Genomic DNA, 230,686 nt, shown 5'->3' on the forward strand with positions numbered 1-230,686 from the left:
ACCTTGTAATCTCTCATGGTGTGTATCTCTTCGGCTGTGACTAGGCCGATTATCGTCATTCTGTGAAGACAGAGAGATACTGTGCCATTACATCGCGGATGCTGTCTACCAGCATATCTGGTTGCTGCGTTGTTGGCAGGGTTTCATAGGTTTCGCGATTGGCGAGACCTGTACAAACGGCGATACCGAAGGCTCCCCCTTGCAAAGTCATGACGATTTCCAGTTCTGGATCATCGCCTACAACCGCCAATTCATGGGGTGCGATGCCTAAGATGTCAGCCGCACACTGCAAGCCGATTAATGAGGGTTTTCCGACGACTTCGGCGTCAACCCCAGTCACTTCTCGAATCACCGTAGAAATAATTCGGGATGATCCCAGCGCTTTACCGCCGGCGGTGGCAAAGTGAAGGGCGTCGGAACAACTGTAGGGCTTGGCTCCTGCCTCGACAGCCGCGCAGGCAAGAGTCAGGTCATCCATTGTGAAATCTCGATACCAGCCAGCGAGGACGGCATCAAATTGGGTGGTAACCGTTACCTTTTTGTCAACAAGATCACGAATATGAACAGCATTAAATCCAGATGCACGCAAAGGTATCAGCATACCGTCACCGCCCAGAACCAGCAGGTTTTTATACTTTTTAGCTGTGAAGGTCGCGATCGCACCGTTTATGGGTGTCATCGCACGTCCCGCCGGAATTGGAAAATCCAGCGCCTGTAAACTCTTCTCATAGTCTGTTGGTGAGCGCAGACTGCCGTTGGTGAATATCACATAGGGGAAGTCGTCAGCGTCCAGTCGTTGTAGAAATTCAACCGCGCCAGGTATTGGTTGCAGACCGTGGTTGAGTTTATTGCCCAGCACGAGAGTGCCGTCCAAATCGAATAGAAATCCTTTGCACTGTGCGAATTTCTCTCTTTTCATCACAGATGAAAATGCAGGGGCGCTCACGGTGATACCTCTTCGTCGTTAGCTTGAGAAAAAGAGATCTGAATATCGTCTTCAGTGGGGTATGTGGTTGGTGGTAATAATTGCTGCCTGATGGCGTTACGTATTTTTCTTGCCTTGGGATTGTAGTGGGTGTTGACCTTGGTGTTGAGGATCATCTCATCAACCATTTCCTCCGGAAGGACGGCGCGCAGCAAGAGTTCTTCATCGTTGATGCCGTTGCGGAATTTTTTTCGGGTTTCTGATAGAGGAATGAGTTCTGAGTTTTTCGCGAGCTCTCGTGCGCGGGGGAGGCTGAGAATTCTGTCCAGTATATTCGGTGCAATGGGGGAGCTCGGACGACCAAATTTTTCCAGAGCGTACATAATAATTTGATCGGAAATATTGTCGTAGCGCTCCTTACCGATCACATTGTACAGGGCTTGCGTGCAAACCATCTGAGGGAAGGGCGTTACCATAATGGGATATCCCAGTTCCGCCCGTACATCATTGACCTCTTCAATAACGGCGTCGAAGAGGTGCTCCAGCTTTAACTCGGCTAATTGTCGGCGCGTCGTTGCCATTACACCGCCTGCGACCTGGTGCCTTAGGAATGCAGCATCAAAGGATTGCGGTTTGCCTTTGGGATACATCTCTGTCTCCGCCAGTTCAGTGAAATAGTTACAGACGTGGGTCAGTGCCTCTGTATCAACATCTATCTCATAGCCCATCTGCTGTAAATTTCTAACCGTGCGCCTGGCTTCGGGTAGTGAGGCGCCTTCGCCAAGTGCCCCTGAGCCGACGTGCAATCCATAGATGCCCGTAGCTGCTGCTTCGATATACGTGAGTGGCGCTTGTCCAATAATACAGTGGGAGTGAAGCTCTAAGGGCTTTTGTTCTATGCGAGCTTGTACAGCGGTGATGAGTGTTCGGGCTCGCATGGGGCTCAGTAAACCGGACGGGTCCTTGATGTAGAAGCGATCGATGTCAGGACTGGCGGCCAAGGTCTGTGCGAGGTTTGCATACCATTCATCGGTGTGGAGATCGCTGATGGTAAAGACCAATGCGGCTATCACGGTGGTTGCGCCAGCCTGCTTGTACATATGGGACGTGCGTCGCATGGCGTCAACGTCATGCATTGGATCAAGCACCACGTAGCGATCAACACCGCTGGCGACCAATCTGTCATAGACCAGTTGCAAGAATTCTGGGTGTTGTGCCTCCCACGAAATAAATCGAATGCCGGTGCCGATAAATTGGAAAGGGGTCGATGGCATCAGTCGACGCAACAGTCGTAACCTTTCCCAGGGATTTTCTTTATAGGTTCGTACTTCCATGCCCATTGCTGTGCTGGATGTGATATCCAAGGCGTCAAAGCCGACGCGCTCCATGGTGGGGGCAATGCTGGCGACGCGAGCGGTATTTAGTCCGACAGATCCCCATAGGCTCTGGTTGCCGTCACGAATAGAGACATCGACGATACGAATGGTTTTTTTCGCGCTGACGTTAGTCGTTGACGACATTGGATACCTCCTGAGCTTTGCGGGAAAGAAATTGCGAGAAGTAGGCCGTGTCTGAGCCAGCGTCAACAAAGCCGGGATCTTCCAGTAGAGTGGTGTGCATTGGGATGTTTGTAGTGATTCCCTCAATTCGACAGTTCTGTAATGCTCGTGAGAGGCGCAGTCTGGCGGCTTCGCGGTCCTCGCCCCATGCGATAACCTTTGCCACCATGGAATCGTAAAATGGCGGTACACTGGCACCCGGTTGGATGTGTGTGTCCACTCGCAAATATTCGGATACGGGAAACCAACTTGCCGAAACAATTCCGGGGCTGGGTTGAAAATTGTTGTGCCAGTCTTCGGCGTTGATACGGCACTCAATCGCATGGCCTTGGAGTTGAATATCGTCTTGGGAGAGTCTTAATGTTCTTCCTTCTGCGATGGCTATTTGTTCGGCAATTAAATCGATACCGCTGATGGCTTCGGTGACGGGGTGTTCCACTTGTATGCGGGCGTTCATCTCCAGAAAGTAAAACGTTTGCCGTTCACAATCGACCAAGAGTTCTACGGTGCCCGCACCAACATAACCAAGATGTTTTGCGAAGTTGACTGCGGCAGTATGCATCTCTGCACGCAAGCTGTCGGTGAGCGCCGGTGCGGGTGCCTCCTCCAGGAGTTTCTGATAGCGGCGTTGCACGGAACAATCGCGAGTTCCGAGATGAATGGTGTGGTGACCGTCGCTTAATATCTGAACTTCCACATGGCGGCCGGAGCGAACAAAGCGTTCGATGTAGACCCGTGGGTCACCGAATGCGGATTGTGCCTCTCCAATGGCGATATCAAGCGCCGCGGGTAGATCTTCTTCATGCTCTACGACTTTCATACCGCGACCGCCGCCGCCACCGACGGCTTTGATGAGCATGGGAAAACCGCAGGCAGCAATCTGTTGGTGAATGGCTTCCGGGGAGTCCGCCGGGCCTCCCGGCACAATTGGGAGTCCTGCCGCAACGGCATGGGTTCTGGCTTTTAGTTTATCGCCAATGGCCTCCAGGTGTTCTGGGGTTGGCCCGACAAACCCTATTCCCGCTAAACGACAAGCCCTAGCCAGTTGTTGGTTCTCGGATAAGAATCCGTATCCTGGATGAAGCGCATCAGCGCCACTTTGCTGCGCCGCCCGAATGATGTTATCCACACAAAGATAGCTTTGACTGGATGGTCCTGGCCCGATACAAACGGTTTGATTCGCCAGCCTTGCGGCCATCGAATCCAGATCCACCACCGAGGCTGCCAGCACGGTTTCTATGCCCAGACGTTCACAGGTGCGGATAATGCGAACGGCGATTTCACCTCGGTTGGCAATAAGAAGTCGTTTGATGTTGGGCATCAGGAATTCTCCTCTATGCGCAGTAAGACCGTATTTTTATCGGTGAACTCTCCGTTGTTGACGCAAATTTCTGCCACTCGACCTCGAACACCGGCATAGACTGAGTTCATCAGTTTCATACTCTCGATGATGCAGACTAGGGTCGATTCCGAGACGATATCGCCGACGTTGACAAACGGCGGCGCGCCTGGCTTTGGAGACCGATAGAACACACCGGGAAGGGGGGCGGTGATTTGTGTGTGGGCATCATCTGTCTCTGACGCATGTGAAGAATGCTGAGCCTGTTGCAACTGATCCACAAACTCTGGATTTATAATGTTTGGCGTTTTCAGGCAGCATTGTTGAGCCAGCCAACTATCGCCGTCTTGTCTCAGTGTCAGGTGTAGGTCGGTGTTGGTGATATCGACAAAAGACTTTTTATTTTCCGTCAATTCTGCAACCAAATCGGCAATATCCAGATGATTCAACATGGCGTTTTACTCGCTTAGGTTAGTGACGAATGGCTTGGATATCGTTACGGCTACCGGTGAGAATCTCTTTTGATCTGAGCCTGGGGTGTAGGTAGAGCATCACCCTTGCCGTGATCGCTTCCGCAAAAGCGGCGTCATTGATATGGCAAGGTAGGGTCTGTAGGTCGACCCTCTCAGGCAGGCTCTCTTGTAAGAGTTGGGCGAGTATTGGCGGTTGAGATTTATCTTGAATGTGGCCTTGATCACTGTCGTGAGCGGAGAACCCCTCCAGCGGAACAAAAAAACTGACAGGCCCCTGTCCTTCACTGATCACGTCTGCCATATGGTGAGCGAGCTTACGCAATTCTGGCTCTTCTGTGCGAACGGCTGTCAGCGCCGGATTGTGGATGTGGTATCGCTTGCCAGGAAACTGCTGTCGCGCTGCATCGATCGGGCCTGCGATAATGAAATCGACGTTGCCTGGGGCGAAGATTGTAGGAATGCCTCGACGAATGGCTGGGCGACAACGGTCGGGACCGGCAGAGCACAGGCCATCATTAAGCAGGTCGTTGATCTCACTGAGGGACAGATCGATAACGGCATCAACAGCTTGCTCGCTGGCCAGTTCGTCAAACGTTTGCCCTCCAGCGCCGGAAGAATGGAAAATCACGACTTCAATGCCGTTGTCTTGCAGTGATTCGCGAATCTTTCTGGCGCAGCTTTCGGTTGTGCCCAGTGTCGTCATCAGGACCAATGGATGGTCTTCGCCAGTCTCTTGCCAATCAGCCAACACAGGACCCGCGAGCGCGGCGGCAGCATTGGCAAAGACTCGGCCGGTAATTTTATTGATGCCGGCAATGTCAGCGACAGATGGCACCATCATAATGTCTTTGGTGCCAACAAATGGGCGAGTCATGCCAGATGCCATTGTCGATACCATGACTTTCGGCATGCCAAAGGGGAGAGCGCGCATTACGGCGCAAGCGAGGGATGTACCCATGGAGCCACCGATACCAATGACACCTTTGATTTTCCCTTGTGCGGCAAGTTCACGAGCACAGATCACCGCGCCTCGAATCATTTGATCCAGACATTTGCCTTCGTGCTTTAATGCTCGGATATCCTCGACGGTGGTGCCCGCTGCTGCTGCGACTAACTCTGGTGGAATTTCCGCGGGACTCTTTTCTTGGAGACGGATACTGGCATCCAGGTGGATGACATTAAGACCTGCGCCCTCTAGCTTGTGGCGAACATAGTCACCTTCTGCCCGCTTGGTGTCCGACGTCACAATCATCAACACACTAGGTTTATTATCCATATTATTCACCTGTTATTTGGCGTTGTCGTTGGCCAATGTGCGTGTGATGATCCTACCCTTTACCGGAACACTCCTCTGTTGATACAGTCGTTCGCGAAGATGGAATTCGCTCGGGTTTAGCGCCTAACTGAGTGTGTAGTCAGCACTCGTCGCGGCAAAATCAACAAAGTAGTTTAGGGCGTCGGGGTCGCGCATCGCGCTCACATTAGCGGCTTTTTCAAAGGGTACACCCATCAAAATTTTTCTAACGGGTACCTCCATTTTCTTTCCGGTCAACGTTGTTGGTATCGTGCTGACCGAATAAATCTTGTCGGGTACATGCCTAGGCGTGCATTTCTCCTTCAGAGTTCTTTTAATATCCGTTTGCAGAGCGTCATCCAGATTCGCTCCCTCGGCTAACTGGATAAACAGCGGCATAAAAAATTGTCCGCCGGGCAAATCCAGATTAACAATGATCGAGTCAGTGATTTCGGGCAGGGTATCCAGTGCTCGGTAGATTTCTGCCGTACCAATACGAATGCCGTAGCGGTTGAGCGTTGCATCTGAACGGCCATGCATAAAGCAGCCATTCCGCGCATTGATTCTAATAAAGTCGCCGTGGCGCCAGATGCCAGGAAAGAGGTCAAAGTAGCTGTCGTGGTAACGTTCATTGTCCGTATCTCCCCAAAAACCCACAGGCATAGAAGGCATGGGTTGGGTGATGACCAATTCGCCAACTTCATCGGTAACGGACCTGCCGTTATCACTATATGATCGAGCAGCAACGCCAAGGCAGGGGGCCTGAATTTCACCGGCTCGTACCGGTAAAATGGGTACGCCGCCAACAATACCGCTGCACACGTCTGTGCCTCCACTGCCGGATGCGGTCCACAGATCTTCCTTGACGTATTGATAGGGCCAGGCGCTGATTTCCGGGCTGACAACGGATCCTGTCAACATAATTGCCCGCAGAGAAGACAAGTCGAAACGTTCTTTGGGAACAATACCCTGGCGTCTCATGATCTCAACAAAGGTTGGGCTGGAGCCGAAAAAGCTGGCTTTGCTGTCCTGTACCATTCGCCAGAGAACATCGACATCGGGAAACGAGGGGTTGCCGTCGTAGAGTACAGGAATCGCTCCGGTTAACATCACGCTGGCGAGGGCATTCCAGACCATCCAACCGGTGGTCGTGTAGAAGAATACGACGTCGCCACGCTGATTATCCATGTGGAAGTTCTGGGTTTTCAGCTGTTCCATCAAGATGCCACCGTGGCAATGAATGATGGGTTTGGGAAGGCCTGTGGTGCCAGAGGAAAACAGTATCCACAAGGGGTGACTGAAAGGAACCTGAGCAAATTGGAAGTGGGCTTGGCCGGGATCGTCACGCTCAACCAGTGCTTCCCAGGTTTTAACGTCGACAGCGACCTGTTCAAAAATAGTTGCATCCGGTTTGCGTTGCTGCGGATTCCCTACCAGTATCAGTTGTTCAAGTGAGTCCAGCTGTTTGGCGATGTCGACAACTTGCTGTTGACGATCAAAATACTTGCCGCCGTATTCATAACCGAGGCTGGCAAAAATCAGTTTCGGGGTGAGCTGCTGAACTCTATCCAGTACGCCATTAACGCCAAAATCCGGCGAACAACTTGACCAGATTGCCCCGATGGCCGCTGTCGCCAGCATGGCGACCATGGTTTGGGGCAGGTTTGGCAGGTAAGCGACCACTCTATCACCGGGTTCAATACCTGCTTCTCGGAGTACTGTGGCAACGCGGCGTACGTCACTGGCGAAGCTGTCCCAGGAGAGCGCCTGCAGAGGTTCACGCTCATTCAAATGCAAAAGCGCAGGTGCCGCCTTGGTGGCGTTACGCAGAATGTGTTCCGCGTAGTTGATGCGAGCCCCTGGGAACCAGTCCGCGCCGGGCATGATTCGCTCTTTCAGTACACATTCTGGCTGAGCTGAGGTATTGATTTCGAAATATTCCCACAGGGATCCCCAAAAGGCTTCAACCTCCGTAACTGACCATTCCCATAGGTCTTGGTAGCCATCAAAGGTTAAATCGCGTTCGGACGCTAGCCACTGCATATAGCGGGCAAGACTGGTGCTCGCCAGGTACTCCTGAGTTGGAGTCCACAGTAATTCTCCCTCACAAATTTCCTTGCTGGGGGAGATTGGGGTCTGATCATTCATCCACGTTCTCCAGCCGTATGCTCTTGTCTTTATTGTTGATCTGACGCCGGTCGAATCACGATTGCATGGCGGCAGTGTAGGTGTCGCCGTAAGTTAACGTAAAGGCTGGAACCTGACAATTTCACTCAGTGAAACGCCGAGTTTCAAAATTATCCCGGTCTTTGTGGGCCGTTTTCAGTGGGCTGAAGAGACATGCCTGACGGGTTTTAACCTCTGCAGTGAACGTCATTTTCGACGGAGCGGGACGACCACCTATAAGAGCAATAGCCACCGGGTTTGAAGAGGGGGTGATATTCCGCTGGCCGTAATTTAAGTCATCGTTTGAGGCATAGTTTTTCTGGCGGAGTGGGTGTAATCTGAATGTATTTGCCGCGGATTGCTTTCTCTAAGCAAATTTCTGCTACACTTCGGCAAAAATACAGAGCGCCAAGTCTTGACCTGTTGACGGTGAAGCAGGGCATAAGCCATGTTCCTGAAGCCTTGTGGGATCCGTTTATCGAGGCGCTCTGACGATAAAATCCTTGCTCTGGATGCTATAACAATAATTGGAGAACCAAGATGCACTATCACTCTGTGATAAAACCTCTCTGTCTTTCACTTTCCTTACCCTTTGTGGTGTCTCATTACGCCAACGCCGCGGCCCTTGAGGAGATCGTGGTTACGGCTCAGAAGCGTGAGCAGGATATGCAGGACGTCAGTCTGGCCGTCAGCGCCATGAGTGGTGACCAGTTGGCAAATGCCCAGATTAACAATTTGGAAGATCTCCAGGTGATGGTTCCGGGTATGACCTTTGGTAATGACTTTAATTTTGCCAAGATATTTATTCGCGGCGTGGGAATGAGCAGCTCATTTGCCGGTATTGACCCTTCAGTCGCGTTACATGTAGACGGCGCCGTTATTTCCCAGGCGGCAGCACAGTTTACCTCTTTGTACGATCTCGAGCGCATGGAAGTTCTTCGCGGACCCCAGGGCACTCTCTACGGTCGCAATGCCACGGGCGGCTCGGTTAATTTGATCACCGCCAAGCCAACCGAAGAATTTGAGGGTTACACTCGCGTCACAGTGGGGGGGGATGATCTTGATTTAATTGGTGAGGCTGCTGTCAGTGGTCCCTTGACCGAGACGGTTCTCGGGCGCTTGGCCATTCGTTATCAGGACAGAGATGGCTATGGTGAACATACGGGAACGGGAACGGAAATTGACGATGCGAACAAGCAAGGGGCGAGAGGACAATTAAATTTCATTCTCAGTGACAATGTTGAAAACCTGATTGGTGTTGAGTATTACCGTGAAGATGAAAATTCCAAAGCGGTCAAATTTGTGCGGGCGTCTTTTCCTGATACCACCAATCCAGGCTTACAGGCAATCGGTTATCCTGATGTCTCAGTCAATTCACGGGATGTCGGCGGTGATTTTGTGCCTGCTTCAGCACTGGAAACGACGTCAGTAACCAACACCTTGACGTGGGATGTTAGTGATTTGCTCAGTGTGAAATCCATCACCAATTGGCGTAAATTCTCCAATATGATTCTGCAGGATTTTGATGTTTCCGATACCGTCAATGGTGATTTTCCTCCCGCGCTAACCTCCACAACGCAGTTGCAAACCATCGACAACGAACAGGTGTCGGAAGAACTGCAATTCAATCTTAATGGAGACCGGTGGCGAGGATTGTTTGGGCTCTATTACTTTACGGACGATATCGACAGTCGGGTGATTATTGGCAGAGACCCGATAGGGCAGCAGGCTCGCAGTCGTGTGTTTGTCTTGGCCAATCTGCAAGTGGATGCTTACGCAGCCTTTACGAATTTTTCGTATGACTTGACCGATTCCGTCGCGCTCAAGCTTGGCGCTCGCTATTCTCACGAGGAGAGGGAAGTCAATAATCTGTTTGGTGTTGCATCGCCGGTCGATACGGAAGCTCAGTTTGATCCCTATAAAAACGATGAGAAATCTTACGAGGCGTTGACGCCGGAGCTGGGTATTGAATATCGAACACAGGGAGGTTCGTTGTTCTATGCCACCTATTCCGAGGGTTTTAAAGCTGGGACAGCGAATCTGGGCGAGCGCAGCCCATCATTGATCGATGAAGAAACCATCGAGAATCTGGAATTTGGTTTTAAAGGAAATTTTTTGGAAGATTCCATGCAACTCAATATTGCTGCCTTTATGTACCAAGTGGACGATGCTCAATTTGATCGAACCTTTCCGATTCCCGTACCGCCATATTTTTCGGCTCGACTGGAGAACGCCGCAAAGACTGATGGTCGCGGTATCGAAATTGAAAGCCGCTGGTCGCCGATTGAAAATCTCACCTTGGATATGAATGCCACATTTTACGATATTGAATTTGACGAGTTCGAGTCTTTGGATCCGTTGAACGAAGATTTGTTTGGTGCCGATAGTACCAGCGTACAGGCAGAGGATCTTTCCGGTAATGTCCCTCGTAACACCCCTGAATGGTCTTATAACCTACATGTCGGCTACGACATTCCCCTGGCAACGGGTGGCTTAGTGACATTGGGGACTAACGTCGCCGGTAAAGGTGAGCAGTTTTATACTGAGTTTAATGACCCTGTAATGGGGGCGGATGCCTACACCATCGTCGACGCGAATATTTTGTTTACCTCGCCAGATGAAAAAATGACGATCAACTTTTGGGGTAAAAACCTAACGGATCGTAGGGTGCTTGGCGGCTCCTATGCCATTGCCACCAGCCGTACGATAACGGGCACATATTTACCGCCCCGCTCTTATGGCATAACGGTTGGTTACCATTTTTAAGCGGCATCTCTATTCGTCTGCTATCGAGGCTATTCCATAGGATAGCCGCTTCTTTGGGCATTGTGTCCGCGATCAAAATGCGCTGTTGTATTTATGTTATGTTATAACATAGTATTGAAGGCCTAAGACATTGAACTTTGGGATCGCCCATCGATGGTAAAGGGATTTCGTGGTGTGAAAGGCTTCCGTGCTAGAGATACGCAGTTTGACTTGGACTTAAAAAATCTATTGGTTGCAATGACTTTAGCAGCATCACCCGTACTCGATGCGGAAGAAACCGGTTCGCGCCAAGAAAAAATGGAAACCATGACGGTCACAGGTACCCGGACGGAGAAATCTCTGGTCGATGTGCCTGTGTCGATCAGCGTGCAGGAGATGGACCTGCTCATGGCCAAAGGATTTACCTATGGAACCGATGAGTTTCGTGGCATTCCCGGTATTTCTTTTCGCCGGGGAGAGGGTGATGGCGATGCGTTTCCGTTTGTTTCTTTTCGCGGTTCAACCGGAACCGAAGGTTATCTCGCGTTAATCGATGGCATTCCGTTTATGGGGGTGTTTGAATCTGCGCCGCTGGATCAAATTCCCTACAGCGTCGTGGATCGGGTTGAAATTGCCAAAGGCCCGGGTTCGACTCTTTATGGACGGGGTGCGGTTTACGGCCTTACCAACTATATCACTAGAGCTCCCGACCGGGACGAAAGTCGGCTGTCGGTGAGTGGAGGCAGTAACGGTTACTGGAAAGCTCAGGGATCGGTTTCCCGGCGTATGGATAATGATGCAGGCCTGTTAATTGACCTCACCCGTGAGGAGTACGACGGTTGGCGGGAAAAAGGTGGCTTTGAACGAACCAACCTTTTTGCCAAGTACGCCATGCCCATTGGCGACGCATCTGAGTTGACCTTCTATGCCAACTATTATGATGTGGTCAAAGGGATACCCAATGGTATCCCGCTGGACAATGATGGCAATCTACTGCCGGTTGCGGGTGGTCGCGAAGCGTTTCTCGGTTACAGAGACCCCGAAGACGATAATCAGACACTCTCGGCAACGGCAAAATTTGATCATGAACTGAGTTCATCTCTGTCCATGTCGACCGCCCTGCAATTGCGTCGCAGTGAGCGAGAGAACAACCTGAATTTTTACGATTCCTTCGGCTTTAATCCCGCAGAGAATATCTACGCGGTCAATGGCTTCAGCTCAGAAAAAGAACAGGATGCTGTGGTGTTTGATTACAGTGTCACTTGGCTTTCTGATCGGCACAGTCTGGTCGCTGGCGTTAGTGCTGACTATGCGCGCTCTGATAATTACGATATGTGGTCCGGGCAGAATGGGTTTACCGCAGAATGTGGTTTTTCTTTCTTCTTAATTGAAATTGACTACACCACGGGAGAAATCGTCAATCGGGATAACCCCTGTTTTGTGCAGGATTTGCCTTACAGTAACAATGTTGTGGAAGACACCTCCTGGGGCGTGTTTGTTCAGGATGAGATTCGGTTAACCGATTCCCTGACAGCGACTCTCGGATTGAGGTACGACTCTTTTGAGCGTGAGGCCAGTTTTGATCCGGTATCGGGCAACTCTGCCAGTGGCGACATGAGTGGTGACGCCGATGCATTTTCGCCCAGGCTGGCCCTGATGTGGCAAACCGAGTTGGGGCAGTGGTATTTCTCTTACGGGCGTGGATTTAATTCCAACTTTGGCGATATCTTTCAATGGAATCCGGCTAACTATGCGAGACCGGAAAACAAGCCGACAACCATAGACAGTTTCGAACTGGGGTGGAAGTACGAATCGGACGACAGACGCTTACTGTCGGAAATTGCCGTCTTTCAGACACTGCAAAAAAATCGCCGGCAGACGGTGCCCAACCCCGCGGCGGAATCTGATTATTCTCAACCGTCTAACTTGATTACCTTTGGCCAGCGGTATGAGAGTCAGGGCATTGAGCTGTCTCTGGCTTATGAATTGACCGACCAAATATCTCTGCAGATGACGGCCAGTCATATTGAGCCGGAATGGGATGAGTATCTGATTAACAGCTACGGTACGGTATCCGACTTATCCGGCACCACGCCGGTAGGTGTTGCTGAAAATACCGTCTATTTCTCCTTCGCCCACAGGCCGATAGCTTGGTTGGAGTGGCGGGCATCCTACGAATTTTACGATGACTACGAAATTACCCAGGACAATCGCGTCTCGGGTGGTCAGTATGATCTGTTAACGCTGGGATTGGATATCATGCCGGCCAGCTGGTCTGGCACCAAGCTGTCTTTTACCGCGACCAACGCGCTGGATGATGAGTACTACTTTTACTTTGGTGATACAACCGCGCCAACGTATGCAACGCCAGGACCGGAAAGAGAGTTAAGGGCTTCGCTGGAGTTTGTCTGGTGAGTCGATGGTTTTGTGCCTGGCTGATATGGGGGACAGTACTCACCGGTTGTGGTTCAGGCGATGACCCCGAAGCGACACAATCCTCTTCATCGAGTGAAACATCTGAACACTCCGTTGGGCCGAAGAGTGGCGTGATGGCCGCGGGCATGGAGTCGATTCCTGTTCCCCTGGACTACGCAAAAACGTTTTCGTTAACGCGTGTCGGCGACGTTTGGGTCGTAGATTTACAGGCATCGATTGCGACTTGGGGTGGGGCCGCGGATGGCCCCGAACAGCGCGCACAAATCCTTCTTGTGCCGAAGAATACGCCTATGCCCGATCTCTCGGGCACCTTGGCGGATGCCCAGGTTTTGCGCATTCCGGTTGATCGTATTGCTGTCAATATGGCGCCTTTTGAGGCCATGCTCACAGCGTTAGATGTCGATGATCGCCTGGTTGCTGTCGGTGGTCCCAAATCCTATAACGATGACATTCGACAGCGTGTACTTGCCGGAGAGATCGCTCAGATCGGGTATGGCTGGCATATGCCACCCGTGCTGGATGCCCTGCTTGGAGCAGCGCCGGACGTGTTGCTGATGTCCATGGGCGATCTCAGTCATGCCGCGCAGATGACGCGTATTCGGGGTTTGGATGTTCCGGTCTTTCCCATGTTTATCAATTCCGAGCCCCATTACCTCGGCAAGGTTGAATATCTTCTGCTGATGGGGCTGTTGACCGGTCGCTATGGGGAAGCACAGGTCTTTGTTGAATCGGTGGTAAATCGGGTCGACGCATTAAAAGCGGCCGCAGCACAGAGACCCACCAAAAGTGTCATTTCCGCCTGGTATAGCGGCAGTGGTCGCTGGATGGCCACCGTGCGCAATTCCGAGGCGGCGCTGTTACGTGATGCCAATGGGCGCAATCTATTGGAAGAACCAGATGATCCCCGTCGCGATGAATTTCAAAAACTCAGTACCGAGCAGATAATACTTCAAGGCGCGGAAGCGGAATGTGCCATTCTGCGTGACAGCCATTCTCAGGCTTTTACCGACCAGAAAACCCTGGCGCTATTTCGCGCTTATCGCGATGGCTGTGTCTTTGCGATTGATGGCATGAACAAGCCGAAAGCCGATGCCTTTGACTATTATGAGGGCGCGGTTTTGCGTCCTGATCGTGTGCTGGCGGATCTGGTTCACATGCTGCATCCAGAGCTGCCAGAGCAGGGGCCTTTTCAATACATTCAGCCGGATACCCAGATGTATGATCACTAGTCGCAGGCCTCTTATAGGACTCACGGGACTGGGTCTGCTTATTCTCGTCCTAGTGGGGGCGTCGCTGAGCATTGGCCAGGTTATGCTGGATATGAATTCCGTCTTCAGCGCACTGTTCGGTGGGTCTGACAATACAGCTGTCGAGCATATTGTCGCCAACATCCGTTTGCCGCGGATTGTTATGGCCATTGTTGCAGGTGCCGCCCTCGGAGTAGCTGGCGTGCTTATGCAAACACTGTTTCGCAATCCGATGGCCGACGCCTGGTCCCTGGGGCTGACCGCCGGAGGTCAATTGGGGGTGGCAACGGCGGTGGCTGCGGCGGGATTCGTGGGTCCTGCGGCCATCGCGTTTATTCAGCTGTTTGATGGGATTAGTTTAACCTTGGCAGCGGGGCTGGGGGTGCTGCTTGCGGCGATGGGGATGATGGCTCTGTCCCGCCGGGTTGGGACGATTTCATTGCTGGTGGTGGGGTTGATGCTCGGTTTCTCGGTGCAGGGACTGGTCAGCGTCATCATTCACTTTGCCAATCGTGTTGGCGCCAAAGTGTATTCCGGTTGGGCGGACGGCAGTTTCGCCTCTGCTACGTTTGACCATATCGCCATGATGCTGCCACCAATAGTGGTCGGGTTAGCACTCGCGGTTGCGAATAGTAAAGCGCTGACCAACCTGTTGCTCGGAGAAACCTACGCGCGCAGTTTAGGGACGGATGTGGCGAAATTACAGCGTCTGACGTTGTTGGCCGTGGTGCTGTTGGTCGCACCGGTTACCGCCTATTGTGGGCCCATCACCTTCCTCGGTTTGATTGTGCCGCATCTCGCCCGGGCGGTTTCCCGCTCGGCCAGTATATTGGGGTTGTTACCACTTGCGGCGGCCGCCGGAGCCGCCCTGGCGCTGGCGGCGGATCTGGTTGTTAATTTGCCCTGGCAGGTGCATTTTCTGCATTTAAATGCGGTGCTAGGCTTGATCGGCGCACCCGTAGTCATTTTTTTATTGGTCTTTTCACCGATAGTCAGGCGTCAAGCATGATCGAACTCAAGGGACTCAGTGTCGGTTACGGTAACAGCGACAATCCGGTGATCCGTGCCCTCGATCTGAGCGCTGCTGCTGGCCAGTTTATTTGTCTGTTGGGACGCAATGGCACGGGTAAATCGACGTTGTTGCGCACTCTGGCGGGACTGCAACCGCCTCTGCTGGGGGAAGCATATCTGGAACACCAGAATATTCACCACCTCAAGGGCATCGAACGCGCGCAACAGATTGCCGTGGTGCTGACTGAGCGACAATTTGGTCTGGGACTTACCGTGGACGATGTGGTTGCCATGGGACGCCAGCCTCATACGGGTTGGCAGGGGCGCTTACACGACAGTGATCTGGCCTGCATAAAAAACGCGATTGCGACGGCTGGCGCGTCGCATCTGCTGGGCCGTTACATCAGTGACCTGAGTGATGGGGAAAAGCAACGGGTACTGATGGCCAGAGCCATCGCCCAGGCCCCTAAGCTGTTGCTGCTCGACGAGATCACGGCGTTTCTCGATTTGCCGGGGCGGGTTGACACTATGTTGTTGTTAAAGCGGTATGCAGTGCAGCAGCAGGCCGTCATTATTCTTTCCAGTCATGACCTGGAGCTCTCCATGCGTCTGGCGGATGACATCTGGCTTCTCGACGGCAAGGGTAATTGTCTCGCGGGGAAACCGGATCAACTGCAGAAGGCGGCAATGGCGGCTGCTTTTGACACTGATACGGTGTATTTTTCCCCGGCAACCCATCAATTCGAATTACGTAATGGATAGCCTTTCGATTATGTTTAGAGGTTGTCGCTGTCTTTAATAATTACCACCAGGTCTCAACCTCCAAACCGATGATCCGCGGTGCATCTAGGGGAGCATAGAAAAGTCCGTCGCTCCCAAAGGCCAGGTTCTCAATAGCCAGTCCGCTGGCGCGGCGCTCGTCTGTTAAGTTTTCACCAAACAAGCGGATACCAAAGGTGTCTGCTTGATAGCCAACTTGTAACCCCCAAATTGACGTTGCCTTTTGTTCAATATCGCCTCGCGCCCGCAACGGCATGGCGCCGGTAAAATTGCCTTCTGCTCGAAAGTAGAGGCCTACTGGCCACTCATAGCGAAGTGACATTCCACCGTCGTATTCAGGAACGAGTTGTACCGGTTGGCCTTTGACGTTCAAGGTTTCGTCCAATTGTAGGCTTTTGTAATCTGCATCCACATAGCCAAAGTGGGCATCGATAGTTAGCGCATCGGATACCAGCCAATTGCTTTCGATTTCAAAACCACGACTGCGAATAGAGGCTTCAGAACTGATATAGTCAGAACTCACCGGTCGGCCGTTGGCGTCATTGGCAATTTGGATTTCCTGCCAATTATCCGATTCGATATGGAAAATAGCACCCGAAATCCTCAGGCGTCTGTCATCAGATTGCCATTTTGCCCCGAGCTCCCGGCTCCATAGGGTTTCACTGTCATAGGTCAAGACAGCCTCATCAACAATACCATCCTGAATGGCGGTTAGGTTAAATCCACCAGGGATATAGCCTTTTGCCGTCGACGCATTGACCGAGAAATTTTCTGAAATCTTATAAACCAAGGACAGCTTGGGTAGCCAGGCATCAAAGGTCTCGTCCAGTTCTGCATCCTGATAGCGGATGATGGTGCCGAGCCCTAAGTCCAGAGAGCCAGACTGCTGTTGAGTCTCGCGTTGTGCACGATCGTAGCGAAGTCCGCCTCCGAACTTGAGTTTGTCGGTCAAATACCAATTAAAAGAACCAAAGATACTGGCGTCGGCGCCTTCTTCTCGTTGAGGGGGCGCCTCGAGGTAATCATTTAGGCCTCCGGCGCCTTGGAGCGTTGATAACTGGCGTATTTCGGATTCTTCGTAGTAGGAGGCGCCAACGATGTAATCAAATTTATCAGAGTCTGGTGATGCAAAGCGAATTTCAAGGTTTTTATAGTCTTCTTCTTCAGCTTCGACACCAGCGACGATTGGCATGGCGGTCAAATCGAAATCAAGACCTTTTGCTTCTTCGTCCAGTTGTCGATAAGAAGCCGCGATATCGATTGAGCCATAATTCAAGCGGTAATTAGCGCTTATCCCGGCGACGAATTCCTCTTCTGTCGTGTATTTGGGGGCGTCCTCATACGCTGTCCAATCGTCCTCAACGCGTCCACCATTGTAATCTTCGGCATAAAGCGCGTTGTATTGGTTGAGGTCAAGGGGCATGTACTGTTGATCGAAAATTCCCGGTGCATCCATGTCCAGCCAATAACTGGTAATATTTACGGTCAAACGATCGGTTGGTGTCCACTTGAGGCGAGCTTGTAAGAAGGTGTCGTTAATTTCACCCGTCTCGCCGGTCGATGTGCCTCTGTTTTTTACATAGGCATCTTCTTCCGCAACGCTGAAGGCTAATGAGCCCGACAAGCCGCGATTATTTAATGGTCCTGAGACATAGCCGTCCGCTTCCAGCGCTGCGCCGGAATCATACTGGCCTCCAGTGACGCGCAAATTTCCTGTGGCGTTTTCGCTGGGCGACTTTGTCGTAACAATGATCAGCCCAGATTCGGTGTTTGCACCATAGAGGGTGCCCTGCGGGCCGCGCAGAACTTCAACGCTTTCTATTTGATTCAGTACCGAATTACTCAGTTCGCGAAAAGGAATTCCATCGATATAGACAGCGGCACGATTGACGATAAAGGGGTTCGATTCTACGCCTCGTACCGTGATGTAAATACTGCCGCGCTGCCCAGATTCGTTGAATTGAACATTCGGTGCCAAATCGTCAATGCGATGGAATTCACGGATACGTGCCCGATCTATCGCTGTGGCATCAAGAATGGTGGCCGACAAATCTGAATCAATCAGTGAGGTATCGCGTTTGCTACCAGTGACAATCACTTCTTCGACTTTTTCATTCGTTGTATTGACTTGAGATCTGTCAGCGTTATCTGAGATTTGTGCCGAGCTATGAGGTGAATACACAAGGTATGCGAATAGGCTTGTGTAGAAAGTGGCGGAGCCCAATCCTTGAATCATAAATCATCTTCCTGAACGAGATAAACAGCATCTTTATGGCACTCTAATGCGGTTTGATCGCCCGTGCTGCTCCGATTCTGACAACTGCTCCATTTTTACCAGAATTGATATATTATAACGTTTCTTGGGGGAGGGTTATTAAAGCACGATGTATTCCGGCCAGAAGATTCTAGATGACTTGGTTTCGGTTCAACCTGAATCGAAAATTGTCGCATCTGGCGATAAATCGGTGATTATGGTGCGGTCTTTCTTTGCCGAGATGAAGGGAGTGTTACAAGCGAGCCAACACCTTAAGCTGGGTCTTTGTTTGTCCGGTGGTGGCAACTTGACGTATTACACCGCGAGCGAGTCAAATTGCTGGCTTTGGCGCCCAGGCACTACCGCTGTTACGGCACCGAATGATGATCGATGTTTTACTTCTCCGAATATTGAAATGCTGGGCATTGCATTGGACCTCTCCAAGATTGCCACATTAAATTCCGAGCAAAATACGGTTCGCGCACTCGAACAATTACCATCGCGAGTCATCAATGATAAGGTGGTCAGATCGGTTGCCCAGGCGCTCTGGTTGGCCGGTGACTTTTACGAGAGTAATACCGCATTTTGGGATGAGGGAAAGTCCATTATTTTACAGCGATTACTCGAGTTGGCTCCGAGCGAGCTGTCAAAATCTGGCGGCCGCTGTCTGAATCGACGTCAGATCAGTTGCTTGAGGGAATTTATTGATCAACACCTCACTCAGGATCTTCGAATCCAGGATTTGGCAAACGCTTTGAATATGGATGAGCGTGGTTTTGTCCGTTTATTCAAAGCTTCTTTCGGTTATGCCCCTTATGTCTTTATCACTCAGCTGCGTGTCGCTAGGTCTCAAGAATTACTCACCCAGGGTGGTTCTGTGATTGATGCCGCTCTTGCGGTGGGCTATGCAAATCCAGGTAAATTCTCTGCCGCATTTCGGCGCGTAGTCGGTTGTACGCCGTCCCAATGGCGACGTGGCCACTCCCGAAAATAACGATCTTTTCTGCTAACCCATTACGAATCCCTCTTTAGGCTTGTCTAGCAGCCTGTTGAAAAATGTTTTCGAGGCAGCAGATGCCTCGCGGATAGGCGTGCTAAAGGCTGCGAGATAGCGATCGCCCGGTTCTCCCAAAGACCATGTCTGTGCACTTATAGCCATTGTTCTGATTCTGTTTGCTCCTCAGACTGCAAGCATTGTCATCTGACACTTTAGGTAAATCTTAAGACCATCGATTTATGCCCTGTCAGAGGCGATCCGTTTGCGGCGGATGTTTCTCATAATTCTAAGACATGCCGCCTTAACACCGTTTTTCGGGAGTTCTCATGGTTCCATATAACATTAACGACGAGAGGGAGAACCAGCTCTCGCTGTTCAAGCGAATGCTGTTAATCCGCAAAGCCGAAGAAACGCTTCGAGACCTGGGGAAAGAAGGTAAGTTTCCCGGTGGCGTTCACCTCTACATCGGGCAGGAAGCGTCGGGTGTCGGCGCTTGCTCGGTACTCAGTGAGCGCGACTGGATCACCAGCACCCACCGAGGTCACGGTCACTTTCTCGCAAAAGGCGGCAACCTAAAAGATATGTTTGCCGAGATCTGGGGCAAGCGAGAAGGCATCTGTAAAGGCATGGGAGGATCCATGCATGTTGCCGATCTTTCCAAGGGAATATTTGGCGCTAACGGCATTGTCGGTGGTGGCTTTGCCATTGCCACCGGCGCGGCATTCGGAACTCATCTGCGGGGTGATGGTCGCGTCAGCATGTGTTGTTTTGGCGATGGTGCTGCCAACCAGGGTGTGTTTATGGAATCCATGAACGTCAGTTCTGCCTGGCAATTACCCACCATCTTTTTTTGTGAAAACAATGGCCTCTCGGAATTTACCGTGTCGTCAACGGTGACCGGCGGCAAACTGGTGGATCGTGCCAAAGCCTTTATGCCTACCGAAATCGTCGATGGTAACGATGTGTTGGCCGTGCAAGCAGCCGTAAAAACTGCGGTTGAGCGCGCTCGCGCGGGCGGGGGGCCATCCTATGTCGAAACCATTACCTATCGGATTCGGGGGCATTTGGAGGCCGAAGCGGCGTTTCTAGGCGGTTACAACTATCGTACTGACGAAGAAATTGCCGCGTGGCAAACCAAAGACAAAGATCCGATCTCCCGTTTTGAAACTGTACTGCTGGACAAGGGCGTGCTTGATCAAGGTGGAATCGACAGCATACATGAAGAGGTTTGTCGCTTTGTCGCCGAAGCTGTGGCGTATGCGGAAAGTTGCGAGGATGCGGATCCAATGTTGCCGTATTCGCTGATGTTTTCTGAGGAGGCCTGATAATGGCGCGCAGACGCTACATACAAGCAATAAACGATACGCTCCATGAAGAGATGGCGCGGGACGACAATATCATCATCATCGGCGAAGATGTGGAGCTGGCAATTTTCGGCGACTGTCGTGGCATTCATGAAAAATTTGGGTCGAATCGCATTCGCAACACACCCATCTGTGAAGCGACAATGACCGGTATGGCTCTGGGCGCAACGTCAGCAGGCTACCACGTTGTTCTGCATATGATGTTTTCCAATTTTCTGTACACAGGTATGGATGCCATTGCCAATCAGATCGCAAAAATGCGACTGATGACCGGTGGTCAAGTGAATATTCCGCTCACCATTATTGCCGGTTATGGTGGCGGCGCATCCAACGCCGCCCAACACAGTGACAGTGCCCATCCCGCGTTGATGAACCTGGGCGGCATAAACGTTGTGATGCCATCAAACTCCGCCGACGCTAAGGGACTTTTGCGAACGGCGTTGCGCAGTAACGATCCGTGCGTTTTTCTGGAGGCGAGCATTCGCGGGGGGCAGATGGGGGATGTTCCGGAAGACGACTACACCATTCCTTTTGGCCAGGCGGCCGTGGCCAGAGAGGGATCGGACATCTCCATTATTTCGATTGGCTCGATGATGAAACCTTCCTTAGATGCCGCCAAGTTATTGTCCGATGACGGTATTGATGCTGAGGTCATTGATTTGCGCACTCTGGTACCTCTCGATGAAGACGCCATTGTGAAGACCCTGGCGAAAACGGGCCGTGTGGTGGTGGTTGATGAATCACGAGACAGCGGCGGTGCCGCCAGCCACATTGCTGCAATCTGCGCCGATAAAGGTTTCTCTCATCTCAAGGCGCCGGTTAAGCGCGTCAATATTCCAAACGTTGCGATTCCCTTTGCGCCGGGTGCTGAAGCTGAAGTCTTGCCGAACAAGCATAAGGTCCGTCAGGCGGTATTGGATTTATTACAGAAGTAGCAGAGGTTGCTCCATGAAGATGACGTTAAAACTCAACCGCGTTGGCATGAACATGCAGGAAGCAACCATTGCGAGTTGGTACAAACAGCCGGGCGATAGTTTTGCACCGGGCGATGCGCTCTACGGTATTGAAACAGAAAAAGTGGTACAGGATGTTGAGGCGACAGCCGTCGGAAAACTGCTGGAAATTATCGTCGGCGAAGGTGAAGACGCCGAGGTCGGCGATGCTATTTGCGTGGTGGAGATCGAAAAATAATCCCCGCTTTTAGGGGCCTGGTTTTGTGCTTACAGAAATCGGGTTAGATAAAAATAACAGCGGAGTTACTATGAATTCTGTATTACAACAGTTCGATATCAGTGGGCGCTCAGCTCTGATAACGGGAGCCGCATCGGGTATTGGTCTGGCAGTCGCCGAGGCCTTGGCCGAATCCGGCGCCAAGGTCACCTTGACGGATCGCAAAGGCGATGTCGCCGAAGCGCGAGCCGAGGCATTGTGTGCTAAGGGATTTGAGGTCCGGGGGACCGGGCTGGATATAACGGATCTTAAACGTACCGAACAGGTGTTTGACGAGCACATGGAAGTGTACGGCGGTCTGGATATCTGTTTTGCCAATGCGGGTACCGGCGCCGGTTCTGGTTGGAAAAATGGTCTCGGCGAGCGAACCGAAGACGGGCAGGTAGACACAGTGCCGCCGGAAATCTGGGACAAGGTGGTGCGGGTGAATATGGACGGTGCCTTTTATACGGTCCGTAACGCCGCGCGTGTTATGAAGCAGGGGGGCAAGCCGGGGTCTATCGTTGTGACAACCTCCAATGCGTCGGAAATTACTGTGCCCATGGTTTGCACCGCCTACATGCTGGCGAAAGCCGGAGCCGCTCATATGGTGCGTAATTTAGCGCGCGAGTTGGCTGGGTTTGACATTCGGGTTAATGCAATTGCGCCAGGGTCGTTTATCACCAATATCGGTGGCGGACACCTGCATAATCCCGATGTGCAAAAAGTGTGGCGGGATATGATTCCTCTCGGGCGCCTTGGTGATGTCGAAAAAATCAAACCGCTAGCGCTGTATTTGGCTTCTGATGCATCCAACTTTATGACCGGGGCAGAGCTTTTTATCGATGGCGGTGTATCTCTCGTCAGCAGCTACTGATGCTGTTTACGTATTCGCGATCTGCAATTGAATCCTAAATCACAATAATAGAGGTGAGAGATCATGTCGATGTCAGGAAGAGTGGTGCTGGTGACCGGTGGTGCCGGCGGCATTGGAGGTGCCTGTGCCAAACGTCTGGCTGGCGATGGTGCGCAAGTGGTCATCACCGATATTGTTGAGGAACAGAAAGGTCAGTCGGTGGCAGAGAGCTTCGGTGGTAGCTATATGCGTCATGACGCGTCCAGTCTGCAGCAGTGGCAGGAAGTTGCCTCAGCTGTCGTTGAGCAGCATGGTGGCATTCACGGATTGGTTAACTGTGCGGGAATTGAAGGCAGCATCAAAGTCGGCGGCTTGGACACAACGGAGGAGGATTGGAAACGCGTCATCGACATCAACCTGAATGGTTCTTTTTGGGGGCTTAAAGCCGTGATGCCGCAGATGCAAAAACACGGCAGCGGCTCTATAGTGCTTCTGTCATCCATCGTTTCTTACATGTGTAATCCTTCCGGTATTGCCTATGGTGCGAGCAAGGCTGGCGTTGCACATCTGGCAAGATCAGCGGCTTATATTGGCGCTCAGGACGGTCATAAAATTCGCTGCAATTCTGTACATCCGGGAATCATAAAATCCCGTATGACCGATAACATTATCGATGAAATCGCTGCGGCGAGCGGCAACAGCGCCGAGGCGGTCGAGACAGAATTCTGCAAACAAATTCCTCTCGGTGAGCGAGGCTTGCCCGACGATGTAGCCGGGCTGGTGAGTTATTTATTGTCCGATGATTCCCGCTATGTCACTGGCTCTGAATACAAAATCGATGGCGGCTGGTCGATGGTTTCGGCGGGGTAGTGCACATCACGCGTTCGCCTTACAAGGGCTTTTCTAAAAATCCCGAGACCATGGTGATAAATATCGAGATGGTTTTGTCGGCATCCTCACTGGATTGACCGTTGGCAGCGATCCACATGGCGGCATTCATTGCTGCGCCATTGATCAACATTGCTGTGATTGTCGGATCGACGGGCTTGAACACCTTGCTGTCGATCAAATGCTCGATCGCTGTTTTCGTCGCCTCCAGGCAGCGATTTTGACTTGGCCAGCGGGATGGATCACCTAACACCGCCGGGCCATCACGCAGCACAATCTGCTGAATTTCCGGATCCAGTGCGCTGCGGATATAGGCGGTTCCCTCTTTTAATAAGCTTCCCCAAACATCCTTCTCTCCGGCGCCGTAGGCTTTAGCCCGTTCCGCCATCTCAGAATCGAGTTGGTCAACAACCGCAGCGAAAAGTCCGCGTTTGTCTCCAAAGTTGTGATACAGGGCTCCGCGTGTCAGTCCGACCTCTGCCGTTAATTTATCCATAGACGCTTTCGCGTAGCCTTCCTCTGCAAACGCTTTTCGTGCTGCGGCGAGTAACTTGATTCTCGTGGCGGCCATCTTTTCTGCTCGTGTCACCATAAATTGCCTCCGTTTGACATACGGCGCGTATTTTATATTGACATACGCCTCGTATCTATTTAATTTGGATACGCTCCGTATGTTAATGTGGGGTGAGTGATTCGTTTCGTTTCTTTATTGTGAATCTGTGAGGTTTTTATGAGTGCTTTTGAAGCGGTATTCCCTAAGCAAAGGCAGGATCTTTATGTAAAAAATGGTTATTCCGCCGCCATTAAGTCTGGCGATTTGCTGTTCGTCTCGGGTCAGGTTGGCAGTCGAGAAGATGGCACCCCGGAGCCCGACTTTGCTCGACAGGTCCGTCGCGCGTTCGAAAACCTGGAAGCCACGTTGGCAGCCGGTGGATGCAGCTTGGAAGACATCGTTGATTTCACCACATTTCACACAGATCCCGAGTCTCAAGTCGAGACTGTTATGGCGGAGCGCAAAAGGGCCTTTCCCTCCGCGCCTTATCCGAATTGGACGGCGGTGGGGGTAACCTGGTTGGCTGGATTCGATTTCGAAATCAAAGTGATTGCGCGTATTCCGATATAAACTTATCGATAAGAACACCTTAACCGCGAGTTTGGATTTTGATAAGGAAGAGTTTGGATTTTGAGATAAATGGATCCCAAAATGGTTATATGGAGGCTGTTTTAGCGATTTATCTCTTGTAATGGATCCACAACTCTTGCTTGTCAGATTCTTCGTCGGTATCCTCCGAGTTAGTAAATCGATAATCATTATGATAAGTGAGGTTGCCATGGCCTGGAAAAAGCATGAGTACGAGGAGATCCCCGGGACCTATGTTTTTGACGGCAAGCGAGCGCACAGCTCCTACGCCCTGAATAAACTCTTCTACTCTTTCAACGATGAAGCCTGTCGCGCCGAATTCGATGCGGATCCCGCCGCCTACTGTGACAAATTCCGTTTACCTGAAGAACACAAAAAACTGGTTGTCGAACAAGATTTCCTCGGCATTCTGCGCGCCGGAGCCAACATTTATTATCTGGCTAAATTCTGTATTCCTCGCGGCGTAACCGTTCAAGATGCGGGGGCGGCGTTTCAAGGAATAACCGGTGACGAATTTCGCGAAAACTTGTTAAAAAACCGCGACGGTTTAGAAGAACGATTAGAACAAGAAGGGGGTTACTGGAATGGCTAAGTTAATCGGCGGTATCACATCATCTCACATCCCGGCGGTAGGGAATGCCATTTCGCAAGGCATCACCCAAGAGCATTACTGGAAGCGTTTTTTCGACGGTTACGAGCCGGTGAAAGCGTGGCTTCAAGAGCAGCAGCCTGATGTCATAATCATTGTTTATAATGACCATGGCTTGAATTTCTTTTTAGACAAAACGCCAACCTTTGCGCTTGGTTGTGCTGACATTTACGAAAATGCTGATGAAGGCTGGGGCTTAAAACCTACAGCGCCTTATGAAGGTGATGCACAATTATCCTGGCACATTGCGGAGTCGTTAATCGAGCAAGAATTCGATATCTGTACCTGCCAGGAAATGAAAGTTGATCACGGGTTTGTCAATCCGATGCGCGCCTTGTTTGGTGATCATGACGTATGGCCGATTAAAACAATTCCCTTGGCAGTCAACACGGTTCAGCATCCGGTACCCAGTGCGCGTCGTTGCTACAAATTGGGTAAAGCACTAGGCAAAGCCATTGAATCCTATCCGGAAGATATCAAAGTTGTGATTGCAGGAACCGGAGGAATGTCGCATCAGTTACAAGGTGAGCGTGCGGGCTTGATTAATGTCGATTATGATATGGCGACGATAGAAAGTGTCATCAGTAATCCTGAGTGGTTTGCAAGTCAAACCAATGACGACATTATGAAAGAAGCCGGTACAGAAGGCATCGAAACCATTATGTGGCTGGTTATGCGCGGCGCATTGAAAGACGATGTGAAATGCCTGCAGAAACACTACCACGCACCCATTTCCAATACGGGTGCCGGAGTTCTGCTGTTGGAAAATACCTGATTTAACGTATCGCGATTATTGCCTCTGTTGCTCGGCAATGGGGGCACTTTCTCTGCAGTGTGTGACATGACGCTGTACGCTTTTATGCCAGCACCTAAGGCATTAATGTAAGAATAACATTCCGGGTCCATCATTGGTTTACCGGGAGAATTATCTGGCTGAAAAAGGATTCCCTTACCGGCCAATAATTGTTATAAGATATAACACAAGCCGGCAGACGTGACTTTATCGTGCCAGGCCCTGGTGAGCTCTGAGAAGTTTCACCCAAACATAACAATTACAGAATGGGTTTGATGTATGAAGAATAATCCCAAGGCCATACTGGCCAATTCTCCCATGAATTCCTTTCAGATCACGGCGGTCTGTATTTGCATTTTTCTCAATGCATTAGACGGGTTTGATGTTCTTGCCATCAGTTTTGCCTCTCCAGGAATCGCAGCCGATTGGGATATTAATCGAGCGGAATTGGGTATCGTTCTCTCAATGGAACTGATAGGCATGGCGGTAGGTTCCATGTTTCTCGGCGGTGTGGCGGATAAGATCGGGCGACGACCGACCATTCTTGGCTGCTTGATTGTAATGACAGCTGGTATGTACCTAGCGGCACTGGCGGACTCTATCGGCAATCTGCTGGTGGTTCGATTTATTACCGGCCTGGGAATTGGTGGTATGTTAGCGGCCATCAATGCGATGGCGGCGGAATATTCGAACAAGAAAAGTAAAAATCTCTGCGTAATTTTGATGGCTGCCGGTTATCCACTCGGGGCTATTTTCGGTGGTGCCGTGGCATCCATGCTGTTAGTCAGTTTTGATTGGCGAGCGGTATTTATTTTCGGTGCTCTGGTCACCGGGGTTGCGCTGATTATTGTCTATTTTCTGTTGCCCGAATCCATCGAGTATCTGGTGGATAAACGCCCAGCCAATGCGCTCGAAAAAATCAACAAAACCTTGGGGCGTATGGGGCACCAACAAATCGATGAGCTTCCACCGCAAGAGCAGCATGAAGGTGCTGCGGAATCTGGTTATCGTCAGCTGTTTTCCAAAGGGCTTCTGTCCGTCACCATCGTGCTGACATTTGCGTATTTCTTCCACATCATGAGTTTCTACTACATCATTAAGTGGATTCCCAAAATTGTAGTCGATATGGGCTTTGCCGCGTCGACTGCAGGTGGTGTATTGGTTTGGGCAAACGTTGGCGGTGCCTTAGGGGCTGCCATCATCGGCGTGCTGGCGACCAAATTGGATCTGCGAAAATTGATCATGAGCGTCATGTTCGTCGGTTTTATCATGATCTGTGTTTTTGGCTTGGGCCAAGAAACCATTGTTCAACTCGCCCTGATCAGCGCCATTGCTGGATTCTTCAACAACGCCGCTGTGGTCGGACTTTACGCCTTACTTGCGCAGTATTTTCCTGCATCGGTACGCGCCTCTGGTACCGGTTTTGTCATTGGGTTGGGGCGTGGCGGTGCCGCACTGGGTCCGATGATTGCCGGCTTCCTCTTCGCCAGCGGCTTCGATCTGTTCCCGGTTTCTGTCGCGATGGGAATGGGGGCATGTTTGGCGGCAATTACGTTGATGTTTCTGCGCAAACATGAAGAGCCGGTTTCCGCGTCGTCATCTGGCGTGGTTGCAGAGCAACGAGGTTAGTCTGTCTAGATGAGTGGCTGCTCTTCCGGAATAGCCACAAGCTCACATCTATTAAAGTGTAAACTCAAACTCCGCGCCTGCCTGGCGTAATTCTTCTTTGATTATCGACAGTCCTCTGTCTAAGGCTGCCAGGCTGGTGTCTCCGCCGAGACAGAAGCGAATCGCTTGCGGTGCGGGGTAGTGTCCGGCAGCAAAGGCTGTAGATGGCTTCGTTAGTACCGACTGCCGCTGTAGGGATTGGCAAAATTCTTGAGCCCGACGCGGTTCGGGTAGCAGTAGCCAAATGTTCAAGCCGTGGGGTTGGGCATAAAATTGTTGATCAGCAAGCCTATCGGCAGCCAATCGATGGCGTTCAAGCAGTGCGAGACGCTGGTTGGCAATGAGCTTTTCTGCAGTGCCTTGCTCGATCCACTGGCCGGCGATCTCTGCCATAAGCGGTGGTGTCATCCAGCCACTGGCGCGAATGGATGTGGTGATATTTCGTTCAAGAGGTTTCGGCGGCAGACAATAGCCAACTCGCAAACCGCCGGTGAGCGCTTTTGAGGTGCCTGTCACCAATACGGTGATATCTGGATGACGTTCCGCCATCGAAGGAATCGACGGATCGCTCAGGCAACCGAGAATATCATCATCAATTATCCATAAGCTGTGTCGTCTGGCGATCTCAGCCAGTTGATCCATACGCTGCAACGATGTCGTTTCGCAGGACGGGTTGTTGATGCGGGAATTCATGTAGAGGACACGGGGTTTGTAGCGGGCGCAGGCACTGTTGAGTGCGTCTGGAAGTATGCCTTCGTCATCACTGTCGAGCCCGATATGACGCACGCCAATCTGCTGTGCGCTGAGAATAAATCCAGGATAAGTCAGTCCTGCCGACAGTACCGTGTCACCGGCGCGACAGAGTGCTGCGGTAACCGTGTGGAAGCCATGCTGTCCGCCGTTGGTCAGAAGCAGTCTGTCCATGTCTCCGGTGCTGATGCCGGACAACTCCAGCCAACGTAATCCCGCCTCCCTGTGATGAGTGAGCCCTCCAGGTGTCTGGTATTCCAGTAGTCGCTTGAGCAGGCCAGGGTTTTGCTGCAAGCCAGCCAGTGTCTCAGCCAACAGTTGGGCTTGCCCCTGATTGAGCGTGAGGCTGAAACTGAGATCGATGGTGCTGTCAGGTTGCTCATGGCCAATCACAAAATCTTCGGATTCGTTAAAACGACGCACGAAGGTTCCGCTGCCAACCTTAGAGGCAATAAGCTGTCGTTTCTCTGCTTCCGCGTAGGCTCGAGTTACTGTGCCCACGGTCACGTTGAGTCGATCGGCGAGGGCCCGGTGAGTTGGGAGTTTTTCTCCGGGCGACAGTAACCCTTGAGCGATGGCCTCTGCAATGGCATTGGCCAGCGCCTGATATTTGGGGATGCTGGGATCCAGTTGTTGGGGTGTCCAAATTGTCATGGTGACAAAAAAATCATTGACCGTAAAATTGTCTGCATTAGACTGAGCTTAATCGATACACTTCTTGCGAAAAACCTTTTCTCAGCCTCATATTTGGAGGTTTAGGGTTTTTATCGCCGGAATAAAGCTCAATCTTTAAATTGTATGCATACAATTTAAGCGGAAAATCCAATGAAGGCAAGAGGAGATTGCCCCATGTCTCATACTCTGTATCAAGTTGATGCGTTTGCTTCTGAGCTTTTCGCCGGTAATCCGGCGGCCGTTATGGTGTTAGAGGCCTGGATGCCTCCTTCGTTGATGCAGGCTATCGCGGCAGAGAACAATTTGTCAGAGACGGTGTATGTGGTGCCAGAGCACAACGGCTATGGCATTCGTTGGTTTACCCCCACTGTTGAGGTTCCTCTCTGTGGTCATGGCACTTTGGCGGCATCCCACATCCTATTTACGGAGTTGGGGCTGGAGCAGGAGACTGTCACCTTTTCTTCGGCGAGTGGACCCTTGCGAGTCAGGAGAGTTGCCGGCGGGTATCAACTGGATTTTCCTCCTAGTCCGGTAGAAGAAGATACTTTACCAAAAGACATTGCTGAGGTTTTCGGGTTTCAGCCGATTGAAGTTTTACGACATGAGGAAAAATGGCTGATCGTGACAGATGAGCAAATCGTGCGTTCGTTTGATCGTTCCTTTCTGCATCTGCCCGGCAGTGGTGGTGTTGTTTTGACGGCCCCAGGCGAAGGTGCCTACGACTGTGTATCACGCTTTTTTGGTCTGCGGGAACTGGGGATTGAAGAAGATCCGGTAACGGGATCCATGCATTGTATGGTGATCCCTTATTGGGCTGAACGTTTGGGTAAATCCCATTTGCGCGCCTTTCAGGCGTCTAGACGGGGAGGTGAGCTGCACTGTGAATATAACGGTGAACGGGTTTATATGACCGGGCAAGCCGTGACTTACCTGAAAGGTGAGATCCTTTTACCCGAGTAACGAAACTTTGAAGTCTCTGATAAAGGCCCCAGGTACGTAGGAAAAAAATGGACATGTTAGAAAGCGACCTCATTTCCCAAACCAGTTTTTCAGCAAGTTATTTGTTGAGTTTGCTGGTGTATATGTTGATTGTCACAATCACTCCGGGACCAAATAATCTGATGGTGACGGCGTCTGGAATGAACTTTGGTTATCAGCGCACCTTGCCGCATATTTTTGGCATTATGGCGGGGTGCGCCGTGATGGTCTCTGCCTGTGCCGCCGGGTTGGGGAGCCTATTCCTCCAATTCCCTATCTTGCACACGATATTAAAAGTTGTCGGTAGTCTGTATTTACTGTGGTTGGCGTACAAAATTTTCACCGCGAATAGTGCCGATTCTGATCGCAGCGTGGATAAGCCCCTGAGTTTTTACCAGGCGATGATGTTTCAGTTCGTCAACCCAAAGGCGTGGATGATGTCGATTACCGCCATTTCCACCTTCAGTTTAAACGGCGATTTGTTGCTGCTCAGTTTGCTGTTAATCATCGGGCTGCAAACGGCATTATGCCTTCCGTGTGTCTCAGTTTGGGCATTGATGGGCGTAAAAATACGGGAGTTTGTTCGCAAGCCAGTACAGCGGATTTGGTTTAATCGTGTTCTCGGAGTGCTGACGGCGTCTTGTGTATTGATGTTATTTCAATAATTCGTTAGATCTCATCGCCCTTCTTTGTCAGAAGGGCTGACGTCATAGATCCTTGAAAAGTCATCGATCTATGAAAAAGCCTTATTCATTTCGATGCCAAACATATTCCATTTGTCGAGCGGTTCCTGTGGCGATTTCTTCCGACGTTAACCGTGAAACCAGATGTAGGCTCATGTCGATACCCGCTGAAATGCCGCCGGAAGTAACAAATTTTCCTTGGTCGACCCAGCGTTGCGATTCCAAAACCGTCAGTTCTGGGTAGGAGCTGCGAAGATCGGCAATATCTTCCCAGTGAGTGGTAACAGTTAATTGGTTGAGAAGGCCGGCTTTAGCAAGAATGAAAGCTCCTGTGCAGACAGACGCAACGGTACTGGCGTTTTCAGCGGTCGTTTTTACCCAGCGGATAATCTCAGTTTTTTTCAATTCTTCGGTGTGGACGCCGCCGACGACAATAAAGGCATCTATGTGGGGATGACTGTTTATGTCGTAATGAGGGTTGATGCTGTAGCCACCCCTGGCTTTAACAGGGTTTTTAGTTTCCGCAATTAAAAAGACGTTAAACGCATCCTGTTCTAGATTCATTCGGTTGGCCGTTGAAAAAACCTCAAATGGTCCGGAAAAATCGAGCACTTCCGCGTCGTCATAAATATAGATTCCAACGTTTAACATCTCACTCTATCCTTATTGATCAATAGGTTTGTTCTGGCGTGTGACATAAGCCTCTAAATTCGGCTCGCACCAAAGTCGGCTGTCCCATAAAAAAATATCATCTCGACGGATTTCGCCGCTTTGAATTGGGTAGAAATACTGATTGCCATTACCCGCATCGGCGAAAAACAGCATCGCGTCAAACGGCATATAAAGCTCAGCGAAATCGACGTTGCTCCTAAACTCAAGGTTCGTTTTCACAAGGTGTTCGACAGGCCAGATTACGCCGAGGCCATGCTCGCCAGAAACGCCGTTGGATTCTAGCAAGCATGATGTCAATTCCGCCGGCAGCGCCATCCCTAATGCTTTTCCCGCGTCGTTTAGTTGAGACAGAGTGGCAGGTGGCGAGCATTGGTAGGGAATGCCCGAGCGATCAAATAGTCCTTTCCATCTCATAGACTAGGGTGCCATGTAAGGGGATGTACGGTTAAAAGCGGTGCCTACTCTGCGGTCAGTCGATGACGACGAATGGGGCTGTCATTTTCACGGATTTGGCGGCGACATGATCGATCACAATGACCTCAAAGGCATATTCTCCGTTGGGCCAATCTTCACCAATGGGCACAGCGGCACTGGAATTTCCTAGCATGAATTGCGCTTCTAGAGGCGCGGTTGTCCACAGCTTTCCAGATCCTCCGTCGATCATATTCTTGTCAGGCGTCCGTAGTTTGTAGTCTGCGATCAGGTTGCAGGTTTTTTCAGCGGACACTTCGCACCCTGAAAAAAAAATAAGAGTGCTAATGGTTTCCCCTTTGTGAGCTTTATCGATCACTGTAATTTGGGGCGGGGTTGGCTTCTTCCAGTCAGACCGTACTTTGGCTTCGTCGTTGGTTAAAACCAGCTTTACGTTGAATGGTGTACTATTTTGTGACGCGTCAGCGGGGGGTGTATTTTCTGGGCCAGATAACGCGTGTTGTCCAAGTGTGCAGAGCAGTCCTGAGAGCATCAGAGATTTGATTCGATTTGGCATGAAAAACTCCTGTAGTGTCATTCCATATTGCTTGATGAATGCGCTGACAGTCTCCTTGTTTTGTCTCGCCGGTTTACTCGGTGTTCTGCTTAATCACGTCTACTGATTAGATCTTCTATGCGCTTTCTGGTAAAGGCTTGCGGTCATCTTATCGTTTACCGGTCGCCAAGTCATCGTTGGCGAAGTTTGCCGGTTCTATTCAGGGAAGGTCGCAAATGTGGGGGCGTCACGGATCATGTTTTCCCACGTGGCCATACTTGCGGTAAAGATATGGGTAATAGGGAGTGTGTTTAGGTCTGTATCCAGGCTTCCGGCGGGAACTAATAACGATGAGCTTTCCGTGAAAACGGTAGGGACACTGGATCCGCAGCGATTGCAAAAGCTCTTCGTATGTCGTGTTCCTGGTAATGTGAAGGAAGAAAGAAACGCTTCCCCCGAATGCCAGCAGATATCCGCGGATTGAGAGAAGAGATTTGCGGCATGGGCCGAACCGGTATCCTTTTGGCAGTGTGTGCAATGGCATAAATACAAATGGTCAAAGTCGCCAGTGACAGTAAAGGTTATCGCGCCACAAAGGCAGGAGCCGGAATGTCTGTTCATTGGATACTCACTTATCGACTTGACGATGCCAGTCCGACGCCAAAGAGTATAAAAAATCCGCCGCTGATCCGGTTTAACCAGTGGCCTCGTCCCCCTGAAGTAAACCAACTGCGTGTGGATCTGGCAAGCGAGGCATAAATTAGATGAATAACGACAACCAGTAGGCTGTAGGTTGTGACCAGAATAAAAAAGTGCTTTGTGTGGTCGCCATTCAGCACCGTGAATTGGGGAAAAACACTGGCGAAAAACGCGATGGCTTTCGGATTGGTCAGTTGTATGGCCAGCCCCTCATAAAAATGTCGTTGCAGGCTTTTACTCGATTCCTCTTGGACGTCCAGTCGAAATACAGGCGATCGCCAAAGCCGAACACCCAGATAGAGCAAATAGAGGGCGCCGACCCATTTTATCATTCCAAATGCGGTTGCTGATGTTATCAACAAGAGTCCCAGGCCTGTGGCCGATAGAGCGGAAATAAAGAATGTACCCGTGGCGATTCCCAGGATGCCTGCGATTGCACTCTTTAATCCGTAGCAGATACTGTTACTCAGCGTGAGCACGACGCCTGGTCCAGGGCTCATAACTGTGACGACCGCGATCGCTAAGAATAATAGATAGCTGTCCATTAATGCCTCGAAGCAGTGACATCTGCCATTTTTATCGTCTCAGGAGGCGAGTAACCTTACGCAAGATCATCCGCCGTGTCAGGGAGGGGTAGAACAAACACTCATGATGAGATGAGTAGCAGGGCATCTTGAATCAGCCATGCCACTGTATTTGGGTAATTATTTGATAACCCATGTAGAGGAAAACGTAGCACGTCATGCCGGCAATAACCGCAGACAGATGGTAAAGAGCGCCGGTCAGAGTTCCTCTGGCCGTTATGCCAAACGCCAGTATGCGTTTTTCTGTATCTTCAAAACTCAACGAGAGTTTACGATAAAAAATAAAGTAGAAGATGGAATACAGTGGTATCAGTGTTAGGGCCAGCATGCGGCCATAGGATTTTCCAAACACGATGGCTGCCGATAACGTGATTAGCCAGCAGCAGAGATAACCTAACGCACAGCGCGTTAGTATCTTTTCTTTCGCTGAATCGTTCATAGAGGAATTCAGGGTCGGCTTAATAAGATTCGAGCGTTCTGCCGTCAATGGGAATTCTTGAGCGTGTCTAGCATATGACTATAAGGGATGTGACTGAATTCGCTAAAGCCGGGCAGTTTTTTTGCTTTTAGCTTGGTTAGCCAGGGACTCGCCATGCCGCATAAAAATCTCGTTTGGCTTTCAGGCTCTGGTTGTTGCTGAAAGGTCTTTTGATAGGCATGGTTAAAATCACGCAGTAGGGGCGTGATCTCTGGATTACTGGGGTATTCCGCAATTGGCTTTTCAGGCCATGGCTTGCGTGTTCCCATGCAGACCGAACAGTGGCCGCAATCGGTCGTCATACTTAAGTCATTAAAATACACCGCCAGCTGACGGCTGAGACAGGCGTTTGATTGAAACAGCGCCACCATATTCTGCAAGCGTCGAATCTCGCTGTCTTGGTGTTCCCGAAAGCGACTGTGCAGTTGCTTGGCGATGACATCTTGTTCTGCTTCCGTCCAGACCTGGACGTCGAAGACCTCGGTCATCTGCTTTATTTCAAGCGTTAGCCATTGCTTTTCGGCACAGTATTCTAACGCCGCAACCGCTCGTGACCGGGCGTCTTGTCCTTTGGTGTGAATTAACGCGTCCATATCCAAGCTGTACCAAGTACGGCCTTTTTTACTGCATTGCAGAATCGTTTTAAGAAAGCTCAGTCGCTCACCGTTAAATTTTGCCAGCAGTTCGGCTTCAGAATCCGGCTTAAATCGATACTCGGCGTAGTAACTGTACAAAGGCGTAATGTGTCCGCCCATTTCCAGGTAGACCAACAATGTCTTCAAAGGTAGGGGACGAATGTCTGTTTGATTGGACAGAGGTTGCATCATGGTTTCCCAGCGGCCAGATCCGTCAGGGGCAGAGGTGCTGTCAGATCGAATCACTGTCAGTAGGCGGCCTATGGCTGCAAGGGTCGGGGTATCGCCATAGGTGAAATTCTCTAGAACGGTTAATCCGGAGAGATCTGCGAGCAATACGCAATCCGAAGGTTTGCGGTCGCGACCTGCTCGCCCAATTTCCTGACTGTAGTTCTCAATCGACTTCGGCAGGTCGTAGTGTAAAACCTGGCGGATATCGCTCTTATCAATCCCCATGCCGAAGGCGATGGTGGCAACGATGCAGGGGGTTGCGCCCTCCATAAACCGTTGTTGAATCTCTTGGCGGCGGTCATTGGGAATACCTGCATGATAGGATTCGATCCTCACGGGTAATTGTTCGTTCAAGGATCGGGCAACATCGTCGGCAGTTGACTGTTGTGTGACATAGATAATGCTGCCGAATGGAGTCCCTTTTTGGATTCGATGTTGCAACCACTGTGCGCATTTTTGCAGTCGCTCGTCTGTTGCCGTGGGTTGAACGAGCAAGCGGAGGTTTGGCCGATAGAAGCCGGTGCTGGTGACGTGATCTTCTGTAATATCGAAGTGGGTGCGCATATCTTCGACGACGGCCTTGGTCGCTGTCGCGGTCAAGAGTAAGGCTTGTGGAATAGAAAACTCACGTCGCCAGGAGGGCAGTTTTAAGTAGTCGGGACGAAAATTATGCCCCCATTCAGAAATACAATGGGCTTCATCAATGACCAATAACGAAATGGGTACATGACGGACGAACTCGCGGAATCGTTCGTTTTTTAAACGCTCTACGGAAATAAATAGGATTTTGATTGTGCCGTTGCGAACGTCTTGCTGAATTTGAAGATACGCTTCGCGGGACAGGGTCGAATCCAGACTGGCAGCCGCAATGCCTTTGCTGCGTAAAAACCTCACTTGATCCTGCATCAGTGCAAGCAGCGGCGATACGACTAACGTGAGATGGGGCAGCAGAAGGGCGGGAAGCTGATAACAAAGTGATTTTCCCGATCCAGTCGGAAAGATCGCAGCGGCGGAGTGACCACTAAGAATCGCTTCTATTACCGACTGTTGCCCTTGCCGCAGGGCGTCAAATCCGAATGTGCTTTTAAGTGGCGCTAGCCAGTTGGGTATGGTTTCCATATCTGCATCCTTGCAGAAAACCCTATTGAGTAAAAGTAGAATATGATGACCGTTGGCATCCGCGGTTTCGATGAATGACGAATTCTTCAGTTGATCAGCCTACGGGGTAGCGGCGATCGTTACCTCAGTGCATCCGTTGCGTGTCGGCTGCGCACGTATTCAGACAGCTTGGCCTCTGCATGGCGCAGCCCCCGGATTTTGCAGGTTTTACGGTTTAACAGCTCCCAATTTTTAGATTTAACAATATCTATAAGGCCGGGGTGAATATAGCTGGACTGCAATATTGACGGTGTGTTTCCTGATAACTCAGAGACGCTCTCCAAAAGCGATTTCAGTGACGGCGCTTTTCCATTTTTAGAGGCATTGAGTGCCGCTTCGAGAAAGATACAGCTGAAGCGCCAAGTGCGGAAGTCTTTCGCTGAAAATCGATCATCCGTGTGGACTTTGATAAATTGATTGATGTCGACGGACCCGATTTCCTGGGCGCTACCGTTGGCATCAATATACTGAAATAGACGTTGCCCGGGAATATCCTCACAGCGGTCGATGATCGTTGCAACTGCTGGGTCTCGCAGATGTTTTGCAAGCTCTCGTCCGCCTTTCCCAGTATATTCCAGGTGAACGCAGTTTTTGTCGATATCGACATGCTTCTTCAGAAGAGTGGTTAACCCATAGGTCTTATTGGTCTTTGTTGCCAGTTTGCTGCCTACTCGTATTCCGGTTCGATCCAGAATGCGAACCATGGCGCAGATAATGTCTTCTTTGTTTTCAATATCTGGATTGTCGTTCAAAGTTTTTGAAACGAACTGGCGAATTTTCGGTAATGCGTCGGCGAAATCCGCCATGCCGGAAAACTTGGTCGATTCACGAAGCTGTGCCCAGTGCGGGTGGTAAAAATACTGCTTTTTCTTCTTGGCATCATAGCCCGTGGCCTGCAGGTGGCCATTTTCTTTGGGGCAATACCATACATCGACATAGGTTGGCGGAACCCCCAGTTTCTGTAATCGCTCTCGCTCCGTCTTGGAGTGAATCCTACTGCCATCAATGTTGATGTAAGAGAATCCTCGGCCCCGTCGAATTCGGGTGATGCCTGGCTTTTCCTCGTAGACGTACAGCAGTTCGTACTCAGAGAGCGTCTGCGGCGCAATTTTGGTTGCGATCAGTTTTGGCTCTGGGACACGTGCCGTCATGAATTTGAAGCCTTTCTCAGCTCAGGGTGTGACTTGAGCGCGGCACCGCTACCGGCTTGTTCAATGTAGTAGGCTGGCTCGTCATCGCTGGCATTGCGAGTGACTTCGCTTCCGTTGATTTTGCGAGTGATCTTCTGGGTATAGATTTTCTCAATTTTTCCGTTGGCTGTGCCTTGCCCCCAGTCCCATTCTACCTTGTCGCCAACGTTATATTTCGCTGCCATAGCAGACGATCCTCTTATTTTTAGGGTTAAACGTCGCCTATATCAGACGCTCTACGTCACCTAGGGAACCTCTAATTAATGTCGGCGAGGCGGCCAGCGCAAGGCAAAAATGAACGAAAAAGCACAATTTACATGTTGTAAATGAGCATTTTGAGATCATTTTTAACGCAGCGATGGCAACGCAGGTAATTAATCAGAGGTTCCCAAGTTGAAGATACGGAGGCGATCCCACATTGGATGTAGGCAGGGGTTGTGGATTGGCAGCTATTTCGTTTTGTGATGGGAAACTATTGGTTGATGCGGCATTCTAACTTGATACGGTGGTGTTGCTTTGTGGGAAAGGACTGACGTCGTTGAGGATAACCGGCAGTGCTGCTCGTCACTTTTTCTTCCTTAGATTTCTAACTGTAAATAAAAGGAAAACATGGATGTGAAGCAAGCGGAGCGCGGATATAAAAACCTCAAAGGAGGGGAGTGGTATATTCCTCTAGGGCTATCAATCGTTGCTCATCTGCTGCTATTTTTCTGGTTGGAAAAGCGGGTCGTTAACCTCAACACGGGCAATCATAAAGAGTCTTTGGTTCGTGTTACCATTGAGCGTCAAACGACAGCAAGCGCTCAAAAAAATACGTCGACGCGTTCACAATCCGAGCCTGTTTTACCTGAAGATGCGGAAAATGTCTCATCAATATCGGCTAACAGTGCGTCAGATTTGGCTCGAGACGACACCGCAATAGGGCCTGGTGAGCCAGCCTCCTCGACTCCAAAGAACGCTGAAAAAAAAGATAAGCGTATCGAGCCAGTACAGAACGCCAATAGACCGCTCGATTCGAAAGAAAAACCGGTTATTGAATCTGAATTTCACGCTTACGATTATTTGATTGGCGATAAAAAGCTGGAATACCTGCGGGATGACCGTAACTCACGCAGCCTCAACGACACTGATAACACCACAATTTTTGATCCCCAGTTGAAGGAAAAAATTGCAGCGTCTCGCTCTGCGCGCGCTTCGACGCCCGCCCAGCGCGATCTGGTGACCTATACCGCAAATAGTGGAGACGAATACCTGGTTGTGGGCGACAAGTGTATCCGAACAGCATCCGCGAGTGCGAATGAAGAGGTGTTGTGGGGCCTGCCATCACGCTGCCCCTGGGAAAAAACAGAATCTGAAAAAATGCTGGATGGTATTAATCGAGCATTAAATGAAAGACGTTAGTGCGCCTTAGCCATTCTGTAGTTGGTGACGGTCACCGTGCGAGGGCTGAGTAGCAGGCTGCTATTCTTTTTTGCAGTCTCCCAGTTCCTCAAACCAATAGACAACGTTACCCGCCATTACGATTGTGCCCGAGACGACGACGGACCCTGCGGAGATCACCCCAGCCATCAGGGCATTTCCGAAACAGCCAGCATTTTCACAACTTCCGAAATTACGCATTTGCTCTGAGGTCAGCACCATGTGCCGACTCTGAATTTGGCATTCCTCGTTAAAACGAGTGACTTTTTCAGGGTAAACAATGCAGCCGCTTAATGAGGTGAGCAAGCCCGCTGATAATAGGGTTGCTGCTGTTTTTGAAAGGGTCCTTTTCATTGTGGTATTCCATAACACGATTAACCCCTTTCTGACGCATTTTGGTGGGATTGGTTCCCGAGCACAAAAAAGCCACCCGAAGGTGGCTTAAAGCACAGTCGTTTTTCTGAAAAGTCTGGGGTTAGGCGTTGCCTGTTCTCCAGCCTTCGGAATAGGTCTTTCTCGCGACTTCCGAGTAAGGCGTTGGGCTGACGATGACTTTGATCTCAAGCATTCTGTGATTTTCGACCGTGATTTTATCAGTGCCACCCTCTGGCTCGCCCCAGTAGAGGGTGAGTTCGTCACCAATGTCGACGTCGGCATCGACGACGCCCAGTGACAGCATGGTACGCTCGTTGTAGCTGTAGCCACTGAACATGGATATACCGACGGTTTTGCCGTTTGCATCGACGACTTTATCATGACCGGCGGAAGAGTAATTCGAGATCGGCATGTCGATAAATTTGTAAATCGGCTGATCTTTTTGGAACAAAGATGCATACGCTTTAATAACGTCTTCACCATTCCACGCGAAGGTTACCTTCTTACGCTGAGGCTGGTCGCTCATTTTTTCCAGAGCTTCACGTCCAATAAAGTCGTGGTCGAACTTGACGAAAGGACCATAACCCAGGGCGTAGGGCGTCATGTAGTAGTCTTCAATATTGTCAGACACAAAGCTTCCGGCAATGGCGCCTGCGCTGCCTTCATAACCTTTTGCTGACAACCACTCGCGGTAAGGCTTCATTTCATCGCCGGTATAAACCGCTGGCAGAGGGGAGGGAATCCAGCCGGATTCGAGGGTGTTACTGGCGTAAGTTCTGGATCCGACTTCGACGATTCCAAATTCTTTACCGGCTTCAACAATGGCTGCACGAATCTCATCGTATTCTTCGTATGGCCCCCAAATTTCCAAGCCAGGTGCGCCAGACATGCCGTGACGCAAGGCATAAACTTCTTTGCCATTGATTTTGATTTTATCAAAATTGAAGAACTTGATTTCAGGCACTGGGCCGCCGTTTAGCTTCTCAATCACTTGACCCGCTTTCGGGCCTTGAATTTGAAAACGGTAGTGAACTCGGGATACGGCTTTACCCATGGGTTTGGATGGGGAGCGGTCATCGTAGGTGGTTTTGACGTCGAATCCGCCGGTTTCCGCGTGGAATTGAATCCAGTTGGCAGTAGGCTGGCGGCCAACGAAAATCATTTTGTTCTCTTCCATGTAAAAGAGAATGCCGTCGCCAATAACATGCCCGTTATAGCTGCACGGAACCATTTGCTTGGCTTTACCGGGTTTGAAGTTTTTAAAGGTATTGATGGTCAGGCGCGACATAAATTCGAAGGTGTCTGGTCCTTCGACAATCATATCAACCATGTGGTGTGACTGATCAAAGAGTACGCAGGTTTCACGCCAGGCTTCCTGTTCGTCACGCCAGTTGCTGAATTCATAGGGAACGACGGGGTAAACATAGGCACCGATCTGAGAGTTGCGGAGCATTTGAACGGGATTGACGCCGCTTTGAAGTACATCTTCGAGACTTTTCTCAGTCATTTTTTTGTCCTCATTATGTCATTTGAGAGCTGGTTTATTGTTATCTCTGGCTTTGGGACCAAATCTCGCCAACAGCCTGGATTCTGGTTTTTGTACCGGTTGTGGTCTCAGTAAGCATTTGCTGGCAAATGACGCCAGCAAAACCGTCTGTTTTTCAGAATGGATCCAAAATTAGCGCAAAATTCCCGGTAATACAATATAATCTGGTAAAAATAATATGAATTGGATCCATAACTGAAGGTTGGCCTGATGAATGAGAACTCAAACGTACTGGCTAAATTGCGCAAAATGATCGTTAAGGGGGAGATTTCCCCCGGTGAAAAATTGGCGGAAATTCCGATCGCGGAGCGTCTGGGCGTATCGAGGACGCCCGTGCGTCTGGCGTTTCGTACCCTGGAGCAGGAGGGGTTGTTGCGCAAACGTGAAACGCGGGGCTTTGTCGTCCGGGAGTTCACTCAGGATGATGTTTATTGTGCGTTAGAAGTACGGGGCGCTTTAGAAGGTATTGCGGCGCGACGTCTCAGTGAGCGAGGTTTGCAAGACGAGGTGCTGCAGGAGTTGCAGGATTGTATCAACCAAGGCAATCAGCTGTTTGCCAAAGGGTTTCTATCAGAAACCGATATCGAAGGCTGGAGTTCTCTCAATCAACGTTTTCATCGCACGATTATTGAAGCCAGTAGCAGTGGCCCCATTGCTGACGCCATCGCTCGCAACAATCATCTGCCTTTTGCTTCGTGCGATTCATTAATTATTGATACCACTGTTCTCGATAAGGAGTATCAAAAGTTGTTGTTGGCGCACATTCAGCATCAAGCTGTTTTGGAAGCCTTGGTTGCCGGAGAGGGCGCCAGGGCAGAGAATCTGATGCGCGAGCACGCTTACATTGGATTGCGATACGCCAGCATATTTGGCATAGCGGAGCAGGAGTTTACTCGGTCATAATGACTAGTAGACCGAAGAAATAAATGTAAGCGCGGTGAGGCAAGCCGCCTCGCCGACATTAATCAAAGGCTCCCTCGTTCCGAGCCAATGGGTTTTATGACAGCCTGCTGGCAGCTAGGTCGGCACCTGCACGTAAATTGGTCAGTTTTTTCCAGGTAACATCCGGATCAATTTTTCCGTAACCGGCAAACGTCCCAAATCCGCAGTCGGTACTGGCCACAACACGCTCAGCCCCGACAATCCCTGCAAAACGCTCAATGCGCTGGGCAATAAGCTCTGGATGTTCAATGTAATTGGAGCAGGTATCGATCAATCCGGGTGCCAGTATTTTGTCATCGGGAAGGTTGGCATCGCGCCAGACCGTCCATTCGTGTTCATGGCGGGGGTTGGCGGCTTCAAACAACAGGGTTGCCGGCCGAGCTTTTAAAAGGATGCTGATCACTTTTTCTAACGCGATATCATGATCGTGAGGCCCCTCGTAGTTTCCCCAGCAGATATGCATGCGGAGTTTGTCCACCGGAATGTTTGCCGTAGCCGCGTTTAGCGCTTCAACGTTGGCTTCGGCGATGGCTAAAAATTCCTCTTCGGTGGCATCCTGATATCCAGTATGTCGCGACATGGCGAGATCGGGACAATCCAGTTGCAGTGAGAAGCCCGCTGCGACTATGGCTTCGTATTCGGCGCGCATCGCATCAGCCAGATCGGCGAGATAGGCTTCGTGCGTTGGGTAGTAATTGTTGGGTTGAAAAGCGGTGATCAAACCTGGAGAGGCGGAATTCATAAAGGCATCGACCGGATTATCGCTCTGCTCAAGCGCCGCTTTAAAGCGGCGAATGTCGTCGTGCAGTGGATCCAAATTGACCAGTTCAACTTTGTCGATGCAAGAGGCTCGAACGAATTCCTGATCGCCCATGATCTTTGCGAGCTTTTTGGCGAGTTCCGGGTGTTCGGCTAAATCTTTAGCGGGTTTGCGTTTGCAGTCACCGCCAAACCCGCTGAGGCGTTCGGTAATGTAGGTGGAGTATCCAACTTTGCCGAGCTCGCCATCGCTGACCATCGTCACGCCGGCAGCGATCTGCTTGTTTACCGCTTCCGCAACTTCGTTAACAACGAGTGTTTCGAAGGCGTTTGTGTCGACATCTTGTTTGTGGTCTAACGCGATGAGCATTTCTGCTAATGCCTGGCTGCGCGGCAGGCTTCCAACGTGCGTAGTGGGGATAAAAGGCGTGGCCATGGGTGTTTCCTGTCGGTGTGTGGTCTGATCGATATTATTGTCATTGGCTCATCCAATACGTTGGATGGCGTTTATGGTAAGTAGCCTTATCAATTCTGCGATGCATTGCAGAAATTCGCGCCAGTCAGTGTTTTTTGGGTCGGGGTGTCCATTCTCTGAGCTTAACCCCAACCGCTAACAAAGCTATACTGTTATGTCGACGAACAAAAACAGATGACGGACGGTACTCACTTTTGAATTCTACAGTTGATTCTTTGCTAGGCTATCACGTGCGGCGTGTTTCGTCGCAGTCGATGGCAAATCTTGCCGAGCTTCTAACGCCTCTCAATTTGCGGGTGACCGATGTAACCGTCATGTCGCAGATCAATGATTCGCCCAATATCACGTCAAGCGAAGTCGGTCGAAATCTCGGTATTCGACGAGCCAATATGACGCCGTTGATTACAGCGTTGATCCATCGAGGCTATCTGGCATCCACGCCGATTGATGGTCGCTCTCAGGGTCTGTCTTTGACCGACGAAGGGCGCGATGTTTTTAATAAAGCCTGGTCATTGATCGAACAACATGAAGCCAGTTATTTTTCGCAGCTGGACGAAGGCGAGCGTGAACAGCTGCGGGATTTGCTTTCGCGAGTCTGGAGTTAGGCTGTCGAAATTTAAACGACAGCCTGCAATCAGTGGTGTTCGCGAGTGTACTCGTCGACCCAGTCGACGGTCTTTTCCAGGCCTCCGAACGGATAAAAATGCAATCTTACGCGTCCATGCTCTGTATTAAAGCCTTTGGCGAAGGCATCAACCATCTTATCTGGTCCGGCTGTGCCGAGCAGTTTGGTGATCGATATTCCGTATTTGGTCAGTACCGAGGTTGAGGCAGAAACGCCGCAGCGAGCGGCAAATTTCATAAGCGCTTTAATGCTGGTTGGGCCGGGAACCCCAATTCTAACCGGTGCATCAATGTTGCGGTTGCGCAGCACTTTTAACCAATCCATAAAGGCATCCGGATCGAAACCAAACTGAGTCACAATCAGTGGACTCATGCCGCGTTCGTGAATCATGGCGGTTTTCTTTTCCAATATTTGCAAGCACTCATCATTACTCATATTGGGGTGGCCTTCCGGATGTCCGGCGATACCGATGGCCTGGATTCCATTTTGCTCAAAAAAGCCTGTGCTAATCAGGGCGCTGGTGTCGGCATAGGGGCCTTCGGGTTGTGACGGATCACCGGCGATGGCGAAGCAGCGCTTGACGCCAGCTTCGTTCACCATGCTTTCAATCATTTCCTTAAATTCCGCCTCTGATGTGATTCGGCGAGCAGAAAAATGGGGCATGGGTTCGAACCCAAGACGGCGTACTTCCTTTGCGGCGGCGAGTCGTGCGGGCAGGGTCTCTCCGGGTAAAAACGTAATGGCGACCGGAGTTGCCGGCGGCAGCTTAGCAGCGATACTCTGCAACTTCTCGACGTCTTTGGCGGTAATCTCTATCGAGTAGCCTTCTGTGATATGGGTTGGCTCTCTATCCCAGTTGGGATGTATCTGCGCGTAGCTCATCATTATTGTTCTCCGAGTCTCAGATTGGATTGGCAGTGGTCGCAAGAGAAAGTGCGCACAGATAGTTGGAACAGGGGGTCGAGTTTAGCGAGCGTGTTCGTATCCGTCGATTCCTCATTAGTGTCTCGATGATAAAAGATAATGGATACAATATAAAAGAATTATTTTCTGTGAGTACCTATCGTTGGCGTCATTGAAAACATAAAAACTGGGTCAGTCTTCTTGATTTTCTGAGCGTTATTCGCGTTAAGCCTCTATTTATTAGGCATTTTTGGATCTGAAAGCTTGTTTTTGGGTGAAGGTTAGCAATTCTGAATACGATGCCGGTTGCGTATTGTTAATGAGTTAATGTATCCCAAATGGCATTCGGGCGCCCATTTTCTCTCTATCTCTTGAAAGTGTTTGGAGCGTAGACAGTCTTCCACATCCACGTTAAGGTCATTTCAAGCGACGCTACTTCCTTGTTAAAAGGGGGATGTGTGTTTTGCCTTTAATAATAAAGATAACGGGTAAAAGATATGCAGGTTGAAGTGCCCACATCGGGATCACAGGATTTTGTACTTCGCTTTCAGAACGCAGAACCGGATACCGCGCTCCCTCTATGGGAAGAGCGGCTCTCGAAATTTATTGCATCCATGGATGTTAAGCCCCGGCGTGACGAAGGTGTTTTTAATGCGGTCTGGCGTCATTTGGATTTGGGGTGTGTTGGTCTCAACGTTATTCAGTCGCCGCCGCAGCGTGTCTGGCGAGAGCCTGAGCGAGAGTGTTCCCTAACGGGCGCAGGTCTTGATCTGTTGATCATGACGCGCAATAGCATATGGCTCGAACATGCGGGTTGTTGTCGTCGAGTAGATCAAGGACACATGGTCGTGCTGGATCACAGTCAGCCCTTTCTGTTTGAGAGCAGTGATCCCATTGAATCCATCACTCTGCACGTCGATCGTGATTGGCTTGCGCACTATCTGCCTAACTTCACTGAGCGCTTGGGAAAACCCCTGGATGTAATAAACGGCTGGGGCGGTCCGGTGGGGGCGATGGCAAGAGCGATGGCGAGCGCCCAAATCAACGACATGCGTCTACCGCGCAGTGATCTTGCGAATCAATTAGGGGCTCTGCTTTCCTTGATTTCCTGTCATCATGAGATCGAGCCTACGGCAGGGGTTATGCTTTGGCAGCGTCTGCAGGCGCTGTTGCTTCAGCGGTACAGTGAGCCCGGCCTCAATCCGGCGTTGGCGGCGGGTGAATTGGGGATTTCCCGTCGCTATCTGCATTTGCTCTGTGCTCGGCAGGGAACAACCTTTACTGAGCAGCTAATCACCGTGCGCTTAGAAAAGGCGCGAGAGTTGCTGCAAGACAGGCGTTTTCAGCGTATTCGGATCGCGGAAATCGCTCAGCGCTGTGGCTTTGTCGATGCGAGTCATTTTGCCCGCCGCTTTCGTCAGCAATACGGTGCTGCGCCCGGTCACTTTCGCCATTGATTGTGGAATGCAAGAAATTGCATAAATCATGGATTTCGCGATTGACGCTTTCGATTATTGTTATGTAGTATAGCAATCAAGGGCGGGCTGCGGTTTCACTGAGGTGAATGCCGCCCTCCAGATATACACTAGCTGTCGCCATATCGTTATATTCGGGCAGTGCAGCGGTCAATCCTAATAAGAGAGAAAGCCATGTTTTTAGAAGAAAATGATGATAAGGATGTTGTTAAGTACGAAGTAAAAGACGGCATCGCGTGGGTTTACTTCAATCGTCCTGACAAGCGCAACGCCATGAGCCCAAACCTGAATCGCCGCATGATGGATGTGCTTGACGAGCTTGAATTTGACGACAATGTTGGCGTACTGGTGCTTGGTGGAGAGGGAACAGCCTGGCAGGCAGGCATGGACTTAAAAGAATATTTCCGTGAAACCGAAGCCCACGGTTTACGTGGCGTTCGTAAATCCCAGCGCGAATCCTACGGTTGGTTCCGCCGTCTGCGCTGGTATCAAAAGCCCACCATCGCCATGGTCAATGGCTGGTGTTTCGGCGGTGGTTTCGGTCCTTTGTTTGCGTGTGATCTGGCCATTTGTGCCGATGAGGCCAATTTCGGTTTATCAGAAATCAACTGGGGCATTCTGCCTGGAGGCGGTGTTACCAAAGTTGTGGTTGATCTTTTATCTATGCGTGATGCCATGTACATGGCGTTGACGGGCAATATGATCGACGGCAAAACCGCTGCAAACTGGAAATTGGTTAATGAAAGTGTCCCTCTCGCTGAGCTGAAGCCAAGAGTCGAAGAGCTGGCGCAATTGTTGTTGAAGAAATCGCCTGCAGCACTCAAGGCCACCAAAGATGCTGTGCGCCGCTGTAAAGAGATGACTTACGACAACGCTGAAGACTATCTGGTGCGCGCTCAAGAGTCGACCAACTACTTTGATAACGAATCCCGTAAGAAGGGGATTTCCAAGTTTATCGATGACAAGAGCTACAAGCCTGGTCTCGGTGAATTTCAACGCGAAGACTGATCCAAAAACATCGGTCCGGCAGGGACGCCGGACTTAAAAACGCAAGGCGCAACAGGGCTGGTGTTACATCAGCTCACCATAAAAATTCATAATAACTGAGGTTCCGATGCCCGTCTCGGTGGTCGGTCCCGACAACAGGAGGAGCGGTACCCGTGTTACCGACACCGTCTGATTCAATTGCGGTCTTTGCCCGGCTCCAGCCTAACAAGCTGGCGGCGACTGAACTCATTACTGAAGAAACCTGGACCTACAGCGAGCTGGATAACCAGATCGACCGCTTGGCCGCGTATATTCTTGCCTCCGGCGGTGAAGCGGGCGATCGGCTGGCCGTGCTGGCGCGCAACAGCGTGCTGCAGGTTATGCTGCATCTCGCCTGTGCTCGAGTCGGTATGATCTATGTGCCGCTAAACTGGCGTCTGTCCTCCAATGAATTGGCAGAGTTGATCACCCGATCTCGCCCGCGTTTCTTGCTGGCCGATGAAATCTCCCGACCACTTTTGCTTGAGCGTGAAGACGTGCACTCCATGCGTGCCTTTGTGAATGCGGGGGTTCAGGTTGATCCGATCACGGCTCATGCGCGTGATCCGGATCGCGCCAGTCTGATTTTGTTTACCTCTGGCACCTCCGGTAAATCCAAAGGCGTGATGATTTCTGAGCGGAACATGGAGCAAACGGCGATTAATTTCTCCATGTTGACAGAAGTGAATAATCACAGTGTTTTTCTGTGTGAAGCGCCGATGTTTCATGTCATAGGAATGGTGACAAACATTCGTTCGCCGTTTCAGCAGGGGGGCGCGATTGCTGTCTCCGACGGGTTTGAACCGGAGCGCACTGTTCAGCGGCTCACCGACAAAGCCTTGGGGGTCAGCCACTTTATGGGCGTCCCTCAAATGGTAGAGAGCTTTCGGAAGTTGCCTGGTTTTGAAGCGTCTTCGCTCTCCCATTTAACGGCGTTGGTTACCGGTGGTGCGCCCCATGCGCCCAGTGATATTGAAGCATGGCTGGACGAAGGGGTAAGCCTCGTCAGCGGGTTTGGTATGAGTGAATGCGGAACCGCTTTTGGCATGCCCGTTGTCATTGATGAAATTCGCAAACGGGTTGGCTCGGTGGGGACATCTGGTCCGGGAATTCAGACCCGAATCGTCGATCATACCGGGTTGGATTTGCCCATCGGCGAGTCTGGTGAACTGTGGCTGCGTGGCGACAACATCATGCTTGGTTATTGGGAAGATAAAGAAACCACAGCGGCAACGTTTGCCAACGACGGCTGGTTCAAAACAGGGGATATCGCTCGCTGCGACGAGGCAGGATACTTCTGGCTGGTGGATCGTAAAAAAGACATGTTTATCTCCGGTGGCGAAAACGTCTATCCCGCTGAAATTGAAGGCCACCTCAGTTACTACGTCGGTTTGAAAGAGGTCGCGGTGGTAGGGATTCCCGATGAGCGCTGGGGAGAAATTGGTTGCATTGCCATGGTGCCGGTAGAGGGTACAGAGATTGATCACGATGAGTTAATAGAATTTCTTCGTGAACGACTGGCAAGCTACAAGATTCCCAAACGTATTGTCGCGGTAGAGGCTTTGCCAAGAACCGCAACCGGAAAATTGCAGAAACCAAAATTAAAGGAGCTGGTGGTAACGCTGCTTTAATAACGAAACTCTATTGTTCATCGGCATGACGCATTTATTAAAAGCGCCATTCGTCATGCCGACCCCTTCAAATAGTCGCTAGCGAGTTGACGTGAGCACATTGTGCGACAACCAGGTGGCAAAGGCTTTTCTGTGGGTTCGACGCAGTATGCGTCTTGCATAGAATTCCCTACAATGAATTCATTTTTTGGGCAGCTCTAGCTGTGTGCTTTTTGCATTCTACTAGAATGCCCTATGGCTTTTCCTCCGTAAAAAAACCGATATATTTTTGCATTCAATGCCTAAATCGACAAGCTTTCCCTCCGCCCGAAAGTGTTTCGGATCGCTCCAAATTTGCGTATGACAAGAAAAGCTTCTGTTAGGCCAGAAGTTACTGCCTATTACTAAAACGCATAGATACGTGCGTTTTGTTCAATTGTTTTACTATCTTCAATTTTGTACCGTTTGTGTATCTGGTTTTTTCGTTAAAAATGGCAGCGTGTTTGAATGGACTGGTAATACCTGTGTGTTGATGAAGTCAATTTGCAGGATTAACGGTTCTCGCCCATCGTTTCTTATGTTTATGACTTGTCAGCATTGCAGGGTTATACGTGCGCGCTGCCTGTCGAGGGCGGTTTGTTACGTACCCGCGCTGCGGGGATGTCGCTACAGTTTTTGCCTCCAACCAGTTTGATTCACCAGGAGACCTCATCTTGATACATGGCAACAAAATTCTACGCGTGTTTTCGATTTTACTGGCTGTGTCAACGACAGCGTGCGGACCAACAAGTGAAAGCGTAGATGTAGAAAGTGCGGCACAGCATGTTTCCAGTGGTCGAACACTGGATACCGTACGTGATCGTGGTTATCTTCGATGCGGCGCCAGCCATGGTGCGGTCGGTTTCGGTGTGCCAGATGAACGTGGCGTTTGGCGGGGACTGGATGTGGATACCTGTCGAGCGATTGCCGCAGCTGTATTGGGCGATAAAGACAAAGCGCGCTTTATTCCGTTAACGGGTCAACAGCGACTAACCGCACTGCAAAGCGGTGAGATCGATGTCTTACCTCGAACGACCACCTGGACTCTGTTACGTGATGCGAATGGCGTCAACTTTACCTATCCTAATTTTTACGATTTTACGGGCTTCCTGTTGCGCAGCGACAAGCATGTCTCAGATGTTAACGATATGGCGGGAGCTTCAGTCTGTATTCAAACAGGATCGATGCCGGAGATTATTTTTGCGGATGTCTCTCGTAAATATAACTTGAAATTACGTCCGGTTATCTATGACAGTGTACCGGCTACCCGACAGGCTTTTTTCGCTGGCCGGTGCGACGCGCTGATCACTGATGCCTCAGCCTTAGCGGCTATCCGTGCAACTCAGGCGGAAAACCCTGATGACTATGTCATTATCCCTGCGACCGATGAGGTAACACCGCTGACTCCAGCCGTGCGCCACGGCGATGACCAGTGGTTCGATATTGTTAAGTTCTCTTTTCACGCTATGCTCATGGCTGAACAACTGGGGATTACTCAGGCCAATGTCGACGATATGATCGAATCCCCAGATCCGACAATACAACGTTTCCTGGGCGTAGAGGAAGGAAATGGTAAAGCTTTAGGGCTCGATGAGAGTTGGACCTATAACATTGTTAAGCAAGTAGGCAACTACGAAGAAGTGTATGCCCGTAATGTCGGTGATAATAGCTCGCTGAAGATTGACCGGGGCCTTAACCGCTTGGTTCGCGATGGTGGGCTCATGGTTCCGGTAGGGTTTTACTGATGATGGGCGTTCGCTTTAAATCTCTTTGGTCGGCATCGGTTCTAACACAGATTGGCATTATTACCGGTGTCGTGGCGATTATTTTGTGGTTTGTTTATAACACCGCGGAGAATATCGCCCGTCGCGGAATTATGGTCGGTTTCGATTTTCTGGGGCGCGGTGCCCGTTTTCCGATTTCCGAAAGCCTGCTTCCCTATGAACCAACGGACAGCTTTGGTTGGGCCTTTGTCGTCGGTCTTGGTAATACCCTCTACATATCACTACTGGTTATATTTCTTTCTACGGTTGTGGGTCTGTTTTTGGCACTTGGGCGGCGCTCGTCAAATCCGTTTGCTGCAGGTATTGCAACAGCGTTTGTTGATGTTATCCGTAATACACCCATCGTCGTACAGCTCTTATTTTGGTATGCATTCGTTACTTTTGGGCTGCCAACCTCTGAGCAGGCAATCAATCCTCTCACTGGCGTTTTTCTCACTGATCGGGGTCTTTACCTGCCAAGTCTAAAATTCCAAGGCCCCTTTTATTTAGTAATAATCATCGCGTTGATCGGTATCGCGTCGGCCTTAGTGGTTTCCAAAAAGGATAAGCGTTGCCGTGTAGAAACCGGCCGCGTCCGACGACGTGCAGCTTTTGGCTTGCTGGCTACGGTTTTGGTCCTGGCTTTTACTGTGATATTTGGCGGTATAACGACTTCGTTTGAGATTCCGACCCTGGGCCGATTTAATTTCATGGGCGGTATTACACTTACGCCCGAATTCGTAGCGATTTTGCTCGGGCTAACCTTCTATTCTTCGGGATTTGCCGCTGAAATTATTCGTGGCGGTATTGATGCTGTCCCAAAGGGGCAATGGGAGGCCGCCCATGCAATCGGATTAGATGATCGGAAAACTCTTAGGTTAGTCATCTTGCCCCAGGCACTTCGTGTGATTATTCCACCAATGACAAGTCAGTATATCAACATCGTAAAAAATTCGACGCTAGCGTTGGTTGTGGGTTACCCCGAACTCAATTTTATTACGGCGACAACCATTAACCAAACCGGGCAAGCACTAGAAGGCATCGCCGTCCTTATGGTTATTTTTATGGTAATCAGTCTTAGCGCCTCCTTGTTTATGAACTGGTACAACAGCAAAATCGAGCGGGTTGAGCGATGAGTATGGTAGAAACCTTTTGCCGGCAGGAGGCAGAATCGGTTCGACCGGCCCCCCATGCCACACGGCGCGGCTGGCGTAAAACGTTTTTTGGGGATTTGTTCAGCAGCTTTTTGACAGTTGGGATTTTTCTTGTCGCCTTTTGGATAATTCCGAAGGTGTTTTCTTGGGCGATTTTTGACGCGGTTTGGAATGGCAGTGGCGAGGAGTGCTCTAGCGCAGGTGCCTGTTGGGCTTTTATCCACGCGAAGTTGCCTTTTATGCTTTTCGGCTTATACCCACCCGAGGAGCAATGGCGACCCATTACTGTCATTATTCTCTTTTTACTGGTCAGTCTTTGGTCGATGCCGATGCGGAATTGGACTCGGCAAACTGCTTTAGCTTGGCTGGCCGTTATTGTTTTTTCCTTGCTGCTGATGAGCGGATCCTGGTTCGGCTTGCAAACAGTACCAACCAATGATTGGGGGGGATTGCCGATAACAATCCTGCTTACGGTATTGTCTTTAGGAATCGGTTTTCCGTTCGCTGTGATTCTAGCTCTTGGTCGGCGTTCATCAATACCGGTCGTAAAGTGGTTGTCGATAGGATTCATCGAAATCGTTCGCGGGCTGCCCTTGCTATCGATGTTGTTTATTGCGGCGATTTTACTTCCCCTGATGTTACCTGAAGGCGTCACTCTGGATAATTTATTTCGTGCGTTAGTGGCTCTGACCTTTTACAGCGCGGCGTATCTTGCTGAAGTATTACGCGCTGGGCTACAGGCATTGCCCAGAGGCCAAGAAGAGGCTGCGCGGGCCCTCGGCCTTGGTCGCTTTACAACTCTTCGTTTAATTGTGTTACCCCAGGCTATCCGCAATGTGATTCCTCCGCTTACCAACACCATCGTGGTAGTGGTTAAGAACACCAGCCTTGTGCTCGTGGTCGGCTTATTCGACCTGCTGAGTGCGGGACGTGCTGCGCTAACCGATCCGGAATGGCCAGTTCCCTATGTAGAAACCTACGTTGTGGTCGGCTTAATCTATTTCGTAATCTGCTTCAGTATTTCACGCTATTCGCTTTGGCTGGAGCAAAATCTTACTTTGGAAGGCAAACGATGATCGACCCAAAGCCGACAATTGAAATTCAAAGACTGAATAAATGGTATGACAACTATCACGCGCTTCGGAACATCGATTTGAAGGTTAATTCAGGTGAACGCATTGTTATCTGCGGGCCTTCAGGGTCTGGCAAATCGACATTAATTCGATGTATCAATGCACTTGAAGAATATCAGGAGGGAGCCATTGAAGTTAATGGAACACAGCTTACGCATAATCTTAGGTCCATTGACGAGATAAGACGAGATGTTGGCATGGTCTTCCAGAATTTCAATCTGTTTCCACACATGACGATTCTGGAAAATTGCATGCTAGCGCCCATTTGGGCTCGTAAGATTCCACGTAGTGAGGCTGAAGAAAAGGCACGCTATTTTCTTGAGCGGGTCCGCATCCCTGAGCAGGCAGATAAGTACCCGGGTCAACTATCCGGTGGCCAGCAGCAGCGTGTAGCCATTGCGCGAGCTCTATGTATGGCTCCAAAGGTTATGTTGTTTGATGAGCCTACATCTGCACTTGACGCGGAAATGGTAAAGGAAGTGCTCGATATTATGGTGGATTTGGCAGGCGAGGGTATGACAATGTTATGCGTAACCCATGAAATGGGCTTTGCAAAACAAGTTGCAGATCGCATTATCTTTATGGAAGCAGGCCAAATTGTGGAAATGGGTAGCCCAGAACAGCTATTTAACAACCCGCAACATGATCGCACCAGGAATTTTCTGGGTCAGGTTCTTCATATGTAAGTGTTTTGGATTTTTCAGATTTCCAATACAGGTAGTGCCTCAAGTCATTCGCCAGGTTGAGCCGGGAGGGCAGCTCTAAGGGCATCTGAAAAGTCTTTTACCAAGCGTGCTTGTTGAATATCCGGTCGGAACAATATGTAGGATTTAAAGAGTACTGCTGGTTCATAGGGGCGTAACACCAGCCCGCGCTCTTCAAACCCGTCTGCAGCGAGAGGGTTTACAATACCGATGCCTATACCCTGCAATGCAAGCGAGCAGATGGTTTGGGACGCGGGTGTTTCGACTACAATATGGGGGCGCGTGCCGAAGGCCTCGAATGTTTCATTGATCCTCGCTCGCGCTCTATCCTCAGGTGCTAATGCAATGAAGTCCATGTTGTGAAGGTCTTGAGCATGCACGACGTCCTGATTCGCTAGAGGATGTTCCATAGACATAGCAACAACGGCGCGGGTGCTTTGGAATACACTGTGATCGACGCCCGAAAGATCAACTTCATCGGCGGCAAGTCCAATATCGAAATGCTGGTTAGCAACTGCTTCGCGGACGCCGGCAGATGACAGCACGTTCAGTGTAATGGATGTTTGAGGATTATCTTCGCGGAATTTTCGAATGGCGCGGGGTACCAGTGTCGAACCCAATGCCGCAAGGCTGGCGATTTTGAGGCTCCCTGAACCAAAATCTCGAATTCGTGCGGCAGAGGCGCGGATGGAATCGAGCCCGATAAAAGATGCCTCGACATCACGAAAAAATAACTGACCTTCCGGGGTGGGTACCAGCCTTCCTTTTATACGATCAAACAATTTGAAGCCGAGGCGATATTCTAAATCGGATATCGCGCGACTGACTGCTGGCTGGGTTAGATGCAGTAATTCTGCCGCCCTTGATGCAGAGCCGCCAATCATTAATGTCCGAAATATTTCAAGCTGCCTGAAATTCACGATAATGCAACCGCATCTGTTAGAAGGATTATATTAGTTCAGTGTAGAGCAATCCGCATCTACCTTAATCAATGGTTTAGCCTATGCCCAGACGTATAACAATTCTTCAAAAGGTGGGTGTACCCTAAACTATTTTAATGATGTCTAAAATAATATTTCAAGGCAGCTTGTAGGTAGCCTAGGCCGATATATATCGAGAGGGTCGATACGGGGTTAGGATAGGAGTGTCTGTACCACTCATGATTTCCTTTGCGGCATAGCGACCGAGGATTGGCGCCAGTGTCACTCCGCTGTGAGTCACAACCGTATAGACGCCGCCTACGCCGGGTACATGTCCTATAACCGGACGATTATCCAGCGGATAAGGCCGGAAGCCAAGTCGGATCTCAGCAGGCTTAGCATTGTTGACGAGTGGAAATAATTTTGCAGTCTCGCTGATCAATATTTCACCATGTCGGTTTTTCAATATCTCGCTGGGATAGGGGAGTTCCTTTTTGAGGATTTCAGCGTGTTGGGGAAGTTCCGGTGGTTTGCCGAAGCGGGTTAAGACCCGTCCATCGTAATATTGCTTAAATTCAATATAGCCGTCTGCCTCAAAGACTTTATTGGTTTCGAACGGCAGTGGGTTCGTAATGACAACCAGCCCTGGCTTATGTGCGAGTTCAAATTCTCTATTTACTAAAGACATAATGTGCGGTGTATCGGTACCCGCCACGCTCACCAAAGCGTCCAGGTCAAAGTCGCCTTTTGTGGTCGTTACACTCTTGAGCGTATCATTAATGAGATTTACTTTGGTAACCTCACACGGGAATATCACTTTTGCTCCGTAACGCTGTGCTATGGCGAGGTAACGGTTGGTTGCGAAAACTGGATCCACATGACCATCCCGTTGCGTCTGGAAAGCAAAACTCACGTTATCCCCTGGGAAAACGCCGGGGCAGGCTTTAGTAATACCTGGGCCAGAGAGTAATAATGGCTCTTCGTAGGTCTTTTCAATGAGATCTGATTTTTTCTTGAGCTTTTCTATCTTGTCTTCGCCGTTCACCCAGTTAACGGAGCCGCCCCACATGGCGCCCATCCCGTAAAGGTTGTCATCTTCTTGCCAGGCTTGAATACTTTCGACGCGCAATTTCATATAATGAGCATCGTCTACCACGGGATTTATCCATGCGACAGATGATCCGGTGGCGCCAGCCGCGGGCTCTTCTTTTTCAAACAAGACGACATCCGCCCCGGCTTTCGCTAACTGAAGTGCTGTAGATGCACCAATGATACCTCCTCCGATAATGCCCACTTTCTTACGTGGTTTGTCAGCAAAAAGACGATCTGGTTGCAGCGCAGCTGTGGCCGCTAGGCCTGTAACGAAATTACGACGATTCATATTCATAGAAACCCAGGGTATTACTCTATATTGTTTCGGAAAGCGCACACGCTCAAACGATGGTATAAATATTTCTCAATTAAATCTTTTGACGATTTGTAATTGGTTGATAACTTTTCGTTATAGATTTTCAGTCTGTGAAGCTGTGATTTACTGGCTGGTTGATAGGACAATAGGTTCGGCCTTCTGGAAATCGCGCCGTATTCTGTGGCTTTACTCCTAGTGGGCAAGCTCACGAAATAAACCTTCTAGATCACTCCACAAATCATCTTGATCTTCAAGGCCTATACTAATCCGAAGATATTGCTCAGCGTCCCCGCTGGTAGGGCACTCTCTGTCTACCAACATAGGTACGATCAAGCTGTGTGTTCCACCCCATGACGCGCCTATTGAGAAAAGTTTCATTTTCGACAGTGCAGCGCTCAAGATACCTTCGTCCTGTTGTTCTATCGCAACGCTAAAGACACCATTGGTACCGGTAAAATCGCGCTTCCAAATGTTATGCCCTGGGCAGTCCGTTATGGCAGGGTGTAGAACCTTTTTAACACCCGGCATTCCCACTAGTCGTTTAGCGAAATTTGTTGAAATTTTACCTATGTGCGCCATTCGCACACCCATTGTTTCTATACCACGCAGTGCTAGAGAGCATTCGTCGGGAGATACACCTATACCGATCATTCGAATGGTATCTTTGAGTGCATGATATAAAGCTGTATCTTTTACGCTGATGGAACCCAGCAAAATATCGGAATGACCGCCTACGTATTTCGTTAGCGCTTGCATGGAAAAGTCGACGTCGTGAAATAAGGGCTTGAACAAAAGCGGCGTTGCCCAGGTATTATCGCAACCCGTCAAAATGCCTTTCGCCTTTGCCGCCGCTACAATTGCAGGGATATCCTGAAATTCCATCGTGGTCGAACCGGGGGATTCCATCCATATGAGTTTTGTCATCGGGTCGATGAACTTATCTATTTCACCGCCGATAGCTGGATCATAGATTTGGTGAATAATTCCGCGTGGTTTGAGATAGTTTTCACAAAATCCTTTTACGGGGGGGTAGGCTGTATCGGGTATCAGTACCTTATCGCCGGGTTTAAGAACGGTAAGAAAAACAAGTGTGATCGCGGCCTGCCCCGAAGGAACAATAACACTGCGTGTTCCGCCTTCTAATGCCGTGAGTTGCGCTTCCAGAGTTCTGGTGGTCGGTGTGCCGTTTAAACCATAGGTGTAGCCATCCGGTCCGCGTTTTTTTCGATCCGTGTATTCTTGCGCACTTTCAAAGACAATAGTCGATGCTCGATACGTCGGCACTGTGACACTCGAGAAGCCTTTATGGGAAACCTCAGGGTGATGCACGACACGAGAAAGATCTTTCATGTTAAACCTTTAATTGGACTTTCTGCTTTCTTAAAAATCGTTTTAACTGAGTATGGCGGCGCCTTGATTTAAAAACAATTGAGCGAATAGCACAAAACTATACTTGTTTGTTATGGCTTTTCGAAAATGATTTTAATGCTCGGAAGATTTCGCGCGCTTCATGCAATGAGCCCCGAGTGACTAACACCACCTGCAGTCAATAAGCGCTTTCATAAAATAATCCTACTGAAGGTCAACTCATTTTTGAGTTCGGCTCCAAAATTGATACACACATAGAGTTAAGGGGCGCAATTTGGAATCAAAAATTCCGCACTAACTCAGTGCGGCCGCACTAATAAGATGCGCTAAAACACTGAAAATACGCTAAATATTGCCCGTGTTTAGTGAAAAATAATTATTTAGCGCATTATTAGAATTCCTATAAGACTTACTTATTGATTCTTGCAATATTGTCATTTGATTTTATGTCGTTCCGACATCGATAGTAGATAGGGTTATCTATTGTAAATTAAACATCAATGCGGCTATTTCGAAAATTTCAAATGACCGTAAGATGCTAAAGGGGGTGCATAGTGGTTAAGTCGGTACATATAAGAGCATTGTTAGGATACTCAGTTTCAACAGGTTTCATGATGATCGCATCAGCGCCGGTCTCAGCACAGGCGCAAAATGGCGAGGATGAATCCTCCGCATCTAAAGCACTTGAAGAAATAGTTGTTACTGGATCTCGCTTTGGCGGAAGAGTGAGTACTGATTCATTGACCCCAATTGATTCAATTTCAGCCGAGGATCTTACCAAGCGAGGTGCGACTGAAATGCAGGATCTACTTAAGGTTTCGGTGCCTAGTTTCAGTACGGCGCGTCCTATGGCGGCAGGTGTTCAGGATTATCTAACGCCACCGACATTACGTGGCCTTTCACCGGGTCACGTTTTATTGCTGGTCAACGGTAAGCGCCGGCACACTAACTCCGAGCTCAACGTTCAAAATCAAATTGGTCGCGGCGATGTTTCCTACGATTTTAACGCCATACCCAGCGCGGCTATTGGCCGAGCGGAAGTTCTTCGCGACGGTGCGTCGGCGCAATATGGATCAGATGCAATTGCCGGCGTTATTAATCTTCAGCTGAATGATCAGATAGGTACTGATATCTCGGTAACCTCTGGCCAAACCTCCGAGGGTGACGGTGAGAAAGTACAGGCGAGTGTGGGGTCAGGGGTTGAGATTGGCGACGAAGGATTTATACGGGTTACATTGCAGCATCAGAGCCAGGAAATGAGTAATCGTGCTCTACCGGATACGCGCCAACAATATTTCGGTGACAATGGTACAACCATGCCATCCGGCTCTTATGGTTCGGGTACAGGTCTGACACCGTCAAATGGTGAACTTGATCCTCGTGAAGCCACTATTGATCGCGATCTCTATATCTTCGGCCAGCCCGAGTACGATAATACCGCTCTCTTTATAAACTCCGAGTCTACGTTAGACAACGGAATATCCGTCTTCGGATTTGGTGGCTATAACCGACTTGAGGGTAGTGGGGCGGGTTTTTTCCGGCGAGCGGGTCAGGATCAGAATGTTCGAGCCATCTATCCGGACGGCTTTCTGCCAATGAGTGATACTACACTGAAAAACATGTCTGCGTCTCTCGGTGTGCGGGGTGACGATGTATTGGGTTTTGAATGGGAGCTTTCTTCAACCTATGGTAAGGGAATTACGGATCGTGCCTACTCAAACACCCTTAATCCCTCCTACGGCGTTGAAAGTCCCACAAGCGGAGATATCGGAAGCACACGTTTCAGCCAGTGGACCAATAATCTTGACTTGGTTCGTGATATTCAAATCGCAGATAGCTCTCCCTTGATGTTGGCGTTTGGGATGGAATATCGTAAGGAAATCTTTGAAATGGTTGCCGGAGAGCCTGTCTCTTATTCCTATGGTGGTGTAGATATTCTTGATGGCCCCAACGCCGGTAATACCGCAGGCGTTGGTTTTCAGCCATCAGCTGGTACTCAGTTATCAGAAGAGCTGACGGAGGGGCGTCACAGCTATGCCGTCTATGGAGAACTTGAGAAAGATTTTTTTGAGCGCTTAACTCTTTCGGCCGCAGCCCGTTACGAAGATTTCAGCGATTTCGGAGATACGACTGACTTTCGACTGGCAGGCAGGTTCGAGATTAATGAAATACTCGCTTTACGAGGGTCATTTGGTACTGGCTTTCGAGCGCCAGCGCTTGCCCAATCCTTTTTCCAAAAAACCGCCACGGATTTTGCTACGGGTGTACCTGTTGTTACAAGAGTTGTATCCGTAAACGATCCCGTTGCAGAACTGTTGGGGGCAGAGTCTCTGAAGCCAGAAGAGGCAGAAACACTCTCGATTGGTGCTGTAGCACAGTATGGCGATTTCACGGCTTCGATTGATTTCTACAATATCGACATTGACGATCGTATCGTTATTTCTTCCAACTTTTATGGTGATGCCCTGACTGAGTTACTTGCCAACAATGGCTACTCGGGGGTCGCCGGTGTTTCTTACTTAACCAATGCCGTCGATACCACAACTCAGGGGGTAGATGTGACGGTCAGTCACAGTCTAGACATGGGTAATTGGGGAACTCTGCGTTCTACATTGACCGCTAATTACAACGATACTGAGTTTGATGCCATTGCTGATGCCGCACCAGAGTTGACTGCACTAGGCATAACCACAGATTTGTTCGATCTGCGACAGCAGGTTCGTGTCGCGGATAGTACACCAAAAGCCAAGGCCAGCCTTAATTTTGATTGGTCGTTGGACCGATTGGGTGTGAGTTTAACGGCGACCTATTATGGTGAAGTTTCCGATCTCAACTTGCAAAACAAAACGCAAGAGCAGGTTGAAGTGCTGACCCGAGGTTATGACGTAAAGGTTTATGAGCGCGACAATGGGAATTTCGATGTCCTGCAGACATTCGGTGCTAAGATCGTCACAGATTTATCTCTGCGATATGATGTGACTGATGAACTCCGGATCTCTGGCGGGGTAGATAATTTGTTTGATATTTATCCAGACCGTCAGATAGCGTCCACCGTAGAGAGTGTAGCAGTGGGTACCAATGGCGCAGACAATAATGGTATTTTCCCTTATTCGTATGTTTCTCCTTTCGGGACGAACGGTAGATATGCATATTTGAAATTAGACTACTCTTTCTAGGTAACACCGATACCTCTAATCACATCTTGTAGATTTGGGCTAGCCAATTTGCAGGCGTCGTTGTTTAGGCGCCGCCTTTTTCCTGAAAATTGATTTATTCATGGTTGTGATTTTCGTAGAGATTGATCACGATAAGTTAATAGAATTTCTTCGTGAGCGACTGGCAAGCTACAAGATTCCCAAACGTATTGTCGCGGTAGAGGCTTTGCCGAGAACCGCAACCGGAAAATTGCAGAAACCAAAATTAAAAGAGCTGGTAGTAACGCTGCTTTAGTCTTACTTAATTTTTGACCGGCTGTGACGCAAGGTTCAGCTGGTCAATCTTTGTTTTTTTTTGAATTCAAGTCTAATTTTTACAGTTAAATGGTAATCCACCCTTCTTAACCGAAGTTAAAAGTAGAAGGCTATGCGGCTAGTGCCAGTTTCATTACTGCAATAGTGCGAGACGGCTGTGTATGGCGATGCTCAGAACCATTCGCTACAGTGGGCCCAGTCGCATGCTGTGTTGTTTGATGACAATTAATCACTTAGAATTTTTACGCCATCTATAATCAAACCTCCAGTTTCTAAATCACATTCCCCTAGCGACAACTGTATAGTTCGTTGAGAAACCACTGCGCTTAGTAACATCGAATACATCTCTTGAAAGCCTGGCTGAGAGGACATGATTCGAAAATTCGTTGTATTACAACCATTTTTCACATAGTTCACTTTCGTGTTGTCATATAAATTCCCGGCAACATCTATACGCACGTTATCGATAGTGTTCGTAGGTAACCAGTCCATCCCCCAGGACGATGCTGACAATAAGAATCCTAAAATTATTGTAACTAACTTAGTTTTTTCATGTGCAAATTCTTGATTTAAAGGGTTGAATTGATGTAGGTAAACGCGTTCTAAAAGTGGGTCACAAAAACCTTATAGAAAAGAGTTCATAGCGTCATATAATCTCCAAATATGGCGTTGAAATTACTTTTATTGACTCCGTCAATGCCGGTCCACCACCACACGGGGTAGTCTAGAGAAACGAAGTGCTTATCCGGCATTGATCGCTGCGTAATGGGGTGATATTTATGGAAAAAACCTGGATATTTTTCGGTATCAAGAACGCCCATAATCCCTAAACTTACTATTAATGTGTCTCTTTCATCCTTATTAGAGGGAAACAGGCCTGTCAGATATTTTTGCAGCATAGGCGCAGTCACTTTATCGTCTAAATTATCAATAGTAGCTATTACCTGCCGAAATATATCAATATCCCGGTCTGTTGGGGAAATTGATTCTTTGGCGTTCAAAAACCATGTTAGGTCATAAATAGCATAAAGGATTGAGTCGGTAACACCTGCTCGACCCCCATATTTATATCTGTAAAAACTTATGTCATTGACAAAATTTTTGACGTCTGCGCTTTCAGGCAGGCGACAGAATAAGCAGTAATTACTACTTCCTTTCATTCCTGCTGAAAACGCATCAATAAACTTATGATCTGAAAATGAACGTAATTCTATGTAACTGGCCAAGGCTGAACGCCATTCCAAGCGGCGGGTCGACAAGCTAGCGATAAAAGCACCTGTGACAGCTTTTAAAGATACTTTTCCCTTAATCATCATGGCTTTATCGACAGCACCTTCATGGTCGATCACAATAGAATCAAACAATAGGCCATTAGCTTTTAAAAGTTCAATTTCATCATAGGTCTTTTCGCTATTTTTAAAAAATAACTTTAAAACTGATTTTTCCATTGCTTAACTCCTAACCTTACCATTTTATGGGTATGGACAGACGCCGTTTCCTGTATAGCTCCAACGGCGACCGAATTCCTGTACAGATGATTTCCAGTAAGCGCATCCGGATTTATTGTTTTTCGCAACACCACGGATTTTATTGGCTGATTTAAGTATCCGGATTACGTACAGAAGGCGATCTACACCACCAATTTCTAATGTTGTTGGTTGACAAAAATTTTGAATGCCCTCTATTTCATTTTAGATGGTTAGCAAGCTGCATTGGATTTGGTGTAAAAATCAGTTGCCATTTACATTCCCGCAATTCCAAAAACTACACCTTCCGGTTTTCCCGCAACAACTCAATAAATCTTGCCTGTACTCGTGTCGGTTGCCAGTCTTTCCGCAACGCCAATCCAATATCGCGGCTGGTACCGGCAAGCGATCGCGGATTCATTGCTAAGAGTCCGGAGCGCACATCGATCTCCACCTGCTTGGCTGGCAATAGGGCGGCGCGGTTACTGTCGAGCAGCAGTCCGCGAATCGCCATCAGTGAACTGCATTCAATGACATGCTCTGGTGGCTCCAGTCCTGCACGGCGAAAAAAGTTGCTGAAGGCCTCCCGACCGGGAGTGTTTTCCCGAGGGGCAATCCAATCCAGCTGGGCGAGTTCTTCCGCCGTGATTTGTTGGCTGTTGGCGAGTCGATGTTCTGGCCGCACCACGACATTCAAATGATCTTCGAATAGCAATTCCTGTATGACGTCTGGTGACGGTTGCGGATATCGCAGCGCACCAACGATCACGTCGATCTGTCCGTGGAGGAGGGCGTGTAGCTGTTCTTCGTAAGGACCATCGATGATCTGCACCCGCACGTCTGGATACTCGTTTAGCAATCGGGTCACGCAGTGGGGCACCATCTGAGTTCGTGCCAGGGGAAGGCTGCCAACGGCCAGGTTGCCTGACATTACCCCGCGCAGTTCGCTGAGTTCGTCGACCGCCTGAGCGATTTCTGCGAAGAAGAGTCGTGCGTGTCGTGCCAGTTGCCGGGCTTGCCAGATGGGTTCAACGCCGACGGGTGAGCGGCGAAAGAAGTCTTGCTGGCAGATGGATTCCACCTCTCGTACGGCGCGATGCACCGTTGGTTGCGATAAATCGAGTGTCTGTGCGGCACGGGTATAGCTGCCGGTTTCGACCACGGCAATCAGGGCGCGTAATTGTGGAACGGTAAGCAGTCGCTGCAGGTTGCGGCTGTTGGACGAGCGGGAGGCCACCAGAGGTTCGCTGGCGCGGATCCAGTTGATGGCTCTTTGCGCCCGATTCAGGAAAATACGGCCGTGTTCTGTGGCGAACAATCCGGTACTGGTGCGCGAAAAGATTGGCGTCTGCAGTTGATGTTCCAGCTTTGTTAGGCCCTGGGTCACAGCGGATTGCGACAGGTGGACGCTGCGAGCAGCAGCGGATATCGATCCGAGCCGGTCAATTTCTACCGCAGCGGTGATATGGCGAAGGTTTGGGCAGGTGGGTGTCATGGGGCTAATTATGAGCCTTTATAGCAAATTCTAATACCCTTTGACGGTAAATGAACACGGTTTTTGGCCGGTATTACTGCATAATTCGGGCAACATAATGATCCGTAACTGATTTTTTAGGAGTATAGCCATGGCTGTATGCGTTACCGACATCCCCCGCGTCTCGGCCGAGATCGTGGCACTTTACCAAGACGCAGAAGTTGCCACTGTCCACGAAGCTCAGGGACGTAAAGGCCTGCTCGCATCCTATATGCGCCCCATCTATCGTCCGGCACAGATTGCCGGCCCCGCGGTGACCTGCGAAGTGGCTCCCGGAGACAACTGGATGATCCACGTTGCGGTTGAGCAGTGTCAGCCGGGCGACGTTCTCGTGGTGACGCCAACCAGCCCCTGTGAAGATGGCTACTTTGGCGATTTGCTGGCGACCTCTTTAAAGGCTCGCGGAGTGAAAGGACTGATTATCGATGCCGGCGTTCGCGATACGGCAACACTGACCGAAATGGGATTTCCGGTTTGGTCTAAGGCCATTTTCGCCCAAGGCACCGTGAAGGAAACGCTCGGCAATGTAAACGTACCGGTGGTGTGTGCCGGGGCTCTGATCAATCCCGGTGATCTGGTGGTAGCCGACGACGACGGCGTGGTTGTTGTGCGTAAAGACGAGGCCGCTCAGGTTCATGAAAAAGCCCAGGCTCGCCTGGAAAATGAAGCCTCAAAACGCGATCGGCTCGCCAGTGGTGAACTCGGCCTGGACATCTACAAAATGCGTGAGCGACTCGCCGCTGAAGGTTTCCGCTGGATTTCTTCACTGGACGAGAAATAAGCCATGATGCAGCGCATTCCCTGTTCGGTGCTGCGCGGCGGCACATCAAAAGGGCTTTACTTTAAAGCTGAAGATTTACCCTCAGATTCTGAAGCGCGTAATCGTGTGCTGCTCGCTGCTATGGGATCGCCAGATCCCCGCCAGATCGATGGTATGGGCGGTTCTCACCCATTGACCAGTAAGGTGGCGGTGATCAGCAAGTCCGAGCGGGATGATGCGGATATCGATTATCTCTTTCTGCAGGTGGTCGTCGATAAGCCCGAAGTCAGTGATGCTCAAAATTGCGGCAATATTCTTGCCGGTGTCGGCCCCTTTGCTATCGAAGAAGGGCTTGTTGACGCTCAAGACGGTCACACCGACGTGCGGATTTACATGGTCAACACCGGCTCGCGTGCTATTGCTCGGGTTGAAACCCCGAAGGGGCAAGTGAATTACGAAGGGGACGCCCGTATTGATGGCGTGCCTGGTACAGCCGCCCCCGTACCTTTGGATTTTCTCGATATTGCCGGTTCCAGTTGTGGTGCCTTGCTGCCCACAGGCAATGTTGTTGATGAAATCGATGGCGTTGCTGTTACCTGTGTCGACAACGGTATGCCGGTGGTGGTTCTCAATGCGCAAGATTTTGGCTTGGAAGGCAATGAGCCGCCCGAGGTTCTGGAAAACAACGCGCAATTAAAAGAGCGTATTGAGGCTATCCGTTTGCAGATCGGTGAGAAGATGAACCTGGGTGACGTCACCAAAAAAACGGTGCCGAAAATGTGTCTGGTCTCGCCGGCGCAAAATGGGGGTGTTATTAACACTCGCACCTTTATTCCGCATCGGGTGCATGAGGCGATCGGGGTGTTGGGATCTGTCAGCGTCGCGACCGCCTGTATGCTGCCAGGTTCGGTGGCACAACTCGTCAGCGGACTGACCATTGAAGATGGCACCATGCCCCTTGAAGTGGAACATCCCACAGGCTTCTTCACGGTGGAAATGGAAGTCACTGGTACGTCCAGTCTGGATACCTTTGAGGTAAAACGCGCGGCGTTGCTGCGTACCTCCCGACTCTTAATGCGCGGTGACGTTTTCGTCCCGGGCGGTGAGGCGTAAGCCGATGCCTGGGATTTCGCGCATCTGTCTGTTAGGTTTCGGAGAGGTTGGTAGCACACTGGCAAGCGATCTATTGGCAACGACGACCGTGGAGTTGCGAGTTTGGGATCGCTTGTTCGCGGCTTCCGGCTCTCTGTCTAACCAGCGCTTGCAGAAACTGCCATCTGAACGTATCCACGTTGCCAACACAGCGGAAGATGCCGCCACAGGTTGTCAGTTGGTGATCTCGGCGGTGACGGCTGGTCAATGTTTACAGGCCGCGGAATCCATCCTCCATTCTATTGCTGCGGATACCTGGTTTCTTGATCTGAATTCTGTGGCGCCTTCAACCAAGATTCAGCTGGGCGATATGCTGGATCGTATCGGCGGCCGTTTTGTCGAAGTTGCCGTCATGTCTCCCATTCATCCAAAGCGCATTGCCAGCCCAATGTTGTTGGGCGGTCCGCATGCTGCCCGGTTTTTGCCGTTAGCCGAAGCTCTGGGGTTTATGGGAGCAGAGGTGACTTCGGAGTCACTGGGCATCGCATCGGCCAGCAAAATGTGTCGCAGCGTCATGATCAAAGGCATGGAGGCATTGCTGACGGAGTCTTTATTGGCGGCACAACACTACGGGGTTGAGGGCATGGTGCTTTCCTCTCTGGAGAACCTCTTCCCAGGTATCGATTGGTCGGAAAAGTCTCGCTATATGATTTCCCGTTCTTTAGAGCATGGCGCGCGACGGGCAGAAGAAATGCAAGAGGTCGCCAAGACGGTTGCCGATGCTGGTTTGACCCCGTGGATGAGCGAGGCTTGTGTGGAACGTCAATGCTGGGCACCCCAATTTAATGTTGCGGCCAATGCGGCGGATATTGGCAGCATGCTGTTTGAAATTAACGGTTTACGAAAGGGGTAAAACGCAAAGAGCCCTCAGATGTTATGAATTCCCTTTGCAACGATAACCAACGAGAAGAATTATGATTATTGATTGTCACGGACATTACACCACGGCACCTGAGCCGCATCAGGTGTTTCGCGAAGCACAAATTGAAGCCTTCAAAGCGGGAAAGGCTCTGCCGGAGCTTCCGCAAATCAGCGATGACATGATTGTTGAAAGCATCGAGAAAAATCAACTGCGTCTGCTGAAAGAGCGGGACGCGGATATGACGATTTTCTCTCCTCGCGCTTCTGCAATGGCTCACCATGTGGGTGATCAAGCGGTTTCTGAACAGTGGACCGTCGCCTGTAACAATCTGATCAAACGGGTTGTTGATCTCTTCCCGGAATACTTTATTGGCGTTTGTCAGCTGCCACAGTCTCCTGGTGTGTCGATTGAACACTCCATTAAAGAACTTGAGCGTTGTGTTACTGAACTGGGCTTTGTGGGCTGTAATCTGAACCCGGATCCCTCCGGCGGACACTGGACGTCACAACCGCTCACCGACCGCAGTTGGTATCCGTTTTTTGAAAAAATGGTCGAGCTGGATGTGCCAGCCATGATCCACGTTTCTGGATCGTGTAATGCCAATTTTCACGCAACCGGTGCTCACTACATCAACGCCGATACCACCGCCTTTATGCAGTTTTTACAGGGCGATCTGTTTAAGGATTTTCCGGATCTGCGGTTTATCATTCCCCACGGTGGCGGTGCGGTTCCCTACCATTGGGGGCGTTATCGCGGTTTGGCAGATATGCTGAAAAAGCCAAAGCTGGATACCCATGTTATGAAGAATGTGTTCTTCGACACCTGCGTTTATCATCAGCCAGGCATTAACCTGTTGTTTGAAGTAATCGATATCGACAACATCCTGTTTGGTTCTGAGATGGTTGGTGCTGTGCGGGGTATTGATCCGCAGACAGGCAATTATTTTGACGATACCAAGCGTTACGTCGATGCCTTAAACCTGAGTGAAGAAAACACCTATAAGGTGTACGAAGGCAATGCGCGTCGTGTCTATCCGCGTCTGGATGCATCATTGAAGAAGAGGGGCCTATGAGTCAGTTTACTGCCGATGCCGATTGGTTACATTGGCATCAGTCACCATCCAAGCCGAGCTATGTCCCACCTGCCGGAGCTGTGGATGCACACTGTCATGTGTTTGGTCCTGGGGATCAGTTTCCGTTTGCACCTGAGCGCAAATACACACCCTGTGATGCCTCGAAAGATCAACTGTGGGCGCTGCGGGATTACCTTGGGTTCTCCCGTAATGTGATTGTGCAGGCTACCTGTCACGGTGCCGATAACCGTGCTCTTGTCGATGCGTTGAATCACTCCAATGGTTTGGCCCGCGGCGTTGCCACGGTAAAAGCCTCTGTTACCGATGATGAATTGCAGGCGTTGCATGCAGCCGGTGTTCGCGGTGTACGTTTTAATTTTGTGAAACGTCTGGTGGATGCGTTGCCATTTGATTCTCTGGGAAGCATTGCGGATCGAATCAAATCTTTGGGTTGGCATATCGTGATTTATTTTGAGGCGCAGGAACTGCCTGAGTTGTACGATTTTTTTACCAGCCTGCCGACCACCGTTGTCGTCGATCATATGGGGCGCCCAGATGTCAGTAAGCCCGTTGACGGCGAGGAGTTTGAACTCTTTGTAAAACTCCTGTCAGAGAACGAGAACTTTTGGTCTAAGGTCAGTTGTCCCGAGCGTTTGTCCAAATCCGGGCCTACCACCTATGACGACGTAGTCCCCTTTGCAAAACGTATCGTAGAGACTTTCCCGGACCGCGTGCTTTGGGGGACAGACTGGCCGCACCCAAATATGAAAAGCCATATGCCGGACGATGGCAAATTGGTGGATATGATCCCGCGTATTGCCGTTACTGAAGAGCTGCAACGCAAGTTGCTGATCGATAATCCCATGCGGTTGTATTGGGCCGATTAATTCAAGAATCTGATTGAGAGAGGAAGTTATGGCAAAAACATTAAAAGTGATTGTTGCCGGTGCCGGTGCCTTTGGGAAAAAACACCTGGACGGTATTAAAAATATTGATAACGTCGAAGTGGTCGCACTGGTTGGCAGAACCTTGGAGTCCACTCAAAAAGCGGCAGAAGAATATGGCGTCGCGCATGCAATGACGGATTTGGCCGAGGCTCTGGCACTGCCAGATATCGATGCGGCTATTCTCTGCACACCAACGCAAATGCACGCCTCCCAGGCCATTCAATGTATGGAAGCGGGTGTCAACGTGCAGGTTGAGATTCCCCTGGCAGACAGCTGGGCCGATGCGGAAGCGGTGATGAACAAGCACAAGGAAACCGGTCTTGTCTGCATGGTTGGGCACACTCGCCGCTTTAATCCATCTCACCAATATGTTCATAACAAGATCACTGCGGGTGAGTTGAACATTCAGCAGATGGATGTGCAGACGTATTTTTTCCGTCGCAAGAACATCAATGCGAAAGGTGAGCCGCGCTCCTGGACTGACCACCTGTTGTGGCACCACGCTGCTCACACCGTTGATCTGTTCCAATACCAGACTGGCTCACCCGTGGTTCAAGCCAATGCAGTACAGGGGCCAATCCATCCCGAGCTGGGCATTGCCATGGATATGTCCATTCAGCTGAAGACAGAGAGTGGTGCAATTTGTACGTTGTCACTGTCATTTAACAACGATGGTCCGCTGGGCACCTTCTTCCGTTACATCTGTGATAACGACACGTTTATTGCCCGCTATGATGATCTGGTCAACGGCAAAGAAGAGGCCATAGATGTCTCTAAGGTCGACGTTTCCATGAACGGCATCGAACTTCAGGATCGCGAGTTTTTTGCCGCTATCCAAGAGGGTCGTGAGCCCAATTCAAGCGTGGCGAAGGTTTTGCCTTGCTATAAAGTTCTCCACGATCTGGAGCAGCAGTTGGCCGGCTAAGCCTGCTATTCTCCGGCGGCGCAATACCGTCGGAGTTTCCCAGATTCTGATATCCCGTCCTCTGCAACCCCCCTTGCCATTACAAGCCTGCAATTCTGACGTAGAATGCCAGCTGACAAAGTAACGATCGAAATTCTCACCATGATGTTCAATGTTGGCGATCTGCATGGCTGGATCCGGAAAATCAAAAGCTGGGCAGCTATCCGCAAGGATGTGTTTTATCTCAGCAGTTGCCTGGTAAAGCCTGCGGCCGATTGCGGCGACTATGAACTTTTGGTTGGGCAGGGTATTCGTCGCCAATTTTTGGTGGATTTCGGGCGCCCAGTTGATTGGCAGGCTTTAGAAGACTTCTGCCGACTGTCGACCTGGCGATTCTTCGTCGTGGCCTACGAGTTTAACCAGCAGCTCTATCCAGAGTTTTCTGATGCCCCTCAAGATTGTCTCAAATGGCCGAGTTTGCTCATCGTTGAGCCGGAGATCGTCCTGGCATTAAAACGCTCTGGCGATCTTGAGATCGTCGCCTCGAATCCTGACGATGTGTATCTTTCGCTCGCCCAATTAAAACCAAACGAAACGTTTGAGGCTAGGGTAAGTGGTGACATGGTTATGCAAGATTCCCTGTCTGCCGCGGAACATTATGAGCGAGTTGAGAAAATACGACAGCATATTGCCAGTGGCGATTTTTATGAGATGAATCTCTGCCTAGAGACGGTGATAGATGATATCGAAATAAATGACCCTTTTGCACTCCATCAGCAGTTATTAAATTTATCACCTACCCCTTTTTCCTCTTTCGTTCAAATTAAAAATTTCCACTTGCTCGCGGCCAGTCCTGAGCGCTATATGTGCAAAAAGGGACGCCAGGTTGTGAGTCAGCCGATCAAAGGCACCTCGGCCCGCCATAGCGATCCCACAGAAGATGCCGCTAGCTATGAATACTTAGCGACATCAACCAAGGAATTAGCAGAGCATGTGATGATTGTTGACCTAGTTCGTAATGATTTGGGTCGGTTTTGTCGTGACGGCAGCGTGCAGGTTTCCGAATTATTTGGAATTTATGGCTACCAGCAGGTTTATCAGATGATCAGCACGATAGTCGGAGAGTGTCCCAGTGATATCAATTTACTCGATATTCTGCGCCACACCTATCCGATGGGAAGCATGACCGGCGCTCCGAAGCACCAAGTGATGGGTGCGATTCAAACGCTGGAGAAGGCTGCTCGTGGCTGGTACAGCGGCAGCGTGGGTTATATTCGACCTAATGGCGATGTCGACAGTAACGTCGTTATTCGTGCCTTGCTCTATGATAGTGACGCACGTCGGGGTAAGTTTGCAGTGGGTGGCGCTATTACTGCCGACTCGGATGCTTCGGCTGAGTATGAGGAGTGTCTGTTGAAGGGGAAGGCGATACGACATTTGTTGTCAGACGCGACACGCCTAAAAAAGAATTCTTCTCATCAACCACCAACAAATCAATCGAATCTAAATCTGGAATCGTTAAAACTGTCGGCGACGGGTGAAAAATAGTTCAGACTATGTTAAACCTAAGGCATGTACCGTGACGTGGCATTTTCCAATAATAGAGAGACCACTTCGAATCAACGAGTAGGTATTGATTCTGGCTTAGCCGGCCGGTTATAAATAAATGAAATAATAATGCGGGCCAAGCCAACTATGATGATATGAGTTGGCAACTGCAGGTAGGTAAATGATGTCGACTGAATGCAATTGCCGTGGCCTGGCGCCGAGAATAGATCAATATCTCATACGCTTTTTACAACTTTTCCTCAGCTTGTTAGTAACGATAGTCCTTACCGGACCAAGATCATAATAAACAGTCGCTAAATGCTGAATCTATCTCAGTACCGGTGAGCTGTAACCGAAACAGTGCTATGCGCATGGCTGTTGGCCTGTGCACGGCGGTGTATAGACAAGAACAAACTGTTTAAGAAGGATCGTATAAGCATGAGTCAAACCAGCTGGGATCCAGCGGTGGTCGACGGCATTCTCGCAGAATTGCGTGATCAGCCGGGCGCACTGTTGCCCATACTTCACGCTGTTCAGGACGCTCTAGGGTATGTGCCGCCCGAAGCCTTGCCTCAGATCGCCGACGCATTGAATTTGTCCCGAGCCGAAGTTCACGGTGTTGTTTCGTTTTATCATTTTTTTCGTACGCATCCGCCCGGTAAATACGTTGTGCAGATATGTCGGGCCGAATCCTGTCAAGCGATGGGCGCTCGTGAGCTGGAAGCGCACATTAAAGATCGTTTACGGGTCGATTATCACGAAACCAGTCCTGATGGACTTGTGACACTGGAGCCAGTCTACTGTCTTGGCAATTGCGCCTGTTCGCCGTCGCTGCGGATAGATCGTGATGTCTATGGCATGGTTGATCGTCAACGATTTGACGACCTTCTTGAAGAACTACAAACCGATACGCTGGAGGTGCAAGGATGACCAAAGTGTATATCCCTCTGGATACCACAGCGGTATCTCTCGGGGCAGATAAAACGGCTGCGGCTCTCGTTCAAGCGCTGAACAGTAACGGCAAATCCATTCAGATCGTTCGCAATGGCTCTAGAGGACTCTTTTGGTTGGAGCCCATGGTCGAGGTGGAGACCGATCGTGGTCGTGTCGCTTATGGGCCTGTCCATGCGAGAGATATTCCGGATCTCTTGGAGTCGGGTCTGTTGGACGGTTCGGATAAACATGAGCTGTATCTGGGCGATCCCGAAAACATTCCCTTTTTGAAGCAGCAGCAGCGTTTAACCTTCGCCAATGTGGGGTTGATCGATCCTATTAGCCTTGAGGATTACCAGCGTGTTGGCGGTTACCAGGGACTTCAGAAAGCCCTGCAGATGACGTCCCAGGATATGGTTACAGAGGTCAAAGAATCGGGACTCCGAGGTCGTGGAGGGGCTGCATTTCCAACCGGAATTAAATGGCAGACAGTTTTAGACGCGCCGGGCGATATCAAAGAAGGCTACCAGAAGTACATTGTCTGCAACGCCGATGAGGGCGATTCGGGAACCTTTGCAGATCGCATGTTGATGGAAGGGGATCCGTTCTGTCTGATCGAAGGCATGACCATAGCCGGGCTCGCTGTTGGCGCCACCAAAGGGTACATCTACCTACGTGAAGAATATCGTCAGGCGGAGGCCGTCTTAACTAAAGCCCTCGTGGAGGCGCGTGCGAAAGGCTTCCTGGGTGACAGCCTTTGCGGCAGTGACAAAGCGTTTGATTTGGAGTTACGACTGGGCGCTGGTGCTTATATTTGCGGTGAAGAAACCTCGTTGTTGGAGAGTTTGGAAGGCAAGCGTGGCATGGTGCGGGCGAAACCCCCGTTACCTGCCATCGTGGGTCTCTTCGGGCAGCCTACGGTCGTTAACAATGTGATTTCTCTGGCCAGTGTGCCAATCATTTTTGCTAAGGGCGCTGAATACTATAAAAACTTCGGTATGGGGCGCTCGCGGGGCACATTGCCGTTTCAGCTGGCTGGCAACCTCAAGCAGACCGGTTTGGTCGAGCTGGCGTTTGGCCCCAGCTTAGACAGTTTGTTGAAGGACTTTGGCGGTGGTGCTCGCACCGGTCGCCCTTTGCGTGCGGTACAAGTCGGCGGTCCGCTTGGAGCGTATTTGCCCGCCAGCCAGTGGCATACACCCCTGGACTATGAAGCCTTTGCCGCGATCGGTGGCGTGTTGGGGCATGGCGGTGTCGTGGCCTTCGACGACAGCGTCGATATGAAAGCCCAAGCGCGTTTTTCTATGGAGTTCTGCACAGCGGAATCCTGCGGCAAATGCACCCCTTGCCGAATTGGTGCGGTACGTGGGGTGGAAGTTATCGATCGAATTCACAGCGATGATGACCGCGAGGCCAATATCGCTCTGTTGGAAGATCTCTGTGACACCATGGTGAAGGGGTCGCTTTGCGCTATGGGAGGCATGACGCCTTTCCCCGTACAAAGCGCGCTCAAGCATTTTTCTGACGATTTTAAATAGTCCGTCCTGCGGAGGAGGTTATCTCATGAACAGCGTTAGCTATTTTGACCCCAACAAGGATTTGGGCACGCCACCACCAGTGGCGGATTACAGTACAGAATATGTGGAACCCAAGCCGATTTCTCTGCTCATTGATGGGCAGTCTGTGACGGTTCCTGAGGGAACCTCGGTGATGCGAGCTGCAGCTATTGCCGGTGTCACCATTCCAAAATTGTGTGCAACCGACAGTGTCAAAGCGTTTGGTTCCTGTCGTATATGTCTGGTGGAAATCGAAGGCCGTCGCGGCATGCCAGCATCCTGCACCACGCCCGTCGAAGAGGGCATGCAGGTGAAAACCCAGACCGATGCTGTTGCTAAGGTGCGGCGCAACGTGATGGAACTGTACATTTCCGATCATCCCCTGGACTGCTTGACCTGTCCCAGTAACGGGAATTGCGAATTACAGGACGTTGCCGGTGCGGTCGGCTTGCGCGAAGTGCGTTATGGCTTCGACGGAGAAAATCATCTGGATGCGGCCAAAGATGAATCCAATCCCTACTTCACCTTTGATGCGAGTAAATGCATCGTCTGTTCCCGTTGCGTGCGAGCCTGTGAAGAAACACAAGGGACGTTTGCGTTGACGATTCAGGGCCGTGGCTTTGACTCGAAGGTGTCGCCCAGTCAGAACGAGTCCTTTTTGGATTCTGAATGTGTTTCTTGTGGCGCCTGTGTTGAGGCTTGTCCGACCGCAACACTGATGGAAAAGAGCATCATCGAGCACGGTCAACCAGAGCGTTCTGTGGTGACCACCTGTGCCTACTGTGGTGTGGGTTGTGCATTTAAAGCAGAGATGAAAGGCGACAAGGTGATCAATATGTCGCCCTATAAAAACGGTGCAGCAAACCGAGGTCACGCATGTATCAAAGGCCGCTTTGCCTTTGCTTACGCCACCCACCGTGATCGCATAACCACACCGATGATTCGCGAAACCATCGACCAGCCCTGGCGTCAGGTTAGCTGGGATGAGGCGGTAACCTTTGCCGCGAAAAAAATTCGTCGCATTCAGGAAAAGTACGGCCAGAACAGTGTCGGTGGCATCACCTCATCGCGTTGCACGAACGAGGAAACATATCTCGTCCAAAAAATGGTTCGCGCCGCGTTTGGCAATAACAATGTGGATACCTGCGCTCGGGTTTGCCATTCACCCACCGGTTATGGTTTGAAAGTGACCCTTGGTGAATCTGCGGGCACACAAACCTTTGACTCGGTTGAAAAAGCCGATGTCGTTATGGTGATCGGTGCGAATCCCACCGATGGCCATCCAGTGTTTGGCTCGCGGTTGAAGAAACGCTTGCGTCAAGGCGCTCGTTTGATCGTTGTCGATCCTCGTCAAATTGACTTGGTCAAAACACCGCATGTGAAAGCAGATTACCATCTGCCTCTGCGGCCAGGGACGAATGTCGCTTGCCTCAACTCTCTTGCTCACGTCATTGTGACCGAAGATCTCTGGGATAAAGAGTTTGTCGCCAAGCGCTGTGAGTCCGATGCCTTTAACGATTGGCTAACGTTTATCAAAGATGACGCCCATTCTCCGGAAAAGATGTCTTCTGTAACCGGTGTGCCTGCTGCGGATATTCGCGCGGCCGCACGCCTCTTTGCCACAGGCGGAAATGGCGCTATTTATTACGGACTGGGCGTCACCGAGCACAGCCAGGGGTCGACCTCGGTGATGGCCATTGCCAACTTGGCAATGCTCACCGGTAACATTGGTCGCGAAGGTGTTGGTGTGAATCCTCTGCGGGGCCAGAACAATGTGCAGGGGTCTTGTGACATGGGGTCATTCCCCCATGAGCTTCCCGGATATCGCTCTGTCGCGGATGAGACAGTACGCGGTCAGTTCGAAAAAGCCTGGGGGGTGAGCATTCAGCCTGAACCAGGCTTCCGTATTACGAACATGCTGAATGAAGCGGTCGCTGGCAATTACAAGGGACTCTATTGTCAGGGCGAAGATATCGCTCAATCAGACCCCAACACTCAGCATGTGGAGGCGGCGTTAGGCAATTTAGAGTGTCTGATCGTGCAGGATATCTTTCTCAACGAGACCGCAAAATACGCTCATGTATTTTTGCCGGGAGCGTCTTTCCTCGAGAAGGATGGTACCTTTACCAATGCTGAGCGGCGTATTTCGCCGGTGCGGCGGGTGATGGCACCTCTGTCCGGCAAGGCGGATTGGGAGGGCACAATGGCATTATCCAATGCTCTGGGTTATCCCATGAACTACCAGAATCCGTCTGAAATTATGGAGGAGATTGCCGCGTTAACGCCTTCGTTTGCCGGCGTTACCTATGAGCGTTTGGAGCGGGAAGGATCCTTGCAGTGGCCTTGTAACGGGGATACTCCGGACGGCACACCGATTATGCATCGAGAGGAATTTACCCGCGGCCTGGGATTCTTCCCCGTGACCGAGTATGTTCCAACGGAAGAAAAAATTACTCGTCGTTTTCCACTGTTGCTCACTACGGGTCGGATATTGTCCCAGTACAATGTGGGTGCTCAGACCCGTCGAACCGACAATGTTTCCTGGCATGCGGAGGACATTCTGGAAATTCATCCGGTGGATGCTGAGGATCGTGGAATTAAGGATGGCGATTCCGTGGAGATTGCCAGCCGCGTGGGCAATACGGTGCTGAGGGCTAAGGTCAGTGAGCGGATGCAGCCGGGAGTTGTCTATACGACCTTCCACCACCCTCACAGCGGGGCTAATGTGATCACCACAGAGAATTCGGATTGGGCTACCAACTGTCCGGAATACAAGGTCACTGCGGTCCAGGTCGATAAAGTCAGCTCACTGTCGGAATGGCAGGAGAACTTCCGCGAATTCACCGAGCGCCAGCACGCGTTTGTACGCCAGGCAGCGGTGGAAGAAAGAGACTGAGGATCAAGCAGAGGAGGGTATCGGCCAAGCTGGGTTAGCCCTATTCAGCGTGGTCGATTCCTTTTCCGTCTTCGTAGAGTTCCAGTGGCAGGCCGTCTGGGTCAGCAAAAAAGCAAAAGCGGCGATCCGTGTATGGATCGATCCGCACCTCTTCACACGCAATCCCTTTGCTCTCGATGAGAGTCACCATTTCTTCGATGTCGGCAACTCGAAATGCCAGATGGCGTAATCCTTGAGCCTCCGGATAGCTCGGGCGGGGTGGCGCTCCCGGCATGGAAAAGAGCTCGATTTGAGTTCCGTCCGGTAGGGCGAGATCTAATTTCCATGAATCCCTGTTTTCGCGGTAATGTTCTGCCAGAATCTCAAGCCCCAGTACCTCGGTGTAAAAGGTTTTACTGGTTTGATAGTCTGAGCAGATAATGGCGACGTGATGGGTGCCGAGCAGAGGCATGGTGAAAGGTCCTGATAATGAGAGATCTATGAAGACCGATGGTTTAACACAAGAGCCGGGTGTACGGCATGCACCTGTAAAGACCTGGACTCCGGAGGGGCTAGTCAGTCGTGAAGACTGCATCGCGAGCGAGGTCCCGGTCGCACTGGTTTACAATGGTATCGCCCATGTGGTGATGATGGCTACTCCGGATCATTTGCGTGAGTTTGCCTGGGGATTCAGTCTTACCGAAGGTATTATCCAGTCCGCTTCCGAAATATACGATATTGAGCTCACCGAGCGACCAGAAGGTTATGAGGTGAATATTGAGTTGGCCAGTCGCTGCTTTCAGGCGTTAAAGGAAAAGCGCCGCACCTTGGTTGGCCGCAGTGGTTGCGGTTTATGCGGCGCTGAAACACTCGCGCAGATTCGCCAGGACCTGCCCCAGGTTATAGCGCCCACAGTAAGTCACCAGGCGGTGCAGCGCGCTTTGGCGCATCTGCAACAGCATCAACCCCTGCAACAGCAGACCGGCGCCGTACACGGGGCGGCTTGGTGCTCTCCCGAGGGAGGCATCAAGGTGTTGTTTGAGGATGTGGGGCGTCACAATGCCCTTGATAAATTGATCGGCCATCGTCTGCAATCGAGCGACAGTACATCGGGATTTGTGTTGGTTTCCAGTCGAGCCAGCTACGAAATGGTACAGAAGTGCGCCCTGGCGGGCATTGGTATGCTGGTATCCGTGTCGGCGGCGACGGATATGGCGGTCAAGCTTGCCGGGCAATGCTCAATGCGCCTGATTGGTTTTGCCAGGACAGATCGACACGTTATTTATACGATCGAGTAAGTTGTCATGAATACACTGTGTCGCACGTACGCCGAAAATTCATCCACCTAGGCTCGATGCACCATTTCCAGTGTGTTAATTGATTTCAACGGGGTAGTCAATGCCCGAAAACCTTTCGAAGGGAAGGTCGGCAGTCCGATTTTGAGTCGTTTTCCATGAAAAAAAATACTAGTGACAAAACACCCGCACCGCAGCGTTTATTAGCCAGTTTGTCGTTTGGCGGGGAACGGGTGGGCATCGCTGCGGAGCAGATTCGCCTGTTGCAGGCGATCGATGATTCCGGGTCAATCAGTGCGGCGGCGAAAGTTGTCGGCATCAGCTATAAAACCGCTTGGGAGCGTGTCGATGCCATGAACAATTTATCGGGTCGCGCTTTAGTGGATCGCTCCACCGGTGGTGCTGGCGGTGGCGGCACACGTTTAACGGATTTTGGTCGTCAAACCGTGCAGGGCTTTTTGGCGTTGGTCGAAGAACACCAGTCTTATTTGCAACGCCTAGCCAACAAAGTGCAATCTGTCGAAGATCTGGCGTCGTTTGTCGATATAGGCACCGTCAAAACCAGCGCCCGTAATCAATTGCGAGGAAAAATTGTAACGATTGGTGAGGGCGCAACCAATAATCTGGTGCAGGTACAGGTTTCCAGCGAGGTGATGTTGACGGTGGTAATGACTCGTGAGAGTGCTATCGCCATGGGCGTGCAGGAAGGCCTTAATTGCATTGCGCTTATTAAGGCGTCTTCTGTCTTAGTTGCAAAAGATCTTACTCTCCAGTTGAGTGCCCGCAATTGTTTAACCGGGAGAATTCAACGCATCACACTTGGCAGTGTTAACAGCGATGTGGTTGTCGATCTCGGCGGCAGTAAATCCCTCTGCGCTAATATCAGTAATGACAGTGTCAGTGAGCTGTCGCTTTCTGTTGGGGACACGGTAAATACCTATATAAAGGCTTCCAGTATTATTTTGTTGCTGGAGTGATCTAAATTTTTAATACTGCAACGTAAGTCATCAAGCCGTTTTTCTAACTTCCCTGATTATGACCACGGTGATAAATCAACTCCTGAACTGGATTACCATCGACCAAATGCTCCTGAATGATGCGATCCATATTGGCGTCGGTCACATTGTAGTACCAGATTCCATCTGGCTGTACACACATTAATGGGCCCGAGCGGCAGCTGGCAAAACAGGTTGCTCGAGTTCGCTTTACTCTAAGCGCACCCTTATCAATGCCCGCAGCTTTGAACTTAGCGCCCAAAGAATCAAACAGCGCTTGTGACTCTCCGTTCTCGGTGCAGCGTGGTCCGGTGCAAATCACCAAATGCCGATGGTAGCTGCCCATCTTGGGGGGAATCAGCGTCACCGGGGCTTCTTCAATGTCAGGCATAATGTTGTATCTCACGGTCGTTTTGAGTGGTCTTTATCGTGTTTTCTGGCAAAGAAAGTTCGAGAGTTGTCTTTGCTAAATCTGTTGAGTGTTCGGGCTTTATAATGAGTAGAGGGCGCCCGCGCTGGTCACACAAATACAGCCCCTGAATCTTTCCGCGACAGCTAACAAGCCATGATGAATGAACTCGGTCCCAGTGGATTTGCAGCGTGAGTTGATCACGTGCAAAAAGTAACGCATTAGATCTTACCTGAAGGTCAGAACTGTTGGCGGGTATTGTACACGAGACGCCAAGGTCTGATCCGGTCTGCAGATTGATCTGTCCCCAGCTTTGGAGCAATGCGACACAGTGTTCCGCTGGCAGAGAAGGCAGGTCGACGGTTTGCCATATGCTTTCTTGCTCGGCTCCGTGCGCCTTGAGCGCTTCCAGGATATCGGCGACCGACATGGAAAACGCATCTGCTGCACTGATCGGATCGTTTGAGTCGTTACCGGTCAGCCAGTGCATGGCTTGTTGCTTCCAGCCATCCAACCCCATGGATAACGATCTGCCAGACGTTTCTCCGGTCTTTACAGATGCTTGCTGACTGGACAGCGTGTATTTTGATTTATAACCGCGGGGCGTTACCATAATATTGTGATCCACATAGGTATTGCTGTTACCGACAATGACGGTGGTCAGCATGCCAATATCACAATCGGCCATGACATCAAGGGTGGTCATTTCAATATTTTGGCGGCGTCGATAGGCGGATTTTACCAGGGCGACAGGAGTCTGCGGTGATCGGTACTGCAGTAAAATGTTTTGTGCTTCGACGATTTGTTGCGTTCTGCGGCCGGACTTGGGGTTGTAGAGCGCAATGACGAAATCACTGTCAGCTGCTGCATGCAAACGCTTGTTAATGACGGGCCAAGGCGTCAGCAAGTCGGAGAGAGAAATCGTACAGGCGTCGTGGGTAAGCGGAGCACCGACAAGTGCTGCGCAACTGTTGATGGCAGATGCACCGGGAATTACTTCGACGGCGATGTCTGAATCGGGTCGCCAACCACTGTCGAGCAATACTTCATAGGTGGGGCCAGCCATGCCGTAAACACCGCTGTCTCCGGAGGAAATTAACGCGACTTGCTTGCCGGCCTTGGCTCGAGACAAGGCTTCATAGCAGCGGTCCAGTTCTTCAGTCATACCTTTGCGTATGACTTCTTTGTCTGCCAGCAGATCTTTAACCAATTTGATGTAGGTTGAATAGCCAATCACACAATCGGATTCTGCAATCGCTTCGCGGGCGCGCAATGTCATATGGTCGACACTGCCAGGGCCAAGGCCAATCAGAAATATTTTACCTTTTGTCATAGCAGGCGTTCCTAATGGGGGAATTCGTCAAGGGTAGATCTCGGATCTGCGCGATTGAAATGGTCGCGTTTTTTGCGTCAGGCCCTTTGTATTTGTATTTTTCTACCAGCAGCTGTTCGATATCGGCATTTGCAACCAACAATGCGGCAGCTTCGGCAACGGCGGGGGTACCGACATAACGTCGAACCGTTTCCGATGGGTTCGGCACAGGAACTTCGGCCAATTGTGCGGCAGGATAAAATCGCAACGGCCAGTCATACCAGGCCGCCAACAGTAAAAGGCCTTGTTCGTCGGATTTTAAATCGATGCTCGCCAGCTTACTGACACTGGTTAAATCGGCATTGATTTCGTGCAGCGCAAGTTGCAGGGCTCGATTCAGTGTGTGAAACGACGTGTCTCGATCACAGCCAATGCCAATGGCAAGTTTCATTAAGTTACCTCCAGCCTGCTTTCAGGAGGCCGGCTAACTGGAGGCCGATAGGCCACCAGTCGTTCGGGCAGTGAATCCCAAATCTCGCCATCAATGGTTCGTTGGGTCACCCAAAGAAACGCTCTAAAGCGGTCGAGATCGACATCTTCAAATCGGTCGAACAGGTGTATGTTGGAAGGGAGTGGTGTGCTTCTATTCCACCAGGTTTTGACGCCCGCTTCCTGAATAAAGGCAATAGGCTCGCCGTTAACAACAGCTGCAGAAACTCGTGTAATGTTGATTTTGGGGGCTTCAATTGTCCACCCTAACTCACGGCCCAGTATGTCAACGGGGATGGTTTGATTCACATCCGATGCGGTGGTCAGTACGGCTTGAGCATCCAAAATTTTCGCGATACTTTCTGCGCAGGCATTTGCGCCGCCGACGTGGCCTGAAAGTACAGGAATAACGTACTGACCGTGATCGTCGATGACCGTGACGCCGGGATCAGTATCTTTGGATTGCAAGTGCGGTGCAATAAGTCTGACAACCGCTCCTAGAGATACAAAAAAGACCAGCTGATCGAAATGAGAAAAGATCGCCGCAACTTGATCTTTGAGTGATCCTTCATAGAGGGATTTATGGTTATTGAGGTGCGAGACTTTTGAGCAGTATTTATCGGGTGCGACAATGTGAGCATGCGAAAGTTGGGATGCAAGCTCTGTCATCTGCTCGACGCCGTGTTTGGTAATCGCAATCAAAGCGATATTGAGGTTGTCGAGATCGGAAGGTGTAGGCATCGGGCTATAATTCCTGTGGGGAGGAGACGATTGCATCAGACGTTGAAACAGTTGATCGGGGTTTCTTGCGGCAGCCACGTAGTCGAGGCCCTTTCACTCGCGAAGGGTTTTTGACGATGAGTAGCGAGAGGTAGTTAACCTTCTGCTCTTCCAGCTGGGCGACATCATCGATAATTCGCTCGTCTTTCGCACCAGCTTTTTCGACAAAACGGCTGTGTTCAAGCAGTTTCCGTTGGCGTAACAGGGGAATAATATTAACCAGTTGTGGTTTTACTTTTAGAAGTACCAGCGTATCAAAATCATCGAGTAATCGATCGATGACATCAACACCGTAGGCTGCAGGTATGACCGCGACAGTATCGTCTACTTCTGCCAGCGGCTGTTGTAAACGAGCGCTGGCGGCGAGATAGGCGGGAACGCCAGGCAGAGTTTCAATGTCTATATCGGGCTGGATATCTCTAACCGCGTTCGCGAGGTGACCAAAGGTTGAATAGGTTGAGGCGTCACCTTCAACCAAAAAAAGGAGATCTCTACCACCTTGTAAAACCTTGAGTGCATTTGCCGCTGCGGATTGCCAGTAACGCTGTAGGATGGTCTGGTCATGAGTCATTGGAAATACCAATGCCATTCCATCGGGAGGAGGGCTGAGTCCGGCCGCTAGGGCAATCGATAGGGCGTAGCTTTCAGCCGATAATTTCCTCACTGGCCAACTCCAGCAGGCATCACTGGTCAAACAGTCCCAAGCACGCCTTGTAATCAGACCGGGATCTCCCGGTCCCAACGAAACACCTATCAATTTGCCGACGGTCATACGATGTTTTCCGTTGCCTGAGGGGACTTGTCTCGGCGAGAGGCCGAGACAATCCAGACGGGGTTGTCTGGCGAAAAGCGCGTCATGTTTAAAATTGGTTTGCTGTGGGAAATGTGTACCTGGCTTACTTGCGCCTCCAGTCCTACGTCTCGCAGGGTGTGCAACGCAGTGGATAGGTTTTCAATGGTGGCGAAATTTAAAACGAGCGATCCTTCAGGGTTGAGTCTGCTACTGGTATAGCGAATCAATTGATCTAGTTCACCGCCGGAACCGCCGATAAACACGGCATCGGGATTCGGCCACTGATCAATCTGCGCCGGAGCCTTGCCCTGTTCAACCTGATAATTGAAGACAGAAAGCTGACGTTTGTTGGCGCGGGCATTGATGACATCCTGCTCGTTTTTTTCAATGGCATAGACGAATCCCTTGGGACACAAACGTGCGGCTTCAAGACCGACGCTGCCAGAGCCGGCGCCAATATCCCAGACAATGCTGGTGATTTTTAGCTTAAGGCGGGCAAGCGTGATGGCTCTCACGTCTCGTTTCGTGATCAATCCACGTTCAGGAAATCGTTGCTGGTAATGAGTATCCTCATAGCCGAAGATCTGGGGCTGCGGCTTTGGCTGGCTGCGCCAAAGCAGAACAACGTTGGGACTGGCGAAGCGCCTGTGCGTCAGCTGTTTAATGGGAATATTGCTGATCAGTTGTTCTGTCTCACGTTCCAGGTGTTCCGCGATGGCCATTTGATACTCTTCATCCTGTTCCGTCGCAACCAGCAGGCGAGCAATGCGATCGGGAGAGTTATCCGGGCTGGTTAACACCGCAATGGGGCGATCATCGGAAAGAGCCTGGTGTAATTGATACAGGCCGTGCTCCGGACCGGATGACGCCTGCCAATCTCCGCAATCTTTCGTGTGAATGGAGCAGATAATGAGTTGTTGCCAGGGCAGGCATAAGCGTGCGCAAGCCAGCTGAATCGTTGACACATTGGGCAGGACTTCCAGTCTGTCGACACAGAGACGACTGGCAAGATAACCGGCAATGCCGTGGCACAGTGGATCGCCCGAGGCGAGCACCACGCAATGCAAACCGTCATTAAGGGCATCGCGAATCCAGTCAATGGCATCACTTAGTCGACCGGTGAAATCTTTTGTAATGCAGTCTTTGTTAAGGCTTTGTTGACACAATTGCAGAGCGTTGGTCGAGCCAATAACAAGCTGTGCTCCTTTCATTCGTTGCATTGCCTGTTGTGACAAAGACGCGATGCCGCTGTCCAAAATGCCAATAATGGTGCACCTTTGCATTAGTGGGCCCTCTGTTCGTTCGCGGGGACTGCCGTTGCTTTTGTGAGATGGGTAGAGTCAGCTTCGGCAATCTGCTCGCCGTTGAAATCGCACATCAGTACTCGCAGCCGAAAGGTGTCTGGGTAGTTCTTCAAAATTTGTGTGACAACTCGGTTGGCAAGTCCCCGGTGAAAGCTGTCAGATAGACCGAGTTCGGCCATGGTTTCACTGGCGAATCGAGCGGTGGGTGCTGCGCGAATGGCCTCGCAGGTGGCCGTCGCTGCGCCGATTTCTTCGGCAATGTCAGCCAGCAATCCGGTATTGACTTGGGCGCGTCCCGCATGGGTTATGGTTTCGCCTTGAGCCATTTTGGTGAGCTTGCCAACCATGCCGCCGATGACAACATCCTGAAGTTGGCATTCCACCGCGGTATCCAGGGCATAGCTGAGAAAATCCCCCATTTGGATAAAGCACGCCGGTGCCAGAGTCGGTAGCGCCTTCATGACGAAGCTTTCTGTGCGGCCACCAGTGGTCAGCACAATAGTGGTGTTGCCCTGCTTTGCGGCAACTTGGATGCCCTGTATCACGCTGGCTCTGAAGGCGCTGGTCGAGTAGGGCTTGACGATACCTGTTGTTCCTAGAATCGATATGCCACCTAAAATACCCAGGCGCGCATTTAAGGTTTGTTTGGCCATCTCTTCGCCGCCGGGAACAGAAATGGTAACGTCTAAGCCATCGTTAATGAGCAGTTCATGGGCGATGGTTCGCACATTCATTTGAATATTTGCCATAGGCACCGGATTGATCGCCGGACCACCGACCGTGAGGCCCAGGCCGGATAACGTGACTTGGCCGACACCGCGACCACCGAGAATTTGAATTTGCTCTGCCTTGCCAGGCTTGCGGATAACATCGGCGGTAATGCGAGCGCCGTGGGTACAGTCAGGATCGTCGCCAGCATCTTTACAGATAACCGCATGGGCGTGATTCCCTTGTAAGTGGCCGTCTTCAACGTGAAAGGTAACTTGTTGCAGATTCGGCAACTGACAGGTCACGGTTTCTGGAACTTTGCCTTCAAGCAATCCCAAGGCAGCAGCGGAAGCCGCGGCCGCCGCACAGGCACCGGTGGTATAGCCGGTGCGTAGGCGTTCTTTGGGGGGAATTTTCTTTTTCACCACAGGCTCATCACGTTGGAATCTGCGCTTGCTTACGCCGTTTGGGTTGCCAGTGAAAAGAGTGCATGAATCGCCGCAACAACCAGGGTGGAGCCACCTTTGCGGCCCGTGGTGGCTATCCAGGGAACGGCGTCGATACTCTCCAGTAGGGCTTTGGATTCCGCGGCAGAGACAAATCCGACGGGCATACCAATCACCAGCGCGGGCTTCAGTTGTTCTTCCCGAATCATGCGAATAGTTTCCAAAAGTGCAGTGGGTGCGTTGCCGATACCAACAATGCTGTTATCCAACAAGCCTTGATCTCGGGCTTTACGCATAGCCATAACCGCACGTGTGCTGTTATTCGTTTTTGCGTCGAGAATGACGTCATCATCACTGATAAATTGGTGGGTATGGCATCCAAAATGTGCGAGCCTGGGTTTGGACAAACCCACGCAAATCATTTCGACGTCAGCCACGATGGCGCAGCCGGATTGAATGGCGTTGAGTCCCGCCGTAATTGCCTGGGGGTGGAACGCGGTGCGCCCGTTGAACTCAAAGTCAGCGGTTGCGTGAATCATGCGGCGCACCACTTGCCACTCGCCATCGCTATAGGTGTGCTGACCGGCTTCGCGATCGACGATCGCGAAAGACTCATGCTCGATGGCTTGTCCCAGTTTTGTCAGTTGTTCCGTTGCTGATGAAGGGGGGCGAGACGTCATACGCGGATGGATTCCTGTAGTGGATGGCTGTGGTGGTGATGTTGATGGCCATGTTCTTCAGCCAGTTCACGATATTTGCACCCATCACAGGGCAGAGCATTACGGCTATCGCCATTGCGAGCGTGAGCAACGCGCTGATTGAGTAATTCAAATATTTCCGCTTCGAAGCCAAAGTACTTCATGGCGATAATTCGCTGATGGGGATATTGCTGTTTGAGATTTTCGACCTGGCGATCAATACGCTGTATCAATTTTCCAGTAAACAGATAGTAGGGCAGGACGACCACTTGCATGGCGCCCAGGCGTATTTGTTGCTGAACGACTTTTTCAAGGCGTGGCCAGGTAATACCGGTAAACGCAATATCCATAATTTCGTGTTTCGAAGACTCTTGTAACCAGCGAGCCATCTTGGCGACTTCGCCATTGGCCTGCCGATCGCTTGATCCCCGGCCCAAAAGAACAATCGAGGTGGTTTGAGGGTCGGGATGGTCGAGTTCTGCCATCGCCTGCTGAAGACGTCGCTTCAAAATCGAAAGAATGTGGTCATTGGCACCGAGGTGCGGCATCAGTGTGAAGTCAACATGGGGGAACTCCAAACGCGCCGCGGCCACTGCGGCGGGAATTTCCATTTTTACGTGACCCGCTGCATTGAGAATCAAAGGAATGACCACTACTTTACGGGCGCGCCTCGCGGCTTGTTGCAAGCCTTGGTGCAAGAGAACTTCGGCAAATTCGATGTAGCAAACATCAATGTGAAGATCGGGTCTCGCGTGTCGCCACTGAAGCGCAAATTTTTCGATTTCCTCGTTGCCTTGTCGCTCTCTGGATCCGTGTCCAATCAGAAGAATTACGTCATCCATTAGTTGGCTCCTCGATGCTGCTGGAAGGCGGCACCGTTGCTTTGCGAAAACGATGACTGAAGTCAGCGCTGTAGAGTTTCGATTTAATGAGAGTTGTTTTTGACCTGGCTTCAAGCGTCGGGCTGATAATAATCATCGCTTGGCTAACAATGTTTTCTTGTTGGCAGTCGTCTCTTAGCTTGCGCAAGTTCGTTCGCACTACTTTTTCCTCGTTCGGCCAGCTGGCTTTCTGCACAACCAGCACCGGGCTGTCATCGCTCCAACCGGCAGCTAACAATTCTGTGCGCACGGTTTTTAATAGCGTGATCGAAAGAAACAGGCAGAGGGTGCAATGGTGTTGCGCGAGAGACGAGAGCTGTTCTCCATCGGGCATTGGTGTACGACCGGCGACACGGGTAAAAATAACGGTTTGCGTAATTTCCGGAAGCGTTAGAGATTCCTGAGCAATTGCCGCCGCTGCCAGCGCTGATGAAATACCCGGTACCACTTGTGTGGAGATGCCTGCGGCGTCCAGTGGTTGAAGCATTTCCGTTAATGCACCGTACAAAGTTGGATCACCGGTTTGCAGTCGAATGACAGTCGTGTGGTTGTTCGCTTTGTCGATGAGCCACGCGGTGATTTCCTCCAGTGTCATACCCTTGGAGTCTTCGATCGCACAGTGTGATGGCGCCCATTGCAGTGCCGCCTGTGACACCAGGGATCCGGCATAAAGAATCGCGTCGGCTGATGCGATAAGGTCGCGACCGCGCACAGTGATTAAATCCGCAGCACCGGGACCAGCGCCGACAAACCAGACACAACCGGCCATCTTAATAACCCGGAGTGGCAGCTTGTTTATCTACGGCGTTTTTAGAAACGCAGGTTTTTGTGAGTATGGGGGCCACAACCGACCTTGCTGGCAGTGTACGCAATAGCCGAATAGTTCCCAGTGTAAGCAGTGGTTCAATCACGAGCATTGGCAGATAGCTTGACGCCCAAGCCAACCAGGCTGTTGAAGAGATCTGTGCGTCACTCAAGGATAGCCAGAAACCAACCATCATGACGATGCCGCTGTAGTAAATGCCATCAAAAGTGACAAGCTGTTGCCAGCCAAAGGACGTTTGAGCCTTGGATTTACGAAAGGTATCAACAGCGATCAATGGTATAATCAGGGTCAGTGAATTGACGCCTAAATGAATGAGATCGGTGGGCTCAAAGATCAATCCTTGTAGGAGTAATCCAACCGAGAAACCGAACAAGGTTGGCAGGAAACCCAGGCAGAGATAGATCGTCATGGCACCGATGAAATGGACCTCTGAGGGGCCAACAGCAAGATGGAAGCACTGCATAAACACGCTGAAAAAAAACGCCGCGACAGCCGTTTTAATCCAGAGTAATGGTTTAGTGAACAGCGGTTTAGCATAGCAGGCTAAAAGGCTCACCGTCGCCACATCGGCGCAGGCAACTTTAACCGCAGAGAGGGTAGCAGGTTCAATGTGCATCGCTCATTCCTTGCAAGCTTCGGCGGGGGAGCGATAGCGATCGAATACCACAAAGGGCAAGCGCAATGGCGCTGGTATCGACACGCCACCTGCCCTCCGCAGATTGTGTGGTGCAACTGCCAAATTACATGGTGCAGTTACTTACTATTAGGCCGGTATCCGGACTTGTGAGAGATTGACAGAGATACAGATCAATCCGAGCGACGCCTTCCCATGCGTTAGCACAGTGGCTGGTTGTCGAACGCGACTCACTTACCGTTGCGGGGGCAGTGCCGGAATGGCGAACAGTGTCTACTGTCGTTTCACCGGCTTCCCGTTTAACCGTTGGAGAGATAACTCCGCGGGCACCTGATTGAAGGAAATACTAAAGGAGCGAATTAATCTGTGCAACAAGAAGTGATGAAAAATATATGGCAGTCTGCTGTCGTCATGAAAAATAGTAAGAGTTCACTTACATAAATACGTGATGCTCATCGTGAAGTCTGAGCCGTTTGTGTTGTCATCAATCTGCCATCGGTCGGACTCGAAAATCGGGCTATAATGTTGATAAAAGTGCCATGAGAGAGTGGTTTATTATGCCGGGAACATTTATTAGTCACGCGGAAAATCATCGCTCTAACCGAGTCGGGTGGCTGCGTGCTGCCGTCTTGGGGGCGAACGATGGCTTGGTGTCGACGGCGAGCCTAATCGTCGGTGTCAGCGCCGCCAGTGTCACTCATTCCGACATTTTACTGGTCGGCGTGGCTGGTTTGGTGGCGGGTGCCATGTCGATGGCGGCCGGTGAGTATGTGTCTGTCAGTTCTCAGGCGGATGCTGAGAAAGCTGATTTAGAGATGGAGCAACGCTCCCTTGATGAGAGACCCGGATTTGAGCATCGAGAATTGGCGGCGATTTACCGGGAGCGGGGGGTAGATGCGGATCTTGCAAAAGAAGTCGCCAGGCAGCTGATGGACCACGACGCCTTGGGGGCTCATGCTCGAGATGAAATTGGTATTACTGATGTTGGCAGTGCGCAACCGATATTAGCGGCGGTGTCTTCCGCAGCGGCGTTTACGGTGGGTGCTCTGCTTCCCTTATTCGTTGCCTGGCTGTCGCCTTTGAGCTCGGTACTTTTTTGGGTGCCGGTGGCGTCGCTTTTATTTTTGGCGTTATTAGGTGGAATCGCTGCCAGTGTTGGCGGTGCCCCTGTCATGAAAGGCGCTCTGCGAGTTTTCTTTTGGGGGGCAATGGCGATGGCGCTAACCGCGTTGGTCGGCAAACTGTTTGGCGTGGCGGTATAGCCTGCATTAATACGAATCGGCTTACGACTTAACGTATTGATCTACCAACGTTTGTATCTTCAGTTTGATGATGTCTGCCAACATCAACATCTTACGTTCGTGTTCTTGGCGGGCGATATCATAAATTTGTTTTTTTAAGGATTCGTCGCTGTCCTTGGGGATGGTAATAGACCATTCCGTAAAAAAAGTATCGTAGCTGTCGATGGTTTTGATGAGTTCAAATTTGAGCTTTTCTCGATCCTTTTCAGGAATACTTGCCAAAGACCGTTCAATAATGGCCTCTAAATTCGATGGTTTTTGTTTTTTGGGAACAGGAAATTGAATAATTTCAGACATAATTTTCTCTGTGCAGGGGTTCCCTTGGCTATTTGACTCAAACTAATCCTGTTAACATTTTCCTGGTTTATCATCATTCATGCCAAATCATGCAAAAGCGGCGCGGAGGGCTTCTGTGGTCAGTAGCGAATATCCTGACATTCGCGATACGCCCGCTGCGGGTTTCTGTGTTATCGATGTTCGCGTTTGGGGGCGTCTAACGGACGGTGATATCGAGCTGCGACGCCATTGTTGTTAATCCAACATTTTGTACAGAAATTTCGTCATGCTGACGAATTTAAGACATGTTTTGCCGGCTGGATTCTGCTCCTGAGGGCGATTTAGGGAAAACACTCGGCTGGTGTATTTCTTGCGACAGCGGCTACACGTATTCATCAACGTAGAGCGCGATTGCGATGGAAGAAGACGATTGGATTATCTGGAATGGGGCTCATGGCGTATTTGACCGTGTCACTTTGGGAGAGCTGGAAGACGGTCAGGCATGGTTAGAAGAACCTTATGATATGGTCGGGCCTTTCGATCTTGACGAGCTATTAACATCCGGTCGAATTCACTTTGCCGCCTGCATCGTTATGACGCAAGCGCGCTGGCAATTGGATCAACAGCAGTTACGAAGAAATTCGATGCGTCAGCGACGAGCCGCTGACGAGCGCCGGTCTCGCCGTCAATCTTACTACAATCAGCGCAACGCAACGCCACCACACATTGAGCATGAGCATCGTCATCATTTGGGCTTGCCAAAAGACGGTAAACTTCAGGTTACACAAATCAAAGCAGCCTATCGCCGTCTTGCCCAAAAAGCCCACCCCGACACAGGCGGAGATGCTGAGTTGTTTGTGAAAATCACTCAGGCGAGGGATGCGTTGTTAAAGATTGCGTCATAAGGTTGTTGTTCCAGCCTTTGCTCGAAATCAATGCGATAAACGCCTAACCATAGAGGTTTTCCTGTATGGAACGATTGTACTGATCATCAATCGCTGCCGCAGCCGCCGCATCTTGATTCGTCATTGCAGCCAACATTTGGCCGGGACTGGGTAAGTTTTTTCGATCAAGTTGCGAGGAAGCATCCCATAAATGGGCTCGGTTTATGGCCTTGCCACAGTGAAAATAGACTTCTTCGACACTGACAATAATGGCAGTTTTCGGTGTCTTTCCATTTTCTGCCAAGGCATTGCATGCGTCCTTTGATGCTTTCAGTCGTCCCCGCCCGTTTATCCGCATAAAAACGTTCAGACCGGGAAAAAGAAACAGCATTCCCAGCCGATCATCCTGTTCTAAATTGCGTAAGGATTCGATTCGATTATTTCCAGGCCAATCGGCAAACGTGACCGTTTTACTGTTTAAGACTCGAACAAAGCCTGGCGGCCCACCTCGTGGTGAAGCGTCCAATCCATTTTTGCTGCCCGTTGCCAAGCAAAAAAAAGTTGCATGCGATAGGTATTGTTCATGGAACGAAATCAGTTCAGGCAGAACGGCTTTTTGGATGCGCTCTGATGGTGGGTCATACAAGCTGTCTAGGCTGGGGGGCGTCGCTGGTCGTTCGGTGTCGCTCATGGGGACCTCTGATAATTCGCGGAAGGTGTCACCATTGTCGCTGTGTTAAGCTGGCGTGACTAAGTGATTGACGCCAATTAATGGCGGTTTGCTGCCATGATCAAAGAAAAAATGGATATTGCGCTGGGTGACTCTGACGACCCCATTCTTGTCGCTGTGTGTGACGACAGCCCGGTTGAACACCGCTCCCTTGAGAGACATCAGCATGCAAGAGGCCAGCTTACCGGGCTCAGACAAGGGCTCTTTACTCTGGGAACCGAAATGGGTGCCTGGGTCATTCCCTCTGAATATGGCGTGTGGATGCCACCCCGACAGGCGCATTATGGTTATTCCCACGGGGCTGTGGAAATCTGGAGCTGTTACATCAGTGAACGCACCTGTGAAGCGCTTCCCAAGACGCCGTGTTTGGTCAAGATGACGGGGTTGCTGCGAGAATCCGTATTGCGTGCATCTCAATGGCCAGCGCAAGACTTAAGTGAACGTCAGGCTAGACTGGCGCTGGTTATATTGGACGAACTTTGTGCCGCGTCAACGGAGCCTTTTGGTTTAACCATGCCCAGCGATGCGCGCTTAGTGCGTATTGCTGAAGCGTTACTTAACGACCCTGGAGATCGTCGCAATGTCGGCGAGTGGGCGACATGGGCGGGTATCTCCGAGCGGAGTCTGAGTCGGCGATTTGTAACCGAGACTGGCTACACCTATACCGAGTGGCGACAACGGGCGCGGATTATGAGGGCTTTAGAAATGTTAGCCGATGGCGCTTCCGTAACCTCGGTGGCATTTGATTTGGGGTACGACAGTGTCAGCGCTTTTATCGCCTTGTTTAAACGTCTGCTGGGTTCAACGCCGTCTCATTATTTTGAGTCGTGTTAGGGATATGTTTATCAATATTAACGAGATAAAATAATCGCCACGGATTTAATCTGTGCCCACACCAGCTTGCCAATGCGCAGTTGTAATCGTGTGACTGATCGCTGGCTGACTCGTGCCACCAGCAGCGCATCCCCCAAACGCAGTTGCACCAACGCCAAACCAGGGTGAGAGTCGACGACGATGTCTTCGATCACCGTCGGCAGTATATTGGTGATGCTGGTGTCTTCGTGTTCACTGAGCGCAATACTGATATCTCTGGCGAGAATTCGTACGCGAACGTCTTGTCCGATAGGTACGCCGACATCGCGAAACCAGAGATCTTTTCCTGCCATGGTAATGCGGGCCATGTTCCAGTTAGGGTGGCGCTCGGTGACTCGTGCATCGAGAATGGCACCAGCGTCTTCCCCGAGCTTTATAGGCAGCTCAACACTGGAGAGAATGTCAGCGATGGGGCCATCAGCAATCACGGTTCCCTGATCCAACACCACGAGGTGGTCGGCCAGGCGGGCAACTTCTTCGGGCGAATGGCTGACATAGATAATCGGCAGTGAGAGTTCTTTTTTTAGCGTTTCCAGATAGGGCAAAATTTCCTGCTTTCTCGCTAAATCCAAGGCTGCCAGTGGTTCATCCATCAGCAGGAGTCGAGGTTTTATTAGCAGTGCTCTGGCAATGGCAACGCGCTGCCTCTCTCCGCCGGATAATTGCCCGGGATATTGCGACAGAACACTGCCAATGCCCAGCAGCTCAGCCGCTTGATCGATATTGAGAGGGGCGGGATGTTGATTGTTAAGTCGATCGGCTCTTTTTAGGGCAAAGTCGAGATTTTCTTGGGCGGTAAGATGGGGAAAAAGGCTGGCCTCCTGGAAAACATAGCCGATGGGGCGTTGATGGGGTTTGAGCCCCTTCTTACCGGATTGCCAAACGTTACCATTAAAGCTCAGCTCGCCGGCAATTCCATTTTCTAAGCCCGCAATAAATCTCAATAGGGTCGTTTTACCTGAACCGGAATGGCCATAAAAAACGGTGACACCACGGCCTGGCAAGTTTAGCTTTGCGTTGAGCGAGAAGGCATTGCGCTCGACGGAAACGTTTAATTGAATTCCCCGAGTGGGGTTGAAGTCAGTGCCCATGAGACAATCCCTGTGAATTGTTATTGCGGTTTAGGCTGTACAGCAAGGCTAAAACTAAAAACGAAAAAATCACCATGGTTAATGCCAGCCGGTGGGCTTGGCCATAGTCCATGGCTTCGACATGATCGTAAATCTGAACGGAAATGACTTGCGTGACGCCGGGAATATTGCCGCCAATCATCAGCACAACACCAAATTCGCCAACCGTGTGGGCAAAGCCTAAAACGGCGGCGGTGATAAATCCGGGGCGTGCGAGCGGCAGAATGACATGCCAAAAGCTATCCCAGGGACCGGCTCGCAAGGTTGCTGCAACTTCAACGGGGCGGCTGCCAAGTGCCTCTATCGCATTGTGGATGGGCTGCACCACAAAGGGCAGGGAATAGAGGATGGAAGCGATCACCAGTCCGGTGAAGGTGAAAGGCAATGTACCCAATCCCAGAGTCTGGGTGAGTTGCCCGAGCGGGCCGCTGGGGCCCATGACAACGAGTAGATAAAAACCTAACACCGAGGGTGGAAGAACCAACGGCAGTGCCACAATGGCGCTGACAGGGCCTTTCCATTTTGACTGTGTTCTCGCCAGCCACCAGGCGATAGGTGTTCCTATGATCAGCAGCAATACGGTCACCAGCGTCGCGAGCTTGAGCGTTAGACTGATCGCGACGATATCTGCCTCGGAATAAATGCCCACGCGGTATTACTCCTCCAGTCGATAACCGTAAGCGGTGATGATTTTTGAGGCCGCGTCACTTTTCATAAATTCAAGCAGGTCCGCAGCCGCTGCGTTGTCGATTCCTTTGTTGAGGAGTACAGCATCCTGTTTGATTGGATTGTGATAGGTCTCTGGCACTAGCCAGGCTGAGCCAGATATGAGGGACCCCTGTTGCCAAATCTGTGAAACGGCTACGAATCCCAATTGAGCATTGCCGCTGCTGACGAATTGGAACGTCTGCGTGATGTTTTCACCTTTCACCAGTTTTTTCTGAACCTGCTCAGAGAGATCGAGTTTTGCCAGGGTTTCCAGTGCGGCTTGGCCATAAGGGGCGAGACGCTCGTTGGCTATCGCAAGCTTGTTAAAGTCTCCGTCGATCAATGCCTGCGGACTGTCGTCAAGCTTTGTGGCATCAGCAGACCAAAGTGCCAGTGCTCCCAAGGCGTAGGTAAAACGAGAGGACTCGACGGCCAGTCCATCGTCGATTAGGGCTGTTGGTTTTTGCTCATCGGCGGATAAAAAAACTTCGAAGGGTGCGCCGTGGCTGATTTGCGCATAGAACTTGCCCGAAGATCCGAAGGCGACAACGGCTTTGTGTCCAGTCGTTTCTTCGTAACTTTTGATGATTTCCTTCATAGGCGCGGTAAAGTTTGCCGCGACGGCCACATGCACGGTATCTGCGATTGATACGGCAGATGCGGTGCCGGAGAGGAATAGAAGCAATAGGTGGCCGGTTACGCGGTGGCGTCGGGTACGGGAGACCATATCCATCACTACATTCCTGCGCTGGTGCCTTCCCAATGCCGTGATGAGGTTTTTCAATGAGTCGCGGTTGATCATGTTGTTGTCTCCTGCCTTAAACGGTTTTCACGGTAGATTTTGGAAATCTACTCAAAGTCATAACACTCTCGATATTTCCTAGAGTACATAACGCAATTGATGGGCCAAGTTGGCGAGGTCGATATCCCACGCAGTAAGAGGCTCAGATTGTGTCAATTTACCGCCTTTCAGCTGTATTGTCAGGTTTATGCTGTTAGATTCTCGCTAAATGTCGCTTACCTTACAGGGGGGGCGGTACTTTATTGCCTCTATTTCTGTGGCTTAAGCGATCATTGGGCAATGGCTTCGAATTTGCGTTATGTAGATTGTGATATAGCGATAAGCGTTATATTTTAGTCTATATAATGGAAGTCTGAAGGAAGGCGTTATGAGGTATTTTAGGAGGTTTGGTTACTGCAATCGCATCAATGGCTCGGTTTTGGCCACTGCTTTTATCTCTGTCTATGCTGGCAGCGGGATGGCTGCTGAGCCGTGGACTTTGAATGGGGCGATTGGCGGTGGCGAGGTATTTTCCATCAGTGGGGAGCAGCGTTTCCGCTATGAAAGCCTTGATGGTCAATTTAGACAAAGTTCTCTCGGCAGTGATCAAATTTTGGTTTCGAGAACCGACATCAACTTTGCGCTTAATGTTGCTGGCATACGTGTGGACGCCGAATTTATGGACTCTCGTCAGGATCTCGCCGATCGTGACTCCGCACTAACAACCGCGAGTGTGAATACGGCGGAGTGGATTCAAACCTCTTTGAGTTACAGTAAAGATGATCTGCTGGGCAAGGGGAGTCATAGCTATATCCGTGGCGGTAGAATTACCGTCGATGCCGGTAGCCGCCGTTTACTGGCTCGCAATCGCTATCGCAATACGATGAATACATTTACCGGAATTGATGCGGGCTGGGAATCCGCCAACGGAGATTTTTTGCAGGCGTTTTATTTGTTGCCCGTCACTCGATTACCTTCTGATATTGACAGCTTGCTGGATAATGAATCCGAGACGGACATAGAATCCTCCCGTGTAACCTTCCAGGGCGCATTTTTCAGTACGGCCAGGTTATTTCAAAATATAACGACGGAGCTCTATCTTTATGATCTGGATGAAGAGGATTCTCGATCAGCCGCCACCGCCGATCGGGATTTGCTGACAACAGGTTTTAGGGTGATGCGCAAATCAGCACCCAACGCAGTAGACTTTGACATTGAAGCTGCGTATCAAACCGGTGAATCCAGCTCATCAAGGAATTCTGAGGTGTTATTGGATCATCGTGCTTGGTTTGCCCATGGGCAAGTTGGCTATCGCTGGGAAACGCCATGGTCGCCGCAACTGGCGTTGCTTTTTGACTATGCCAGCGGTGATAAAGACCCTGACGATGGCGAAAACAATCGCTTCGATACGCTCTATGGCGCACGCCGGTTTGATTATGGACCCACCGGTATCTACGGGCCCTTTGCCAGAAGCAATCTGCTGTCACCGGGAATTCGCTTAGCCGTCAAGCCCTCTTCAAAGGTCGATTTGATGGTGACTCATCGCTGGTATCAGTTGGCGGAAAAGCGAGATGCCTGGACTTCGGCAAGCATCCAGGATGCGACAGGCCAATCCGGAAATGATTTGGGGCAGCAGTTGGAAATGCGTCTGCGTTGGTCATTGATTCCCAAAAGTGTTGATCTGGAATTTGGTGCGGCCTATCTGTTTGCCGGTGATTTTGCCGAGCGTGCAACGGGCGAGTCCCAGGAGGATTCCGTCTATTCCTACGCCCAGGTTAGCGTTCAATTTTAGAGTCTGGAATAATTCCATTAAGATTTTTTCTGATGGTATTTCATGAACGCCAGTCAATTGATTTCGTTACTCACGTCCGTGCAAAGCGAAAATGTGTTTAATCCTTACACGGATCGGTGCCTTCGCTACGATCGTTTCAATGCGCCACAGATTCGTCGCAGTAACCTGCGCGGTTTATGGCGTGCTGTGATGACGCGAGGTGTCGACAGTTTGTGGGTCGGTCGTGATCTTGGGTATCTGGGTGGGCGCCGTACCGGTTTGGCTCTCACCAGCGAGCCGGAATTAACGGCGGCAGCACAGCGTTACGGGATAGCGCTCAATAAAGCAACCAAGGGTGACGTTTTGGGTGAACGCACCGCTGCGTGTATATGGCAGCAGTTACCGGTGATTGATGCGCCCATTTTTATGTGGAATGTATTTCCTTTCCATCCCTATTTCGCGGGCGAACCTTTCAGTAACCGTGCTCACACGGCGGCGGAGCGTCGCATTGGTTTGGCAATTTTAGAGCCGATAATTGATGCTCTTCGGCCTCGTCGATTGGTTGGGCTAGGTAGAGATGCCGAGCAAATGCTTGCCCGCTGGAAGTCATCCCACTGTGTGGTATCGCTGCGGCATCCGAGTTATGGCGGGCAACCCATTTTTCGTCGCCAGTTGCGAGAGCTGTATGGGAGCTAAGGATTTGCTTTTTTTCTTTTGATCGAGCGACCCGGTTTTTCTTCCAGAGGTTTTTCTGGCCAGCGGTGTTTGGGATAACGTCCTCGCATTTCTTTGGCAATGTCAAAGTAAGAGGTCTGCCAGAAGTTTGCCAGGTCGCTGGTCGTTTGAATGGGACGGCGGGCAGGGGAGAGTAATTCGAATCGCAAGGGCGTATTGTGACCGAGAATTGGTGATGTGATTTCACCGAAGATTTCCTGAAGCTGTAAGGAGACTTTCGGACCTTGCTGAGGGTCGTAGACAATAGGCACGACGCTGCCGCTTGGTGCTGTATAGCGTTCTGGGGCTCTGTCAGATAGCGTGGTCTGTTCATCCCAGCTCAACAGCCCCGTCAGCAGGCTGGTAAGTTCAACGCGCTTTAACTCAGCAATGCTGGTGACATTGCTGAGATAGGGCAGTAGCCACTCCGACAGATTATTGAGTAGCCATTGTTCTGATATTTGCGGAAATTCCGGCAAGTTCTGTCCCAGCCACTGGACCCGCTCCAGCCAACGGCGGCACGCCGGTGTCCAATTGAGAAGCGTCAAACCGGCTTGTTGCAAAATGTCTGGCAACTTCTCCTGCAGTAAGGTTTCTGGGATCTCACTCAGAGGTGTGGATTTAAGGGTAATTGCTTGATACGTCTCACGCCGAAGGCCCGAGAGCTTTTCGCGATCAGCGTCAAAATGATAGGACTCTTCTGAGCGAATCCGGTGTTCCAGTAGAGGGCCGAGTTGCTGCCATTGCGCAGGCAGGGCTCTTAAAATCCTTCCGCCGGATTTTTGGCCATCGCTATCCGCGACAATCAGCCACGGATTCCCGACCAGGCTATCGGCTTCTGGAAGTGAAGCGCCACGCCCGTTGGCGAGAAGGTATTCGGAGGCATTGTTTGAGCGGCACTGTGCGATTCGATCGGGAAACGCATGGACGAGAGATTTGCAAGCGAGATGCTGCAGATCATCAAGAGATTGTTCGCGAACGCTCTTGGTCGATAGGTTTAATTGCTGTCGGTAACGCTGGCTATTTTTTAATAGCTGTTCGATTGCGGCACGTTTGATGGGGTACTGTTGCATCGCCAGTTTTCTGTCTTGGCGATACTCCTGGATTGCCAAGAGTCTGACGGTGATGTCGGTATTCCCTTCATGGGCGAGAATGTCGGCATCTTCCAGTAATGCAGCGAGATCGCAGGCGAGTAATTGCTGCTGCTCGTCTTCGGCACGTAATACCATGGTCGCGAGCCTCGGCGGTAATCCAGACTCTCTGGCCTGCTGTCCTAATGCCGTTACCTTGCCATTGTCGTCGACCAGTTCCAGTTCGATCAAAAGCTGTTGCGCCAAATCAAAATTGGCCTGCGGTGGTGGTGTCAGCCAGGGGATTTGGTTGTAGTTTGCGTATCCCCAGCAGGCGAGATCTAACAGCAGGCCACTGAGATCGGCTAGTTTTATATCCGGCGTTTGGAAGTCTGCGAGTTGGCCTTGTTCATTTTCGCCCCACAGCCGCAGGCAGTGGCCGGCCTGGGTACGGCCTGCGCGTCCTGCTCGTTGTTTGGCGGAAGCCTTGGAGATGCGCTGGGTGTGCAGTCGGGTCATACCGCTGCCTGGGTCAAACACCAGTTGTTTTTCCAGGCCGCAATCAATGACCTGGGTGATTCCATCAATCGTCAGGCTGGTTTCGGCAATGTTTGTGGAAAAAATGATGCGACGCTGACCCTGTGAATCGGCTCGTAATGCTTTTTCTTGTTGTGTCAGAGGTAGAGCGCCATACAGTGGCAACAGCAGGCTGTCATGTGTTTCCGGAAGTTCCTGTTGTGTTGCGGTGATGCAGCGCTTTATGTCGGATTGGCCGGGGAGAAAAATCAGTATATCGCCGCTGCGATTTTGCTGCAGGCAAAGCCGTAAAGCGTTCGTTACCTTTTTGGATAGAGGCTGTTTTGAGGTTCCCTGAAATTCAATATGGATGGGGTGGCCCCTGCCAGGGCATTCAATAATTGCCTCAGTGCCAAGATAATCGGCGATCTGCCTGGTGTCCATGGTCGCGGACATCACCAGCAGACGCAGGTCTTCCCGCAAGGTTTGTTGTACTTCCGAGGCAAGGAACAGCGCCAGGTCCCCCTGAAGAGAACGCTCGTGAAATTCGTCGAAGATGAGCAGTCCAATATCGTTCAATTCGGGATTTTGTTGGAGTTGTCGAATCAATATCCCTTCGGTGACAATTTCCAGGCGCGTCCGCTTGGAGACACGTTGATCATTGCGAACCCGGTAGCCAACCTGTTCACCTACCTTTTCGTCAAGTTGCGCGGCGAGATAGTGAGCGATCGACTTTGCCGCCACTCTACGAGGTTCCAGCATGACAATTTTTTGCTGTTCAAAGTGTGCCAGAGACAGCAGGCTCAAGGGCAATGCTGTCGATTTTCCTGCGCCTGGCTCGGCCGCCAAAACGACGGAGGGTGAATGGCCAAGTCTCTGATGGATGTCGGTAAGAACCTGGTGAATGGGAAGTGGATTAAAATTGCTCAAATGCGCCTCGTGTATTGAATTACCTAATTCGGTATTCCCCGAGGCGAAATAATAACTGACTCGTCGCCGTTTTTTTATCGCCTGAATTCGCGTTGCAAGGTGGCTCTAAAATGGTATCGGGAGAATTCTTGCGGCGCCCGGGCTGTATACGTTCAAACTTTACTTGCCAGAACCTCAGAATCACTCTTTTAGAGGTTTCTAAAGATTACGAGGTCTTATGATCCGATTCTTTTACGGCGTAGAGGAGGCAATCACTGCGTGCGATACGCGCATTCGTGGTGACCATAAACAGCTTTAGTGGCTGAGTAGGGTGGAGTTTTCCTCGGTCTATGCGGAAGTAATCATCGATATCATGGCTACCTGAGGCGGTGGTTAATCGGAGCTTTTCTGCTGCCTCTACCCAGCCCAGGCAGGTGTCTGGCGTTGCCAGGCCAAAATTTAGGCGATCAATGTCATTGAGCAGAGTGATGTCGAACGCTGGGTCGCGATAGGGTGCGTAGCGGATCATCGTATCATCGGCCAGTTCGAGCCGTACCGGATGGTGATAGAGGTCGAGATCCCGCTGGGGAAAGTCTTCAAATAGGTTGTCGCAGTTGGCGATTCGTTTGAGACCATCCAGCGCCAAATCATCAGCGGCTGTGCCGTTGACACCCCCGCACTCAATGGTAATGACCGGTCTTTGTGAGCTATTGGTTTCCATCAGTGACCCGAGTCGGAGATCGGTGACGACCATGCGTGGGGTAAAATAAAAACCCAGGTTTTTCAATTGCGGGGTGAACTCATTGCAGACTGAGAAGGCAGGGCCATCGCCAGAGGTGTTATGGATGTCGAAAACCGCCTCGGGTTGCAAGTGTTCCAGTCGCTCTAAAATGGCTTCTGCAAGTTGGCCTTCCCAATCGTCGAAGGGAGGAGAAAAGCAGCGATTCAGGTCGCGTTTATTTGGCGCCTGGCGCCAGGTAAATATGGGTTCCCTTAGCGCCGTCGGTATTGCTGCGATAATGCAGTGCAAGGTGACCTTAGGTTGTTTTTTTAGCAGTAGAAATTGCTGTATGGCCCGAAAGCCAGAGGGTTCATTGCCGTGAAGCAGAGTGACGATTGCTCGGCTTCGGGTGGAGTCTTTGCCAACAATGGATACCAGTGTCGGTTGTTGCAATTGCTGCAAAAACTCCTTTGGCACGACTGGAAGGTCAAAGTCATGGGGGTTAACAATCTGTTCTTTGAGTTGAATCATGTTGGGGTTTGCGGCCAATTTGCCACCGGTTGGTTGCTATTAGAGTGTTCTAGGTAGGCCAGCGTAAGATTTCGTAGTGCGTCTGCTTGATTGAAACCTCGCTGAAGATGACGGTAGTTGCTTTCCAGCCAGCGCGATCCGGTTATACCTTTGTCGAGGCGTTGTCGAATAATGCCTAGCCAATGCTCACGTTCACTTTTCTCGACACCCAATTGACTGAGTCCATTCTCCGCAACGTTAAGGAGTTCCAGGCCCAGTTCACGAACGGGTCTGAGCCGCGGGCTGTTTTGGCGTTCTGAGGGCCATATCAGTTTGCTGTCGATACCATCGCGGGCGGCTGCGTAGAAATTCTCGCTGACGAACCGAAAAGGCATTGCTGGCAATAATCGTTCGATGTTGTTTCTGAGGCCGACCGCAAGCCCGATGTGCAGTGCAGCGTTGGCGACCATATCCGTGGTACTGGGGCCGGACGGCAATGATCGCATTTCAATTCGAACATGGCCGTTATCTTCGTTGCTGTAGATGGGGCGATTCCAATGCCATACGGTGCCATTGTGTAGTGCCAGTTCGGCCAGTGGCGGCAGTTCTCGCTCGGATACTGTCTCGTTCCCCTGTTGGCAAACCGGCATTAATGGCGGGTAGAGATAGACTCGCTGAGCAAATAACTCATAGGCGGAATGCCGCAACCAATCATAACCGAGATCTACACGGGGTAGGTCCCGCCATGGCTCTCGTGGACGGCGCCCATCAGTCGCCTGTTTGAATAATGGCACGCGCGTTTCCTGCCAGAGCTGCTTGCCCAGCAACAGAGGGGAGTTGGTCGACAGCGCGAGCACGAGAGGTGTCGCCAGCGTCATGGCATTCCAGGTGTTAACAAACTCATTGAGAGGAAAGCAGAAGTGTATTTGGAAGGATGTGCAGGCGCCTTCCAGGGTAAGATCTTTGCGCTGGCTGTAGAGTTGATCCGTGGGTCCGTGAATATCAATCTCAAATTCGCCTCCGCGCAGTGTAAGCAGCGTGTCAGATAAAACCTGATAGCGCTCGATGGGTGTCATTGCATGAAATCCCAGATCAGATTCTTGAAGCGACGGTAGAATGCCAACGCTGAGTAGCTGGGCATTAAACTGGGAGGCTATGGCGTTGAGTGATTGGGTTGCTTTCCGTATTGCCGCTTCCAATTCTGAAAATGGCTGCTTCTCTATGGCAATAACATCAAAATTGTATTCAAGGTTGTAGCGATTTAATTCTACGGTGACATGTTCATCGCAGCTGGCGGCTTGGATTTCCCGGTTAGTGAAGCTCGCATTACCCTTAGGATCAATCAGGTAATACTCCAGCTCTGCGCCCAGTGAACAGGTTCGGGGGCCGAAATCCGGGCGCTTTAATAGCGCATCTAAATGTTCGAGATTGGTGTGGAGGCGTTCAGAAAAAGCCGCGTAATCCTGTTGAGAAAAATGCGTCTGGGATATGTTCCGCCCCATTGACGTCGCTCCTCGGTTATTGTTTTCGTCGTCAAAGATCTGAGTCGATTATGAAGAATACGAAAACAATGGGTACCGGGATCTCAGAGTTTGTTTTCCATCCACCAGAGGAGTGCTTTGAGAAAGTTGGTATCCACAACTCCGTGGATAAACGCCTGTTGGTTGTTGGGAACGGCACAGTGAACCATGCCTTTACCGCGTTTTTCAAACAGTGTGTTATCGATTTGTACTTTTTCAGCCAGTACGGCTCGGGCTTTGGTTTCGTTCATTGTCTCTTCCGGATCCCTGGAAAAGTCATGGCTGGACAGTGCTGCGTGCAGGTTGGTGTATTCGTCAACATTTCCAAAACTGAGGAAGTGATTTGTCATGGACATGCGTTGCTCCCGTTACCGTTTCTATTTCCCTGTTAAAACGTCTGGCGCTTGCTGATATGACTCAAGCAGTGAAGTTGGCACTTTAATTTATAGGTGATGATGAGGTGTTGTCACAGGTCAAATCAATCACAAAGTGGCATCTTACTTTATGCCAGTCGTAGGGCTTGTTGTTGTGTTAGGGGACAAAAGTGATGCAGCAATCATAGCGTTGGTATGCATCTGTTCGCTAGCGAATCTGTCGCTCTGCACGCCAATATTGTGTATCAGAGGCGGCGCCTTTTTGAACGCGAGTCAAGATCTTCAGTCGGGTTTGTCCGAGGCGCTGGGCGGGTTGATGTCGATTTCATTTTGAACCAGTGGTGCTGGCGTGGTTGCGACGTCGGCCGAAGGCAGTTCCGGTGCGAGTTCCACCGACAGTGCGCGAGTCGATGCCAGAACTTCGACCAGGGCATAGAGCAGTGAAATGACCAATAGAATCAGACTGATACCAAATAGAGCTGCGCCCACCCTAGGAGCGCCCACAAACAGCACAAACATGCAGGCAGTACAGACAATGAAGCTGGCTATGCCGAGTGCTTGCATGTTCTTAATGTAGCCGATGCGTTGGTTCAAAAACTGCACTTGTTTCTGGTGTTTTTCCGAGTTTCGCATCATCTGACCATCCCGCTGCTCACGGTTGAGTTGCCGAATAAGCTGCGCCAGCACTAGAAATCGGTTGGTGTAAGCCAGTAACAAAAGGGAGATCGCTGGAAATAGAAGGGCTGGCGTTGTGGTACTGAGCATAGGTCGACATTAATTCCAAATAGAAATAGCCCCAGGTGCATCGCGGGTCTGCTTGGGGTGAGGGTCAATACAGAGGTGGTAAAGAAGTCCAGGGTTGCAGGACTCTGTCTTAATTATGAAACAAGGACACGCAATTCACCAGATACCCATCGGATATGGTGTGCAATATTGATGCTCGATGTTGCTCAGAGAAAATCAGGGAGGTTGATACCAAACTCTTTGGGGTCTTCAGTTCCGACAATACTCAGTTCGACCAGGGGGCTGGAAAGATCGACGGTTTGAACCTTTTCATAGTGACGGTGGCGAAGATTATAGATAACCCGAACAACCGGTTTACTGGCGTTGTGAGATTGCACTTCGGTGACGACGCCTAAGCGACCGTTACTCAGTTCGACGAGGGTGCCCACGGGATACACGCCCATTGCGCGAATAAATTGATAAACCAGCCCTTTATCGAGTTGTTTACCGCTATAGGTGCTCAGGGTTCGCATGGCCTGAAACGGGGAAATGCCCGGTCGATAACTGCGGTCGGCGGTGATGGCGTCGTAGGTATCAATAATCGCAGCCATACGTCCATAGACATTGATTTGATCCGGGCCCAGACCATGGGGGTAGCCTGCACGGTTTAGACGTTCGTGGTGTTGGGTGCAGATCGCCAGCGTCTCTTCACTGATGCCTTCCGATTGTCTCAATATGGTTTCCCCATACTGCACATGGCGTTTCATTTCTTCCCACTCGGCATCGTTTAGTCCTCCGGCCTTATTGAGTATCTCGTTGGGGATGCGAATTTTGCCGATGTCGTGAAGAAGGCCTCCGACTGTGAGTAGGTCAACGGTGTCGCTGTCATACCCGAGGTGTCGCGAGAAGAGTCCCATGAGCAGTCCGCAATTCATGGAGTGTTCCATCAAGTAGCGGCTTTTTTCCCGCATTTGGCTCAGGCAAAGTAAGGCGTTTTGGTTATTCCTGAGAGACTGGCTGATTTCTCCGGCCAGGTTTTCGACGGGTGCAATATGAATGGCCTTGCCCTGGCTGGCGGTTTCAAGGAGCTCTTTGACGGTGTTTAGCCCGGTTGCATAGATTTTTTCGGCTCGCTCTCGTTCTTCTTCCCAGGGAACCAGTGGAGCGAGATCGATTTCTTCGACAATGATAGGGAGAGAAAAAAACGAGTCATCACCTTTATCGGTATCAATGTAGACCTCGTCAATACCGCGGCTAACCAGGTTTTGAATGGTGTCTTTGCGGCGGATGAAACCCCGCTCCCGAAATCCCGGGTCATCCAGTCCGGAGGTCTTTTCGGTAACGTACATGCCGATTTCAAGGTGTTTGACTTTGATGCGTTTGATCGAAGACATCGAGGATTAACCGCAGTGCTTTTCTTATTAGCATAGTAGCGGTTAACTCAGGTTGCTGGATGATTCGGAAGGTATCGCGTTTTCCGTTACTTTGTTTGGGAAAGGCGGCGTTGCATGAGCGCGTCTTCGCTTAATGAACGCAGTTCAGCTGCGGCTTTTTGTGCATCTTCTGTGGTGTTATACACCATTTTTGGCGCGTCTGTTTCCAGGGCAAATACAAGGGCATCGGCGGTCGAATTGGGGCTCGCAGCGGGTTCTTCAGGTGGTGTCGTCATGGCTTTGACGAGTGGTGCATAGTCGTCATCAATGCCGAGTTTGCGAAGTTGTTGGCGTGCCAGGGTATCCGCCGATGATTCCAGGCGGCCAGGTCTGACTTTTACCACTTGCACACCAAAGGGAGCGAGTTCCAGCGCTAGGGTGTCTGAAAGAGCTTCGTTGGCGCGCTCGGCGGCCGCATACCAGCCGATGCCGGCGGAGCTGCTTATTCCCGCGATCGATGACACCTGCACGATGCGTCCATAACCCTGATCTCTAAAGAAGGGCAGGCTGGCTCTCAAGAGGCGGGCATAACTCATAACGACTGAGTCAAACTGTTCAGAGACGGCCTCTTCGGGCAGCTCCTCCACGGGGCCGTAATGTCGCAGATTGGGGATGTGGATCAGAGCGTCCAATCGTTGGGATTCGCGAATGATACTGCTGACGGTGGTCTTGGCGACGAGATCTGTCGTTACTGGGTTACCGACCATAACACCGCCCATTCGAGTCAGATAACTTTTGTCATCCTTGGAGGTGGCAGTGCCTCCGGTATTGATCCCGTAGACCTTGTAATTTCTGGACAGTAGGCGTGCCGCTAAGGCCTGACCCAGCTCGGAATCAGCGCCATTGATCAAGACAACTCTCTTGATGGTATCCGCAGCAAAGGCGGAATTTCCGGTGAGCAGTGAATACAGTACGAAAAGCGTTAGAGCCGCCAGCGTTCTAGGCGATGTTGACATGAATCTTCTTCCTCTGAGCGTGCGCGTGAGCCACGTGCTTGGTCTGTTTTTAGACAGACACGGATATGTCATTTTGCGGGGGGATCCCGTCCCGGAGGCGGATTTTACCCTAAATTCTGTGAAAAGTTTCAGTATGTGGCAGGTATTAACAGGAGGGGCGTTAGAAGGTAAGTGACTCGCCAGCGAAAGGTCTGAGTTCAGAATTTAGGCCGGAGACCTGTCTCAATTCCGTTTTGCCTTGGCTATCTTTGCTGCGGCGGATCAAATAGCGGGTGACCAAGTCTTCTTGAAAGGCCTGTAGCTGAACATCAGTTACGACCCAGTCCGCCCGAAGATTCAGTCGGTCAGCCATATAGAGACGTTTCAGCAGCTGCACTTTTTCAGGGTTGCGCTCAAGGCTATCCAGATAATCGGATTCGAAACCTGGGAGCAAGTCATAATCGAGTTGGCCCGGCGCAAGGCGGGTGATCAACATGCGGTTGATCAGTCGCTTGGCGTCTTTCACATCGTCCATAGAACTGTGATACGCAGCACCAATGGCCAATGAGCCCATGGGGATCATCAATGCCAGTAAGAACAAAAGTGTTGGGCGCAGTTTCATGGTCGTGTCGTAAATAATGTTTAAGTTTCAGTGTTTACCTGAAGTGTCGGGGAACTTGCACAAAATTCACCCTTCCAAAGGGACATGATCACTGGCGTATCTTCTATGGATAGCTCGGGCGGTCGATGACCTATAAGTGGAGAGAATACCTCTACCCGGAGTGGTGTGTCTGTAACAAGTTGTATCGACAAAAGTCGAGTGTAGCCTACAGGCCACCATCGGCTCAAGTGCCACGGGGGAATCCAGTGCTGTATTTTACGCTCTCGATTGTCCCGAACCTCGATGGATGCCAGAATGACCTCTTCAGCATAAGGAGCATATTGATATGGCGGCTGGTCAAAAAGCATCCAATTTTTCGGGTTTAAGTCGTTGTTTTCTCTTATTTTGTCTCATTGTAGGTTTGGCCGGGTGTGCCACCTCCGGGCCTAAAATTCAGACGATGTCGGACAGTGAGTCAGACTTTTCGGCGTACAAAACCTATGGCTTTGTTGAAGAGTTGGGGACTGACAAAAGCAAATATTCTTCTCTGCTGACTAAGTATCTAAAGAATTCTGTCAGTCGTGAATTGGAAGCTCGTGGTTATCAGAAAGCAGAAGATCCGGATCTGCTGGTCAATTTTTACGTTAAAACGGAAGATAAGACCAAGGTCAGCGAGACTCCATCGGCCTCGGTTGGGGTTGGTTATGGGCGTGGATATTACGGTTACCGCGTAGGCTACTATTCAACTTGGCCATTCTATCCTTCTGACACTCATGTATCGGAGTACACTCAGGGTACGCTGAATATTGATCTGGTCGATTCAGAGCAAAAACAGCTGGTTTGGGAAGGCGTCGCCGTGGGTAAGGTGACCGATGAGTTTCGTGAACAGCTTGAGACGAACATTCAGAGCGTTGTTAAACAGATATTTGCGAAATACCCTTATCAGGCCGGGTCTGGTGATGCGATACCCGCTAGTCCATAACCGGGCCGGGTTTTTGCCGGATGTTAGCCTGCGTCGGGCACATAAAGGTTTGCGCTCTACGTCGAGCAAACTGATCGTGTAAGTACTGTGAAAGATGCCGGGAGTGTTTGAGCTTGTATCAGGATTTAACCCTGCTGGCATCCATCGCGCTCATCTACAGTTGTATCGCGGGTCGAGTTGACCGCTCATGGTTAACTGGCCCGATACTCTTTATCGCTACCGGCTTCGCTGTGGGCCCGTTGGGGTTGCATTGGCTGAGTTTTCAGGCAAATGCTGAAACCATCCGATGGCTAGCCGAAATTACCTTGGCCTTGGTACTCTTTAGTGATGCGGCGTCTGCGGATCTCCCGACGTTGCGCAAGTCATCTTTTCTTCCTCTGCGCATGTTGCTTATCGGCCTGCCGATAACGCTGGCCTTCAGCTTTGGAGCAGGTATTTTTCTCTTTCCCCATATGTCTTGGTATGAGGTGGCGTTGCTTGCGACCATTCTGGCGCCAACCGATGCGGCTCTTGGTCAAGCTGTATTAAAGAATCACGCTGTACCGGCTAATTTTCGTGCGGGGTTGAACGCGGAAAGTGGCTTAAACGATGGTATTTGTGTGCCTGTTCTGCTTTTGTTTTTGACGCTTTCTGCGACGGAATCTGCACCTTCTTCATCAGGTCAGCAATTGTTGGCGTTGCAATTGATGATCGAAGAAATTGGCATTGGTATGTTGGTGGGGGGCGTTTCTGTATGTTTGGCGGTCGCATTGATTCGTGGCGCGCAAAATCGGGGGTGGCTGACGCCAGATTGGATGCAGGTACCCGTTGTTGGTTTGGCTATTGTTTGTTTCTCAGCCGCACAAAGTCTTCACGGTAGCGGCTTTATTGCCGCATTCTGTGGCGGTTTGCTTTTTGCGTATTTTACGAAGCAGGAGCGAGAGCCTTTGTTGGTGTCCGCAGAGGCTACTGGTGACACCTTCTCTCTGCTGACTTGGGTGCTGTTCGGGGCGACGGTATTGGGGCAGAGTTTTGAAAATCTGACGTGGCAGATACTTGTCTATGCGCTTTTGAGTTTGACGGTATTGAGAATGCTGCCGGTCTTTTTATGTTTAATTGGAACCGGGATATCGACAGAAGGGCGCCTCTTCTTAGGTTGGTTTGGTCCTCGAGGTTTGGCCAGTATCGTGTTTGTGGTTATGGTGATTGATACCAGTCTTCCTCATACCGACGACATTGCCACTGTCGTGGCTTTGACGATTCTCTTGAGCGTGATTGCCCATGGTGTGACGGCCGCACCTTGGGCCAGTCGCTGGCGACGTAAGGGGGTGCAGTCGCCATCACTCTAGCGTGGGAGCTCTGTAAGGCAGTTTGCTGTCAGTAGCTCATGGCAGCGGTTGACGGTGTAAGGCGCAACTTCAGGCTGTGATTGCGAAAGAAGGCAATCACTGGAATTGGCTTGTTCGCGTGCGCTGGCACGTGTTATTTTGCAAAGCATCCAGTGGGCAGTAATGACTGTTCGCGACTTGCGTCTATGTTACAGGGAGGTTTCAGATGCTGGATTACGTGGCTCTTGCCATTCTTCTCTTCGCCTTCGTCACCATTTTCTATGGCATCATTGCCATACACGATATCCCCTACGAAATTTCTGTTAAACGCCAGCACCCCCATCAGGATGCCATTCACTACGCGGGCTGGGTAAGTCTGTTTACGCTGCATGTGCTCTGGCCCTTTCTCTGGATATGGGCAACGCTCTATCGACCCGAACGGGGCTGGGGATTCCATCATGGACAGCCCATATTGGCTGACGGTACGTCGAAGGCGACTGATCAGCGAATCGCTGCATTAGAAAAGCGTCTCTCCGACTGTGAAAACGAGTTGTCACGGCTGCAGACACCGAGTGCCTTGTCCTCAAACCAAGAGGGAGCGGGTGCCTAATGGATCTTCTACTTATTCTGACTTATACCGCAATTTGTATTGTTGTTTTTAAGGTTTTCAAAATTCCTCTGACCAAGTGGACAGTGCCAACGGCGGTGCTTGGCGGTATTTTTCTTATTGGCGCTCTCATACTCCTGATGAATTACAACCATCCCTATTCAGAAGTGAGTCGTGAATATTTTGTCACAACGCCCATCGTGCCCAACGTGTCAGGCGAAGTGATCGATGTGCCGGTGCAGCCGAATCACCCGTTGCGTGCGGGCGATGTACTTTTTCAAATTGATCCGCGTCCCTTCGAATATAAAATTGCCGCGTTGACGGCTCGCCTACAATCGGCAGAGGCGGATTTTCAGCGGGCAACCGATCTGCTGAAGCGCAATGCTGGCACTCGCCGGGATGTCGATTTGGCTCAAGCACAGCTCGACAGTCTACAGGCGGAATTGGATGAGGCTAATTACCATCTTGAACAGACGACCGTGCGAGCGCCAGCGGACGGTTTTGTTACGCAGCTGATATTGCGGCCAGGCATCCGAGCCGTCAGTATTCCTTTACGGCCAGCCATGGTTTTTGTTACCAGGGAAGAACGGTTTCTCGTCGCCTGGTTCCGACAGAATAGTTTATTACGCCTGGAGGCTGGCAATCCCGCAGAGGTGGCCTTTGATGGTATTCCTGGCACAGTGTTTAGCGGCGTGGTTGAGCAGGTCTTGCCCGTTATGGCCGAGGGGCAATTGGATCCGTCTGGCAAGCTTCTTTCAGAATCCATTCCGACCTCTATACCTGGGCGAGTTCCGGTAGTTATTCGTCTGACGGACGAGCGTATGTCCGCTTATGCGGGGCAGATCCCCGGCGGCGCTTACGGACAGGCCGCTGTCTACAGTCACCACTTTCACCACGTTGCCATTATGCGCAAAATCCTGTTGCGAATGGCTTCCTGGATGAATTATCTCTTTCCATTTCACTGATCATTCAGTTAGGAGCGGTTTATGATCGTGCTTATAAGAACAGCGTGTCGTTGGGCCAGTGTTGGCGTGGCTCTCATACTGGCGGGGTGCAGTAATCAGTCTGCAACTGTGGGTGCTGGGGATGCTGACGTGGATTACTGCGGAAATCTTGAACAGGTCATCGGAAATTACAACAACCAGTTTGCGGATATTCGTTTCAATCGCAAAGCGGGGCGCATTACAGAAGTTTGGGAAACTCGGTTTCAGGCGGTGGGAAGTCACTGTGAAATCTGGAGCTGGGGACAGGGGCAGGCCAGCTACGTGTGTACCAAGGCATTTCCCGATAAAACCATGGCAACTGATGTTTTTGCGCGAGTGAAAGCGAAAATCCGTAGCTGTGTTGGTGATGCATGGGCGTTAACAGAAAGTGATCGCAAAGTGGGAGAAGGAACCAAAGCCGTATTTCGCAACGGTGGCAGTTTGCCGGTGGTTTCATCTCACATAGTTTCGACGCCAGGATTATTTAAAGACGAGTGGTCGGTGTATTTGTTTGTTGGGGATCCCAATGATCAGCTCTGATTTCTGTCGAGCTTGTCAGGCCAGGGCGTAATGCCCTGGTGGTTCAATCAAAGAGAATTACCAGTTTCTGGGTGACCAGAAACTGTCACGAATCAAGTCGTTGGCGGCTGCTAGCACTCCGCCGAGAGAGAAGCTGCGAAATTTAAAGCGAATGTAGACGTCGTCTTTGCTGGACCTGGGGACATGCTCATCTTCAAAACGGTTATAGCCCACCGTTAGTGACAGCATATTGCGCGCTGAAGAGTAGTCTGAAATTTCCCAATTGATACCCGCCTCTGAATAGAACTGGTTGGTTTGCAGATACCAGGCGTGGTTCATCGACTCTTTGTAGCCTGCGTGAGCCATAATCTTAAATGGCAGTCGACGCGACGAATAATCAATACCCAGGTAAGTTGCCAATTTACGGGTTGCACTGGTGGTTGCCCGATAGTCTTCCTCGGTGTAGCGCACCGAAGGTTTCAGAATTAACGATTCAAAGGGTTGCAGTGAGCCGCCAATGTAGAACATGCGGGTGTCTGGTTTGCTGAAACTGCGTTGGCCGTCCACGTCAAAAATCGTGCGGTGTACCAGAAAATTTGCGTTCCAGATGGACTGGGATACATTGACCGAGCCTTCCAGCTTTTCATATTGAGCGGTCAGCCCATCGCTGCCAATCCCGTCTTCGTAGACCAGCTTTCCCTGCGCGTGCGAGAGCGACGTATTGAGGTTGAACAGTGCTGGCCAGTTATAACGCAAGCCGGTGCCGATAAGCGTATCGTGGACCAAGGGGCTGTCTGAATAAATGTTGCGGGTGGTTTCCCGCGCGTACTGATTAATATCCAGATTTTTAAACGACCGGCTGACCCAGGTTTCGTACATCTCGCTGTCTTTATCGGAATCACTAACGTAATTCTGTCCAGCTACAGACACATAATCCGCACCAACATTGCGGTATTTAAAGCCCTGTTTGAACTTACCGATTTCACGATTGGTTGAAACACTTAAATAATGGTGGCTAGCAGCTTCGTCTTCTTCGTCGTAATCGCCGTAGGCGCCGAGGGAGAAATGGACATCGAGATTGGGTAATCCTGGCGCTTGATTAGAACGGAAGCCGATATCAAAGTAGCCGTCGGGAACGCCATTATCGTTGTCGATAGTGTCTGACGAATCTTCCAAATCTTCCAGATAATTAGAGTAACTGGTAACAATAGAGAAGCCTTTTTCATCTCCTCCGAAGCGATACTGCAATTTCGCTGCATCATTGCCTTCCATAGAAATACTACTTTGCAGCAGCGCCTGCTCCGAAAAGGGCAGCAGCGGCAAAGATGAAGACAGATAGCGTTCAGTGGCGGTGGGAACTCCGTTGTCTGCAACAGCGAGTCCCGGCGACACAGCGGCAATAATGGCAAAATGCAGACGTTTCATGTCAATACAAATAAAGAGTCGTCGAGATGAAGATATGATAGCAAAAGAAATTGTTTATCAAAGTGTTTTGATCACAAATTGTTCTGAAAACAAGTCACAATTCCGAAGCCTATCCTAAAATAGTTGGCGTTCAATTCATTATTTTGCATGAAATGGCCGGCCGAGAGCTTGGCTCAAATGAGCGCAAAGTAAATTCGAACACCTTTATTCTCGACAGCGACACCGGTCACCCGGCTCAGTATTTGCGCCAGAAAGGGAAGTTGCTTCAGGTCGATGGCATCCAGTTGAACCTGGTCCCAGGTTTGTCGAAGAGCCTGTAGGCGTTGTTGGTCGAAGTTCGCCGTGTCATCGGGTGTTAATTCGACCAATGCCAAATCTTGCAGAAGTAGCGTCTTATTGGATGTTGAGTAGTGCAGCTTGCCGGAAAAGCTGGCGCTTCCACCTGTCTTTGGCGTGACATCGGCAAACCGTAAATTCAGTAAGAGTCTGTTGTTATCGGCAACCGTTATTTGCGGATCCGAAAAGGTGACGTTTTGTCCGCTGATGGGCAGCTGTTGCGGAAACTGAGTGGACAACAGCCGAGTCATGTCGGTTTCGCTGAGAGTAAATGAATAGTCCGCCCTGGCACTCATGGCCGACATCAGGCAGGCACCGAAAGTCAGTGTAAGCAGAGCACGTTGCAATAACCGAGTTGCCCGGCAGTTAACGGACGATTGGAACATAGTGTGTTCTCGATTTGGTGGGTAGGTTGGTGGTCATAAGGATAGTGCTACTTCATTACGTTGCAAGTGTATCCCTTGCGCTTCGTTTTTCGCTCAAAGTCATCCTATTCGGTGCGGTCTCCATAGGCGTGACCTAGCGCACGTTTGGCACGAATATCATCTCTATATGCCTTTGAGTTCTATCTCTCTCGTCTTTATTTTGGCGGATTCACAATTTCTACGTGGCCTTTTTCTCAGTTTTGATAAGCAGACGGAATATCAGCTTATCTCTCTTATTCCCTCTGTGTAACGTTTAACTCAGATATCACAGGAGGTGATCTGACTCGTTTGATATTCAGATATAGATAGAGGCTCACTTATGAACACTTTTCGCGTTTCGAAGAAAACCTTACTTTCCCTCGCAGTCTGTGCGACGGGTTTTGCCCTGGCGGGACCTGCGAGCGCCAGCGACTGGACCTTCTGCTCAAAAGAAAAAGCCAGCTGTGAATTTGATGGAATTGCTGAAGTTCGTTACGGCAAGAATGGCACTTACGACTATGGCACCTTCGAAGATGGTGTTTGGTGTGGTAATGCGAACTTTGACGATCCATTGCCTGGAACGTTCAAACAGTGCGAATTCCGGCTACAGGAGGAGGTAGCGGTTGAAGAGGTTCCGGTTGAGGAAGCGCCAGCTGAAGAAGAGCCAGTTGTCGAAGCGGAGACTGAAGCGTCAGGTACTGAAACCATCGTTTATGGCGAATGGACCTACTGTTCAAGAGAGAAAGACAGCTGCGAGTTCGATGGGCTTGCGGAAGTGCGTTACGGCAAAAATGGCACTTACGATTACGGCACCTTCGAAGACGGCGTCTGGTGTGGCAACGCCAATTTTGACGACCCCTTGAGCGGCACGTTTAAGCAGTGTGATTATCGTCTCATTGAAACTCAGGTGGTCGTGAATGAGCCGGAGGAAGACGTCGAAGAACCGGTTGTTGAGGAGCCTGTGGTTGAAGAACCCGTCGAAGAGGAAATCGTTGATGTTGAAGTGCCAGCGACAACCGATTGGATCTACTGCTCTCGAGAAAAGGCATCCTGTGAATTCGATGGTTTGGCAGAGGTGCGTTATGGCGCCAACGGCGCTTACAACATTTCGACCTTCGAAGATGGCGTCTGGTGTGGCAACGCTAACTTTGGTGACCCAATCTCAGGTACCTTTAAGTCCTGCTACTACCGCCTCATTGGCGAAAGCATTGCGGTTGTCGAAGAGCCGGTAGTTGAAGAACCTGTTGTGGAAGAGCCCGTAACCGAAGAGGTCGTCAATGCAACCTTAGCCGTCTCCTGGACCATCCCTCAGGAGCGGACGGACGGCGCCTCTTTATATCCCTATGAATTGGCAGGTTACCTCCTGCAGTACAAGGGAGAAGATGACGAAGACTATACCAGTATTAATGTTGGTGACGGTTTGCAAACCGACGTGGAATTGGTGCTGCCAGCGGGGACGTATCAGGTTCGAATCAAGGCGATCGACAGTGACGGCCTTGGCAGTGAGTTCTCCCAGGTGGAAGAAATCACGGCGATTTAATTTCTCCAGGAGGCCGGATCCCATGGCCTCACTGGTGTAAAGAACTCCTCTCATTGCCTCTGACTCCGAGATCTCCCCGGAGCTTCAGGGGCTTTTTTTATGTTCCTGGATTGACATCAGACAGTCATTGATTTGTCGAAAAATAAATCAGTATGTTGTTATTTTAAACAAATCTTATAAAACTTGACGTCTCAATTTGTGTGGATTGCGTATTTGCTAGGCCCCTATGTTAAAATTGAGCGCCATAATTTGTAGACCATGCCCATGACTGTCATTGAAAAAGCCCCACGTTCGGATGCGGTAGAGATTGTTCGCGAGCATCTGGCTGTCGTTCATTCGGATGTCATGAGTCCGGAAGAGCAGGCGTCCTATAAGCGGGATATCCGTGAGCTTCTGCAAAAGAATAATGCGGTTATCGTCGCACACTACTATACGGATCCTGTAATTCAGGCTCTCGCAGAAGAGACTGGTGGCTGTGTTGCCGATTCTCTTGAGATGGCGCGCTTTGGCAAGCAACATAAAGCCGACACGCTAATCGTTGCCGGTGTGCGCTTTATGGGGGAAACGGCGAAGATTCTCACGCCTGAAAAGCGTGTTCTGATGCCTACTCTGGAGGCGACCTGTTCTTTGGATATTGGCTGTCCTGTTGAGGAGTTTTCAGCCTTTTGTGACGAACATTCTGATCGCACGGTTGTTGTGTACGCGAATACGTCGGCAGCGGTGAAAGCGCGTGCTGACTGGGTAGTTACCTCAAGCATTGCTCTTGACGTGGTCGATTATCTGGACGCCCGTGGGGAGAAAATACTCTGGGCACCTGATAAGCACCTCGGGAGTTATGTGCGCAATCAAACCGGCGCAGACGTCCTGCTGTGGGACGGCGCGTGTATCGTCCACGAAGAATTTAAAGCGGTTGGCATCCAGGATCTAAAATCACGCTATCCCAATGCGGCGGTTCTTGTGCATCCCGAATCCCCCGACAGTGTTGTTGAGTTGGCGGATGTCGCTGGGTCTACATCTCAGTTGATAAAAGCCGCCCAGACCATGCCGAATCAAGAATTTATCGTGGCAACAGATCAGGGCATTTTCTATAAGATGCAACAGCTATGTCCTGACAAAACGTTTCACATTGCTCCGACGGCCGGAAATGGTGCTACTTGTCGCAGTTGTGCCAATTGTCCGTGGATGGCCATGAATGCCTTGGACAACCTCAAGTCAGTACTTGAAAACGGTGACGATCGGGAGATCTTTGTCGATGCGGATACGCGTGAAGGCGCCATGATTCCGCTAAATCGCATGCTGAATTTCAAGCCTCGTTAAGCACGTCTACTGTCGTCTCTGTAGCCACACTGGGCTTGCCTGGTGTGGTTCAAGTAAATTGGTTTGTCATTTTTCTTCTTGTCGTAAAAGGCGTTTTTGGTTTCAAGATGTCTGGCGTGACATATTTTGACCTGGCCATCAAAATTGTCTCATATCTTCGGGTACTCAAGCGTTTTTCTTCTATGCTTTTAAGGAACAAACCTTAAAAGGGGTAGTGTCTGTGCAAATAGAAGAACTTTTCACACGGGCCCAAGAATTACCGTCCATTCCTAAAGTTGTCCAAGAGCTGATTCAGAGTTTCGACAGTGGCGATTTTGATATTGATGACGTGACGAAAAAAGTCGGAATGGATCAAGTGCTGACGGCAAAGGTATTGCGCTTGGCCAACTCCACCAAATACGGTGGTCAACGTAAGATTTCATCCATCAACGAAGCGGTTGTTCGTCTCGGATTTAATTCACTGCGAACGCTGGTATTGGCGAGCGGTTTTGTGTCGACATTTAAAGCTCCGCCCGGATTTGATTTGAAAGGCTTCTGGCGAGAGAGTTTTGGCAGGGCCGAACTTGCTCGCTGGTTGGCACCGCATGTGAAACAGGATGCTGAAACGGCATTTACCGCTGGCATGTTATCCAATATTGGGCGTTTGCTGGTGCACATGCTGATGTCTGAAAAGGCGCAGGAAATTGATCGGGTCGTCGCTAAAGGGGGAAATCGGCAGGAGCTGCAAATGTCGTCCTGGGGTTTTACTTCTCCCGACGTCGGCGCCAAGGTGGCCAATATGTGGAAGTTTCCCGAGCCAATTGTTGTGTCGATAGAACATCAATGGCAACCCTTGGAAGCCGAAGATTCACGTTTGGCGGGGGTACTCTTCTTAGCGTCGTATTTGCACCGGGCGTTAGAGGCCGAGCAATCCGATGAAGACATCGTTGCAAACTTTCCCGGTGATATTGCCAAGGCGATTGGTGCCGATGTTTCCGGTATCCTGGGAAATCTCGAGCAGTGTCACGATCTGGATTCCGGTATCGATGAACTCCTAGACTAAGACGTATTACGTCGGCGGGCGCCGTTATCCCTCTTAGGGGGGTGCTTGTCGGCTGCCCACTTCTCTCCCCGTGACATTCTGATTTTTGGCCATCAACATTGCGGCCATCTTCCGCTAAACTTATCCCCTCATCCTTATCATTCCCTCAGCATCTGGTTTTGCATGGATCCCCAATTCGTTCATCTGCGGTTACATACTGAATTCTCTCTGTCCGATAGTCTGATTCGCATCAAAGGTTTGGTCGGCGAATTGGAAAGTCAGGGGTTTCCCGCCTGTGCAATCACTGATCACTGTAATTTTTTTGGCCTGATTAAGTTCTATAAGGCGGCCCAGGGGGCGGGAATCAAGCCAATCGCTGGCAGTGACTTTCTCATTAGAGATTCTGAATCTGATGGTGACCCTGTTCTGTTGACGCTGTTAGCCCAAAATGAAAAAGGGTATCGCAATATCACGGAACTTATTTCGTTGGCCTATCGCGAGGGGCAATACCTGGGTAAGCCCTATCTGAATCGCCAATGGCTTGCCGATTATGCCGATGGGGTTATCGCTCTGTCCGGTGGTCGTCACGGTGATATCGGTGTCGCTCTGTTGAGCGGTAAAGATTCTCTCGCCGAAGCGCAGTTGGCCGAGTGGATGACGCTTTATCCAGATCGTTTTTATTTGGAGTTACAGCGTACCGGTCGCCCTCAGGAGGAAGATTATCTGCACCGTGCTGTCGCTTTGGCGGAAGTCGCTCAGTGCCCTGTGGTTGCTACCAATGATGTTCGATTTCTGTCCGGAGAGGATTTCGATGCCCATGAGGCTCGGGTATGTATTGCCGAGGGACGGGTGCTGGATGACCCTCGCCGTGAACGTCGATACAGCGAGCAACAGTATTTGCGCAGTGCCGAAGAAATGGCAGAGCTCTTTAAGGACATTCCCGAAGCATTGGAAAACAGCGTCGAAATTGCCCGTCGTTGTAACGTTGAAATTGAATTGGGTACGTATTATCTACCGGACTTCCCGATTCCGGATGGATTTGAAAAGGATCCATTTTTTCAACAGCGCATCTCTTATGCAACTCTGGAGGGTTACGCTCGCTCTGCCATGACCGCCAAGTGGGAAGGGCGAGAGAGCGAGTCTGATTACGCCGAGATGCTGCGTACCAATATCTTTTTTGAAAAGATTTCCTATGAAGGGCTGGATGAGCGATTGGCGTTTCTTTATGACGTTGAGCAGCCGGATTTTCCAGAAATTCGCGCCCGTTATGAGGAGCGATTGCAATTCGAGCTCAATATCATCATGCAGATGGGATTCCCGGGCTACTTCCTCATCGTGATGGACTTTATCCAGTGGGCTAAGGACCACGATATACCCGTCGGACCGGGGCGGGGTTCCGGTGCCGGATCACTGGTCGCATACGTACAGAAGATTACCGATCTCGATCCGCTGGAATACGATCTGCTCTTCGAACGGTTTCTGAACCCGGAACGGGTTTCCATGCCTGACTTCGACGTCGATTTCTGTATGGAAAACCGCGATCAGGTCATTCAGTACGTGGCAGACAATTACGGTAGGGATGCGGTTTCCCAGATCATTACCTTCGGAACCATGGCGGCAAAGGCTGTGGTTCGGGATGTCGCCCGGGTGCAGGGCAAGTCCTATGGCCTGGCCGATAAACTGTCCAAGATGATTCCCCCGGATCCGGGGATGAAGCTGAAAGTCGCCTACGAGCAGGAAGAAACCCTGCGCGATTTTCTGGCGGTCGATGAAGAGGGGCAGGAAATCTGGGAGATGGCGTTACGCCTTGAGGGACTGTCCCGTAACGTCGGCAAGCACGCTGGCGGGGTGGTGATTGCTCCTACCAAATTGACAGACTTTGCACCCCTGTATTGCGACGAATCCGGGGCTGGTCTGGTGACCCAGTTCGATAAAGGTGATGTGGAAGACGCGGGGTTGGTCAAATTTGACTTCCTTGGTCTGCGAACGCTGACCATCATCGATTGGGCGCGCAAGATGATCGATCGTCGTCGCGAGCGTGAGGGCGAAGAGCCTTTGGTGATCGAAGCCATTCCGCTGGATGATGCTGATACCTTCAAATTGTTAAAAGCGGCGGAAACCACAGCGGTGTTCCAGTTGGAATCCCGCGGCATGAAAGATCTGATTAAGCGCCTGCAGCCGGACAACATCGAAGACATGATTGCACTGGTCGCCCTGTTCCGTCCGGGGCCACTGGATTCGGGCATGGTGGACGACTTTGTCAACCGGAAACACGGTCGCGCTCAAGTGGCGTATCCCGACGCCAAGTACCAACACGAAAAACTGGAGCCGATCCTTAAGCCTACATACGGGGTTATCGTCTACCAGGAACAGGTGATGCAGATTGCTCAGGAGCTCGCGGGCTATACCCTCGGCGGCGCGGATATGTTGCGTCGGGCGATGGGTAAGAAAAAGCCCGAAGAGATGGCCAAGCAGCGTAGTACCTTTGAAGACGGCGCAAAAGGGCAGGGCGTCGATCCCGAATTGGCGATGAAAATTTTCGATTTGGTGGAGAAATTCGCGGGTTACGGTTTTAACAAATCCCACTCTGCAGCCTATGCGGTGGTTTCCTACCAGACGGCGTGGCTTAAAGCCCATTATCCGGCAGAGTTTATGGCCGCCACCATGTCATCGGACATGGATAAGACCGACAAGGTGGTCACTTTTGTTGAAGAGTGCCGGAAAATGGGGCTGCAACTGTTGCCTCCCGATGTCAATGCTGGTGAATTCCAATTTAACGTGGACGAAGCCGGTAACATTATTTACGGTTTGGGTGCGATCAAGGGATTGGGTGAGGGCCCTGTGGCGGCAATTATTGAAGCCAGAGCAGAAGGCCCGTTTAAAGACTTGTTTGATTTCTGTGCTCGCGTCGATACCCGGCGGGTGAACAAGCGTGCGCTTGAAGCTCTGATCCGGTCCGGGGCGCTGGATACGATTGGTCCTCAGCTTGATCGTGATTCGGCGCGGGCGATGTTAATGTCGGCCATGCCGGAGGCGGTTAAGGCGGCGGAGCAGTCATCGGCCAATTCCAACGCGGGCATGACAGACCTATTTGGGAACGTCGCCCCCTGCGACAGTGACGGTGGCGATGTCTATGAGGAATATCGCCGGGTGCGAAGCTGGCCGCAACGAGAACGGCTGCAAGGGGAGAAGGAAACCCTTGGTCTTTATCTTACCGGCCACCCGATCGACGAATATGAGCGTGAGCTGCAATATTTGGTGTCATCCCGGATTGCCAATTTACGTCCGGACAAAGCGACTCAGAATGTCGCTGGAATGGTCGTCGCTTTGCGTCTGATGAAAACACGTCGTGGTGACAATATGGCGTTTGTCACTCTCGATGACAGATCTGGTCGTATCGAATGCGCCGTCTTTGCCGATGCGTTCCGTGATAACCGCGACAAATTGGTTAAGGACGCCATGCTAGTGATTGGCGGAACCGTCTCTGATGACGATTTTTCCGGTGGTTTAAAAATGCGTGCCGACGAGATTCTTAGCCTAGCCGATGCGAGGGTTGATCTGGCAAAGAGCCTTGTTATTAATCTTTATGCCGATCGTGTCGAGCGGGACTTTCCAGCTCATTTGCAAAAGCTACTCACCCCCCATCGCGAGGGGCGCTGTCGCATTAAAATTGATTATCACCGTTCAGATGCTTCTGGCAGTGTGCTGCTGGGGCCGGATTGGCGTGTTAAGCCGCGCGATGAATTGATCGAGAACCTGCGTGAGATTTGCGGGTCTGACAACGTGCATCTGGAATATCAGCGCTGACTTAAATCTACGATTTTCGTCGATAGCTGTGAAAGGAAAGTTATTGTTTAACAAAGGGTTGCGGGGACGGTCCGCAAGCAGAAGAGGGCTTTTTTCAGTGAAAATGGTCGACTCGTAACCGCAATTCGTTTAAGGTCCACGAGTAGATGAGCTGCGCCTCTTCTCCGTCTCAAACCCTACGATTACTTTTGTCAATTCTTAAAGTATCTCCCTGGAACTTCTACTGGCTATGAATCCAAATTTTCTCGATTTCGAACAACCCATCGCAGAACTTGAATCCAAAATTGAAGAGCTACAGCTAGTAAGTAGTGACAACAATCTCAACATTGCTGAAGAAATCGCCAAGTTGAGAGAGAAGAACATCAAGCTGACGGAGAGCATTTTCTCCAATTTGACACCCTGGCAAGTGGTCAAGGTGGCTCGTCACCCCCAGCGTCCTTACTCGGTAGATTACATCAAGCGTATGTTCACCGATTGGGATGAGCTACATGGCGATCGCCATTTCGGCGATGACAAAGCCATCGTCGCCGGTGTGGCTCGTTTGGACGGGCGTCCAGTGATGGTTATCGGTGAAGAAAAAGGCCGCAGTGTGCCAGAAAAAGTGCAGCGTAACTTCGGCATGCCGAAGCCGGAAGGCTATCGTAAAGCGCTGCGCCTTATGGAAATGGCCGAGCGTTTTAAAATGCCGGTGCTGACGCTGATTGACACACCGGGGGCTTATCCGGGGATCGATAGCGAAGAGCGTGGCATAAGTGAAGCCATCGCGCAGAACTTGGCGGTGATGTCGCGCCTAAAGACACCGATTGTCTGCACCGTGATCGGTGAAGGTTCGTCCGGTGGTGCGCTGGCGATTGGCGTTGGTGACCACCTGAATATGCTGCAGTACTCCACTTACTTTGTGATCTCTCCGGAAGGTTGCGCCAATATTATCTGGAAGACGGTCGACAAAGCGCCGCTGGCGGCGGAGGCCATGGGAGTAACCTCCTCGACATTGGAGAAATTGGGTATTGTTGATGAAACCATCCCCGAACCTCTCGGTGGCGCTCACAGAGACATTGATGGCATGGCTGAGAAGCTGAAAGGTCGTTTGATTGAGCAGGTGGATAAGCTGCGAAAAATTCCGATCGATGAATTGCTTGAAAAGCGTTATCAGCGGCTGATGAGCTATGGAAATACCGTCGCTGCGGGCTGAAACTGATCAGTTTTTGCTCTTCATCACCTTGAATTCGAGGATGGTCATGGAATCGGCCTCGATTTCACAGGTGACTTCTGCGGTCTGAGCGGGCTCGTCAGCCCGGCTGGCGGTCTGAGTATCCACAAAAATTTTGTAGAGACCCTCTTCCTCTAAATACTTACTGGATGTGTAATTTACCTGATAGCCAATGCGTCTTCCGGAATTGGCTTCTTTTACCCGGTCCTCGCAGGTGAGAATGGCCTGACTCATTGAATGTAGAGCCGGTTTCACCGGTTCCGGTTCTTCTTCGATCACTTCCTCCACAACTTCGGGCTCAGGTTCTTCCTCGGGTTCCTCGCCGTTGCTGAAGTAGCCAGTCAGAAACAGGGTGCCGATAATCGAGACGTTGGTGAGCAGAATCGCGCCGCCTAAAACCAGAATTGCTTCCTTTGGCCGCATAGTTCCAGTTCTCCCCAGTCACGGCAATTAATCAACGAATGCCATTCAAGTTTAGTCGTTAATCTTTCAGGTTGCGTCGGTGAGGGAGATGGTGACGAGGACTCAGGCTGCCGATGATGGCAGCCTGAAGGAGAAGGTTGGCTGAGACCGGTAGGTCCCTTGTCTCAGTGGGCGAGCAGTCGATCGTATTTGCGACTTAGGATGTCATAAAACTGTTCGCGCAGTTGCATGACTTCTTGTCTGAGTTTGACGATGTCGTCTTCGCTGATGTCTTGCCGTCCCACATAGACTTGCTTGCGGAAGTAAGCGATCTTGGCACCGTACAATCGTAGAGTCTTCTCTAGCGCTTTCTCGCCAATCATGAGCAGGCGTGCTTCGGCATCGGCCATTTTGCGAAATTCGGCGACCAATTCTTCGTTGACCCTGTCCAGTTCCTGACGTCGAACCAGCGGCCAGCTTTTGCCAAAGCGAGTCGATTCAATCACCAGTGACGAATATTTGGCAAAGCAGTGGTTTACGTTGCCAACATCGCTGGAGACGGTTTCGAGAATTTCGAGGCGTCGATTCGATGGTGGTTTGTTGCTGAAGGGCATTCTGCGCTGGGCTAGCCATAGACATATGCCGGTTATAATTGCGCCCAAGGCGACCTTTATTGACGTGTCAATCAAGGACAGAAAAGTTGCTGAATCCATAATGTTGCCCTGCCAAAAAACTGACGAAAAACGTAAAAAACGGGATGTTTATCGTGAATTAGCAAGGAGCAAGCCAGCTTTACCTGGACGGTTTATCCGCCAGCGATCTTGACCGTATGTCCGTCCTTTTCCAGGAGATCTTTTAAGCGCTGGCGATCATCTGTCTGAATTTCGATGACGCCTTCTTTTACTGCACCACCCACCCCGCATTGCTGCTTCAGTTTCTTGGCGAGGGTTTTGAGATCGTCCCCGGTCAGAGGCAGCCCCGTGATTCGGGTAACGCCTTTGCCTTTGCGTCCTTTGGTTTCTCTGTGTAGGCGAACAATGCCGTCACTTTCCTGGGGAGAAGACGACTTTGTCTCTTGGGGGCGGATTCGGCCGCTTTCGGTCGAATAGACCAGACGGGAATTCTTGCTCATAGTGGTCGCGGCCTCCTTGGGGGCTTAGTGAATTGTGCGCGAAGTTGATTGGTCTGGGCGTTAGAGTCACGCTTTCTGGAGCTTTTGCGTAAAAACGCCGACGCAAATCAGGGCTAATCCCAACGCGAATAGATGCGGGCTGGCGATAAAGTCGACGTTCCAGAAATGAAAAAGTGGGGCGAGTATGACGGCAATAAAAAGCCCAAAGGAGACCATGGTTTCTGCATTTTCCGGCAGTGCGACAGATTGTTGGCAATGGGGACAAGGAAACGCCTGCCGTTTTAGAAATGCCTTGAGATGGCCCGTCTGACGCAGCCGTTCCTTTGACATGGGTTGTCCGCAGTGTGGGCACCGCAGTGAGCGAATCAATATCGACACGATAGTCTCTGGATTAGGAGTGTGGCGGTATTGTATGCGTCCATGTGTCGGGCGCAAGAGGGGGCCGCTCATCAATCTTTAGGGAGGTTAAGGCGCTTCCAGCAAAGCTTTGAGGTTGCGCAGTGACTTAATAGGCACATTGGCGAGATTGGCTCGATACAGCCAGTCCGGCAGTTTGCCCGCTGGATCGAGAAACTGTGTCCATTCGACTTGGGTGGTTTCTTCGTCAATTGCGGTTACTAAAAACTGCCCAGACGCCCGCTGAATATGAACATGATTGGATTGTTCGATCGCCAGGCACTGGCTGCTGTTCTTACCATCACAGAAGTCTGGTTGAGCTTGCAGTTGAACAATGAATCGCTGGTCATCGGGGCGTTCGGTGGTGGCAATCATTATCATATCCCGGCTCTTGATAATGGGCAGATTGGTCACCTGATAGATATAAGCTTTGGAGTAATCTTCCACGGCGAGTATTTCACTTTGCTCACAGCCGTGAACCCATTGGGGGTGGCGATTAAAGTCCATCAGAAGTTCTTTCACCTTGCGAATGGGCGCTCGCACGGTGATGCTCGCTTTGAATTCGGGCAAGGTGTCCGCAGCATGGCTTTGTCGGGTGTAGTAGCGCAGGGATTCCTGCTCACTTTTCAATTGCCATTGTTCGCTGAGATTGGCGCAACTGCTGGTGCTGGCAATGATGAGACAATACGCCATTAAACGAAACAGTCGCTGAAAATCAATTTTCACCTTGCGAGTCCTTTTCTGAGAAACACATGCCACCATCCTTGCAGGTAGCAATCGCCGAGACATATCCGCGGTCGAGCGGTTACATAATAATCAATTTGATCTAAGTTTAGAGAAATTGTTGTGAAAAAACAGACTTGGCGCTTGGCAGGTTGTGATTTCGAGACGCTGGTAACATTATTTAATAACGCTATGATTCTGTCTCTTCCTAACTCGACTTAAATGTTTCTCTCAGTAATATAGTGCCCGTTGGCGTCTTTTCGCAGTATCGCCCCGTATTTTAGGCAGGTTCATGGCTCAAACACCCCTTCAGAAGAAACTTCACACCATCATTTTCGGTACCGACACCCCGGCGGGAAAGCGTTTCGATGTTTTTTTGATTTACGCGATTGTACTGAGTGTTCTGGCATTGATTCTGGAATCCGTGCAGAGCTTGAACGATCGCTATGGTGACTGGCTGCATACGATTGAGTGGGCATTTACCCTGTTGTTCACGGCAGAGTATTTGGTTAGGATCTACTGTTCCCCCAAGCGCTTGGAGTACATGCGAAGCTTTTACGGCATTGTTGATTTACTTGCCGTATTGCCTTCCTATCTGGCGTTATTTATCACCGGTGTCAATTACCTGCTGATGATTCGCCTGCTGCGAGTGCTGCGGGTATTTCGCGTGTTAAAACTTGCCCGTTATCTCTCCGAAGCGAACATTCTGGCGCGCTCGATGCTACAGTCGCGCCGCAAAATCTTGGTGTTTTTTTCGTCGGTATTGGTGATGTGTATCATTTTCGGCTCCATTATGTTCGTCGTCGAGGGGCCGGAAAATGGTTTTACAAGTATTCCCAAGAGCATTTACTGGACCATCGTAACCATCACCACCGTTGGCTATGGTGACATCATTCCGCAGACTCACCTGGGGCAATTTATTGCGTCGGCAGCAATGCTCATCGGCTACTCAATTATTGCCGTACCCACGGGAATTTTGACAGCGGAGCTCGCCAATGAAATGCAAATGAGCCGGAATGCAAAGCGCTGCACTCGCTGTACTCTGGCGGGGCACGAGAATGACGCCAGCTTCTGCCGGCGCTGTGGAAATCCGCTCAAAGGCTAGATGGCAGCAGAAGAGGGCGAAGCGTCTTCGTCTCGAGCATCACTCTTTTTTACCAGCGCCACAGGTCGAGACGAGGTCAAGCGGGGTAGGGCTTTGCGGCCGTTACCTCGAGGGCTGCCTTTGGCGAGTGTTTGTCTCCAGGAGATCAGGCGTATTTCCCCGTTTTCATCTTCTGCTAGCGCGGTGCAGGAATCGACCCAGTCACCGGTGTTGTAATAATCGATGCCTGCCAGTTTTTTTGCGGCGGCCTTGTGGATGTGCCCGCAAATAACCCCATCGTAGCCTTGCTTCGCGGTTTCTGAGGCGACCCCTTCTTCGTAGTCATTAATATAGGTTTTTGCTCTCGGCAGGTGGGTTTGAATGAAGTGTGCCAGAGACCAGTAACCATAGCCGTACTTTGCGCGTAGCTGATTGAATGCCCGATTGAGTGACATTAACAGGGCGTTGCCTTTGTCTCCCAGAAACTTCAACCATTGATGACAGCGTGCGAGTCCATCAAATTGATCGCCATGAATGACCAATAAACGCCGGTTGTCAGCGGTGATGTGAACACACTTGTTGACCAAGTGGATGTTATCGAAGCTGTTATTCGCAAATCGGCGCAAAAACTCGTCGTGGTTACCGGTGATATAGTCAATGCGGGTGCCTTTCTTGGACAAGGTGAGCAGGCGTCGCAATACCCGGTTAAAATCGCGACGCCAATAAACGCCGGTGCGCATGTTCCAGCCATCAATAATGTCGCCCACCAGGTAAATACGATCTGCCTTATTGTGCTTCAAAAAATCGATCAGCAATTCTGCTTTGCAGTCTTTGGTTCCCAGGTGAACGTCGGAAATCCATAGCGTACGATGATGTTGCATAGCCAGCCCCTAAGGTATACCTGTAGCATTGGCGGCAAGCTTGGCGGTCGGAGATGACACTTCCGTGACGGATTTGTGGCGCCCGGGTTAAGTTTCAATGGCAATATGATGAAAGGCGACTTTGCGCGTTAAATGACGCAAGATCTCGCTATAGGAGTGGGTTTGACAGACATTTTTGGTGATTTTTTTCCTGAGTTCGCACCCTTGGCTGACGCATTCAAGTCGCTGTTTCGCGACTATGCGGAGGTGGGTGCGGGCGTTGCTCTCTGGTATGACGGGGAGCTCGTGGTCGATCTTTGGGCGGGTAGTCGCGATCGCGCTCGTGAAGTACCTTGGCAGGAGGAAACACGCAGCAACATTTTTTCAGCGGGAAAAGCGCTGGTGGCTCTTAGCTGCTTGCAGTTGGTGGCAGACGGTACGTTGGAGCTGGATGCGCCCATCGCCAATTTGTGGCCGGAATTTGGAGGGGAAGGCAAATCGACAATGACACTGCGTCAGGTGTTGTGCCATCGCTCTGGCCTCAGTGCCTTTCATCCCAAGGTCGATGATGCAGCTATCTATGATTGGGAGCAGATTACCCGTTTGATCGCGGCGGAATCCCCGTGGTGGGAGCCGAACAGTGATCAAGGTTATTCGCCAATGATTTTCGGTTGGCTGTTAGGGGAAGTGGTGCGGCGCGCGAGCGGCTGTACAGATTTTCGAGAATATCTTGAGACGCATATCAACCAACCGCTCGGAACAAGGTTCGGCTGTGGGCTGTCGGATAATGAGATCGCGGAAGTCGCTGATATGGAGCCGATTCGCCGTATACAGCAGGTTGAGGAAACGCCGCTGTCGTCATTGATGAAGGCAGACCCGCGCGGTGTGGTCAATCGTGCCTTCGCCAATCCCGCAACGCTGATGACAGGCACAAATGGTCAGCGCTGGCGTCAGGCGCAAATCCCCGCCGCGAATATCCATGCTAGCGCTCGAGATTTGGCGATCTTTTACGGTAGCCTTGCGGATTCCAGCGACGAACGTCTGCTCGGGTCCGAAAACCACGATTGGTGTTGGCAAGAGCAGAGCCGTGGAGAAGACCGGGTTTTGGGGAACCCTCTGCAATTTTCACTGGGATTTATGACGCTGCCACCCGCGGGAATTACTGAAGGACCGGTATTTAGCCATCCGGGTGCTGGCGGTTCCCTGGGGTTCGCAGACCCGAAGAAGGGCTTGGGTTTCGGATTTGTATCGCGGGCCATGGGGCAGGCCATACTCTACGATGAGAGGGTAAGGCACTTGCTGCGAGCGATTTACGGCGTTATTTGAGAGAGATTGGTGATGAAACAAATAGATAGCGTCGCACTGGAGGCGAGGGTTGCCGAGCTGGAAAGTCGCTTGGCGTTTCAGGACGATGTAATAGAGCAGCTAGACAGCGTCGTTACCGAGCAGGATGCCCGCTTGGCTTTGATGCAACGCCAGGTTGAGTTGCTCAGCGAGCAGATTAAAACCCTAGCCCCGCGTCAGGACGGCGGCGCAACCGACGCCCAGGAACGACCTCCCCATTACTGAGCGGGTGAGGCGTTGAGTATTACAGGCGACTGTCTTGCTGTAAGGCCGTCACCTGTTTGATTTTCTCTTCCAGAATCGCGGTCTTATGATAATCACCCTGCGCAAGTTTCAGCGCGTTGTTTAACTGGTTGCGGGCCTTATCAAAGACACCATTGAGGATAAAGTACTCAGCGCGAGCCTCGTGAACGCCGAGTATATTGCCTGCCAGGCCGTGCACTTCTGCTAGCAGATACCAGACGTAGTCATTTTTCGGCTTGCGCTTAACGTGCGCTTGGAGAATCTCTTCTGCTTCTTTGTAGCGCCCGTTTTCCATCAACACCTCGGCGTAGCGGAGATTGTACGCGTGCAGGGTTGGTTGGCTTTGCAGTGCTTCCTGGAGGATGGTAATCGCCGCATCGTAATTTTTGGCGGCTACCTGAATGTTGGCCTTGGCTAAAATGTAGGCAGGTTTTTCTGGGGCCAGTTTTAGCAGAGGTGCCAGAGCTTCACTGGCTGAATCCGGTTGATTGCTTTGAATTAGGGCGAGCACTAATCCGTACCGGCTGGCCTCACGAGACAGGCTCTCGCCCTCAAGCTCTTGCCGAAACCGCTTAACGCCATCCTGGGGCGTGTTTTCCTGGCTGAGCTGGATACGGGCACGCATAAGGTGGAAGTCAAGACTGTCTTGATACTGCTTGTGAGGATATTTTTGCGCACGATTCATGGCGTCCGAAATTCTGTTTTCGGTTACCGGGTGCGTAAGCAAAAATTCTGGTGCTCTTTGACTGAAGCGAGTGGCCTGTAGCATCCGCTCGAACATGGCTGGTACCGCATAGGGGTCTTCGCCCGCTTCGACCATGGTTTCCATGCCGATACGGTCGGCTTCCTGTTCGTTTTGGCGGCTGAAACGCAGCTGGGACTGCAGTGCTGCCGCCTGTGTCGCCGTGATTGCAGCCATACCCGCGTCTCCGCCAGCGGTTGCTGCGAGTACCAGGCCGGCAAGTAGACCTGCCATTGTTGGAATCGTACTCTGCTGCTGTTTTTCCAGGCTGCGGGCATAGTGTCTCTGGCTTAAGTGAGCCAATTCGTGAGCCAATACAGAGGCGAGTTGCGCCTCGGATTCCGCGTAAATAAACAACCCTGTATGTACACCGATCACACCGCCAGGCACGGCAAACGCGTTCATGGTGGGGTTTTTGACGATCACGACATCCAGACGGCGATCTTTCAATTGGCTGTAACGGGCAAGATGATTGAGTAGCTGCTCAACGTAAGTTTCCAGCAGTGGATCGTTAGAGGTCGGAACCTGGCTTCGATAGACACGCAGCCAGCGTTGGCCAAGCTCATATTCCTGACGTGGTGAAACCAGTGCGGATGAGGCATCACCGAGCACGGGCAGATTCAGGTCGTCAGCGCGGGCCTCGAAGCTGGGTTGTAACAGCAAAAAACAGCTGCAAGCCAGTAAACGGCGGCCAGCCTGACCCCAGTTTACGGAAATAAAATTTGCCACAATTTTGTGTTTTCTCATCCTAAGCGGCAGGGGTCGTTAGATCATAATAATCTGCGAACGTCTGCAAAATTAAAGTTTTGTTTAGCGACCGCCCCTTGTTGCCGATTTCCATTTTGATGGCAGGCGCGATGTCATAATATTTAGTATCGGCAGCGAGCCATTAGACTACAAAAAAATATCAATGATCCAATGAATATCGTTTACCCTTTGATCAATAGCTGAGAGTTTACCGTTATTTTCCCTGCGTGGTTTTGTTCTTTCATCCAGATTCCTTCACTGATTTGACACCTTCCACCAAATCATTTGGAGACCAGCCTGTTGTCGTCAGAAGTTCGTCATTTGTATTTTGTGGTTCAGCTTATGCGAATAGATCCGTTTATTTTCCAATGTTCTGTCATAATGGCGCGTTAATGTAGTGTCTGCACGAGTTAATTATGTAGGCCGACGATTGCTGATAGACATCGGACACATAGATCTATGTTAGAAATTGATGCTCGTGGACTAGCTTGCCCTCTGCCGCTGTTGAAAGCAAAGCAGGCACTTAATAAGGTCTCTGCCGGTGAGGCGGTCAGGGTGCTGGCGACAGACGCCGGTTCCGTGCGAGACTTTGCGACCTTTGCCAAGCTGAGCGGACATCTTCTAAAAGAGAGCCGGGAGCAGGATGGGGTCTATTATTATCTTTTGCAGAAAGTTTGAGGGTACAGAAGTATGTTGCGGATTGTACGGGGCTGGGTCGATCGCTATTTTGGCGAGGAAGAGGCAGTACTGCTCTGTATCATGCTGTTCGCTGCACTTGCAGTCATGCTCACCATGGGGACAGTTCTAGCCCCAGCCATAGCCAGCCTGATCATTGCTTTTCTTCTCGATGGCCTGGTGCAGCGCTTAAAACAGTGGCGTATTCCCCATGTGGTCGCTGTCTCCCTGGTCACGCTGCTCTTGTTAGCGGGAATGGCTGTATTGTTTCTCGTGTTGATTCCCGTGGTCTGGCAGCAAACCGTTCGACTGGTGGGCGAGCTACCAAGAATGGTGACTGAATGGCAACAACTGTTATTGCTGCTGCCAGAGAAGTACCCTCAGTTGGTCTCGGAAGAGCAAATTCGCCAAATAATGAACTCTGTTGGTAAAGAGCTCGGAGCGGTGGGCCAGAATGTACTGACGTTTTCAGTAACCAATCTGCCGGTTGTCGTTTCGGTACTGATTTACGTGATTTTGGTTCCGATACTGGTGTTTTTCTTTCTAAAGGATCGCCAGAGAATTTTAAATTGGCTCGCGGGTTTTTTGCCCAACCGCCGGCCGGTTTTGCGCCAGATCTGGCATGAAATGAACGATCAGGTCGCCAATTACGTGCGTGGTAAGGCGATCGAAATTCTATTAGTTGGTGGTGTTTCTTATTTCTCTTTTGTGGTTCTCGATCTGAATTACGCCATGTTGTTGGGGGTTGCCGTTGGGCTCTCCGTCGTGATTCCTTATATCGGTGCCGCAGTTGTTACCGTGCCTGTGCTACTGATTGGCTTTTTACAGTGGGGTGTCGGCAGCGAGTTCTATTGGTTATTTGGCGTTTATTGCGTCATTCAGGCCGTTGATGGCAACGTGCTGGTGCCTTTGTTGTTTTCTGAGGCTGTAAATCTGCATCCGGTTGCCATTATTTTAGCGGTCCTGGTGTTTGGCGGGCTGTGGGGCTTTTGGGGCGTTTTCTTCGCGATTCCACTGGCCACGCTCGTCAAAGCTCTGCTCAGTGCCTGGCCTGTTACGGCGGCTCACAGAGCGGAAGAAAAAGCGCCGGAATAAGACTTTATATAAGAAGTGTAAGCGAACCATCAGGCACCGCGCAGAAATGTTACGAGTGGCGATGTGCGCTGAACGAATTCAGGCATGCATGGGTCAAAGCGGCTGTTTTGATCCTGCATTTCTGCGTTGCATTTTAATCTTGGAGAAAATCTCTTGCCGAAAATCCTCAATTCTCAAATAGCGTTGCGGTGTTGGTTGTATCTGCTGGTGTTTCTGATCGGGGCGCAGCAAGCCTTCGCTGATGGTTCTCAGGCTGAATCGGAAACCAAGGGAATTGAGGTTGTAAAAAGTGCGAACGACCAGCGTAATTATCGATATCTGGATCTGGAAAACGGTCTGAAGGTCTTGCTGATTTCAGATAAGAACGCCGATAAAGCTGCAGCGTCTTTAGATGTTAGTGTCGGTAGTAACGACAATCCGGAAGACCATTTGGGATTGGCGCATTTTCTGGAGCACATGTTATTTCTGGGCACGGGTAAGTATCCAAAAGCGGGTGAGTACCAGGAATTTATTGCCTCTCACGGCGGTACTCATAATGCGTACACCAGTGATGAACACACCAATTATTTCTTCGATATTGAACAGGCGAGCTTACAGGCAGGACTGGATAGGTTTGCACAGTTTTTTATAGATCCTCTCTTCACCCCCCAATACGTTGATCGTGAACGCAACGCCGTACACTCGGAATACCGGGCAAAACTGAAAGACGACAATCGTCGACAGTATGATGTTTTCAGCGAAATCCTCAGCCCGAAACACCCCCAGTCAAAATTTGCCGTTGGTAACCTGGATACCCTTGCAAATTCTGATTCTGAGCCTCTCCGTGACGACCTACTGGCGTTCTACCAACGCTATTATTCTGCCGATAATATGGCATTAACAGTGTTGGGACGTGAATCGTTGGATGACCTGCAAGCGATGGTTGTGCCGTTGTTCAGCCAAGTTCCAGAGCATCCCACAGCGGCAAAAATTTCTGGGCAGGAGATGTTTAACGCTGGAGATTTGCCGGGTTTGCTGCAAATTCAATCGCTGCAGGATCAACGGGGATTGACGTTGATTTTTCCGATGCCTTTGGAAACGGAAGACTATCGTGCAAAACCCATGGCGTATTTGGGGAGCATTTTAGGTCATGAAGGTGAAGGCAGTCTGTTGTCGCTGTTAAAACTGCAGGGCTGGGCTCAGTCGCTGGCGGCAGGTGGTGCGAATGACAGCCGTAATCAACAGGCGTTTACCGTCTCGATCGACTTAACGCCTTCCGGTTATGAACATTATCGCGAGGTGATTGCTGCGACCTTCGCAATGATCAACAAACTGCAGGATGGTGGTATCAAACGCTGGCGATTCGATGAAATGGCACAGTTATCCGAAATCGCCTTTGATAATATGGAAAACGCTGGCGCTATGCAGACGGTCATGGGCTTAAGCACGGCCTTGCAGGAATATCCTCCTGAAGACCTATTACGTGGCCCGTATGCTTTCGACAGTTTTAACAAGTCGATGATTGAAACCTACCTGGACAAACTGAATCCAGAAAATTTATTGGTCATTCTGACCGCGCCGGATGGACAGTACAAAAGCGTATCTAAGTATTACGATACCGCGTATACCTTTTCGCCTCTCAAAGAGCCTCTGCCAGAACTGTCAAAATCATTGCTGGCCGAATTGGATTTGCCGCAAAAGAACCCATTCATTCCAGAATCGCTGGCCATGAAGTCCACGACTGGAGATGTCAGTGCCGATGATGTGCCTGAACGAATTGATATCGAAGAGGGGACTCAGCTTTGGTTCAAGCAGGATCAAGCTTTCTCTGTCCCTAAAGCGGATGTGCGTCTGCGGATTCGCACCGCCGCTGCCGATGACTCACCAAGGGCGGCAGCTATCAGCCAACTTTTCGCCAGTTTGGTGCAGGATTCTCTCAACGAGTATGCTTATCCAGCGCAGTTGGCCGGTTTGTATTTTAGTTTTAGCCCCAACAGTCGAGGATTTGACCTGAGTTTGGGTGGCTATGATGACCGGATGTCGGTACTGCTAAAAAGAATCCTTAAAACCCTTGATGGTCATGAATTTGATCCTCAGCGCGTCGATATTTTACGGGATCGGCTGATTCGCCGGTGGCGCAACGAAACGCGCAGTACGCCTTACCAGCAATTGGTTCAGAAGCTGCCCGTTCTGCTCTACTCACCGCTTTGGGATGATCAAGCGCTGGCTACCGCACTGGCCGATGTCGATGCTGATGATCTTCAGAAATTTGCTGAAAGCGTCTGGAATCAAAGCCAGATTCGAATGATGGTCTATGGTAATTTCGAACGTAAAGAAGCCGTGAAGTTGGGCAAACTGGCTGCTCGCCACCTGCATCGCGGGGGCGATCAAGCAGCGGACAAGTCTGCATTGATCGTGCGCCTGCCAAACAAAGAGCAGACGTATTTTCTTCCCGTTGAGCATACGGATACGGCATCCATGTTGTACCTGCAAGCTCCGGATGACTCTATTCCCTCCCGAGCACAAATGCTGCTGAATCAGGAGATTCTGTCACCGCCGTTTTTTCATGAGCTGCGCACGGAACAACAGTTGGGCTATATCGTTTTCGCGACAGGATATCCTTTGAAAGATATTGCCGGTAATCTGCTGTTGGTACAGTCGCCGTCGGCAGGTTTATCGAAGGTACGTACAGCGATGGAGTCATTTCTTCGTGAGCAGGTTGATCAGAAAACAGTCGCTGATTATACGACGGTGAGATCGGCCGTGGTGGCGAATCTGGCGGAGCGGCCGAAAAATCTAAAAGAACAGGGTGGTGAATACTGGGATGTCATTACCAGTGACGATCAGGATTTTGCGTTTAAAGAGAAGCTGATTGCCGCCGTTAAATCGATTGATGAGGCTGACTATTTGGCGTTCCGTCGTCAGCTGCTGACCAACTCAGGTCGGCTATGGTTAACGGCAGGAGAGACTGCACCTGCTGATTCCGTAACCTATGACAGCGAAAAATCCTACGAAGCCGACAAACAAGCCGTTGGCGGTTATCGCTATCGGTGATGTTTTCACATCCTTTCATGGCCATTCCCGTATCCCCTGGCTCTGGGGAGGCCTCTCGAATAACGAGATTGGGATAGCGGCGATACTGTTGTTGTAAGAGCCGGGTAAGTGCCTGTTTTTAGAGGCGACAAGAGCTGTTCGTTATTTGTTCAATCCTTGAGCTAAAAGCCGCTCAGATTGAAGAATGGGGGGCATTTGTGTAAATATAGGAGCCCTGCCGGGTATCTTTTCCCCCCGTCCACCCGGTCTCCGCCAAAAAAATCTACAAATTCCAACTTTGGATTCTTCCGAAGTTTGCGGTTGGTAAGCACAGGATAGATATATGAGTACCGAAGAAAATCGCCTCGTCGAAGACGAAGATGCCATTGAAGTGCGTGAGTGGTTGGATGCTTTCCACTCCGTTATCCGTTACGGGGGTAAAGAGCGCGCTGCCTGGTTGATCAAACAACTGTCGGACCAAGCCACCGACGCCGGTGTACAACTGCCTGCAGCGATCACCACCCCCTATTACAACACCATACCCGTAGCCGCGGAACGGCGGATGCCTGGCGATCTCTTTATGGAGCGAAGAATTCGCTCTTTGATTCGCTGGAATGCTCTTGCCATGGTTATGCGGGCAAACGATAACAACGAAGGCCTCGGAGGACACATTGCCTCCTTTGCCTCGTCGGCAACCCTTTACGATGTGGGTTTTAACTACTTTTTCCGTGGCGGTGAGGGTGACCAGCCTGCCGACCTGATCTTCTATCAAGGACATTCTTCGCCGGGTATGTATGCGCGCTCATACCTTGAGGGTAGATTCAGCGAAGAGCAACTCGACAACTTCCGTCGTGAAGTTGACGGCGGTGGCTTGTCTTCTTACCCCCACCCATGGTTGATGCCAGACTACTGGCAGTTCCCGACAGTATCTATGGGGCTTGGTCCGATTCAGGCCATTTATCAGGCCTACTTTATGCGCTATCTGGCTGCTCGTGGGCTGGTTAAAGAGGGCGATCGTAAAGTGTGGGCTTTCCTCGGGGACGGTGAGTGTGACGAGCCGGAATCTCTGGGCGCCATTGGCATGGCCGGGCGTGAAAAACTCAACAATCTGATCTTCGTTATCAATTGTAACTTGCAGCGGCTCGATGGCCCTGTGCGCGGCAATGGTAAGATCATTCAAGAGCTCGAAGGTGCTTTCCGAGGCGCTGGCTGGAACGTTATTAAAGTGATCTGGGGTCGCCATTGGGACCAACTGCTTGATCGCGATAAGACCGGGCTTCTGCAGAAGCGCATGGACGAAGTGTGCGACGGCGAGCTGCAGAACTACAAAGCGAATGGCGGAGCTTACACCCGTGAGCACTTCTTCGGTAAATATCCGGAGTTGTTGGAGCTGGTGAAAGACCTGAGCGACGAGGACATCATGTATCTCAACCGTGGTGGTCACGATCCGTTCAAAGTTTACGCAGCGTACGCTGAAGCGGTACGTTCCTCTGACAAGCCGACCGTCATTCTTGCTCAAACCGTTAAAGGCTACGGTATGGGAGATTCCGGTGAGGCTCAAAACGAAACTCACTCGGTCAAGAAACTCGATATCAACAGTCTCAAGCGCTTCCGCGACCGTTTTGGTATTCCCATTACCGACGATGCCTTGAAGAGCGTTCCCTATTATCGTCCGGCGCCAGACAGCCCTGAAATGTTGTACATGAAGCGTCGTCGTGAAGAGTTGAACGGTTCTCTGCCCGCGCGTAAGCCTGAATTCGAAGCCATGCGAACCCCGCCGCTGGATACGTTCAAAGGTCTACTGAAAGGCAGCGGTGAGCGTGAAATTTCCACGACCATGGCGTTTGTTCGAATCTTGTCCACCTTGGTTAAAGACAAGGAAATCGGCAAGCAAGTGGTGCCAATTGTTCCCGATGAAGCGCGTACCTTCGGTATGGAAGGCATGTTCCGTCAATTGGGGATCTACTCTTCTGCAGGCCAAAAATACACGCCTCACGACCATGATCAGATCATGTTCTACAAAGAGAGTGAGAACGGCCAGATTTTGGAAGAGGGCATTAACGAAGCCGGCTCTATGTCTGCCTGGATAGCCGCAGCGACGTCTTATGCGAATCATGGCATGCCGATGATTCCTTTCTACATCTACTACTCCATGTTCGGCTTCCAGCGCATCGGCGATCTGGCGTGGGCTGCGGGTGATAGCCAGGCTCGCGGTTTCCTTATCGGTGGTACAGCCGGTCGCACGACACTGAACGGTGAAGGTCTGCAGCACGAAGATGGCCACAGTCATATTCTGTCCAACACCATCCCGAACTGTCGCAGCTACGATCCAACCTACAGCTACGAGTTGGCCGTCATCATTCAGGATGGCTTGCACCGGATGTATGAGAAGAAGGAAAACTGCTACTACTACATCACTACGATGAACGAGAACTACCGTCATCCTGAAATGCCGGTTGGGGTCGAAGAAGGCATCATCAAAGGGCTCTACCTCCTCACCGAGGGTAAAAAGTCCAAGAAAGGCCAGAAGCGAGTTCAGTTGGTAGGTGCCGGTACAATTCTGCGTGAAGTTGAGGCTGCTGCAGAGCTGTTGCGCGAAGATTTCGAGATTGAATCGGATATCTGGAGCATGACCAGTGCGAATGAGCTGATTCGCGACGCTCAGGAGTGTGATCGCTACAATCTTTTGCATCCAGAAGCCGAGCCAAAAACCGCCTATGTCACTCAACAGTTGAGCGGCCGCGCTGGACCGGTTGTTGTGTCAACAGATTACATGAAGAATCTCGTAGAGCCGCTACGTAAGTTTGTTCCTGCATCCTTGCGAGTATTGGGTACCGACGGTTACGGCCGCAGTGACACCCGCTCCAAGTTGCGTCACTTCTTCGAAGTTGATCGTTATTTCGTTGTTGTCGCCGCATTGAAGAGTCTGGCAGACGACGGCGCTATCGATGCTTCTGTCGTGACCCAGGCGATGAACAAATACGGTATATCCGCCGATAAACCCAATCCCCTACACAGCTAAGCGGGCGGATAACAAAAAAATTAAGGAGTAACAGTGGCTAAAGAAATGATTCCCGTGCCCGATCTGGGGGGCGCGGATAAAGTTGATGTGATTGAAGTTTGCGTCAAGGAGGGGGATACCATTGAAGTCGAGCAATCGTTGATTGTGCTCGAATCTGACAAGGCTTCCATGGATGTACCCAGCCCGAAAGCAGGCAAGGTCATCGCGATTAAAGTGAGTGAAGGTGACCAGCTGTCAGAGGGCGATCTGATTTTAGAGTTGGATGTTGATGCCGGAGGCGATTCCGCAGAGCCTGCTCCCAAAGAGGCACCTAAAGCTGAAGAGAAAAAGCCCAATGAGAAGAAAGCGCCTGCAGCCAGCAAACCCAAAAAAGCCAGTTCAGCACCTTCTGAACAGCTCATTAAGGTTCCTGATCTTGGCGGTGCCGATGCTGTAGACGTAATTGAGTTGTGCGTTGCCGAGGGCGATGACGTCGCTGAAGGTGATTCGCTGATTGTCGTCGAGTCCGACAAGGCGTCGATGGAAATTCCATCGACTGCAGCGGGTAAGGTTGTGTCCCTGAAAGTTGCCGAAGGTGGCAAGGTTTCTGAAGGTGATGACATCCTAGTGCTGGCAGTTGCTGGTGGGGCAGAAGACGTTGAAGAGGCTGAAGAGGCCCCTGAACCGGCTGCAGTGGCAGAAGAGGAATCTTCAGAAGCGCCTGCAGACGTTGACGACGGCGCACCATCGGAAGAAATGCTGAAGGTGCCTGATCTCAGCGGTGCTGAAAACGTTGATATCATCGAAGTCTGTGTTGCCGAAGGTGACGAGATTGCCGAAGGTGATTCGTTGATTGTGGTTGAATCCGACAAAGCGTCCATGGAAATTCCTGCGACCTCTGCTGGCAAAGTACTTAAGCTGGTTGTGGCTGAAGGTGGTAAGGTTTCCACCGGTGATGACTTGGTCCTGCTCGAAGTCAAAGGCAAAAAGCCGGCTCCGGCTCCCGCAGCGAAAGCCTCCGCGCCCGCGTCTGCACCGGCCAAAGCAGCACCTGCGCCAACCTCCGCTCCAGCGCCCAGTGCGGCTGAAGCGACACGCGACGTGAAGGATGGTGCCTCTGTTTATGCCGGACCGTCTGTACGTAAGCTGGCTCGACAGTTGGGTGTCGATCTTTCCAAGATCAAGGCCAGCGGACCTCGCGGTCGTTACACCAAAGATGATGTGCGCTCTTTCGTGAAACAGACTCTTGAAAAAGTCGCTAGCGGTAAAGTCTCTGTTTCTGGTGGCAGTGGTATTCCGGCGGTTCCTGAGATCGATTTCTCGCAGTTTGGCGAAATCGAAACGGAAAAAATGTCGAAAATTGCCCGAGTCACGGCAGCGAACATGTCTCGGGCATGGCTCAATGTGCCTCATGTGACTCAGTTTGATGATGCCGATATCACCGAGCTGGAGGAATTCCGTAAGGGAATGAAAGCTCAGGCTGAAAAGCGTGGCGTCAAACTGACTCCGCTGCCATTCCTCTTAAAGGCGTCTGCAGCGGCTTTGCAAGCTGAGCCGAGCTTTAATGTCTCCCTGCATGCCGATGGCGAGCATCTGGTGCGCAAGAAGTACATTCACATCGGTGTTGCGGTTGACACGCCCAATGGTCTGATGGTACCGGTCATTCGTGACGTTGATAAAAAAGGTCTGTGGGAGCTGGCTGCAGAGTCATCCGAACTCGCGGCTAAGGCTCGCGATGGCAAGCTGACAACCCGCGATATGCAGGGCGGCTGTTTTACCATCTCCAGTTTGGGAGCGATCGGTGGCAATGGATTTACGCCAATCGTTAACACGCCAGAAGTGGCCATTATGGGCGTCTCTAAAGCTCAAATTAAGCCTATTTGGAATGGTAAAGAGTTCGTTCCTCGGCAGATGCTGCCTCTGGCCGTTTCCTATGACCATCGTGCCATTAACGGCGCTGATTGCGGTCGTTTCTTCACCTACTTGGTTGGTGTGCTGAGCGACATTCGTCAGATGTTGCTCTAAGCGCGGAATAGCACCCCAATAGCTGCTTCTACTGAACAATGTTCGGTGGGGGCAGTGGCTGGGGTGGATAACCGTGGTCCTGCAAATAGTGCACAAACTTTAGTGTGCGAAATCCATCGAACCAGCTGTGAAAGTGGCGTTTTCGCCAGCCTGCGTCGTCCGAGTTTTGCAGGTGCTGGTACAGTTTCTCAATGCCCAGTGATTTCAGGCATTCTTCCACATCCTTGCCCAGCTCCTTCAGTCTCCACGGTTCACGACCGCCGGCTGACAATTTCTTTTCTGCAAAAGCGATAAATTCAGCTAGCCGGTCAAATATGCCGCTGTGATAGCTGCTCGGAATTATTCCCTCTTCTCGTTGTGCCAGTATACTTGCAGTTGCCGGTCCGGTACCAAATGGAACACGATGCGAGAGTCTTGGTGTAAGTTGTATACAGGGCTCTAGGTCGACGATTCGGCCGAGTTTGGCCAGCTTGTTGAGAAGGTAAAAATCTTCTCCAGCATTGCGGCGAGGAAATCCTCGCGCTTGGCAGTATGTGAGCAGATTAATTACCAGTAGGCTGCCGAGTGTGTAAAACCCATAGGGTGAACCCGCCCTGCGTAGGCCATGCACGTAATGGCGAAGATGGGATTCGTACCAGAGCGTTGCCTGGGAAATAGGACTGCCATCGTTCCTGTGTGAAAAAGCGAATATTCCCGCGGCAATGTCAGGTTGAAGGGGCAGTGCTGCGTTGAAATAGTTGTCAGGCAGTTCTGCGTCTGCATCCGTCGAATACAGCCAGGGACTTTTGATAACGCCATACTGCCAAAGTACGGTGGCACAGTCCGCCCCAATTTTTCTTGCCAGGCCCACGCCTTGTTTTTCAGGAATCGGCTGGGTATCTCGGTCGATGATGAGCAGCGTACCGAGGTCTGTCGGCTCGGCTAAAAAGGCCCTGATTGTTGAAGTGTGCATCAATGGAGCCGATGCATACTGCAGCTCTTTAATCAGCGCGGTATTGCGCCCGCAGGACTGGCTGGAGTCTGGGCGATTGATCACCAGAATTCCCAGTGCATTTGCGGCAGCAAGCTGTGTTCGCAGTTTGGTTAGAAAATCACTGGGCTCGTCGTACACAGGGATAACAAGTACGCTGTCAAACTTGCGATCCGGTGGCCAGAGGTTGAAATGACCGGCCAGCAATTGCGCCTCTGGCTCTGCATATTGCTGAAGGTACTTGTTGACCGCTTTCACTGTCTCTGTTTGTTTAATGGAGTGAAGGGCGTAGAGGTTGGCGAGCGATGATTTCAGCTTCAATGTCCAGCAACTCATCATAACGCGGAAGGATGACATCTGCCGTAAAGTAGCACTCTGCAAGATCATAAAACAGTGTGCTGTGCTTGGCTTCAGAGCGGGAAATCGCTCGATAGAAGGTTTTCAGATCCCCGGCTGGCAGCTGTTCGCCAATCAGGCCAAACCGCTCCTGACCTCGGGCTTCGATAATTCCCGCGATCAGTAAGCGGTCAAGAAAATAGACATCGCTGCCCTTGCGAATGGTCGAGCGCAGGTTGTTGACATAGGCGTCACGGGTATCCGCGCCGAGTTGTAAGCCTCGCGACATCATGATTTTAACCACTTCTCGAAAGTGGGTCATTTCTTCGATGGCGAGGTCCATCATGGCGGTCACTAACTCGGCTCGGTCCGGATAATGTGACAGCATGGACATGGCCATTCCCGAGGCTTTTTTTTCCGCGGCGGCGTGATCCGGCAGAAAGCTGTCCATATCATTGATCACGCATTCCGCCCAAGCCAAAGGTGTCTGATAGCGAAGTTTTTTCATCGTTGTGTTGTTGCCCATGAGTTAAATGCTGGGGAGGATAAGTCGGTGAGAGCTGTGGCATTATCTGGATTCTGGCGTAGTTTTAAAGTCCAGAAAGGCCGGAATGCGCGTCTCTACGTGAGCCTCAAAAGCGCGGGATGCACATTCTACAGTGAGAGCGACAAAAATACCGCTGAACATGAGGCCAAACATCGCTATGGTGATAGACAGAGCACGTGAACTGCGCCTTGTTGGACGAATATCCCCGTAACCAACGGTCAGTGCCGTTACAAAGGTCCAATAAAAGGCGTCAAAACTCGACCAGCTTTCTAGCCTGCCAACCAGTTGCCCCAAGCTAAAGATCATAACCCAAAGAGAAACCAGTAACGGCAATGCCAGCCAACAGGCTATAAGCAAGAACTGAAAAAAATCACTGGTAAACTGCATCTAATTCGCCTCCGCTGCGTATTATTTGTCCAAATTGCGTCTTGAGGATGTTTCACCGTAAAGCACTGGAGTATCCTCGCTGCGCTATTATAATTGCGTTTCTGTAAGTCTTGCCTGACATGGTTCAGGCTGTGCACGTTTCACCCATTAACGGGATCATTTCATGATAATCAAACCCAAAGTCAGAGGCTTTATTTGTACAACCGCTCATCCTCAGGGGTGCGCTGCGAATGTCGATAGCCAGATTTCCTATATACACGATAAGGGCGCAATCGCAGACGCACCTAAAAATGTGTTGGTGATTGGCTGTTCGAACGGCTACGGGCTGGCGTCCCGTATCACAGCGGCCTTCGGTGGTGGCGCGAATACTTTGGGTGTTTGTTTTGAAAAGCCTCCAACAGAAAAACGTACTGCGTCGGCGGGTTACTACAATACCGCTGCATTTGAAGGCAAGGCCAAGAGTGCAGGCTTGTATGCTGCGACGATTAATGGCGATGCGTTTTCGACAGAATGTAAAGATCAGGCGATTGCATTGGCAAAAGAAAATCTCGGCCCTATTGATTTGGTGGTCTACAGTCTCGGTGCTCCGCGTCGGCAGGATCCCGCTACCGGTGAGGTTTACACCAGTGTTCTCAAGCCAATAGGCGACAGCTACACGGCTAAAAATCTGAATACCGACACGCTGAAAATCAGTGAGATGACACTCGAACCTGCCAGTGACGAAGAAATTCAGAACACGGTAAAAGTCATGGGTGGAGAAGACTGGGAGCTGTGGATCGACGCGTTGCTCTCTGCAGGTGTTCTGGCTGAGGGCTGTAAAACCGTCGCTTATACCTATCTGGGCGACAAAATTACCTGGCCGATCTATGGGCACGCAACGATTGGGAAAGCGAAAGAAGACCTCGATAGGGCGGGTAAAGCGCTCAATGAAAAGCTGCAAGGTGTGAGTGGTACGGCTTCGGTCGCCGTCTTAAAAGCTTTGGTCACTCAGTCCAGTTCAGCCATTCCGATCATGCCATTGTACATCTCGCTGGTTTACAAGGTTATGAAAGAAGAGGGGACTCACGAAGGGTGCATTGAGCAAATCTTCCGACTGTTTACCGAAGGGTTGTACACCTCGTACCCACGCGTAGATGAGTTGGGGCGTTTGCGTATGGATAATTTAGAGCTCAATCCGGCAACTCAAGCGAAGATCGAAGACCTTTGGCCGAAGGTTACCGAAGAAAATTTGTATGAATTGACAGACTACGCCGGCTATAACACGGATTTTCTGAAGTTGTTTGGATTTGGCTGGGAAGGCGTTGATTACGATGCGGACACCAGTCCGCTGGTAAAGGCTGATTTTTAAACTCCTACGCAGTAAGTCAGAGGTCGTTATATCGTCATGGCAGATTTGCATCGCTCAGTGATCGAGCTGCCATTGCGCCAGGGGCACACGGTTCAGGTCTCTGACCGTGTTCGTCGACTGACGGCAGGTAATCCTTCGATCTTCACCGGACCGGGCACCAACACCTATCTACTCCAAGACGGTGCTACCGTGATCGTTGATCCCGGGCCGGCGGATCAAGCGCATATCAACGGGATTCTCGCCGCCTGCGATGGCCGCATTGACTACATCCTGGTCACGCATGCTCATGCAGATCATTCTCCTGCGGCCGCGTTGCTCGCTGTTGAAACCGGGGCTGTGTGTGTCGGTCTACCCGTGACGCATCCTCATCCACAGCTGGATCGCACATTCGTGCCGGATCGTGTTCCAGATGATGGGGAGATACTAACGCTTGGGAGCTTGCGTATAGAGTCCCTTACAACGCCTGGGCACCTACGAGAACACTTGGTTTATCGCCTGTGTGGAGAGGAAATATTGTTTGCCGGGGATCATGTTATGCAAGGGGCGTCGGTCGCGATTTTGCCCGATTACGGCGGTCGCATCGCAGACTACTTGCGCTCTCTGCGGAAACTCCAGGGGCGCGGAATTGCCCAGATTGCACCGGCTCATGGTCATCTGCTGGGTGAAGCAGACCAGGTGTTCGAGGAGCTTTATCAGCACCGTCTGCATCGCGAGTCTTTGGTGCTGGACGCCATTGATAAGTTGGGAAGGGGAACGACCGCGGCCATTGCGCCGCTGGCGTACCCTGACTTACCCGCAGAATATCTGCCGATTTCTTACGTGGCTCTCTGGGCGCATCTGGAGCATTTGGTTGAGCTGGGTAGGGTGAATACCTTCGGGCAGCGCTCCATGCCGGCGATTGCCAGTCACTTGTGGATCTTGGCAGAGTCACATACTCACTAAGAAAGGTTTAAAAAGGACCCTCGGTGGAAAAACCCAAATTTCGATGGTCGATGTTGCATCCGCGTTATTGGTTACTGTGGATGGGCGTTGGTTTGTGGTGGTTGATTGTACAGCTGCCTTATCCCGTGTTGGTTTGGTTGGCTCGTGGGCTTACCCCGGTTCTTTGGCGTATTGCCAAGTCTCGCCGGCATATTGGTGAGGTTAATCTAAAACTCTGTTTTCCTGAAAAGTCTGATGCCGAGCGAGAAGCACTTCTCAAAGAGAATTTCTTCTCGTCAGCGATGGCCTTGTTCGAAACCGGAATGGCGTGGTTTTGGCCGGAAAGGCGCTTGCGACGGATTTTTCGTGTCGAGGGGCTTGAGCATCTGCCAACTAAGCCGACTCAGGGCACGTTGTTAATGGCGATGCATTTTACGCATCTCGATCTTGGTGGGGCGCTGTTGGTCCAATTGCGTGACGTTTCTGCAATGTATCGACCGCATAACAACCCGTTGTATGACTTTATACAGCGTCGAGGGCGAGAACGACATTCCCCTGAAACCCTGGTGATTCCCAGAAATGATGTAAAGGGCATGGTCAGGGCTCTGCGTAAAGGGCTCTCGGTCTGGTACGCCCCAGATCAGGATTACGGTCGCAAGGTCAGTATCTTTGTGCCTTTTTTCGGCGTTCCGGCGGCGACAATTACGGCAACGTCCAAAATCGCTGCACTGGGAAAAGCGAGAGTTGTACCCTTTATTCAGCGACGGTTACCGGGATATCGAGGGTATTTGGTCAAAGTGTATCCACCGCTGGATCATTTTCCGGGGGAGAGTGAGGTGGAAGATGCTCAGCGTATCAATGAATTTGTTGAGGCGCGGGTTCGCGAGCAGCCGGATCAGTATCTATGGACCCACCGTAGATTCAAAACTCGCCCCCCTGGTGAGGACGGTTTTTATTAACGCAGGTCTGTCCCATACATAATTAGACCGCTTAAAGCTTGTTTCACAGCTGGGGCGTCAGTAACATTACGCCTTCTTTGCAGCCCGCTATTCTACTGCTGTTATCGACATGTCCCATTCGGCTCTATCGCCGGTGGGAATAAATCAGACGCTCCGAGGGAATGGGCCGCGCCAGCGTTACCGGTGGCTGATGAGTCAGCGGGACGCACTAACAGGAAACGCCTTCCACGAGGAATCTTTACATGATTCAAGGTAGTATTGTCGCCCTGGTGACTCCCATGACCGCCACTAACGAGCTCGATTGGGTGGCGCTGGAGAAGCTGGTCGAATGGCATATCGAACAGGGAACCAACGGTATCGTCGCCGTTGGCACCACCGGTGAGTCGGCAACCTTGTCCGTCAATGAGCACAAGCAGGTTATCAGCAGAGTTGTCGATCAGGTTGCGGGACGCATCCCGGTCATTGCCGGCACGGGGGCCAACTCCACATTGGAGGCCATCGAGCTTACTGAAGCTGCTCGCTCGGCGGGCGCTGATGCTTGTCTGTCTGTGACGCCTTACTACAATAAACCGACTCAGGAAGGACTTTTCCAGCACCATCGCGAAATTGCCCGCCAGTCACCCCTGCCCCAAATTCTCTACAATGTTCCCGGCCGCACAGGTGTCGACATGCTGCCTGAAACTGTGGTTCGCCTCAGTGCCATTGAGAATATTATCGGCATCAAAGAAGCGACGGGCGACGTTGAGCGCGCCGGTTGGTTAATTGAAAACACTCCTGAAGAGTTTCTCATTTATTCTGGCGATGACATCACCGCCGTAGAGCTGATGTTATTGGGCGGAAATGGCGACATCAGTGTGACGGCGAACGTTGCTCCTGCGCAGTTATCCAAGCTTTGTGCTCTCGCAATTGCGGGTGAAAGCGAGGCCGCACGCGCGATTAACGATCAACTGATGCCTCTGCACGAGGCGATGTTCGTCGAGTCTAACCCAATTCCCGTTAAGTGGGCCGTTAGTGAAATGGGATTGTCAGGTCCCGGTATCCGACTGCCGATGACGCCCCTGGCAGAAGAATATCAGCCGCGCGTGCGAACTGCGCTGCGTGAACTTGGTCTGATATAAATCTCACGTATTACAGTAAACGTTACTCATGAATTTATCGATATGGCTGCGCACAGGCAGCCTTGGTTTGATGGCCGTCTCTCTGGCGGGCTGCAGTGCTCTCTTTGGTCAAGAAGGTTATTTTCGCGATCGCGGCGACGACTATCTTAAATCTGATACTCTGCCCGAAATGCAGATTCCCGAGGGTGTCGAAGCAAAGGAAACAACTCAGTTGTACACTATTCCTGCGGCGGCAAATCCAGATCAGGAAGCGCCAGAGGAGTTCGAAGTTCCGAGGCCTGAGGTGCTGGCGGACAGTGCATTTACCGATAAAGTTAAAATACAAAAATTGGGTAAGCGTCGCTGGATTTTGGTGAGCGCCAGTCCAGCGGAGGTCTGGCCACAGGTGCGGGGATTCCTCTCGCAGAATAACCTCGATGTGAGCTATACCGATGCCACTACCGGTATTATTGAATCCGGATGGTTGAAATTTAAAGACGATGAAACCTTTCAGGATAAATATCGCATTCAGATTGAGCAGGGTATTCAACCAGAGACGACCGAAATTCATGTTCGTCACATAAAAGTAGAACGTGATCAACCTCTGCCGGATCCGATCGAGTGGCCGGAAGAATCGATTGATTCGGAGAGAGAGAGCTGGATGGTCGATGAGCTCGCTGGAGTCATTGCCAGCGATACCAGTTCAGGTCAGGCGGCGTCACTTTTGGCTCAAACCATTGGGCTCAGTGATAAGGTTGAATTGACGAAGAGTGGCAAAGAATCGATATTGCGCTTAAACCTTGAGCGAGAGAGAGTCTACGCCACGGTTGGGCATTCATTAACCCAAGGTGGGTTCTCTCTTTGGGAGCAAGACAACGGCAAAGGCGTTTTCTATGTAAATTACCAGCCGGGCAAAGAGCAGGTTGAAGAAGAACCAGGTTTTTGGGGCAAATTATTTGGTGCAGATGCCGACACCGAGGCGACCCCTAGCTATCCGTTAGCTGAACTTCTCGAGCACCTTCAAGCCGAAGATCGCCGTGTATTGCTCGGGCAGGATGCTGGCATTGCCGAAACCTCGCAGCGCCTGGCTGATGCTAACGGTTATCTTGTCTTTTTGAGTCAGAATGTTCAGGCTGGCAACGCCATAGAGGTACGAATTCGCGATGCCTATGGCCAGCAGTTACCTGACAAACAAGCGCGTAAACTTCTGCAGGTTGTTCGTCAAAACTTGATTTGATGAGAAATAATATTGTTAGATGTCGTTATAAATTAGGCGTATAATTGATCTTTTGCTGATGCACAATGAGATTTGTTTCTCTAGGAAGTGGCAGTCGAGGTAATGGCACCCTGATCGAGTCCGGTGACCAACTGGTTTTGGTCGACAATGGGTTCAACCTTAAGGAAATTGCGCGGCGGTTGGCCAACGTTGGCCACTGCCCGGAAGATATCACCGCTGTTTTAGTGACTCATGAGCACGGTGACCATATCAAAGGGGTTGGTCCCTTTGCCCGAAAATTCCAAGTGCCGGTATACATGACCAGAGGTACCTTTCACGGAAGGGACCTGGGACGTATGCCGACAGTGCATTTTATCGAAGGCTTTCAAGCATTTTCCCTGGGAAATCTTACCGTTCGCCCTGTGGCCGTACCCCATGATGCCCGCGAGCCTACACAGTTTGTTTTTTCTTGGCGCAATCTTCAGCTTGGTATTCTCACAGATCTTGGCAGTATCAGTGAGCATGTATGGCAAAGTTACTGCGACTGTGACGCGATGTTGCTGGAATCCAATCATGATTTGGAAATGTTGGCTCAGGGGCCCTATCCAGACAGTTTGAAGCGCCGGGTCGCTGGGGATTGGGGGCATTTGAATAATGAACAAGCTGCAGAAATGTTAGGCAGGATGCGTCGCCGGCGATTACACAAACTTGTTGTTGGGCATTTAAGTCAGCAGAATAATTGCCCGGATATCGCTCGCCAAGCGTTATCTGAGCCGCTGGGCTGGCTGGAGGAGGTGTTTTTCGCCTGTCAAGAAGAGGGGAGTCAGTGGATGTCGGTGGCGGATTGATCATTTGGGTAAATGATTTATCCACAGAAAAGAAATCGCTTGACTTGGAGGGTGAAACCGGTAATTAGTTTTTCTGATGGTCAGCTCTTAATACATATAAGTAGCTGAAAACAATTAAAAAATTGTTAAGTGTCTGGCAAAGTCAAATGGTTTGACGAGAATAGGGTGGAGACATCTTCGAGGCATTTATTCTTGTAGTGTCAACAGAGTTATCCACAGAAAAGCTGAGCTTAAATGAATTGCATGGAATTTAGTATAGACGGCTCAGGTAAGTTTGCAGAAATTTCTGACAAAAATTGGCGCAGTATCATCTGGTGTTGGTTTTTGTGCCATTGGCAATAAAAGTGAGCACGACTATTCTTTAAGTAGTTTTTGCGTGCGTACGAAAACAACAGGTTAGCGTAAGGAGATGAATGTGGACGAGCGGCGTCGTTTTGAGAGGAGGCCGACCTCAATCCGAGTTGAGATGACACATCCGGCATTTGGAACCATTGTTGGTTTTGCGCGGGACATTTCAGATGGCGGTGCGTCCGTATTGATTGAGAATTATCAGATTCCTCCGGTTGGCACTGTTGTGGCAGTGCGTTTCCGTAAAGTCGTTGGCCCGATTAATGAAGAGCCGGTCAACATGCAAATTATGTATAACCACCGAAATGTCGTTGGATTAATGTTCAATGGTGGGCAGCAAGCCGCATTTTAGTCACGCAGAAACTACGACCTGAGTTAGTCTATCAACCAAATTGAGGGCTAAAGGGAGGCTCTGGGTAACCCTGGTGATCTTGGCATTTGGGTAGTCTTGCGTGCCTCCATTACGGGATGTCATTTGTCCGGTTGGAAAATACCCTCGCCCTTATTCATTCCTATCATTGATTTTGCCGGCAGTGCTCTGGCAGTTCTACGTCACCTTTAAAGTCACTCATTAGTTGCAAAGCATCGCGGCAGTCCAGCTGCGTATTTTGACGAAGGTTGAGTGATTTAAGGTGTGCAAGTTGAAGTATTTCTGGCGTTGAAATTAAGCGATTATCTTCAAGGTGCAAAACCTCTAACTTGGGAAGACGCGACACCAAAGATACGTCAGCTAACTGGTTGTGAGATAAATCCAATTCTTTTAACCGCATAAAAATATTTAAGCCTTCTAATGACGCGATGCCGGCATGAGAGCATCGCAACCTTTCTAGTTGTTCCGGAGCGGTTATGTTGCCTTCTTCAATATGTTGTGCAATACAGCGCCGTAAAGAAGGATCTTTAATCTGATAGTCTTGAAAGAGGGGCGGCGGTGTATAGACGACATTTTCGTTTACGGTCACTTCGTAATGGGAGCAGGCGACCAACAGGCCGCATATAAATGGCAGGAAACTGTACTTCTTGAGTGTAAAGAATTTCAAATAATTTATCCTCAACGCCGTGGAAAAGAGGTTTCTTCAGTTTCCGCTGCGTACTACATCTGTTAACAAGATCTTTTGCGCCGCTTTTTACGGTCAATATGGCCATTCAGAAACTATTCATATGATGAAATGGATCATGGCCACCAAGGCGTAATTATATAGCGCCAAAACGTCGCTAATGGAACTATATTAAAAGCGAAACAATCAAATTTGAGAGAATGCAGAAGTAGGAGTACTGGAATGAAACATATCGTTGCGACTCTCGCATTAACCAGCTTGGTGTTAGCTGGGTGTACAACGACGGACCCCTACAGCGGGGAACAAAAAAATACCAATACGACGAAAGGCGCAGCGATTGGTGCTGTCGCTGGCGCGGTGATTGGCGCGACTACGGCGAGTAAAAAAGATCGTGGCAAAGGGGCGATTACCGGTGCCATCGCGGGTGGCGCGATCGGGGGTGGTGTCGGTGTCTACATGGACAGGCAGGAAGAGGAATTACGTGCACAACTGCAGAACACTGGCGTCAGTGTGGTCCGCGAAGGCGATAATCTCCGCCTGGTTATGCCTGGAAATATTACCTTTGCCAGTGGCAAGAGTGATATTCAAGCGAGTTTTTACGGCACACTGGATTCTGTCGCGCAGGTATTGAGGGAATACAGTAAAACAGCTATCCGAATTTCTGGGCATACTGATTCCACAGGGGGCGCAGCGTTAAATCAATTGCTGAGCGAATCCAGAGCAGAAAGCATCAAAAACTATTTTTTGCAAAAGCAGATTGCTGCCGCACGGATAGAGACCATCGGGTATAGTTTTAACCGACCCATTGCCAGCAACGATACAGCGGCTGGCCGTGAGCAAAACCGCCGCGTCGAATTGGAATTGATCCCAATTTCTTCTCAGGTTTAGTACTGATACTCAAGCAACTGTCACCATGTGTGGCGTGGTGACTGATAGATAGCGGTGGTAAGGGCGGCCAGTTTCAGCGAAACTGGCCGTCAATAGAGTCGCACCCACATCAATTCAAATGAAGATTTCTCCCAGCGCCGAGCCGGTTATCGGAGTTCGGTGTAACAATCCAGAACAATTTTCTCGATCCGTTGTTTTGGCTGAGACACTCTCCGTTCCACACTTTTCCGATGAGCAGCCTCCTAGCGAGATTGAGTCGGGCTTCCTCGTAGAATTTAATCCAGACGGCGTGCGCTTGCGACCCATGTGGAAAGGGGCTCCAAATCCGTTGCAGGTGTCCTTCGATAGTGGCAAAAATGCTCATCGACGGCAATATGGCGGCGGCAGCGGTCAATCCTTAGCTAAGGCGACAGGCCTCGCTCAACGTCGGGATCTAACAATACTCGATGCGACGGCGGGACTGGCTCGAGATGGGTTTGTCATGGCATCCCTGGGAGCGAAAGTCATTCTTTGCGAGCGGTCTCCGGTTGTTGCGGAATTGGTCGTCGATGGGCTGCGCCGAGGTCTGCTTGTGGCGAAAGATCGCGGTGACCAAGACCTCGTTGATATTTTAAGTCGGATGCAGTTCTTGCAAATGGACGCTCGTACAGCTCTGGCAGGCGAGTCTTCTCCTATTGACGCTCCAGACGTGATCTACCTAGACCCTATGTTTCCGGAGAGCAGTAAATCTGCCTTGGTCAAAAAAGACATGGCACTCTTCCATCGCTTATTAGGTGATGATGATTTGGGAGATTGCCTGCTGCAACCTGCGCTGGATCTCGCTGTATATCGGGTGATTGTGAAGCGTCCTCGCAAAGCTCCCCCGCTGGATAATTGCCCGCCAAGTTTTGAATTGACCGGTAAATCTGGAAGGTTCGATATCTATACAAAGCGAAAACTTCGTTAATCTCGTGACCCTCATTGGCATGGATATCGCTAATTATGACGTTTTCTGTGTCAAAAACTCGCCGTTTGGCGCGAAAATGACCAGAAAACGGAGAAAAGTACACTATAATGACGGTAGGCACGGAAACATGTCTGTTAGTGGCAGGAGCTCTCCCGCGCTAAATTCGACATAGGTGCCTTGGTGCTCGGTTGGTTTTTTTCGGGGGAAAAGTTATCAACCAGTGCCCGAGCATCGGGGGTCAAACTTCTGATTCCCATTGTCAGCGGACGATATTTAGGTTATTCATAGTTATAAACAATAACAATTCTTGCGGTGGGTTGGGTTCATGCTCTTTCGATACCGCGATAACGTGAGGAATATCCATATGAAACCAGAGCAGCTGATTAATCACATTCGTGCAGAAAATAATCATTTGGTTGCCTTGTATGCCCAGGGCGCTTCCGGACAAACGGAAGTTGGCGAAAAGCTGGATGGTATTGGTCTCAGCGGGCAGCAACGTGAACAGGTGGTGTCACTGATACGGAGTGTGGTTGAAGAGTCTACCTATCATCTTATCTGTCTTTTAGAAGGCATGGAGACCGAAGAGCACAACATGGTGCGCATCCTTGATGATCAGGGCAACCTTCTTTCCGGCAAACTCGATGAGTTATTTTTTGAAGAAGTTTTGCGATAGTTTCTATTTGGTGAGGCTGGCTGCTTAGATCCAGCCTTTACCTTATTGGCAGCCCTCCCAAGTCATATCTCATCCAATATTGCCATTGAGCTCAGATCTTAAATCTGTCAAATTCATGAAATAAGGGTTTCATAGCCGCTCATGAAGGAGGCAGACATGGGGATTCGAGAAATTACTCATCCACTGGTGAAGGACAAAGTTGGAAGACTGCGCCAAGACGGAATCAGTACCAAAGATTTTCGAGAGTTGGCTGGAGAAATCGCCACCTTGCTGACTTATGAGGCAACGCGTGATTTGCCTCTGCAAAATCAAAGCATCACTTGCTGGTCAGGACCGGTTGACGTACAAAGTCTTCCCAAACCGGAAGTCACTATAGTACCTATTCTCCGAGCTGGTCTCGGAATGCTTAACGGCGCTCTTACTATTTTACCCGAAGCTCATGTAAGTATGGTGGGGCAGGTGCGTAATGAAGACACTCTCGAGGCATCCACTTATTTGAAAAAACTGGTTGATTGCCTCGACAGGAGGCTGGCGCTGATTGTTGATCCGATGCTTGCAACCGGGGGTTCTCTTATTTCCACTATTGATCTACTAAAAGATTCCGGTGCGACGCAAATTAAGGCGCTCGTGCTTGTTGCAGCCCCTGAAGGAATCAACGCCGTAAGCGCGAAACATCCAGATGTAGAAATTTATACCGCAGCTATTGATGAGCGCTTGAATGATAAAGGGTATATCCTTCCCGGTCTGGGAGATGCCGGAGATAAAATTTTCGGTACGCCTTCTGGGAATTAACTTAGCCGCCGATGCAGCCGTTATGATGCGATCTCGCGAGACAGGTCGAGGGTGTTTAAAAGCTGTGGCTTGTGAACGCCGTATCCCTGAATTTTATCGATACCCAGGTCACGCAACATTGAGATGATGTCTTCGTTCTCTACAAATTCTGCGATCGTTTTCATTCCGATGAAATGCGCTAACTGGGTAATGGAGGCGACCAAAGCCTGGTCCGTTTTGTTTTCCAATATGTTGCGAATAAAGACACCGTCGATCTTCAAAAAATCTGCCGGTAACGCCTGAATATATGCATAAGAGGACTGGCCGGTGCCGAAATCATCAAGAGCGATTTTACATCCGAGACGTTTCAGGGCGGCGATGAGTTGCTGCGCATTTTCTAGGCTATTCACTGCAGCAGTTTCTGTGACTTCAAAACAGAGTTTTCGTAGAGGTAATGTCGACGCCCGTAATCGCCCTAATAAGTAGCGATGAAAATTTGGGCTGTCCATCGATGCGCCGGAAAGATTAATCGATAAACCGTCCAACTGGTTTAAATATTCTGAATGCTGCTCCATCCAATCCAACGTATGATTGACAACCCACTCGTCAACTTTGGCAATACGATGGAAACGCTCGGCAGCTTCGATAAGAACGTCGGGGGGACAGAGTTTACCATTGTCATCCTTAACGCCAAGCAGAATTTCATAGTGAGATAGACTGTCTCCACTGTTTACAGGGCGAATTTCCTGGCAGCGTAAGCACAGCAGTGAGTCAATATCTGAATCGATTTTCTGAATCCAACTAAGAAGCTCGTTTTCACGTCGTTGATCACTGTCATCATCATTGTATTCCACTACGCGGTTGCGTCCGGAATCCTTAGCTTTTTGACAAGCGAGCTGAGCTTTACGAAGTATTGAGTCAACGGTATCGCTGCGAGGCAGCATTTTTGCCACACCAATACTGATGGTCGCTTTAATTTCGTAGCTGTCGTCCACAAGAGAGTTGTCGGCAACTTGCTCTCGAATTTTCTCGAGATTGTAGCGAATGGCTTCAAGCGGTAATCGTTTGAAAACGAGGCCGAATTCATTGCCGCCAATTCGCGCGCAAATGGTGTTGTTTTCCAGCATCGGTTTCATCAATTCACTGATGTGGACCAGTACTCTGTCTCCAGCCATGCTTCCAAAACTGTGGTTAATCAGTCGGAATTGGTCAACGTCCACAAAGGCAACATAAGAATCTGTTTTATGCTGGATCGCCTCAGCCAGTGTGCGCTCGACCAAGTGCTCAAATTCCTGGCGGTTGAGTAGGCCTGTTAGAGGGTCAACACTTCCCTGACTGGAGATGTCTTCGCAAGCGGAAGAAACCACTTGTGTGAGGCTGCGTTCAAACAATGTTGTTTTTTTCGCGTCGACCAGCTGAAGTTCGTTTTTGCCGGCTCGGGCAACGAGTTCTTCCAGAGCGAGATCCATTTCCTCCATACCGTGCGCGCCGATAAACACAAATCGGTAGCAATCTTCTCCCTTCCACGCCAAGCGCATACGAACGTTGCCCGTCGAAGTACGTATGTCGACCCAATCCCCCACATTAATCTGATGGGCCAGATCAATGTTGACGTCATCTGCCAATGTTGCTGGCGCACCTAATTGCGTGATTTCGTGACTGCCTTCTCCGGTCCATTGGTAGTCGCCTATCTCAACCCATTCAAACTGCCTGGGAGGGTAGAGCAGATGCTCACCGAGCTTTTCTAATATTCGGCTACTGACAGGTCTGCCGAGTTGCATAAGCTCTTCTGAAACCATTTCCAGCCAGGCTGGCACCTCTTTTCTAAAATCTTGTAGGCAGTCTTCGACACTTGGGAAAATGCTGCCCCCAATCCAAAATAAGAGTCGGTCAATATCTTCAAGCGCATAAATGTAGTCGGAGCTATCAGCACCTTCGTGCAGTACTGTCATCACGAGATAATCGCGCCAACCTGCCTCTTCGAGAAACTCATATAAAATTTTAGGAATCTTTCTATTGCCAATGCGATCCGCCAGATCGGTGATCACTCGGTAGCGAGCATTCGCGAGTTTTTGTCGACCGTTGTTATCATTGGCGATGCGCTCCGCTTTGCGCTTGAACAGAATCTCTTGCCGTTGAAGCTGTCGTTCCAGCTCTTGCAGAAGTTCGGAGAAGGTTTCACTGCTGCCGTGAAAGTTTTCAAGTGCGAGTTTACTGAAGCGGTTGACAAAGCGTTCTACCGAGTCGTCATTGCTGGTCCCTGTCAATTCCAATTGTTCAAGCCGGTTAAAGAAATGGCGAACAGGATGACTTGTGTTTGAATAAATTTCAGGATCAAGTAAGGAGATTTTCGCGAGCGCAAGTTGCAGGTTATCGTGGTCTCCTTTCAGTTCTTTTGCTGGCGCCCAGTTTTCAATAACACGAACGAGCAGTTGTTCGCTAAGATCGATGAGCGTGGATTCGTTGGTCGCGAGTGGCAGACTTTGTCCGGCACTTGCCAGTTGAATTTGTACGCGTTCCTGTAACCCTTTGCCATCGTTATGAGGTTGGTCAGCGGTACTGTGCAATTGTTCGATGGCCGAGAGAATATCGCCAACTTCGGAGTAGGCGGGCGCTAGATCTGAGGAGCCCTCACCATCATTTTCGGATTGGTAGAGAGGATTGCGAGCAGAGGCCTCCAATTGTTGTCCATCGAGTGCTGTGGTGCTCAATCGAATCAGTTGACCTAACTGTTCCACGCCTCCAGCGGATAATGGCGGGTTGCCAGAAAAACCGTGTAATGCGTTCGATTGCAGTTGACTGACAGCTCCCTGCAGTTGTTCCACAGCGTTTTGAAGCAGTTGATGGTCAGGAATGCTTTGTGGATCGCAAAGAAAGCCGGATTCATCCACCTGTCCTGCCGTCGAGGATGGTTGGTGGTCAGTGTGCGGAGTCGCGCTTTCCATCGGTGACGCTTTTGATTTGGCAGAGGTATCTGAAGCGGCATCCAGGTGAGGGGGGATAGGAAAGTCTTTTGTCTCATCTCCGGAATTGCTGGCCGTTTGATCCGGCGTGGTCGCGGCTGTATGACGTGGATTGGCTGAGTTGATGTCCAGCCTGCCGGCTTCTTTCAGAAAGCTCTTATAGAGATTGCTGAGGGATGTGGCCAAGCTCGTCCCTAGGCGTTTGTAGAGCATACGACGAGGAAATACAGGCCACTCCCGTAGATCCATTTGTTGGTTTAATGCTGAAAAGAATGGACCGGGCGCGCAGGGCAAGTGTTTGGTGTCCGGAAAATCTGCACCTAAGCGGCGAAATAATCGCTTGAGGTGGTACAGCTCGTCTTCCAGTGCATTTTCAAGTCGAAGTTCTGCCGTATTTTGTGCCAGCCAGGTTTCGAAATCCTCCTTGTCAACCAGCGACAGATGATCGGCATCCAGTAGATTGTTGTCGATGGACTGGCCTTCTGCCGTTGGTGGATTGATTGCCCGGCTCAGTTGCTCTACCAAAGCATGACCTGTTGCTGTCGCGACAGCATTCATGTTGGTAAGCAGGAAATTCTGAAAGAGGTCCACCTCGGCGTTCTGACTGTTGGTCATAGCCGATGTTTCTTGGGCAAAAAGGTCCTGTCCTGTTTCCGTAAAGATCTGTGATAGGGAGCGGCTAACCTGTTCTAGGGTTTCTGCGGCAGCTGCAGTCAAAAACTGTCCCAGCAGTGGGTGTGGGGCTGTTCTGCGGTTGGCGGAAGCAATGACTTTGTCATAATACGATGAGAGCTGCAGGAGGCTCTTGATGTCGGTACGTCGATAGTCGAGAAACTGTAGGCCTAGTGCCCCGGCCCCTCGAAAGCGAATCTCGCTCGTAATCTGTATATTTTTAGGTTTTCCATCCTCCATCACGCGAATAGATAGAGGAAGTTTGCGACCAATATTCAGCTTGGCGCCATGATCACTGCCTACGATATCGACCAACATTCCACCAGGGCAGGAATTTCTAACCATACAACCAATATCCCCCTCTGGCGCCAGCAGTAATGCCTGGTGCTCGAAAGGGACACGTGGATGTGTTCGGCGGTTGGTTACAGATTTATCCATGCAAACAACTAGGCCACTCCTGGCGTTCAATGTGTTGGGATATCAACCCTAAGTGTAGAAGATGACTGGAGTTATCGTGTTATACGGCCTTCACAAAATTGCCAACATCTATCTTCAAAATGGCACCAATTTCTTTAATTTTGACAATTTTTTGTCACATGACCAGAAAAAGAACACATGTATGGTTTTTGTGGTTGAGTTTCTGTGTGCGCGCTTGCTCGGTAGTTCCGGAGTGATGTATTCGATTGCTGGGCGAAACGTCGGCGCAAAACGTATGTATGTGTCTGTTTATTGAGTGGAAGTTGGGGCCAAAGTACATGTTTTCAAAATGGCAGTGGATACTCGTTCAGCTGTTGCGTGCGCTCTGGGTACGAGCAACGCTATTTGCGTTGGCCGCCGTCGTAATCGTGTTGCTCGCCATTCCTTTACAAACGCTGATTGCCGAGCCGCTACCCTTTAACATTGGTAGTGATGCGGTGGGCCAAATACTCGATATTCTGGCGACCAGCATGCTAACGGTTACTACATTTTCACTCAGTGTGATGGTGACCGCCTACGGCGCGGCCAGCAACAGTGTGACACCGCGAGCCACGCAATTGGTGAAGCAGGACTCCACCAGTCAAACCGTCTTGGCCACTTTCCTCGGGACGTTCTTGTTCAGTCTCGTGGGGATATTGGCATTGAGTACCGATGTATACACTGAGGGAGGGCGATTAATTTTATTCATCGCCACCTTGGGTATCATCCTGCTTATCGCCGTGACCATTCTTCGCTGGATAGAGCATTTATCCCTGCTTGGTCGGGTCGGAGAGACGGCTCGGCGCGTTGAAGAGAAAGCCAAAGACGCGCTCCAACAAAGGATCGACTATCCGGCATTGGGAGCCAATATTTTAGAATCCGATACGGTTCCTTCTAACGCTGCACGAGTGTACGGAGACGGTGTGGGATACATTCAACATGTCGATTTGGTTGCGTTATCGGATATCGCAGAAAAGCACGAAACCGATATTTATGTGCTTTGCCCTGCAGGCACTCTGATTCATCCTGCGCGACCACTGGCTTGGTATGTCGGCGATAAAAAAGAAGCCGTTATGACGGTTATTCGCGACGCTTTCACCTTGGCGGACGGACGCTCTTTCGATCAGGATCCGCGATTTGGCTTGATTGTACTCAGTGAGATTGCGTCTCGAGCCTTATCTCCTGCGGTAAATGATCCTGGCACGGCGATCGATATCATTGGTCGTCAATTGCGTTTAATGATGATGTTGGTTCGTACGCCGGAAGCTACAGAGTCATCAGAGCTGCGCTACCCTCGCATTTATTTACCCGCTCTGGATACGCGAGACCTTTTTGACGATTGTTTCCTGCCCATCGCTCGCGATGGTGCTGGTTTTATTGAAGTTCATATGCGTTTGCAAAAAGCTCTGGTTGCATTGAGTCAGTCTGGAGATCCCGGATTGGCCGCAACAGCTGCTCGTTATTCAGAGCTGGCTCTGCAGTTTGCAGAGCAGGGGCTTGGGCAGGATCGAGAGCTAGAGGTATTAATAGAGATACGGAGTCAGCTAAAGGCAGTTGCTTAATGTTCAGGCTGGTGGCCGGCTAACGGCGCCGGTATGATGGCGGGCCTTTGGGCAATCCAATGGCTCGGACTTTCAAGGTTCGGTTACACGTTTTAGGGGAAAAAGTATGTTAATGGCGCTCGCCGCGATCATCGTCGGGTTTATTTTACTGGTTTGGAGTGCGGATCGCTTCGTGGATGGTGCCGCGGCAACCGCTACCCATGCGGGAATGCCCAGTCTGCTGGTCGGTATGGTTATTGTAGGTTTCGGCACGTCGGCGCCTGAAATGGTTGTTTCAGCTATGGCCGCAGCGGATGGTAATCCTGGTTTGGCCCTGGGGAATGCTCTGGGTTCAAACATCGTTAATACGGGCTTGATTCTGGGAATCACTGCCGTGTTTGTTCCTCTGCTGGTGAACTCCAAAATTGTCCGCAAAGAACTACCGCTGCTGTTGGCGCTGGGTTTTCTGCTCGGCTGGTTCCTGCTTGATGAGCAGCTTATGCGTTGGGAAGCGGCGGTCTTACTGGCGGGCTTTTTTATCGTAATCGGCTGGACGGTAATCTCTGCGTTGCGGGCAGAAAATGACCCCTTAGCGGCAGAGATGGAAGATGAAGTTGCGAGCCACGCCATGCCATTGGGGCGAGCAATCTTCTGGTTGGTCGCCGGATTGGTGGTGCTCATCATTAGCTCACGGATTCTGGTTTGGGGAGCCGTCAATATTGCGGCCACGCTCGGTGTTAGCGACCTCATCATTGGGCTAACCATCGTTGCTCTGGGAACATCGCTGCCGGAATTAGCGGCGACGATTATCGCTGCACGCAAAGGTGAGCATGATATTGCTGTCGGCAATGTGGTTGGTTCCAACATGTTCAACTTGTTGGCCGTAGTAGGCATTGCCGGGGTTATTCAACCTCTAGAACAGTTGGATCCTGCGGTACTTACTCGGGACTGGACGTCCATGATGGTTCTGATTGGCGCCTTGTTGATCATGGGGATCGGCTGGCGAGGCCAGGGGCGTATTAATCGTTATGAGGGCGGTTTATTGGTTATTGGTTTTACCGTATACAACGTCTACCTTATTCGATCTGTACTTGTGGGAATGGCCTGATCCCAGGCCATTCGTTCAGGCTAAACAGCGTTAGGCCGTTGGTAGTTGCAACGGCCAAAACACCAACAGTATCAATAACGTGATGGCGCCGATGAACAGGTTCATCGGGACGCCGACTTTAAGAAAGTCCCGAAACCGATATCCGCCTGGCCCGTACACCATTAGATTGGTTTGGTAGCCCAAAGGCGTCGCAAAGCTTGCAGAGGCAGCCATCATAATGGCGAAGACGAAGGGCTCTGGATTGAGCCCGGCTTTCGTTGTCATTTCCAGCACAATCGGCAACATCAGGACGGCGGCAGCGTTGTTGGTGATAATCTCTGTCAGGATCGATACTGCAATATAAGTTAGTATCAGCATCAGCCAGCCTTTACCTGCACTTGCCGTAACAATGTGTTCCGCGACAAAGGCTGCAACACCGGTATTTTGCAGTGCAGCGCCCAGTGCGAAAGAGGCTGCGATCGTCACAATTACTTGTAAGTCTAAGCTTTTTTCCGCTGTTGCCAGGCTACAGCAACGCAATACGATCATTGCGCCGGCGCCAATTAAAGAGGCGTCTAACATGCTGATCCAATCAAATCCTGCGGCCGTGACAACGGCAATCAGAATGATCCAGGACAACCAGGCTCGCTCGTGCCTTGGCGATTCAGTATCCAGATCATTGACCAACAGAAAATCGCGGGCGTGCCGTTGGCGACTGACAAAGGCTGGACGAGCTTCAAGTAATAGAGTGTCACCCGCTTCAAGAACGATGGTTCCGAGATTGCCAGCAATACGCTCGCCATTGCGAGCTACGGCAAGGACTGCGGCACCATAGCGATCGCGAAAGCGGGCATCGCGAATAGCGTGACCAATTGCATCACAATGGGGAGACACCACCGCCTCAACCAGGCGTCTCTCCGGGCGAGCCCCGGCGAGCGGTTGGGTTTCTCCATCATCTGGGGATGGCACGATACCGTTGATGCGCAACAAATCAGAAATCGCCTGGGTATCGCCGGCGAATACCAAGCGATCCCCTCCCGCCAGACGCTCTTCCGAAGGGACTGCAGTCACTATGCTGTCACCCCTGACGATTTCAACCAGGTATACGCGCTTGAGATTACGCAGTCCGGCCTGTTGGACACTTTTGCCCACAAGGGGACCGTTGTGGGCGACGGTAACCTCAAGGGTAAATTCACGTAAATTGCCAAACGCTTGGCGGTCGTCTCTGTCTGGAAGCCAGCGGGGGAACAGCACCCACATAAATGCGAGTCCGGCGAGTGCGACGGGTAAGCCTAACAGTGTGATGTCGAAAAGCCCGAAACCTTCACCACCGGTCAGAGTTTGATATTGTCCATTTACGACCAGATTGGTACTGGTGCCAATCAACGTCAGTGTCCCGCCCAGAATAGCGGTATAGCTGAGCGGTATCATTAATTTGGACGTGGGGATATTGATGCGTCGTGACCAGGCGTGGAGCGCAGGAATCATGGTCGCAACGACAGGAGTGTTGTTCAAAAAGCCACTCAGAATAACGATTGGCGCAAAAATTCTGGCTAGGGCACTGCGTACCCCTTTGGGGGTTCCGAGTACGTGGTGAACCAATAGATCAATACCGCCAGAACCGTGGACTCCCGCCGCAACAATAAACATTGCCGCAACCGTAATGAGTCCCGGATTGGCAAAGCCGGCGAGGGCTTCCTCCGGGGAAAGAATGCCCGTTACGCTGAGCAGTGTTAGTGCTGCCATCATAATTAGGTGAGGGCGAATACTACTAAAGATCAGTAGCAGTAAAACGACAAACGTCAGCAGGAGTGAAAACCAGCCTTGCCATTCCACAATAGTAATTTCCTTGAGTGAAAAGATGCGCGATAGTAAAAGAAAAACGGTCGCTTAGATATGGAAATAATTTGATCGTTTGTTGGCGGAAAAGTGTCAGTGCTGGTCGGAAAAAAACTGCACAATGCGGCTTATGATCATGCGCACCTGAGCTAACATAGCGATTAGAAAACCGCTGCCACCGATGGCTAGACCGGCGAGTAGGATGACTTCCTGACGAGTGGAGGGTGGGACATACTTGAGATCGAGAAAGATAATGACGGCGCCGGTAAAAAACAGGGCTGCCCCGAGACGAAACTGCTTGAAGACAACATTCAGAGAAACAGAGTAGTGATTACGGAGCAATTCTACCCAGCGATTTTCAGCCATGATCAGTCCGCTTGCCAGCGATCGGCGGCTTGTTGATCAGACGCTTTTGCATCGACCCAGCGAGAGCCATCTGGTGTTTCCTCACGCTTCCAGAAAGGTGCCTTTGTCTTTAAAAAATCCATCAAATACTCGCACGCCTGAAACGCATCACCACGATGAGCGCTGGTGACACCGACAAAAACTATCTGATCGGTAGGGTGTAGCTGGCCAACACGGTGAATGATTCGAATACGATCCAGAGGCCAGCGGGATTTTGCCTGCTCGCAGATATCCGCCAGCGCCTTTTCGGTCATTCCGGGGTAATGTTCCAGAAACAATCCATAGACGTCACTGCCATCATTGAGGTCTCGCACCAACCCTGTGAAGGTAACTAGCGCGCCAATTTGAGGCGCATCCACTCGCAGTGCCTGCGTCTCCTCTGCGATATCAAAATCCTCAGTTTGTACACTGATCATAGATCATCAGCCTCCTGTCACTGGTGGAAAGAACGCAATTTCTTCGTCACCCGTGAGCGCTTGTTGCCAATTCGCAACCTGTTGATTGACCGCCACCAATATCCCATCATCTGCCAGAGCCTGTTGCCACTGGGGGCCTCGTTGCTGTAACCAGTTTCTTAATTCCTGAGTGTCTGTAACGGAAACAGGCAGTGTCAGCGTTTCTTCTCCAATGTTCAGTTCTTCTCGCAATCGAGCAAAATAACGTAGAGTGATCATGCGTGAGATTCCGCTTGCCAGTGGCCAGAGCGACCGCCTATTTTTTCCAATAACTGCACATCGGTAATTCGCATCCCCTTGTCAACGGCTTTGCACATGTCATAAAGGGTTAACGCCGCGACAGATGCTGCGGTTAAGGCTTCCATTTCCACGCCCGTTTGGCCGCTGAGTTTGCACGTGGCGGTGATGACAACGCGCTGGTTGGCGGCGTCTGCTGTGAGATCGACTTCAATACCGGTAAGCATTAAAGGATGACAGAGGGGGATGAGGTCGGAGCACTTCTTCGCGGCTTGAATGCCGGCAATACGAGATACGGCAAAAACGTCGCCCTTTTTCATCTCTCCCGCGCTGATTTGTGCGAGGGTCTCCGGCTTCATCTGCACGATGGCCTGGGCGGTTGCAGAGCGACCGGTGGTCGGTTTGGCACCGACATCCACCATGTGGGCTTCGCCCTGTTCGTTGAGATGGGTTAGTGTATCCATGGCTATCTTTCGCGATCAAATCACTATGATAGCCGTTTCCGTTAAAGGCGTTAACCGCTGCGGTGTTGAGCCGTACGATGTCGGGATCGGAATCTGATGTTAGGGCGTTACAAGATTCTCGAGTAACGGTTGCTTGTTTCTGGTTGCAGATACGCATCGAAAGCCATACAGATTCGTCGTATTAATGGGCGCCCGTAACGGGTTACAGCGATGCCTGTTGCGGTTTTCTGCACTAGGCCATCTGCCATCATGGGCTCCAGAGATTTTAATTCTGTAGAAAAATACTCATTAAAATCAATATTGTAGGCATTTTCTATAGGGGCGTAGGGGAGCTCGAAATTGCAGATCAGCCGTGTAATTACCGCTCTTCTCAGTTGATCGTCACTGTTGAGCTGTAAGCCTTTGCTGATCGGTAATCGCTGGCTCGAAAGGGCTTGGGTGTAGTGACCTATATCCTTGTGGTTTTGCATATAAATGCTGTCAATGGCGCTGATGGCCGAGGGACCAAAAGCAATAAGGTCACAATCGCCGTGGGTGGTATAGCCCTGAAAGTTTCGATGCAATTTCCCCTGGAGCTGCGCCACGGCGAGAGTATCATCCGGGCGTGCGAAATGGTCCATCCCGATATGGACATAACCTGCATCCGTCAGGCGTTGAACGCTGTCTTCCAGTATTTGTAGTTTTATGGGAGCGGGGGGAAGCTCGCCGGCGCAAATTTGTTTTTGTGTTTTAAACAAGTGTGGCATGTGGGCGTAATTGAACAGTGAGAGACGATCTGGGCCCAGTTCAATAACGGTGTCCAAGGTGTCCCGAAAGCTTCTGGCGGTCTGACGTGGCAAGCCGTAAATCAGATCTAAACTGATAGACTGAAACCCCAAATCCCTGGCTGTATCGCACAGTTGGCGAACTTCGCTCGCGGAATTGTAGCGATTCACGGCTTCTTGGACGCGCTTGTCAAAGTCTTGAACGCCCATGCTCAGGCGATTGAATCCCGCGTCACGCAGCGCCTGAAGACGATTGACAGGTAGCCTGCCTGGATGAACTTCTATGGAAAAGTCCCTGCTATCGTCGTCTGTCAGGTTGAAATGCCGACCGATTTCCAGCATCAGGTCGGTGATTTCAAGGTCTGTCAAATAGGTGGGTGTACCTCCGCCGAAATGTAATTGATTGACTGGCCGCTTAGAGTCAATAAGATCCGCTTTGAGGGCTAGCTCTTGATACAAAACCTGTAGATATGCCACGCTGCGTTGACGGTTCGCAGTCACGATTTTATTGCAACCACAGTAATAGCAAATGGTGTCACAAAAAGGGATATGGATGTACAAAGAGAGTGGCGCAGCGCGTTGGTTAGAGCGTAGACAGGCGGCGTGAAACTGATCCACTGAGAAGTCTTCAATAAACTGGGGGGCCGTCGGGTAGGAGGTATAGCGTGGACCCGCCTGGTCGTAGCGGGCAATAAATTCGGGCCGGGGACGGACAGTATTCAGCATTTTGTGGGGCTCGGGTAAACTATAGGTCAGGTTGCCACTATAAATGGGTGGTTCCGTCGGCCTTTTGACGTGTATCAACCGCGCGCCAACTCACAGCGTACCATCGATCAAGGCTGGGAGGCGCATTCGACATCATTTCGGGAGAGAGATAATGAGTTCTCTGCAGGACCAATTGTTAAAAGCAGGATTGGTCGATAAAAAGAAGGCCAAACAGGCCAGCAAAGATAAGCGCAAGGCGAGCAAGGTGCAGCGCAAATCCAGTCAGCCTGTTGTTGATGAGGTCAGTGAACAGGTCCAGCAGGCACGTGCAGAAAAGCTGCAGCGGGATCGTGAGTTGAACGCCCAGCGTCAACTTGAAGCCGATCGCAAAGCCATTGATGCGCAGATTCGACAGTTGGTTGAGCGCAATCGAATCGCCCGTAAAGGTGGAGAGCTTGCCTACAATTTTGCTGATGGCAAAACGGTTAAGAAGATTTTTGTCACTGCTGAGCAACAAACAGCGTTAACGCGCGGCCGCTTAGCCATTGTTCGTATGGCGGATGATTACGAACTGGTTCCAGCACCGGTTGCCGATAAAATCGCAGAGCGCCGAGAAGATAGGGTTATCTCAGTGGCGCCATCGTCGGATACATCCGATGACGACGATTACTATGCACAATTCGAAATTCCCGATGATCTGATGTGGTGAAAGAAGCTGGGGCGGCTTGCCATGGGGTTAACGCCCCAGCAGCTGCTTTAGCTCGCTTTTAAGGCTTGATGGAATCATGTTTCGTAAGCGGTTACGCAACTTGTGCCGAGCGTAGACATACCTCGCCCTCGGGCCGGCAAAGATAATTTCCAGATAGTATCCCGGTGCTGATTTCCCGACCTTGTAGGCTCTCTTTGCAATACAACGAAACTCCTTGTTGGGAAAGGTAGAGATTCGGAATCGACGCCGTATGTTTTGCCACATCTGCTCCCTCTGCTGGTGTGTGTTTAGCCTGTTAATTTCTCTACGGCGAGTGGGCTTGCAAGGATCCAAAGGGTTAGTGCAATAATAGGTATCTGACACGGCGTACTTGTTCATCACATCTTTGCCGAAGAAATTTAGAAACCACCAATCCAGCCCATAGCATGTGGTTGATTCTGGCTCGTATACGTCCATGAAGTCGAGCAGCTTGTCGGTTCTGAATATCGGACAGGTGACCTCGATAAAGTTGACGTAGCGTAAGTCTGTTGCCAGTTGCCGAGTCGTGATCTCGTGGCAGATTTTTCCGTAACGTGAAAACGCCGGCTGTAGCAACCAGAGCTCTTTGTTCGTGGAAATTTCGAATAAAGACGATAGCGCAGTCGGTGTGATAATGATGTCATCATCCGCGACCATGATGGCTTTATAGCGGCCTAATTGCTCTCTGTTCTCGTTGATAACACCTTTTAAGTTTTGAAATTTTGACCCTTTTCGCTCGTCATAAATGTCCGCGTACTCTTGATTAAGGCCAGGAATATCGGAGTAGTTGGTGATCCAGATATCGTAGTTTCGAGGGCTCTGCGCCCACTGTTTTACGTTCGCAGCTTCGCCGGCTGAGGTATAAATCAAATAATCGTTCACTCTTCACCTCTCATGTCGACCTATTTAATGCGGCCGATTTCTGCAAGCACGGTGTACCTCTAACTCGGTGAAAGCCGTGTCATGCTCCTGTTGCCAGCATCTTGTCTACTGCCGGGCACCAGGAAGAGTTTGCTTTGGCATTCCCTGCGTGAGATTAACGTCGCCCAACAAACAGACTCAATTTCTGTGGAGTGCTGAATGATCCGTGCTTTACATATGTTTACGCCAAGTCTGACCTTGAGCTTTGCAGTGAGTTCAATCAAATCGCATTCGTTTTTCGTATTTTCGGGGTATGACGATCTATTCTGATGTAGGAATTATTTCCGCCATTTTTGAAATGGTACTAAGCAATGGTCTTGCCAAGGAGGGACTTTATAAGTCTGGTTTTCGGATTTTATGCGGATTTACTCCTTTGTGGAGGCGTTTTGGCCAGTCTATATTGGCGAAAGGAGTTATCTCGGCGTGAGAGAGTCTGGTTGGCGTTAATAAAATTGCCTGAAAAACGGTTTGCCTTGTAAAACTTGCAATGGAGATTCTTCGTATAGTGTTATGGAACCTTCTATCTAGATGTCAGTCATCGATACCACAGATGTTTTTATGACGGGATTTGTCAGTGAGTCATACATTGCAGATCCTGGCTTAGTCGACTAAGTTTCGAGACATCTGGCTGCATTTTCGACGAAAATCTAGCTGGAAAATCCCTCGTAATTCATATAGTGTTGCGAGCGTTAATCCTAGGACTACATAATCAGGAGTCATAAATGAAACCCATTGTTAAAGCATTGCCGATTGCTGCCCTGATCCTTTTGGCAGGTTGTGCCAGCAATTCACAAATGGATGAAGCCAATTCCAGTGCTCAAGCGGCGATGTCGACTGCTGAGGAAGCTAGCGATGCAGCTGCCAAAGCACAGGCTGCTGCGGAAGAAGCGCTGCAAGCGGCTCAGGCGGCACAAGCAGCCGCTGAAGAAGCTAATGAGAAAATTGATCGCGCTTTCAAGAAGGCGATGGAAAAGTAAGCGTCCTGTCGCTTTAAAGGCGCCTTTGGGCGCCTTTTTTGTTTCTAAATCTTACTGGCTGACACCACTAAGATTCTCCTCTTGTGCGCTCTGCCATACTTACTGACGATTCGCCAGACTGGCTGACAACTTCCGGCAGGCCGGTGGCGGTTTCTACCACTTGGTTTACTTTGTCCCAATCGATTTCGATATCCTTGCGCCCCTCAGTTGCAGCAACAATAGCTTTAACCGCACTGTTTACTGGGCTATAGCCATTTGACTCTTCCATTTCCAGGGCTCTGTGAGCCTCAAGATAAAGCTCGCCATTGTGCCAGCCTACTTTCACTCGCTGATTAACAAACAATACAGGCGTATTGTTTGGTGTCTGCAGTGTCAGGTCCCGAATATCTTTGGGATACATGCGGATGCAGCCGTGCGTTACTTGCATCCCAATACCGAATTTCTTATTGGTTCCGTGAATGAAGTAGCTGGGAATGTCTAACACAAGGATATACTCCCCAAGAGGGTTATCCGGGCCTGGCGGAACCACGCGCGGTAGTGGGTCGCCTCGATCGGCATGCTCCTGTCGAATGGTTTCTGGCGGATACCAAGTCGGGTTCTCCGCCCGGCCAACAACTTTGCTCGTGGTTAAAGGTGTGCTCCACTCACCCCGGCCAACGCTGATTGGGTAGACAGTAACAGAGGCGGGCATCAGACGCGTCCCTTTCTGAAAGTGGTAGAGGCGCATTTCCGGGATGTTGACGACAATACCTTCGCGAGGAGCATCTGGCAGTAATGTCTGCATTGGGAGTGTGACAGGTGTGCCTGCTCCCGGCATCCAGGCGTCGACGCTGGGATTTGCCGATTTCAACAGGTTGTAGCCCATTTTAAAGCGTTCCGAGATGTCGATCAGCGTCTCAGAATCGCTTGAACGAGTGATCAGGTTTTTACCAACCAACCCCTGACTTTCTGCGGGAATGGGATATCGCTGTGCCGCCAGGGCGGGTGTCGAAAGGCTGGAAAGCAACAGGCAGCTTGCGAATAGAGTTGAAAGCGTTTTATTCATAGATTTTCCGGTGTCACAAAGTGGTGCGAGCCGTCGTTGAGTAGCGTTAGGGCAAAATATCGATTGGTGTCCCAGGTTCGACGGCGAGCCATATTCTATCCATTTGTTTATTGGTAACGGCGATACAGCCATCGGTCCAATTAAAGGTTTGAATAAACGATGGGGAGAGCTTGTTATCGTTTGGTAGGCCGTGGATCATGATCAAGCCTCCAGGATCGACACCGAGTTGAGCCGCTCTCAGCATGTCGTCTTCATTGGGGTAGGATATACGAATAGATTTATAGAATTGGCTGTCAGGGTTCTTAAAATCCAGGTAGTAGCGGCCTTCAGGTGTGCGTTCGTCACCGACCTGTTGTTTGTGTCCTCTTGGCTTGGGGCCAAGTGCAATCGGAAAGGAATCAAAGGGGATTCCATCTTTGAGCAAGTACAAAATACGCTCAGATTTTTTGACCAGTACACTGTCTGCGAGAATGGGTGCGTCCGCGGCTTTGGCCGAGGTATTGACGGCAAACAGGAGACAGGCAACTAATAGGGCAATATAGCGAAAATTCATTATTTAGTTGCTGATTACATTCAATCTAGGTGGGTTCTGCCGCATAGTCATTGGGGCAACGGGCGCGAGGACTCGATGACATTGCTAACGCTCAATGTGAATAGAATAGTTTCTCAGCGCCCTCTGTGCTTGCTAACCCGACTCAGGAGCCCGAAAAAGAACAATTGCTACCCCAAGTTTTGTGAGTAAACGCTTTGCTCAGCGATCAGTGGTTCTGTCGAAAGTGACGAAAAGCATAATTTGCGCCACTCCAAATGTCTACTGGCTATACGACCATTTCATTGGCAGATTTTATGAGACTTTTAATTTTGATTTAAATTGCCATTGATTGGCGCTGAACGCTGAACGCTGAAGGGAAGGACTGAAGGTTGCAGATGTTCCGGTCAAGAGAGTCCCGGTCAAGTGAGTTCCGGCCAGGCGAGTCCCGGCCGGAAAACTCTGGAAGGACGTTAAAAGATTTCCAGACTGGGAATGGCGATCACAAATTTGCCACCCCATTCACGAATCGCCGCCATCTGCTCGCTGATTTCATTTTTCAGATTCCACGGCAGGATCAGTAAGTAGTCCGGTTTCTCTTCAAAGACTTTGTCGACGTCATAGACAGGGATGCGATTTCCCGGCAGCAGTTTGTTTTGTTTGGAGGTGGCCTTGTCGACGACAAACTGTAGGTGATCCGGACCTACGCCACAGTAGTTCAGCAGGGTAACTCCCTTTGCTGCTGCGCCATAGCCTGCCACGGTCTTTCCTTCACGCTGTGCTTGGATCAAAAATGACCAGAGACCATTCTTGACATCAATGACCTTACGTTGGAAATTCGCATAGGTGTCCAGGCTGTTCAGTCCAGCGAGCTGCTCTTTCTCCAGCATCGCAGCGACCGTAGGTAGCTCTACGTGTTTTGCATTTTCCTGGCACACAAATACTCTGAGAGAACCACCATGGGTTGACCATTCTTCTACGTCGAAAACACGCAATCCGTGCTGCTTCAGGATTCTCTGTACCGGTCCAAGTGCCAAATACGAAAAGTGCTCGTGGTAAATGGTATCAAACTGAGTAAATTGTAGGAGTGTTAGCAGATGAGGGAATTCAAACGTCAATACGCCCTCAGGTTTTAGCATAACGGCAAAGCCCTCCACAAAATCGTGGATATCGGGAACATGTGCGAGCACATTGTTAGCCGCCATTAAGTCGGCTTGGCCTCTGGCTAAAACAATCTCTTTGGCGCTTTCGGCCGCGAAGAAACACTCCTCAGAATGTATGCCTTTTTCTCGGGCGACTGCGGCACAATTAGCCGCTGGCTCAATGCCTGTTACTTTCATGCCAAGCTGTTGGAAGTTTTGAAGCAAATAACCATCGTTACTGGCAACTTCTGCAACGTGGCTGGACTGATCCAGCCCGAAGCGTTTGATCATTGTGTCGCAGTAGCGTTTGGCGTGAGCGAGCCAGCTGGTTGAATAAGATGAGAAGTAGACGTAGTCATCGGAAAAAATATTGCCGGCATCTTCAAATTGCGCCAGCTGCACCAGAAAGCACTCTTGGCAGACATAGACGTGTAATGGATAAAACGTCTCGCCTTCATTGGCTCGCTTAAAAGGGACGAGAGAGTTGGCGAACGGTGACATGCCGAGGTCAACGACAGTATGTTCCAGTTTGGCGTTACAGGACCGACAACAAATATCCTGCGTCATTGTGGTGCTCCTTGGGTTTGGAACTCGGCCATAAAGCTTGTCCGTCTTAAAGGAGTGTATAAAGTTCTGTGGCGTTAGCACAGGTGGGACGGAGGGTGTTGAAATTTCCATAGTTGTGCTCCTTATGGCGTGAGGTTCGAGTTGACATCCATTTCAACGGTATAGGGTAAATATGATCTGTTTGGAACTGAGCTAAACTTAATGAAAAGCGGCGACCGAGGCCACGACTGTGTTTCGAAAATGTAACGAGGTTCACAGCACACACCAATTAAGCTTTTCTAAACTTATCTAAGCGTATGAGATGTAAATGTTTTATCATTTGCTTACACTTATTGATGTTGAGTGGTTTGTTGCGCCAGCTGGCTTTCGCTCTAAAATGTGCATATGAACTTTTGCTGAGCTCGTCTGTCGTGGCATTATTGATTAAAGCCATATAATGATGTGTTAAATATCAAGCAGGTTAGTTTGTGTTTCTTAAGGAAATCTTAAGCCGCACCTGGCGATAAAGGATGGTTGTAATCAGTGCCAGATACTTACCGGCAAAGGAATGCCGCGTCATCGAGCCACTTCCGTTTGGACCCGGCGCATAAAGCGTTTTATAGTTGAATACGATAGAATTCGGCGCGGTCGCCTGTGCGCCAATATTTTGACATTTGCGGCGAGCTGCAAGTGTAAACAAAACCCTAAATAAAGTGCGGATACTTAAAGGTCCGAGCACTAATGAATCGTTTTATTTTTCGCATTCTTTTTAAGAGTGCTTTGTAGAGTGATTAGTCATGGCATTGATTAATAAAGAGCAGCTGACGAACAGTTATGACCTCGTCGCTGTTGGATCCGGATTTGGCAATCTGTTTTTTTTGCATGGATATCTGCAGCGTTTTCCTCAAGCCAAAATTTTGGTGATTGAAAGGGGCGGGTATTTCAGCCGTAACTGGCAGCTTAATCACCAGCAAAATTCCGAGCAGGATTTCAGTAAAACTTTTACGAATTTGACTCCGGGAAAACCCTGGTCATTCAATATAGGTTTTGGTGGCGGCACCAATTGTTGGTGGAGTCTTTCTCCGCGATTTATGCCTGACAGCATGAAGATGCAAACAAACTATGGCATCGGTATGGATTGGCCCATCAGTTACGATGACATCGCTGATTACTATACCCAGGCTGAACGATTTATGGATATCTCTGGGCCTGCAGATCTTAGTGTTGTCTATCCCCATTTAGAGGGGTATCCGTTGCCCGCGCACAATTTAAGCTCGGTCGATAAGATAATGAAGGCCAGTCAGCCAGACCTTCATTTTAGTGTTCCTCAGGCGCGGGCTTCCGTCAGTACGTCAAAGCGGGCGCAATGCTGTCAGACGAACAAGTGCAATCTGTGTCCAATCAACGCGAAATTTTCCTGGTATAACGGATTTGAACACTTGGTTGATTCGCCTCAGATTGACATTCTTCCTCTTGCGGAGGTTCGCACACTGGAGTTGGCCAACGACCGGGTCACCGGTGTGAATTTCGTTGTCGAGGGCGAAGAGCGTCGCGTAAAAGGTGATATGGTTTCTTTGGGTGCCAATGCGATTCACAGTCCAGCGATATTATTGCGTTCAGGAGACACTTCGCCCGCGGTAGGACATTATCTGCACGAAAAACACGGCGCGATTTATGAAGTCAAACTCGATGGCGTCGACAATTTTGACGGCAGCGCACTCGTCACCGGTATGAACTTGTCGTTGGCAACAGGAGATTTCAAACGGTCTGCGGCGGCGACACACCTGTATTTCTGTAACCATTGGCATTATCACGGTATGCGGGAAATTCCAGGGCGCTGGCGCCAAACCCTGGCTCTAGATGCCTATTTTGAAACGATCCCTTTGTATGAAAATCACGTGTCCCTGGATGAGTCAGGTAATGTTCTGGTTAGCCATGGCGAGCCAGCGCCTTATACCGTGGCCGGTATTGAGAAGTTGGAGCAGTCTTTACCGGAAATATTGTCGCCACTTCCCGTTGAATCGATTCAGCGGACTGGTACCCATGAAACCCTACACCATATTCAAGGTACTTTGAGGATGGGAACTGATCCAGAGTTGTCGGTGACGGATTCCCGGGGAATTCATCATCGCTATCGTAACTTGCAGATTGTTGGTAGTTCTCTTTGGTCCAGCTGTGGGTTGGTTAATCCGAGCCTGACAATTGCGGCTCTTTCCTTACGTTCTGCGGAGTTGTTGTAATGAAACGTCGGACATTACTTTTAGGTGCGGCGGGTGTCGGCGTTGCCGTTGCTGCGCCAGTGGCTTACTTCAATGATAATTACAATGGCGTTATCGTTAAGCTCATTAAGCGAAAATTGCCTGATGCACGTTTCGACGATGAATCGCTGCAGGCATACGAAGCTGAGATATTGAGCGAGTATGCCAGTTGGGACAAAGGTCGACGTATGCTCAGTAAGTATAATGCGGCCTTGACGCTTGGGGTTGAGCCGACAGTGTTTCTCGACGCAGAAACAGTTGAGCGGTTTGAACGCAAAATGATGACACACTACTTGCTCGGCAGTAACTATTTTCGCCTCCACAACGAGGATGTGCCGTTGACTTATTTTGGTCGTCACGAGATCTGTCCCAACCCATTTGCCATCACGGTTTCTATGTCTTAAAAACGGCCTACAGTACGCTGTTTAGTACAGGCGTAAAGCTGTTGTGTTGCTGTCAAAAAATCGTTGATAGGAGATTGCGGTTCCTCCGGACGAGAGGACGGAATCTAGACTTTTTGACAGTCTTAATTCTGTATCAAATGGATGTATGGCTATCCGCAATGGTGAAGGTGTCGACGCTTGCCACAGGTTGAATGCATTCCAGATGCGGCAGCCGATTGCATTGATTGAGGTTTTGGCTTCGAACCCAAGCATAGGTAAGTGCTGAAAATTGCCGTTTCGACATTGCCAGAGGCCTGTTAACGTTTCGATGGCTGCAATTGGGAGCGACGACATTGAGAGCTTTCGGGGAAAGCCTAGCGCCCAAGCCGGTGGCACGTAGAGACTTGGTGAAGGGAGGTCGTTTGCCGCAAACCAGTTGATGCAGCGAAGAATAAGGTCGGATTCTTCTTCTGCAGAGGTTAACGACAAATGCTCGGCCACTGGGCCAGAGATCGTCCAGCTGTGCAGGCGATGGTAGATTCCGCGTATGTACGGCGCTTTGTGCGTCCAGCCATGGCCGGCCAGTTCACAACCTCTCGTTACCAGCGTCTGTAATTTGGATATGTCTTGCTCATTCCAATTGAGGCCAGGAACCACGAGTAAGGTGGCAGGCAGAAGAGCCTCGTGTTCCAGTCGGTTGACCAGCGCGATCACGCGATCCAGCGTCTGCGGCATAACATCATGGATTGAAACCAGGAGTTGCCGGTCATCAAACCCGTTGATAAGCCGACTCCGGTTGATCTATGTGTACCGTTTGAAGCCAGAGATCCAGACTGCGATGATTGAGTTGGCAAGCGGCTTGTCGTGCCGCGAGGGCTCGACCAGCAAGGGTCTCCGCTGGAGAGGTTAAAATGTCGTTCAGCAATTGAGGCAGTTCGTCTGGCTTCGAAAATTGGTACAGATGCCGAGCTAATTCAGGCCAGTCTACAATGCCACAGGCATCGGATACGATAACCAGCCTCTGTCTCGCCATCGCTTCGAGAGCAACGGTGCCAAATGCCTCTAGCTTAGATGGCAAAATCAACAGGTCACTGTTGTCCATTTCTTCGAGAAGTTTCTGTCGGGGCAGCCAACCCATATAGGTGACATTATCAAGTCGCTGATCGGCATGGGCTACCTCTTTGCGCAGAGGGCCGTCGCCGACGATAATAAATTCCAGGTCGGGAAACCTGGCCGCGGTATCGAGAATCAGGTCGATGCGTTTCTCCGGTGAAAGCCGACCGGCGAACAGAATTCTTTTGGGCGTCGTTCGCAGCGGTGTCACGGGGAGATGTAAGGCATCTTCGGGAAGCAGGGTGCCCATAATGCCTGTTGCCCGGGCGCCGAGCTCTTCTGCAAGATTACGCATTCCATCAGAGTTGGCGAGAACCAAGTCGCCAAACTTAAATTGTATTTTGTTCGCAATATCGAAATAAAAGCGACTGAAGCCACGCAGCAGCCGGTTGTGATAGAGATCGGTAACACCGGAATAGTGTGTGTGAAAACCGACAATGAGCTGACAGCGGTACTGTTTGGCAAGCAGGGCTCCGAGAATACCATAGGGACCTGGCGTCGCTACAACCACCGTTGTTGGTCGTATTTCTCGGAACAAGCGATAGAATTTCGCCGGTGACGGTAGCCAAATGTTTTGTGTGGCGTCACCGGGCAGGGGAAATCTCAACCATGTTTTTTTATCTGCGCAGGGGCAGTGCAGTGTGACAGCATGCTGATGATCTCGCAGTTGGTCCATTAAATCCCGATAGTAGGACCCAACGCCATTGCGATCAGGTAATGAGTCTGAAATGATCAGTATGTTTCCAGTTGAGGAATTCTCCTGAAAGAGATTATCCGTTTTTTGTCGCAGTCTGAATAACGAGTCTTTCAGAGCTTGTGTCATTGCTGGGTACCTAAGCGTGTATTTGGAGAATGGCGCTCCAGCATTTGCACGGCATTGGCAAATTGTCTGCGAACCTCTTTTGCGTTCAGGCCAAAATCTTCGAGTTGATAACAGTGTGCGGATCGCCAGCGCTGGGATTTCAAATCGGCATCTCTAAGAAAATTGCCGTAATCTCGATCAATGGTGAGGTTTAAATGAGCCAGCGTGGCGTGTAACGTTTGAAGCAGCTGTTCTCTAAGGTCGGATTGATCCAGTACAACACATGCGTTCGGGTGTTGTTCTATGACCTGAGCCAAATGTTGATAGTAGTAAGCCATCAGAGAGACGAAAACATCATTGAGGCAGTCGCTGTCTCTCTGTAATCCGAATAGCCGCCAGGCCGGTTTTAGAGAGCTAAGTTGCGATGGGACACTTTGTTCAGGAGCTCGCATCGTGGCGATTATATGGGCGCCAGGAAATGTGCGTAGTAGTTCGTTAGCCATTCCGGGAAAGGAGGCGTTTTTAGAGAGAAATCGACGCTGGGGTCCAAAGACGTAAAGGTGCTTTTGGACGCACGCTCTGTAAAAGCCAAGCACTTTACGTCGATGCTTTTCCGGGGTGTGAGTGTCGAGGCGAGCAATATCCCATAGCCAGGTTGCTTTAGGTAGTGGAATGGTCAGCAAGAAGCAGGCGGTTAGCGGAATCAGCACCAGAAAGTCTTCTTCTGGATCAAGTAAGCTCAAGCGGTGAATGTCGGCTGTTTTTTCAGCGAGCTTTCCTTCCACCCAATCCATAACTCGAGCCAGTGGGCGACCACAAAATCGATCCAGTGCTGCGATGCCAAGAAACAACTTTCTCTGGCTCACGGACAGTGCAAACAGACATTCCCAGAGAGAAAACGTACTTAGTTCACTGTGACGTGCGAGCACCCGGTGCAAGTGAGTGGTGCCTGTTCGAGGCGGACCGACGAGAAAAATCGGGTTGGTGATCGGCTGCTTGCGGTAGCGTGGAAACAGCAATTCATCCAAAAGCAAACCAGCGAGATGCCAAAGCATCCAAAGGATGTAAATCGGTAAGAGTGAGAGCAGTAATAGTGAACCATACCAGCGGCGGCGTCCCATTAAGGGATCGGTCAGTACGATAGCGATCAGCCTTAGATGACGAGCAATGACTAAGAGGTAGAAGTTCAAATTACCATCCCATAACCTTGAGTGGCGCGGGTCTCGCGCCGCAGTCCTCGATTTTGACCATGGTAGGCGCTCATTGAGACAGTTTTGTGACTGTTTGGGGCTAGCTGCCGCTTGCATCTGAAGAACGACTTCGTTACTGTATATAAAAACAGTATTGGCGGGGTGAGTGATGAGGACGCGGGATTGGATAACTGACGGCACCATCGACGGAGACACTTGTCGAGTCGACATTCCATTTGCTGATTTTTTCCGCGCACCTGTGAAGGGGCGGGGAAGCAGTTCGGATTTGCCTGGCCGTTTTGCCCGCCAAATCATCACCCGGGACATTGATGCCCCGATAGACAAGCCAAAAACACAGCTTCGCCAAGAGACGGCAAAGTCGATCATCAGTCGTAACCAATCCCCTGACGTTCCCTTTAATCTTTCCATAAACCCCTACCGTGGCTGCGAGCACGGTTGTGTTTATTGTTTTGCTCGACCAACCCATGCCTATTTGGATTTGTCACCGGGCATCGATTTTGAAACACAGCTCACCGTGAAGCGCAATGCAGCGGAATTGTTTGCCAAGTCGTTACGTAGCCCCTCTTATCGTTGTGAGCCTATTGCCCTGGGCGTTAATACAGACGCTTATCAGCCCGTTGAAAAAGAGGAGGGGGTGGTCAGGAGTATTTTGGAGGTTGCACTGGCGCATCAGCAACCGCTGACCATTATTACGAAGAGTCGATTGATCTTGCGAGACACGGATCTGCTGGAGAAGCTGGCGGCGCAGAATCTGGTGCATGTCGCTGTGAGTGTGACGACGCTGGACAATGATTTGAAGCGTATCATGGAGCCTCGAGCAGCCAGTCCGATGGCAAGATTGGAGGTGATTCGTGCGTTGACGGATGCAGGTGTCCCGGTCGGTACTCTGGTGGCTCCGGTTATTCCTCTGATTAATGATCAGGAGATTGAGGAGATTCTAACCGCCGTGGCAGAGGCGGGGTCGGTCAGTGCCGGTTATGTGTTGTTGCGATTGCCGAACGAAGTCTTACCGCTTTTTGTTGATTGGTTGAAACAGCATTTTCCCGATCGTGTTAAACATATTTTGAGCCGTTTGCGGGATATGCGAGGCGGGCAGCTTTATGAGAATGAATTTGGTCGGCGCATGTCCGGACGTGGGATTTTCGCTGACCTTTTACGTCAGCGTTTTTCGCTCGCGTTGCGTAAATCCGGTATGGCCCATCGTGAAATGCCGAGCTTAAACACCTCAGCATTTCAGGTTCCAGTCGGTCGTGGTCAACAAATGTCATTGTTGTGAATTTGGCGTGTGCTCTTAGAATCGGTAGACAGCTCCTAAGGTTGCCTGCCGCCCCATCCCTGGTAGCGCCGAAAATGCGCCGTCGGCGCCAGCATCGAGCCAGCCCGCATAGTAGACTCCTCCGAGAGGCTCTTCGTAGTCTTTATCCAGTAAATTCTCGATACCGATAGACAGCGAGAGTGGCCCCATCGCTAAGGTGGAATGTAAGTTGACCAAGGTATAAGAATTGGTCTCCGGCTCCATACGTATTGGATCGACGTGATCTTTGGTGTCTGTCCAGGCGATTTGTAGATCGCTGTGTAGGTTATTCCAATGGTGGTTTAATGTCAGATCAAGTTTTAGAGGGGATATTTGATAGAGGTCACTGCCGTTTTTGCGTTTGGCACGGGTATATGACAGCGAGCTGCTAAGGCTCAATTGACCGAATTCCTGATGTTCGACAAGACGCCTTTCGCCGCTCATATCAACACCGTAAAATTCTGCATCCACATTGGCGAATTGCAGCCGTGGGCGGGTCAGACTTGCAGAGTTGCGCGGGTTGAAGGTGCCGATTTGAGTGGCATCGATAAAGTCATCCACATAGGTGTAGTAGGGTGTGAGTGAGAGTTTCCAGTCGCCTTCCTGCTCACTGTTGAGTGATACAGTTGCATTTAAGGTATGGGCGATTTCCGGATTCAGATCCATGTCGCCAACGTAGGCATTCGCATCACCGTACCAACCCACCATGGTCATGGCCATGGTGCTGACACCCCAGGAGTAGCGCTCATAGAGATTGGGCGAGCGAGACTTGCGGCCATAGCCGAGTTCGAGACTGGCGCGGTCGCTCATTTGATAGCGGGCTTGCAAGGTGATATCGATGTTATCGTCTCGTCGCTTGCGGTCCCGGTTATTGAATGTCTCAGCAGCTGCAACGTTGGAGGTGGACATATCCATGCCGCCCATCGACATTCCGCCACCCATGGACATTTCAGATGTTGTGTATGGCTGTACGGTGCCAGTATCGGTCACCACGTGTTCATAGCGAATTCCGGCTTGAATTTGCCAGTAGCTGTTGAGCTCTTGCTCCCATTCACTGTAGAGGGAATAGCGCGTGCGCTCACCGTCATTGATATTAATGTAGTCGTTCGGTCCCATCATCATCGAGCCTTCAACGGCAGGCCAGTAATCGTCGAGAGTGAAACGGTGAATTTCTTGGCCGAGGGTGAGTCGGCCGCTGTCAGTGACGGGAATTTCTGCTTTAAGTTTGTATCCCAGATCCTCGCCTTCTGTCAGCATGGGCATGGTGCCAGGCTTTTCGTCGGTGAAAAATCCCATTTCATGATCAACTCCCTGCCAGAAAACCCGAGCATCGAAGGTTCCCCAAGTGGCTTGCGTACGCAGGCGTAGGTTGACGCTGTCACTGGTGTTATCAGTCATATCCATATACTGGTTGGGAAAGCCCTGGTAGGGAATTTCCTGGTGTCCGAGTTTGAGAGTTAATTCGGTGTCCTGCTGACGATAGCCCAGTATCAGAGAATGATTTTCACTTTTGTAGAGTGTGTCGAGAACCTTGTCACCGTTGCCATCGCGATAGCTTTCAGCTTTATCATAGGCGCCGTTGTAGGCCACGCTGAAAGTTTCGTTGGCCAGGTGAGCTTTGGCTGTAATGCCGTCGCCACGGGTGTTGGTGCTGTAGTAATACCCAAGCTCTGCTCCGGTCTCCAGGTTTCCAGAATCGCTCGCGTAGTGAGTTTGTGTCGCATCAATCACGATGGTTCCGGCGATGCTATCGCCGCCCATGCTGACGGGCGTAATTCCCGCAAGGGTGTCGATGGCAACGACCTGACTGGCGTCCAGATAGGATAGGGAGGGATTCATATGGTTGGCGCAAGCAGAGGTGGTTTCAGCGCCGTCTAGCAATACTTTCACTCGGTCATCGTTCATGCCTCTCAAGACCGGAAGGCTTGCCACTCCTCCTGAGCGATAGAAGTCGATACCCGGATCGCGAAGCAAGTCCGCGACGGCTCCCGCGCGTTTCGTTGGATGTTCCGGATGTCCTTCAACCTCAACCTGTTCGAGTGTCTCCGTTTGCGGGTTGCTACCATCAGCGCCATAAGTAAGGCTCGACGTTGCGAGAGCTATGGCGAACGTCAGGGATTTTTTGATCAGTGATTTATGAAAAGAGACGTTCGTAGAGTGACGGTGTGAGCGATTATCGGTCATTGTTGTGGGGTATCCTTTTCTGAGCGGCGCCATAATACCTTTGGCGGGACTCCCCTTGGATGCGACATATGGTCGCAGTTGGTATCTCGTTGAGTGTTAATCGATGGTGTGGCGTTTCTTCAATTTCCGTTGCAAGGTACGACGATGCATTTTAAGTTGTCTTGCTGCGGCGGAAATGTTCCCGCCGTTATCGTCTAGCGCTTTTTGAATGGCCTCGTGTTCTTGAGCTTTTAGCGAGGGACGTTGAATGTCTGCCGGTTCTTCGTTGTTAGGTGGTTCTTCAGGTGTGTTGAACGCCGCTAAAATGTCCTCCAGAGAGCAAGGCTTGGTGAGAAAGTCGATGGCGCCCAATTTCATCGCTTGAACGGCGGTTCTTATGGTCCCATAGCCACTGAGTATGACAATAGGCGCGCGCGTGACGGCGGATATTTCACTGATTAATTGCAGGGAGGTGTCATTGCCAATTTTGAGATCCAGCAAAATACGATGGGCATTACTGTTTGGAAGCGCCGTGCGGAATGATGCAATCTCAGCGTGGTGCTCGACATCGTAGCCACAGCGAACCAAACCTCGAGTGGTTACTCGAGCCAGAGCCTGATCATCTTCAAGATACAGAATTTTCATAAGCTTGCTGGTCAAAATAAGGTTGATGTGTAGCAGGTAAGGCAATGTTTACTAGGACGGTCATTGTATGAAACTCTGTATCGACATCCGTTGCGGTCATACTGACACTGCCGCCGAGTTTTTCGATGGTGCTATTGGCTAGAAACGAACCTATCCCGAGGCCTAAATTCTTTTCAGAGGCATGGGGCTTGCCCCATCGCTCTATCAGCTGTTCTTGACTCAGCGAAGTGGAGTTACGGATGTTGATTAATAGATATTCAGCAGATTTTTGAAAGCCAACGTGGACCTGATCGTCACTGGATTCAAGAGCGTTATTGATCAAGTTAATGATGGCGTAACGAAGCAGAGTGGAAGACGAAAACATCAAGTTGGGCGGCGCTTGATTGTCAAACTCCAGTTTATGATCCGGTAACTGCAAGGCGTAGTGGTCTTTGAGTTCTTCCATTAAGGTCGCTGATGTTTGGTCTACCACGTCGAGTTCCTGATTAACGGCGACCTGGGATAGGTTGTGAATCGCCGTTCGACAACGTCGGATTTGCTCTTTCATGATATCCAAATCTTCTTTGTCCTGAACACTTAGATGCGGATTTTGTTCAAGTTCATTTGTCATCAATGTGAGGGTTGATAAAGGCGTCGCAAGCTCATGGACTGTGGTTGCAGAAAGCGTTGCCATTCCAATAATCTGTTCGTTTTTCAAGTTGGTTTCACGAATCCGACCGATTTCCTGCTGTTGCCGTTTAAGCGTCGACACCAGGCTGGTAATTGACAGACAGATTAAACTTGCGCTGAGGACATAATTTACCCACATGCCCATCAGATGGGTTTGGTAGTCGCTGGATAGGTGCTGAAAGTGATCGCTGACACCTCGCCACAGAAGTAATGTATAGAAGACTATGCTTAGCGTGCAAATTGAGGCAGCGAGCTTTTTCGATAGCAGTAGCGAAGCCAGTGCGACGGTGACCAAGTAATAGTAGATAAACGGGTTTGATGCACCTCCGGCACTTGCGGCTGCAAGGAAAATCCATCCAGTATCGATCAGGAGTTCGCGTAGATCTGGTTTCAAATGACGTTGCAACCAGGGGATAAGCAGTACCGCCAATGACCATCCCGCCACCAGTGTAAGGGCGATATGAATGGGCTCAAGCAGCCTTGGATCATCCATTTCGGATGTTGTTGCTGCGGGCCAGAGTTGCTGAACAATCAGCACCAGCAAGACCAAAAGCAGGCGTAAGCATGCAATTGCCTTAACGGTTGCGGGAAGATTTAAATCCGTCGGCTTCAAGGGGGCTCGTATCAAGCGCATATGATTCGTCATCTACTGTTTGGCGCGGGCGAGGAATGGTTTTTCTTAAGCTGATGGCGATTTAACGGCAGTTGTCAGTAGCTGTCAAAGCGAGGCACCCCCGGACGTTAATTCTGCCTTTAATCGGTTAGGACTTACATGGCGCGGGTTTCTGGGGGGTAGTACTTTTTTCTTAACTTGGCGGCGAGGTCTTCGTTTAACCGCTCTTGGCTGGCGCCGATTTACCCTTCTTAGCCGAACGATTGCCCCGGACTCAACTAAACTTTACCGGTTAAACGGTTGGTTGTGGTTATGTTGCGCGGGTTGTTAATCATTTTTTTGATTTTTGGGTCTCTGCTAATTTTACGATGCAGTAGTGTTGATGAAGTCGCGAAGTCGGAGCCTGGTGTAGGTGAGTTTGTTGGCAAGCTTGAACTCAATGAGCCGCAACAATTGACTGTGCTCTTTGATTCAAACGTGCAGGCGCAAGTGCTTGCCAATGGTTTCGGATGGACCGAAGGCCCTGTCTGGTGGCCTCAAAGCGAATCCCTGCTTTTTTCCGATATCCCGGGAAACAAAATCTACCAGTGGCAATCCGATGGTCGTACAGGCATTTTGATCGATCACTCCGGAAGTAGCGACTTATCGACAGAAGGACCTATTGGTGGTTCCAATGGATTGGCATTGGATCACGACGGCAATCTGCTAATTTGTCAGCACGGTGATCGCCGAATTGCCAGCTTATCCCTGCCATTACAGACCGGGGTGCCGGTTTTTCATTCGGTGATTGATCGATTTGAGGGAAAGCGTCTGAACAGCCCGAATGATCTAATCGTAAGTCGCAATGGGGATATCTATTTTACCGATCCAACGTTCGGACTACCTGGTGGCCAAAGTGATCCCAACAGAGAGCTCGATTTTCAAGGTGTTTTCCGCTTGAGCTCCGAGGGTCAGTTGACTCTGATCGATGATCAGCTCAGCGCTCCGAATGGCATCGCTTTATCGCCAGATGAGAAAACACTCTATGTTTCTAATGCCGATAAACAAGCCGCTTACTGGTATGCTTATCGTTTAGAGTCCCAAGGCCAAGGCATCAGCCGTCGTTTGCTGGCTGACGCGACGGACGTGGTTGGCAATGGTAAATCTGGGTTACCTGATGGAATGGTTGTCGATCGTGAAGGAACAATCTTCGCATCAGGGCCTGGTGGAGTTTGGATATTTGCAAACGATGGCAAGCTATTGGGCAAATTTAAAACCGGCACCGCAGTGGGTAATTTAACCTTTGATGCATCGCAGACCAATTTGTATATTGCTGCCGATTCACGAATTTTGCGTATACCGGTGAAAAGATAGCTTTCGTAACCTAATATCAGTTAGGTTTATATATAGGTGTCCCTTTTAGGTACACCCATTTTCAAATATTTCCGGACATGACTCTGAGTAAGGCAGCCCCTTTTCAATTGCCGGGAGTATATCTTCTTTCCAGCCAATACTGTCTTTTTTCTTTCCGATTTTAAGCCAGAAATAATGTGTCATCTTTAGCCGTTGCCCTTCTTCTGATATTTGGGAAACATTGCATTTTCCGAAAGGCCCAACGAGTTCTGGAGATTGAATCTGCCACATTGCAGGCATCTTACCTAGATAAGACTTTGCATAGTACTGCTGGGCGACGGTGGGACCATTTTTGGTACATGAAGTCGGCAGGACATCGGGGCCTCCAATGCCGGTTTTCGCTTGAAACGCAGTGTCGACTAAGTTTTGAACTTCTCCAGCGAGAAAATTGATGCCAGGTACTAAGATGCTTTGCTGCATCTCAGCGGATACTTCCTTATAGATTTTTTGCAGTTTTTCAGAGTAAATTTTATTTGAATATCCTTCTGGACGTTTTACTTTTCTAAAGCCTGGCGTCGATTCAACCAGTTGGAGCCCTCCGAACGCGTCATTGCTGTCGTAACGTCTAACGAGCGCTTTCAAAAAAGTAATATAAGCCTCTGCAACGTCGTCATTTTGGATGGCTAAAGACCCACCATTTTTGGACGCCATGCATCCCTTACCACTGTCTTTATCTCGAATATACGCAGGGGCTTTACAAAATGTGTGGTCAGGTTTCCCGCCAAACGTTCTCTCTATAATTGCAACAAAAACCGTTTTATTTTGTCGACCACATTGATCCATAAGGTCATCTAATTGAGACCAATCATATTCTCCCTGGTTTTTCTCTATGTCACTCCAGTAGAACCTCGCCATCAGACCTTTGACGTTATCTTCGTTTCTTATCGCCCAACATTGACCGCCTGGATTTTTTGCGCCATTGAAAAGAAGCATGTAGTGTCCCGGTCGCCATCGTTTCGGTTTAGTATTTGGCTGTTCGATTGAATCACCTTCAGGAGGAGAAAATGGTTCCGCTTGGCTCCCTAAAGGTAAAAAGGAGAGACCACCAAGTACAATTGCGAGAATCTGTGAATATTGTTTAAGTGTTGGAAATGACATCTGCTCGTAAACCCTTTCTTTGCAGCCTGGACTACATATCCATTGTATCTATAACCAAATAGATAGTGTGTGCCTATGATGGCCTCGACGACAGGCCCAGTCAAAACATTCGGAGTCGATCCAGGCGACTACTTAAATCTCAGACAAATAAAGCTGGGATAAATTGCTATGGAATCGTGAAAAGTAACAATCCCGAGTGATTTTAGAGTGAAATCTGTAGAGTTTTAATAACGGAGAAGTGTGGGGGCAACAATGGAAGGGGGAGAAGCTCGAATTAGCGCAGTACCCCGATATCTATATAAAGCAAACGATAAAATGGATAACAGGTGTTGATGTTTTGAGCGTTGTGATCGCTATTTAAACAAAAATTCCCGGCGAGCCTGAAAATAGGGCAATCTGTGATTATGGCAGCAGTCTTTCAGGGATTGGCGCTCTCTCCGCTTAAAATAGCTGATTACTTGTCGCTCTAATCCTTGTTTGGGGTAGCGACCCGACCATAACGTGTGGACCGAGATGCGTTGTCCTCGATCGTCTATGACATCATAGTGTTTGTCGGCGCCGCAGGCGGATGCATAACGGGCGGTGTAAAATCTGCCTCGAAATTCAAATTCGATCACTCGCGAAACCTCCGGTGACGGCCACTGCCTGTGTCAGATGTCTAAAAATCTAGTTCAGCATCTAGGGTTTATCCAGTTTTCTGTCGGCCTGATGACGCTGGTTGGTGTCCTGTTTACTTTGCAGGGGAGGCGGCCAATCTTATCGTCAGGGTTGATCTGGCACACCAAGGAACGTCTCTGCTCCGCTCTTGACGTTGTGAGGCTTACATAAATTGTATGGCTGCCCCCAAAATAGGGGGGGAATCTAAATTAAAAACTCTGTATGTTTGGCATAACAATAATATGGGAATCCCAGCTTGTTCCTTGTGGCAGCGGTCGTGCTGTGAAGATTCCTGACGCTCGTTTTGGGAAGAACCTATCATGGCTACTGTGGAAAAATTGCCTCCTGTTGAGGAAAATGATCCCAGCTATTATGAATGGCTGGAAAGTGACTCTGTAAGCGTTGGGCATCATAAGCATTGTTATGCCTATAAAGATCTTTTTTGCTGTACAGATTGCGGTATTGTTTTTATGCAGCGTGACCGTGAAACCATGGCTTCTATTGGCTGTATCGGACGTTGGCGATATCGAAAATATGTTTTCAGCTGTACCGGGGTGCTTGTTCTTATCGGGCTCTTTGCGATGGGTTTCACGTTAGATTAGTTCTGTGGGCTGTCGTGATGGCAGATTGATTGTCAATCGCTGAAATTTTCTGCCCTTGTTGCTATGTCATCACGCTGTCATTGAATCCCGATAGGGTCGTGACTGGAAGCCTTTCTGTCTCGATTGTCCCGTCGTTGAAGTTATCAATTGTCATGCCCGAAATATCCATCGCTGAAAGCTGGTCTCATTTGCAGGAGCTCCTTTTCGATCAGACGTGGAATGCTGAGCTGGGCCGATTTCGCTCTCCCTGGGCGTTTCGGGGGTTATCTGATGTTGCCTATCCTCTAGCAACGACGCTCATGCGTCTTGGTGGTCCCTATGTTCGTTTAGAGCGCCACCTACTACGCAATTTTGTGAAATACGCTCATCGCGATGTGGTGGAGAGGGATTCCTATTGGCACTGGCTATCTGTTGCGCAACATCATGAATTGCCAACCCGTTTGTTGGACTGGACGCACTCACCTTTGGTCGCTGCACATTTTGCTACGGCAAACACAGAAAAATATCATCTGGATGGCTGTGTATGGTGCATTGACTATGAGCGTTGTCATCAATTGTTGCCTTCCGCAATGCGTCAGGTGTTGGATCAAGAGGGCGCTAATACCTTCACCACAGAATTGCTGGCGAGATCCGTTGCGACGATGGAAGCGTTTGATCGAGTCAGCACACTGCCTTTTCTGCTTTTTTTCGAACCTCCATCGATGGATGATCGCATCGTCAATCAATTCGCGTTATTTTCCGTCATGTCGCGAGCGGACATTGGTCTGGATCGATGGATCCATGAACACCCATCGCTCTGCCGCAAAGTGGTAATCCCTGCCAACTTAAAATGGGAAATACGTGACAAGCTAGATCAATCCAATATTACGGAACGAGTCCTCTTCCCGGGGTTGGATGGCTTGGGACGATGGCTGGCGCGTCAATACAGTCCAAAGTCGCAGATACAGTGATGTGTTGTCAGTGGTGGCTTCGCGTTATTCATCGTGTCTCGGTAAAGACGAGTTACTGAATTCGATCAAAGGGTAACTTTTGACGCCAAAGGTGTCGTTATTCGTGGCTTTGGCGCGTCACACACTTGCTCCCTATTGCGTTCGCTTAAACAATGTTCGAGAACTTTCTATTCTTGCAGGCCCCGGCTGCGAGCTTTCTATGGCGCAGATCGATTACGGAGGAAAATCTGGCGTGCGGAAGTCTTCTTTGTCGGGTCGTTTCACCGAGCGATCTATCCAGCAGCTGATTCAAGAGATTCAAATATCGGCGTTTGACCCAAGTCGGTGGCCGGACACCATCATTAAAATTTCGGAACCGATTGACTGCCACTGCGCACATTTGATCAATGCTGGATCCACTGGGTTAGTGAGTTACTTAAAACTGCGTGAGGGACTGCCGAGTGCTGATGACGAGGCTGATTTATTGGAAGACATCAACGCTGGAAATAACCCCAAAGTAAATTTTACCCGCACCACCAGCCGAACCGGCTACTGGTCAGATTGGGACATTCTGACTGAAGAGGAAATGTCGGTTCATCCCCATTATCACCATCCATTAATAAAAAAGTATCACGCCCACTATTCCGGTGGGCTGATTATTGAGAATCGAGAGCATTCAATGATTGCGCTCGGGAGTTTTCGTCGAAAGTCGGCTGGACGATTTCAGTCTGATGAACAGCATTACTTTCGGTTGTTGGCCCCTTATCTGGAAAGTGCCTTAGCAATCGGGCGATCCATCCACGTCGATACGCTTTTGGAATCCCGTATCGATCACTTACTGGGGTGCACGCGTGCGGTCTATTTGCTAAGCGCCAGAGGCGAGGTGCTGGAATCTAATCAACATGGACTGACATTGTTGGCCTCGGTAAATTCTTTGTATTTGGAAGGGCGCCGCTTGATCATGGCGGATGCCCACTGCAATCAACAGTTGCAAAAAGACATTCAGAGAGAGGTCATCGGTGATCGTCATCTTCCTGCGGTGGGGAAAGCCGGAAATATCACCTTTGTCGAAAATGGCCGTAGATACCGGTTATACATTGGCGCTTTGCGGTCAGAACTGGATAAGCTCTACGGATTTTCTGGTGTGGTTGTCGTGGAGAGCGAGGCATTGCCGGAGCGCCGGAGCTTGGAACGAGCTTTGTCGGAAGAGTGGCAACTGACACCCGCTGAAATTCAACTGGTTGTTGCCTTATACCGGGGGGCCAGTGTCAAAGAATACGCCAAACATCAAGGCTTGTCTGAGGCGACACCCAGAAGCCATCTTAAAAACATCTTTAGCAAGCTTGAGGTCAGGCGCCAAGGTGAGCTCATTGCTAAGCTTCATCATCTGCCCAGGCGATCTTGATAGCCCTCCATGCCTTAACTTTCAGGTGCACAAAAAGTAGTCAATTCACCTCTGCGGTAGCGTTTTTCCCTCTCAATACCTGAATTCTGGAATGACAAATGTCATTCTCAGCGCCATAGCAATTGTGTATACCCTATCCGTAAATTCATCTAGAAAATCTATTACCAGAAACATAAGGTTGATCCAGGCCAAAGACATCATGTCATGCACCGGATCAACGACTCCGGTCGCGGTATGACTGGCTATTACGATATTGCACAGCCATGGCGAAATAGGAGTTTAAGGCAGAATGTCAGAGCCAAGTACAGAGCAGAGCGCGCCGGAATCAGCACGAATATACGATCGGATATTTGTAGGTACGAACGATCTGGATCGCAGCTTGTTTTTGTGGGCAGAGATGCTTGGCTTGGAGCTGCAGTACAAGCCACAGGTGCCCCCTCCAGGATTATGTCGTCTTTGGGGATTGCCGGCGAATGCCATCCGGCGTCATGCCGTACTCATTACGCCCGGCGCGCCTGGTGGTCGATTGCATTTGGTGGAATTTAGAGACGCCGTGGAAAGTGTGCGTCAAGGCGCTAAGTCTACCGATGTGTGCCCGAAAAACCTGGATTTCAATGTTCTCGACATCGATGCCCGCATAGAAGAATTAGTGGCTGCTGGCTATCAGATGCGCTCGGCACCTATGGAGCATCACGTCGATGGCCTTGTGGTAAAAGAAGTACAGCTACCCGTCGAAGACGACATCAATATGGTATTGATGGAAGTGGTTGGCGAGCCTCTTCAAGTCACACCCAGACAATTTGGCGGTGCGACGTCTGTGGTAACGACGGTAGCGGATATCGATGCTGAAATTGCGTTTTTTGAAACATTGGGATTTCAGGCGCTGGATCGGCACTGTCTGCAAGGCGAGACAATAGAGAAAGTGATAGGGCTTCCGTCGGGTGGCAAGTTGCATATGCAATTATTGGGTGATCCCGCCCATCGGTTTGGTCGCGTAGAGCTGGTGTCTTATGAAGGCATTGACGGGGCAAACCTCTATCCCCGTGCATTGCCTCCGGTGCGGGGTATGTTTCGGGCCGGGCTGAGTGTTGACGATGTCCACACGATTGCCGAGAGCTGCCGCCAGAGTGGATACCAAGTTACCCCTGTGGCGAGCTACGTGCTCGAAGATGGTGAGCGTGAGGTGACGACAATAACCTCACCAGCGGGATGGAAGTTAGATGTTATGGGGCCGGCAAGGCCATAGTCTGCCGGATCATCGGAAATACAACGTAAAAAATGGTGTACAGAGCAGTATGATTTTAATTATCGGGGCTACAGGTAAAACATCAACGAGTGCAATTCAGCATTTGTTGGACGCGAAACAATCCGTCAGGGCATTGGTGCGCAATCCCGATAAAGCGAAACCGTTACAAGATGCCGGTGTCGACGTGGTTATTGGCGATGTCGCTGACGATGATGCCCTGGCGAAAGCCATGGATAAGGTTGAGAAAGTCTTTCTGTTGCTACCGAACGGCGAAGCCCAGTTGACGCTGGAAAAGCGAGTAACCGATTTTGCTGTGACGCATGGGGTTTCCCTTCTGGTGAAGCAATCCTCAATGGAAACGGTTCCGGGAACCACCAAACCGATTCCGCAAACTCATCTAGCATCCGAAGCCTACATCCGTGCCTCTGGTTTAAAGTGGGTCATGATTCGGCCGACATTTTTTACTCAAATGCTGTTGACCTGTGCGCGATCCATTAAAGCAAACGACAGTATCGTCTTTCCCATGGGGCAGGGTAAGGTCGCGCCAACCGATGCGCGTGATGTTGGCGCTGTCGCTGCCAAGGTTTTGATCGAAGAGGGGCACGAAGGGAAAAGTTACGATTTGACCGGCCCCGAATTGCTCGATTTTAATCAGATTGCGGAAATATTTTCTGATGCCCTGCAGCGCCCCATCACCTATGTTGATCAGCCATTAGCGGACTACCGAAAAACTCTTGAGGCGTTTATCGATGATGGTTGGCGAGTCAATGCAGTCTGTGAAGAGTTAAAAGCTCTGGCCGATGGCAGTACCACACATACCACTAACACACCGGCCGATTTGCTCGGACGCAAACCTCTATCTGTGCAGGAATTTGTGAAGCAATACGCCGCAGCATTCAAAAATAATTAATTCAGATCGACAGCCTCTCAGAGCTGGGCAGAATTCCCGGCGCTGAGAAGCGGCTGTCGATGGACCTTCGTGTCCACCACTAGATGATCAGACCTGGCGAATCAGCCGGGCAAAAAAATACCGTCATTTCAGAGAGAGATTTAGATGATGTTGATCTATTACTAATCATTAAGGAGTGAGACAGGACCACCATGAGGGAAGACACCTTTAAGAATGCCTCTGTGAAATGGCGTAGATTTACGCCGAATCTTTTGGCTGCCGCCATCATCAGTTCCGTCAGCGGATTTGCCTCAGCACAAATAGAAGAAATTACCGTCACTGCAAAACAACGTAGCGAAAAACTACAGGACGTTCCCCTGGCAATTGATGCTTTTACAGCCAGTGATTTGCGTGAAAATCAAATTACTGGGCTCAAGGATCTTCAGGACGTAACACCAAACCTCTATCTCTCAAGCGCAAACCGCAATGATCCAACCGCAGTTGGTATGCGCGGTCTTACTCCTAATACATCGGACGAACGCTATCAAGGTGTGTCTTTCTTTCTGGATGGCGTTCCTCTAAGCGGACAATTGGCGTCGCTGGATTTAAATGGTATTGAACGGGTTGAGGTGATTAAAGGGCCGCAAGCGGCGAGCTTCGGTCGAGCAACCTATAGCGGTGCCATTAATTTCATCACCAAATCACCTGCCGAAGACACGATTACCGGCAGCATAAGAGCGCGGGGTGGTTATCCCGATGGTGGTGACAGTAGCACCTACATGTTCAGTGGCTCTGTTGATATGCCATTGGTGGAAGATAAACTCTGGTTAAGTCTCGCCGGATCCACTTTCCAAAACGGGGCAGTTGGCGAGTCACCTGACGACGGCAGTCCGATCGGTGAAGAACAGACCCAATCGGGAACCGCAACGCTCTATTACGAGCCGACAGATACGCTGTCGATAAAACTTCGGGGCTTGTATTCCCACGATGAAGACAGTGGTTCATTAGCGGTAATTCAACATCCTCGCGACTGGGTCGAGGCGGGCGTTGATACCTTTACTCTGTCACGTGCCGATGGCTCATTTTATCCCACAACATTACCCGATGCCGACGTCGGCCTGATTTCCAACGTGGGGTCGACAGGCACTGAGCGTGACCGATACTTTGGCTCGCTGATCGTGACAAAAGACATCGGCGACTATGAGCTGACCTACAGTGGTGGTTATTTCTACAGTGAAGATGACCGAGACGCCGCGTTTGTTGGCCGGGCTTATGGCGTAGGGGAAGATCCAGTATTTGGCGACCTGGTGGGCACAGATGCTGTCGACCTCAGTTTCTATGCTGGCTTTCTATATCCATCACAGGAATTTTTTGAAAACACCAGTCATCAAATCGTACTTTTATCTCCGAGTGAGGCCGCGTTTCGCTGGCGTGCGGGCGTCTCGTACTTTTGGGAAGAAGATGAAACTCGGTTTCTTCTATCAGCAAGTGACACCAACCCCAGTGGCCGGTCCCGACTTGATCGACTGGAGAATATCTCCACGTTTGGTGGCTTTGATTACGACCTGAGCGATACCTTGACGCTCAGCGTTGAAGGGCGTGTGGCCAATGAGCGAATTTCCTACGTTGGCTGCCCCAATTGCGCCTCTCCGATTGATAAAGGCCAGGCCAATAAATCTACCGACTTCTCGCCGCGTGTCACGCTCAGCTACAAGCCGTCTGATGACAGTATGCTGTATGCGCTTTGCTCTTCCGGCGTGAAGAGTGCCCGCATGAGCCGAGTGGTTGTAAATGGTGACCCAACTATCATGGTTGCGGATCCCGAAGAGTTGAGCAACTACGAATTGGGTTCCAAAAACACCTTCTTAGAAGGCCGCTTGAAACTCAATGCTGCCGTCTTCTTTCAAGACGTTGAAAATCAGCAATTGGTGAGTTCTTCAAACGTCAATATCGATGGTGAGGTAGTACCACTGACATTCGCCGACAATGTTGGCGAGTCTGAAGTCTATGGCTTTGAATTAGATACCGAATTCCTGGCAACAGACGCTTTAACTTTACGTGCTTCAGTGGGCTACGCCCATCATGAGTTTGTCAACGACGATCCATTGATCTTGTCTGCAGATTCAACGTGGAGCTTTGAAGGCGAAGTAGGTGATCCCGTGTCTTTGGATGGTTTGACGCAGACCAACGTGCCGCGTTGGACGGGCCGGGTGTCCGGGGAGTATTTCATTCCCAGTGTGATTCACGCCATGGATATGACGCTGCGATTGGATGCCAGTTACAAAGGGAAATGGTATGCAGACCTGGCGAATCGTGTTGAGGCGGAAGACGCCTGGACAGCAAATGCCCGTGTGAGTCTGCGTAATCAATCCTTTGAAGTGGCAGCTTACGGGAAGAACATTTTCAATCAGGATCGCGCAATCGGCTCAGGCCTGGCGGGAGGCGCCGGACTCTGTGCCTTTGTTGAAACCGACACGGCGTTCTACGGAAATAATCAGCAGTGCTTACAGGCGAGTGCGCCTCGACCTGCAGAGTTTGGCGTGGAAGTGAATTACGATTTCTAAAGGCCTTCTATACCGGTGGCAGGTGCGTCTGCCATCTGTAGATCAGCAGGTTTGTGATCGTTTGATCTCCTGAATTTTTGTTTCATTGCGTGCAGGTTAATAGGCTGCACTGGAGTTATCTATGTCCTCATTGGATTCTGCCGCTGCGGCTGGCGATGATCGGGAACGCTATAGCGTTTACTATTCTGTCGGTGGTCGCGTCACAATTTTCGCGCTGTTTCTAACCGCTGCACTGTGTACGATGGATCGCATGATCCTCTCCCTGGTGGTCGACCCCGTCCGTCAGGATCTTATGTTGACAGAGACCCAGATTGGTTTGTTACAGGGGTTTTCGTTTTCTCTTCTGTATGCCTTTGCGGGCATTCCTTTGGGGTTGATGGCCGATCGCCTGGCTCGTAATCGACTTTTAGCGTTCGCCGTGCTCATCTGGAGTGGTGGAACCTTCGCGTGTGGTTTGGCGCAAAGTTTCGAGTCGCTGTTCTTCTTTCGTATGCTCGTTGGCGCAGGCGAAGCCGCACTTTGGCCGGTCGCGGTATCGCTAATTGGCGATATGGCTCCCCAGCGCAGCCGAGGTAATTTAATCGGCGGCGTTATTATCGGTCAGCTCTTAGGGGGAAGCTTTTCCCTGATTATCGGCGGTCAGTTATTGCAACATGCATTGGCCGGAGGCATGGCCGACTGGCCGCTTTTGGGTGCGTTCGAGTCCTGGCGTGTATTGTTCGTTCTCTACGGGATGTTCGGGGCGGCGGTAATTGTGTTGCTGATGTTGGGTAAGGAGCCACCGAGAACACCGTCAGACCAACCCACATCCCGCAACCCACTCGCTGGCTTTGGTCACTTCGTTAATTATTTTCGGGGGCACTGGCGATCCATCGGCGCGTTGTACTTACTCACTTTGGTTGTCGCGGTCGTGCAGTACTCAGGCATGGCTTGGAATCTTCCTCTCCTGATGCGTCGTTTTGAATTGGGTCCTCAGGAGATTGGTTGGATCATGGGAATTCTCATGTTTGGTGCTGGCGCCTTGGGGTCGATCAGTGGTGGTTTTATCACACGGAAAACCGGCTCCAATCCCGTCAGTCGCTGCAAAGTCATCATCGTTGCTTATCTCGCGTGTATTAGCTACGGATTAATTGCATTAAATCCTGGTTTGGCGGTCACCTTGTTTTTGATTGGGCTGCCTGCCGTACTGTTGGCGATGGCCGGGGTAATCACACTGGTTATTTTGCAGGATATAGTGCCGCCGAATATGCGTGGTGTAGCGACATCGGTTAATCATCTTCTAGCCAGCTTAATTGGTGCGTCTGTCGGGCCGATGCTGGTGGCAATGTTAACTCAGTATGTGTTTAAAGCAGACACCATGGTGGGTGTATCTCTCGGAATTGTTGTCGGCCCGGCGATGGCTTGTGCCGCTATTTTCGCATTTCTAATCATGCGGCAAATGGCTCGGGCTCAAAAACAATCTCAGGCTATGGCTTGAACAATAAGACCGTTAACAAGAAGTAGATATCATTATGTGGAAATGGACTCTCAGTATTCTGGCAATACTTATTGTCAGTGCTTTCGCCCTAGTGGGAAGTATGCGAGCGGGTTGGTGGAACCCGTCTCAAGAAGCGGTCGTAGAAAAGTACGCTAACGCGCCGTCACAGTTTATCGATGTGGATGGCGTCAAGCTCCATATTCGTGATGAGGGCAAAGGGCCTGTGGTCATTATGATGCACAGCTCAATGTCTGACTTGAGAATTTATGATGGCTGGGCAGATATACTTAAAACCGGTTATCGGGTTATTCGAATCGATTGGCCACCTTATGGATTCAGTTCTGATCCCAAACCGTCGACAGGAATGCCTGGCGTCGTGACACTTCTGGAAAAATTGGTGTCGCAACTCGGGCTGACCAAGTTTACGTTGGTTGGCAGTTCCAGCGGTTCGACCATCTCGGTTCTTTATGCCGCCAGCCATCCGGAGCAGGTAGAGGCGCTAGCACTGTCGACGTTACCACTGTCTGCGCCACCGGAATCGAAAGCGCCTTTTTTGGTGAATTTCTTTCAATATATTCATCAGCATTGGGCGCCGAATTACCTGCCAAAGATCTATTACAAGTCTTTCTTAAGTTGGTTATACGGTGAGCCGTCTCGACTCACGCAGGAAAAACTGACTTGGTTTTATGAAACCAATAATGTTCCAGGGAAGTTCGAACTGGTACGCCAGTACTATCAAGCCAACAGCAAGGCAGTTTGGTCGAAAGGCGCCGGTGATGAAGCTGGACAGGTTACTGCGCCGATACTCCTTCAGTGGGGTGACAGCGATCCTGTGTTGCCAAAATACCGAGCCGATGACGCGGTTAAGCAATTTCGTAACGCTGATGTGACCGTGATCCATTACGACGATGTCGGTCACTATCCGATGATGGAGTTACCTGAAGAAACCGGTAAAGATCTAAAAGCGTTTCTGGATAAATTACAGCAAACGCCTTAGTTAAAACATTACTGGCAGATGTTACAGAGGGTTTTTATCAGGGTTTTTTCGGTACGTGACAGAACCGCTTCCGAGCGCCAGAAGATACCTGCTGGGCGCTCGTAACCTGAAGTTCCGAAATCCATGCGAACCAATTTTCCAGCGGCAATGTCCTCTGCGTAATCTTCGTGATTGCCCATAGAAACAAGCTCGCTGTACAGAAGGCAGCTTTTGGTGAGTAGCAGAGATGACGTGCGCAATGCAATTGTCGGAACATCGACATCATGGGATTGGAACATTTGTGTCCAGCCCTGCATTAACGTGGTATTGGTCGGTACGATCCAGCGTGCGTCAGAAAGTTCTTTAAGCGTAGGGTTTTCTTTCTTGGCAAGAGGGTGTTGTGCGCTCATTAAAACGCTGGCGCCTTCCATGCTGAGTTGCTCAAAAGAGATTCCGTCCAGTTTTAAATACGGAGCTTTTGATCCAAGTACCAATCGCAGACTGCCATCACGTACTTGATCGAGCATGTCATTGAGGGTGCCTTCTTGAACGGTGATTTGTATGTTGGGGTGATGATTAAACATATGTGCTAGTGCAAGGGGAAGTCGATGCATTGCAAACATGGGTTCGGTTCCGATGGCGATACACTCTTCGCGCACTTGTCGAAGACCATTAATGGCAGACATGGCGTTATCTCGTTCGTTGAGAATCACGCGCGCGTGCGGCAGAAGTTCTTTGCCTGCAGGTGTTAGTTCAATCCCTCGTGCGCCACGCTCAAAAAGTTTTACGTCAAGCGTATCTTCTAACATGGTGATACTTCTGCTGAGAGAGGGTTGTGAGACGGCAAGTTGATCTGCGGCTTTATTAAAACTGCCGAGTTCGGCGATGGTAACGAAACGGCGCAGTTGGCGTATGTCCATAATATTTCCGGCAAAAAGTTTATGAAAAAAATTAAAAGACAGTTAGCTGTCAGGTGTGTAATTGCTATACGTCTATCGTATAGCCTATTGGCAATTTGATCTAGAAATTCTATTGCTTAAATTCTATTCTGAATTTTTAACGTCTGAAGGATGACAGGGGACAATTATGAAAACAGGAGACAACACCGATATTGAGTTCGTTGGCCTGGTTAACCATAGGCCAGCGGCGGTTGGTGAGCCGCCTTCTGAACTGGATTTTGATCCGGAGTATATTCGTCGCTCTGCTCTGAGTCAGGAAGCCGCAGGTTATGATCGTGTTTTGATTGCCAACACCGCGACCATGCCGGAGAGCTTTATTATTGGATCTCATCTTTCAGCGGTTACCTCTAAATTAGGTTTTATGCTGGCGCATCGTCCGGGTGTCGTCCCGCCAACAACAGCCGCAAGACATCTTGCAACACTGGATCGTTTGAGTGAAGGTCGCGCTGCGGTACACATTATTGCCGGTGCGGATGATAGAGAAGTACAGGCGGATGGGCTTTTTAATACCAAAGAAGAGCGCTATCACATTGCCGCAGAATATGTTGATGTGATGCGCAAGGTATGGGCTGCAGAAGAACCTTTTGATTTTGACGGCGAGTTTTATAAATTTCGTGGCGCCTATTCCATGGTTCGGCCGTCCAAAGGTGCTGTTCCTGTGTATTGGGGCGGTACGTCGGATCTCGCTTTGGATTTGTGTGGTAAGTGTGCCGATGTCTATGCACTTGGTGGCGATACCTTTGCGGGAGCCGGTGAATTGGCGAGTAAAGCGCATGCGGCAGCCGAGCGGTATGGGCGAGAGATAAGCGTATTAATGACCATCGTGATATTGGTGGGTGAGACAGAAGACGCCGCTTGGTCTAAAGCAGAAAAGCTGTACGGCAAGGTGGTGTCTCAAATGGAATCCGGCGGTCATGGGGCCATTACCAATCACCACGAAAAGGCAGACGACAAACCTGCTGCGGGCGCCTTTCAGCGTATGCTTGAGCGCAGTAAAGAAGGCGAGCGTTTGGACCGCTGTCTGTGGACCGGACTAAACAAAGCATTTAAAGGTCGGGGCAACAACAGTGTTTTGGTCGGTACAGCCGAGCAGATCGCTGACAGCTTAATGGAGTATCGGCGCCTGGGCATTCAGCGGTTCCTGTTACGTGGGCCGAATCAGGATGAAGATGCTGCAATTATTGGTCGCGAGCTTGTGCCGCTGCTGCGAAGAAAAATTGCGCTCGAGTCCGGTTCTACACTTGCCACGCAATCGGCGTAAGCGATGATGTCCGAGCAAGATGTCCTTCCGTACTTTGTCGCGCTTTGCCGTCCGGAAACGGAGGTCATTTTTGACGATGCAGGACGACCGGATCCTCAACGGCTAAACGCCAATATTGATGTTTATTGCAAGATGATTCGTCGTGCAGCAAACGTACATCAAGCAAAGATTGTCGTGTTCCCGCAATTTGCGTTGACGGGCTACGCGATGGTTGATGGTTCATCGTGGGTGGAAGCCTCGGTTTCGTTTTCTGGTGCCGAGCTGGCTCGGCTGCGACAAGCGGCCGAAAAGGAAAATGTCTATGTCGTACTGCAAGCCGCAGAGCGACATAACGCTTTTCCTGACCGGCACTTTTTATCTGCGGCCATTTTTAACCCTGAGGGTGGCGTGGGGATTGTGCATCGCAAAAATTATGCGATGTCGATGCGAACCAGTCCCATCGATGTTTATGATCGTTTTGTAGATACCTTTGGTGCCGATGCGTTTTTCCCTGTCCTCGATACTCCTTTAGGAAAGCTTGGTCTTGCAATTGGTGCGGAAGTCCATTGGCCAGAGGCGATTCGAGCCTTGGCGCTCAAGGGCGCAGAGGTGATTTTAAATCCGATTGCTTCGGTCGTCGGTGTGGATTATCTGGGCAGGCCAGGAGCGGAGTTGGTGCGTGGTACACGTGCGTTTGAAAACCAAGTCTACTTGGCGATGACTAACATCGCAGCTGAAAACGCGCCAGAACCTCAAGCCTATGATTTTCAAGGAAGGTCGATCGGTGTCGCGGCGGATCGCGATATCCATCTTGCAGAGATTGACGTTGCTGCGTTGCGACAAGCGCGCGAGCAGCCAGCAGCGAACTTTCTAGCTCAATTACAGCCGCCAATACACGAGCCCTGGGATTCTCTGTCGCTGTGGCCGAAAAATGCGTTTTTCGACAAGCCAGCTCAAGACGCTGAGCAATTGTTGTCGCTCGAACGAGAATCCTGGCAACGGTTGCAGGATCGCAATCGTTAGCCGAGCAAGTACTGCTCACGTTTTAATTTCAGGAGAACACTATGCCATGTGAAATAGTTGGTTTGCATTTTTTTGCGGATGCCTCTGAGTTGCGTCCTTCGGATACTCAAATGGATGTCGATTTCATTCGCGATTATGCCATTGCTCATGAAGAGGCGGGGTTCGATCGCATCTTAATTGGCCAGACAGCAACCTGGCCCGATGGCTTCGCGATTGCAAACTACCTGGCGTCGGTGACATCCACCCTGAAATTTATGGTCGCTCATCGGCCGGGATTCATCGCTCCAACCATGGCTGCCAGAATGTTTGCCACGCTTGATCAGCTCTCTGGTGGGCGTGTTGGTATCCACATTATTACCGGGGCCAGCGATATCGAAATGCAGGGTGATGGGGATTATCACACGAAGGAAGAGCGGTATCGCCGTAGCCGTGAATATGTCGATGTCTTACAGCGCACGTGGGCGGCAGAAGCGCCATTTGATTTTGAAGGTGATTGGTATCGCTGCAACGGTGCCTTTGCCAAAGTAAAGCCTCAGCAAGCGAATATTCCGATTTACTGGGGCGGCAGCTCGCCATTGGCGGTTGAGTTGGGCGCTGAGTGCGCGGATATCTACGCCGTCGGGCCAGATACTCTTGCCAATACACAGGCGGTGGTAGAGCGTTTTCGTGCGGAGGCCGCGCGCCATGATCGCCATCCGGATTTCTCCATGTCCATGCGGGTCATCATTGGTGACACTGAAGAAGAGGCCTGGAGCAAAGCCTCGGATGTTTTAATAGCCGTCACAGAATATCAGGCGACCCAGGGTAAAATCGGTCGTGAAAAAGAAGCCGATGACAGTGGCACTTTGAGTACCTTGGCAATGGTTGCCAGAGGTGAGTGTCAGGATGAACGCCTGTGGACTGGCGTTACCAAAGCGACGGAAGGACGGTTGCACGCCACCGCATTGGTTGGGACTGCTGAGCAGGTCGCAGATTCGTTACTGGCCTATTACGCCATAGGTATCGACCGCTTTCTGTTAAACGGTTTTGACACTATTAACGATGTCCGTCTGTTTGGCGAGACGTTGATCCCTCTGATTCGTCAGAAGGTGGCCGAGTACGACCAACAACAGGGCAAATCCTGATATTGCCTTGATGCGACGGGGGTTGATTCATGCCTTCTTGCAACAGCATGGGTATCACCCGTCGTTCCTCGAAAGATTAGCTTCCAGCCTGCTCGCAGGTCACAGGCTTTTCGCATTGCCCACTAGGAATCCGAATCATTTATGACAAAAGCTCTCTCCATCGTTGGGATAGGTGGTACGACGTCTCCCAATAGCTCGACAGAACAAGCGCTCAATATCGCACTGGCAGAGGCCGCAGCGCTCGGGGCTAGAACACAGCTCTTTGGTGGCGAGGCATTGGCATCATTGCCTCACTACGATTGGAATGCCGCCAAAGACTCGACCACTGCCCAAAACATGATTGCCGCATTGCGTGAAGCCGATGGCATTATTCTCGCCAGTCCTGGCTATCACGGCACCATATCCGGGTTGGTGAAAAACGCACTCGATTATTGCGAAGAGACTGCCAAGGATGAGCGACCCTATTGGGAGGGGCTTCCAATAGGGCTGATCGTTACGGCTTATGGCTGGCAGGCAACGGGTTCAACTCTGGCGACAATGCGATCCATTGCTCATGCATTGCGTGGCTGGCCAACACCTTTTGGTGCTGGTATCCGATCGGCATCTGGTCTGTTTTCTGAAGGTGTCTGTACCGATGAAAGCGTCCGTGCTCAGCTTGCTCGTGTTGGGGAGCAAGTCGTTAGTTTTGCAGCGCGGCGAACGGTGGCTTGATGACTCGTGACAGGGATATACTGTCGTTAGTTTCATTACTTGGCTATTGAGCCTCAGGAGTAAACATGACAAGCCGCCAAGCAAACCCCCAGATCCCGGCGCTTTTTCTCGATCGCTGGTCTCCAAGGTCATTCGATGGTAACCCAGTCCCTCAAGACGATTTACAGATTATGTTTGAAGCGGCCAGTTGGGCGCCGTCTGCCTACAATTCTCAACCTTGGCGCTTTCTCTATGCGGTAAATGGGGACAGTCACTGGGAAACATTCCTTTCACAGTTAATCCCATTTAATGCCGGGTGGGCAAAGGATGCGGGCGCGTTGGTGTTCGTCGTGTCCAAGTCGATGATTGGCGATGGCGAGTCCGCTAAGCCCTCTCACAGTCATAGTTATGATTCTGGTGCTGCGGCCATGCTGCTGGCACTTCAGGCGACAGAAATGGGCTATTTCTCACACAGTATGACTGGCGTACTCTTTGAGCAAGCGCAAACCGCCCTGAACATTCCGGAGGGGCACCGCTTGGAAGCGGCGATGGCGATTGGCAAGCGTGCACCGTTGGAGCAGCTGCCAGAAGCTTTAAAGGAGCGAGAAGTACCCAGTACCCGTAATCCGATTTCTGATTTCGTGGTCGCCGGACCTTTCTCCGCCAGCTGATCCTCGTCTTAACGGACACTCTCGTCGGTGATCGCACATTTAGTTTTTCTTGCGGTCAACGTGTTTGGTGTCCGTATTCTTCAGTTTGTCGAAACTGCGCATACCACCGATACCCAGCATGCCTGTCACAATGGCAAACAGCGCGTCACCGGGAAGTGGTGGCGGTGGCGTAAAGGTGCACTCGGTCTGTGCCTGGGATCCCAGGGTTTTGATCATTTCTGCCGCTATGGCTTCATCAAGGTGGCAGGGAACCACTCCCATCGCCTGAAACAACGCCCACGCCCAAATTAACAGTGGATAGATGACAAACTGGTAGGCGAGGGCAATACCACCAACCCATCCGATAAAGGGGCGCCAACCGGCTACAAACACACTGCCATGGCGAGCTTCAACCTGATTCGTCTCAATTTTTCCATGCAGTAATTGAACATCGAGCTGTCGTTCCTGCAGAGCTATTTGTAATTTCTCTTCCTTTGAGGTGATCAGATCGTCAGCAATTTTGCCGACGCTATCAATGACTGTTCCAATGCCTAAAATATTCACGTTAACGCCTCCAGAGTCCGATTAATCCATCCCAGCAGAAACTTTCTTTGCGAATCATCCCGCCGAACGATTTCTGCATATCGGGCGATTTTGGCAAGAGCAAAGTTCGATACAAACAAGTCTGGAGGCGCTTCGTTGATTTTGGCAATGGTAATCGGGCCGATGATGCCGTCCGGTGTTGCTTCTAACACCAGTTGGGCAAGTCTGGTCGACGTGCGAACACCGGCATTCACCGCAAAATCGAACAGAGATTCTGCAATAGCTTGAGCCACGATTTCATCGGCTAGTAAGCTATCCCAATAATGCTCGCGGTAGAAGTCGCGCACCATGGAGGTAATTCTGGCATCGTTCGGGTTAGCTTCCAGTAGTGCCCAGCCTGGCCAGTTAGGATGAAAGTTGTGGGCGATGCCCGCGTAGGTTTTGCCACCCTTGTCGCCCGAAACTTCGTGAAGAACGAAGCCGCCCTCGTTTTTTATCATTTCTTCAAAGGCAGGTAAAAAGTCGGCCATAGACATTCCCTCGTCAGTAGCGTTTACAGGAGTAAAACACATTACCTCTGAGTTGGACAACGTCTATTAGCCCGATGATAGAGTGAATATTACCGATTTTATGAGTGAGTTATCGACCGGATATCGCTATTCCACAGCGTTACCAGCCCGTCGATATCAATGAGTGTACATCGAAGAAAACCCGATACAGAAAAGATTTTGCGTCGAGCCCGCTTGGATGGTTCTGGTATTGTTGCTAAGCATTGTATCGCGGCTTACTGGTATAACTTTATGTAAGCAGCAACTAGAGTACGGCATGTTTCGCGATTTTGGCTTTCCGTCTCTTTTGATCGCGCTTAAAGCGAAGGCGCCGCCAGCCAATAATAAGACTGCTGGTCGAAAACGTCAGACCCAGCAAGCACAAACTTATGACCACAATATCCCAGAGCGGACGATGAGAAATCAGAAAGTGAAAATCTAGGCTGTGTAAGCCGTTATAGAGCCATCTTTCCCGTCGAGCATTTGCCGTGAGTCTCCCCAATAATTGGCCGGTGGTCATGTCGATATGAAACCAGGTTTCTTCCGGATCATTGAATGTTAAACGTAGCACCGGTAGAGGCTTCGATCGTTCATGATGTGAGTAGTAGTAGCTGTCGTAGGCCGTAAGTATTTTAGAATCGACGCTCGAGTAGGGTGCCATGATGGCATCGACGCTGCTTTTGATCGACGCAATGTTTGATGGATCATTCGTCGTCATAAACGGCTTTTTGGTAAGCTTACTGTCGATAGCATAGCTGTAAATTTTACCTTTAACCCAATACCAAGTAATTTCTCTCGTACCTTTTGGGATAGTCAATATCGTAAGGTTTTCTGCAACCTTGGTATCTGTTAGAAGTTCAGGAATAAGAGGTGTTTGAGTGTAATTTTGTTGTTGTTCTGTAAAGGACGTGGCGTCGGTAAAAAGTTGCCATGGGTTCATGGACATAAGCCCGCTGAACAGATAGGTGGTTAGCGGAATCAGAAATAGAAGTCCCAGGATATGATGCAATTTCATTTGACCACGATAGGGTGATACGTCTTTTCCTCGATAACGTTTTTTCAGTTTGAGTCGCTGAAATCCTGCGTAGGCGCCGGTTAAAATCGATGTTAGGCCGAGAAGCGAAATACCGACAATAACCCAATGCCAAACGTCTGGATGGCGCCGAAGTTGCAGCGGATAGATCCAGTGTAAATTGGCGCCCAGCCAATTCCAAACCCGTTCATGGGCACTTGTATCTCGAACGACTTGCCCCGTCTTGCTCGAAATATACAACTGTGTTTTCTTTGCATCATTTACATCGATTTTATACAGAGGGCGATGACTGTGCAGGCTGCCTGAGACCGTCCACTGATCCATCGATATCTGTTGGTGAAAGCGAATGTTTTCAGGGTTTATGGATTGTTGGCGTGCAAAGTTCTTCGCTGAGCTTAGCGCAATCTGCGGTGAAATCGATGTCACTAACTCACCCGTATCGGCAAACATCGTCCAGTATTGCTTGTTCTGCGTCTCTACCATGTAGGCGGGGCGCCCCATGACCGAAGTGAGTTTGAAGTCCGCGATTCTCAGGTCAGAGGGCATGCTTTGCAAAAGCTGCTGGGGCGTAATGTTTACATCAGATTGCCGCAATTCAGGCAACCCGGACAACCGCTCTTGAGGTGTTAACGTCGGAAAGCCCACATACATCATAACGATGCCGCTGAAAAACCACATTGCCATAAACAGGCACATCGCAATTCCCAGCCAACGATGTAAAAGGTAAATCCAGCGGCGAATATTCACATCTCAGTCCCGTCTAACAGTGATTTAGAAGCTGTAATTGACCGCAATTTCAACGGTACGGCCATCGGCAAGAATCCATTGATTGCCGTAGGGCGCCATCACGTAGTCTTCGTTATCTGTTAGGTTTTTTCCGATCAAGGACAGGCGCATGGCTTCACTGACTTGCCATTGGACATTGGCGTCGTAGGCTATGTAGTCTGGCAGCTCTAAGGTGTTGGCATCGTCCAGATAACGTTCCGCCACATAGCGAGCGCCAGTGCTAACCGTCAATGCTGACGAGAGTTGCCAGTTTATCCAAAGGTTTGCTGTTTGATCGGGAATATTGCGAGGCGTGTTGCCGGAATAATTATCTGAACCGCTAACAAAGTCTTTGTACTCCGCATCAGTGAATGCCCAGTTAAACTGGATATCTAGCGCGTCAGAAGCTCGGAAAAAAATTTCTGTTTCAATGCCGCGGGACGTCTGTTTTCCAATCTGCCGTTGAATGCCATTGGGATAAGTGCTCATCAGATCAGACTTGGAAATATCGTATACCGCCAACGTGTACTGAAGTCTGTCATCCAGAAGCTGATGTTTAACCCCAAATTCTACTTGTTTACCTTCTGCCAGATTCAATGTCGGATCTGTTGCGCTGAGTAACGATTGAATTGAGTCAACAGCCTTACTGTATTGAGCGTAAAAGCTTAACTGATGAGTTGGTTTATAAACGCTACCAATGCGCCAGCTGGTGCCAGAGAGATCTGTATCAATATCGCCAGCTTCCTGGCCGTTGCTGCGGGCCAAATCTGAGCGCTCATAGTCAATCTGGTCGTGTCGGACGCCGGTGACCAAGTGCCATTGGTCGTTAATTTTCAGAAGGTTATCTATAAAAAACGCGTATTGTTGTGTCTCTGTATCATAGTCACGGGTGGTTTCGCTTTCGACCCCATCTGCCCAGCGGCCGGGTTCCGGATTTGATAGGTCGACACTGGTGCTGCCGGTGTAGGGCGAATTGTTGATATGGCTGAAATCGATTTGATTGACTTCCCAGCCAAAATTGAGTCGGTTATCCATTTCTCCGATCGTAAGATCAAGCGAAAGATCCGTGCGATTACCCAATTGCTCTTGCTCGTGAAGAATCTCCAAATAGGAGGAGCGGTCGACGAGTCCGGTGGTTGTGTTGTAGTCGTAGCTTTCGACGTTGCGCCAATGACGCTCTGATGTCAGATAATAGGATTCGCTTCGTAGTTGGAGGTTTTGACTGATTTTCCATTCGGCAAGAAGCCGCGGCCAGAGATCTTCGTATTCGATAAGTCCATCGTCGATATTGTAATTGTTTTTCCGAATCGAGCTTTCAATGCGACCATTGACCAGCGGCGTTCCCCAGTAGGGTGGCGCTTCTGTGTCGGCGTAGTCGACGCTGAGAGTGAGTTTTAAGTCGTCCACTGGTGTAAACAGCAGGCTGCCGGCGGCGGCAGAGCGCTCTTCTTCCGCGCGATCGACATATCCGTCACTTGAGTGATTTACAGCGTCAATGCGATAGGCCAATTGATCTGTCAGTTGGCCGCCAGATCCGATTGCAAGGCGTTGTAAATTATCGCTGCCCGCAGCGAGCAGTATTTCATGGCTGGGTTCGGTAAACCTGGGCTTTTTAGGAACATAATTTACTGTTGCACCTATGGCGCCAATACCGTTCACGACTGAGCCCGGTCCGCGCAAGACCTCGATGCGTTCGAGGGTCCAAGTGTCGGCGGGAAAGCTGACGGTGCCAGCACCAATATACAGGCGCGTGCCATCATAGGTATTGACGATAGAGCTATGGCCATTAAAGCCACGCACCGACATGGAGGTGCCGCCATTGCCAGGGCTGGCGCTGGACGCAAAGCCCGTGCTGCGAGTGACGGCCGATAGTCCCGAGTAATCGCCTTTTACCGCAATCGACTCCTTGTTTATCAGCGAAGCGCTGGCCGGAAGGTCTTGTAAGCTGATTCCAAGTCGGCTCGCCGCAGAGTTGTTGCCGTCCAAAGCCAGACCTGCTCGGTCTGTACTCTCTCCGTGTACTTCAATGATTTCAAGGGTGTCTTTCTCTGCCTGGGCAATGTGGGGGACAGTATTGCCGAGTAGGGCTAGGGTTAAAGACAGTGGGCGGTATGAAAAAGGGTGCATAGTGTCATCCTCGAACGTTTTCAACGCGAAACCGAAGAGGAGTGACGAGCAGACATCCCTGTTTTACGACAGGAACAGAATTGCACGCGCTGCGAAGCCCTCCGCTTCCGTGTCGCAGTAGATCAACAAACGTATAAGGGAGGATCGATCTTTACAGTAGATCGAAAATTCAACGAGGGTCGTTTACCGTCGTGAAGCCCTCCGCTTCATCGTTTAAGACTTGCATGTGTGATAAGCATGAGAGCTCATCAGCAGGCCGGTATCGGGCTAACAGCGTGTGTGCTGATTACCGTTGCGGGGGCAGCGAAGGAGTAACTGTCGGAACTTGGGTTGAGATTTATTCCGCAGCGCACCGTTCTTCCCGTTTACCCTGATCCAGACGTTTCCCAAAAAACGCCGATCAGGCACCTGATGCAGGTCGGACAGAGTAACGACTTAAAGATAGGGGGTCAACGAGTTCTTAAAAAGCTCGCCAGAGGAAGGTTACAAACCGATTGAAATAATATGAATACACGGTGTGGCAATCCCCATGCAGTCGGGGAGGTGAATCGCGCCTAGGTGAAAATATTTGGGGAGTGTTAGTGAAACTGTTTAGTTTAAACAGTTTATGCAGTGGTCGATTGGTTTGCAGGCACTCGTCCTGCAAACCAATCGACCGAGCACTTAGTAAATCAGTGCTTATTGTGGCGTTAAATTATGGGTTAAGGGCTTGTTTTCGCTCGTGATTCAGCCCCATATATAGCGCGACACACATAACAAGCAATACCAGTGAAAAGGGTAAGCCAACGGTGATGGCCGCCGCCTGCAGTGCACCCAGGGCATCTGCGCCGCCGCCAACCAACAGTGAGATGGCGATGACGCCTTCCATGGTAGCCCAGAAGATTCGTTGTGGTACCGGTGCATCGAGCTTGCCGCCAGCTGTGATGCTGTCAATCACCAGTGAGCCAGAATCAGAAGAGGTTACGAAAAACACCAATACCAGCACGATGGCGATAAAGGAGGTAACGGACGCCAGCGGAAGATTTTCTAACATCTGAAACAGTGCCAACGAAACGTCTGAAATACCGTTTGCCAGTTCTCCAATCTGCGCTTGAACCTGTTGTAAGGCGGTATCACCAAAGGCCGTCATCCAAATGATTGTTACGAGGGTTGGCACAAGTAATACTGCGGAGACAAATTGGCGCACGGTACGGCCGCGTGAAATTCTGGCGATGAACATTCCGACGAATGGTGACCAGCTAATCCACCAGGCCCAGTAGAACACAGTCCAACCGTGATAAAAGGTTTCATCGTCGCGGCCCATCCAGTTACTTAATGGAATCAGGTTGGCCACGTAATCCGTTGCCGTGGTTATTGTGCTGCCAAAGAAACCCATGCCTTGGCCAAGTACAATGACGAACAGCATCAGTAACAGCGCCAGTAGCATATTGATGTTGCTCAAAATCTTAACGCCACCATCCAGTCCACGAACGACCGAAATAATTGCTACAGCAGTAACACAGGTGACAACGACGATCTGCGTTCCGATGCCAGCGGAGATGCCAAAGAGGAAATGTAATCCACTTGCCGCTTGTTGAGCGCCAAATCCAAGAGAGGTTGCGAGACCGAAGATGGTTGCCAGAACGGCGACGATATCAATCACATGGCCGAACCATCCCCAGCAGCGATCTTGAAGGATGGGATAAAAAGCAGAGCGAATGGTCAGAGGCAGATCTTTGTTATAGGCAAAGAATGCTAGAGAGAGGCCTACCACCGCATAAATTGCCCAGGGGTGTAATCCCCAGTGGAACATGGTGGCTCCCATCGCCAGACCCACGGCTTCTGGGGTGTTGGCTTCGACACCCAGAGGGGTTCCATACCAGCCGGTATAATAAGCAGTTGGTTCAGCGACAGCCCAGAACATGAGTCCGATACCCATGCCGGCGGCAAATAACATCGCAAACCAGGACATGAGTGTGTATTCAGGTTGGGCATCTTTTCCGCCGAGGCGGATGCTGCCGACTGGAAGACAGATCAATGCTAGACAAAATATAACAAAGATGTTACCTGCGAGAACAAATAACCAGTCGAAATTATTAATCGACCAATTTTTCGCGCCATCAAAAGCGCCTTTTGCCTCACCGGGAAATAACAAAGTGCCTATAACAAAAATAAGCACCAATATGGCGGAAATTTGAAAGACAGGATTGTGGATATCCATACCCCACCGGCGGATATTGTCCTGTCCAACGGTATAGTCCGTTTCGTAGAGATCTTCAGACACGAATGCTGCTCCTAAACTGGGGGAACCGGGCATCTCCGATGGTTTTCCCCTCTGATGTGATAATTTGATGCAGAAAATAACGCGCGCCTTTGAGCAGGCGAAAGATGAATATGGTAAGTGATCGCTAGCGATACTGCAAAAATCACGGAGAATTCGTGGGGAAAATTTCAAAAAAAGTGACTAAATAACAATGATTCTCGTGCAGCGGGTGGTATTTTCCAATCTTGGATGGCGAGCGAAAAAATTATCCCATCGTGTTAAACTGCTAAATCAGTTTCTGCGTAGTACACATTTCAGAGAGTAATTTCCCGAGTAAAAACGTCCTTAGGTAAACGGCTGACCATGGATTGCTTGTGGTTGGATGTGCCTGTCTAAAGGTATCTGTCCCGAAAGGGGCGTAACAATAAAGTAAGTTTTACGACAATCACTGGTATTGCATGATTATGCCAGCCTGCTGTCAGTGGCGTGTATGCTGGTGGCAGTAAACCGAAAACACGGTGTCTGAGGCGTTCTGTGCCTTGGTCGAAAGTTACTTCACTTCGCCAGAATATATTGTTGTTAGCTTGCGTACGAAGCGCAGCGATTTTCAATTACACGACATCAAGGATATTGTCATGTTCAAACCCTTCCATAGTTCCCCCTACAAACTCAAACCTATGGCCTACAGTTTGTTGCTGTGCGGTTTAACCAGTGGTGCTGCCGTTGCTCAGGAGTCTCGCGCAGACCTTGAGGCAGAAATAGAGTCCCTGAAGAAGCAGCTGGCCGAAGCGGAAGAGAAACTGGAAACGCAAGAGGTTGCTGTCACTGACGCAGAGGTCGCAGAGGCGCCGAGCGATGACATGGTGTTTAACGTGGGTGGCGGTTCGCTAAAAGTTGGTGGCGCGATCAGAGCGAATTACGCCATTGGGGATTATGCAGAAACCGGTGGAGCGTCTCGATCTAGTGACGACGGCGGGAATTTTGACTTGGATATCTTTCGCATAAACCTGGACTACACCAATGGCGATTGGGTCGGCAAACTGGAGTACCGCTGGTATAACGGTTACAACTTTTTGCATACCGGCTGGATGGGATACAATTTTTCTGAAGACAGTCAGCTGCAAGTTGGTGTGAATCGCGTTCCCTTTGGTCCTGGTGCTTACGGAATCTCTCAGAGCTGGTTCTTCGATCAGCATTACTATGTGGGGTTGTCTGACGATATGGATCTGGGCGTTAAATACTCCAGTAAGGCCGGTTCACTAAGCTATGATGTGGCCTACTATTACTCCGATGAGGGCACCTACACCGGCACGTCAAAAGACAGCGCCCGCTATTCCTATGATGTCGTCAACGAAAGTGGCGACGGTTATGAAGAGCGTAATCAATTTAACTTCCGAGCGATCAATCATTTTGAGGGAGAGATTGCGACGGATCTGGGGGTGTCACTTCAGTATGGCGAGTTAGAAAGCCAGGGGCCGCAGGATGACGGCAGCCAGTCAGCCTACTCGGTGCATATGGTGAACAAATGGTCTAACGTCACGCTTGCCAGTCAGCTCACCTACTTTGAATTCGACGTCGATAGTGAGCAACCTCTCGGGGTGGATAACCTGGTACAGATGGGCGCCTATGATTTCCCGAGCACAGCTGCGGCAGAAGGGTGGATACCCGCAGTTTCTTTAAGTTACTACCTCGAAACCGAAGAAATTCCCTGGCTGGACTATGTCATACCCTACCTGGAGTACAGCTCTATTGTTAAAGAAGAAAGCGGATTCAACGACAGTGAGCTGATCACTGCCGGTGCTGCCTGGGCGAAAGGCGGATGGTACATATACTCTGATCTCGTCTATTCCAATGGCAATGAGTTTGTCGGTGGTGAAGCGCCCTATGGTGATCGTTTAGGCGCCAACGAGGCGGAGGAGTGGCTGATGCGCTTTAACATCAATTTCGGTTATTACTTCTAAATCTGCTGACGCGGCCCATGTCGCGAGACTCTTCAGTTATCACAAATATGAAATGGATAACCATTCTCATTTAGGTTAGAATGATCCGCTTATTGAGGTATCTTTGATAGGCGGGTTATTTCCTATGCGCACAGCTTTTCTTATCGGCCAATTGGCCATTCTTGTCTCACCAGTCCTATCAATATCGGCATCAGCCGAGAGCTCTTCTGACTCTATGGAAGAGGTTGTCGTTACCGGCCGCGCGCAAAAGTTTTATCTTGAGACCGAATCGCAGATTGGCACCAAGGTCGATACGGACATCATGGACTTACCGCAGTCAGCGCAGATACTCACGGAACAGCTTATTGTCGATCAGGCGGCCAGAGATGTAACCGATCTATATCGGTCTATCGCGGGGGTGAGTGAATTCAGCTATTCCGGAGTCACGTTTAGAGGGTTCCGGGATGACGGCAATGTTTTCTACGATGGTGTACGCGGCGATCCTTATTCTGGCTTTGCGGTTCCGCAACTCTTTAATGTGGATCGGGTTGAAGTTCTTAAAGGGCCAGCTGCGGCCTTGTATGGCGGTGGTGAACCTGGGGGAATGATCAATTACGTAACGAAAAAGCCTCAATTTACCGATCAGGTCGAAACTCGATTTACCATCGGCGATTACGACACTTTGGGCGCCTCAATGGACGCTACCGGAGGACTGACAGATACCATCGCGTATCGCTTTGGTGTCTTCGGTGAGCGGGAGGACAGTTTTCGTAAAAATGCCGATGCTGAAAATATCGAAGTCGCTGGCGGGTTACTGTTCGAATTGGGGGTAGATACCCAATTAACCACGACCTTTGACTACATTAAGCAGAACTTGGGTGGCAACCGCTTGCGTGGAGTGCCAGTGGATGACGGCGGTAATTTTTTGGTCGATCCCTCCTATAACGCCAATGAAACGGGTGATTATCAGGACTTGGAAGCGACCGTACTGCAAGCCACGCTCGACCACAGCTTCTCAGATGTGCTCTCTATCAGCACAACCGTGCGTGCAATGGACAATGACAGGGTGCAGGCATATCACGAATCGCGTAGCTGGATTGACGTCAATGGCGATGGCGAGGCGAATGCGCTTGATGAAACCATTCAGCGGGAATATCGACTGCAATATCGCAGCAACCGTGAATACAGTGTTACGACGGATCTGGTCTACAAATTCAGTTTAGGGGGCATGGCTCATACACTGTTGTTTGGCGGTGACTTTCACGATGTCGATACGGATTTTCGCTATTATCGAGCCCGTTACGAATCCGACGGTGTTCTAAATCTGAATATCTTCCACCCACAATATGGTTTATCTGACCCGGCTACCTACATTATGTCAGATCTCGATGGCTCCGGCGCGGAATCACAGAGATACAGTGGTTATGTTCAGGACCAAATTGAACTCAGTGATCAATGGCAGCTCTTGGCGGGCTTTCGTTACGACCACTTTAAAGACCTCGCGAAAGCGAATGGTTACAGCTACAGCGATAGCGCCATCAGTCCGCGCGCCGGTTTGGTCTACAAACCCCTTGATACGACCAGTGTTTATATCAACTTTTCAGAGAGCTTTAACCCGACGGATATTGGGGATCAGGAAAGCGTTGAAGGCGACAGCAGTCTCGATCCAGAAACAGGCAATCAAGTCGAGATCGGGATGAAAAACAAGTGGCTGGATGGTCGAATCTTGACGACATTGGCGATTTATCAAATCAACAAAGAAGATGTTGCGATGACCAATCCCAACGACAACGGTCCCGATGATAATGAGCCACAACTGTTGAACCTCGGCGAAGTGAAAAGCGAAGGTGTTGAGTTAACACTGGTTGGGGATTTGAGTGACCGCTGGACGGTCACCGCGAATTACGCCTACAACGAAACCAAGGTTGTCGAAGGCGTTGATGGTGAAACGCTAACCAACACCTTTGATGATGGCTCACAGTTTGCGAATGCCCCGCGCAACCAGGCTGGCTTGTGGACTCGTTATGCGTTTGATGCCATTAATTCATCATTCGCCATAGGCGTAGATTATGTCAGCGAGCAATGGAGTTTGGATGGCCAGCGCGTCAAACCCTACACCATTTTCGACGCCAGTTGGTCGACCACTTGGCGGGATTTACTCATGCAGGTTAACGTTTCAAATTTGACCGATGAAGAATACGCGGTCAGTGGGTTTAGCGAGCGCAATGGTCATTTCCCTGGATCACCGCGCCAAGTCGTGTTGCAGGCGACCTATACCTTTTGATTGTCTCGGATCCTTGTAGTCGCCGATGAAAAGACGTCAATGGTTTGAGCTGCACAGTTGGGCGGGGTTACAGGTTTCTCTCTTGCTGTGCGTTGTTCTTATAACAGGCACGCTTGCTACTGTATCTCGCGATATAGACTGGTTGTTTAATCCGGCATTACGTGCCAGTCCCGCAGAGCGGTCAAGCCCTGCACCTTGGTCGCAATATTTGTGGCAAGCGCAATCCGTGCAGGGTGAGCGCCGGATTGATAGCCTGTTTCTTCCAGCAGAATCCTGGCTTAACGCAGAGGCCATTCTTGTTGATCCGCAGGGGGATCGCTCGCGAGTGTATTTGGATCCTACACGCGGCTTCGTTACTGGTGTTGGCGCCTGGAATAATTGGCAACGCTTTTTTCGTCAGTTGCACCGTCATCTGATGATGCCGATTTCTCTCGGTTTGACATTGGTGTGTTTAACCTGTATTCCACTTCTGGTGTCTTTGATCAGCAGTCTGAAAATCTACAAAGGCTGGTATCGAAAATTCTTTGCCCTGCCCAAATTACGACTTGATCCCCAGAAAAGCAGCAGGCGCAAAGACGCGGACCGAAAAAACAAGCATCGTCAGGCAAGGCAGTTCTGGGGCGAATTGCATCGTTTTGTCGGCATTTGGACCTTGTGGTTTATGTTGCTGATTGTGATCACCGGGGTCTGGTATTTTCTAGAGCATTGGGGCTTGAAAGCTGAGTCTCCTGCCGATGTGCCGCAGGGGCATGTTCTCGCCCCCTATACGGAATTGAGCCCGGAGCGACTGGATGAGCTGTTGGCGATTGCTAAGGCCGAGTATCCCGAGCTCTCCATACGAGAAATTCTACTGCCGGGGCCTGATGAACCTCTCATTCGCTTTCGTGGTCAGGCGCAGGCAGTGCTGGTTCGGGATAGGGCAAATCAGGTTGTTCTTGAGGCTGAAACCGGTGCCGTAATGGCCGTCCATAATGGTGAGGTGTTAGATGTTCATTCCCGCATCTCAGAGGCTGCCGACCCCCTACATTTCGGCAGCTTCGCGGGGTGGATCAGTCGTTGGCTATGGTTTATTTTTGGGGTGTTCCTCAGTGGTTTGGCGCTCAGCGGCGTGTATCTGCAGGTCTTGCGAATAACGAAAGCGCGGGATTCTATGAGTTCGGGTCGTGCATTTCTGCAAGCAGGCTGGCAGGGCATGGCCTTTCTGCGCTGGCCTGTGGCCGTGATTCTGGGGGTCGCACTGGCTTTGTCGATCCAGTTATTCTTACCTTTACCCTAGCCGCACTCTTGACGAAGGCCATTCATGCTGGATAGCCTTCGATCTATGTCTCCTTCATCTCGCAGTACATGCCATCAGCGCTCTTCTGCTGCCGTTCGACAGTGGTATGCACACCTGCTGATTTTTGTGGCGATGTGGAGTCTGTTCATTAAATACCTGTTTCCCATCGCCTTTGCGCTGCACTACGGTGATCCTGTACTCAGTCATGTTTATTGGGATTTCTGGCCGCTTGCCCACCTTTGGTTGGCTTGGGCACTGATTCGATTACCGGGTTATATCAAAGAATTGGTTTGGGGGATCACTCTGGCCGAAATTGTAATCGTATCCAGTAAGTTCTTCTTCTTTTTATCCGAGCCAACCTGGGATATTTGGCGCACCAATTGGTTTATTAATAAAGTTTTCGTCTTACTGACGTTTTTATTCTTGTTAGGCAGTTTGCTGTTACAACCATCGTTGCTCAGTCATGGGGAGGATAAATCGCATGGGCATGAATAGAATGACACGGCGTCAATCATTAAGGCTGCTTGGTGCGACCGTCGCCAGTACCGCTATGATGCCCGCAATTTCGGAACCAGCAGTAACGAACGGCATACGCAAAGTGATTCCCAGCAGTGGTGAGACTTTGGCGGTCATTGGTATGGGGACTTGGCAGACCTTTAATGTGGGGTTTGATCCACGTTTAAAAAAGGCGCGCACCCAAGTGCTAAAGGCCTTTTTTGACGGTGGCGGGGAATTGATCGACAGCTCTCCCATGTATGGCTCCTCGGCCTCAGTTGTAGGTTACGCACTTGAAGAATTAGGCGGCGAGCCCCCTCTGTTTTCCGCAGATAAAATCTGGACTGGCGATGGTGGTGCTACGAGTAAAGCGGTGGCCACCCAGGCGGGTGACTGGGGGATCAAAACATTTGATTTGATGCAGGTGCACAACCTACTGTCGTGGGAAGAGCATCTCGAACATCTCAATGAAATGAAGCGCCAAGGCCAACTGCGCTATGTGGGCGTGACCACCTCCCATGGTCGCCGTCACGGAGACCTTGCCACCATTATGCAAAGTCACTCTCTCGATTTTGTTCAGCTGACGTATAACATCGCACGGCGTGATGTCGAGCAGCGACTACTGCCCATAGCTGCAGAAAAAGGCATCGCGGTGATCGCCAATCGCCCCTATGCTGGCGGTGAGCTGATCGCCTCGCTGAAGTCCTCTGCCGATCTTCCTGCATGGGCTACTGAAGAACTTGGTTGTCACACCTGGGCTGAATATTTACTGAAATTTGTGGTATCCCATCCCGCTGTAACCTGCGCGATCCCTGCGACAAGTCGTGTCGATCATATGCAGGAAAATATGTTGGCCGGGCAGGGGGCATTACCCGACACACGACAGCGACAACGCATGATAGGTGATCTCGGCTTGTCGTAATGGGCGATCTGTTCAGCTATTCCATTGGGGATTTTATCCCCTATACGCGAGAGACCTATCTACAGCTATTGAGTGCCACTAACGAGCTCTTCTGGCCCTGGCATCTGTTTTTGATGGTAATCATCGGTGTGTGCGTCTTTGCCATTATTTCAGGAAAACGTCAATTAGCATGTCTTCTACTGGCCGCCGGATGGCTGTGGGTTGGTTGGAATTTCTTTCATAACTACTATCGACATGTGAGCTGGGCTGGTCATTACTTTGCGTTCGCCTGTGCTGCTCAAGGGCTGTGTATTGTCGTAATGAGTCAATGGAGCGTGAATAACCCCCATCAGTTGAGCGTCTTGGGTCGATTCACAGGCTATTTGTTGTTGGCGACCGGCGTACTCTGGCCGTTGCTCAGCTCTCTGGGGCGAAATGGTATCTCCCAGTTAGAATGGGCGGGCATGCATCCTGAGCCAACGGCTATTTTAACCTCTGGCGCGGTATTGTTGCTCTTTAAGGGATGGCGGTGCGGACTTTTGCTGGTGTTACCGCTTGTGTGGATGTTGCTCGCTGCGCTCATGTTAAACGTTTTAAAGCTTACTCAGTATCACCTATTATTTACGGTAATTGGTTTATTGATTATACGGGCTCTTATCGGCTCTTCTCGTTCTGTAAAACCTTAGCAGACTCGAAGCGAGTACGTCAAAAAAACGACTTAATACCTGTCGACGTCGTAATCTCCATACCGTCATCTGTCAGCTTTACAGATACGGTCATATCACTATCCAATTGCAATGGGATATCAGATGAATACGCTTTGTCCGGAATAGAAATAACAATCAGCTCGTTGGCTTTGGTGGTTTCCAATTTAATGACTTTGGCAACGCCAGCGGAATAGTTGGTTGTGATGTCTTGATATTCTTGAGTTTTGCCATTCCATTCGATAAAAACCTGATCGTGTTGGAATCCTTCTTCGAGAGCGAGATAAACAAACGGCATACGGTTATCCTAATAAAACGAGCCGACCCCAAAGAGAGGCCAGCTCAACGGTCACTGAAATATTCTGACGGAATAATTACGCCATACTGGGTTTTTTGCCGGGTTTTTTCGCTTTGACTCCGGTTTTGATTTCGGCCAATCGTTGTTGCGCACGCTCTACACACTGTTGCGTCATGCCGTAAACATTGCTGACGTTATCAGACAATTCGGCTACGTCGGTTAACAGTTTGTCTGACTGATCCTCATTCTTTTTAATTAAGCGGCCGTTGCGGTTTTCGTCCAACGTGAAGAAGTCTTTGGAATACTTTAACCCTTCAACCAGTTTGACATGAGCCGTCAAAGGGTTATTGGGGAAGCGCTCAAGAATTTCATTGAAGGCATCCTGGCCCGCCTTTAAAGAGTCAGACCGGGATCCTCCTAAATAGAACAGCATTCCCTGCTGATCGCCGAGTAAGAGTTCCGCTAATTCTTCCGAATTCTGGTCAATGGGTGCATTGATGCGAATTTTATAAAGAGGTGAAGTGATGGATTCTCCTGATGGCAGTGTCAAAGACGCAAAAATTTGATAGGCGCCCGGAAGGTCAAAAATTTGGCCGAGTAGGGCATCGAATCCAATGTACGCGCTGTCGCTGTGGAAATCAGACGGTGCTAGGCGAACGGTTTGCGGAACCACCAATTGGCACATAGGCGGGTGGTAGCTAACGGTTGAGCCATTGGGTTTTTTGATCAGGATTTGCGTAAATCCGCTGCTGGGGTCGAGATCCGTGTAAACCGATTGCGACGATTGACTGCTGTTTTCAACGCGCAGCTCAATATTGATCGGTGTGCCCAGGGGAACAAATGTGGGTGTTTTTAGGGAGAGCTTTAAGCCAGTTTTATCTACAACACTGTGCGTACGCAGTTCTTCGTGTTCGTGTGCTGCGCCTTCACCAAAGGGATTGCCACCCATAATGATGTTGTTTCTAAAGGCGTGGCGAAGATGAATCACTTCCTGGCTGTCGAACTGAAAAGGAAACGCTGCCCAAAACGCATTTGCCCCACTTTCAGTGCCGTTATTGTAGTTCTGAGGGTAGTTCATCCAGGAAAGTGAGCCAGGTCTGTTGGGTAGCGGTGGGTCCATATACTCTTTGTGAAAAGAATGAAAGAGATTAAAGCAGTGCCCCAGCTCGTGTATATTGACATAGAGTTGCTCGCGAAGATCCTGAGCACTTCCACTGTCAATCGCCTGATAAAACGATGCGCAGCCTTGTCGCTGTTTGTCCTTCTGATCATACATAATTCCCCTTAGCCCCACGCCGTATTCATGGGCATTAGCATGCAGAGACCAGACAACCCACTGGGGGTCATCTTTCCAAAGGCTAAAGTGGCTTTCCATTGCATCGTGCAGTTCGGCGTTGCTCCACTCGTGGTTAGCGCCTGCCTCTGATGTGGGAATCACGTTGGTCGCGCCGGTTGCCTGCATTTGAATGCCGGCTTCGGCATAAGCTTTCGCAACGGTTAGCGTTCTCGCGGAGCCGCCGGACGGCAATGATCCTGTATCATAAGATTGAAAGGGCACAACGGATTCTTCCTGATCTTCTTCTAATTTTAATGTCCGGAAATAGGCTGATTCATAGAGACACACATACTGAGCACCCTTGTTGCCCGCTTCCGTTGACCATTGAACATAAGCATTTGCTGCCGGTTGGAAAATAGTATGTTTGGGAATCAATACCTGAATTCGATTGTAGGAGGATGTCCAGGTTTGTGTAGCGATGCCAGTAATAACAATTTGAGTGTCTGATACAGAGATGCGAGGTGTCTCGACCTGAAAGGAACCAAAATAAGTGGTTGTTGAGCCAGAGACATAGTAATAGTCTCCGCTGATCATTTTGCAGGGCTTATAGCCATCCACATCGACTCGAAGTTCCAGTTTCCACGGGCGCGGGCAACTGGAGTAGCGACCGCTGACATACCGCTTTACTATTTTTAAGTCGGTTTTTTGTAATGCATCGGGTTCTGATGAAGGGAGTTCTTGCTTGGACGTGATGTCTGTTGCCGCAGGTGAGGTAGCGCGGGTGATGGCTTCAACTTCTTTGAAAAAGCTCGTGTCGCGATTCAGCTCATCAATTGCGGCGACTTCATCCACCGTCATGGCGTGGTCGATCTGGCTAATATAATCAAAATTTGGAGCGCATGGTTCTATTGTGTTCATTCTGAATTCCTCTAAATCGTACGCAGCGTTGGCGTTCGATGTCCGTGGTAAGGTCAAAATAAAACGATCTGTTGCAACAACTTTTTATTTTTGCGAACGCGTTTTTCGGCGTGTGCGCCGCTTATAGTGCGCTTATGACATGATGTCGAAATCAAACAATGACACGGGATAAATGTGAAAAAATGCCTTGTTGTCCTCCTTGGTAACATCGACGGTACGAAAAAACCATTTCGTTTAGGCGCCGTTTTGAAAACTTATCGGCTTTTTTTTGCGTGGTATTTTGACGAAGTCTCTTCAAATAATTTGCGGCAAGAGTAAACGATAACAGAGAAATATTAAATCGTGAGCTGGGTTCTAAATGCGGTTGTTTAAGACTTTTTGTTCGTTAGAAATTGCGTTTTCTATTCACATTTGAAATGTGAATTTCTACGAAGGTTAACGTGATCACTCGATATAAAAATACCCAACTTGGGGGAGGCAAAACGGGTGGGCGGAATGTTATCTTCCTCTAAGGCGGCGCCCTTGGTCGAGAGCCCCTCTGCCAGACCATAGGCCTCGGAGAAGCAGTTGGACGGCGGCTTTGGGCCTCGTCTTGTTACCCGGAACGGGGAGAGAGGTACTTTTTTGTCGCGAAATTGTAAATTTACTGTCTAGTATTTGCTCAATCTGCTACCTTTGTCTTTGGTGGTCATGCCACCAGTGCATAACTTTAGTGCGGGTTGCTACCCGCGCAGGCAGTTCTCCGCTGGCTTTAAGCCATATCATCGGGATATCCGTAGCGAAACAGTGCCTGCGACACCATTTGAACGCCCATGCGGCGGCATCATCTAGTTTCCTATCGAACGTGCACGACCGTGCCGTCCTCATTGATGTTGGACTTTTCAGCCTTAGCGGATCGAGGTTTCGATACGCAGGCCAATTCGTTTGCCTATGGCAGACCTCTATTGAGAATTTTTGATGTTTTTTACCGAACTTGGTCTGCAGGAAGAGATCCTGCAAGCCATCGCCGATACCGGCTATACCCAACCCACCCCAATTCAAGCCCAGGCGATTCCCGCTATCCTCAGCGGCCAGGATGTCATGGCAGCCGCTCAGACAGGTACGGGTAAGACCGCCGGTTTTACTCTGCCATTGTTGCATCGTCTGAATGGCGGTAAGCGCGTTGGCGCCAACCGCGTGCGAGCCCTGGTGTTAACGCCGACCCGAGAGCTGGCCGCGCAGGTTCACGACAGTGTCACCACTTACGGTGCGCACTTGAAGCTGACATCTAAAGTGGTGTTTGGTGGCGTTAAGATTAATCCCCAAATGATGGCGCTGCGCCGGGGCACGGATATTCTGGTCGCCACACCCGGGCGGTTATTGGATCTGCACAATCAACATGCTGTACGCTTTGATGACTTGGAAATTTTGGTGCTGGATGAAGCGGATCGCATGTTGGACATGGGCTTCATTCACGACATCAAACGGGTACTAAAGCTGTTACCGAACAAGCGTCAGAACCTGATGTTTTCTGCGACCTTCAGTGACGACATTCGCAAGCTGGCCAATGGTCTGTGCAACAATCCGGTTCAAATCGATGTTGCGCCGCGTAACTCCACGGTTGAAACTGTTACCCAGCAGGTTTACGAAGTCGCTAAAGAAAACAAGGTTCACCTGTTGACCAGCCTGTTGAAATCCAACCCGGATCAGACCATCGTGTTCAGTCGAACCAAACACGGCGCCAACAAACTGGTGAAAGTGCTGGACAAAGCGGGCGTTCAAGCGGCGGCCATTCACGGCAACAAAAGCCAGAATCAGCGTACGAAAGCGTTGGATGACTTTAAACAGGACCGTATTCAGGTCTTGGTAGCGACTGACATCGCCGCCCGCGGTATTGATATTGATCAGCTGGCGCAGGTGATCAATTTTGATCTGCCCAATGTGTCTGAAGACTATGTGCACCGCATCGGTCGTACCGGTCGTGCAGGTGCAACCGGGCGCGCAATCTCTTTGGTTGCTCCGGAAGAAATCAAATTGTTACGTGATATCGAACGACTGATCAAACGTAAAATCGAACGCCTTGATGCGCCCGAATTCGAAAAGATCTCTGGCGAGGTGCCGGATTTTGCCGATCGACCCAGAGGGCAGGGGCGTGGCCGAAATCAGAGCCCACGGCAGGATAATGGCAACGGCCGCAGCCGCAGTGGCGGCGATGGTTCTGGTCAGCGTCGTCGGCAAAACCGCAGTGATGGTCGCCCTCAATCTGAGAATGCCAGAAATTCCCGGCAGTCTCGCGATGGTGACGGTGAATCTGCGGCACCTAGACGCCGTCGTAGAGCTCGCAGGCCAGAAGGGGCGAGAGACGAGGGCCAGCAAGGCAATCGTCAGCGCTCTCAAGAATCCCGTTCACGTGGGCCAAATCAAGGCGCAGAGGGCGAAAGAAATCCGTCTTCCCGTCGTCGCAGACGACCTTCGGGTGAACAGCGACAAGAGTCTTCGCGCAACAACGACCGTGGATCTCGCCGCGGTAATACCTCTGGTGATGAAGCACCAAAGAAATCAACACTGACGAAGCTTAAGAAGTTCTTCGGCGGTTAACGACGCCCTCTGATGATCGGCGTTGCCATTGCAATGCCGATCGTTCCCCACCTATTTCTCCTCTGTTTACGCCCTTAAAATTCGCGCAATGGTCGCTTGCACTGTAAAGTCATCGTCATCAAATCCACCATGACTGATGCTTGTCGACGCGCTTGGGTCGCCTTTGTCTTTTTGGTTAGGGGAAATAACGCAATCATTTTGCGCCGCAGAGAAACAATCCACCAGCTCATCATCCGAGCGGATGTATTTTTCCATTCCTAAAATGGGTGTTCCGTTCTTGTTGGTTAATGGAATTCGGGGCTCTTTTTCAAACGCATGAGAGACGAGATATAGCAGCGATTTGTTATAGATGCCATAAAGACTGTCGTTTAATTCGCTCTGTTCGCTCAAATTAAAAGTGCAAAACTGCTTGATCGACTTATTTTCTATGGATGGCAGCACGGCGGCTTTAAAGAGTTCCGTGGTGCAAGCCGGTGCCCAGAAGGTACACGTTTTTACGGGAATCGCGATTTTTGCGAGATATTCGCAGAAGTGTGCCAGTAAGATTGAGCCGGCACTAAAGCCGATTAAATGGACGTCTAGGTTATTGTCTTTCGAATAGGCGGCAATGTGATCCGCTAGCAGACGACAGCCTCCGGTCTTTAACGTTGTAGAACGCGCGGCGTTTTCCTTCATCTCTTCCCAGAGCATTTTGCCACCCAGAAAGCGGGCCAGCGGCTCAAGGGCATCATCAATACGGGACTGTAAAAATTCCTTCGCTTGATCGAGTGCGCCTTCTGATTTTCTTTGTCGAATCGCGTCATTGAGAATATTGCGGAGCGTTGTGACAAGATCGGTTCGCCAGATAACGCCGAGAAAGTAGACCTCTTTATCAATCGTCTGATGAACATAGTCTTCCAATCGATCAATTGCGTCTTTTTCTTCGGTGAGGCCACCGTGAACATAAATCACCAGCCGCTTTTTTTTCCATGTTCGAGTCATGGTAGGGAAGTGCACATTGAAAATGTCACTGACATCAGCCTTGGTGGTTTTAAAAGTGCCCTTATCGTGAAGATAACCGTCATTCCCCAGAAGGATCACATGTGGCCGCAGACTGTTGTAACTGGTTGTACTTCGGGTTAGGGCGTGCGAGCCGTCGCTGTACCCCTGTTCCAAAACAACCGGAACGCCATTACGCGCCACCCAAACATCGCAGCCATTTCGCAACCAGTCGCTGTAACTAATCCGACCAAACCCCCGATACCCCCAGGTATCGCCCCAGGAGTTCTGAACCCAAAAACCCTTGGCGTCATAGCCGATGATGGCAAAAGCGTGTCCGCCGGTTATTTGTGTATGCCAGGGAATCACGCCGTTGGGGTCTACATTGTTCCAGCCTTCATGGACAATCGCTGCGGCGTAGAGAATGCCAACTTCGTTGAGTGCACTGTGCATCGCCACCAAGCTGGTGTGATCCACACGATAGTAAGCTCCCAGGGGCCTTTTAACCGCGTCATCGGCGCGTTTGGGGGTTAAGCGTCCTTCTCTTGCCTTGGACGTCCAAAGTGATTCTGTACACACACCATGTTTGTGCCAACCTTTTAGCGCGCCGCGTGTGCTGGAACCGTTATAGGCTTCGCCCTCCCATTCATCATAGAGCTTCGCCATTTCATACAGCATCTTAGGGCTAATATGTTCGCTGCGCGGCGTATCACTTTGTACCCCTAGCAAAAAATGACACACGGCCGCCAGGCCATAGCCGGTACAGGCGCCTTCTCTGCCTTGATCGAGAATGAGCGGGTTATAACGTTTAATATAGTCATCGGGCAGGATGTGAGGCTTTACCCGTACCAAGGTGGGGATAAATAACTGATCCCTAAAGTCGGGTGTATCGGGTCGAGCATCAAGTCTGGCATCTATCGCGTCTATCTGTGAGGTTTCCATGTCACAAAGTCCTTTTGCGTACTGACTGACACAATGTCGCGACGATGGGAACAACACGTGGCCAGACTATGGCAACAGCGTCATCGCCGCTTTATTGAGCAGCATTTGTTTGGTGAGCTGGTAGCCAAGCTCTCGGTAGGATTCAAACTGTCGTTCATCAAAAAACTGATCAGAGGTTGGCTCGTGAGGAAATTCTTGATGCGCCGATTTGTAAGAATAGATATCGCTGGGTAGCCCGCGAGTCATGCAAGTTTTTATGTAGACAAATTTGCCCGTCGCTTTGTCATCGCCAGGATAAACGATTTCCCCGATGGCGTAGCCCCGCTCAGACAATTCATATTTATTATCAAATAACGGCTTTCCGCCAAGAGTTTCGTTTACCTGACTGCCGGGCAGTATTCCGCAGAGATCAAATTCCTCAATAGAAAAACGAATAATCGCCCCAAAGTCGACTCTGACTCGTTCAATAACATTGCCCAAGCTGTCAAAGGTTTCATCCGGGTCGGCGCCGCCATCGGCCAGTATGATGTAAGGTACTCGGCGTCTAATTAATTCATAGACGCCGGTATTATCAAAATGCCCACCGTCACTCAGTTCGATGAGCATACTGGATTCAGAGTTGTTGCGATCGAACAGACTTGGTAAGCCAGGATTGACGTAATTGGGCTTTAGGTATTTTTCAATGGTGCAATTATCGTTCGACGGATTAAATACCCAATATCCGAGCCGTAAACCGAAGAAGGCCATCAGAAACGATGTGCTTTTTTGTGTCGTTTTCCCCTCACCGAAATTGCCCGCATGGGGATTGGCCGCCGCACCGGAAATTGCCATTGCCGTTGCTAACGTCATTTTGCCGTCGGCAAAACTCTCTGTAGAAAGATAATTGGTTGCCGTGCTGCCACAATATAATGGAGACAATAAGAAGCTGTCGCCACAACGCCCGCGATATTTAGGGGATAACGCATTTGATAAAATGACATTGCAATTGATTAAGGTATAGGGCGTCCATTGGTTATTGTTCTTTCCCGCCAGCATGTCTTTTAAATAGCTGATGTTGGCGTCGTGGGTCCTTTTTGCGAGAGGCTCTGTCTCTGGGACGCCGGGTGTTTTCAAGAATGCCTCCATCAGACGGTCGCGATACAGTTTATGGGGACATATCTGGTTGATATTGACACATAACGCGAGTACGCCAGAGATTATGATAATGACGATGGTTATTAGAAGCTCTTTAAAACTATGAAATAGAAGAACAAGCTCTGCAAAAAGATAAGCGAAGGTCAGTAAAAAAAGGATGGAAACGGGTACGGCAATAATCGATAGCAACTGTTCCAGAAGGCCGGGCTTGGACGAAGAGGAGACAGACGACTTTAGTTTTCGTAGTGTCAAGAGAATACTGGCAATCCCAGAACCCGACATTATGCCCACCTCGGTCATATCACCGGCAATCGACAGTGAACTACCATAAAGTAATTGCACTATAATAGGAATGAGCATCAACGCAACGGAGCCGAGAGCGAGAAGGACAATATGCCCCTGGATATTCGTAACGAGAACCCGTTTGTTATGGGCGCTGGAAAACTCTTTTCGAAAATAGCTGGCGAAGCCGTAGAGCAAAGTGATCACAAAAAAGACGAACACAAACAGCAGAGTCAGGTGAAAAGCCAGCGCGATAAGCGCCCTTCGGATGTCTGGAATAGTAGAGATGTCTGTAGCTGATTTTAATAGGTATTCCAACGGAAAAAATAGCGGCGACTGGATAAAGCATTGACTGAATGGAAAAAAATACAAAGCTTGTACCGCAATAAAAAACAAACATGAAAATACTAAAAAATACACCAGGGTAGAGTGCAAAACGCTCATAAGCGCAGAAGCAATAAGCCCAGGTACACCAATGCCTTTTGGTGTTAGATATTTACCATGGGTACGCAAATAGGCCAATATCTCATTGGTGTCTTCAAGGGGGGGATTAGATACAGTCGACGCTTCCTGTTGATTTTGGCTGACGTGGCCACGGTAGCTGTTGACAGATCCAAACGGAAAAAAGCCAAATTTTTGTTGATACCAGGACAAAGCGCTGCCGGTATAGCTGCCGCCAGAGACGGCGGACACATAGCGCAGCTTTTTGAAAAAAGAAGGCCGTGTGACGCCAGAAGGGGCCTCGGCGGTTGGGTTCGGTTTCCAGACCTCATTGGCAAGGTCTTCATTTTGCAACGCTTGAATCACACCGATACAAAACGACGCCGAGCGAATACCTCCGCCACTGAGGGCAAGACCATAAACCGGTAACTCATTCGACGTTTGTTCGCAATAGTCTTTGTAGTCTTCTCGATAGTCTTTAGGGTAGTTGTCGTTGATGTATTGCTCTTCCGCAGCAATCACTTCTGAAGCGGTTACATGGCAGTGAGAGTCTGCGTTCTTGTCTGTCTCCTTCGTTTTCATGTTGATTCCGTGATCATATCCCTATGAGAAACGCGTTCAATCGTGGCCTTGGCTAGGGGCGCCTGTCGTTAAGAATTACGTCGGCCGCTTTTTCTGCAATCATATAAACAGCGCTGACAATAAAAAAACCCGGTATTTTAGGAAACACAGAAGCGTCGACCACTCTAAGTCCTTTTGTGCCTCGCACGCGGAAATCACTGGTTAGCACGGCCATGTCATCATCATCCTTGCCGATGGGGCAGGTACAGGAAGCGTGGTGCCCCCAGGCTTGATCTTTGACGAATTGCTTTAGATCGTCATCCGACGTCTTGTCACTGCCGGGTAGCTCTTCTTCCGCGATTAACTTCTTTTCAAACAGCTCTTTGCAGACGTCGCGAACAAAACGAATTCCCTCGACAACCGCGTTGACATCGTCTTCCCGGTGGTCGTTGCCTTCTTCAAAATAACTGAAATTGATATAAGGTGTGTCCGTTGGGTCGCTAGAGCGCAGGCGTACATAGCCTGCGTTGTTAACCGTGTGTGCTTTGAGGATCGCAAACGTCAGGTAATTGTGGTTTTCCGCAAGGACCTTTGAGTAGCCGGGAAAATACCCGCGAAACAACCCCAACAGCGCGAAGCAAAACAAGTCCGGTAGTGTCCTGTCGGGAAAAGAACGCCGGATCGCTGCCATTACGGCACCGTTGGTTGTGTAAACACCTTCGCGTTCGCTCTTCCACTGTTTGTACTGTGGGTCACTGCTCGAAAAGGTTGCGTTTTCCAACACATACCAACTGTCAAAATTCATCCGATTGACGACGCCGACTTCATAGCGATCTTGTAGGTTTCGGCCGACACCGGGTAGTATTTTACGGATGGGGATGTTGTGCTCTTCAAGAACATCCTTAGGCCCAACACCCGATAACATCAGCAACTGCGGCGTGTTGAACGCGCCGCCGGCGAGAATGACTTCCCGAGATGCTTTTGCGACACGCAGCTCTCCTTGTGTCTTGCTTGGCTGGTGGTGGGCTTTGTAGAGCTTTTTTCCGACTAAATATTCGACGCCAGTGGCACGGTTGTCCTCATCAAACAGTACCTTGGTCACCAGGGCATCCAGAATTATCTTTAGATTGCCGGGATGTTGTGAGGCGACATCGATCAACCGCTCGCGCGTACTGGTACGGGCATGATCCTTGGTGGCCAAGGGCGGGTAGCGTATGCCCCAGGAATCCTCGTCCACAAGGCGCCAATCATTTGGGTCACCCAGGCCAGCAAGCTGCCAGCGGCTGCGTTTGATGGGCTTGCCGAGCTTCGCAAAGGCGCCTTCCGCCATATCGGCGATCGCCGTAACCAGTTCTTTATCTTGCAGGGCATTTCTTGGAATGGCTTTTTCGGTCTGTAACCAACCGTCGAACCCATGGCGGGTCGGGTTGATGCCAATTTTACTCAGCAGCCGGTGAAACGGTCGGTGATGACAGTTCTCTAACTTTTGGAAATAGCCCCTCATCGTTTCTGAGCGCCAGCTGTCGTCACCGGTCAGCTCGGCGATATTGTCCCAATCGGCGTTATGAGGATACACCGTGATCATCGCATTGTGGGCGGTACAACCCCCAAGGCAACCGGCGCGGGGGTAGAGCACACCTTTGACCTCGGTATTGTTATAGGTTTCGACGTATTTGGGGTCTTTCTCCTGCTTTGCCTGATCTTCATAGTGGCGGACAAAGTAATCCCAGCGCATGGCTTCGTTTTCCGTCGAAATCGCATGGAACCCCGGTACATGGTAGTCGTCTGGCAGTGTGTTGTCTGAGTTGGTCGCATTGCCGCCTTGCGAATTCACCGGGTCACTACCGGCTTCCAATACCAGAACATTGCAGCCGTTTTCCGCCAGTCTCGCCGCGACGGTGCCGCCGCCAGCACCGCTGCCAACAACAATATATTCGTAGGATTCGGTATCGTTCATCGTTTTCGCCCAACCAATTACAGGGTTTTCAGAAAGGCGATCAAAGCGTACTTTTCATCGTCTGACAGGCCTGGCTCGTCCACTTGATAATCCGTGCCGAAGTAGTGGCCTTTGTTGACGACAAAGTCTCGGCATTTGCTGACGTTAAGTAGCGGCTCTACCAGATCCGCAAAGGCGGCTTTGGCTTCGGCGTCCGTGGCATTCTCTGGCAGAGACTTAAGGCTGGATTTCAAGTCTAGGAAGAGTTTCAACACTTCCTTGCGTTTTTCCATGTCGATGTTCGAGATTAAGTTGATGGGCGTTCCCGTTGGAATGGGGCCGATTTGCACGCCGTCATCGGTAAACAGCCAAGGCAACAATCGTGGTAGTAAGCCTTTGAGTGGGTTTAAAAATTCCGGTAAGTAGCCGTTACTGACCCGCAGATAAGTCTGTTCGGAAGTCCTATCGATAACACCAGGGTGCGTTTTTCCTGACTGGGTGATCACGGTAAAGTCGCCTTCGCGTTTTTCCGGCCACAACATTTTCTCAATGGAATCCTGAAAAGAAGTCATGCGATCATCAACAGTGCCAGATTCGTAAAAATGCCCTACGGTGTTATTCAATAAAAAGGGCGCGGAGGTCCACAGGCTGACGAGAGAAGCCGGGCGTGTAAAACCTCTGCCTTCGCCGGGGACGGCAATGGTTTCCAGCTCGCCAGTAAATGGGTGTTGCACGGGCATAGAGCCGACGGAAGGCAAATTCTTATAGGATTCTGAGGTAAAGTTATCCCAGATATTGTCTCTTAACCCATTGGTTGCAATGGGGCTGCACATATTGGTTTCGAGCAGATTGACGGGAATCCGCAAGTCCGTCGATAGAAAGTTATTCTCAAGGAAGTCTTCTTCCATAACGATATCGGTCATGGGCGCTTTGAAATCTTCGGATTTTGTCCAATCGAAATAGTTGTTCCAGCAGGTCATATAATCTTTATTGACGCAGCCTTGATTGGGAAAGAAGTCTGTAAACGCCTTTTCAGGCAGTTTGCTGGAGTGACAGCGAGCACAGTTTTCAGCAAAAACCCGTTTACCTTCGTTGAGTTCATGCTCTTCTTCGGATAAATACTCAGAACCGCCTGGCGCATCTTCCAGTTTATCCGGCTGTGCCGAGCCTAAGAAAAACAGCGCAAGATCAGGCGTCTGTGACTCGTTCGCATTCCAATAGGTGGAATTGTCACGGGCCACATCAATACGGAAGGGGGTGATGGGTTTACCACCAATCAGTGGTCGGAAGTGTTCCAGCCATTCTTCACTGAACAAGCCGATATTGATGTAAACACGATTTAACGCGCCTAATGCGCCGACTGAGTCCTCGCCACCTTTTAAGACCCGCGGGGTAAAAACGGTTGCCGGCGGGGTATATAAATTCTGCAGGGGGCTGTCGTCTGCAATGCCTTCCACCATATTGAACTGATTGTTGTTCAGGCTGCCCTTGGCCAGTGTCTCTTTACCCCATTTCTGTGCGATTTCAACTCTGGCGGCCAGGTTATACACCGCATTCATAGTGCGGGGGTTGTTAATGTAGTCACTGGAAATAAACGAGGTATCCAACGCGCCAGGACGAGAGGTGTGAAACAACTGGTAGGCAAAATTGGAGTTGTCTGGCTGATACATGAAAATACGATCCACCCAGAAGTATTGCGCGCCAGGATTCGAGTTTAAATTGGCCCACTCGGGTTCATTTGGATCATTTGGGGGATTGGTGGGGTTCGGCCCCACATGGCAAAATCCGCAAGACATGCCGACTCGATAGGGGCGCACCAGCTTGTGGCTGTTGTAGTAATCTGGGTCAGTGTAATAGCGCTCTGGATCCCAATTTTCCTCGGCTTCTTCGTCAAAGTCCGGATTCGGGAAAAGGCGCAAACCGACAATGCCGGTTCCGTAACCGTACAAAGAACTGTTTTCAATGTTCTTGCCGCGAGCGCCCGTCGCTACTCCAGGGTATTTTTCCGTATTCTCGAAAGGATCGGGGCCGCATTCGGGATCTCTGACGTCCATGTACAAACCGTAGCGATCTTCTCTGGGGGCCGTGCCCTCTTTGTAGCAGGGTTCGTTAACGACGCCGAGATATTCCCAGCGGTTACTGCGGCGGAAATTTAAGCTGGGATGATTGGTAACAATTTTAAGAAAATCGGAATTGCCGACGCTGGCGTGGGAAATTTCATCCCACAGACGATCGTTACCGGCGGTCCAAACAATCCAGTTGTTACGGCCGCGAGCGAAGGCTTTTGTTGCGTCTTCTGCGGTGATACCGGGAAAGAAAGGTTCTAAACGCTTTTGCAGCTCTTCAGGATTATGACTGATGCCGTAGTCCATATCGGCAAAATAATCTTCATCGGCTGCGGGTAAACTGTCGGCCGTTCGACCAACACAAAACGCTTCATCTTTTATTTGGCCAGGTTTAGAGCCGCAAACATTGTCGGAATTGCTGCAGGAAAAAAGTACGGGAATACAGCCGAGTAATAACGACAAGCGAATCGTATGCGGAATGCAAGAAGCTGTTTTTTGAGTTTTGGATCGATCGTAAAATTGCATACCTAGACTCCCTGTCTTCTGGCGTTTAGCAATAAATCGTTTTTGACAGCTAACTAACGATGCCTGCTTGTTGATGGAAAAGTTGTCTTCCGCATGGTTTCCAAAATGTTCGAAAGACGATTCATCAAGTGCTATTGGAGTCTACTATTGGGTTTTTAGCTATGCAATATTTACATTGAATTGGATAAATATCATGTGCTAGATAACGGTATGCATTTAATCGCGCGAAAGTTAGCGGTACATATACGACGCAGAAGGGTATTAATTGGTATTTTAGATAAGCGTTTAGTGATAAAAGACAACTCTCAGGGAAAGAAGGGGAAAGCGATGAATAGGGAAGATAGATCGATTTGGAGTAAAGAAAATAATTCTTATACGACATTATGGTGTCGAAAATACGTCGTCGTTGCGGCGGCGCTTTCTGGGTTTTTTCTCTCTGGATGTTCAGATGATTTGCCTGATCGAGAAATGCCAAAAAATGTGGTATGGCTTGACCAGAATTGGACGGACAAGCAGCGATCCTGGTTTCATCATGCCGATCAAGGCACTCAAACCTTCTTTATGCCCCTGGAATGGTTGGTTGCTTTGGAGCAGCCCGGCTTGCATATCTTTAACCATCCTTTGTTGATGGAATCCGCCTATATGCAAAAGCTTGGCTTTATTCCTGGCGAGCCGGGAGTTAATAACCCCTATGCGTTACCCGTTGGGTTTGCTGTGGGGAAACCATTGCCCGATGCACCCAATTACACCTCGGTCGGGTTAACCTGTGCGGCGTGCCATACCGGGCATCTAACCTATAAGGGCACCTCAGTTCGCTTCGATGGTGGAGCCGCCATGATCGCGCCAGATCAATTGATGATCATCCTGTTAAAGAGCATGGCAGAAACCGCCTATAACAAACGGCAGTTTTCTCGTTTTGCCGAGCGGGTTCTCGGTGAAGATATCACCGACGAAGACAAAAAATCCCTAGAAAAAGAATTTAAAAAAAGCCTGATGAATCTCGTCGGTTTTACCTTTAAATCCATAGAAAGCGTTAAGCGGGAAAACATTCGCAAGGCCATTGCAGAGGGTGAATCCAGCAATGAACTCAAAGAGTTGGTCGATGCTATCAAAGAAACGGTCGTTCCAAGAGAGGGCTTCGCCCGTACCGATGCATTAACCCGAATTGGTAACCAGGTATTCTCCTTGGTTCCCGGAAGGCCTGAGAACTTCGCCCCGGTGTCTGCGCCAGTGAGCTTTCCCTTTATTTGGAATACATCCTGGTTTAACTGGGTGCAATACGACGGCTCCATCATGCAACCCATGGTAAGAAATGCAGGTGAAGCGCTGGGGGTTGGTGCGACCATCGTGTTAGATGAACACGCAGATAATAATTTTGAGTCAAGCGTTGAAGTAGGCACATTACATGAGATCGAAAAAACGCTGGCTGGTGAGCAGCCACCGTTTTCAACGAAGAGCTTCAATGGTTTGACTTCGCCAAAATGGCCGGAAGATATTTTAGGCGCTATTGATCAAGAGAAAGCTGCCAAAGGAGAAGAGCTGTACCGCGAGCACTGCCAAAAGTGTCATCTGCCAGCACCCACCTCTGACAAATTTTGGAGTAAGCAGGTTTGGTCTTTTAACAATGCTAACGGCGACCCACTGTTGACGGTACCGTTGATCCCTATAGGTGTGGTCGGAACAGATCCGCAACAGTCCTATATTCTCTCTAAACGAACCATCAATACGGAAGGCTTTGGTATCAATGCCAATGTGCAAGTTGGGCCAACGTGTGAGAACACGCCCGTTAAAGACGATAAAGCTGCCAGCTACGCGCTATCTCTCGCGGCTG

At 50.3% G+C, this 230,686-nt stretch carries 201 protein-coding genes and 2 riboswitches (2 of these 203 only partly in view); of the genes, 105 read left to right on the forward strand and 96 right to left on the reverse strand.

The features are described from left to right. The 7 genes from ACXAFR_RS04710 to ACXAFR_RS04740 all read right to left on the reverse strand — a co-directional run. On the reverse strand, positions 1–17 hold the start of the coding sequence (locus ACXAFR_RS04710) for a helix-turn-helix domain-containing protein (protein WP_475172747.1). Its footprint begins 805 nt before the window's first position; 17 of the gene's 822 nt are visible here — the first part of the coding sequence; the start codon lies at positions 15–17; the stop codon falls past the left edge of the window. Between the two features lie 38 nt (positions 18–55). Continuing rightward, positions 56–946 (reverse strand): HAD-IIA family hydrolase, encoded by an 891-nt coding sequence (locus ACXAFR_RS04715; protein ID WP_475172749.1) that lies wholly within the window; start codon positions 944–946, stop codon positions 56–58. Beyond that, positions 943–2,445 (reverse strand): hypothetical protein, encoded by a 1,503-nt coding sequence (locus ACXAFR_RS04720; RefSeq protein ID WP_475172752.1) that lies wholly within the window; start codon positions 2,443–2,445, stop codon positions 943–945. The genes ACXAFR_RS04715 and ACXAFR_RS04720 overlap by 4 nt, the downstream gene beginning before the upstream one ends. Continuing rightward, entirely contained in the window at positions 2,429–3,805 is a 1,377-nt protein-coding gene (locus tag ACXAFR_RS04725; protein ID WP_475172756.1) for an acetyl-CoA carboxylase biotin carboxylase subunit, read from the reverse strand. Before ACXAFR_RS04725 ends, ACXAFR_RS04720 begins: the two co-directional genes overlap by 17 nt. Further along, positions 3,805–4,275 (reverse strand): acetyl-CoA carboxylase biotin carboxyl carrier protein, encoded by a 471-nt coding sequence (locus ACXAFR_RS04730; protein WP_475172761.1) that lies wholly within the window; start codon positions 4,273–4,275, stop codon positions 3,805–3,807. The genes ACXAFR_RS04725 and ACXAFR_RS04730 overlap by 1 nt, the downstream gene beginning before the upstream one ends. Positions 4,276–4,294: 19 nt before the next feature. After that, positions 4,295–5,572, reverse strand: coding sequence for a Tm-1-like ATP-binding domain-containing protein (locus ACXAFR_RS04735; RefSeq protein WP_475172767.1), 1,278 nt, complete (start codon positions 5,570–5,572; stop codon positions 4,295–4,297). A gap of 123 nt (positions 5,573–5,695) precedes the next feature. Further along, positions 5,696–7,738 carry an acetoacetate--CoA ligase gene (locus ACXAFR_RS04740; RefSeq protein WP_475172773.1) on the reverse strand — a complete coding sequence of 681 codons (2,043 nt, stop codon included), beginning with the start codon at positions 7,736–7,738 and terminating at the stop codon, positions 5,696–5,698. 558 nt (positions 7,739–8,296) lie between these two features. Here ACXAFR_RS04740 and ACXAFR_RS04745 point away from each other — a divergent pair. From ACXAFR_RS04745 to ACXAFR_RS04765, 5 genes are all read left to right on the forward strand, one after another. Beyond that, a complete protein-coding gene (locus ACXAFR_RS04745; RefSeq protein WP_475172776.1) occupies positions 8,297–10,522 on the forward strand; it encodes a TonB-dependent receptor in 2,226 nt (741 codons plus the stop codon). 153 nt (positions 10,523–10,675) lie between these two features. Beyond that, a complete protein-coding gene (locus ACXAFR_RS04750; RefSeq protein ID WP_475172779.1) occupies positions 10,676–12,916 on the forward strand; it encodes a TonB-dependent receptor in 2,241 nt (746 codons plus the stop codon). Continuing rightward, positions 12,913–14,166: an ABC transporter substrate-binding protein gene (locus ACXAFR_RS04755; protein WP_475172782.1), complete on the forward strand. Its 1,254-nt coding sequence runs from the start codon at positions 12,913–12,915 to the stop codon at positions 14,164–14,166. The genes ACXAFR_RS04750 and ACXAFR_RS04755 overlap by 4 nt, the downstream gene beginning before the upstream one ends. Beyond that, positions 14,156–15,193, forward strand: a complete 1,038-nt coding sequence (locus ACXAFR_RS04760; protein ID WP_475172788.1) for a FecCD family ABC transporter permease — start codon at positions 14,156–14,158, stop codon at positions 15,191–15,193. The genes ACXAFR_RS04755 and ACXAFR_RS04760 overlap by 11 nt, the downstream gene beginning before the upstream one ends. After that, positions 15,190–15,957 (forward strand): ABC transporter ATP-binding protein, encoded by a 768-nt coding sequence (locus ACXAFR_RS04765; protein WP_475172795.1) that lies wholly within the window; start codon positions 15,190–15,192, stop codon positions 15,955–15,957. The genes ACXAFR_RS04760 and ACXAFR_RS04765 overlap by 4 nt, the downstream gene beginning before the upstream one ends. A gap of 40 nt (positions 15,958–15,997) precedes the next feature. Here ACXAFR_RS04765 and ACXAFR_RS04770 read toward each other — a convergent pair whose 3' ends face one another. Then, complete coding sequence (locus tag ACXAFR_RS04770; protein WP_475172798.1) at positions 15,998–18,211, reverse strand: TonB-dependent receptor; 2,214 nt, start codon at positions 18,209–18,211, stop codon at positions 15,998–16,000. Between the two features lie 148 nt (positions 18,212–18,359). Here ACXAFR_RS04770 and ACXAFR_RS04775 point away from each other — a divergent pair, with 148 nt between their 5' ends. The 6 genes from ACXAFR_RS04775 to ACXAFR_RS04800 all read left to right on the forward strand — a co-directional run bounded on the left by ACXAFR_RS04775 (position 18,360) and on the right by ACXAFR_RS04800 (position 23,525). Continuing rightward, positions 18,360–19,223 (forward strand): helix-turn-helix domain-containing protein, encoded by an 864-nt coding sequence (locus ACXAFR_RS04775; RefSeq protein WP_475172802.1) that lies wholly within the window; start codon positions 18,360–18,362, stop codon positions 19,221–19,223. A gap of 329 nt (positions 19,224–19,552) precedes the next feature. Beyond that, positions 19,553–20,551 carry a thiamine pyrophosphate-dependent dehydrogenase E1 component subunit alpha gene (locus ACXAFR_RS04780; RefSeq protein ID WP_475172806.1) on the forward strand — a complete coding sequence of 333 codons (999 nt, stop codon included), beginning with the start codon at positions 19,553–19,555 and terminating at the stop codon, positions 20,549–20,551. Between the two features lie 2 nt (positions 20,552–20,553). Then, a complete protein-coding gene (locus ACXAFR_RS04785) occupies positions 20,554–21,525 on the forward strand; it encodes an alpha-ketoacid dehydrogenase subunit beta (RefSeq protein WP_475172812.1) in 972 nt (323 codons plus the stop codon). Between the two features lie 13 nt (positions 21,526–21,538). Then, positions 21,539–21,781, forward strand: a complete 243-nt coding sequence (locus ACXAFR_RS04790) for a lipoyl domain-containing protein (protein WP_475172819.1) — start codon at positions 21,539–21,541, stop codon at positions 21,779–21,781. A gap of 70 nt (positions 21,782–21,851) precedes the next feature. Continuing rightward, positions 21,852–22,676, forward strand: coding sequence for an SDR family NAD(P)-dependent oxidoreductase (locus tag ACXAFR_RS04795; RefSeq protein WP_475172823.1), 825 nt, complete (start codon positions 21,852–21,854; stop codon positions 22,674–22,676). A 63-nt stretch (positions 22,677–22,739) separates the two neighbouring features. Beyond that, positions 22,740–23,525 carry an SDR family NAD(P)-dependent oxidoreductase gene (locus ACXAFR_RS04800; protein ID WP_475172826.1) on the forward strand — a complete coding sequence of 262 codons (786 nt, stop codon included), beginning with the start codon at positions 22,740–22,742 and terminating at the stop codon, positions 23,523–23,525. Positions 23,526–23,544: 19 nt separating this feature from the next. Here ACXAFR_RS04800 and ACXAFR_RS04805 read toward each other — a convergent pair whose 3' ends face one another. Beyond that, positions 23,545–24,135 (reverse strand): TetR/AcrR family transcriptional regulator, encoded by a 591-nt coding sequence (locus ACXAFR_RS04805; RefSeq protein WP_475172832.1) that lies wholly within the window; start codon positions 24,133–24,135, stop codon positions 23,545–23,547. Positions 24,136–24,273: 138 nt separating this feature from the next. Between ACXAFR_RS04805 and ACXAFR_RS04810 the strand changes: the two genes are divergently transcribed. The 4 genes from ACXAFR_RS04810 to ACXAFR_RS04825 all read left to right on the forward strand — a co-directional run bounded on the left by ACXAFR_RS04810 (position 24,274) and on the right by ACXAFR_RS04825 (position 27,755). Next, positions 24,274–24,666, forward strand: coding sequence for a RidA family protein (locus ACXAFR_RS04810; protein ID WP_475172839.1), 393 nt, complete (start codon positions 24,274–24,276; stop codon positions 24,664–24,666). A gap of 190 nt (positions 24,667–24,856) precedes the next feature. Next, positions 24,857–25,276, forward strand: coding sequence for a protocatechuate 3,4-dioxygenase (locus ACXAFR_RS04815; protein ID WP_475172842.1), 420 nt, complete (start codon positions 24,857–24,859; stop codon positions 25,274–25,276). Next, on the forward strand, positions 25,269–26,108 hold the full coding sequence (locus tag ACXAFR_RS04820; RefSeq protein ID WP_475172846.1) for a class III extradiol dioxygenase family protein: 840 nt from the start codon (positions 25,269–25,271) through the stop codon (positions 26,106–26,108). The genes ACXAFR_RS04815 and ACXAFR_RS04820 overlap by 8 nt, the downstream gene beginning before the upstream one ends. Positions 26,109–26,405: 297 nt before the next feature. After that, positions 26,406–27,755, forward strand: a complete 1,350-nt coding sequence (locus tag ACXAFR_RS04825) for an MFS transporter (RefSeq protein ID WP_475172849.1) — start codon at positions 26,406–26,408, stop codon at positions 27,753–27,755. Positions 27,756–27,806: 51 nt separating this feature from the next. Here ACXAFR_RS04825 and ACXAFR_RS04830 read toward each other — a convergent pair whose 3' ends face one another. Beyond that, on the reverse strand, positions 27,807–29,198 hold the full coding sequence (locus ACXAFR_RS04830; RefSeq protein WP_475172852.1) for an aminotransferase-like domain-containing protein: 1,392 nt from the start codon (positions 29,196–29,198) through the stop codon (positions 27,807–27,809). Between the two features lie 195 nt (positions 29,199–29,393). Here ACXAFR_RS04830 and ACXAFR_RS04835 point away from each other — a divergent pair, with 195 nt between their 5' ends. Then, positions 29,394–30,179: a PhzF family phenazine biosynthesis protein gene (locus tag ACXAFR_RS04835; RefSeq protein WP_475172854.1), complete on the forward strand. Its 786-nt coding sequence runs from the start codon at positions 29,394–29,396 to the stop codon at positions 30,177–30,179. Positions 30,180–30,232: 53 nt separating this feature from the next. Next, positions 30,233–30,862 carry a LysE family translocator gene (locus ACXAFR_RS04840; RefSeq protein ID WP_475172857.1) on the forward strand — a complete coding sequence of 210 codons (630 nt, stop codon included), beginning with the start codon at positions 30,233–30,235 and terminating at the stop codon, positions 30,860–30,862. 81 nt (positions 30,863–30,943) lie between these two features. Here ACXAFR_RS04840 and ACXAFR_RS04845 read toward each other — a convergent pair whose 3' ends face one another. The 9 genes from ACXAFR_RS04845 to ACXAFR_RS04885 all read right to left on the reverse strand — a co-directional run bounded on the left by ACXAFR_RS04845 (position 30,944) and on the right by ACXAFR_RS04885 (position 37,679). Further along, a complete protein-coding gene (locus ACXAFR_RS04845; protein ID WP_475172860.1) occupies positions 30,944–31,531 on the reverse strand; it encodes a DJ-1/PfpI family protein in 588 nt (195 codons plus the stop codon). Positions 31,532–31,543: 12 nt separating this feature from the next. Then, a complete protein-coding gene (locus ACXAFR_RS04850; RefSeq protein WP_475172861.1) occupies positions 31,544–31,966 on the reverse strand; it encodes an SMI1/KNR4 family protein in 423 nt (140 codons plus the stop codon). A gap of 55 nt (positions 31,967–32,021) precedes the next feature. Continuing rightward, positions 32,022–32,540, reverse strand: coding sequence for a hypothetical protein (locus tag ACXAFR_RS04855; protein ID WP_475172862.1), 519 nt, complete (start codon positions 32,538–32,540; stop codon positions 32,022–32,024). 195 nt (positions 32,541–32,735) lie between these two features. Then, positions 32,736–33,140, reverse strand: coding sequence for a GFA family protein (locus ACXAFR_RS04860; protein ID WP_475172867.1), 405 nt, complete (start codon positions 33,138–33,140; stop codon positions 32,736–32,738). 11 nt (positions 33,141–33,151) lie between these two features. Next, a complete protein-coding gene (locus ACXAFR_RS04865; protein ID WP_475172873.1) occupies positions 33,152–33,718 on the reverse strand; it encodes a LysE family translocator in 567 nt (188 codons plus the stop codon). A gap of 178 nt (positions 33,719–33,896) precedes the next feature. Then, complete coding sequence (locus ACXAFR_RS04870) at positions 33,897–34,241, reverse strand: hypothetical protein (RefSeq protein ID WP_475172876.1); 345 nt, start codon at positions 34,239–34,241, stop codon at positions 33,897–33,899. Between the two features lie 44 nt (positions 34,242–34,285). Then, positions 34,286–36,265, reverse strand: coding sequence for a RecQ family ATP-dependent DNA helicase (locus ACXAFR_RS04875; protein WP_475172879.1), 1,980 nt, complete (start codon positions 36,263–36,265; stop codon positions 34,286–34,288). 119 nt (positions 36,266–36,384) lie between these two features. After that, complete coding sequence (locus tag ACXAFR_RS04880; RefSeq protein WP_475172881.1) at positions 36,385–37,455, reverse strand: DNA topoisomerase IB; 1,071 nt, start codon at positions 37,453–37,455, stop codon at positions 36,385–36,387. Next, complete coding sequence (locus tag ACXAFR_RS04885) at positions 37,452–37,679, reverse strand: hypervirulence associated TUDOR domain-containing protein (RefSeq protein ID WP_475172884.1); 228 nt, start codon at positions 37,677–37,679, stop codon at positions 37,452–37,454. The genes ACXAFR_RS04880 and ACXAFR_RS04885 overlap by 4 nt, the downstream gene beginning before the upstream one ends. 424 nt (positions 37,680–38,103) lie before the next feature. Here ACXAFR_RS04885 and ACXAFR_RS04890 point away from each other — a divergent pair, with 424 nt between their 5' ends. Next, positions 38,104–38,895 carry a hypothetical protein gene (locus tag ACXAFR_RS04890; protein WP_475172887.1) on the forward strand — a complete coding sequence of 264 codons (792 nt, stop codon included), beginning with the start codon at positions 38,104–38,106 and terminating at the stop codon, positions 38,893–38,895. A 60-nt stretch (positions 38,896–38,955) separates the two neighbouring features. Here the strand turns inward: ACXAFR_RS04890 and ACXAFR_RS04895 are convergent, their stop codons facing one another. After that, positions 38,956–39,267 (reverse strand): hypothetical protein, encoded by a 312-nt coding sequence (locus ACXAFR_RS04895; protein ID WP_475172889.1) that lies wholly within the window; start codon positions 39,265–39,267, stop codon positions 38,956–38,958. 121 nt (positions 39,268–39,388) lie between these two features. Next, positions 39,389–40,795, reverse strand: a complete 1,407-nt coding sequence (gene ligM, locus ACXAFR_RS04900) for a vanillate/3-O-methylgallate O-demethylase (RefSeq protein ID WP_475172892.1) — start codon at positions 40,793–40,795, stop codon at positions 39,389–39,391. Positions 40,796–41,044: 249 nt separating this feature from the next. On the opposite strand from ligM, the gene ACXAFR_RS04905 reads away from it, so the two are divergent. Then, positions 41,045–41,737, forward strand: a complete 693-nt coding sequence (locus tag ACXAFR_RS04905) for a GntR family transcriptional regulator (protein ID WP_475172896.1) — start codon at positions 41,045–41,047, stop codon at positions 41,735–41,737. Positions 41,738–41,831: 94 nt separating this feature from the next. Here ACXAFR_RS04905 and ACXAFR_RS04910 read toward each other — a convergent pair whose 3' ends face one another. Next, positions 41,832–42,971, reverse strand: a complete 1,140-nt coding sequence (locus ACXAFR_RS04910; RefSeq protein WP_475172901.1) for a cobalamin-independent methionine synthase II family protein — start codon at positions 42,969–42,971, stop codon at positions 41,832–41,834. 233 nt (positions 42,972–43,204) lie between these two features. On the opposite strand from ACXAFR_RS04910, the gene ACXAFR_RS04915 reads away from it, so the two are divergent. Beyond that, positions 43,205–43,615, forward strand: a complete 411-nt coding sequence (locus ACXAFR_RS04915; RefSeq protein WP_475172909.1) for a MarR family winged helix-turn-helix transcriptional regulator — start codon at positions 43,205–43,207, stop codon at positions 43,613–43,615. Positions 43,616–43,644: 29 nt separating this feature from the next. Here ACXAFR_RS04915 and ACXAFR_RS04920 read toward each other — a convergent pair whose 3' ends face one another. Beyond that, a complete protein-coding gene (locus tag ACXAFR_RS04920; RefSeq protein ID WP_475172914.1) occupies positions 43,645–44,520 on the reverse strand; it encodes a methylenetetrahydrofolate reductase in 876 nt (291 codons plus the stop codon). A gap of 515 nt (positions 44,521–45,035) precedes the next feature. On the opposite strand from ACXAFR_RS04920, the gene ACXAFR_RS04925 reads away from it, so the two are divergent. From ACXAFR_RS04925 to ACXAFR_RS04955, 7 genes are all read left to right on the forward strand, one after another. Beyond that, the gene (locus tag ACXAFR_RS04925) at positions 45,036–45,995 is read left to right on the forward strand and encodes an AraC family transcriptional regulator (protein WP_475172920.1); all 960 of its coding nucleotides are present in this window, start codon (positions 45,036–45,038) and stop codon (positions 45,993–45,995) included. A 192-nt stretch (positions 45,996–46,187) separates the two neighbouring features. Beyond that, positions 46,188–47,021, forward strand: a complete 834-nt coding sequence (locus ACXAFR_RS04930; RefSeq protein ID WP_475172924.1) for a p-hydroxycinnamoyl CoA hydratase/lyase — start codon at positions 46,188–46,190, stop codon at positions 47,019–47,021. Positions 47,022–47,173: 152 nt separating this feature from the next. Next, a complete protein-coding gene (locus ACXAFR_RS04935; protein ID WP_475172927.1) occupies positions 47,174–48,670 on the forward strand; it encodes an AMP-binding protein in 1,497 nt (498 codons plus the stop codon). A 692-nt stretch (positions 48,671–49,362) separates the two neighbouring features. After that, positions 49,363–50,433, forward strand: coding sequence for an amino acid ABC transporter substrate-binding protein (locus ACXAFR_RS04940; protein ID WP_475172930.1), 1,071 nt, complete (start codon positions 49,363–49,365; stop codon positions 50,431–50,433). Continuing rightward, complete coding sequence (locus tag ACXAFR_RS04945) at positions 50,433–51,587, forward strand: amino acid ABC transporter permease (RefSeq protein ID WP_475172933.1); 1,155 nt, start codon at positions 50,433–50,435, stop codon at positions 51,585–51,587. The genes ACXAFR_RS04940 and ACXAFR_RS04945 overlap by 1 nt, the downstream gene beginning before the upstream one ends. After that, positions 51,584–52,681 (forward strand): ABC transporter permease subunit, encoded by a 1,098-nt coding sequence (locus ACXAFR_RS04950; RefSeq protein ID WP_475172936.1) that lies wholly within the window; start codon positions 51,584–51,586, stop codon positions 52,679–52,681. Before ACXAFR_RS04945 ends, ACXAFR_RS04950 begins: the two co-directional genes overlap by 4 nt. Beyond that, entirely contained in the window at positions 52,678–53,424 is a 747-nt protein-coding gene (locus ACXAFR_RS04955) for an amino acid ABC transporter ATP-binding protein (protein WP_475172940.1), read from the forward strand. The genes ACXAFR_RS04950 and ACXAFR_RS04955 overlap by 4 nt, the downstream gene beginning before the upstream one ends. A 44-nt stretch (positions 53,425–53,468) precedes the next feature. On the opposite strand, the gene ACXAFR_RS04960 is transcribed toward ACXAFR_RS04955, so the two are convergent. The 3 genes from ACXAFR_RS04960 to metC all read right to left on the reverse strand — a co-directional run bounded on the left by ACXAFR_RS04960 (position 53,469) and on the right by metC (position 57,120). Beyond that, positions 53,469–54,362, reverse strand: a complete 894-nt coding sequence (locus ACXAFR_RS04960) for a LysR substrate-binding domain-containing protein (protein WP_475172943.1) — start codon at positions 54,360–54,362, stop codon at positions 53,469–53,471. Positions 54,363–54,540: 178 nt separating this feature from the next. Beyond that, positions 54,541–55,743, reverse strand: a complete 1,203-nt coding sequence (locus ACXAFR_RS04965) for an NAD(P)/FAD-dependent oxidoreductase (RefSeq protein WP_475172947.1) — start codon at positions 55,741–55,743, stop codon at positions 54,541–54,543. Between the two features lie 219 nt (positions 55,744–55,962). After that, the gene (gene metC / locus ACXAFR_RS04970; RefSeq protein ID WP_475172950.1) at positions 55,963–57,120 is read right to left on the reverse strand and encodes a cystathionine beta-lyase; all 1,158 of its coding nucleotides are present in this window, start codon (positions 57,118–57,120) and stop codon (positions 55,963–55,965) included. A 629-nt stretch (positions 57,121–57,749) separates the two neighbouring features. Between metC and ACXAFR_RS04975 the strand changes: the two genes are divergently transcribed. Both ACXAFR_RS04975 and ACXAFR_RS04980 read left to right on the forward strand, forming a co-directional pair. Continuing rightward, positions 57,750–60,314: a TonB-dependent receptor plug domain-containing protein gene (locus tag ACXAFR_RS04975; RefSeq protein ID WP_475172954.1), complete on the forward strand. Its 2,565-nt coding sequence runs from the start codon at positions 57,750–57,752 to the stop codon at positions 60,312–60,314. Positions 60,315–60,414: 100 nt separating this feature from the next. Continuing rightward, complete coding sequence (locus ACXAFR_RS04980; protein ID WP_475172956.1) at positions 60,415–60,588, forward strand: AMP-binding enzyme; 174 nt, start codon at positions 60,415–60,417, stop codon at positions 60,586–60,588. 658 nt (positions 60,589–61,246) lie between these two features. Here the strand turns inward: ACXAFR_RS04980 and ACXAFR_RS04985 are convergent. Both ACXAFR_RS04985 and ACXAFR_RS04990 read right to left on the reverse strand, forming a co-directional pair. After that, on the reverse strand, positions 61,247–62,056 hold the full coding sequence (locus tag ACXAFR_RS04985; protein WP_475172962.1) for a hypothetical protein: 810 nt from the start codon (positions 62,054–62,056) through the stop codon (positions 61,247–61,249). A 316-nt stretch (positions 62,057–62,372) separates the two neighbouring features. Beyond that, entirely contained in the window at positions 62,373–63,569 is a 1,197-nt protein-coding gene (locus ACXAFR_RS04990; RefSeq protein ID WP_475172965.1) for a LysR family transcriptional regulator, read from the reverse strand. A 130-nt stretch (positions 63,570–63,699) separates the two neighbouring features. Here ACXAFR_RS04990 and ACXAFR_RS04995 point away from each other — a divergent pair, with 130 nt between their 5' ends. The 10 genes from ACXAFR_RS04995 to fdhF all read left to right on the forward strand — a co-directional run bounded on the left by ACXAFR_RS04995 (position 63,700) and on the right by fdhF (position 76,238). Beyond that, positions 63,700–64,389 (forward strand): 4-carboxy-4-hydroxy-2-oxoadipate aldolase/oxaloacetate decarboxylase, encoded by a 690-nt coding sequence (locus ACXAFR_RS04995; protein WP_475172969.1) that lies wholly within the window; start codon positions 63,700–63,702, stop codon positions 64,387–64,389. A gap of 3 nt (positions 64,390–64,392) precedes the next feature. After that, on the forward strand, positions 64,393–65,481 hold the full coding sequence (locus ACXAFR_RS05000; RefSeq protein ID WP_475172973.1) for a 4-oxalomesaconate tautomerase: 1,089 nt from the start codon (positions 64,393–64,395) through the stop codon (positions 65,479–65,481). A 4-nt stretch (positions 65,482–65,485) separates the two neighbouring features. Next, on the forward strand, positions 65,486–66,373 hold the full coding sequence (locus ACXAFR_RS05005; protein WP_475172978.1) for a DUF1932 domain-containing protein: 888 nt from the start codon (positions 65,486–65,488) through the stop codon (positions 66,371–66,373). 61 nt (positions 66,374–66,434) lie between these two features. Further along, on the forward strand, positions 66,435–67,454 hold the full coding sequence (locus ACXAFR_RS05010; protein ID WP_475172982.1) for an amidohydrolase family protein: 1,020 nt from the start codon (positions 66,435–66,437) through the stop codon (positions 67,452–67,454). Beyond that, positions 67,451–68,341, forward strand: coding sequence for an amidohydrolase family protein (locus ACXAFR_RS05015; RefSeq protein ID WP_475172985.1), 891 nt, complete (start codon positions 67,451–67,453; stop codon positions 68,339–68,341). Before ACXAFR_RS05010 ends, ACXAFR_RS05015 begins: the two co-directional genes overlap by 4 nt. 28 nt (positions 68,342–68,369) lie before the next feature. Further along, the gene (locus ACXAFR_RS05020) at positions 68,370–69,326 is read left to right on the forward strand and encodes a Gfo/Idh/MocA family oxidoreductase (RefSeq protein WP_475172987.1); all 957 of its coding nucleotides are present in this window, start codon (positions 68,370–68,372) and stop codon (positions 69,324–69,326) included. A gap of 105 nt (positions 69,327–69,431) precedes the next feature. Then, positions 69,432–70,853 carry a chorismate-binding protein gene (locus ACXAFR_RS05025; protein ID WP_475172990.1) on the forward strand — a complete coding sequence of 474 codons (1,422 nt, stop codon included), beginning with the start codon at positions 69,432–69,434 and terminating at the stop codon, positions 70,851–70,853. A 438-nt stretch (positions 70,854–71,291) separates the two neighbouring features. Further along, positions 71,292–71,783, forward strand: a complete 492-nt coding sequence (locus tag ACXAFR_RS05030) for a formate dehydrogenase subunit gamma (protein WP_475172994.1) — start codon at positions 71,292–71,294, stop codon at positions 71,781–71,783. Further along, a complete protein-coding gene (locus ACXAFR_RS05035) occupies positions 71,780–73,324 on the forward strand; it encodes a formate dehydrogenase beta subunit (RefSeq protein WP_475172998.1) in 1,545 nt (514 codons plus the stop codon). Before ACXAFR_RS05030 ends, ACXAFR_RS05035 begins: the two co-directional genes overlap by 4 nt. A gap of 25 nt (positions 73,325–73,349) precedes the next feature. After that, on the forward strand, positions 73,350–76,238 hold the full coding sequence (fdhF, locus tag ACXAFR_RS05040; protein ID WP_475173001.1) for a formate dehydrogenase subunit alpha: 2,889 nt from the start codon (positions 73,350–73,352) through the stop codon (positions 76,236–76,238). Between the two features lie 40 nt (positions 76,239–76,278). On the opposite strand, the gene gloA2 is transcribed toward fdhF, so the two are convergent. Further along, on the reverse strand, positions 76,279–76,689 hold the full coding sequence (gloA2, locus tag ACXAFR_RS05045; protein WP_475173004.1) for an SMU1112c/YaeR family gloxylase I-like metalloprotein: 411 nt from the start codon (positions 76,687–76,689) through the stop codon (positions 76,279–76,281). A gap of 28 nt (positions 76,690–76,717) precedes the next feature. On the opposite strand from gloA2, the gene fdhD reads away from it, so the two are divergent. Next, a complete protein-coding gene (gene fdhD / locus ACXAFR_RS05050) occupies positions 76,718–77,515 on the forward strand; it encodes a formate dehydrogenase accessory sulfurtransferase FdhD (protein WP_475173009.1) in 798 nt (265 codons plus the stop codon). 155 nt (positions 77,516–77,670) lie between these two features. Beyond that, the gene (locus ACXAFR_RS05055) at positions 77,671–78,489 is read left to right on the forward strand and encodes a TOBE domain-containing protein (protein ID WP_475173015.1); all 819 of its coding nucleotides are present in this window, start codon (positions 77,671–77,673) and stop codon (positions 78,487–78,489) included. A gap of 43 nt (positions 78,490–78,532) precedes the next feature. Here the strand turns inward: ACXAFR_RS05055 and ACXAFR_RS05060 are convergent, their stop codons facing one another. The 11 genes from ACXAFR_RS05060 to ACXAFR_RS05110 are packed head-to-tail and all read right to left on the reverse strand — an operon-like array spanning position 78,533 to position 87,769. Then, on the reverse strand, positions 78,533–78,898 hold the full coding sequence (locus tag ACXAFR_RS05060) for a (2Fe-2S) ferredoxin domain-containing protein (protein ID WP_475173016.1): 366 nt from the start codon (positions 78,896–78,898) through the stop codon (positions 78,533–78,535). Further along, positions 78,891–80,249, reverse strand: coding sequence for a precorrin-3B C(17)-methyltransferase (gene cobJ, locus ACXAFR_RS05065; protein ID WP_475173020.1), 1,359 nt, complete (start codon positions 80,247–80,249; stop codon positions 78,891–78,893). The genes ACXAFR_RS05060 and cobJ overlap by 8 nt, the downstream gene beginning before the upstream one ends. Next, positions 80,236–80,679 carry a cobalamin biosynthesis protein gene (locus ACXAFR_RS05070; protein ID WP_475173025.1) on the reverse strand — a complete coding sequence of 148 codons (444 nt, stop codon included), beginning with the start codon at positions 80,677–80,679 and terminating at the stop codon, positions 80,236–80,238. The genes cobJ and ACXAFR_RS05070 overlap by 14 nt, the downstream gene beginning before the upstream one ends. After that, a complete protein-coding gene (locus tag ACXAFR_RS05075) occupies positions 80,679–81,458 on the reverse strand; it encodes a cobalamin biosynthesis central domain-containing protein (RefSeq protein WP_475173030.1) in 780 nt (259 codons plus the stop codon). The genes ACXAFR_RS05070 and ACXAFR_RS05075 overlap by 1 nt, the downstream gene beginning before the upstream one ends. Positions 81,459–81,462: 4 nt before the next feature. Beyond that, positions 81,463–82,269 carry a precorrin-2 C(20)-methyltransferase gene (gene cobI, locus ACXAFR_RS05080; RefSeq protein WP_475173034.1) on the reverse strand — a complete coding sequence of 269 codons (807 nt, stop codon included), beginning with the start codon at positions 82,267–82,269 and terminating at the stop codon, positions 81,463–81,465. Next, a complete protein-coding gene (gene cbiE, locus ACXAFR_RS05085) occupies positions 82,266–83,573 on the reverse strand; it encodes a precorrin-6y C5,15-methyltransferase (decarboxylating) subunit CbiE (protein WP_475173039.1) in 1,308 nt (435 codons plus the stop codon). The genes cobI and cbiE overlap by 4 nt, the downstream gene beginning before the upstream one ends. After that, positions 83,573–84,727, reverse strand: a complete 1,155-nt coding sequence (locus ACXAFR_RS05090; RefSeq protein ID WP_475173045.1) for a cobalt-precorrin-5B (C(1))-methyltransferase — start codon at positions 84,725–84,727, stop codon at positions 83,573–83,575. Before ACXAFR_RS05090 ends, cbiE begins: the two co-directional genes overlap by 1 nt. Positions 84,728–84,759: 32 nt before the next feature. Further along, on the reverse strand, positions 84,760–85,428 hold the full coding sequence (locus ACXAFR_RS05095; RefSeq protein ID WP_475173049.1) for a precorrin-8X methylmutase: 669 nt from the start codon (positions 85,426–85,428) through the stop codon (positions 84,760–84,762). Then, positions 85,425–86,288, reverse strand: coding sequence for a sirohydrochlorin chelatase (locus ACXAFR_RS05100; protein ID WP_475173054.1), 864 nt, complete (start codon positions 86,286–86,288; stop codon positions 85,425–85,427). The genes ACXAFR_RS05095 and ACXAFR_RS05100 overlap by 4 nt, the downstream gene beginning before the upstream one ends. Continuing rightward, on the reverse strand, positions 86,281–87,096 hold the full coding sequence (gene cobM, locus ACXAFR_RS05105) for a precorrin-4 C(11)-methyltransferase (protein WP_475173060.1): 816 nt from the start codon (positions 87,094–87,096) through the stop codon (positions 86,281–86,283). The genes ACXAFR_RS05100 and cobM overlap by 8 nt, the downstream gene beginning before the upstream one ends. A 1-nt stretch (position 87,097) precedes the next feature. Then, positions 87,098–87,769 carry an energy-coupling factor ABC transporter permease gene (locus ACXAFR_RS05110; RefSeq protein ID WP_475173063.1) on the reverse strand — a complete coding sequence of 224 codons (672 nt, stop codon included), beginning with the start codon at positions 87,767–87,769 and terminating at the stop codon, positions 87,098–87,100. A 133-nt stretch (positions 87,770–87,902) separates the two neighbouring features. Continuing rightward, positions 87,903–88,136, reverse strand: a riboswitch (cobalamin riboswitch). Positions 88,137–88,326: 190 nt separating this feature from the next. Here ACXAFR_RS05110 and ACXAFR_RS05115 point away from each other — a divergent pair. Beyond that, positions 88,327–89,049 carry a VIT1/CCC1 transporter family protein gene (locus ACXAFR_RS05115; RefSeq protein ID WP_475173067.1) on the forward strand — a complete coding sequence of 241 codons (723 nt, stop codon included), beginning with the start codon at positions 88,327–88,329 and terminating at the stop codon, positions 89,047–89,049. A gap of 21 nt (positions 89,050–89,070) precedes the next feature. Here the strand turns inward: ACXAFR_RS05115 and ACXAFR_RS05120 are convergent, their stop codons facing one another. Next, positions 89,071–89,385 (reverse strand): hypothetical protein, encoded by a 315-nt coding sequence (locus ACXAFR_RS05120; RefSeq protein ID WP_475173072.1) that lies wholly within the window; start codon positions 89,383–89,385, stop codon positions 89,071–89,073. A 115-nt stretch (positions 89,386–89,500) separates the two neighbouring features. Here ACXAFR_RS05120 and ACXAFR_RS05125 point away from each other — a divergent pair, with 115 nt between their 5' ends. Together ACXAFR_RS05125 and ACXAFR_RS05130 are read left to right on the forward strand one after the other, a co-directional pair. Next, complete coding sequence (locus tag ACXAFR_RS05125) at positions 89,501–89,623, forward strand: hypothetical protein (protein WP_475173075.1); 123 nt, start codon at positions 89,501–89,503, stop codon at positions 89,621–89,623. A gap of 157 nt (positions 89,624–89,780) precedes the next feature. Next, the gene (locus tag ACXAFR_RS05130) at positions 89,781–90,269 is read left to right on the forward strand and encodes a DnaJ domain-containing protein (protein ID WP_475173077.1); all 489 of its coding nucleotides are present in this window, start codon (positions 89,781–89,783) and stop codon (positions 90,267–90,269) included. A gap of 43 nt (positions 90,270–90,312) precedes the next feature. On the opposite strand, the gene ACXAFR_RS05135 is transcribed toward ACXAFR_RS05130, so the two are convergent. Beyond that, entirely contained in the window at positions 90,313–90,939 is a 627-nt protein-coding gene (locus ACXAFR_RS05135) for a pyridoxamine 5'-phosphate oxidase family protein (RefSeq protein WP_475173079.1), read from the reverse strand. 96 nt (positions 90,940–91,035) lie between these two features. Between ACXAFR_RS05135 and ACXAFR_RS05140 the strand changes: the two genes are divergently transcribed. After that, positions 91,036–91,812 carry an AraC family transcriptional regulator gene (locus tag ACXAFR_RS05140; protein ID WP_475173085.1) on the forward strand — a complete coding sequence of 259 codons (777 nt, stop codon included), beginning with the start codon at positions 91,036–91,038 and terminating at the stop codon, positions 91,810–91,812. Positions 91,813–91,829: 17 nt separating this feature from the next. Here the strand turns inward: ACXAFR_RS05140 and modC are convergent, their stop codons facing one another. Genes modC through modA form a run of 3 tightly spaced genes read right to left on the reverse strand, consistent with a single transcriptional unit; the run spans position 91,830 to position 94,491 of the window. Then, positions 91,830–92,942: a molybdenum ABC transporter ATP-binding protein gene (modC, locus tag ACXAFR_RS05145; RefSeq protein ID WP_475173091.1), complete on the reverse strand. Its 1,113-nt coding sequence runs from the start codon at positions 92,940–92,942 to the stop codon at positions 91,830–91,832. Then, the gene (modB, locus tag ACXAFR_RS05150) at positions 92,932–93,630 is read right to left on the reverse strand and encodes a molybdate ABC transporter permease subunit (protein WP_475173097.1); all 699 of its coding nucleotides are present in this window, start codon (positions 93,628–93,630) and stop codon (positions 92,932–92,934) included. The genes modC and modB overlap by 11 nt, the downstream gene beginning before the upstream one ends. 6 nt (positions 93,631–93,636) lie before the next feature. Beyond that, positions 93,637–94,491 (reverse strand): molybdate ABC transporter substrate-binding protein, encoded by an 855-nt coding sequence (gene modA, locus ACXAFR_RS05155; RefSeq protein ID WP_475173104.1) that lies wholly within the window; start codon positions 94,489–94,491, stop codon positions 93,637–93,639. A 367-nt stretch (positions 94,492–94,858) separates the two neighbouring features. Here modA and ACXAFR_RS05160 point away from each other — a divergent pair, with 367 nt between their 5' ends. Next, positions 94,859–96,262, forward strand: coding sequence for an alginate export family protein (locus ACXAFR_RS05160; protein ID WP_475173108.1), 1,404 nt, complete (start codon positions 94,859–94,861; stop codon positions 96,260–96,262). Positions 96,263–96,304: 42 nt separating this feature from the next. Then, positions 96,305–96,937 carry a uracil-DNA glycosylase gene (locus ACXAFR_RS05165; protein ID WP_475173110.1) on the forward strand — a complete coding sequence of 211 codons (633 nt, stop codon included), beginning with the start codon at positions 96,305–96,307 and terminating at the stop codon, positions 96,935–96,937. On the opposite strand, the gene hrpB is transcribed toward ACXAFR_RS05165, so the two are convergent. From hrpB to ACXAFR_RS05205, 8 genes are all read right to left on the reverse strand, one after another. Next, the gene (hrpB, locus tag ACXAFR_RS05170; protein ID WP_475173113.1) at positions 96,934–99,471 is read right to left on the reverse strand and encodes an ATP-dependent helicase HrpB; all 2,538 of its coding nucleotides are present in this window, start codon (positions 99,469–99,471) and stop codon (positions 96,934–96,936) included. The two genes, ACXAFR_RS05165 and hrpB, sit on opposite strands and share 4 nt — an antisense overlap. Before the next feature lie 205 nt (positions 99,472–99,676). Continuing rightward, positions 99,677–100,702, reverse strand: a complete 1,026-nt coding sequence (locus tag ACXAFR_RS05175; protein WP_475173115.1) for a M14 family metallopeptidase — start codon at positions 100,700–100,702, stop codon at positions 99,677–99,679. Then, positions 100,699–102,183, reverse strand: coding sequence for a glutamate-cysteine ligase family protein (locus tag ACXAFR_RS05180; RefSeq protein ID WP_475173118.1), 1,485 nt, complete (start codon positions 102,181–102,183; stop codon positions 100,699–100,701). The genes ACXAFR_RS05175 and ACXAFR_RS05180 overlap by 4 nt, the downstream gene beginning before the upstream one ends. Positions 102,184–102,266: 83 nt before the next feature. Then, positions 102,267–102,557 carry a hypothetical protein gene (locus ACXAFR_RS05185; protein WP_475173120.1) on the reverse strand — a complete coding sequence of 97 codons (291 nt, stop codon included), beginning with the start codon at positions 102,555–102,557 and terminating at the stop codon, positions 102,267–102,269. A gap of 300 nt (positions 102,558–102,857) precedes the next feature. Beyond that, positions 102,858–103,340 carry a DUF2721 domain-containing protein gene (locus ACXAFR_RS05190; RefSeq protein ID WP_475173129.1) on the reverse strand — a complete coding sequence of 161 codons (483 nt, stop codon included), beginning with the start codon at positions 103,338–103,340 and terminating at the stop codon, positions 102,858–102,860. Positions 103,341–103,525: 185 nt separating this feature from the next. Further along, positions 103,526–104,692 carry an HD-GYP domain-containing protein gene (locus tag ACXAFR_RS05195; RefSeq protein ID WP_475173136.1) on the reverse strand — a complete coding sequence of 389 codons (1,167 nt, stop codon included), beginning with the start codon at positions 104,690–104,692 and terminating at the stop codon, positions 103,526–103,528. An 86-nt stretch (positions 104,693–104,778) separates the two neighbouring features. Next, on the reverse strand, positions 104,779–105,687 hold the full coding sequence (locus tag ACXAFR_RS05200; RefSeq protein ID WP_475173142.1) for an SDR family NAD(P)-dependent oxidoreductase: 909 nt from the start codon (positions 105,685–105,687) through the stop codon (positions 104,779–104,781). A 160-nt stretch (positions 105,688–105,847) separates the two neighbouring features. Then, positions 105,848–106,288, reverse strand: a complete 441-nt coding sequence (locus ACXAFR_RS05205; RefSeq protein WP_475173146.1) for a hypothetical protein — start codon at positions 106,286–106,288, stop codon at positions 105,848–105,850. Between the two features lie 439 nt (positions 106,289–106,727). Between ACXAFR_RS05205 and ACXAFR_RS05210 the strand changes: the two genes are divergently transcribed. The 5 genes from ACXAFR_RS05210 (at position 106,728) to ACXAFR_RS05230 (ending at position 110,686) form a co-directional block, all read left to right on the forward strand. Further along, positions 106,728–107,249 (forward strand): DUF4136 domain-containing protein, encoded by a 522-nt coding sequence (locus ACXAFR_RS05210; RefSeq protein ID WP_475173149.1) that lies wholly within the window; start codon positions 106,728–106,730, stop codon positions 107,247–107,249. A gap of 113 nt (positions 107,250–107,362) precedes the next feature. Then, entirely contained in the window at positions 107,363–108,577 is a 1,215-nt protein-coding gene (locus tag ACXAFR_RS05215) for a cation:proton antiporter (protein WP_475173152.1), read from the forward strand. Between the two features lie 205 nt (positions 108,578–108,782). Then, positions 108,783–109,166, forward strand: a complete 384-nt coding sequence (locus tag ACXAFR_RS05220) for a DUF3302 domain-containing protein (protein ID WP_475173158.1) — start codon at positions 108,783–108,785, stop codon at positions 109,164–109,166. After that, positions 109,166–110,128, forward strand: coding sequence for an HlyD family secretion protein (locus ACXAFR_RS05225; protein ID WP_475173164.1), 963 nt, complete (start codon positions 109,166–109,168; stop codon positions 110,126–110,128). Before ACXAFR_RS05220 ends, ACXAFR_RS05225 begins: the two co-directional genes overlap by 1 nt. A gap of 21 nt (positions 110,129–110,149) precedes the next feature. Then, the gene (locus ACXAFR_RS05230) at positions 110,150–110,686 is read left to right on the forward strand and encodes a hypothetical protein (RefSeq protein WP_475173171.1); all 537 of its coding nucleotides are present in this window, start codon (positions 110,150–110,152) and stop codon (positions 110,684–110,686) included. A 57-nt stretch (positions 110,687–110,743) separates the two neighbouring features. On the opposite strand, the gene ACXAFR_RS05235 is transcribed toward ACXAFR_RS05230, so the two are convergent. Beyond that, complete coding sequence (locus ACXAFR_RS05235; protein ID WP_475173179.1) at positions 110,744–112,090, reverse strand: hypothetical protein; 1,347 nt, start codon at positions 112,088–112,090, stop codon at positions 110,744–110,746. A gap of 173 nt (positions 112,091–112,263) precedes the next feature. After that, on the reverse strand, positions 112,264–112,812 hold the full coding sequence (locus ACXAFR_RS05240; protein WP_475173185.1) for a YceB family lipoprotein: 549 nt from the start codon (positions 112,810–112,812) through the stop codon (positions 112,264–112,266). A gap of 358 nt (positions 112,813–113,170) precedes the next feature. Between ACXAFR_RS05240 and ACXAFR_RS05245 the strand changes: the two genes are divergently transcribed. The 5 genes from ACXAFR_RS05245 to accA all read left to right on the forward strand — a co-directional run bounded on the left by ACXAFR_RS05245 (position 113,171) and on the right by accA (position 121,707). Continuing rightward, positions 113,171–114,370, forward strand: coding sequence for a fibronectin type III domain-containing protein (locus ACXAFR_RS05245; protein WP_475173187.1), 1,200 nt, complete (start codon positions 113,171–113,173; stop codon positions 114,368–114,370). Positions 114,371–114,634: 264 nt separating this feature from the next. Continuing rightward, positions 114,635–115,687, forward strand: a complete 1,053-nt coding sequence (gene nadA, locus ACXAFR_RS05250; protein ID WP_475173191.1) for a quinolinate synthase NadA — start codon at positions 114,635–114,637, stop codon at positions 115,685–115,687. A 220-nt stretch (positions 115,688–115,907) separates the two neighbouring features. Beyond that, positions 115,908–116,729 (forward strand): HDOD domain-containing protein, encoded by an 822-nt coding sequence (locus ACXAFR_RS05255; RefSeq protein ID WP_475173193.1) that lies wholly within the window; start codon positions 115,908–115,910, stop codon positions 116,727–116,729. Positions 116,730–116,891: 162 nt separating this feature from the next. Continuing rightward, complete coding sequence (dnaE, locus tag ACXAFR_RS05260) at positions 116,892–120,515, forward strand: DNA polymerase III subunit alpha (protein WP_475173196.1); 3,624 nt, start codon at positions 116,892–116,894, stop codon at positions 120,513–120,515. 229 nt (positions 120,516–120,744) lie between these two features. After that, positions 120,745–121,707 carry an acetyl-CoA carboxylase carboxyl transferase subunit alpha gene (gene accA, locus ACXAFR_RS05265; protein ID WP_475173201.1) on the forward strand — a complete coding sequence of 321 codons (963 nt, stop codon included), beginning with the start codon at positions 120,745–120,747 and terminating at the stop codon, positions 121,705–121,707. 6 nt (positions 121,708–121,713) lie between these two features. Here accA and ACXAFR_RS05270 read toward each other — a convergent pair whose 3' ends face one another. The 5 genes from ACXAFR_RS05270 to ACXAFR_RS05290 all read right to left on the reverse strand — a co-directional run bounded on the left by ACXAFR_RS05270 (position 121,714) and on the right by ACXAFR_RS05290 (position 124,381). After that, positions 121,714–122,148, reverse strand: coding sequence for a hypothetical protein (locus ACXAFR_RS05270; protein ID WP_475173205.1), 435 nt, complete (start codon positions 122,146–122,148; stop codon positions 121,714–121,716). A gap of 164 nt (positions 122,149–122,312) precedes the next feature. Then, a complete protein-coding gene (locus tag ACXAFR_RS05275) occupies positions 122,313–122,840 on the reverse strand; it encodes an energy transducer TonB (RefSeq protein WP_475173212.1) in 528 nt (175 codons plus the stop codon). A gap of 92 nt (positions 122,841–122,932) precedes the next feature. Continuing rightward, on the reverse strand, positions 122,933–123,259 hold the full coding sequence (gene yciH / locus ACXAFR_RS05280) for a stress response translation initiation inhibitor YciH (RefSeq protein ID WP_475173218.1): 327 nt from the start codon (positions 123,257–123,259) through the stop codon (positions 122,933–122,935). Between the two features lie 66 nt (positions 123,260–123,325). Continuing rightward, complete coding sequence (locus ACXAFR_RS05285) at positions 123,326–123,589, reverse strand: hypothetical protein (protein ID WP_475173221.1); 264 nt, start codon at positions 123,587–123,589, stop codon at positions 123,326–123,328. A gap of 135 nt (positions 123,590–123,724) precedes the next feature. After that, on the reverse strand, positions 123,725–124,381 hold the full coding sequence (locus tag ACXAFR_RS05290; RefSeq protein WP_475173224.1) for an START domain-containing protein: 657 nt from the start codon (positions 124,379–124,381) through the stop codon (positions 123,725–123,727). A 289-nt stretch (positions 124,382–124,670) separates the two neighbouring features. On the opposite strand from ACXAFR_RS05290, the gene ACXAFR_RS05295 reads away from it, so the two are divergent. Further along, entirely contained in the window at positions 124,671–125,483 is an 813-nt protein-coding gene (locus ACXAFR_RS05295) for an ion transporter (RefSeq protein ID WP_475173226.1), read from the forward strand. On the opposite strand, the gene ACXAFR_RS05300 is transcribed toward ACXAFR_RS05295, so the two are convergent. After that, complete coding sequence (locus ACXAFR_RS05300; RefSeq protein ID WP_475173229.1) at positions 125,480–126,343, reverse strand: UDP-2,3-diacylglucosamine diphosphatase; 864 nt, start codon at positions 126,341–126,343, stop codon at positions 125,480–125,482. The genes ACXAFR_RS05295 and ACXAFR_RS05300 overlap by 4 nt on opposite strands. 162 nt (positions 126,344–126,505) lie before the next feature. On the opposite strand from ACXAFR_RS05300, the gene ACXAFR_RS05305 reads away from it, so the two are divergent. Both ACXAFR_RS05305 and ACXAFR_RS05310 read left to right on the forward strand, forming a co-directional pair. After that, positions 126,506–127,648, forward strand: coding sequence for a serine hydrolase domain-containing protein (locus tag ACXAFR_RS05305; RefSeq protein WP_475173233.1), 1,143 nt, complete (start codon positions 126,506–126,508; stop codon positions 127,646–127,648). Positions 127,649–127,660: 12 nt separating this feature from the next. Continuing rightward, positions 127,661–127,891 (forward strand): SlyX family protein, encoded by a 231-nt coding sequence (locus ACXAFR_RS05310; protein WP_475173239.1) that lies wholly within the window; start codon positions 127,661–127,663, stop codon positions 127,889–127,891. Between the two features lie 19 nt (positions 127,892–127,910). On the opposite strand, the gene ACXAFR_RS05315 is transcribed toward ACXAFR_RS05310, so the two are convergent. Continuing rightward, on the reverse strand, positions 127,911–129,380 hold the full coding sequence (locus ACXAFR_RS05315) for a M48 family metalloprotease (protein ID WP_475173241.1): 1,470 nt from the start codon (positions 129,378–129,380) through the stop codon (positions 127,911–127,913). Between the two features lie 477 nt (positions 129,381–129,857). Between ACXAFR_RS05315 and ACXAFR_RS05320 the strand changes: the two genes are divergently transcribed. The 5 genes from ACXAFR_RS05320 (at position 129,858) to aceF (ending at position 139,206) form a co-directional block, all read left to right on the forward strand. Further along, positions 129,858–130,076 (forward strand): sulfurtransferase TusA family protein, encoded by a 219-nt coding sequence (locus tag ACXAFR_RS05320; protein ID WP_475173244.1) that lies wholly within the window; start codon positions 129,858–129,860, stop codon positions 130,074–130,076. A 12-nt stretch (positions 130,077–130,088) separates the two neighbouring features. Then, positions 130,089–131,168 carry an AI-2E family transporter gene (locus tag ACXAFR_RS05325; protein ID WP_475173246.1) on the forward strand — a complete coding sequence of 360 codons (1,080 nt, stop codon included), beginning with the start codon at positions 130,089–130,091 and terminating at the stop codon, positions 131,166–131,168. A 153-nt stretch (positions 131,169–131,321) separates the two neighbouring features. After that, positions 131,322–134,201, forward strand: coding sequence for an insulinase family protein (locus tag ACXAFR_RS05330; protein WP_475173248.1), 2,880 nt, complete (start codon positions 131,322–131,324; stop codon positions 134,199–134,201). Between the two features lie 322 nt (positions 134,202–134,523). Continuing rightward, positions 134,524–137,202 carry a pyruvate dehydrogenase (acetyl-transferring), homodimeric type gene (gene aceE / locus ACXAFR_RS05335; RefSeq protein WP_475173252.1) on the forward strand — a complete coding sequence of 893 codons (2,679 nt, stop codon included), beginning with the start codon at positions 134,524–134,526 and terminating at the stop codon, positions 137,200–137,202. Between the two features lie 33 nt (positions 137,203–137,235). Further along, positions 137,236–139,206 (forward strand): dihydrolipoyllysine-residue acetyltransferase, encoded by a 1,971-nt coding sequence (aceF, locus tag ACXAFR_RS05340; protein ID WP_475173255.1) that lies wholly within the window; start codon positions 137,236–137,238, stop codon positions 139,204–139,206. A 28-nt stretch (positions 139,207–139,234) separates the two neighbouring features. Here the strand turns inward: aceF and ACXAFR_RS05345 are convergent, their stop codons facing one another. Genes ACXAFR_RS05345 through ACXAFR_RS05355 form a run of 3 tightly spaced genes read right to left on the reverse strand, consistent with a single transcriptional unit; the run spans position 139,235 to position 141,446 of the window. Next, entirely contained in the window at positions 139,235–140,497 is a 1,263-nt protein-coding gene (locus ACXAFR_RS05345; RefSeq protein ID WP_475173257.1) for a hypothetical protein, read from the reverse strand. After that, entirely contained in the window at positions 140,448–141,020 is a 573-nt protein-coding gene (locus tag ACXAFR_RS05350) for a MiaE family protein (protein ID WP_475173917.1), read from the reverse strand. Before ACXAFR_RS05350 ends, ACXAFR_RS05345 begins: the two co-directional genes overlap by 50 nt. Before the next feature lie 60 nt (positions 141,021–141,080). Next, positions 141,081–141,446 carry a potassium channel family protein gene (locus ACXAFR_RS05355; RefSeq protein ID WP_475173261.1) on the reverse strand — a complete coding sequence of 122 codons (366 nt, stop codon included), beginning with the start codon at positions 141,444–141,446 and terminating at the stop codon, positions 141,081–141,083. Between the two features lie 163 nt (positions 141,447–141,609). Between ACXAFR_RS05355 and fabV the strand changes: the two genes are divergently transcribed. The 7 genes from fabV (at position 141,610) to ACXAFR_RS05390 (ending at position 148,535) form a co-directional block, all read left to right on the forward strand. Then, positions 141,610–142,794 (forward strand): enoyl-ACP reductase FabV, encoded by a 1,185-nt coding sequence (gene fabV, locus ACXAFR_RS05360; protein ID WP_475173265.1) that lies wholly within the window; start codon positions 141,610–141,612, stop codon positions 142,792–142,794. Positions 142,795–142,830: 36 nt separating this feature from the next. Beyond that, positions 142,831–143,736: an MBL fold metallo-hydrolase gene (locus ACXAFR_RS05365; protein WP_475173267.1), complete on the forward strand. Its 906-nt coding sequence runs from the start codon at positions 142,831–142,833 to the stop codon at positions 143,734–143,736. A gap of 23 nt (positions 143,737–143,759) precedes the next feature. After that, complete coding sequence (lpxL, locus tag ACXAFR_RS05370) at positions 143,760–144,674, forward strand: LpxL/LpxP family Kdo(2)-lipid IV(A) lauroyl/palmitoleoyl acyltransferase (RefSeq protein WP_475173270.1); 915 nt, start codon at positions 143,760–143,762, stop codon at positions 144,672–144,674. A gap of 242 nt (positions 144,675–144,916) precedes the next feature. Further along, complete coding sequence (gene dapA / locus ACXAFR_RS05375; protein ID WP_475173274.1) at positions 144,917–145,792, forward strand: 4-hydroxy-tetrahydrodipicolinate synthase; 876 nt, start codon at positions 144,917–144,919, stop codon at positions 145,790–145,792. Between the two features lie 28 nt (positions 145,793–145,820). Beyond that, positions 145,821–147,008 (forward strand): outer membrane protein assembly factor BamC, encoded by a 1,188-nt coding sequence (gene bamC / locus ACXAFR_RS05380; RefSeq protein ID WP_475173276.1) that lies wholly within the window; start codon positions 145,821–145,823, stop codon positions 147,006–147,008. Positions 147,009–147,073: 65 nt separating this feature from the next. Beyond that, positions 147,074–147,835 (forward strand): MBL fold metallo-hydrolase, encoded by a 762-nt coding sequence (locus ACXAFR_RS05385; protein WP_475173282.1) that lies wholly within the window; start codon positions 147,074–147,076, stop codon positions 147,833–147,835. A gap of 409 nt (positions 147,836–148,244) precedes the next feature. Further along, complete coding sequence (locus ACXAFR_RS05390; RefSeq protein WP_475173284.1) at positions 148,245–148,535, forward strand: PilZ domain-containing protein; 291 nt, start codon at positions 148,245–148,247, stop codon at positions 148,533–148,535. Between the two features lie 163 nt (positions 148,536–148,698). Here the strand turns inward: ACXAFR_RS05390 and ACXAFR_RS05395 are convergent, their stop codons facing one another. Beyond that, positions 148,699–149,220, reverse strand: coding sequence for a leucine-rich repeat domain-containing protein (locus ACXAFR_RS05395; protein WP_475173289.1), 522 nt, complete (start codon positions 149,218–149,220; stop codon positions 148,699–148,701). A gap of 240 nt (positions 149,221–149,460) precedes the next feature. On the opposite strand from ACXAFR_RS05395, the gene ACXAFR_RS05400 reads away from it, so the two are divergent. The 4 genes from ACXAFR_RS05400 to upp all read left to right on the forward strand — a co-directional run bounded on the left by ACXAFR_RS05400 (position 149,461) and on the right by upp (position 152,537). Further along, positions 149,461–150,126, forward strand: a complete 666-nt coding sequence (locus ACXAFR_RS05400; protein ID WP_475173292.1) for a YiaD family glycine zipper/OmpA-like lipoprotein — start codon at positions 149,461–149,463, stop codon at positions 150,124–150,126. Positions 150,127–150,244: 118 nt separating this feature from the next. Continuing rightward, positions 150,245–151,072, forward strand: coding sequence for a class I SAM-dependent methyltransferase (locus ACXAFR_RS05405; RefSeq protein WP_475173297.1), 828 nt, complete (start codon positions 150,245–150,247; stop codon positions 151,070–151,072). A gap of 364 nt (positions 151,073–151,436) precedes the next feature. Next, complete coding sequence (locus ACXAFR_RS05410) at positions 151,437–151,745, forward strand: hypothetical protein (protein ID WP_475173301.1); 309 nt, start codon at positions 151,437–151,439, stop codon at positions 151,743–151,745. A gap of 156 nt (positions 151,746–151,901) precedes the next feature. Then, a complete protein-coding gene (upp, locus tag ACXAFR_RS05415; protein WP_475173303.1) occupies positions 151,902–152,537 on the forward strand; it encodes a uracil phosphoribosyltransferase in 636 nt (211 codons plus the stop codon). 20 nt (positions 152,538–152,557) lie between these two features. Here the strand turns inward: upp and ACXAFR_RS05420 are convergent, their stop codons facing one another. Beyond that, positions 152,558–156,589, reverse strand: coding sequence for a DUF1631 family protein (locus ACXAFR_RS05420; RefSeq protein ID WP_475173306.1), 4,032 nt, complete (start codon positions 156,587–156,589; stop codon positions 152,558–152,560). Positions 156,590–156,906: 317 nt separating this feature from the next. On the opposite strand from ACXAFR_RS05420, the gene ACXAFR_RS05425 reads away from it, so the two are divergent. Both ACXAFR_RS05425 and ACXAFR_RS05430 read left to right on the forward strand, forming a co-directional pair. Beyond that, positions 156,907–158,169 carry a DUF2254 domain-containing protein gene (locus tag ACXAFR_RS05425; RefSeq protein WP_475173308.1) on the forward strand — a complete coding sequence of 421 codons (1,263 nt, stop codon included), beginning with the start codon at positions 156,907–156,909 and terminating at the stop codon, positions 158,167–158,169. A 106-nt stretch (positions 158,170–158,275) separates the two neighbouring features. Continuing rightward, positions 158,276–159,256, forward strand: a complete 981-nt coding sequence (locus ACXAFR_RS05430) for a calcium/sodium antiporter (RefSeq protein WP_475173313.1) — start codon at positions 158,276–158,278, stop codon at positions 159,254–159,256. A 30-nt stretch (positions 159,257–159,286) separates the two neighbouring features. Here the strand turns inward: ACXAFR_RS05430 and ACXAFR_RS05435 are convergent, their stop codons facing one another. From ACXAFR_RS05435 to hemN, 6 genes are all read right to left on the reverse strand, one after another. Next, positions 159,287–161,071 carry an SLC13 family permease gene (locus ACXAFR_RS05435; RefSeq protein ID WP_475173317.1) on the reverse strand — a complete coding sequence of 595 codons (1,785 nt, stop codon included), beginning with the start codon at positions 161,069–161,071 and terminating at the stop codon, positions 159,287–159,289. 96 nt (positions 161,072–161,167) lie between these two features. Then, positions 161,168–161,440, reverse strand: coding sequence for a hypothetical protein (locus ACXAFR_RS05440; RefSeq protein ID WP_475173321.1), 273 nt, complete (start codon positions 161,438–161,440; stop codon positions 161,168–161,170). 2 nt (positions 161,441–161,442) lie between these two features. Next, positions 161,443–161,895, reverse strand: a complete 453-nt coding sequence (gene moaE / locus ACXAFR_RS05445) for a molybdopterin synthase catalytic subunit MoaE (RefSeq protein WP_475173323.1) — start codon at positions 161,893–161,895, stop codon at positions 161,443–161,445. 6 nt (positions 161,896–161,901) lie between these two features. Beyond that, on the reverse strand, positions 161,902–162,153 hold the full coding sequence (gene moaD / locus ACXAFR_RS05450; protein WP_475173326.1) for a molybdopterin converting factor subunit 1: 252 nt from the start codon (positions 162,151–162,153) through the stop codon (positions 161,902–161,904). Further along, the gene (moaC, locus tag ACXAFR_RS05455) at positions 162,150–162,635 is read right to left on the reverse strand and encodes a cyclic pyranopterin monophosphate synthase MoaC (protein ID WP_475173329.1); all 486 of its coding nucleotides are present in this window, start codon (positions 162,633–162,635) and stop codon (positions 162,150–162,152) included. The genes moaD and moaC overlap by 4 nt, the downstream gene beginning before the upstream one ends. Before the next feature lie 107 nt (positions 162,636–162,742). Beyond that, positions 162,743–164,125, reverse strand: a complete 1,383-nt coding sequence (gene hemN / locus ACXAFR_RS05460; protein ID WP_475173331.1) for an oxygen-independent coproporphyrinogen III oxidase — start codon at positions 164,123–164,125, stop codon at positions 162,743–162,745. Between the two features lie 151 nt (positions 164,126–164,276). Between hemN and ACXAFR_RS05465 the strand changes: the two genes are divergently transcribed. Beyond that, positions 164,277–164,813, forward strand: a complete 537-nt coding sequence (locus ACXAFR_RS05465; RefSeq protein WP_475173339.1) for a DUF2058 domain-containing protein — start codon at positions 164,277–164,279, stop codon at positions 164,811–164,813. A 27-nt stretch (positions 164,814–164,840) separates the two neighbouring features. Here ACXAFR_RS05465 and ACXAFR_RS05470 read toward each other — a convergent pair whose 3' ends face one another. Then, positions 164,841–165,713: a hypothetical protein gene (locus ACXAFR_RS05470; protein WP_475173341.1), complete on the reverse strand. Its 873-nt coding sequence runs from the start codon at positions 165,711–165,713 to the stop codon at positions 164,841–164,843. A gap of 761 nt (positions 165,714–166,474) precedes the next feature. Here ACXAFR_RS05470 and ACXAFR_RS05475 point away from each other — a divergent pair. Next, positions 166,475–166,729, forward strand: coding sequence for an Lpp/OprI family alanine-zipper lipoprotein (locus tag ACXAFR_RS05475; protein WP_475173347.1), 255 nt, complete (start codon positions 166,475–166,477; stop codon positions 166,727–166,729). Positions 166,730–166,796: 67 nt separating this feature from the next. Here the strand turns inward: ACXAFR_RS05475 and ACXAFR_RS05480 are convergent, their stop codons facing one another. The 3 genes from ACXAFR_RS05480 to ACXAFR_RS05490 form a co-directional block, all read right to left on the reverse strand. Further along, entirely contained in the window at positions 166,797–167,774 is a 978-nt protein-coding gene (locus ACXAFR_RS05480; protein WP_475173349.1) for a L,D-transpeptidase family protein, read from the reverse strand. Between the two features lie 46 nt (positions 167,775–167,820). After that, on the reverse strand, positions 167,821–168,327 hold the full coding sequence (locus ACXAFR_RS05485; protein ID WP_475173353.1) for a L,D-transpeptidase family protein: 507 nt from the start codon (positions 168,325–168,327) through the stop codon (positions 167,821–167,823). A gap of 449 nt (positions 168,328–168,776) precedes the next feature. Beyond that, positions 168,777–170,012 (reverse strand): methyltransferase domain-containing protein, encoded by a 1,236-nt coding sequence (locus ACXAFR_RS05490; RefSeq protein WP_475173359.1) that lies wholly within the window; start codon positions 170,010–170,012, stop codon positions 168,777–168,779. A 776-nt stretch (positions 170,013–170,788) separates the two neighbouring features. Here ACXAFR_RS05490 and ACXAFR_RS05495 point away from each other — a divergent pair. Both ACXAFR_RS05495 and ACXAFR_RS05500 read left to right on the forward strand, forming a co-directional pair. Continuing rightward, entirely contained in the window at positions 170,789–172,231 is a 1,443-nt protein-coding gene (locus ACXAFR_RS05495) for a GMC oxidoreductase (protein ID WP_475173366.1), read from the forward strand. Further along, positions 172,231–172,653, forward strand: a complete 423-nt coding sequence (locus ACXAFR_RS05500) for a hypothetical protein (protein WP_475173371.1) — start codon at positions 172,231–172,233, stop codon at positions 172,651–172,653. The genes ACXAFR_RS05495 and ACXAFR_RS05500 overlap by 1 nt, the downstream gene beginning before the upstream one ends. A 21-nt stretch (positions 172,654–172,674) precedes the next feature. On the opposite strand, the gene ACXAFR_RS05505 is transcribed toward ACXAFR_RS05500, so the two are convergent. From ACXAFR_RS05505 to ACXAFR_RS05515, 3 genes are read right to left on the reverse strand one after another with little or no spacing between them, the layout of a single operon-like run. Beyond that, a complete protein-coding gene (locus tag ACXAFR_RS05505; RefSeq protein ID WP_475173920.1) occupies positions 172,675–173,433 on the reverse strand; it encodes a polysaccharide deacetylase family protein in 759 nt (252 codons plus the stop codon). After that, positions 173,402–174,568: a glycosyltransferase family 4 protein gene (locus tag ACXAFR_RS05510; RefSeq protein ID WP_475173373.1), complete on the reverse strand. Its 1,167-nt coding sequence runs from the start codon at positions 174,566–174,568 to the stop codon at positions 173,402–173,404. Before ACXAFR_RS05510 ends, ACXAFR_RS05505 begins: the two co-directional genes overlap by 32 nt. Further along, positions 174,565–175,737, reverse strand: coding sequence for a sulfotransferase (locus ACXAFR_RS05515; protein ID WP_475173377.1), 1,173 nt, complete (start codon positions 175,735–175,737; stop codon positions 174,565–174,567). The genes ACXAFR_RS05510 and ACXAFR_RS05515 overlap by 4 nt, the downstream gene beginning before the upstream one ends. A gap of 169 nt (positions 175,738–175,906) precedes the next feature. Between ACXAFR_RS05515 and ACXAFR_RS05520 the strand changes: the two genes are divergently transcribed. Next, positions 175,907–177,034: a PA0069 family radical SAM protein gene (locus ACXAFR_RS05520; RefSeq protein ID WP_475173380.1), complete on the forward strand. Its 1,128-nt coding sequence runs from the start codon at positions 175,907–175,909 to the stop codon at positions 177,032–177,034. A 15-nt stretch (positions 177,035–177,049) separates the two neighbouring features. Here the strand turns inward: ACXAFR_RS05520 and ACXAFR_RS05525 are convergent, their stop codons facing one another. The 3 genes from ACXAFR_RS05525 to ACXAFR_RS05535 all read right to left on the reverse strand — a co-directional run bounded on the left by ACXAFR_RS05525 (position 177,050) and on the right by ACXAFR_RS05535 (position 181,163). Further along, entirely contained in the window at positions 177,050–179,236 is a 2,187-nt protein-coding gene (locus tag ACXAFR_RS05525; protein WP_475173384.1) for a TonB-dependent receptor plug domain-containing protein, read from the reverse strand. A gap of 96 nt (positions 179,237–179,332) precedes the next feature. After that, entirely contained in the window at positions 179,333–179,860 is a 528-nt protein-coding gene (locus tag ACXAFR_RS05530) for a response regulator transcription factor (RefSeq protein ID WP_475173390.1), read from the reverse strand. Beyond that, a complete protein-coding gene (locus ACXAFR_RS05535) occupies positions 179,841–181,163 on the reverse strand; it encodes a sensor histidine kinase (RefSeq protein WP_475173393.1) in 1,323 nt (440 codons plus the stop codon). Before ACXAFR_RS05535 ends, ACXAFR_RS05530 begins: the two co-directional genes overlap by 20 nt. 291 nt (positions 181,164–181,454) lie before the next feature. Here ACXAFR_RS05535 and ACXAFR_RS05540 point away from each other — a divergent pair, with 291 nt between their 5' ends. Continuing rightward, complete coding sequence (locus tag ACXAFR_RS05540; protein WP_475173400.1) at positions 181,455–182,495, forward strand: SMP-30/gluconolactonase/LRE family protein; 1,041 nt, start codon at positions 181,455–181,457, stop codon at positions 182,493–182,495. Between the two features lie 45 nt (positions 182,496–182,540). Here the strand turns inward: ACXAFR_RS05540 and ACXAFR_RS05545 are convergent, their stop codons facing one another. Beyond that, on the reverse strand, positions 182,541–183,632 hold the full coding sequence (locus ACXAFR_RS05545; RefSeq protein WP_475173405.1) for a hypothetical protein: 1,092 nt from the start codon (positions 183,630–183,632) through the stop codon (positions 182,541–182,543). Positions 183,633–184,609: 977 nt separating this feature from the next. Here ACXAFR_RS05545 and ACXAFR_RS05550 point away from each other — a divergent pair. The 8 genes from ACXAFR_RS05550 (at position 184,610) to ACXAFR_RS05585 (ending at position 194,398) form a co-directional block, all read left to right on the forward strand. After that, on the forward strand, positions 184,610–184,891 hold the full coding sequence (locus tag ACXAFR_RS05550; protein ID WP_475173408.1) for a hypothetical protein: 282 nt from the start codon (positions 184,610–184,612) through the stop codon (positions 184,889–184,891). Between the two features lie 152 nt (positions 184,892–185,043). Continuing rightward, positions 185,044–185,841, forward strand: a complete 798-nt coding sequence (locus ACXAFR_RS05555) for an FRG domain-containing protein (protein ID WP_475173416.1) — start codon at positions 185,044–185,046, stop codon at positions 185,839–185,841. A 103-nt stretch (positions 185,842–185,944) separates the two neighbouring features. Continuing rightward, on the forward strand, positions 185,945–187,225 hold the full coding sequence (locus ACXAFR_RS05560) for a helix-turn-helix transcriptional regulator (protein ID WP_475173423.1): 1,281 nt from the start codon (positions 185,945–185,947) through the stop codon (positions 187,223–187,225). 289 nt (positions 187,226–187,514) lie between these two features. Then, complete coding sequence (locus ACXAFR_RS05565; protein ID WP_475173429.1) at positions 187,515–188,471, forward strand: VOC family protein; 957 nt, start codon at positions 187,515–187,517, stop codon at positions 188,469–188,471. 49 nt (positions 188,472–188,520) lie between these two features. Continuing rightward, complete coding sequence (locus ACXAFR_RS05570) at positions 188,521–189,381, forward strand: SDR family oxidoreductase (RefSeq protein WP_475173436.1); 861 nt, start codon at positions 188,521–188,523, stop codon at positions 189,379–189,381. Positions 189,382–189,602: 221 nt separating this feature from the next. Further along, entirely contained in the window at positions 189,603–191,924 is a 2,322-nt protein-coding gene (locus ACXAFR_RS05575; RefSeq protein WP_475173443.1) for a TonB-dependent receptor, read from the forward strand. Between the two features lie 121 nt (positions 191,925–192,045). After that, complete coding sequence (locus tag ACXAFR_RS05580) at positions 192,046–193,401, forward strand: MFS transporter (protein ID WP_475173445.1); 1,356 nt, start codon at positions 192,046–192,048, stop codon at positions 193,399–193,401. 34 nt (positions 193,402–193,435) lie between these two features. Then, positions 193,436–194,398 carry an alpha/beta fold hydrolase gene (locus ACXAFR_RS05585; protein ID WP_475173448.1) on the forward strand — a complete coding sequence of 321 codons (963 nt, stop codon included), beginning with the start codon at positions 193,436–193,438 and terminating at the stop codon, positions 194,396–194,398. A gap of 8 nt (positions 194,399–194,406) precedes the next feature. Here ACXAFR_RS05585 and ACXAFR_RS05590 read toward each other — a convergent pair whose 3' ends face one another. Further along, positions 194,407–195,297 (reverse strand): LysR family transcriptional regulator, encoded by an 891-nt coding sequence (locus ACXAFR_RS05590; protein ID WP_475173451.1) that lies wholly within the window; start codon positions 195,295–195,297, stop codon positions 194,407–194,409. Positions 195,298–195,463: 166 nt separating this feature from the next. Here ACXAFR_RS05590 and ACXAFR_RS05595 point away from each other — a divergent pair, with 166 nt between their 5' ends. From ACXAFR_RS05595 to ACXAFR_RS05615, 5 genes are all read left to right on the forward strand, one after another. Then, positions 195,464–196,597 (forward strand): LLM class flavin-dependent oxidoreductase, encoded by a 1,134-nt coding sequence (locus ACXAFR_RS05595; protein WP_475173454.1) that lies wholly within the window; start codon positions 195,464–195,466, stop codon positions 196,595–196,597. Between the two features lie 3 nt (positions 196,598–196,600). Next, positions 196,601–197,599 carry a nitrilase-related carbon-nitrogen hydrolase gene (locus tag ACXAFR_RS05600; RefSeq protein WP_475173458.1) on the forward strand — a complete coding sequence of 333 codons (999 nt, stop codon included), beginning with the start codon at positions 196,601–196,603 and terminating at the stop codon, positions 197,597–197,599. A 41-nt stretch (positions 197,600–197,640) separates the two neighbouring features. Next, positions 197,641–198,723, forward strand: coding sequence for an LLM class flavin-dependent oxidoreductase (locus ACXAFR_RS05605; RefSeq protein ID WP_475173461.1), 1,083 nt, complete (start codon positions 197,641–197,643; stop codon positions 198,721–198,723). Between the two features lie 141 nt (positions 198,724–198,864). Next, a complete protein-coding gene (locus tag ACXAFR_RS05610) occupies positions 198,865–199,434 on the forward strand; it encodes an NADPH-dependent FMN reductase (protein ID WP_475173464.1) in 570 nt (189 codons plus the stop codon). A 65-nt stretch (positions 199,435–199,499) separates the two neighbouring features. Then, positions 199,500–200,084 (forward strand): nitroreductase family protein, encoded by a 585-nt coding sequence (locus ACXAFR_RS05615; RefSeq protein ID WP_475173467.1) that lies wholly within the window; start codon positions 199,500–199,502, stop codon positions 200,082–200,084. A gap of 39 nt (positions 200,085–200,123) precedes the next feature. Here the strand turns inward: ACXAFR_RS05615 and ACXAFR_RS05620 are convergent, their stop codons facing one another. From ACXAFR_RS05620 to ACXAFR_RS05640, 5 genes are all read right to left on the reverse strand, one after another. Then, positions 200,124–200,627 carry a holin family protein gene (locus ACXAFR_RS05620; RefSeq protein WP_475173470.1) on the reverse strand — a complete coding sequence of 168 codons (504 nt, stop codon included), beginning with the start codon at positions 200,625–200,627 and terminating at the stop codon, positions 200,124–200,126. After that, positions 200,624–201,136: a glycoside hydrolase family 108 protein gene (locus ACXAFR_RS05625; RefSeq protein ID WP_475173475.1), complete on the reverse strand. Its 513-nt coding sequence runs from the start codon at positions 201,134–201,136 to the stop codon at positions 200,624–200,626. Before ACXAFR_RS05625 ends, ACXAFR_RS05620 begins: the two co-directional genes overlap by 4 nt. 283 nt (positions 201,137–201,419) lie before the next feature. Next, positions 201,420–202,934 carry a PepSY domain-containing protein gene (locus ACXAFR_RS05630; RefSeq protein ID WP_475173477.1) on the reverse strand — a complete coding sequence of 505 codons (1,515 nt, stop codon included), beginning with the start codon at positions 202,932–202,934 and terminating at the stop codon, positions 201,420–201,422. Between the two features lie 24 nt (positions 202,935–202,958). Next, the gene (locus ACXAFR_RS05635) at positions 202,959–205,079 is read right to left on the reverse strand and encodes a TonB-dependent receptor (protein ID WP_475173480.1); all 2,121 of its coding nucleotides are present in this window, start codon (positions 205,077–205,079) and stop codon (positions 202,959–202,961) included. A 237-nt stretch (positions 205,080–205,316) separates the two neighbouring features. After that, positions 205,317–205,506, reverse strand: a riboswitch (cobalamin riboswitch). A gap of 267 nt (positions 205,507–205,773) precedes the next feature. Continuing rightward, a complete protein-coding gene (locus tag ACXAFR_RS05640; protein WP_475173483.1) occupies positions 205,774–207,342 on the reverse strand; it encodes a BCCT family transporter in 1,569 nt (522 codons plus the stop codon). A gap of 614 nt (positions 207,343–207,956) precedes the next feature. On the opposite strand from ACXAFR_RS05640, the gene ACXAFR_RS05645 reads away from it, so the two are divergent. The 6 genes from ACXAFR_RS05645 (at position 207,957) to ACXAFR_RS05670 (ending at position 214,903) form a co-directional block, all read left to right on the forward strand. Further along, positions 207,957–209,282 (forward strand): PspA/IM30 family protein, encoded by a 1,326-nt coding sequence (locus tag ACXAFR_RS05645; protein WP_475173486.1) that lies wholly within the window; start codon positions 207,957–207,959, stop codon positions 209,280–209,282. Between the two features lie 124 nt (positions 209,283–209,406). Continuing rightward, the gene (locus ACXAFR_RS05650; RefSeq protein WP_475173490.1) at positions 209,407–211,545 is read left to right on the forward strand and encodes a TonB-dependent siderophore receptor; all 2,139 of its coding nucleotides are present in this window, start codon (positions 209,407–209,409) and stop codon (positions 211,543–211,545) included. 25 nt (positions 211,546–211,570) lie between these two features. Further along, positions 211,571–212,821: a PepSY-associated TM helix domain-containing protein gene (locus ACXAFR_RS05655; protein ID WP_475173493.1), complete on the forward strand. Its 1,251-nt coding sequence runs from the start codon at positions 211,571–211,573 to the stop codon at positions 212,819–212,821. A 45-nt stretch (positions 212,822–212,866) separates the two neighbouring features. After that, a complete protein-coding gene (locus ACXAFR_RS05660; protein ID WP_475173496.1) occupies positions 212,867–213,316 on the forward strand; it encodes a hypothetical protein in 450 nt (149 codons plus the stop codon). Continuing rightward, positions 213,309–214,238, forward strand: a complete 930-nt coding sequence (locus ACXAFR_RS05665; RefSeq protein WP_475173503.1) for an aldo/keto reductase — start codon at positions 213,309–213,311, stop codon at positions 214,236–214,238. Before ACXAFR_RS05660 ends, ACXAFR_RS05665 begins: the two co-directional genes overlap by 8 nt. Next, positions 214,238–214,903, forward strand: a complete 666-nt coding sequence (locus ACXAFR_RS05670; RefSeq protein ID WP_475173505.1) for a hypothetical protein — start codon at positions 214,238–214,240, stop codon at positions 214,901–214,903. Before ACXAFR_RS05665 ends, ACXAFR_RS05670 begins: the two co-directional genes overlap by 1 nt. A gap of 19 nt (positions 214,904–214,922) precedes the next feature. Here ACXAFR_RS05670 and ACXAFR_RS05675 read toward each other — a convergent pair whose 3' ends face one another. Further along, positions 214,923–215,219, reverse strand: coding sequence for a hypothetical protein (locus ACXAFR_RS05675; RefSeq protein WP_475173508.1), 297 nt, complete (start codon positions 215,217–215,219; stop codon positions 214,923–214,925). A 76-nt stretch (positions 215,220–215,295) separates the two neighbouring features. Then, on the reverse strand, positions 215,296–217,413 hold the full coding sequence (locus ACXAFR_RS05680; RefSeq protein WP_475173510.1) for a hypothetical protein: 2,118 nt from the start codon (positions 217,411–217,413) through the stop codon (positions 215,296–215,298). Between the two features lie 957 nt (positions 217,414–218,370). Between ACXAFR_RS05680 and ACXAFR_RS05685 the strand changes: the two genes are divergently transcribed. After that, entirely contained in the window at positions 218,371–219,990 is a 1,620-nt protein-coding gene (locus tag ACXAFR_RS05685; RefSeq protein ID WP_475173512.1) for a DEAD/DEAH box helicase, read from the forward strand. Positions 219,991–220,056: 66 nt separating this feature from the next. Here the strand turns inward: ACXAFR_RS05685 and ACXAFR_RS05690 are convergent, their stop codons facing one another. The 4 genes from ACXAFR_RS05690 to ACXAFR_RS05705 form a co-directional block, all read right to left on the reverse strand. Beyond that, complete coding sequence (locus tag ACXAFR_RS05690) at positions 220,057–221,910, reverse strand: C1 family peptidase (protein ID WP_475173514.1); 1,854 nt, start codon at positions 221,908–221,910, stop codon at positions 220,057–220,059. A 66-nt stretch (positions 221,911–221,976) separates the two neighbouring features. Continuing rightward, positions 221,977–224,349, reverse strand: a complete 2,373-nt coding sequence (locus ACXAFR_RS05695; RefSeq protein WP_475173518.1) for a hypothetical protein — start codon at positions 224,347–224,349, stop codon at positions 221,977–221,979. 52 nt (positions 224,350–224,401) lie between these two features. Next, entirely contained in the window at positions 224,402–226,285 is a 1,884-nt protein-coding gene (locus ACXAFR_RS05700; RefSeq protein ID WP_475173520.1) for a GMC family oxidoreductase, read from the reverse strand. 17 nt (positions 226,286–226,302) lie between these two features. Then, positions 226,303–228,855, reverse strand: a complete 2,553-nt coding sequence (locus ACXAFR_RS05705) for a hypothetical protein (RefSeq protein WP_475173522.1) — start codon at positions 228,853–228,855, stop codon at positions 226,303–226,305. Positions 228,856–229,182: 327 nt separating this feature from the next. Here ACXAFR_RS05705 and ACXAFR_RS05710 point away from each other — a divergent pair, with 327 nt between their 5' ends. Next, a protein-coding gene (locus tag ACXAFR_RS05710; RefSeq protein ID WP_475173524.1) for a di-heme-cytochrome C peroxidase crosses the window boundary here: on the forward strand, positions 229,183–230,686 show its 5' portion. 425 nt of this gene lie beyond the right edge of the window; only the first 1,504 of its 1,929 coding nucleotides appear in the window; its start codon is at positions 229,183–229,185; its stop codon lies off the right edge, out of view.

The organism is Pseudomaricurvus sp. ABR4_320 (assembly GCF_056159445.1).

Excerpts from the sequence above, each read along its gene's own strand:
- ACXAFR_RS04720 (WP_475172752.1), bottom strand. The coding sequence starts at position 2,445 with ATGTCGTCAACGACTAACGTCAGCGCGAAAAAAACCATTCGTATCGTC.
- ACXAFR_RS04725 (WP_475172756.1), bottom strand. The coding sequence starts at position 3,805 with ATGCCCAACATCAAACGACTTCTTATTGCCAACCGAGGTGAAATCGCC.
- ACXAFR_RS04730 (WP_475172761.1), bottom strand. The coding sequence starts at position 4,275 with ATGTTGAATCATCTGGATATTGCCGATTTGGTTGCAGAATTGACGGAA.
- ACXAFR_RS04735 (WP_475172767.1), bottom strand. The coding sequence starts at position 5,572 with ATGGATAATAAACCTAGTGTGTTGATGATTGTGACGTCGGACACCAAG.
- ACXAFR_RS04740 (WP_475172773.1), bottom strand. The coding sequence starts at position 7,738 with ATGAATGATCAGACCCCAATCTCCCCCAGCAAGGAAATTTGTGAGGGA.
- ACXAFR_RS04745 (WP_475172776.1), top strand. The coding sequence starts at position 8,297 with ATGCACTATCACTCTGTGATAAAACCTCTCTGTCTTTCACTTTCCTTA.
- ACXAFR_RS04750 (WP_475172779.1), top strand. The coding sequence starts at position 10,676 with ATGGTAAAGGGATTTCGTGGTGTGAAAGGCTTCCGTGCTAGAGATACG.
- ACXAFR_RS04760 (WP_475172788.1), top strand. The coding sequence starts at position 14,156 with ATGATCACTAGTCGCAGGCCTCTTATAGGACTCACGGGACTGGGTCTG.
- ACXAFR_RS04765 (WP_475172795.1), top strand. The coding sequence starts at position 15,190 with ATGATCGAACTCAAGGGACTCAGTGTCGGTTACGGTAACAGCGACAAT.
- ACXAFR_RS04770 (WP_475172798.1), bottom strand. The coding sequence starts at position 18,211 with ATGATTCAAGGATTGGGCTCCGCCACTTTCTACACAAGCCTATTCGCA.
- ACXAFR_RS04775 (WP_475172802.1), top strand. The coding sequence starts at position 18,360 with ATGTATTCCGGCCAGAAGATTCTAGATGACTTGGTTTCGGTTCAACCT.
- ACXAFR_RS04780 (WP_475172806.1), top strand. The coding sequence starts at position 19,553 with ATGGTTCCATATAACATTAACGACGAGAGGGAGAACCAGCTCTCGCTG.
- ACXAFR_RS04785 (WP_475172812.1), top strand. The coding sequence starts at position 20,554 with ATGGCGCGCAGACGCTACATACAAGCAATAAACGATACGCTCCATGAA.
- ACXAFR_RS04790 (WP_475172819.1), top strand. The coding sequence starts at position 21,539 with ATGAAGATGACGTTAAAACTCAACCGCGTTGGCATGAACATGCAGGAA.
- ACXAFR_RS04795 (WP_475172823.1), top strand. The coding sequence starts at position 21,852 with ATGAATTCTGTATTACAACAGTTCGATATCAGTGGGCGCTCAGCTCTG.
- ACXAFR_RS04800 (WP_475172826.1), top strand. The coding sequence starts at position 22,740 with ATGTCGATGTCAGGAAGAGTGGTGCTGGTGACCGGTGGTGCCGGCGGC.
- ACXAFR_RS04805 (WP_475172832.1), bottom strand. The coding sequence starts at position 24,135 with ATGGTGACACGAGCAGAAAAGATGGCCGCCACGAGAATCAAGTTACTC.
- ACXAFR_RS04810 (WP_475172839.1), top strand. The coding sequence starts at position 24,274 with ATGAGTGCTTTTGAAGCGGTATTCCCTAAGCAAAGGCAGGATCTTTAT.
- ACXAFR_RS04815 (WP_475172842.1), top strand. The coding sequence starts at position 24,857 with ATGATAAGTGAGGTTGCCATGGCCTGGAAAAAGCATGAGTACGAGGAG.
- ACXAFR_RS04820 (WP_475172846.1), top strand. The coding sequence starts at position 25,269 with ATGGCTAAGTTAATCGGCGGTATCACATCATCTCACATCCCGGCGGTA.
- ACXAFR_RS04825 (WP_475172849.1), top strand. The coding sequence starts at position 26,406 with ATGAAGAATAATCCCAAGGCCATACTGGCCAATTCTCCCATGAATTCC.
- ACXAFR_RS04830 (WP_475172852.1), bottom strand. The coding sequence starts at position 29,198 with ATGACAATTTGGACACCCCAACAACTGGATCCCAGCATCCCCAAATAT.
- ACXAFR_RS04835 (WP_475172854.1), top strand. The coding sequence starts at position 29,394 with ATGTCTCATACTCTGTATCAAGTTGATGCGTTTGCTTCTGAGCTTTTC.
- ACXAFR_RS04840 (WP_475172857.1), top strand. The coding sequence starts at position 30,233 with ATGTTAGAAAGCGACCTCATTTCCCAAACCAGTTTTTCAGCAAGTTAT.
- ACXAFR_RS04845 (WP_475172860.1), bottom strand. The coding sequence starts at position 31,531 with ATGTTAAACGTTGGAATCTATATTTATGACGACGCGGAAGTGCTCGAT.
- ACXAFR_RS04850 (WP_475172861.1), bottom strand. The coding sequence starts at position 31,966 with ATGAGATGGAAAGGACTATTTGATCGCTCGGGCATTCCCTACCAATGC.
- ACXAFR_RS04855 (WP_475172862.1), bottom strand. The coding sequence starts at position 32,540 with ATGCCAAATCGAATCAAATCTCTGATGCTCTCAGGACTGCTCTGCACA.
- ACXAFR_RS04860 (WP_475172867.1), bottom strand. The coding sequence starts at position 33,140 with ATGAACAGACATTCCGGCTCCTGCCTTTGTGGCGCGATAACCTTTACT.
- ACXAFR_RS04865 (WP_475172873.1), bottom strand. The coding sequence starts at position 33,718 with ATGAGCCCTGGACCAGGCGTCGTGCTCACGCTGAGTAACAGTATCTGC.
- ACXAFR_RS04870 (WP_475172876.1), bottom strand. The coding sequence starts at position 34,241 with ATGAACGATTCAGCGAAAGAAAAGATACTAACGCGCTGTGCGTTAGGT.
- ACXAFR_RS04875 (WP_475172879.1), bottom strand. The coding sequence starts at position 36,265 with ATGGAAACCATACCCAACTGGCTAGCGCCACTTAAAAGCACATTCGGA.
- ACXAFR_RS04880 (WP_475172881.1), bottom strand. The coding sequence starts at position 37,455 with ATGACGGCACGTGTCCCAGAGCCAAAACTGATCGCAACCAAAATTGCG.
- ACXAFR_RS04885 (WP_475172884.1), bottom strand. The coding sequence starts at position 37,679 with ATGGCAGCGAAATATAACGTTGGCGACAAGGTAGAATGGGACTGGGGG.
- ACXAFR_RS04890 (WP_475172887.1), top strand. The coding sequence starts at position 38,104 with ATGGATGTGAAGCAAGCGGAGCGCGGATATAAAAACCTCAAAGGAGGG.
- ACXAFR_RS04895 (WP_475172889.1), bottom strand. The coding sequence starts at position 39,267 with ATGAAAAGGACCCTTTCAAAAACAGCAGCAACCCTATTATCAGCGGGC.
- ligM (WP_475172892.1), bottom strand. The coding sequence starts at position 40,795 with ATGACTGAGAAAAGTCTCGAAGATGTACTTCAAAGCGGCGTCAATCCC.
- ACXAFR_RS04905 (WP_475172896.1), top strand. The coding sequence starts at position 41,045 with ATGAATGAGAACTCAAACGTACTGGCTAAATTGCGCAAAATGATCGTT.
- ACXAFR_RS04910 (WP_475172901.1), bottom strand. The coding sequence starts at position 42,971 with ATGGCCACGCCTTTTATCCCCACTACGCACGTTGGAAGCCTGCCGCGC.
- ACXAFR_RS04920 (WP_475172914.1), bottom strand. The coding sequence starts at position 44,520 with ATGATGAGCTACGCGCAGATACATCCCAACTGGGATAGAGAGCCAACC.
- ACXAFR_RS04925 (WP_475172920.1), top strand. The coding sequence starts at position 45,036 with ATGCAGGTTGAAGTGCCCACATCGGGATCACAGGATTTTGTACTTCGC.
- ACXAFR_RS04930 (WP_475172924.1), top strand. The coding sequence starts at position 46,188 with ATGTTTTTAGAAGAAAATGATGATAAGGATGTTGTTAAGTACGAAGTA.
- ACXAFR_RS04945 (WP_475172933.1), top strand. The coding sequence starts at position 50,433 with ATGATGGGCGTTCGCTTTAAATCTCTTTGGTCGGCATCGGTTCTAACA.
- ACXAFR_RS04950 (WP_475172936.1), top strand. The coding sequence starts at position 51,584 with ATGAGTATGGTAGAAACCTTTTGCCGGCAGGAGGCAGAATCGGTTCGA.
- ACXAFR_RS04955 (WP_475172940.1), top strand. The coding sequence starts at position 52,678 with ATGATCGACCCAAAGCCGACAATTGAAATTCAAAGACTGAATAAATGG.
- ACXAFR_RS04965 (WP_475172947.1), bottom strand. The coding sequence starts at position 55,743 with ATGAATCGTCGTAATTTCGTTACAGGCCTAGCGGCCACAGCTGCGCTG.
- metC (WP_475172950.1), bottom strand. The coding sequence starts at position 57,120 with ATGAAAGATCTTTCTCGTGTCGTGCATCACCCTGAGGTTTCCCATAAA.
- ACXAFR_RS04975 (WP_475172954.1), top strand. The coding sequence starts at position 57,750 with ATGATGATCGCATCAGCGCCGGTCTCAGCACAGGCGCAAAATGGCGAG.
- ACXAFR_RS04980 (WP_475172956.1), top strand. The coding sequence starts at position 60,415 with ATGGTTGTGATTTTCGTAGAGATTGATCACGATAAGTTAATAGAATTT.
- ACXAFR_RS04985 (WP_475172962.1), bottom strand. The coding sequence starts at position 62,056 with ATGGAAAAATCAGTTTTAAAGTTATTTTTTAAAAATAGCGAAAAGACC.
- ACXAFR_RS04990 (WP_475172965.1), bottom strand. The coding sequence starts at position 63,569 with ATGACACCCACCTGCCCAAACCTTCGCCATATCACCGCTGCGGTAGAA.
- ACXAFR_RS04995 (WP_475172969.1), top strand. The coding sequence starts at position 63,700 with ATGGCTGTATGCGTTACCGACATCCCCCGCGTCTCGGCCGAGATCGTG.
- ACXAFR_RS05000 (WP_475172973.1), top strand. The coding sequence starts at position 64,393 with ATGATGCAGCGCATTCCCTGTTCGGTGCTGCGCGGCGGCACATCAAAA.
- ACXAFR_RS05005 (WP_475172978.1), top strand. The coding sequence starts at position 65,486 with ATGCCTGGGATTTCGCGCATCTGTCTGTTAGGTTTCGGAGAGGTTGGT.
- ACXAFR_RS05010 (WP_475172982.1), top strand. The coding sequence starts at position 66,435 with ATGATTATTGATTGTCACGGACATTACACCACGGCACCTGAGCCGCAT.
- ACXAFR_RS05015 (WP_475172985.1), top strand. The coding sequence starts at position 67,451 with ATGAGTCAGTTTACTGCCGATGCCGATTGGTTACATTGGCATCAGTCA.
- ACXAFR_RS05020 (WP_475172987.1), top strand. The coding sequence starts at position 68,370 with ATGGCAAAAACATTAAAAGTGATTGTTGCCGGTGCCGGTGCCTTTGGG.
- ACXAFR_RS05025 (WP_475172990.1), top strand. The coding sequence starts at position 69,432 with ATGCCAGCTGACAAAGTAACGATCGAAATTCTCACCATGATGTTCAAT.
- ACXAFR_RS05030 (WP_475172994.1), top strand. The coding sequence starts at position 71,292 with ATGAGTCAAACCAGCTGGGATCCAGCGGTGGTCGACGGCATTCTCGCA.
- ACXAFR_RS05035 (WP_475172998.1), top strand. The coding sequence starts at position 71,780 with ATGACCAAAGTGTATATCCCTCTGGATACCACAGCGGTATCTCTCGGG.
- fdhF (WP_475173001.1), top strand. The coding sequence starts at position 73,350 with ATGAACAGCGTTAGCTATTTTGACCCCAACAAGGATTTGGGCACGCCA.
- gloA2 (WP_475173004.1), bottom strand. The coding sequence starts at position 76,689 with ATGCCTCTGCTCGGCACCCATCACGTCGCCATTATCTGCTCAGACTAT.
- fdhD (WP_475173009.1), top strand. The coding sequence starts at position 76,718 with ATGAAGACCGATGGTTTAACACAAGAGCCGGGTGTACGGCATGCACCT.
- ACXAFR_RS05055 (WP_475173015.1), top strand. The coding sequence starts at position 77,671 with ATGAAAAAAAATACTAGTGACAAAACACCCGCACCGCAGCGTTTATTA.
- ACXAFR_RS05060 (WP_475173016.1), bottom strand. The coding sequence starts at position 78,898 with ATGCCTGACATTGAAGAAGCCCCGGTGACGCTGATTCCCCCCAAGATG.
- cobJ (WP_475173020.1), bottom strand. The coding sequence starts at position 80,249 with ATGACAAAAGGTAAAATATTTCTGATTGGCCTTGGCCCTGGCAGTGTC.
- ACXAFR_RS05070 (WP_475173025.1), bottom strand. The coding sequence starts at position 80,679 with ATGAAACTTGCCATTGGCATTGGCTGTGATCGAGACACGTCGTTTCAC.
- ACXAFR_RS05075 (WP_475173030.1), bottom strand. The coding sequence starts at position 81,458 with ATGCCTACACCTTCCGATCTCGACAACCTCAATATCGCTTTGATTGCG.
- cobI (WP_475173034.1), bottom strand. The coding sequence starts at position 82,269 with ATGACCGTCGGCAAATTGATAGGTGTTTCGTTGGGACCGGGAGATCCC.
- cbiE (WP_475173039.1), bottom strand. The coding sequence starts at position 83,573 with ATGCAAAGGTGCACCATTATTGGCATTTTGGACAGCGGCATCGCGTCT.
- ACXAFR_RS05095 (WP_475173049.1), bottom strand. The coding sequence starts at position 85,428 with ATGACGTCTCGCCCCCCTTCATCAGCAACGGAACAACTGACAAAACTG.
- ACXAFR_RS05100 (WP_475173054.1), bottom strand. The coding sequence starts at position 86,288 with ATGGATGACGTAATTCTTCTGATTGGACACGGATCCAGAGAGCGACAA.
- cobM (WP_475173060.1), bottom strand. The coding sequence starts at position 87,096 with ATGGCCGGTTGTGTCTGGTTTGTCGGCGCTGGTCCCGGTGCTGCGGAT.
- ACXAFR_RS05110 (WP_475173063.1), bottom strand. The coding sequence starts at position 87,769 with ATGCACATTGAACCTGCTACCCTCTCTGCGGTTAAAGTTGCCTGCGCC.
- ACXAFR_RS05115 (WP_475173067.1), top strand. The coding sequence starts at position 88,327 with ATGAGAGAGTGGTTTATTATGCCGGGAACATTTATTAGTCACGCGGAA.
- ACXAFR_RS05120 (WP_475173072.1), bottom strand. The coding sequence starts at position 89,385 with ATGTCTGAAATTATTCAATTTCCTGTTCCCAAAAAACAAAAACCATCG.
- ACXAFR_RS05130 (WP_475173077.1), top strand. The coding sequence starts at position 89,781 with ATGGAAGAAGACGATTGGATTATCTGGAATGGGGCTCATGGCGTATTT.
- ACXAFR_RS05135 (WP_475173079.1), bottom strand. The coding sequence starts at position 90,939 with ATGAGCGACACCGAACGACCAGCGACGCCCCCCAGCCTAGACAGCTTG.
- ACXAFR_RS05140 (WP_475173085.1), top strand. The coding sequence starts at position 91,036 with ATGATCAAAGAAAAAATGGATATTGCGCTGGGTGACTCTGACGACCCC.
- modC (WP_475173091.1), bottom strand. The coding sequence starts at position 92,942 with ATGGGCACTGACTTCAACCCCACTCGGGGAATTCAATTAAACGTTTCC.
- modA (WP_475173104.1), bottom strand. The coding sequence starts at position 94,491 with ATGATCAACCGCGACTCATTGAAAAACCTCATCACGGCATTGGGAAGG.
- ACXAFR_RS05160 (WP_475173108.1), top strand. The coding sequence starts at position 94,859 with ATGAGGTATTTTAGGAGGTTTGGTTACTGCAATCGCATCAATGGCTCG.
- ACXAFR_RS05165 (WP_475173110.1), top strand. The coding sequence starts at position 96,305 with ATGAACGCCAGTCAATTGATTTCGTTACTCACGTCCGTGCAAAGCGAA.
- ACXAFR_RS05175 (WP_475173115.1), bottom strand. The coding sequence starts at position 100,702 with ATGATTCAACTCAAAGAACAGATTGTTAACCCCCATGACTTTGACCTT.
- ACXAFR_RS05180 (WP_475173118.1), bottom strand. The coding sequence starts at position 102,183 with ATGGGGCGGAACATATCCCAGACGCATTTTTCTCAACAGGATTACGCG.
- ACXAFR_RS05185 (WP_475173120.1), bottom strand. The coding sequence starts at position 102,557 with ATGTCCATGACAAATCACTTCCTCAGTTTTGGAAATGTTGACGAATAC.
- ACXAFR_RS05190 (WP_475173129.1), bottom strand. The coding sequence starts at position 103,340 with ATGCTCAGTACCACAACGCCAGCCCTTCTATTTCCAGCGATCTCCCTT.
- ACXAFR_RS05195 (WP_475173136.1), bottom strand. The coding sequence starts at position 104,692 with ATGTCTTCGATCAAACGCATCAAAGTCAAACACCTTGAAATCGGCATG.
- ACXAFR_RS05200 (WP_475173142.1), bottom strand. The coding sequence starts at position 105,687 with ATGTCAACATCGCCTAGAACGCTGGCGGCTCTAACGCTTTTCGTACTG.
- ACXAFR_RS05205 (WP_475173146.1), bottom strand. The coding sequence starts at position 106,288 with ATGAAACTGCGCCCAACACTTTTGTTCTTACTGGCATTGATGATCCCC.
- ACXAFR_RS05210 (WP_475173149.1), top strand. The coding sequence starts at position 106,728 with ATGTCGGACAGTGAGTCAGACTTTTCGGCGTACAAAACCTATGGCTTT.
- ACXAFR_RS05220 (WP_475173158.1), top strand. The coding sequence starts at position 108,783 with ATGCTGGATTACGTGGCTCTTGCCATTCTTCTCTTCGCCTTCGTCACC.
- ACXAFR_RS05225 (WP_475173164.1), top strand. The coding sequence starts at position 109,166 with ATGGATCTTCTACTTATTCTGACTTATACCGCAATTTGTATTGTTGTT.
- ACXAFR_RS05230 (WP_475173171.1), top strand. The coding sequence starts at position 110,150 with ATGATCGTGCTTATAAGAACAGCGTGTCGTTGGGCCAGTGTTGGCGTG.
- ACXAFR_RS05235 (WP_475173179.1), bottom strand. The coding sequence starts at position 112,090 with ATGAAACGTCTGCATTTTGCCATTATTGCCGCTGTGTCGCCGGGACTC.
- ACXAFR_RS05240 (WP_475173185.1), bottom strand. The coding sequence starts at position 112,812 with ATGTTCCAATCGTCCGTTAACTGCCGGGCAACTCGGTTATTGCAACGT.
- ACXAFR_RS05245 (WP_475173187.1), top strand. The coding sequence starts at position 113,171 with ATGAACACTTTTCGCGTTTCGAAGAAAACCTTACTTTCCCTCGCAGTC.
- nadA (WP_475173191.1), top strand. The coding sequence starts at position 114,635 with ATGACTGTCATTGAAAAAGCCCCACGTTCGGATGCGGTAGAGATTGTT.
- dnaE (WP_475173196.1), top strand. The coding sequence starts at position 116,892 with ATGGATCCCCAATTCGTTCATCTGCGGTTACATACTGAATTCTCTCTG.
- accA (WP_475173201.1), top strand. The coding sequence starts at position 120,745 with ATGAATCCAAATTTTCTCGATTTCGAACAACCCATCGCAGAACTTGAA.
- ACXAFR_RS05270 (WP_475173205.1), bottom strand. The coding sequence starts at position 122,148 with ATGCGGCCAAAGGAAGCAATTCTGGTTTTAGGCGGCGCGATTCTGCTC.
- ACXAFR_RS05275 (WP_475173212.1), bottom strand. The coding sequence starts at position 122,840 with ATGGATTCAGCAACTTTTCTGTCCTTGATTGACACGTCAATAAAGGTC.
- yciH (WP_475173218.1), bottom strand. The coding sequence starts at position 123,259 with ATGAGCAAGAATTCCCGTCTGGTCTATTCGACCGAAAGCGGCCGAATC.
- ACXAFR_RS05285 (WP_475173221.1), bottom strand. The coding sequence starts at position 123,589 with ATGTCAAAGGAACGGCTGCGTCAGACGGGCCATCTCAAGGCATTTCTA.
- ACXAFR_RS05295 (WP_475173226.1), top strand. The coding sequence starts at position 124,671 with ATGGCTCAAACACCCCTTCAGAAGAAACTTCACACCATCATTTTCGGT.
- ACXAFR_RS05300 (WP_475173229.1), bottom strand. The coding sequence starts at position 126,343 with ATGCAACATCATCGTACGCTATGGATTTCCGACGTTCACCTGGGAACC.
- ACXAFR_RS05310 (WP_475173239.1), top strand. The coding sequence starts at position 127,661 with ATGAAACAAATAGATAGCGTCGCACTGGAGGCGAGGGTTGCCGAGCTG.
- ACXAFR_RS05320 (WP_475173244.1), top strand. The coding sequence starts at position 129,858 with ATGTTAGAAATTGATGCTCGTGGACTAGCTTGCCCTCTGCCGCTGTTG.
- ACXAFR_RS05325 (WP_475173246.1), top strand. The coding sequence starts at position 130,089 with ATGTTGCGGATTGTACGGGGCTGGGTCGATCGCTATTTTGGCGAGGAA.
- aceE (WP_475173252.1), top strand. The coding sequence starts at position 134,524 with ATGAGTACCGAAGAAAATCGCCTCGTCGAAGACGAAGATGCCATTGAA.
- ACXAFR_RS05350 (WP_475173917.1), bottom strand. The coding sequence starts at position 141,020 with ATGAAAAAACTTCGCTATCAGACACCTTTGGCTTGGGCGGAATGCGTG.
- ACXAFR_RS05355 (WP_475173261.1), bottom strand. The coding sequence starts at position 141,446 with ATGCAGTTTACCAGTGATTTTTTTCAGTTCTTGCTTATAGCCTGTTGG.
- fabV (WP_475173265.1), top strand. The coding sequence starts at position 141,610 with ATGATAATCAAACCCAAAGTCAGAGGCTTTATTTGTACAACCGCTCAT.
- ACXAFR_RS05365 (WP_475173267.1), top strand. The coding sequence starts at position 142,831 with ATGGCAGATTTGCATCGCTCAGTGATCGAGCTGCCATTGCGCCAGGGG.
- dapA (WP_475173274.1), top strand. The coding sequence starts at position 144,917 with ATGATTCAAGGTAGTATTGTCGCCCTGGTGACTCCCATGACCGCCACT.
- bamC (WP_475173276.1), top strand. The coding sequence starts at position 145,821 with ATGAATTTATCGATATGGCTGCGCACAGGCAGCCTTGGTTTGATGGCC.
- ACXAFR_RS05385 (WP_475173282.1), top strand. The coding sequence starts at position 147,074 with ATGAGATTTGTTTCTCTAGGAAGTGGCAGTCGAGGTAATGGCACCCTG.
- ACXAFR_RS05390 (WP_475173284.1), top strand. The coding sequence starts at position 148,245 with ATGAATGTGGACGAGCGGCGTCGTTTTGAGAGGAGGCCGACCTCAATC.
- ACXAFR_RS05400 (WP_475173292.1), top strand. The coding sequence starts at position 149,461 with ATGAAACATATCGTTGCGACTCTCGCATTAACCAGCTTGGTGTTAGCT.
- ACXAFR_RS05405 (WP_475173297.1), top strand. The coding sequence starts at position 150,245 with ATGAAGATTTCTCCCAGCGCCGAGCCGGTTATCGGAGTTCGGTGTAAC.
- ACXAFR_RS05410 (WP_475173301.1), top strand. The coding sequence starts at position 151,437 with ATGAAACCAGAGCAGCTGATTAATCACATTCGTGCAGAAAATAATCAT.
- upp (WP_475173303.1), top strand. The coding sequence starts at position 151,902 with ATGGGGATTCGAGAAATTACTCATCCACTGGTGAAGGACAAAGTTGGA.
- ACXAFR_RS05420 (WP_475173306.1), bottom strand. The coding sequence starts at position 156,589 with ATGGATAAATCTGTAACCAACCGCCGAACACATCCACGTGTCCCTTTC.
- ACXAFR_RS05425 (WP_475173308.1), top strand. The coding sequence starts at position 156,907 with ATGTTTTCAAAATGGCAGTGGATACTCGTTCAGCTGTTGCGTGCGCTC.
- ACXAFR_RS05430 (WP_475173313.1), top strand. The coding sequence starts at position 158,276 with ATGTTAATGGCGCTCGCCGCGATCATCGTCGGGTTTATTTTACTGGTT.
- ACXAFR_RS05440 (WP_475173321.1), bottom strand. The coding sequence starts at position 161,440 with ATGGCTGAAAATCGCTGGGTAGAATTGCTCCGTAATCACTACTCTGTT.
- moaE (WP_475173323.1), bottom strand. The coding sequence starts at position 161,895 with ATGATCAGTGTACAAACTGAGGATTTTGATATCGCAGAGGAGACGCAG.
- moaD (WP_475173326.1), bottom strand. The coding sequence starts at position 162,153 with ATGATCACTCTACGTTATTTTGCTCGATTGCGAGAAGAACTGAACATT.
- moaC (WP_475173329.1), bottom strand. The coding sequence starts at position 162,635 with ATGGATACACTAACCCATCTCAACGAACAGGGCGAAGCCCACATGGTG.
- hemN (WP_475173331.1), bottom strand. The coding sequence starts at position 164,125 with ATGCTGAATACTGTCCGTCCCCGGCCCGAATTTATTGCCCGCTACGAC.
- ACXAFR_RS05465 (WP_475173339.1), top strand. The coding sequence starts at position 164,277 with ATGAGTTCTCTGCAGGACCAATTGTTAAAAGCAGGATTGGTCGATAAA.
- ACXAFR_RS05475 (WP_475173347.1), top strand. The coding sequence starts at position 166,475 with ATGAAACCCATTGTTAAAGCATTGCCGATTGCTGCCCTGATCCTTTTG.
- ACXAFR_RS05480 (WP_475173349.1), bottom strand. The coding sequence starts at position 167,774 with ATGAATAAAACGCTTTCAACTCTATTCGCAAGCTGCCTGTTGCTTTCC.
- ACXAFR_RS05485 (WP_475173353.1), bottom strand. The coding sequence starts at position 168,327 with ATGAATTTTCGCTATATTGCCCTATTAGTTGCCTGTCTCCTGTTTGCC.
- ACXAFR_RS05490 (WP_475173359.1), bottom strand. The coding sequence starts at position 170,012 with ATGACGCAGGATATTTGTTGTCGGTCCTGTAACGCCAAACTGGAACAT.
- ACXAFR_RS05495 (WP_475173366.1), top strand. The coding sequence starts at position 170,789 with ATGGCATTGATTAATAAAGAGCAGCTGACGAACAGTTATGACCTCGTC.
- ACXAFR_RS05500 (WP_475173371.1), top strand. The coding sequence starts at position 172,231 with ATGAAACGTCGGACATTACTTTTAGGTGCGGCGGGTGTCGGCGTTGCC.
- ACXAFR_RS05510 (WP_475173373.1), bottom strand. The coding sequence starts at position 174,568 with ATGACACAAGCTCTGAAAGACTCGTTATTCAGACTGCGACAAAAAACG.
- ACXAFR_RS05520 (WP_475173380.1), top strand. The coding sequence starts at position 175,907 with ATGAGGACGCGGGATTGGATAACTGACGGCACCATCGACGGAGACACT.
- ACXAFR_RS05525 (WP_475173384.1), bottom strand. The coding sequence starts at position 179,236 with ATGACCGATAATCGCTCACACCGTCACTCTACGAACGTCTCTTTTCAT.
- ACXAFR_RS05530 (WP_475173390.1), bottom strand. The coding sequence starts at position 179,860 with ATGAAAATTCTGTATCTTGAAGATGATCAGGCTCTGGCTCGAGTAACC.
- ACXAFR_RS05535 (WP_475173393.1), bottom strand. The coding sequence starts at position 181,163 with ATGCGCTTGATACGAGCCCCCTTGAAGCCGACGGATTTAAATCTTCCC.
- ACXAFR_RS05540 (WP_475173400.1), top strand. The coding sequence starts at position 181,455 with ATGTTGCGCGGGTTGTTAATCATTTTTTTGATTTTTGGGTCTCTGCTA.
- ACXAFR_RS05545 (WP_475173405.1), bottom strand. The coding sequence starts at position 183,632 with ATGTCATTTCCAACACTTAAACAATATTCACAGATTCTCGCAATTGTA.
- ACXAFR_RS05550 (WP_475173408.1), top strand. The coding sequence starts at position 184,610 with ATGGCTACTGTGGAAAAATTGCCTCCTGTTGAGGAAAATGATCCCAGC.
- ACXAFR_RS05555 (WP_475173416.1), top strand. The coding sequence starts at position 185,044 with ATGCCCGAAATATCCATCGCTGAAAGCTGGTCTCATTTGCAGGAGCTC.
- ACXAFR_RS05565 (WP_475173429.1), top strand. The coding sequence starts at position 187,515 with ATGTCAGAGCCAAGTACAGAGCAGAGCGCGCCGGAATCAGCACGAATA.
- ACXAFR_RS05570 (WP_475173436.1), top strand. The coding sequence starts at position 188,521 with ATGATTTTAATTATCGGGGCTACAGGTAAAACATCAACGAGTGCAATT.
- ACXAFR_RS05580 (WP_475173445.1), top strand. The coding sequence starts at position 192,046 with ATGTCCTCATTGGATTCTGCCGCTGCGGCTGGCGATGATCGGGAACGC.
- ACXAFR_RS05585 (WP_475173448.1), top strand. The coding sequence starts at position 193,436 with ATGTGGAAATGGACTCTCAGTATTCTGGCAATACTTATTGTCAGTGCT.
- ACXAFR_RS05590 (WP_475173451.1), bottom strand. The coding sequence starts at position 195,297 with ATGGACATACGCCAACTGCGCCGTTTCGTTACCATCGCCGAACTCGGC.
- ACXAFR_RS05595 (WP_475173454.1), top strand. The coding sequence starts at position 195,464 with ATGAAAACAGGAGACAACACCGATATTGAGTTCGTTGGCCTGGTTAAC.
- ACXAFR_RS05600 (WP_475173458.1), top strand. The coding sequence starts at position 196,601 with ATGATGTCCGAGCAAGATGTCCTTCCGTACTTTGTCGCGCTTTGCCGT.
- ACXAFR_RS05605 (WP_475173461.1), top strand. The coding sequence starts at position 197,641 with ATGCCATGTGAAATAGTTGGTTTGCATTTTTTTGCGGATGCCTCTGAG.
- ACXAFR_RS05610 (WP_475173464.1), top strand. The coding sequence starts at position 198,865 with ATGACAAAAGCTCTCTCCATCGTTGGGATAGGTGGTACGACGTCTCCC.
- ACXAFR_RS05615 (WP_475173467.1), top strand. The coding sequence starts at position 199,500 with ATGACAAGCCGCCAAGCAAACCCCCAGATCCCGGCGCTTTTTCTCGAT.
- ACXAFR_RS05625 (WP_475173475.1), bottom strand. The coding sequence starts at position 201,136 with ATGGCCGACTTTTTACCTGCCTTTGAAGAAATGATAAAAAACGAGGGC.
- ACXAFR_RS05635 (WP_475173480.1), bottom strand. The coding sequence starts at position 205,079 with ATGCACCCTTTTTCATACCGCCCACTGTCTTTAACCCTAGCCCTACTC.
- ACXAFR_RS05645 (WP_475173486.1), top strand. The coding sequence starts at position 207,957 with ATGTTCAAACCCTTCCATAGTTCCCCCTACAAACTCAAACCTATGGCC.
- ACXAFR_RS05650 (WP_475173490.1), top strand. The coding sequence starts at position 209,407 with ATGCGCACAGCTTTTCTTATCGGCCAATTGGCCATTCTTGTCTCACCA.
- ACXAFR_RS05655 (WP_475173493.1), top strand. The coding sequence starts at position 211,571 with ATGAAAAGACGTCAATGGTTTGAGCTGCACAGTTGGGCGGGGTTACAG.
- ACXAFR_RS05660 (WP_475173496.1), top strand. The coding sequence starts at position 212,867 with ATGTCTCCTTCATCTCGCAGTACATGCCATCAGCGCTCTTCTGCTGCC.
- ACXAFR_RS05665 (WP_475173503.1), top strand. The coding sequence starts at position 213,309 with ATGAATAGAATGACACGGCGTCAATCATTAAGGCTGCTTGGTGCGACC.
- ACXAFR_RS05670 (WP_475173505.1), top strand. The coding sequence starts at position 214,238 with ATGGGCGATCTGTTCAGCTATTCCATTGGGGATTTTATCCCCTATACG.
- ACXAFR_RS05675 (WP_475173508.1), bottom strand. The coding sequence starts at position 215,219 with ATGCCGTTTGTTTATCTCGCTCTCGAAGAAGGATTCCAACACGATCAG.
- ACXAFR_RS05680 (WP_475173510.1), bottom strand. The coding sequence starts at position 217,413 with ATGAACACAATAGAACCATGCGCTCCAAATTTTGATTATATTAGCCAG.
- ACXAFR_RS05685 (WP_475173512.1), top strand. The coding sequence starts at position 218,371 with ATGTTTTTTACCGAACTTGGTCTGCAGGAAGAGATCCTGCAAGCCATC.
- ACXAFR_RS05690 (WP_475173514.1), bottom strand. The coding sequence starts at position 221,910 with ATGGAAACCTCACAGATAGACGCGATAGATGCCAGACTTGATGCTCGA.
- ACXAFR_RS05695 (WP_475173518.1), bottom strand. The coding sequence starts at position 224,349 with ATGAAAACGAAGGAGACAGACAAGAACGCAGACTCTCACTGCCATGTA.
- ACXAFR_RS05700 (WP_475173520.1), bottom strand. The coding sequence starts at position 226,285 with ATGAACGATACCGAATCCTACGAATATATTGTTGTTGGCAGCGGTGCT.
- ACXAFR_RS05705 (WP_475173522.1), bottom strand. The coding sequence starts at position 228,855 with ATGCAATTTTACGATCGATCCAAAACTCAAAAAACAGCTTCTTGCATT.